The organism is Acinetobacter nematophilus (genome assembly GCF_026344175.1).
GTDB lineage: Bacteria > Pseudomonadota > Gammaproteobacteria > Pseudomonadales > Moraxellaceae > Acinetobacter > Acinetobacter nematophilus.
This window is the reverse complement of sequence record NZ_JAPKMY010000001.1, coordinates 288,215-518,900: the sequence shown is the minus strand read 5'-3', so window position 1 is coordinate 518,900 and position 230,686 is coordinate 288,215. Positions and strand designations below refer to the sequence as shown.

Genomic DNA, 230,686 nt, shown 5'->3' with positions numbered 1-230,686 from the left:
GTCTTCTGTTCACTGACATGACTCATGATACTATCCATTGCGATTGAGACACGCACATGCTTTTCACCATCAAGATATGCAATAGAAGCCAAGTCCAACTTATGTGGATTTTCACATAACCACTGTGTAATTTCTGGAATTTGAGTCAGTAAATTTGCGCCAAGTTTGGTTTTGAGTTCATTCAGATCGTTACAGTCATTGATTTGTTGTAAGCTGGGTGCATATAGGGTGGCATTACCATTTTGAATAATATCAAGAATTTTTCCCCAAACTCGTTCATTCGGCAAATCGACGGCAACAATATTGGCTTTCCATTGAGATAACCAAGTCAAAGGACCTGCTTCTGAGGCTGCGCCAAACAAAACCAGTGTACGGTCAGACAAATCAAACCATTCAGGGTGGGCAATAACTTCTCTAAGCGCATCTGCATGGCTGGCTTCAATAATACCTGTTTCTTGCCATGTCTGAATTTGTTTGACTAAGGCTTCACCCGCAAGTTTCTGCCCATGATAAGGAACAAACCATTCAGGTTGTGCTTTCGATTGTCCCTTAATCGTAATAGTTTGGATCTTGTCTAAGAGGGGAACGGACATCACATCTTTTAATGAATAACGTTGTCCATCTCTATAAAAGTCAAAACTATGTTGTGCTTTATGCAAGCCTTGTCGAGCAATAGTGATGGCGTTGTGTGTGGATTGAATACCGTTTTCTACCAAGGCTTTAAAATAAATGGGATAATTTTTGCGCCAGTTTTTTTCATCCAACACCTTTTGAGCATTGATATTGTCAACCAATGACAGTGCCTCAGCAATAATTTCCTTGCCTACTTGGGAGCTACTGCTTTTTTGGGTGTCAGGATGAACCGTGAATTGTAAACCATCATTTGAACTGGACATGCAAAATATCTCGTTTTACTTCATCATTAATATACAGATGTATACATTATCCATGCCAAATGCAGGAATCGGATGGCATAATCTGACAAAATGTAGCTCAATTGGTTGTCCGATTGTAATGTCAAATCAAACGAAATGTTGAGATGAGATTGGGTTGTTAAAATACTTTAGCTGAGTCAGTGTATTTCATATATTTCAGTCATACATTGCTTTGGAATTGATGTATTAAACCTGATCTAACCGGTAAAAATTGAGCGATAGTGGAGCTCTTTGTTTGATGTGAATGAGGGTAATTTTTGTTTAGAATTTTGAATATCTTATCTTTTTACATCTTTTTAATTTAATTCCGACAATTTTAGTTGATTTTTGGTCATTCAGCCTCATCTTCAGTTAAAATACCGACTTCAGCTTGAGGATAGAGTTATGTCGACTGAGAACACCAATACTGCGGTTGCAGAAGAAATTCCAAATTTATTGATTACTCCAAATGCGCAGGAGTATTTAAAAGAGCTTTTGGATAAGCAGAATACTCCAGGAATTGGCGTTCGTGTATTTGTTGAAAATCCGGGTACTCCACGTGCTGAATGTTGTATGGCATATAGTGCACCTGATGAAGTCACTCCAACAGATTACAAACAGGATTATGCTGATTTTCCAGCATTTATTGATACGCCTTCTATTCCGTATCTTAAAGATGCTGTAATTGATTACAACAAAGATCGCTTTGGTGGTCAATTAACATTCCGTGCACCAAACTCTAAAGTGCCGCGTGTTGGACCAGATGCATCTATTGAAGAAAGAATTACCTATATTCTTCAAGCCGATATTAACCCAGGGCTAGCAGGGCATGGTGGTAACTGTGCTTTGGTTGAGGTTGTCGAAGATGAAGAGCATGGTCTGACAGCAGTATTAAAATTCGGTGGTGGCTGCCAAGGTTGTTCAGCAATTGATGTCACACTGAAACAAGGTGTTGAAACCACGTTAAAGCAACACATTCCTGAATTAGGCCGTGTGGTCGATCAAACTGATCACAGTCAAACTGAAGGTGCTTATTTCAAATAATTAGCCTTATCAATAGAATGAATTGATTCAAAAATAATTTTAAAACCTCCGAAAAATTTCGGAGGTTTTTTTATGGAAAATTTATTTCTGATTCAATCTTTTTTAATTTTAACAACCTTAAATGAAACTTAAAAAATTAGGAAAATCTTAAAAATAAGCGTAAAAATGTATAATAAATAATCAAACAAATAACAAAAATGAGAATAATTATTAATATTGTTTATAATGCTATGGTATTTTTATTACACAGTGTATCTCAATCTCCATTTTTTGTTCTTTGCTTAGCCTCTTTGGAATACCTTATGTCGACTCACCGTATCATCCAATCTGCGTTATCTCTCTCCATTGTTACCGTTATGATGGGCACTGCATATGCAGCAAATTCACAAGTAACTGCAAACAAAGCAGAAAATCAGTCAACAGAAGCGACAAAACTAGACACAATAGTTGTGACTGCAAGTGGTTTTGAACAAGAAGTAAAACAAGCTGCTGCATCTATCTCAGTCTTAAGTCAGGAAGATATCAATAAAAAAGCATATCGAGATATCACAGATGCATTGAAAGATGTGCCAGGCGTTGTGGTCACAGGTGGGGGAAGTTCAAGTGATATTAGTATTCGTGGGATGGGAAGTGCTTATACGGTTATCCTGATTGATGGTAAAAAAGTAAATACGCGTTCAGTTCGACCGAATAGTGATAACTCAGGTATTGAGCAAGGATGGATGCCGAGTATTGAAAGTATTGAACGCATTGAAGTTATTCGTGGTCCGATGTCGGGTTTATACGGTTCTGATGCGATGGGGGGTGTCATCAACATTATTACCAAAAAGGTTGCAGATACATGGACCAGCTCAGTTAAATTAGACACAACGCTTCAAGAAAATAGGGATTCTGGGGATATTCATCAGGCAAACCTATATGTTTCTGGACCTTTGATCCGTAATTTATTGGGATTGAAAGCCAATGGAACATTCTCACAACGCAATGAAGATGAAATTATTGGTGGATATAATAAACAACGTATACGTGCAGGTGGTGCAACACTGAGTTTGACACCAAACGCTGAACATACTATTGATTTAGAGTATCAACGATCTATCCAAAATCGTGATCAGACTGTCGGTAAAACCATTGCCAATGTGCCAGGACGAAATGGCAAGCTTCCGACTGATTCATATACGGATTATTACCGCACCGAATATAGTTTGACTCATCGTGGTGAAATTGGTGATTTAAAAACCCATTCTTATATTCAGCGTGAAGAAAATGATAATCCTTCACGTAGCATGGAAGCCATCAATACAACCTTTAATACCTTGAACCAAATCAATTTGGGTTCTCATGCTTTGAGTTTTGGGGGAAGTTATTTAAAAGAAGAGCTTGAAGATTTTGGAAACCAATTGAGTGTGGGGGGAACAAAATTAACAAACTTAGACCGTTATAGTTGGGCACTGTTCGCTGAGGATGCATGGAATATTGTAGATCCATTCACTGTCACTGCATCATTACGCTATGATAAAGATGAAAAATTCGGTGATCATTTCAGCCCGAAAGTATATGGTGTATGGACACTGAATGATAACTGGATTATCAAAGGTGGTGTATCTACCGGCTATAAAACACCAGCATTACGTGCCACCGTTGCAGGATGGGGGCAAGCAACAGGTGGTGGTCAGTCGAATGGTATGATTGTGGGCAACCCAGACTTAAAACCAGAAACCAGTGTAAACTATGAAGCATCAATCAATTGGGACAATAATGATAATTTGGATGCAGGCTTCACTGTATTCAGTAGTGAATTTAAAGATAAAATTACCGAAATCCGTACTTGCCAAGGTGACTCTGGAAGTATGAATTGTCCTTGGCTGGGGCAAAATTTTGACTTTGTCAGTCAACGGATAAATGTTGATAAAGCAAATATGCAAGGTATTGAGGCAACTTTTGCTTGGACAATCACCCCGGATGTTCGATGGACAACGAACTATACCTTTACAGATACTGAACAGAAGAGTGGGGCATTTAAAGGTAAACCATTAAATGAAATGCCTAAACATATGTTCAATACCACTATAGATTGGCAAACTAATGATCAAGTCGGGATGTGGAGTCGCTTAAACGTCAGAAGTAAAACATCTGACTATTTAAGCCGTACATCGATGAGTAACGGTAAACCTGCTTATGCAATGGTAGATGTCGGATTAAACTATAAACCTTCGAATGTATTGCAGTTCAATGCAGGAATTTATAATTTATTTGATAAAACGATCGATACTGCAACTTATAATTATGTTTTGGATGGTCGCCGTTACAATCTAGGTTTAATTTATAAATTCTAATATCTCATGAGATTGAGTGAGAAAAAGGCGCTTTAAGCGCCTTTTTCTAATTTTAAAATATTTAAAGTCTCATCCGAATAGTAGAACTGCTCTAAATAGATCCGTGCACGATTTTTTAAATGCGTTGATGAAATCATCTTCTGGATCACTGGATCGAGTAAAGCCTGTAATTCATGTTGAATCAATGCCTCATTGATATTGATGTCTGACAAAATTAAATCAAAGGAACGCTCTTGGTTTCGAACATACCACGTCAATATGCCATCATGAACTTGTTTCTTTAGATAGTCAGTTTGGCGAATATGTTCCCAAATCTCATGTCCCATACCGACTGTTTTGGTTAAGTCATTAACCTCTACATACTGACGAAGTACACCAATCGGAATTTTTTTAATCTTATGCCATAGATTGGCTTGAAAATGATAAAGCTTGTTGTCATCAAACTGTTGATTAATCACTTGTTCACTGAGCTGGCTGATTTTGATGATATTTTTTTGCAAATAATGCTTAACAGTATCATCTAAATTCGTATCCGTGACAGACTCTAAGACGGATTTACCCATCTTCATAAAACGCCCAACACCTGGAACTTTTTTATTCATGACTGAATTATCAATATAGTCTTGAATAGAATGGTGAATCAACTGAGTCAACATACTCGAAAACGCGGGGTTGTTCACAATACGTTTAATCAAAGCTTGGCGATGACCTGATTTGCTCGCAACATATTGGGCGATTTTATCAATCGTAGTAACAGGGATAATATCTTCAATCAAGGTTTCGTCATTGCTTGGATGAATCAAAGCAAACCGTATATGTTCAGCAATCTGTTCAATCAGGAAATCACTCGCCGCTGTTGCTAAAACCTGCTTATATAATAAGTCATTGATCTGTGAAAATGACCAAATTTCTTTTAAAGGCTGTTTTCTAAACCAGTGATAAAACGCAGTAAATTCATCTTTAATAGTTTCAGGCTGAGAAAAAGTCTGATCTAAAAACACCAACTGAGCGTCGATTAATTGTTCAATGAGCGGATGTTTCATTTTTTGAACTCGATTTGTGTATGTTTAGGCTCAGACAATGGATTTTGCAGGGGCTGTACTCTATTTAAAAAACTTAAATAGTGGTCTGCAACCCGTTCTGGCGCTTCTAATAATGGCATATGACCAACACGAGGTAAAAGCACAGGTGTTTCAGGTCGTTTTAGCACGGATTTTAATTCATTGGCAACATCAGCATTGACAATCTGATCTTGCTGCCCCCATAAAATTAATGTGGGTGCTTCAATGTTTTTTAACATGGTGGTGAATGTTGTAGGGGTGTATAGTCGATTGAGAGCATCAATTTGATTGATGATTTTTGCTGTATCTTGTGATTTAGCGATAAATAATTTTTCTTGTTCCTCCTTAATGACACTGGCTGTAAATGGAGGATTGAACATAACTTTTTTCATAACAAAATCCAGATCACCTTTCTGGGTGATGAGCAACTGCTTCAGATAGATTGGATTTTTTAAGTAATTGGTATTGATTGATTTAAAAATACCCCCAGTACTCATCAGAAATAAACTTTTGGTATCAAAAGGATATTGAGATGCGTAAAACATGGCGATTGTTCCACCCAATGAATGACCTGCAATATTCAGGTTATCTTGAATGTGTGCAGCTTCAATAAAGCGTCGAAGTTGTTCCGTGACATTGGGTACAGATAAATCAAAATTTGCTGGAACCTGTGTACTACCTGCAGAGGGTAAATCAGGGATAACCACATGATAGAAAGGGGTTAATGAGCGTGCAATGTCGTTCCACGTATCTCGGCTACTGGCAAGACCATGAATCAATAAAACAGTCGGTTTATCTTTTGGACCACCTTCACTGTAAGACCATACCACATCACCCACACGTAATGTTTTAGAACTTAGCCCTGCCCAAGCACGTTCTTCTTGTACGATTTTTAAATAGTCGACATATTCGGGGGTATTGGAAGCTGCATAAGTCTGGCTTGCCAAAAGAATGCTACTGATTGCTGTCAAACTTAATAACATGTTATTCAAAAAATGAAGAATTTTCTTTAGGGGCAGATCAGACATGCATAGAGTTCCTAACAAAAGACTTGGCATTATATAAAGTAAAAATATTATTCATGATCATAATTTTTTCAGCATTTGCTCTGAAAGTAATATTTGTCATTTTTTTGCCAACAGAGTAGATAAGAAATGAGCAAATTAAATAACTATTTTGTAATGTATTTAAATAATTTAAGTAAAATTGTGAATTATATCTATATATTTTTATGATTTTAAGAAGAGTCTCAACAATAACAAAAATTGTAACAGAGTTTATTTTTAGTCAGTGACATTCAAATTTTACAGCATTAAAATAGTCCAAATCTCCGCACAATGGAACATAGGATATGCTCACTGCTCAAGAAGCTTTAGAACGATTAAAACAAGGTAATGAACGTTTTGCACATGGTGAAACCAATCTGACTAAATTTTTGACGCATCAGCAACGATCTGAAATGGTGGACAGTCAGGAACCTTTTGCCATTATTCTGGGTTGTTCAGACTCACGTGTTCCAGCAGAAATGGTATTTGACCAAGGATTTGGTGATTTATTTGTGATTCGCGTGGCAGGAAATATCGTTGCACCTTCACAAGTCGGTAGTGTTGAGTTTGCCGCAGATAGCTTTGGTTGTCCTTTAGTTGTGGTTTTGGGACATAGTCATTGTGGTGCGATACATTCCACCATTGAGGCGCTCAAAAATCCAAATACGCCGCCATCTGCAAATCTCATGTCAATTGTCAATCGTGTACGTCCGTCCGTTGAGATTCTGATGCAGACAGAATTAAAAGATGATTTAGAAAAATTATCTATGCATGCTGTGAAATCAAATGTTTTTGCCTCTGTAAATCAATTACGTCATGGTTCAGCAGTTTTAGAGAGTTTAATTGCGCAAGGTAAACTGAAAGTTGTCGGTGCTGAATATTCTTTAGAAACAGGTGAAGTTTCGTTTTATGATTTTTAATCATAGTGTTTTATAGATGACATAAAAAATCCCACACTAGGTGGGATTTTTTATGTCTATAGATTGCTTAGAATCTATAACCCATTTTTAAACCATAAGCGATTGCATTGTTGTCTTTAAATTCAGCAACGTAATCATTACCACCAGCTTGAGCACCAGTCTGCGCTTTAGCATCGCCTAACCAGAAATATTTCACACCGCCAGCAATAAATGTTGATGGAGTAGGGCTATATTGAACACCTAAACCAAGGTTCCAGTAACCTTCAGTTGGACCTAAAGTGGTAATCGGGTTACCAGCACCTGAGTCCCAACCAACGGATACATTTCCAGCCCATTGTTCATTCAGCTTACGACCAACACCAACTGTTGCAGAGAATTGATCTTTAGAATATTCAACAAGATTAAAACCATTTGGACGTGCATTGTTTGGATTTGCTAAACCTAATAATGGGCCAACTGCAGTTGAAACATTACCAAATTTGTAAGGACGAATAGAGAAGCTAGACCAATCTACCCAACGTAAATTCGCAAACGCGACAGTATTTTCCATGATCCCTGTTTGGAAATCTAAATTTACAGATTGTGGTGTCGTAATTTTAGTTTTCCCAGACTCTTTATTGGCAGCTAATGCTTTCATTAATGCTGGTGTCATTGCTGCACCAGTATTGCCTAAGCTTGCAAGTAAGCCTTGTAATTGTGATGCAGGCATTGCACCCAATGCATCAGCAATAGCAATAGTTTCTGTAGTATCTGCATCATGATCAATTTCAGAGCGATAAGTTACAGATGCTTTTAAAGCGATATCAGGAATCTGAAAAGCAGCGCCCGCTAACCAACCTGCACCACTTGTTTCTTTAATTTTTGCATCATAACCATTGTATAAGCTATATGCTTTACCGCGAAGACTTACATTGCCTTTAACTGTTTGGTAAACACCACCGCCATAGAAATTAAAGTTTTCATTGGGTTGGAAACCAAAAATCATTGAAATATTTTGGGTATCAACTTTAACTTTAGTGTTTCCAGTTACGCCACCAAGTTGAGTGGTAGTAATTGGCAAACCAGTCAATACTGGATCAGTTGGAGCTGCAACAAATTCATTGGTTCCATTGTAGGCAGCATCTGCACCAAATGGTTGATCATAGAGTAAACCAAATGAAAAATTATCTGTAAGCTGAAGCTTTAATGCAGCAGATGGGAAATAGTAATCATCGCCCATATCATTAATGTTGCGTCCACCCATTGCTGCAGTTTCTTTTCCTTCAACAGTTGGGTCTAGTACAGAAATTCCTGCTTCAAAATAATTGCCTGGCTGTAAAAAAGCAGAAATAGATTGACCTGAACGATCTAAGGCTGCGGCAAAAACGCCAGTTGCTGGCAAAGTTGCAACAATCAATGCGACCGATAGATTTTTTAATTTCATTTTAATTTTTCCCTAATATAATAAAATGAATACTTTGAAGTACTTAAGTTTTGAGTGAGAAATAATTTTGATACCTAAATAACAACTCAAAGTTACTCCTAGTTACAAAATAACATATAAAAAATAAGAGTAAATACTCTAAGGCGCTAATTCTTGAAAAAAAAATGAACTATAAAGTTTAATTTATAAACAATAAAACTGAGTTAAATTAAAAAATATTTATTTTTCAGTTGCATATATGAACTTTTATCTTAATTTTTGTAAATTTTTGATATTTTATATATGACTTATTTGTGTGAAATTTAAGCAATAAAATAAAGTGAGATTTGGTTAAAATTCATTTTATATAAATAGAATTAGACGAAGATAATGCTCATTTTTATGTAGAATGTCATATTTTATGTTGAAAATTAAAAGTGCGCCCTGCGGGACTCGAACCCACGTCGGTCGCTTAGGAGGCAACTGCTCTATCCAGTTAAGCTAAGGGCGCGACAAGCGAATAATTTACCGTATATATCTATGAAAAAAAAGCTATTATCGTGATAATAGCTTTGTATTCGATCTATTTTTCTTCGGGTTTTATTTCATTTGGATTCAAGATATCAAATAAAATTAACATCAACGTGATCCATACTGGAATCATCAATACCGATTCTTTAAAGCCTTGATCCCACATGATATATAAAACTACACCAATAAAGATAATCACCACAAAGTTACTGATCGGCGCCCATAACGCAGGGTATTTACTGGTTTGGTTGGTCAAGCGAAGAGCACGCTTAAATTTCAAATGGGTGAGTGTAATCATCAGCCAGTTGAGTACTAAAGCACCAACAACTACATACATCAAGTGACTTAAAGCATCTTCTGGTAAGTAATAATTTAATGGCACACAACCCAAAATCAAAAACGCAGAAAGCAATACTGCTGGAATAGGTACACCATGTTTATTGGTTTTTGTAAAGATTTTAGGTGCATTTCCTTGTTTGGCTAAACCATAAAGCATACGGCTATTGGCATACATACCACTGTTATATACAGAAAGTGCTGCGGTCAAGATAATGAAATTTACCAAATGAGCTGCCCAGGCGATCCCAATCATACTGAAGACCATCACGAAAGGACTTTTATCTAAACCACCAAAATTTAACTGGTTCCAAGGCACCAAAGATAAGAGAATAATCATTGAACCCACATAAAAAATCAGAATACGTGGCACAACTTGATTGATTGCTTTAGGAATGGTTTTCTCTGGATCTTTTGCTTCGGCTGCAGCCATACCAACTAATTCGATTCCCCCAAAGCCAAACATGAGGAAAGCCAACATGAAGAATAAGCCTTCAAATCCATTAGGGAAGAAACCACCATGTGACCACAGATTTGAAAATGCGATCCCTGAAGTTGCATCTGCTGTGAGCACTAGATAAATACCAAAAACAATCATTGCAATAATTGCTGTGACTTTGACAATGGATAGCCAAAATTCTGATTCGCCGTAGAATTTAACATTTCCTAAGTTGATGAGAGTAATCAGAACAAAGAAAAATAATACCGAAATCCAATTGGGAATTTCAGGCCACCAATAGTTGATATATTTACCCACGGCCGTGAGTTCTGTCATTGCGACCAGAACATAAAGCATCCAGTAATTCCAGCCTGTCAAAAAACCTGGAAATTTCCCCCAGTATTTATTGGCAAAGTGGCTAAAAGAACCCGCAACAGGTTCATGAACAATCATTTCCCCCAGTTGACGCATAATTAAAAAAACGATCAAACCGCCAATTGCATAACCCAAAATAATGGATGGCCCAGCTTTTTCGATGACATGTGCTGAACCCAAAAACAGTCCTGTTCCAATAGCGCCACCCATGGCAATCAATTGAATATGACGATTTTTAAGTCCACGTTGTAATTGTGTAGACTCGTTGCTCAATGTATACAGCTCTATTTATACGGATTTAAATATTGTAATAGATTGGTTACTTTTAGCCTAGTATCGGATTGATTTATAAAGGAGAACTGTAAAGTCAAAAAACAATATATTTAAGTTTTCGTTTAATTTTCAATATAATAAGTTTTATTTTAGGTATTCGAATTTATATTTAAACTGGTGGATATTTATTCATTTTTCGATTTTTTATTTCATACTTAAGTCAATCAATCCGTGTTTTTTCAAAAAAAAAGGGTAATATAAAACTGAACAGTGATTCATTATTTTAGACAACAAAGATAATTGAAAGGAATGCGATAAAATGAGTTTTGCACCGCAAATCAAAATCCCAGCAACTTATATGCGTGGGGGGACCAGTAAAGGTGTGTTCTTTAAGTTAGAGGACCTGCCAGAACGTGCGCAATCAGCTGGACAGGCACGTGATCAATTATTACTTCGGGTGATCGGCAGTCCAGATCCTTATGGAAAGCAAATTGATGGTATGGGTGGTGCAACATCGAGTACCAGTAAAACGGTGATTTTGTCAAAGAGTAACCAGCCTGAGCATGATGTAGATTATCTTTTTGGGCAAGTTTCAATTGATAAAGCATTTGTAGATTGGAGTGGAAATTGCGGAAATTTGACTGCAGCAGTGGGTTCCTTTGCAATAAGTAATGGTTTGATTTCAGCGGATCGAATTCCAGAAAATGGGGTATGTACTGTTCGTATATGGCAGGTGAATATTCGCAAAACGATTATTGCACATGTTCCAATAATTCACGGTCAAGTCCAAGAAACGGGGAACTTTGAATTAGATGGCGTAACCTTTCCGGCAGCAGAGGTACAAATTGAATTTTTAGATCCTGCTGATGATGGTGAAGATGGTGGAGCAATGTTTCCCACAGGAAATGTGGTTGATACCTTGGAAGTCCCAGAAATAGGTACATTCCAAGCCACTTTAATCAATGCTGGAATTCCAACAATTTTCTTAAATGCTGAAGACATTGGTTATACAGGCACAGAATTACAGGATGATATTAATGCTGATGGTGCTGCTTTAGATCGTTTTGAAAAGATTCGTGCTTATGGTGCATTAAAAATGGGTTTAATTCAGGACGTTGCTGAAGCTGCAAATCGTCAACATACTCCGAAAGTAGCATTCGTGTCTAAACCTAAAAGTTATACTTCTTCAAGTGGTAAACAAGTGGCTCAATCAGATACAGATTTATTGGTGCGTGCGCTATCAATGGGTAAATTACATCATGCCATGATGGGAACCGCAGCAGTAGCAATTGGTACAGCTGCTGCGATTCCACAAACTTTGGTGAACTTGGCTGCTGGAGGCGGTGAGCGCGAAGCAGTACGCTTTGGTCATCCGTCAGGAACACTTCGAGTTGGGGCACAAGCTTTAAATGAAAATGGTCAATGGGTTGTAAAAAAAGCCATCATGAGTCGTAGTGCACGAGTGCTTATGGAAGGTTGGGTACGCATCCCTGCGGATAGTTTTTGATCTTTTAAAGACTTAAAGTTTTATCCATCAATTTCATCCATTTCGACAAAAAACCTTGCTTATGCAAGGTTTTGTTATTTTGTGACGTTTGTCGTCAATTGCATTATTTTTGAGTGGTGTATTGCATAATATTAATTATATTATATAGAAACTTATTTTATTGAATGCTTTTTCTACGTATTCAATCTTGTATTTAGAGGTGAATTCAACGCTGATTTCACTTTATTCAAAATAAATCAGCGCTGAGGTGGTGTATGGAACAAGAGCTTATAAAACTACAAGCGAGCCTTGAAAGTTTGAAGGTTTTTGAATATTTACAAGATATAGATAAATTGCATTTGGTTTCGTTTATCTCGCAGATTCCTTTACCGATTGCTTTGCTTGATCAAGAAGCACGCTTTTTAGGAGTGAATCAAAAGTTTGCGGATATTTATGAAAGTGATGCACTGTATTTGTTTGATAAATTGTTAAATACATTTTCCACAGTGGTGTTTGCCCATTTTAATGAAGCAATGCGTCATTTTGCAAAAAATCAAAATGATTTTGAACAAGAATTTTATGTTAAAGGAAAGTTCTATCTTTCTTATTTTAAAGCAATTCGTAACCAAGACAATGAAATTGAAAGGGTTGTTGTGGTTTGTTCTGATATCACACGATTAAAACGACGTGAAAATGTTTTATTAAATAACAATCGAAAGTTACACAATCACCTTTATCTAGATTTGGTAACAGGTTTACAAAATGCGTTTGCTTTTGATCATTATCTAAGTGAAAAATGGCAAAAGAATCAGCAAACAACGATTTCATTCATTAAAATTGATTTAGATGACTTTAAACGTTTTAACCAACTCAATAGTTATACCGCTGGAGATGATATTTTAATTCGATTGGGGGCTGTACTTAGCGATGCCATCAGCCAAACTGAAGGGCAGATTTTTCGTCTAAATTCAGCAAGTTTTGTGGTGGTGATCGAACAGCTCACTGAGTGGGCAGTCATGACTCTTGCTGAAAGATTTAGGTTTGCCATTACTGAAGAGAAAATCTTTTTTGGTAAAAATGATGAATATCTAACAGCTTCTATCGGGATTGTGCATTTAGAACCAGATCATCAAACTCTGGAAGTTGATGTTAAAAAAGAGCTCGATTTCGCAGTGCGTTATGCAAAGAAAAAAGGAAAGAATTCGTTATTTTTATTTAAAAATTTAGGTTTGGATTAAATAGAGCTGAGCTCTGTATTTCTTTTAGGTATGCCAATAAATGGGTGAGAATTATAATCACTCATAGTAGAATGTCTCTGACTCATCCAATATATCCATTTCTTTAAAACTTGATTTTTTAGTTTTAAAAATTTGTGCAAAACGAGGCAGATGTGACTTCAATTCCCCATGTAAATGCAGAAATTTTACAACAGGCACAAGTGCAAATTCAGCAAGATTTACAAACAGCATTAGATGCTTTTTCTTTGCCTGAACCATTAAAATCGGCTGTGCATCATACTGTGATGTTAGGGGGGAAAAGGGTTAGACCTGCTTTGAGTTATGCAACATCTCAATTAAAAGCAGATAATCCAAATTTTGCTGCAGTACGACGCGCTGCAGTAGCGATTGAATTTATACATTGTTATTCATTGGCACATGATGACTTACCTTGTATGGATAATGATTTATTGCGTCGTGGACAACCAACATGTCATGTCGCTTACGGTGAAGACACTGCGTTACTGGCAGGTGATATTTTGCAATCCATGGCATTCGAGGTTTTGGGGAGCCGGCTTTTTGATCAGGGACAAACAGTAGATCAAGCCATTATTCTCAAACAAATGCAGATTTTGGCGACTGCGAGCTCGAAAATGGTGTGTGGACAGGTTTTAGATTTACAGGCCGAAGGACAACATGTTGATCAGGAACATCTGGAAAATATTCACCGTAATAAGACAGGTGCACTCATTCAAGCAGCAATTATGATGGCTGCTGTGACCATTTTTTCAGGCACGGATCAGGCGATTCCGCAGCTGCGCCAGTATGGTCAAGCGATTGGTCTAGCATTTCAAGTGCAAGACGATATCTTAGATGTTATTTCTGATACTGAATCTTTAGGAAAAACTGCGGGTAAAGATGAGCAAGTAGATAAATCAACATATCCTGCTTTAATGGGGTTGGAAAATGCTCAAATTTATGCGCAACAATTACATGATCAAGCATTTAAAGCGCTTGCTTATTTTGGAGATGATGCCCAAGAGCTCAATCAGATCTCACAATTCCTTTTGGCTCGAAAAAGCTAACAGAGGTATTTAAAGAGCAAGATACGTCATATTACAGTTGTGATAATTCAGCGTATATAAAGCTTGTAAATCATTAAAATTCTCAAGACTCCCCCTTTATGAAAAGGGGGCAACGGGCTTAAACAGATTCTTTATAAATTGTATCGGCTTTTTCAAAACGTTCAATCATATCTGATGATGGTGCTTTGCTGATCAAACTGAATAGAAGAATAGTGATAAAAGAACAAATAAAGCCTGGGATAATTTCATAAAGACCTGTTGTTGCAAATACTGGAATATTTTTCCAAAGAATCACGACAACTGCACCCACAATCATACCAGCAAGAGCGCCAGACAAAGTCATTCGTTTCCAGAAAACAGAAAGAATAATCAATGGACCAAATGCAGCGCCGAAACCGGCCCATGCATAAGCCACTAAACCTAAAACCTTAGCTTCTGGATTACTTGCCAAGACAATTGCAAGAATCGCGATCAATAACACCATTAAACGCCCTACCCAAACCAATTCTTTTTGTGATGCCGTTTTACGGATAAATGCCTTATAAAAGTCTTCTGTTAAGGTACTTGAGCAAACCAGTAATTGGCAGCTTAGGGTACTCATGACAGCTGCCAGAATGGCTGCCAGAACGATACCTGCAATCCATGGATTAAATAAAATTTTGGTTAATTCCATAAATACGGTTTCAGGGTTTGCATTTACAACTGCCGTTAATTCAGGATGCGTTTGGAAGTAGGCAATTCCAAAGAAACCTGCAGCAACTGCACCGCCAAGGCAAAGTGTCATCCAGGTCATACCAATACGACGAGCGTTTGGGATTGATTTCACAGAATCTGCTGCCATAAAGCGAACCAGAATATGAGGTTGCCCAAAATAGCCTAAGCCCCATGCCAACAGCGAGATTACCGCAATACCACTCAAATCAGCAAATAAACTGTAGGCTTGAGGACGTGCTGCTTCTAAAGCTGCATTTACTGTACTCATATCACCCAAACTGAGTATGGTGACGATTGGAGTAAGCAGTAGTGCAAAAATCATCAATCCTGCTTGAATTGTATCTGTCCAGCTGACAGCTAGAAATCCACCAATAAATACGTAGCTAATCGTTGCAATTGCACTGATCCAAAGAGCAGTACTGTAAGTCATGTTGAACATGCTTTCGAATAAACGCGCACCTGCCACCATGCCAGAAGCACAGTAAATCGCAAAAAAGATCAGAATAATGACCGCAGATGCAACTCTTAAAATCTTTTTGTGATCATTAAAACGATTTGAAAAATAATCAGGTAGTGTAAGTGAGTTGTTTTGAATCTCGGTATGGACACGTAAGCGACCTGCAACCAATAACCAGTTTAACCAAGCACCCGTGACTAAACCAATTGCAATCCACATTTCAGATAGACCGGATAAATAAATTGCACCAGGTAAACCCATCAGCAACCAGCCGCTCATATCAGATGCACCTGCAGACAGCGCAGTAACAAAACTGCCTAAACGACGTCCACCTAGAATATAATCATCAAAACTGCTTGTGGCACGGTAAGCGACTAAGCCAATGATGACCATTGCAACTATATAAAATAGAAAGGTAATTAACGTGGGGTTTAGGGAGCTCATACGATATCCATATAACGTGGAAAAATTCAGATTCAAGGTGGAATCTAAAATAACGTGAAATTTAACCATAAATTACAAAAAAATGCTGATCATTTCTTAAACGTTAAAACAGAGCCCCAAATTTCTCAGTTAAAAAAATAGGTAACCTTGAGTTACCTATTTTGACTTCTTCGGGATGAAAACTTAATTGTTTCTGCCCATTACACCACGAATGGTATTCATGATGTCGGCTGGCAACACAACAGTTTTGGCATTATTAGATTTCGCCATATCTTGCATTGCTTTAACATATTGCTCGCCAAGTAGATAGGCAACTGGAACTTCTTTGTCTCCAACAGCAGAAGTTACCATTTCAATCGCACGTTGAGATGATTCAGCAAGAACGACTTGTGCTTCTGCATCACGACGAGATGCTTCTAAACGACCATCTGCCTCTAAAATGGCCGCTTGTTTTTCACCATCTGCTTTGGTCACTGTTGCTCGACGTTGACGCTCGGCAGCGGCTTGAGCTTCCATGGCAGCTTGCATGGTATGAGAAGGTTGAATATCCTGAATTTCTACAGTTTTGAGCGTAATTCCCCAATCTGAAATATCATCAGAAATTGCGGCTTTTAATTTTGCTTTGATGTGGTCTCGCGAAGACAAAGCATCATCCAAATCCATTTCACCAACGATCGAACGGAGTGAAGTTTGTACTAGATTTTGAATCGCCCATGTATAGTTCTCAATACCATAGACTGCTTTTTCAGGTGTAGTAAGGTTGATATAGGCAACTGCATTCATCACCAAAACAGCATTATCACGTGTGATCACTTCTTGCGACGGGATATCTAAAACGATATCTTTGGTTGTCACTTTATAAGCAACTTCATCAACATAAGGGATGACGAAGTTTAAGCCAGGGCTTAAAGTAGAATGATATTTACCTAAACGTTGTACAATCCATTTGTAACCTTGAGGGACAATACGTACCCCCTTAAAAATGGTTACAGCGACAAATACAAATAAGACTAAAACAACAATAGAACCAAAACCCATTTAATTTTCCTCTTTATTCTTCATTATTGAGATGATGAATGTAGCTGTACAACTAAATCATTACCTAATATATCTGTCACACGTACGCGGTCACCCACTTGTACAGGTGATAAGGTACGGCAGTTCCATTCATCAGAACCTAAAACGGGCATCGGAAAGCGAACGCGAATCTGATCATGACTGAGTCCAGTTTGAATGACCATACCGGTTTGTCCGATCGTTGCTTCACGTGGAAGCCCAGCTTTGGTTTTATCTATAGAAAGTGGTTTGACGAATTTAAACCAAGCGACAGTACAGATGATGGATAAGATAATCCAGCACACCACTTGTAAGGCAAAGCTCATACCTGGAAACAGCCAAAACAAAATACTGACCACAACTGCAGCGATACCAAACCACAAGGCAGCAAATGCAGGTAGAATAAGTTCAGATAAGATCAGCAATATGCCAAGTACAAACCAATGCCACGGTTCAAAAATAAAGTCCATAATCTACCCTAGTGATTATCATTGGTATAGATGACGAATCATCTCTACCAATGTAGCAGATCATTTTAATACTGCATATAAAAACGTGTTTATTCTTATATTCAATTAGGGTGAAGTGACGTAGTTCATGATCCTGTTAAAACTTTGCTCGTGGAGCAGGTTTTAAAGCAGCAGGGGATTTTTTAAAATTTGTGATCGCATTCTGAATCGCAATAATTTTACCTTGCGCAGCTTTTTCACCTTCTAAAATTGCCTGATTACTTGATTTAAGGTCAAGTGTCCCTAAATGCCCGACTTTAGGTTGTATCACAATATTGGCTTGAGCCAGTTCATTATTGATACTTTGTTGTCCCATAATATTGATGGTTTGATCTAATAATCCCCACATATTCATAGGTTGACTGCCACTTGGTCGAGCTGAAATATCAACAGCGATGACAATATCTGCCCCCATATCACGCGCAGTTTGTACTGGAATCGGGCTCACTAATCCTCCATCAACATATTTGGTATTTCCAATTGTTGCTGGCACAAATACATTGGGAATACTACAAGAAGCACGGACAGCCTGACCTGCATTACCTTTAATAAATTCTGCTTTCTTACCATTGTCTAAACGTGTTGCAACTGCTGCAAAACGAATCGGAAACTGTTCAATCGATTTATTGGCGACATTCCGATTAACATAATCTTGTAGTTTTTGGCCAAGCACAATACCTTGGCTATTTAAAGTTAAATCACGTAGATCGGATTCTTTTAATTGTTGGGCAATTTGTTGCATTTGATAAGGGGTTTTACCACTGGCATAGATGCTACCCACAAAGCTACCTGCGCTGGTACCTGTCACAATTTTGGGTTTAATTCCATGAGATTCTAGAACCTTGAGAACACCAATGTGGGCAAAACCTTTTGCACCACCGCCACCTAGTGCGATGGCAATCACAGGTTCACGAGCTTTAATTGCTGTGGTTTGGGTTGGAGTTTTTGCCGTCTTGTCACAGCCAACGAGGGCTAGACCCAATAAGCCTATAAAACCAAGTTGTTTAACACGCATGGGAATTACTTTTGATCAAAAATATATGCTGCACATCTGAACAGATTGCATCTTATTTTTCTAGCCATTTTTCCATAGTTTTTGTAAAGGAAGCGATAATAAATGCGGACGTTTAGGTGAAAAGTTTCCTTTAAAACGCGCTAAAATATCATCTAAATTTTTTTCATAGTCACCTGTAGGCTGTAATGTACCTAAACAGTGAATACGTTTCTTTTCATAATCTAATGAAAAGATAGCAATTGGAATATCCGCCCCCATGGCGATATGATAAAAACCGCTTTTAATCTTTTCTGCTCTTTTTCGGGTGCCCTCAGGTGCAATTGCAATCCAAATTTTTTCCTGTTGTTGAATCACTTTGATGATTTGTTGTGTCAGTCCATGTGGAGAGTCGCGATGCACGGGAATAACACCAATCCACTCAAAAAGTGATTTCAAAGGTGTTTTAAACAGGCTGTCTTTGCCGAAAATAGTAACTTTAACGCCAATTCCTAACATCGCAAGAAAAGCATATAAGCCATCATAGTTGGAGGTATGGGGGGCAATAAATACCACAGCTTTAGGTAAGTTGGGGAACTCACCTTCAAATCCCCAGCCTTGAACCAGATAAAGGTTTTTAAATATATTGCGGCTGGTGGTATTGCCACGTTGAGGCACTTGATCGGGTAGATCTGGAAAATTCTGTGACATCGTTTTTTATGTGACTGCTCTTGTAATGATATTAATTTTTTGCTTAATACAACATAGATATCCATCCATTGGATATCCGCAAAATGTAAATATTACAAAATTTGCAAATTAAAGCAATATATCAAATTTAAAGTATTCAATCATTACAGGTGAATAAATGTTGATTATTCTTGAGTCAAGTTAGCATGCCATATCATTATTTATTGTTATTCTCTTTATATTGGGCTCAAGGTTTACCAGTGGGATTTATGACCCATGCGTTGCCAGTGATCTTACGGGCTCAAGGTGTTTCATTGGCTCATATTGGTGGTTTCGGACTGTTGATGGCACCATGGGCAATTAAAATTTTATGGGCACCCTTGGTGGATCGTTATGGACACCATCACGCAGGGCATTATCGCAGTTGGATTATTCCCACACAGTTTTTAACCATTGCCATTCTGGTTATTTTATCTTTCTTACCTATTCAATCTTTAAATGAACCACGGTTTTTATTCCTGTTTTTTATTGCTTTGCTGTGTATGAATGGCATCGGTGCAACTCAAGATATTGCAACTGACGGTTTGGCAGTCAGTATACTAAAAGAAAAACAGCAACATTTCGGCAATATGTTTCAGGTCATTGGTTCCCGTCTAGGATTTATTGTGGGTGGGGGCGCGATTTTATGGGCAATGGATTGGCTCAGCTGGCAGACGACTTTTCTTGTTTTAGCCGCTATTGTTGCCGTCAATACACTCCCCATTTGGTTTTATCAGGAACCTAAACACCCACATATTGACCGCAGGCAGAGACCCGATCAAACAAACATGAGCCGCTTTGAATGGTTTAAAAATTATTTAAGCTATTTTTTTGAAAATAAGAAATTAACAGCGTGGTTTTTTGTCCTTTGCACAATCAAAATTACAGATGGATTTGCTGGTCCGATCACTAAACCATTATTGGTTGATTTGAAATTGAGCCTTTCTCAAATTGGTATTTACATTACAATGCTGGGCGCATTTTCTGCCTTATTCGGTGCTGGGTTGGCAGGATGGCTATTAAAGAAAATAAAACGTCATCAAGCCTTGTTGTTATTTTCTATCTTGAAATTACTCAGTTTAGCAGGTTTTGTTTGGTTGGCTGTCTTGTATGAGCAAGCTGTGCCTGTTGAGCCGTGGATAATTTATGTGATTAATGCTTTGGAAGACATGTTTGCTGCAATGCTATTGGTGGTGATTTTAACCTTAGTGATGCAGTATAGTCGAAGTGAATATGCGGGAACTGATTTCACTTTTCAAGTTTCAATCATGGCAACCATCAGTGGTGTCTTATATACACTAAGTGGAATGATTGGGGACCAACTTGGCTATCTAAAATTCTTAAGTTTTATTTTACTTATTGGGGTGATCTGTTTAATTCCTATTATATATTGGATAAGAAATATGTATAAAAAGTAATGATACTGAGAAAAAAAAGATTATTCATTATTAAGATATTGATTATTTTTTTGAATTTTCTTATTTTAAAACAGAATTTAAAAATTAACGTAGAGAATAGCATTTTATTTGTGATTTAAAGATCATTATTTTACATTACATTTAGATAGGACAAAAATTACTTTTTTGTCAGTTTTGAAAGTATGGGGATTAATTGCTGTATGATTTTTATTGGCTCATTCTTTTGACACCGAAGAATGAGCCAATTCAAATTGAATGGGCAGGATAGATTATCTATAGGTTATAAAATAATACGTAATAATCATTATTAATATTTATTCTGGTTTTAATTTCTCGAATAATGAGAAATTTTAAAGGATTAAAATTTGAGATTAATGCTGCTAGGTACTCAAAGAATGCTTTTAAGTTCAATTTAAGCTTCATTTTTTAACTTAAGATCATTGAAGAGAGTATTGTTACAGTAATGTCTAATTTAATACAGCGTATCAAACAACGAGAAGTCTCAATTTCCCTTACTGCCTTTAATTTTATTGTTGCAGTATGGTTGGGGTTATGTCTGAACTTTAGTTTTCTCAGTAAAGTTCAAGCGCTTACACCTTATCAAGGTATGAAAGCCCAGCTCTTTCTGATTGCTACGGCACTTGTATTAATTGCTTTATACAATCTCTTGCTACATATCTTAAATTGGAAATGGACTGCAAAATTCTTTGCAATTATTCTGGTGTTTATTGGTGGTTTTAGTGCTTATTTTGTCAATTCATTAGGTGTAGTGATTTCACCAGATCAAATTCAAAATGTAGCACAGACTGATCCAGCTGAAATTGCTGATTTACTTTCTTTTCAATTTTTTGCTTGGACTTTTGGATTTGTAATTCTACCTATTCTTTTGATTTTATGGATACGTAATAAACCTGAAAAAATAACCAGAGTTGTACTTTTTAAAGGGCTTAATATTGTTGGTTCTTTAGCAGTTATTGGTGGATTATTATTTGTATTCTATGTGGATTATGCTGCTATTTTTCGTGAGCATCGTGATCTAAAAGGAATGATTTCGCCTCAAAATACAGTGGCTTCAACACTTTCATACTTTCATAAAAAAGCACCTAAAAAGAATTTACCTTTGATTCGTTATGGTGAAGATGCACATATCGTTGAGGACATTGCTTTACAACATAAACCAAAACTGATGGTTTTGGTGGTGGGTGAAACAGCACGAGCAGAAAGTTTCTCGTTGAATGGTTATGCCAAAAATACCAATCCAGAACTTTCTAAACAGACCGGTATCATCAATTTTTCTCAAGTGAGTTCATGCGGTACTGCAACAGCTGTATCTGTACCTTGTATGTTTTCAGGTATGCCACGTTTAAATTATGATGAGCAACTTGCGAGTCACCGAGAAGGATTACTCGATATTGCACAACGTGCAGGTTATAAGGTGACTTGGATTGATAACAATTCTGGCTGTAAAGGCGCTTGTGATCGTGTTGAAAAGTTTGTTATTCCTCAGGAATTAGAAAAAAAATGGTGTCAAAGCGGTGAGTGTCTAGATGGTATCTTGGTTGATAGTTTAAATGTATATCTCAAACAATTATCCCAAGATGACAAACAGCCCCATTTGATTGTTCTGCATCAAATGGGCAGTCATGGACCAGCCTATTATAAGCGTGCACCAAATGAGTTTAAGAAATTTAAACCAACCTGTGAAACCAACGCAATTCAAGGCTGTTCTTCAACTGAATTAATTAATACATATGATAATTCGATTGTCTATACCGACCATATTTTGAATCAAGTGATTGAAAGCTTAAAGCAGCAAAACAACTATCGGACTGGTTTCTGGTATTTGTCTGATCATGGGGAGTCCACAGGTGAGCGTGGCATGTATTTACATGGTGCACCATATGCCATTGCGCCTACTCAACAGACCCATGTCCCTATGCTGATGTGGTTTTCAGAGAGTTGGAAAACTGCTTCTGCAAAACAAATTAATTGTTTAACTCAACAAAAAGCAGCAAAATTGAGTCAAGATAATTTATTTCCGAGTCTTTTGAGTTTATTGAATATTCAAACTCAGGTGATTGATCAAAAGAACAATATGTTGCACCAATGTGCAGTCAACAGTTGATTGAAAGGACATAGAGCATGACCAAAATTTTAATGATTGAAGATGATTTTATGATTGCAGAATCATCGAAAACATTGTTGAAATACCAAGGCTTTGATGTTGAATGGGTCAATAACGGCTTAGACGGTTTAAAACTCATCTCAGAAAAACAATTTGATTTGGTTTTACTTGATTTAGGCTTACCAATGATGGATGGAATGCAGGTTTTAAAGCAAATCCGCCAACGTTCAGGTCTACCTGTACTGATTATCTCAGCACGTGATCAATTACAAAACAGGGTTGATGGTTTAAACCAAGGCGCAGATGATTACTTGATTAAACCTTATGAGTTCGATGAGCTTGTTGCACGTATACATGCATTATTACGTCGTTCTGGAGATGCTGCAAAAGAAGTGATGGGGCAATCATCAAATTTGCTAAAGAATGGTGAGATTGTTTTAGATGTTGAACAACATATTGCAACTTTGAAAGGTGAGCCAGTCGAACTTTCTAATCGAGAATGGGCGATTTTGATTCCATTGATGACTCATCCCAACAAGATATTTTCTAAAGCAAATTTAGAAGATAAGTTATATGCTTTTGATAGTGAAATAAATAGTAATACAATTGAAGTTTATGTCCATCACATCCGTTCGAAATTGGGAAAAGATATTATTCGAACGATTCGTGGTTTAGGCTATCGTTTGGGGCAAGCGCATAAAACAGAATAATATGGGAACTGCATTTTCTTTAAGAAAGCGTTTAATTCGTTATACGTCTATCTTTAGTATTTTATTGGGCTGTGTGTTGGTTTTTTCGGCCTATAAGATTTCTTTAGAAGAAATTAATGAAATTCTAGATGCGCAAATGGTTTATTTGGCAGAGCGGGTTGAACTTAACCCTCGACCTATTCAAAGCCATTTTGACGAACATAAACGCTATCATGAAGAGGATCTATTTATTGATGTTTGGTCTTATGCAAACTCTCAACAGGTTCCAAACACTCCTCATCATGTGATTATTCAACCTAAGCATAAAGCTGGATTTTATCGTCAAGAGACCGCAAACGGGACATGGATTACCTATATTTTACCGACAGCAGACTTCCAGATTCAAATTAGCCAACAGGAAAAAGTCAGAGAGCATTTGGCCTTGGAACTTGCAGGGAGCATGTTTCTACCTTATTTGTTGATTATTCCATTTGCTTTATTGGGTTTGGTCTATATTATTCGCCGCAGCTTAAAGCCCCTAGAAGACTTTAAATCTGAATTGGCAAAGCGTGATTCTAACTCTTTGGTGGCGATTCAAAATGCGCATTACCCAGAAGAATTATTACCCACAATTCAGGAAATGAACCATTTGTTTGAGCGAATTTCTGAAGCACAGCATGAGCAGCGACAATTCGTCGCAGATGCTGCACATGAACTCCGGACACCCATAACAGCATTGAATTTACAAACTAAAATTTTAATGAGTCAGTTTCCTGAAGAGGAAAATCTAAAAAATCTCAGTAAAGGTTTGGCGCGTATGCAGCATTTGGTGACGCAGTTGCTGGCTTTGGCAAAACAGGATGCTTCGCTGAATCATGAAGTACAGGTCACGCAATTTAAACTTAATGATGTTGCACTCAATTGCGTCGAGCAACTGATGAATCTTGCCATGGAGAAAGATATTGATTTGGGTTTTGTACGTAATGAAACCGTTATTTTAAAAAGCGTCGAACACAGTCTTCACTCGATTATTTTTAATTTAATTGATAATGCAATTAAATATACTCCTGTTTCAGGAATAATTAATATTTCAGTTTTTGCAGATATTCACAATTTTGCGTATGTTTTAATAGAAGACAGTGGTCCAGGTATAGACACGGATATGTACGATAAAGTGTTAAAACGTTTTTATCGTGTACACCATCATCTAGAGGTGGGGAGTGGTTTAGGTCTATCTATCGTAGATAAAGCCATACAACATTTAGGTGGTGAATTATCACTATCACGTAGTGAAGAATTAGGTGGTTTAAGTGTTCTGGTTAAAGTGCCTGTTGAGCTCAATATCAAATCCAGTGAATAAACTCAAATTACCCAAAGCATGAACCATGTCCTTTTAAATCAAAGGCAGTGGTTCATTCTTTTTCATATATTGGAAAAATGTCAGACATTTATGCATTCTTCGCCCATCACTTCCCAATTTTTCTAAACTGAAATTTGCAACCCAGTTGAGTTTGTTTCCAATTCGGCAGATTTCATTGTATTTTGATTTATTTGGATAAATCTCTGCAATAAAAATCTCACATGCCTGTGCTATTTCATCATCATTGAAACGGAATGCTGTTGAAAAAATAAAACATAACCAATCACGGATTTGGCAAGTTTCTAGATCCAACATTTCACCAGGATCAGTCTCAAAGTCGATAAATGTAAACTCTTTATGGCGATTGACTAAAATATTGCGCGCAAAAGCTTCGCTTAAATAGCTTCCTTTTTGATGGACTGATTGAATTGCCGCAATAGCTTCGCGAAAAAATTCTAATTTTTTCGCTGTATGACCTTCCATTCGGATCAGTGCTTGGTCAAGTTGCATGACTTGATCACCAGCGTCTTCAATCAAGAGACCTTGAGAGCAATTTGCTAAAATCTGCGGAGTTGGAATACCCAATGACTGTAATTCAGTTAGACGATGAACCTCACAGTAAATTGACTTACTTCCACCATAGTTTGGAATTGGAGTCAAAGCTTCAATATTAAGAATGCGTGCAGCCCATTTTAATGGCATATAAATCCATGCAGAATGTCGCTCTGAAGCTTTTTTAAGCCACACTTTGCTATCATCTAGTTGATAAGGTTGAATATTTGAATCTTGAGCTTTAAGAGTATTGCGGAGGAATTTAGAAAAATTACTCATATTTACACGCATAACATTACTAAATTGTTTTTGAGTATAATCAAAATATAGAAAATTGCAAAAATTAAGATTACTTTAATAATTTAATATTTAAATTTTGTGAAATTTACTCCATTTTTGCATAATTTATTTTATAGATCTGCAAGCAATGTATTCTTATAAATTAAACTTAAGTGTTTAGATAAAGAAATGGATGAAAGCTTTATTTGTGATCAATTCATTGATTTTATGATTCGATTTTTAGGGGGGAATGGGGGGAGAGTCAAGCTGTTGAAAAATCATACAGAAAAATATAATTTCACTGAATTAATAAAATCAATGCGATGAATTGATTGTTCGATAGTTGAGTACTTTGATTGCCATGCCTTATATCTTTAAGTTTAAATAGATTAGACATTTCAATAACAAGATGGCTTGGGCATATCTGAGCATCCATCAATATTTTTTTGTATCAATCTCTAATGTATAAAGATTCTAACTGATGATGATTTAATGCAGTCAAAGTGTTACCTTGCCACCTAAACCCTATAATGAGCTGCTCCTATTGAATAGAGGGTTTAAATTTATGAGAGAAAATACGATAGACTATTAAATTAAAAGTATAAATAATCCAACCTGTCCAAAGATTATGACTCAGGAAATGTGCTCCTCGCATCATCTGTCCCCAACCTGTAATAAAACCAAGAATAAGCCCTAAACATAGAAAAAAATAGGCGATTTTAGGATTCGATTTTCTAAAAACAAAGAAACCTGTGACCAGTGAAAAACCTGTACTGGCATGACCACCTGGAAAACAATGACCTTTGGTTGCGGAAAAGTCCCAGACATAACCTAAAGCTGTAGATTCGGTCATAGACCATGGACAAGCATGTGCTGAATGAGATTTTAATAGTCCAATTACAACAGTAGATAAAACACTAACCCAAAATAAATAACCTAACTGCCATCTATACGTTTTTAATTTTTCCAGTTTAAACGAGGTAATCCATGTAACAAGTACAGTGACATAAAATACGATAACCAGATTTTTTAATAGTTTGTGATTGATTTCCACCAGAAACCAGTTGTTTTTTAAAGGAAAATTTCCGGTAGAATCTATCCAAGGGTGAATCAGTTGCATATCAATAGTGCCACCAATCGGGAACACAAACAATAATATTAAAAATAGTATTCCTAGTAATAAGCTGTTTTTTAAAAAGAATTTATTAGCTTCTGAAAAAGGCATGAAAAGGATCACTCAATTGAATCATTTTAATCGTTTGCTATTTAAAAAAAATAAACTTAAATCAGACTTAACTAATTAAATCATTCAATGAGCTGATGAGTGTAATTTCTAGTCCTAATAACAAATGATTCAACTTGACGCATTTATCATTTTATTTATTATTCTAGTAAAAAGTGCTTTAAAATAGCAACTCATGATAATCAAATATTAATGATAAATCATGAACGGTAAGATTAATTTATTGTCATTTTAAGAAAATATAGAAAAGCGGCTGTTAAAGCCGCTCAAAATGAAAGGCAAAATATGATTTTAATGATTAAAACATAGCATCTTCAGAGTTTGCAGAAATTTTATGTATTGATAAATCTGCCCCGCGAAACTCATCTTCTTGGGATAGGCGAATACCCATAGTGACTTTGAGCATACCATACACAGCAAATCCACCTGCCAGTGCAAGCAAAATGGCAAGCAGTGTCCCTATGATTTGAGAGATCATAGATACTCCGCCCATTCCGCCCAGCCACTGTTGTCCAAATAAACCCACGGCGATACCGCCAAATGCACCGCATACACCATGCAAAGGCCATACACCTAACACATCATCTACTTTAAGTTTGTTTTGTGTATAAGTGAACAGTTTAACAAAGATAAAACCTGCACAAATACCAATGAATAAAGCACCGATTGGATGAACCACATCTGAACCGGCGCAGATTGCAACCAAGCCAGCCAGTGGACCATTATGTAAAAAGCCAGGATCTTCTTTGCCAAAAAAATTTGCAGAAAGTGTGCCGCCGACCATAGCCATGAGTGAATTAATCGCAACTAAACCTGAAATCGCATCAACACGTTGAGCACTCATCACGTTAAAGCCAAACCAACCAACAATTAAGATCCAAGAACCCAATGCAAGAAAAGGAATCGAAGAGGGTGGATGTGCACTGATACGTCCATCTTTTTTATAACGTCCATTGCGTGCTCCGAGGAGTAAAACTGCTGCCAATGCAATCCATCCCCCCATTGCATGGACAACGACAGATCCTGCAAAATCATGGAATCCTGCACCAAATGTATCAGCTAACCATTTTTGTAATCCAAGGTTGCCATTCCAGGCAATGCCTTCAAAAAAAGGATAAACCAAAGCGACAATAAATAGCGTTGCAAGGGCTTGAGAACGCATTTTAGCACGCTCTGCAATACCCCCTGAAACAATTGCAGGGATTGCAGCAGCAAAGGTCAACAAGAAAAAACAACGCATCAAATTGTAGCCATGTTCAGCGGACAAAGTGGTACTCGTATGAAAAAAATGCTGTCCATAAGCAATATAATAGCCAATAAAAAAATAGGCGATTGCCGAGATTGAAAAGTCAGTAATGATTTTACTGAGTGCATTGACTTGGTTCTTATGACGAACTGTTCCCAATTCTAAAAAAGCAAATCCCGCATGCATAGCGAGTACAAGCACTGCGCCAAGCAAAAGAAAGAGAAGATCAACGTTTTGCATATACGATTCTTTTTGGTGCTATATGTCACAAATTGGTTCAAGTATAACCAACCAAATCTATTCGTGAAGCATCTGACCGTATGAAAAAATAGATCAAAAAATTCAAAATATTATGAAGACTCGATATAAAGCAAAAGCATGCACTAAATTGGAATGCCTGCACTAAGTTGATGCAATAAAATAATATGTATTATTTTTAAGTTATTGATATTTATATAAATAGAATTTTGGTTTAATATTGAATATCAACAATTCAATTTCTCCCTCAAAAAATAATCCGATCAGTTGTAGGAATGAAATTTAAAAATGAGTATTATTTTCGCAATGTTGGGCTAGCACATGCTTTGTTTCTGTATTCTTGGCGATCTTTTTCAAATTTTTTCCCATTCCATTTATAAACATTAAAACATTGTGATCCATCATTGATGGCAATATCTGGCCAACCATGTCTTCCTAACGTTGAAAGAAATTCAGGCTGACCTTGGCTATTAAAAATTCGAACCCATTTTTGATCGCTTTGTTGAGTCACCACATAAAAACCAATTCCTGTCTTTGCATAGCACCCAGCACCACCATCCACAACAATTGCATCAGGTCGGCCATCTTTATTCAGATCACCATAATATGAAATATTGCCCAAGCTACAGCGACTTTCCCAACCAAGATTGGTTTTTTTAAACTTTGCGCTTTTAAAAATTTCGACTTGGATTTCTTCAGGTATTTTAGGTAGTTTGGCATGACTCGTATGAGTTAACAATAAGGACAGAATACCTGAAATAAAAATTATGATATTTTTCATCATTTTACCTAATTATATTGTGATTTGATTATCATTATTTTTAAAATATGTATTTTAATCAAGCTTTTATTATGTGATTGCACGCCTAAAAAAATCTCAACACTCAATTATTTTTTTATCATGAATAATTTCATACATTTAGATGTGTTGGGTGATATTTTTAAGAGTTGTAAGTAAATATTTGATATAGAATTGAAAAGAGTCAATGATCGATATAAGAAGTATGATTTCTCATTTCTCCACTCGTTTTTTTAAAGTCATGACCTGTGCTTTTGTATTCAGCTCTTTGTCTGATTCACTATTAGCTCATACTATTGAATACAGGACTTATCGTTCTCAAGTCCTGAACTGTGGTGAAGTCACAATGCAAGTTGTTTCACAATGTCTTGCCTCAACCGACGGAGCAGAATCAGGGAGTGCGGGGCAGATACGTGACTCTTGTTCATCCAGTCAATTATTGATGAATTGGAAAGGGCAACAGAAAGTTTTGAATTTCCCAATTAGCACACCACAACAGAAAAAATTATTGGAAAATCAAGGTTACCATCTAAAAGCGACTATTCAATTCGGCGATTGGGCACCACAAAGTTTGGCATGTGGTCAAGCACAGGGCATCACAGGTTATTTTGTGATTGTGAATCAAGCCACGACCAACGATATCAATCAAGAGTATCGGGGCAAAGGTTCATTGAGTGAAGCCCCTATTGTATTAAATCTGAATGGAAGCTTCACCAGTGATTCAATCAAACAAAAAATTTATATGTTGAGTGAACAAAATAAACTTAAAATTTCTAAAGTAGTCGGTGCAAATGCGATTTTTGCAGATGAAGAATAAAGTTAGCACAAATAAATTCGCTTGATTTTATTGTTGTCTAAGAAGAACACTGATGCCCCACAGGTTTCTTCAATGACATTTACTTTTACACCATCACCTTTAAATTTTAGATAGTGTTTGGGATCAATTTGCTCATCAGCGATGATGTCTCCGTTTTCACCGAAGCGATATTTTTCATCAATATAGATACCTGTTTTTGGCGTAATTTCAAAGCGTCCAAAAATATCAAGATCTTCACCTTCTTCTTCACTTTTATAGTAATAAACCTTGTCGCTGTCGGAGATCCGAAATTCAAAAAGATATTTCATGCCTTTTTGATTTGGATTTTTTAAGACTTGGAAGCTATCTAGTTTCCCATCTCCATTAAGGTCAACTAATAATGGCTGTTTTAAATAAGTCGTGTCTACATGGTAGCCTTGTGGCAATGCTACAGGGTTATTGACCGGTCGCTGGGTGTGAGATTGCGGTGGCAATGATTGACCAGTATTCACAACAGCTTTAGCTTGCTGTGAATTTTTTTGTACTGCCGCTTGGGCAGTTGCTTTATCTTCTATTGACGTGGCAGGCTTTTCATGACAGCCAATCAGAAAAATGAGTAAAGTTCCAAGAAAAAAATGATGATTCATATAATTTAAGCGATTTATTTATTTTCGATGCCTCAGATTCTATCTTAAAAATTGCTTTTGTCAGGTCAAATGTCCTAAATTGAACATAGGTTGTATGATTGTAGATTCACATTTACTTAGCTTGATTGAACAGGTCGGTGGAGAATATCTTGAGTGTTTCAAATTCTGATCAAATTTTATCTGTTGTGATTACCGGTGGAACACGCGGAATTGGTTTAGGTTTAGCCGAGGCTTTCTTAAAGCTGGGTTGGTCCGTTATGATTTCAGCACGGAACAGTACACAACTCAATCAAGTGGTTGCTGATTTAGGGGCACATTATTCAGCTCAACGAATTTATGGCATATGTTGTGATGTAGCTCAGTATGAAGACCTGCAAAAGTTATGGAATGAAACAATTTTAAAACTTGGTCAGGTCAATGTCTGGATCAATAATGCAGGAACCAGCAATGCAGCAAGGGGCTTTACGGACATCACTCATACCGATATAGAAAATGTGGTTAAAACCAATGTACTTGGTACGATGCTAGGTTCACAAGTGGCGTTAAAAGGCATGACTCAACAGGGTTTTGGACAGATTTTTAACATGGAAGGATGGGGCAGTCGTGGAGAATGGAGTGCAGGGATGACGCCTTATGCAACCAGTAAGCGAGCAGTTGCCTATCTAAATTATGCGTTAAATAAAGAAGCCAAGAATAGTAATATTTTGATTGGAACACTCAGCCCCGGAATGGTGGCAACAGATCTGTTGATTTCTTCTTGGCAGCAGGGCGATGTTAAAAACTGGCATAAAATGAAATGGTTATTTATGTTTGTGATCGATCCACCTGAGCAAGTGTGTGGTTATTTGGCAAAACGTATCAGTCAGAATAATAAGCGCAATGCCCGTATTGTCTGGATGACACCGTGGCGTTTGTTGCTTCGTTTTTTTCAACCTTATTATTGGAAAAGAAATCCTGTGCAGGGGACGGCTTTGGATCAACTGAAAGATTAGTGTTTTGATTTAAATTTGAGGTTTATTAAAAAATAACTTTGCAAAAGCTTCATTCAGTAAGCGATATTTTGTCGCGCTCTAGGATGTTACTATAATCAAACTATTGAAAAACTCTTACAGTAAATATAATTTCCAGATCAATAAAATCAGGGTGATATAGATTGTTTGATGATCCAAAGCTTATACTGCTACGCTTTACATCTAAAGTTTAAATAGATTGAAGTTGGTGATGCTTCTCTTTTCAGAGATGAAAAGATACAAATAAATCATGATTAAGGTGCACTCACTATAAAAACAGTACCAAATAAAAAGAAGACCGAAGACCACCTTTGTATTTCGTATGACGAATGTCATAGTTCAGCAATCATCATTTTTTTGTCAGCAATGAAGCGCTTTTTTAGAATTGAAAACAATGAGTAGCAAATAGAGTTGTTTGTAGCTGTTATCAAAAAAGACTTGAATTAGAATGATAATATTTCTTATTATCTAATAAGACTTGTTGGTAAAACTTAAAAAAATTATTTACCAAAGTCGTGTCAAGCTCTGTAGCTGAATTACTTTTCCTATCACCAGAGCATTTATAAATAAAGCGTCTTACGCTAAAAATATTCGAATAATTAAGGGGTTTTTATGTTTTTAAAATATAGTTTTACAATAATGGGTTTATTTGTTTCAACAATACTGTGGGCTGGAGCAGATTGGGATTATAACAATTCCAGAGATTGGGCAAATACCAATCAAAAATATCAAGCATGTGCAGGCGTAAATCAATCTCCAATTGATATACGAGATACAGTAAGTGCTCATCTGCCACCATTGAAACTGAATTATCATACAACAGCAAAGTCCGTCCAAAATACGGGTCATACGATGCAGATTGACTTTAACAAAGGTGCTAGTCTGGAGTTAGACGGGCAGAATTTTTATCTGGAACAATTCCATGTACATAGTCCGAGTGAAAACAATATTAATGGTCAAAGCTATCCGATGGAACTGCACTTAGTGCATGCTTCAGAGCAAGGTGAGTTGGCGGTTATTGCATTAATGTTTCAACAAGGATTAGAAAATGAAAAACTCAATCATATTTGGAGTGTATTGCCTACAAAGTTGGGTGAAAGTAATCAGCTTTATTCCAAAAACAATGCTGACAGTTATTTACCTCAAAGGTTAGATTATTATCGTTTTAATGGTTCTTTAACGACACCACCATGTACAGAAGGTGTCAGATGGGTGGTGCTTAAAGAAATTCAGCAAGCATCAAGTGACCAGATCGGGGCATTTACGCAATTAATGGGACATCCGAATAATCGACCAATACAATCCATTGGTGCACGACTGATTTTAGAATAGTTTAGGATAAAAAGTAGATCATAGGATCTACTTTTTAATTCTTGTAGTGATCTGTATTCAGAATACTGACTCTATATAAATCAAGAAATTATTCAATTCAGTTTCATTGTTATGACAGGTGATCGCAATCATTTGTCATAATCATTGTGATAAACTCATTCAAAACAATGACAGACTTTATCGTGTATATTACAGATTTCATAAGTACCCAATCCATTGCCAAATTCATCTAGTTTGACGGCATATACAGTGATCCAAAGTAAGAATTCTGAAAATACAAAAACAATTTGCATAAGCAAATTTTTTAATGCCTTTTAATTCTTTTACAGGTCTACATTCAGCGAAAGAAAGAACGACCTTCATTACCGAAATTGGCTTACCTGTACCATTGAATAAAATATAGTTTAAAAATTTATGGAAGTTTAACCCCATAGTTTTGTTCGAATTTTAATATTTCTAACAGTGTCCTCGGATGATTGAAAGATAAATTTTGATTGATGAAATTTTGTTTAGATTGGGGAATAAGCATAATTATTCTAATCAAAAAAGAAGGAAGCTTGATTAAGCTTCCTTCTTTGAATGGAAAATTACAAGCTCAAATTAAAGCGCTGCAATCTGTTCCATATTGGCTTTAATCTTCGCCAACTGATCAGCAAACTCAGCAAGCTTGGCTTTTTCACCTTCAACCACCGCAGCTGGTGCCTTTGCCACAAAACCTTCATTGGCAAGTTTAGTCGCAATCTGATCATGTTGCTTTTGCACTTTGTCCAAGTCTTTTTGCAAACGACCCAGTTCAGCTTTAGGATCAATCAAGCCTTTCATTGGAACAAATACAGAAATACGACCCACCACAGAGGATGATGACAATGGCGGTTGCTCAGCATCGGTTAGGAACGTTATGCTTTCAACTTTAGCCAGTGCTTTAAACAACGGTTCAATACGTGCAATCTGCGCCTTTTCAGCATCTGTTGTGTTTTGCAGCAATACGGGTAACAGACGTGCATTACCTAAGCCCATTTCACCACGGATATTACGTACCGCACCAATCAAACCTTGCAATCCAAGCATGTCTGCTTCAGCCTGTTCATTGATCCGTTCAGGATTTGGCACAGGGTATTGCGCCAACATGATGGTTTCACCTTGAATACCAATCATTGGTGCAAGGGTTTGCCAAATTTCTTCAGTCAAAAATGGCATGATTGGATGCGCAAGACGTAAAGATGCTTCCATCACAGAAAGAAGAACACGGCGAACTTCTGCTTTACGCTCATTCGATACGTTTTCATCATTGAGTACAGGTTTAGTCAGTTCTACATACCAGTCACAGTATTCATTCCAGATGAACTCATAGATTGCTTGCGCAGCCAAATCCAAACGATAAGTCGCAAATGCCTGTTGGACAGCAGCTTCCGCTTTTTGTAAACGACTGACAATCCACTGTTCAGGAAGCTCCCACAGATCCTGACGGATTTCTTGACCAATTGGCTGTTGTTCACAGTTCATCATCACGAAACGAGTTGCATTCCAGATTTTGTTGGCAAAGTTACGGTAGCCTTCAACACGCTTCATGTCGAACTTGATGTCGCGACCCGTATTGGCTAAGGCGCAGAAAGTGAAACGGACTGCATCTGTACCGTAGGCTTGAATACCTTCCGGGAATTCTTTACGTGTTGATTTCTCGATCTTGGCAGCTTGTTTAGGGTTCATCAAACCTGTGGTACGTTTTTGTACTAAGGTTTCAAGATCTACACCATCGATCAAATCTAACGGATCAAGCACGTTCCCTTTAGATTTAGACATTTTTTGACCTTCACCGTCACGTACCAAACCATGAACATACACAGTTTTAAATGGAACTTGCGGTGTACCATCTTCATTTTTCATGAAGTGCATGGTCATCATGATCATTCGGGCAACCCAGAAGAAAATGATGTCAAAACCAGTGACCAAAACATCAGTAGGGTGGAAAGTATTTAAGAAATAGTTTTCTTTATCTTTCGCGTCATCGCCTGTCCAACCCAATGTTGAGAATGTCCAAAGACCTGAAGAGAACCATGTATCAAGTACATCTTCATCTTGGTTTAATTCAACATCAGCAGCGATATTGTTTTTCGTACGAACTTCTTCTTCTGAACGACCAACATAAATATTGCCTTCAGCATCATACCAAGCCGGAATACGGTGTCCCCACCAGAGTTGGCGTGAAATACACCAATCTTGAATGTTGTTCATCCAAGCCATATACATGTTGCTGTATTGCTCTGGAACGAATTTGATTTCGCCATCTTTTACTGCTTGGATCGCAGGTTCGGCAAGCGGCGCAATTTTGACATACCATTGATCTGTCAGTAACGGTTCAATAATGACGCCAGAACGGTCACCACGAGGTGGCTTCAATGTATAGGGTTGAATTTGTTCTAACCAACCTTCTACTTCAGCTTGCTCAACTAACTTTTTACGCGCAGCAAAACGTTCTAAACCAACATAGTCTACTGGTGCAGGAATCGTTTTGGAAATCGCTTCACCGGCTTTGGCAATGTATTCAAACTCAGCCAGAATTTCGGCATTTTTGTTGAAAATATTGATGATTGCGAGTTCGCAACGCTTGCCTACTTCATAGTCATTAAAGTCATGGGCAGGGGTGATTTTTACACAGCCTGTACCGAATTCTTTATCTACATATTCATCTTTGACAATCGCAACCGCACGACCTGTGATTGGCAAAATGATATTTTTACCCACGAGATGTGCATAACGTTCATCATCTGGTGCAACAGCAACAGCAGTATCGCCGAGTAAAGTTTCTGGACGTGTTGTTGCAACGACGATATAGTTTTTACCGTCGTGAGTGCGTAATGATTGATCTTCAAAGAAATATTTGAAGTGCCACAATGAACCCTGTTCTTCTTTATCAGACTCAACTTCTAAATCAGAAAGCGCGGTTTGTAGTTTTGGATCCCAGTTAACAAGACGTTTCCCACGATAAATCAAGCCTTGCTCATGCAGTTTTACAAAGACTTCTTTAACTGCATTGGATAAACCCTCATCCATGGTAAAGCGTTCACGTGACCAGTCTACAGATGAACCAAGACGGCGAATTTGACGGGTAATTGTGCCGCCAGATTGTTCTTTCCATTCCCAGATTTTATCAATGAATTTCTCACGACCAAGGTCATGACGGCTGATGTCTTGCGCAGCCAGTTGACGTTCAACCACCATCTGCGTCGCAATGCCAGCATGGTCTGTACCTGGCTGCCACAAGGTATTTTTACCAGACATGCGGTTATAGCGTGTCAATGCATCCATGATGGCATTGTTAAAACCATGACCCATGTGCAAGCTACCTGTGACGTTAGGTGGCGGAATCATGATACAGAATGAATCGCCTTTACGAGAAGGCTGAAAATAACCTTTCTCTTCCCAAGTCTTGTACCATTTTTTTTCGATCTCGGTAGGATCGTAGGTCGTAGCAATGTTTTGCGCTGAATCAGTCATAGTAAAACAGATCAAAAGTAAGTAAAAAATTGCATTCATTGTAGCAAATATTCTTCAGGAATGTTGAATCCTGTTGTGGAGTATTTACGAGGAATAAATGAAATATGAATAATCTCAATTTTGACTGTATTTTTTGCTATAAAATATGACAAATGTTGGAAAATAAAAGCTGTAACTCAGTCACATTTACAAATTGTTTTTTTAGCCATTTGATTTATTGGTATTATTTTATTGATTTATGACATTGCTGGCAGTAATTAAAGACAATGCAAGATTTTTGTGGTTTTGTTAAGATCAGATTTAGTCGGATAAAACAACAACAGGACATCGCGCAATGCAATATAAAATTGATTTATTGATCAAACAAGACACTTATCAAGAGTTGAAGACTATTACTCAAAATTTAAATAATGGGGAAAAGCGGGATTTGGCAAAACAATTGGGCAATGTATTTACGGATATGTCTTGCCAAGTATTAGATCAGGTTTTTGGCGCTTTACTCGAAGAGCAGCGTAATAACCCAACTTTAGATGCAACGGGTCAAAAAAAGCTGAAAGAGGCTGAACAGATTTTTTCTCAAATCGAAGGGGCTTTTAAAAAATATATGCCTTGGTCGATTTCATTTTTTAGTAATGATCGTTTAAAACCAGTTGCAAATCATATTCTTAAGAAGTTTGAGGATTCAGAGGCAAGTGAAGTGGTGATGTATTATCAATTGGATCGCCATCTTGGAGAAGAAGCAACGAGTAATATTCAGAAAGTGATTGCTGGTGACACGCATGCTTTACCTGCAACCTTAAAAAATCTAGTCAAAATCATTGATCTTGGCGTATCTGAATTTATTCGAGATCCTAAAACATTGCTAAAATTTAATTTTGTCGTTGATAAGACCTTAAATGGTGTCATCAATATGATTACCAGTACGGGTTATAAACGTTTAGAAAAAGTAGGTGAAGAATATAATCCAAGCAACCCTGAAAAAGCTCAACATTATGCGAAGCATTTTAGTAAGTTTTTGGTTGAGGCTTAAAGGCGAAACAAAGATGTCTGATTGATTTGACCTGCCTCGTGGTCTAATATTTATTCATCATATTCAAGAGCATGATTACATGGAAAGTTTAGATGGAAAGGTGGTTTGGATTACAGGTGCATCATCAGGCATTGGTAAAGCTTTAGCTGCTGAATGTGCGTTACAGGGTGCGCAAGTGATTTTAAGCGCAAGACGTCTGGAAGAGCTAGAAAAAGTTCGTGTAAGTCTGCTTCATCCAGATCATCATATTTCAATAGCCATGGATATTACCGATGAAGCACAAGTTCGTCATGCTTATGAACAGGTTCTTGACCAAAAAGGGCGTATAGATTTGTTGATTAATAATGCGGGTTTAAGTCAAAGAGCATTGATTACAGAAACCAGTATGCAAACTGAACGCGCTATCATGGAAATAGATTATTTTTCACAAGTTTTTTTGACCAAACTGGCATTGCCTACATTTATTGCTCAGAAATCGGGACGAATTGCCTATATCTCAAGTGTTGCGGGGCTGTTGGGAACACAATATCGTGCCACATACTCTGCAGCAAAGGCGGCTATCCATATGTGGGCAAACAGTCTACGAGCAGAAGTAGCGCAGGATGGCGTAAAAGTGTCGGTGATTTTCCCTGGTTTTGTCAAAACCAATGTTTCTTTTAATGCTTTAAATGGGGCAGGTAAGCCACAAGCACATCAAGATCAAGCAATTGAAAATGGTCTGGAGGCTGATGATTTTGCAAAGCAAACTGTTGCAGCGCTTTTAAACGGTGAAGAGTATATCGTGGTTGGTGGAGCCAAAGAAAAGTTGGGGGTATGGGTATCACGCTTATCTCCTGAAACCTTATATAAAATGATCCGTAAGATGAAAGTGAAATAATTAAATCCTTCATTTTATTATACAGAGGAAGCGATATATTTTATAAATGTATTCCTCTATTTGAGTGACCTGAAAATGTAGAACAAAGTATGAGAAAATCAATAAGAAATTTCTTTAAAATTATAAGCCTAAATTTCTTTATCAGTGGTGTAGCCTATGCAGGTTTTTGTGATGATTCCAACGTCATTACAAAGATATTAAAGCAAGCCAAAATCGCTAAGGTTGAACAGTCATTGCTCGACTGTAAATTAGATCCTGTTGATGATTCAAGGATGATTATGGCTTATGCATCATGGCTTTCGGTAAAAGGGCATCCCGAAGAGGGGGATTATGCTTTAGATTTAATTCAGTTTAACCCCCATAATTTAAAAGTTGTTGATCACTATCGTGTTGCAGATCGGTTGGTTTCTGATGCAATCAGTTTAGATTCAATAACATTGGATACAGCGAATTATAAAGTCACTGAATTAAATCGTGCTTTAGGGTTAAGATTAAATTATTCAGGACATTCACAACCCAATCCATTTTCTATGCAACTTTTAAATTTGTACGATTTGAAAAGTAAGAAACAAATATTGGACAGTTTGGTTGTGACCCGTGATCGTGCAGAAACAGATATGCATTGCAATGCAGATGCAGAAGAGCGTGCTTCCACACTTGTAATGCAAAGAAGTCAAACCAAAAAATATACGGATATTCTTGTCAACAGCAAAATTAAACGCTACCAGACGCAAGTGATCTCAGAAGAGTGCCAAGAGGTGAATCAACAATTCAGCCAGCAACGTTTCACTTTAAAATTTGATGGCAATCAATATCAAATTCCTAAAAATTTTAAAGATGAATATCAATATTAGCACCAATTAATATTCATTACTCAACATATACTCCAACCGTCTAATGACTCATACGAGTACTTTGATATCCAGAGAAATGAATGTTTTTTATAAGATTTTGATGATTCATTTATTTTATACTTTTGAATTAAAGATGGTTTTGCTATCGTGAGGCGATATGAATGTCGCGATGTTGAGCGGGGGATAGGATGTACTCCTCGCTCAAAGAAAGATTTTTGTCACTTTTCATCTCTGAAAAGTGGGGTATTGCCTGTGCAAAACGATTTAAACTTTGGATTTATTACGTGGCAGTGCAAGCTTAAAATCATTAAACAATACATTGATTACATTCACTTTAGTGATCAAGAGAAATGATATTTTTACTATATGAGTGTTTCAACAGATTCACTATATATTATCTAAGTTTTCTTAAATAGTATAATAACAAAGTAGATCTTGGTTTATCGTCTGCAGTTTTGGCTAACTGTTAAGGTACTTTGTTTAAATATTGAGATAGCAATTCAGCATTTTTTCCTCTTAACTGCCATGACATACAACGAACGCCCCCACCCATGTGGCAGACTTGTGCAGACTGAACAGGAATAACCGTACGCTTGGTCAGTTGACGAATCTGTTGTAGTGCAACAGCATCTTGCTTGATCCCGAATTGTGGAAAATAAATCCGTTCAGGGGTGACCAGCATATTGGTATATAAGCCACATGCTGAACCAAACTTTTCATCATAAATTAGACTACCATCATAGGGTGTTACAATTTCATGAATTTTGATATTTGGAATACCTCGTTTCAAATCAGCCTTGAGTTGTTTTGAATATTCTGGATCTTCTGGATAAGCGTTGATGATAACCGTGTCTTTTTCAATAAAGCTCACCACTCCGTCAGCATGTTCTAAGCCACCTTGTTCATCTGCATCAATAAATGCAATATGTTTTGCACCCGTCATTTGCATCAGTTTTTGCCGAGCAACAGATTCTGATAACTGATTATCAGATAAAAATTTAGTACTGATCACCACATTACCATGACCATCTTCAACCCAATTACCGCCATCATTCAGTAATGGCGTTTGGATAAATTGAAGTCCTGCTTTTTGACTATATGCTTTAAACTCAGACTGGACAGTATCGGAAATGGCTTGAGCTTTCTTGCCGCCACCTTGTCCTGCTGCCGTATAGCGGAAAAGAACAGGTTGAGCGGGATTGGCGCTACTGAAATCACGCATCCAAATATCGTGCATTGGTGCAATCGCAACATGCTGTTTTCCCAAAGCTTTGACATAGTCTGCATAAAGCTGCTGATCGGTTAAAATCAGAACATGATCACCATGTTGAATAATTTTTTTCGCATATTCGATGTGAAAATCAAAAATGTCATGGATAACTTTTGCATAATATTTATCCTTGCTTTGTGGTGAAGCAAGTACAATAAATTCTGCTTGAATGCTCAATGGAAGCATGGCGATCAATCCTATGCTGATTTGGAATGCTAGATTTTTCATACAGCCAAGCCTATGTGAATCATCAAGAAATTATTATTTTACAGTTCAATTTTGGATATCACAGCTGAATCAAGTATAGGATAATCATGATGTGGCTGGATGAAGAAAATCAAGATCATTCAGTTCGTCACAGACTAAAATGAATGATTCTTGATTGGTTTCATACTGTATTTATGTTGCTGTACCATAAGCAAATACTTCAACCATGCCGCCTTGCATGCCAAGTTCGGTCGTGCTTAGGCGTAAACCCATGATATGTGTTGATCCGATATTTTCAGCTTCTTGTTTTAAGCGCACGATGGCTTCACGCCGTGCACGATCAACCACAGTTTCATAAGTTGTTAAACGTCCACCAAAAAAATTCTGAATCTGTGCAATGATGTATTTAAAGTAATCATGAGAAATGACCACATTACTACTGATCAACTGCCCATAACGTTCAGACGTTTGGAACTTGTTGGTATCGATACGAATATGTGCAAGGCGCTGTTCTTTTTCCACCAATTCTTTGAGATGCTTTTGTTCAATGAATCGACCGAAGCCCCATCCTATAAAAAACAGAGCCAGCGTTAATCCGATTTTAAAAATTAAACCATCCATGTATGTTGCCTAATTTGAAAATGGGTCTGGAAGTTGTGTCTGGGTCGGCTCCACAATCACCGCTGTACCATAGACAAAAAGTTCTGACGCCCCTTGTGCTATATTGGACGTTGAAAAGCGAATTCCCACAATCGCATTGGCACCCAGCGCTTGTGCTTTTTCAATCATTCGATTCATAGCTTCTTGGCGCGATTCTTCCAAGAGTTCGGTATAGCCTTTCAGTTCACCCCCCACAATATTTTTTAAGCCGGCCATCAAATCACGCCCGACATGTTTACTTCGAACAGTGCTCCCGTAAACTACATCAAGTTGTTGCTTAATACTGTGGGCAGGGACGGTTTCCAAATTACTTAATTTCATTTTTTTCAATATTCAACAAAGATGATCTGTTTCCAACATAGGAAATTCTGCTTCAAAATGCAATAAAAAAAGCCCACCGTAGTGAGCTTTTATGATCAATTTGATTTGACCTACTTTTTGTCGTTAGGATGATATTTCAATTCAGACGAAGAAGCAGGTTGTGCAATTTGATCTGAGGTATTGGCTTTCAGACCACCACCTAAGGTTTTATACACTTCAATTTGATTGTTTAGATTGGCTTGTTCTAAAAGCAATAAACCTTGTTCAGCAGAGTATGAAGTACGTTGTGCATCTAATACCGATAAGAAACTGTCAATACCTGCGCGGAAGCGGGCATTTGAAAGTTTGTAAGTGGTATTGGTTGCATCCACTAAACGTTTCTGTGCAGAGAGACGATCACCAATATTCTGACGTGTCGCTAAAGCATCATTCACTTCACGGAAAGCAGATTGAATTGATTTTTCATAGTCAGATAACGCAATTTGTTGATCTGTTTCTGAAATTTTAATGTTCGCTTTACGTGTACCCCAATCCCACAGTGGAATATCAAGGCTAGGACCTAAAGACCAAACAAATGAACCAGATTTAAACAAATCACTTAAATCCGTCGACGCATAACCCGCAGAACCAGTCAAGCTGATGGTGGGGAATAAACGTGCTTTAGCAGCACCAATATTCGCACCCGCAGCTGAAAGTTTATATTCAGCTGCTTTAACATCAGGACGGTTGTTCAACAAGTCGCTTGGCAAGCCAGCAGCAAATGCTGAATTCGTGGTAATACGTGTTACACGTTGTTTAGGCAGCAAATTGTCAGGAACAGGTTGCCCAACAAGTAAGTTCAACAAGTTTTGAGCTTGAGCAATTTGTGTCTTATAGTTCGCAACATCATTTCGAGCAGTTTCAACGGAGATCTGTGCCTGACGAACAGGCACTTCACTGTCGATACCCACATCAAAACGTTTTTTGTTGAGATTGTAAGAATCGAGTTGAGCTTTGAGTGTTTGGTCAGCCAGTTTAAGTTGTGCTGTCGCAAAAGAATAATTTAACCAAGCCTGTGCGACTTGACCTATTAAGCTGATTTGCGTTGCATCACGTGCACTTGCAGTCGATAGATAAGTATCTAGTGCATTGTCTTTTAAACTTTTTACACGACCCCAAAAGTCCAACTCATAAGAAGTTACACCTAGACCAACATTATAACGTGTCTGAGCCCCCATACCTTGGTCTTGGCGTAAAACACCGCCACTTGCACCAATCGTAGGTAACTGATTATTTTCAGTGATTTGATAAGCTTGTTGTGCACGTTGAATATTCAATGTTGCTGTACGTAAATCACGGTTGTTGGCTAAAGCAAGATCAAGCACTTGAAGCAAGCGTTGATCTGCAAAAAACTCTTTATAGCCTTGTGAAGCAATGGACGTACCCGTGCCATTATCAATATAACTCGTAGGTATGTTCGCTTGAGCTACCGGTTCTGGGCCACGCATGCTTTGACAAGCTGTCAAAGCAAGCGCAAGTGCAGATACCGCAATGCTACGACCTGAAATAGACCATACGTTTTGCATCACGATTTATGCTCCTGAATATTTTGATTTTTAGGTTTGTACTTAAAGATACTACGAATCCATACGAAGAATACAGGAATAAAGAAGATACCTAAAAGTGTTGAACTAATCACACCACCCAACACACCATATCCGACTGAGTGTTGACTACCAGCGCCTGCACCTGTTGACAGAGCAAGAGGGAGTACACCGAAACCAAACGCTAAAGTTGTCATAATGATTGGACGTAAACGCATTTTTGCAGCATGCAATGTAGCTTCAAACAGCTCTTCGCCTTTTTCTTGCAACTCTTTCGCAAATTCTACAATCAAAATTGCATTCTTCGCAGACAAACCGATGACTGCAATGAGTGCCACTTGGAAGTAAATGTTATTGGAAAGATTTGGATCACCTTTAATGATCATACCGAAATAGGTCAATAACACCGCACCCAATACACCTAATGGAACTACAAGTAATACTGAGAATGGAATCGACCAGCTTTCATAGAGTGCTGCAAGACACAAGAATACAATCAATAAAGAAAGCGCATATAAGAATGGTGCTTGAGCGCCAGACTCACGTTCTTCTAATGATAAACCTGTCCATTCATAATCATAACCGGCTAAGCCCATAGATGGTAATTTGGCAATGATTTCTTCCATTGCTGCCATCGCATCACCGGAGCTGACACCAGGAGCAGGTGTACCTTGAATGTTGACTGAAGCAACACCATTGTAACGTTCTAGACGAGGGGAACCATAGGTCCATTTACCTGTTGCAAAAGCAGAGAATGGAACCATCTCTCCTTTGCTGTTACGCACATACCATTTGTTTAAGTCCTCAGGCATCATACGAGTGTTCGCATCACCTTGAACATAAACTTTCTTGACACGACCACGGTCAACGAAGTCATTGATATAAGAACCGCCCCAAGCCATGCTCATGGTTGAGTTGATGTCAGCAATGCTTACACCCATCGCACCTGCTTGCGCTTGGTCAATCGTGATTTGATATTGAGGTGTGTCTTCTTGACCATTTGGTCGTACACCGACAAGACGTTTGTCTTGTGATGCCATGCCTAAGATCGCATTACGTGCAGCAATCAGTTTGTCATGACCTTGACCACCTGGATCTTTTAACTGCAAGTTAAAACCAGCAGTCACACCCAATTCAGGCATTGCAGGCAATTGAAGTGGCATCACATATGACGCATCTTTGATGATCATGTTGAGTGCCATGCCACGTTGAATCACTGCACCAATCTGTTGTTCAGGCGTGCTTCGTTCTTCCCAGTCTTTTAATCGGATGAAAGCAAGACCCGCATTTTGCCCGACCCCTGTGAAAGAGAAACCCGCAACACTAAAGACAGATTGAACCGAATCTTTTTCTTTATTCAAGAAATAGTTGGTCATCGTGTCAATTGTTTTCCCTGTACGGTCCAAGGTTGCATTTGGGGGTAACTGTACCAAAGTCATTACAATACCCTGATCTTCTTCAGGTAAGAATGATGATGGCATTTTGATAAATACAGTAACCAATACACCGACAACGACTGCATAAATAATTCCAGAGAATATTTTATGATGCGTCATACGGTTTACGCCGTTTTGGTACTTTTCAGCAGTACGATCAAAAGCATTGTTGAACCAACGGAAGAAGCGAGCAAAGATGTTATTGCTTTGTTCTTTGTTCGGATCATGCTGTTTAAGAATCGTTGCACAAAGGGCAGGGGTAAATGTTAAAGCAACAATCAACGACAAGATCATTGCAGTTACCAATGTGATCGAGAATTGTCGATAAATTACACCTGTTGTACCGCCAAAGAACGCCATCGGAACGAATACAGCTGTCAATACAGAGGTAATACCAACCAATGCCCCAGAAATCTGTTTCATTGAAAGCTCTGTTGCAGTGACTGGATCCAAATGATCTTCCTGCATGACACGTTCAACGTTCTCAACGACCACGATCGCATCATCTACCAAGAGACCAATCGCCAGTACCATCGCAAACATGGTCAGTGTATTGATTGAGAATCCAAATAGGTTGATGATGGCAAAGGTACCCAATACAACCACTGGTACAGCCATTGTTGGAATAATCGTTGCACGCCAGTTCTGTAAGAACAGGAACATGACAAAGAATACAAGAATAACAGCTTCAATTAAGGTGTGGACTACACTTTCGATCGACAATTGAATGAATGGCGTTGTATCAAATGCCAATTCATCTTTCATGCCATCTGGGTAGTTCTTACGTAAATCAACTAAACGTGCTTCAACAGCTTTTGCTGTATCTAGTGCATTTGCACCTGTCGCAAGTTTAATTGCAACACCACCCGCAGGTTTACCATTGTATTTAGAATCAAATTGATAGTTGTCTGCACCTAATTCAACACGAGCAACATCACCTAAACGAACTTGAGCACCCTCACTGGTGTTCTTCAAGAAAATATTTCTGAATTGCTCAGGTGTCGTCAACATGCTTTGTGCATTGACAGTTGCATTGAGTACTTGTCCATCAACAGATGGTGCACCACCCAACTGACCTACAGCAACCTGTGAGTTTTGAGCACGAATTGCGGCAGCCACATCACTTGGTGTAAGCCCTAAACTGGTTAATTTTGCAGGATCAAGCCAAATACGCATCGCATAAGAACCACCAAACACTTGCACTTCACCTACACCTGCCACACGGCTTAGCGGTTCTGAAATATTCGAGTTTACATAGTCCTTAATGTCATTTGCAGAAAGACTGTCTTTTGTTGAATAGAATGCAAGTACCTGTAAGAAACTTGCGCCAGACTTGGTCACTTTTACCCCTTGACGTTGTACATCTTCAGGTAAAAGAGCAGTTGCTGACTGTAATTTATTTTGTACTTGAACTTGGGCGATATCGGGATCGACACCTTGTTCAAAGTTTATTTGGATGGAAGCCTGACCGTTCCCCGCACTGTTAGACGAGATGTAGCGTAAGCCATCCAAACCATTCATTTGTTGTTCGATAATCTGTGTAACTGTATTTTCAACAGTTTCAGCAGATGCACCTGGATATGTCGCAGAAATTGTGACAGTCGGTGGTGCAATCGTCGGATATTGTGCAATGGGCATTTTTGTCAGCGTGAGTACACCCGCTAACATAATGACGAGTGCAATTACCCATGCAAAAATCGGACGATGAATAAAGAATTGAGCCATTCAGTCTACCCCTTAAGCATGTGAAGTAGATTTTTGTTCACTGTTTTTTTCTTGCTGAGCCGCAGGTTGAGCAGCTGTTGCTGGTTTAGGCGCAGCTTGTCCAGGTTGAGCTTCAGCTTGTGGCTGATAAGGTTTAGCAACCACTTCCTGTTCAGGTTTAACTTTCGCGATACCATCAACAATGACTTTATCACCTGTATTTAAACCTTGAGTGACGATCCAGTCTTTACCATGAACGCCAGCGGTTGTGATTGGACGACTTTCAACCTGGCCTTTTGCATTGACAATCATTGCAATCGCTTGACCTGTTGGCGTACGAGTAATCGCAGCTTGTGGAACTAAGTAAGCATTCGGAATCACACCCTGTACGATTTGCGCATTGGCGAACATACCGGGTAACAACAAGTGATTTGGATTTGAGAACACAGCACGCAAGGTCACAGAACCTGTTTCCGGGTTTACACTTGCATCGGAAAATGCCAGATTTCCTTCAACTGGGTAATAACTACCATCCTCAAGTTTTAAGCGCACTTTTGTATTATTGCTACGATCAATGCTACCTTGACTCAATTGTTGACGTAGACGTAACAACTCAGCACTGGATTGGCTGATGTCTACATAAATTGGATCAAGCTGTTGAATCGTTACTAAAGCATTCGCCTGATTTGCTGTGACTAAAGCACCAGCCGTAACAGATGAACGCCCTGATTGACCGGAAATAGGCGAACGAACAGTTGAGTAGCCTAGGTCAATTTGCGCATTTTTAACAGTCGCATTTGAAGCAGCAATGTCTGCCTCAGCAAGTTTTATTTGGGCAAGTAAGTCATCATATTCTTGTTTAGACACTGCGTTAATGCCAACAAGTTGACGATAACGATTTGCTTTAACTTGTAATGAATTTAAATTCGCTTGCTGACGCACTAAAGCTGCTTTTGCATTGTCTAAGTTTGCACGGTTAACTCGCGAATCAATCTCGTAAAGAGGTTGACCCTCACGAACAAAACTGCCTTCTGTAAACAAACGTTTTAAAATCACACCATTTGTTTGCGGTCGAACTTCAGAGATTTGATAGGCTGAAGTACGACCAGAAAGTTCTACAGTCTGTTCAACGCTTTGTGGTTGAGCAACAATGACACCAACTTCAGTCGGCGGCATTTTTTGGGCAGCACCACCAGCTTCTTGTGCTGATTTAGGATCTTTGCTGCAACCTACAAGTGCAATACTTGTTGCGAGAGCACAAGCAGTAAGGGCAGGAGCCCAAAGCTTTGCCGACATCATTATTCCACCTCGTTTAGATTCTTATCTAAAAATAATTTGTTCTGACTTAACGTTTCTGGTGTCAATATGAACCATAAAACAGCAGCCCATATGAAACCTATACCCCATCCAGTGAGTACATCTGTTGGGAAATGTGCTCCCAGATAAATTCTAGAGACCCCCATGCTTAGAAACCATAAAAAGCCCCCCAGGCCAATCCATTTAACGTGGTGATGCTTTTGAAATATAAACATAATCGAACAACATACAATAGCAGCATAAATACTGTGAGCACTGGGAAATGAAGCACCATAGGTCTGCACCATTTGGTAGATTTCATCAGGTCGTGGGCGATTGACCAGATATTTAATTATCCAACCAATCGCTGAAGCACCAAGTAACCCAATACTGATCATCAGTAAGTTTGCATACTGTTTCAGGCGTATGAAATATATATTACACAGCCCTGCAATCACGATCATTGACGGTAAGCCGCCTAGGTAGGATAGGCCAAGCGCAATACCATTTAAAAAATCTAAACGGTGTGAACTCATCCATACAACACTTGATAAATCAAAGAGTTGTATTTGGTTAATGGTTAAACCAATACTCCCAATAAGTAAACTTATACAGCCAATAAGGAGCAATACATAAGGCATAAAATGACCTAGAGTATAAAAACATGTACGTTAAGTTTATTTAATGCACTGAAGTGTACTCGCCAGTACACTTTTTTTCAAGTGAGTAAAATTAGGTAATTTATACTAATTTCTTTTTGTAAAATATTTGACATTTTGCACAAAAAATAACAAAAAGTTTAGTGATTTAGTTTGTTTTGTGGAGTTGTTTCATCTTCAAGTTGTAAAGGTTGTTTAGGGGGCCAGAAAAAATCAATAGGACGTGTTGAAAAATGGGTAAATATAAGTTTTGCCAAAGGTTTCCATTGGGAAAAACGTACCTGTCTTGCTCTAAGTGCAACGATAATTGTTAAGCTAAAACTCACAAATAAGTTAGTTAAACCAATACATAAAACACCTAGAAAAGATACGATAATTAAACCAATATCCGGAGAACCATTAATTGTCATCAGACCTTGAATAAAGTTTGCAGATGCAAAAGCAATATGGCGAATATCCAGAGGTAAACCCAAGATAAAACCAATGGTCCCCATGCTTCCAAGCATGATTCCAAAGAGGAAATTACCTGCCAGTGCACCTAAATTACGTTCAACGTAATCCGCGAATTTATTGAGTCGTTCTTGTCCTAAAAGCTTCTTCCATTTGGCGTGGGCTTTTAGGCGTGGTCCAACCTTGCGATAAACCGACATATTATCGAAATATCCTGCAATTAATCCTGATAAAAATAAACAAACACCAGCGATTGCTGCATGTGGAATGGCAAGCGAGGTAAACGGATTTAAGCTATGCAGTAAGGTCGTGGCTTTTGCATGTGTGAGCAAAGGTTCATCCATTACCCATTGCCATAAATAGGTGATGAATGCAGCGGTGGGTATTGCAATCGAAATATTGCCTAAAATCGCAATGAACTGAGTACGAATAATATTAATAATCAGACCCGCAAGTTCTGCAATTTGTGCAGTTTTAGATCCTTTTTGATGCTGTACAGTTGATGCAAGTGCAGCAGCAGTCATTGCTGGTTGTTTAGTTGCAACCGTAAAATGCAAAACATGAATCAGAATAAAACCCAGTGAATAATTCATACTATAGAGAAAAGCATGCATAAAAGGGGCGAGCACTAAACGTGCAGAAAGGATTTTAAGCGTAGCCATTGTAGCAATGATAGCGCCTGCACCTGCAGCTGCCTGATACATGCCCAAGAAACCTTTTTTATCGGTGCTTACATAATGCTCACCCGTTTTACTGGCATTTTCTGTAACTTGTAGTGCAATCAATTCACTATTGGTTTTGAGTAAGTCGCGCACACTGGTTTCGCTATAATGCGCATCAACCAAGTCAGTAAGGAGTTCTCCACACAATGGATAACGAATCTGATCATCTTCGACCAAGAGATTCAATAACAGTTCAATACGATCCAAGCATTGTTCAAGGAGCGACAATAAATAGGTCAAACTCAGGCTGACACCAATCCGCTTAATTGCTCGACGAACCTTGAACACAACATCACGGCACTGTTCAATCATCACCAGAGCTTGGTCTGCATCTGGTGGAACAGTGACCGCATATTGATCCTGATCACGGTGTTGTTTTTTATATGCTTCTATAAATTCAACGATTTCACGGTTCTGAACCAAAAATGGAGATTCATATTCCTGTAATTCAGGATAAGCATTGATAAACTCAGGATATAAGCCAATGCCACTAATTCGGTAGGAGAGTACCGTAACGGCTTTAATAATATCGCGTTTGATGCCTAGTTTATCATTGCTATAGCGGTGTCCTTGATTGAGAAGTTGAAATAACTGTTTCCAATTTTCTGAATCAATATTCTCAAGCCAATATTTATCACTACGTTGATAAAAAACCTTACCGACTAAATCTTTCAGTTCAGTTTCATCAGGTAATAAAGGAAGAAAGTGTGCACCAATACGTTGCCCAAGCTGATTCCAGAAACCATCTAAGGATAATATGCCGCTGTCTGCATATAGTCCTGCTTGTTTGTAATGATTGACTAACTTTAGTAAGTAGCCTTGAAATGCTGAAGATGCGTTTGGTGTAATGAGTAAAGCTTGAATTAAAGCATTGAATTTATTTTCAATTTCTTCTAAATTTCTGGTGTCATTGGGTCTGATCCGTTTGACTAACTCAATTAAAATATCAGGATTTGGAACAACCTTGGGATCGTCAAGTTGTTCCTGCATAAGGAGGAAAAGATCATTAAAATGTATATGCATAAGCCTTGTTAATTCTATTGAATGCGATGTAAGGCAAGTTGCGCCAAGTTATACAATGCTTGACGGTATTCAGATTCAGGTAAATGACTCAGTGCTTGGATTGCAGCTTGTGTTTCTTCATTTGCACGGCGACTACAATAATCTAAAGCACCAGACGTTTGCACGATTTCAATCACACGTTCTAAATCTGCTGTCCCACCAGTTGCAATACTCTTACGAATAATTTCGTGTTCTTCGCCCTGTGTATTGGCTAAAGCAGAGATTAAAGGTAAAGTCGGTTTTCCTTCCATCAAATCATCACCAATATTTTTACCTAATGTTTCAGCATCAGAGGTATAGTCTAAAATATCATCAATGATTTGAAAGGCATTGCCAAAATGCCCAGCAAAAAGACGGAGAGGTTCGCGATATTCTGGTTGACCGGCAAGAATGGCAGCGCCTTCTGTTGCCAACTCAAATAAACGTGAAGTTTTACCGTGAATAATATCTAAATAAGTTTGCTCTGTGGTTTCAGGTTGATGTTGTGCTTGAAGTTGTAAAACTTCACCTTCAGCAATTTCACAGGTTCCTGTCGAAAAATCTTTCAACAATATCATATTGTCCAGATCAACCAACAAGTCAAAAGCACGTGAAATCAGGAAGTCGCCCACTAAAACTGCTGTTTGGTTATTCCATGTTGCATTTGCAGTCGGACGACCACGACGCAAACCTGACTCATCAACGACATCATCGTGAACCAATGTTGCTGTATGTAACATTTCAATAATGGCAGCCAGTTTACGATACGGTTCCATTTGTATATCGGTTGCACCGCAAGCTTTTGCTGCAAGTAAACACATAATGGGGCGCATACGTTTGCCACCTGCTTCAACCACATGTTTACTAACCGCCATCACTAAAGCAACTTTTGAGGTAATCCCTTCATTAATAAACTTGTCCATCGCAGCAAAGTCTGTTGCAACAGGAGCGAGAATATCTTGCTTAAAGTCGATGGTCATCGGGTGGGAGCCTCATGCAAATGCGTTTTAAGTCGTTAGTGTAACAATGAATATGTCTGAATGTTGCTTTTGGAAGCAGACATCGTGCCTGAATCTTAATGATTTGTTCTTTATTTGTCCAAAAAAGCATAAAACATTAAATATTCTGTACATTGTTGTTTTGAGCTACATAGTAGCGGATTTGTTTTAAAAATCTATTTCAATTTAATAAAAAAATTCACATATTCAAGGGATAAACATTAAAAAAATATGATTTTTGCGATTAATTTATAGGCAATGCTAATATTTGATGAAAATGACTTGTTGTTTAATTCATTATCACTTAAAATCTTTGCCCTTGTATAACCCCCAGTGGCGTTCGTTTTAAGATCGATATATTCCTTTATCGGCACGACGACACGGGCAAGTTGGAGTACGTTATGTACGCAGTAATCCAAAGCGGTGGTAAACAGCACCGTGTTGTTGAGGGTGAAACCCTTAAAGTTGAATTGTTGAAAGCTGAAACAGGCGCAACGATTACATTTGATGATGTATTAATGGTTGTGAATGGCGAAAGCATTCAAATCGGTGCTCCAGTTGTCGCTGGCGCAAAAGTAACTGCAGAAGTGGTTGGTCACGGTCGTCATGACAAAATCCGTATTGTTAAAATGCGTCGTCGTAAGCACTACCGTAAACAACAAGGTCACCGTCAATGGTTTACCGAGTTGAAAATTACTGCGATCGCAGGTTAATCACTAGGAGTATAGAGACATGGCAACTAAAAAAGCCGGTGGTTCGACTAAAAACGGTCGTGATTCGAACCCTAAAATGTTAGGTGTTAAAATGTACGGTGGTCAAGCTGTGACTGCTGGTAACATTATCGTTCGTCAACGTGGTACAGAATTCCACGCTGGTGCAAACGTAGGTATGGGTCGTGACCATACTTTATTTGCTACTGCTGATGGCGTAATCAAATTTGAAGTGAAAGGTCAGTTTGGCCGTCGCTATGTATCTGTTGAAGTGTAAGCTTTAATGGTTCGAAAAAGGCCCGCTTTATTGCGGGCTTTTTTATGTTCAAGAGTGTGTTTACATTAAATTTACTCTTCATCATGATGAATAATTTTCTACATATTGAACTAATAACAATACAAAACTTCTTATTTTCTCAATTATTACTGGGATGATTTAGTTTAAGATTAGGTCATCTAAATAACATTCTGCATGTGGTTTTATATGCAGACATAGCAAAGGTGAACATATGAATATGCTTCGTAAAACGATGGGTGCAGTAACCTTGGGTGCAGCACTGCTTGCACCCGTCATGAGCACAACAGTTTTTGCAGCGACTGCTGCGTCGGAGCAACAAGCGACAGCCAACCTTGTCAAACAGCTCAGTGGCGTAAAAAGCTTTACTGCAAATTTTGAACAAACCACCAAGGCAACACAAGCGGGTAAAGCTGCACAGAAAAAAGGCTTAACTGCCCAGCATATGAACCAGACCTTTAAAGGGGTGATGAAAGTAGAGCGCCCAGGAAAGTTCTATTGGGAAACGACAACGCCTGCAAAGCAGACGATCGTGACTGCTGGACGTACTGTATGGATTTATGATCCTGATTTACAACAAGCCGTTAGACAGAGCTTAGATGAGCAAGTGGCAAATACGCCTGCATTGCTATTAAGTGGAAATACCCAGCAGATTCAAAAAGCCTATCGAATCACTCAGCCTGATTCAGGTAAAACCTATTACACGCTTTATCCGAAGCAAAAAGATGGTGCTTTCCAAAGCCTGACGATTAGTTTTGGGGCTAAAAATGCTCCAACACTGATGATCTTGCAAGATTCATTGGGACAAACCACCACTGTACGTTTTAACAATGTCAATGTGAATGCCGCAATTCCTGCTTCAACCTTTAATTTTGTACCTCCTAAAGGTACAGATATTATTGATCAATAAGCAATTTTTTCAATAAAAAGCAATCAAATGGTTGCTTTTTATTTCTTCCCGCATGAACAACGTCAAAATAAATTGAGCTGTGACGACGCTGATAAAGTAGGCGTTAAAAACAATCTGATTTTTCTCTAATCTGGATCTGGATATAAAAATAAACTGTTTCGTCCAATAAAATATTAGTCATTAACAATTATGAATATTAATTTGAAATTTCTGGTTTTATGATAAAAGAAATCTTTAATTATGCTTTATGACATGGTAATGCAAGTGAATTTAAAAACAGGATTGGTCGTATCAGCACTATTTTCAGTCTTACTGATCGCTACAGGTTGTCAAGAAAAGCCTGCACCTCAAACAGAACAAACTGGGACAAGCACTGCAAAATCGACGCAAATTCCATTGATCCAAGCAAAGGTCCAACGTGTTGATGGTGTTAAAAAGCAGTTTTGTGATGAAGAGGGCTGCACTCAATATGATTTACAGAGCGTAAAAAGCAATGTCCCCTGGATTGATGAATATTTTCTCAATCGAATAAAAAAAGATGTGCCTGGTGCTTTTGAAAAAGATTCAGCGCATATTTCGGCTGAAAGTGAAGCTCAGACATCTCCAAAAGGTCTCAATCAAAATTCGATTTATGTCCGTTTTATATCACAACAAAATAATTTAGCCACTTTTGTGATTCAAACCTATACCTATGCCGCGGGTGCTGCACATGGAATGTATCATAATGAATACGTAACTTTTGATTTAAGCATGCAAAAACGTTTGGCACTGACTGATATTTTAAAACCGAATGTAGAATCCAAGGTGGCAGAACAACTTTACGATGCAAACTCTAATTGGTTGATTCAAAAAGATATTACACGCGATAAGTTGCAGTTGAGCGATAACTATTACTATGGCGTAAACGGCATTGTCTTTGTTTATCCATTATATGAGTTGACCTCGTATGCGGAAGGAATGCCGGAGTTAAAACTCCCATATCAAACGGCTAAAGATTTAATAAAACCCGAGTATCTACCAAGTTTACCTCAGGTTGAGCCTGTAGCAGAGCAAGCCGCAAAACCATAAATGTGTTGCCAAATCATACAATTCGCATTTGTGTAATACGCTGTCACTGTATTTTTTGCAGTGAAGCGCTTACACTATAGACAGTTTTTTTCTCACTTTAGATTGACTATGATCGACCCAAAATTAATCCGAAATAATATCGAGGCAGTTAATTTAGCCTTGGCAAAACGTGGTGTGCAACTGAATGTTGACGAATGGGCATCACTAGAAGCTCGCCGTAAAGAAATTCAGTCTAGAACTGAAAACTTACAAGCGGAACGTAATTCGGGTGCGAAACAAGTTGGTCAAATCAAAAAATCCGGTGGTGATGCTTCTGAAATCATGGCACGCATGGGTGCAATTGGTGATGAAATCAAAGCAGCTGAAGTGGAATTGAATGAACTTCAGACTGAACTTGAAGCAAAATTGATGTCTATTCCAAATTTACCCCATGAGTCTGTGCCAGAAGGCAAAGATGAAAGTGATAATGTGGAAATCCTGAAATGGGGCACACCGCGTCAATTTGATTTCGAAATCAAAGATCATACTGATCTTGGCGAAATGATGGGCGGTTTAGAGTTTGAAACAGCTACTAAACTAACGGGTACACGTTTTAGTGTGCTCAAAGGTCCTTTGGCGCGTTTACAACGTGCGTTAACCCAATTCATGCTGGATACTCATACACTTAAAAATGGTTATACCGAAGCTTATGTCCCTTATCTTGTAAACGCTGATTCACTGCGTGGAACAGGACAATTACCTAAATTTGAAGAAGACTTATTCAAATTACAGGGTGAGAAAGAATATTATCTGATTCCGACGGCTGAAGTTCCTGTAACCAATTTTGTTCGTAATGAAATCATTGATGCTGATCGCTTACCCTTGAAGTACGCAGCACATACACCATGTTTCCGTAGTGAAGCAGGTTCGTATGGTCGTGATACACGTGGATTGATTCGTCAGCATCAATTTGACAAAGTTGAAATGGTTCAAATCGTTAAACCTGAAGACTCAATGGATGCTTTAGAGGCTTTAACAGGTCATGCTGAAGGGATTTTACAGGCCTTGGGCTTGCCATATCGCAAGATTGTTTTATGTGGTGGCGATATGGGCTTTGGTGCATGCAAAACCTATGATTTAGAGGTTTGGGTACCAAGTCAAAATACTTACCGTGAGATTTCATCTTGTTCAAATATGTGGGATTTCCAAGCACGTCGTATGATGGCTCGTTATCGCACTGACCAAAAGAAAACTGAGTTGGTTCATACCTTGAATGGATCTGGTTTAGCTGTGGGTCGCACGTTGTTGGCGGTGATGGAAAATTACCAGCGTGCTGACGGCTCTATTGAGGTACCAGAAGTTTTACGTCCGTACATGGCTGGTGCAACATTCATCGATTAATGAATGTTTAGTCAATTAACTAGATCGTTTTGTGCATAAATATTGCTTGCTACAATCAGATTTGAACATTTGAGGAATGCTGTGGAAATTTTCCCAATTTCATTAAAATTACAGGGGCAACCTTGTCTGATTGTAGGCGGTGGGCGTATTGCTTATCGTAAAGCAATTTTATTGGCTAAAGCAGGTGCAATTATTCATGTAATTGCACCTAATATAGAATCTGATCTTTTGGATATTGTTCACTCAACTCATGGACAATATCATCCGGAAAAATTTGATTCACAAAATAACCTAAGTGGTTATCGTTTGGTCATTGCTGCAACCAATGATAGTACAGTCAATCAAGCTGTATTTGAAATTTGTGAAGATCTCAATATCTTGGTTAACAGTGTGGATGATCCTCCACACTGTCGCTTTATGGTACCCGCCATTATTGATCGCTCCCCAATGATTGTTTCGATTGCAACCAATGGTTCTTCTCCTGTTCTTTCCAGACAAATTCGTACGCAACTTGAAGCTGTAATTCCTCATGGTATGGGTAAACTTGCTGATTTTTCTGGGAAATGGCGTAAGGTGGTGAAAGAACACATTAGCAATCCAGATGAGCGCCGCATTTTTTGGGAAGATTTATATGCCAGTCCTTTAAAAGAACAGGTATTTAATGACAACTTGATTGAGGCAGATCATCTGATTGAACAAGCCTTAGACAAATGGCAAAAGCCGAAAGGCGAAGTATATTTGGTGGGTGCTGGTCCGGGAGATCCTGAGCTTTTGACGTTAAAAGCATTGAGACTGATGCAGCAATCGGATGTGGTGATTTATGACCGTTTGGTTTCAGCACCAATATTGGAATTATGCAGGCGTGATGCAGAAAAAATATACGTAGGTAAAGCACGATCCAATCATTCTGTACCTCAGGATGGAATTAATGCTTTATTGGTTAAATATGCCACTGAAGGTAAACGTGTATGTCGTTTGAAAGGTGGTGATCCGTTTATTTTTGGACGAGGCGGTGAGGAAATCCAAGAACTTTTCACTGCAAATATTGCATTTCAGGTTGTGCCTGGTGTAACAGCTGCTTCAGGTTGTTCTGCATATGCTGGGATTCCACTTACACACCGAGATTATGCACAGAGTGTACGGTTTTTGACGGGACATCTAAAAGAAGGTTCGCCTGAGTTACCATGGCATGAGTTGGTCTATGAAAACCAAACACTGGTTTTATATATGGGCTTGGTCGGCTTGGAAAAAATTTGTGAAAATCTGATTGCGCATGGTCAACGACCGAATATGCCAGTGGCTTTAATTTCTAAAGGTACAACACCTGAGCAAAAAGTTGTGGTGGGGACTTTGGCAGACATCGCATCAAAAGTTGAAGAAAACCATATTCAAGCCCCTACTTTGACCATTATTGGTGAAGTGGTGAGTTTGCGCGAACAATTACAGTGGCAATAAAATTTTTCTAATCCTTTACTGATGAAAAAGATATTCTCTTTTTAAAGTATTTGGGTTGGATTCTGAAAAGTAGAGATCTTCCGTGATTCATGTTGTTTTATACGAGCCTGAAATTCCTGCAAATACAGGGAATATCATTCGTTTATGTGCCAATACTGGTGCACAATTGCATCTTGTCAAACCTTTGGGTTTTGAGTTGGATGATAAGAAGTTGCGTCGTGCCGGGCTGGATTATCATGAATGGGCACATATGAAAGTTTGGGAAAACTTTACTGACTGTTTGGCGCATTTAAAGACGCAGGGGATCGATCTGGATGCGATTTATCCTTTGACTACCAAAGGCACTGAAACACCGCATACCTCGGATTTAAATCGACCTGTTGCTTTATTAATGGGACCAGAAACACGAGGTTTACCCGAAGATGTAAGAATGATGTTTTCTCAGCAACATTGGATTCGTTTACCTATGGCACCGAATTCACGTAGTTTAAATTTATCCAATGCGACGGCAGTCATTCTTTACGAAGCATGGCGCCAGCAAGGATTTAAAGAATTAAAATAACGCATTAGAAGCCTATCGAACCGATGGGCTTTTTAAGATGGATGATGAATTTAAAATGATTACTATTTGGAAAGCCCTACATAGCTTATTGATTCAGATCTAGGCACTCCTTTGTACTCTGTGATCAAGATATTCAGTTTAATTTTCTCTCCCTTTTTAAGTTCTGAGCGATTTGGATAATTTGCTAAATTCTCTTCTATAACTTGACCAATATAGTGTTGGCAGCCATGATCTGCACGCCCAGCTGCTTGTGCTTTTTTGACAACACCTTTGATGTGCATTGATGTTTCCTCAATCTCACCAAGTCCATCTCTATTGATATAAAGCGTACGAGTTGAGGTATTTTCTAAAAGTTTAACAATAAGATCACATGAGTTTTCATAAGATGCAAAAGTGAGATTGCTGATCGTGATCAAGATAGAGAAAAATATAATCTTCATTGTTGTTATTCCATTCAGCCTGCAATGTTGGAATTCTATTTAGGTTATATGTACCCGTGATGATGCAATTTAGGGATATATTGATGGTATTTAAGAGCATCATTTGTATTTTTGCAATACAGGTGACTTATATTATCGCTGGCTCAGTTTTTGCTTGAACTAAATCAAATTGCCTCTGCGCACGTATCACATGTTGCATATTCCCCTCAGCCCAGATTTTAAAAGATAGCGCAGTTTGAGCAAATTCACGCCCCAGTGTTGTTAAAGCATATTCAACTCGAATGACATTGTTTTCATGAATGGTGCGGGAAATAAAGCCGTCTCTTTCAAGAATTTTTAATTTCTGAGAAAGCACTTTCGGAGATATACCTGTGAGATTTTTTTTGAGTTCGTTGAAATGCTGAGATTGCTGATCGAGTTGATAGATGATCAATAAAATCCATTTATCTGCAAATTTTTCAAAAAAAGATCGTGCCGGGCAATCAGGATGAAAAATATTAAAATTGAATGCATTAGTCATAAAATCCATCCTCTGTGCAGGCATTTTAAAACAAAAAATTGACCAGTTACCAAGTAGTAACTAATTGATACTAGATTTCAAAAGTATATCATAAATTTATAGCGTTGAAACAGCCTGTGACTGAGTCAGTTGTTTTGACTGACCATATGATCTGAATGGGGATTGTTGCAATGAAAATTACAGATGCAGTCATTTTTATAACAGGTGCAAATCGAGGGTTAGGTTTAGCATTGGCACAAGAAGCTGTACGACGTGGTGCCCAAAAAGTATATGCAGGAATGCGTAATAGTGCAGACTTTAATGAACAGGGCATGATTCCGGTTATTGTGGATGTAACAGATCCTATTTCCATTCAAAATGCAGTAGCAGAATGTGGCGACGTTAATATTTTGGTGAACAATGCGGGAATTGCCCGTCTTAATCAAAGCCCAGTTGAAAGTAATGTTGTGGCAACAACACAAACTGTTTTAGAAACCAACTTATATGGGGTAATGAATACAACTCAGTATTTTTCCCCCATTCTTGAAAGTCAGTCTGAAAGTTATATCGTCAATATTCTTTCTGATGTGTCTTGGGAGCCAAGTACACTTTTGACCAGTTACGCAGTGTCTAAAGCTGCGGCCTGGTCGTTTACCAATTCAACTCGTCAATGGTTATCTCAATTTAATGTTCATGTGATGGGCGTACATGTGGGATTTATTGATACTGACTTAACCCAGACACTTGATATTCCTAAAATTTCTCCATCTACTGTGGCAAAACAGGTATTTGAGGGAATTGAAGACAATGCATTTGAAGTATTGGTGGGAGCATCCACACAGGCACTGAAAAAAGGTTTAACCGCAACATTACCCAGCTATATCAAATATTCAATTCAAAAGTGACATATACACGAGGATTTATCATGTCAAAAATTGCTGTCGTTTATTATTCAGGTTATGGTCATACTCAAGTGGTTGCAGAAACTTTCGCAACTGAAATTAATGCAACATTGATCCAAATTGATCAGGAAGGAAACATTCAAGATCAAGATTGGGACACTTTAGATGCTGCTGATGCAATTGTATTCGGTGCACCTACTTATATGGCAAATGCGCCATGGCAGTTCAAAAAATTTGCTGATGCATCTTCAAAGCGTTGGTTTACACGTGCTTGGAGTGACAAAATCTTTGGTGGTTTTACCAACAGTGCAAGTTTAAATGGTGATAAGCAAGTGACCTTAATTTCATTGCAAACGCTTGCATCTCAACATGGGGGGATTTGGGTGAGTCTAGGATTGTTGCCAGCCAATACAAAAGATGCGACACGTCAGGATGTGAATAATTTAGGTGGTTCTGTGGGCTTATTGGTTCAATCGCCATCTGATGCCAGTGTTGATGAAATTCCAAGTGGTGATTTGGAAACAGCAAAAGCCTATGCAAAACGTATTCAAGCCATTACGGATAAATTTATTGCATAATTCATGGTTTTATTTCTGGAACCCATCCAAAAAAACAAAGGCGCATTGAGCGCCTTTGTTTTTAGAACTTTGGAAATATTTGATTATTCATGCTCATTATGTTGCGGAGCAGGATAGCGGAAACCACGAGTTTTATATGCTAAATAGGCAACACCCAGTACAGCCCAAGCTAATCCAAGCTTTAATGCCATTTCATCAATTTCTAGCCACATTAAAAATACGCTGGCAAAACCAAGTGAAGGAATGACAACATAATTAATGATTTCTTTCAGTGATTTGGTTCTGCCATCGCGTAGTGCGTAGCGCGAAATCACTGAGAAATTCACAAAGCTAAATGCGGTCAAAGCACCAAAACTAATCAAGTTAACGATATGCTCAAGGTCTAGGAAACCCGCAGAGAGTGCAACTACGCCGACAATCAAAATATTATAGGTCGGGGTATGTAGTTTCGGGCTGATATGACCAAATACTTTTTTGTTGATTACCCCATCACGTCCCATCACATACATCAAGCGAGATACACCAGCATGTGCCGAAATTCCTGATGCAAGTACCGCAATCACAGCGAAATAAAGCACCAGCTTTTTAAATGCGATACCGGTGATTGCCGTGAGAAGTGTGGTATTGCCTAACGCTTCCAACATCACAGGTTGAGACTCATCCAATGGATTAAAGTAAATCGTTGCATTGCTCGGGAAAAATAGCTGGATAAAGTAAGTGCTCACAATAAAGATGATACCTGCAATTAAAGCAGTTGAAAAAATTGCTTTTGGCAAAGTTTTCTCGGCATCTTTGGTTTCTTCAGCCAGTGATGAAAGTGCATCAAATCCGGTGAACGAGAAGCACAGAATCGTTGCGCCTCCAATTAATGCACCAATGGTTGTCATTTCACTCCAAAAAGGAGCAAGTGACCATAATGCAGCTTTATCTGGATTTAATGTGCCATCAGCATAAACGCCTTGCGTGAGCAAGACATAAACTTCATAGACAAAATAGAAGATGATGCCTAACTGAACAACGACAATGGTACTGTTAAATCGTGCGACAAAACGAGAACCAAATAAGTTAATCACTGTCATAATGGCAGTCAACGCAATAACCCATATCCAGTTATTAACGTCTGGGAATAAAGCCCTTAAGTAAATATCCGCCAAAATAATATTGACGAGTGGAGATAATAAATAATCTAACCAAGATGACCAGCCGACCATAAAGCCGACATTGGGGTGGATTGATTTTTGTGCATAGGTATAAGCAGAACCTGAAGAAGGGTAACGCTTAATCATGTGACCATAGCTGATAGAGGTTAAAAGAATGGCAACAAGCGCAAAAATATATGAAGTTGGAACGTGTCCGTGACTTCCATCTGATACTAAACCGAATGTATCAAATAAGGTAAGTGGCTGAATATACGCTAGACCAATAATGATGATATGCCACAGCACAAGATTTTTTTTCAGTTTGGCTGCGGATTGGGTCCCAGTGATATCTGTCAACGGCGTTATCCTCTTAATCGTTGATCAAGGATCAGTCATATTTATAAGGATCGTTTGAGACGAACGATCCCCCCTAAAGAATAAAACAAAAGTGCGCCAATCTACTCTAAAAAGGCAGCATTTGTCAGTAACTTTGTTTGCTTTTTTAGCAGAAAACATGCCATCTTGATTAAAAAATAGCTGACTGACCATTCTGCAAGATAAAAGCCCGATGTTTAGATAAACATCAGGCCAATTCATATGTGTATATTGTCTTAATTTTAAACAATTACCAAGCTTTTTCTAAGATAGATTTCAAATCTTTCAAGGTTGCTTCTTTAGGGTTAAAAATAATGGATCCATCATTGAGTGCTTTATCTGCAATTTCTTCAAATTGTGATTGAGTGACTTTACCTGTCTCACTGAGTGTACGTGGTAATTTGGTCAGACTGTTAATGCGATCACGCATTGTTTTCAACATCTCTATGGCTTTATCGGCGCGTTGGTTGGCAGGTGTTTGTGCATAAATATCAGCGCCAGCAAGTGGTAGTAATAGATCAGCGATTTTGTCACCATTCACTTCTTTATTGTATTCCAGTACATAAGGGAGGAATAAGTTCATACATAAACCATGTGGTAAGTGAGCGACGGCACCTAAAGCATGACCCAGTGAATGAACAATACCAACCATAGAGTTGGAAAATGCGATTCCGGCCATAGTCGATGCTTGTGCAAGTTCTAAGCGCCCGTTGGCATCACTTGGATTATCCAGTACATCAAACAGACTCTTGCTGATTTTTTTGATCGCAGCTGTAGCATAGGCATCTGAGATCGGATTGGCCGCGATACAGGTATAGGCTTCAATCGCATGTGTCATGGCATCCATTGCCGTCATTGCCGTCAAATGCGGTGGCAAGGTCTGAGTCATTCTTGGGTCAAGAATAGCCGCATGTGGCATTAAGTAATTAGATGCAAAAGCCAGTTTTACATTTTTTTGATTATCCGATACGACAGCTGCAAGTGTCACCTCTGAACCGGTACCTGATGTCGTCGGGATCACGAAAAAAGGTTTAAGTGGGCGAGGGAGGTTATGTGCACCTGAGTACTTTAATAAATCATCACCACCTTCGGATACAAGAATATTGGCAGTCTTGGATGTATCAATGACTGAACCCCCACCCACTGCAATAATCGCATCACAATTATTTTCGCGATAGGCCTGAGCCGCAGCTCGCACAGTTTCTAGGCTAGAGTCGGGAGGTACATCATCAAAGATTACACCAATTTTAATCTCAGTAGATTCAAAGGCTGCTTCAATTGGTGCCAAGAGTTGATTGGCGCGAACACCTTTGTCAGTAATGATCATCGGGCGTTTAGCGCCTAATGCGGCAAGTTCAAATGGAATGTGCTCAAGCGCAGCATGACCTGCAATCACTTTTACAGGGCAGAAAAATTCGTAATATGGTTTTGACATGGGTTAAGCGCTCCCTTTTAAATATGATTGGGCAACTTTGAGATAAATATTCGCTGCGCCAGCTAATTTTTCTTTTAAAGTTAATTCTGAAGGATATTCTTTGACCGCAAGTTCTGCGACCAGTTTTGGTAAGATCAATGCTTCCATCTTGTTTAGGCAACGCACTAAACGGATCGCATAAGATACATCACCATCTGCAATCATACGGTCATTGGCAAAAGCTTGCGCTGTACTTTCTTGGAATGAAAAGACCAGGAAAGCATGATGAACATGCTTAAAAATAATCGAAAGATCAGGTTTATGATCTAATGATTTGACCAATTCAAGCTGTTGTTTTTGATTCACCTTGGCAATAAAAGAAGCGCCATTTGGAAAAACTTTCATCGATAATGTAAAACCAACAGGGAGTACAGATACTTCATGTTTAATTTCATCATCAACTTGACTCGCCATCACTAAACCTCTGCCAATCACATCCATCATGAGTTTGACATAGGCTTGTTCCAAAGCGGGTTTGATAGATTTACTTGAAATCACTCGCTAATCCCTTATTCAGTTGCATTTTGTTTTAGAGTAATTACTCTAATTTGTTTTTGGGGAAAAAGAAAGTGATTTATTTACATGTGACTGCATCGTCACTTGAGTTTTTGTCAATGATTTCGATCTCACTAAAGTAATTGCTTCGTTGAAAATACTCAACCACATCTTGAGACAATTGATTGTAATCTGGATAATTCTGAACTAAATCACAAACCCGTACCATTTCTAAACCGGAATAGCCACAGGGATTGATGGTATGAAAACCCTCTAAATTACAGTCAATATTTAAAGCTAAACCGTGATAGCTCCGTCCTCTGCGGATTTTAAAACCTAAAGAACCAATTTTCCTTTCATTGACATACACCCCGGGTGCATCAGGTTTGGCATAGGCTTCAACTTGATATTTCTTAAGCAAATCAATCATCAGATTTTCTGCATAAGTCACGAGTGTGCGGACATTCCATTTCAAACGGTTCAAATCAAACATGAAGTAAATCACCATTTGACCTGGTCCATGCCAAGTTACTTGTCCGCCACGATCTGATTGCACGACTGGAATATCCGTATGCATTAAGATGTGTTCTGGTTTACCTGCCTGTCCCTGAGTAAGTACGTCAGGATGTTGGAGAATCCAAAGCTGATCAGGTGAGTGTTCATCACGTTGCTCAGTAAAAGATTTCATTTCTTGAAAACGTTCTGAATAAGAACTTAATTCTTGATACTGGCGAATAATCAGGCGAGGTTTTAGAACAGCATCGTTCACTGATATGTATCCTTGAGAGAAGGGCGGATTCATGAATTATAAAGAAATTTATCCAATAAAAGTGAAAGCTGTTGCTGAACTTTTACAAATAACTGCTCGTCCAATATATTGAAGATAATGAATCGGCATAAAAAACACGCCATATAGGCGTGTTCCTTATTGTTTGTCAAATTACAATGCTGTACGGATATGTTCGCAAGCTGCAAGGTCAGCATATAATGCATGCACTTGTTCAAGCTCATCAAAACGCAACTGAGCAGTAATTGAATGATATTTACCTGTACGCGATGGTTGTACAACGAGGGTTGCTTCATCAAATTCCGGAAAATGTTTAACCAAAATTTCGACGACAGCACCACGTAATTCTTCACCCGCATTACCAATCAATTTAATTGGGTAATCCATTGGAAAAACCCAAAGATGTTCTTGTAATTCGCGAGATGGAGTGCGGTCTAACATTTTTTCACCTCTAATTTATCAACAATGCCTGCAACAGTGCAGGCATTGTGTTTGTCTTAAATACTTAATGGGGTTACTCGATTAATTTTCAAGTCCCAACAGCATTCATAGATCAAGCATTGAAATCAGTCATTTTCAAGGAATGAACGCAAATGTTCAGAACGTGATGGATGACGCAGTTTACGTAAAGCTTTTGCTTCAATCTGACGAATACGCTCACGTGTTACATCAAACTGTTTACCAACTTCTTCCAGAGTATGGTCTGTTGGCATATCAATACCAAAACGCATTTTCAAAACTTTGGCTTCACGTTCAGTCAGGTTTTCAAGCACTTCACGCGTTGCTTCTTTTAAGCCTTCTGAAGTTGCAGCATCAACAGGTGAGGTGATGTTGCTGTCTTCAATGAAATCTCCAAGATGTGAATCTTCATCATCACCGATCGGCGTTTCCATGGAAATTGGCTCTTTGGCAATTTTGAGGACTTTACGCACTTTAACTTCGTCCATCTCCAAACGCTCACCTAATTCTTCAGGAGTAGGTTCACGTCCCATTTCTTGAAGTAATTGACGAGATACACGGTTGATCTTGTTGATCGTCTCGATCATGTGCACAGGAATACGGATTGTACGTGCTTGGTCTGCAATAGAACGAGTAATCGCCTGACGAATCCACCAAGTCGCATAAGTCGAGAATTTATAACCACGACGATATTCAAACTTGTCTACTGCTTTCATCAAGCCAATATTACCTTCTTGAATCAAATCGAGGAATTGCAGACCACGGTTGGTATATTTTTTCGCAATCGAAATTACCAAACGTAAGTTTGCTTCCACCATTTCTTTCTTGGCACGACGAGCTTTCGCTTCACCAATCGCCATACGTTTGGAAATATCTTTAATTTCTTTGACGTTTAGATTAAGTTCTTTCTCGATGTCTGCAATTTTTTGTTGAAATGCCAATACATCTGGGCGAACTTTTTCTAAATAAGCTTTCATCTCAGCAGGCGCTTTGGCAATTTGCTCGTCCAACCATGCTGGATTTGATTCTTGACCAGGGAATGATGTACGGAATTGCGTACGATCCATACGTCCACGGCGAACTGCATAGCGCATCACTTCACGTTCAGAGGTACGAATCTGCTCGTGTGTACCACGAATCATTTCGGAGATAATGTCAAACAAACGTGGTGTGAATTTGAACATCATAAATACAGTGGCAAGTGCTTCCATTGCTTCAACACCTTGAGCGCTATTGCGACCATGTTGAGCAATCGTTGCTTTTGCCGTATTCCAAACTGCTTCTAATTCATCAAAACGAACTTTGGCAATTTCAGGGTCCGGACCAGACTCACCTTCAGAATCATCATCTCCTTCTGACTCTTCATCTTCGTCATCATCATCCAGTTTAACTTCTTTGGTTGGTTTGGTTGATGAAGTGCTTTCATCATCAACTAAATCTTCTGACTCATCTTCTAGAACTTCAGGAATCTCTTCATCTGTTTCAGGATCTAAATAACCTGAAAGAATATCGGCAAGGCGACGTTCACCTGCTTCATAATCTTTATATTCTTGTAGTACAACTTCTACTGCATTTGGCCAGTAAGCGATGGAATGTAAAACATCACGAATCCCTTCTTCGATACGTTTAGCAATGCTGATTTCGCCTTCACGTGTAAGAAGTTCAACAGTACCCATTTCACGCATATACATACGTACAGGGTCAGTGGTACGACCAGGTTCATTTTCTACAGAGGCAAGTACAGCAGCAGCTTCTTCTTCTGCAACTTCATCGCCAGCTTCGCTATTCCCATCAAACATTGCATCGTCAGTTTCTGGTGCACGTTCATGAACAGGAATACCGACGTCTTGAAGCATTTGAATAATGTCTTCAATCTGTTCGCTTTCTGTGATTGAGTCTGGGAGATGATCGTTAACCTCAGCGTAGGTTAAGTAACCTTGTTCTTTGCCTCGGCTAATAAGAGCCGCTACTTGTGAAGTAGGGGAATGCATTTCGCTCATCTTTACTCTCTTCTCGTTGAATCTGTGGCAGTGAAAAACCGTGCATGATAGCACAATCTGTTAATATATAGATGTGAATAGCTCAGCTATCCCATCAGAAAACCCGTCAAGAATGGTCTGATAGAATGTTTAGAATTCAAATTCAATCAATTAGGTGGGGCTGAAATTGTTATTTTCAAGATCATCCCGTGCGTTTTTTGTCCGAATTTATCGAAAAACAGCAAGACGCAGGGTGGATTATATCATTGCATAAAATAGGGCTTAAAAAAAGCCCAATTTGGTCGATGAATGCAAAAAAAATAAAAAAAACTTGACAAGTTTTCTGAAGACAGATAAATAGCGCCTAGACCCATTCACTTTTTTTCATTATGAGGTAGTTTTAGTGTCTTCTACAGATTTTGAACTAGATGATAACTACGGTGATGATGATGTTAGTTTTGATGAGTCATCAAGCAAAATTAGCGCCAAAGAATCTTTAGAAAAGCGACGTTTGATCGATGATTTACTTGCACAGCGTCGTTTGGAAAAAGATCTAAAAGATTTTGATTATGACATTGATGACGACGACGATTTTGATGATGAAGATTAAAAATTCATTGGGCATAGGCTTGGAAAATGCTATGCTTAAATCTGATCAAAGTTTATTGGAAACAAAATGAGTGCTTTAGATTTAGACCTGCTGAGCGATTATCTAGATGGTGACCAAAACGAATTTGGTCTAGATTTCGCAGCGACTCACGGTTTCTTGTGCGCAACTGCAGTTGGACCTCGTTTTGATCAATGGCTAGATGAGTTGTTTGATAACAATCAAAAGAAAGTTCCAGCTGAAATTATTGCACAAATCAAAGCATGGCTTGAAGCGATTCGTCAGAACTTGGCCAACGAAGAAGGAATTGAGTTTCCTTTTGAAATTGAAGAAGCAGACGTAGAGTCTAGTTTAGGGGATTGGAGCGTAGGTTTTGTAGACGCAATGTTCCTGAATGAAGATGCTTGGTTTGCACCAGAATATGAAGAGCAAATTGTAGATTTAACACTGCCGATGATGGTATTTAGTGGTGTTGATGATGAAGATCCTCAAATGGAATCATTCCGCCGTAATGGACAGTTGATGGATGAAATTGCTGAAGAAATTCCAGAAAACCTTAATGAGATTTACTTGATGTATCATACACCAAGTTAATCGACTCAGATAAAAAAAGCCTGCTTTCTCCAGAGAAAGCAGGCTTTTTTTGTTTTGTCTATAACACACGGATATGGACATATTGAAGGATGTAAATTTGAATGATATCTGCTTATTTACACCATATTTTTTATATTACGGTTGTCGATCTGCAATTTTCTTTAAATTTTCATGAATTTTAAAAATCACAATCAGCAATTCAGAGTAAACCCGAACAGCCAGACCACCAAAGACAATGATCAGTACTGCTGAAATCAAACGGCTAAAAAATCCTGAATATGCGCCATAGCCAAAACCAAACAGTGTCGTCAAAGCAGCGATCACGACACCAATCAATCCGAGCCAATATAATACTGTGACAATTTTAGGGGTAAGCATGTCGTTGAGGGTGAATAAATTATTCATATATTAAGTACCTGTTATATTCTTCATTCAATGTTGTAGGTGCATTGGTTTGTAAATGATTAAAATTTGCACTTTTGATATTAAATGAGATTTATTACATAATCAATCTTGCAAATAAAACAGGTTGAATTTCCTCCCAGTTTCTATTGTTCACATACAAATGATTTTTGAGGTATTTAAGACAGACTAATTTCTCTCAAAAATCATGATATCCGAATGATTTTTTCGAAATTTAGAACTTCGCGAAAAGTAAGCTGCAACCTAAAATGAATAATAAAATCCCAATAATCTGATTGATGATAATTTCATGATCTAAAATTTTATTGCGGATTGTAGGGTGAGCGCAAAATAGGGCAATAAGTGCGAACCAAATAAAATGGCTGATTGAAATGAACGCGCCATAGGACACTAATTTCAGCGTGGAGTTACCCACTGTAGTCATCAATTGTGCAAATAAACTGACGACAAACAGGGTTGTTTTGGGGTTCAGACTATTGGTTAAAAAACCATGTCGAAACGCCTGCCAAGCAGTGATGCCTACACCATTTTCATCCAACTGTACTTTGTTTTGGGTGAAGGTTTTGTATCCCAGATAAATCAAATAACCTGCACCAATATATTGAATCATTTGCAAGAGATAAGGCATATGATTTTTTAAAAAACCGAGTCCCAGTAGACTATATGCCACATGAATCCAGACACCGCCTGCAATTCCCAGTGCCGTACTTAATCCAATTTTACGACCATATAAATAACTGTTACGCGTCACTATGGCAAAGTCAGCACCTGGGCTAATAACAGCCAAACAAGTGATTAAGATGACGGCAATCATTTCATTCACTCATGTATTCCTTATTTAGAAAATAAATTATTGTGTATATTTTTCATATATTTGATTTGGAAAAAATCAACAATAATTTTTGACTATCTATGAGTTTTTGGAATAAATATAAGAGTGGTTGAATTTCTTCAAGTTTATTTGCCAATTGCTAAGTTTATCTTTGTTATGGCTGTAAAGATTGAGATCAAGTGATTAAATCATCGCCATTTTAAAGATCTTGAGGGGGAGCTGGAGTTTGAATATTTTTTAGAAAGGCATGTGAACAATTATTTTGAAATTGAATTCAAGTATTTTATAGGTGCAAAGTAGGAAATGTACTGACTTGATGTAAGGAATGGATGGGTGATCAGCATCGTGCTTCTCCATTTATATGCTCTAAATTTTCAGATTTGATATCCTTGACTGTACTGACTTAGCTCTTTTTGAGTCTTCGATATAGCCAATACATGATGAAAATTACCACAATGAAAATAATCACATAGCTCACCTGACTGAAAATCTGTTGCATCAAGGCAGTATTGTTTCCAAAGTAATAGCCGACTGCAGCAAGGAAACTGGTCCAGATGACAGTGCCCAGACTGCTGTACAGCATAAACTTCCAGAAGGGCATATGACTCATACCTGCTGGAATACTAATCAAAGAGCGCACAGCTGGAATCATCCGCCCAAAAAAGACCACATTGTGACCATACTTCTCAAACCAGTCTAAAGCCTTTTTAACGTCTTCTGTCTTGATAAAGAGATATTTTCCATAGCGATCTATCCAATCAAAAATTTTTTGATTGGGAATCTTATACCCGATCCAATATAACAAGGCTGCTGCAACAAGTGAGCCTATACTTCCTGCAATAATGACACCTGATAGGAGCAACTGTCCTTGAGATGCGGTAAATCCAGCAGATGGCATAATAATTTCAGAAGGAATAGGAGGGAAAACATTGTCTAAAAACATCAGCAGAGCAATACCGAAGTAACCCAGTTGCTCCATGATCGCAATAATCCAATCAGTCATTTTATATATAAAAATAGGCAGTTATAAACATACTATTGTGTACATTTCAGAAAATATAGTAGGGATTTGTTGTGCTTTAAACTGTTGTGATTAAATCATCAAAAAGCGTATAGAAAAATTTTTTTATAAATTTTAAATCTGATACACGACAGCTGACAGATATTTCAAAAAAAGCCGCAGTGGATTAACTACGGCTTTCTGTGGTGGAGTGTTCTAAAATTAAAGACGTTTGCGCTTTGCTGCAATAATTTGAGATTGGCGCATTCGGAAACCTTCTTTTTGCTTCTCAGATGTTTTGTCAATGCAGTATTTACATGATACACCGTGCTCATAACTTGGAAGAGCAGCTTCTTCTGGAATCAATGGCCAACCGCAAGCGTGACATTTAATATTTTCACCTTCTTGCATGCCATGTGTGACAGCAGTACGACCATCAAATACGAAGCATTCACCTTCCCACATGCTTTCATCAGCAGGGGTTTCTTCAAGATATTTTAAAATACCGCCTTTAAGATGATACACCTCGTTAAAACCTTCTTGTAAAAGCAGGGAAGTCGATTTTTCACAACGAATTCCACCAGTACAGAACATCGCAATTTTTTTGTCTTTATGCTGTTCTAACTCTTTTTTTACGTAGTCTGGAAATTCTCGGAAAGTCTCTGTCTTTGGATCTATGGCACCTTTGAATGTACCCGCCTTATATTCATAATCATTGCGTGTATCAATTAAAATGACATCATCACGAGCAATCAATTCATTCCATTCTTTAGGATCTAAATAGTGACCCACTAGATCACGTGGTTTGACTTCTACACCCAGTGTGACAATTTCTTTTTTAAGTTTAATTTTCATTTTACGGAACGGTTTTTCGGCACTATGGGATTCTTTGTATTCCATCGTGCTGAAACCTTGATCTAACAGGAATTGATGAATTGTATCAATCGCTTGACGGTCACCAGCAACTGTTCCGTTGATTCCTTCATCCGCTACAATAAGAGTACCACACAGGTTGATTGTTTTTACCAACTCTAAGAGACGCTGTTGAAGATCAGCAGGATCTTGAACTTCTTTGAATTGATAAAGTGCGGCAACAACCCAACCAGAGGTCGCTTGCTGTTCTACAGGTGCAAGCTGTTCTACAGTAGCGTTCATGGAGTACTCCAAATATAAAATAGGACAAAATTAAAGGCGGCTATTTTAACGTGATTTGCCGGAATTTGCGAGAAAACCCTAGTGTTTGTAGTGCTTTTTTATTCCATGAGAAAAATATGGGTTTTTATACTAAATCTAGTGCTTTAAAATAACCTATATACAATATATAGTATTGCGGAATGATGGTTTTATGCTGGAATTTGCGCAGTTTTGTGGATATAAGGAGTATATTTTGAGTAATGAGCGTCGAATACCAACTTTAACACCATGCGCTGGTCGTTGCTCAACGGTATTTGGTGATTCTGTATGTCGTGGTTGCCGTCGCTTTAATCACGAAGTCATTCAATGGAATACATATAATTCTGATCAACGGTTAGCGGTTTGGAAACGCTTAGATGCGCAGTTAGACCAGATTTTGGTTCCAATGCTTCCGCTTGCGGATTTAAGGCATATAGAAGGTTTTATTCAAGCTAAGCGCATTCGTGTACTCGATTCGGCTTCAAAGGGTCGTAAGCTATATCATGCTTTAAAACTTTGTGAAAAAAATAAACATCTGGCTGAGGAAAGTGGTTTAGGCATTCAGCCTAAGCAGGTTAAGCCATTATGGGATGAGTTTGAGCGCCGTGTGTTGGCTTTGGCAAAAGCAAGCTATGATTTTGCCTGGTTGCGTGCAGATGGTATTCGACAAAGTATTTTGCATTTGGAAGATGTTTAGATCTTTTCGCTATATATTTTAAAAATAAATCAAAGTGATAAAAAAATCCCAATTCAATCATGTGAATTGGGATTTTTAAATGCAAATTACATTGTCAGTAAATTTCTAAATATTATGTTTGAGGCGGTATTGAACCAATTCCTCGATGGTAATGACAGTCAAATGGTGTGTCTGAGCATAAGCAAGCACTTGAATTCCCGCAGCCATTGTTCCATCCGGATTAGTGACTTCACATAGTACGCCAGCCGGTTTTAGACCCGCCATACGAGCCAAATCAATTGAACCCTCAGTATGACCACGTCGTGTCAATACACCTCCATCGCGACCACGTAATGGGAAAATATGACCGGGACGGTTTAAATCACTTGCTACCGCTCCTGTTTTAATCGCAGCATGAATTGTGGTGGTGCGGTCTTTTGCTGAAACGCCTGTTGTAACACCTTGGGCAGCTTCAATGGTCACAGTGAACGCTGTTTTAAATTGACTTGAATTGTCCTGCACCATAGGCGGTAATTCAAGATGGTCTGCGAGTTCATCAGTAAGTGTCAAACAGACAATACCGGAACCATCACGAATCATACGCGCCATGGTTTCGACATTGAGTGTTTCAGCAGCAACAATCAGATCAGCTTCATTTTCACGATCAAAATCGTCCATGACCAAAACAGGTTTGCCTTGGCGCATATCTTCTAAAGCTTGTGCTATACGTTGATCGGCAGGAGATAAAGCAGAAAAGAATATTTCAGGTTGAATTAAACTAGACATTGAAACGCTCTCGTAAAAGTAAAAATACGGTGGAACATTTCAGGACATGTGAAATAGTGGCGTTACAAAAGCATTTCCAATACAAAGTATTGAAATCTATAGCTGTGACGTCGTCTTCTTTCATCCGGACTATACCGTCGGCTTTGGTATTTCACCAAATCTGCAAACCACTGTTGAATGTGATTCGCTCGTGGGCTGTTGGATCATGATTGAAAATCGGTCCAATTTACCACCGGTGGGGAATTACACCCCGCCCTGAAGCGATGTAGATTTATTATAGTCAGTTTTTATTGAAAAGGATGCTTTTTTTTAGAATGATGAGTACTATACTTAGAACAATAGTTGCTATAGAAAATAATCAAATTTATACATCATTTCATCGTATTTATTGTCATAGTGATTCATAACAACAAAGAATAAATAAGAGGGGCGTGCATTGCTTAATATTCAGCAAGAATTATATTCATGGCGAAATGATCACTTTGTTCAGCATTTACAGATTGTGGGATTTGCGCTTATCGCCGTCAGTATTTTATATTTGACTGCAGCAAATTGGTTGATGTTGCCTCACATATTCCAGTTGGCAATTCCTCAGGTTTTATTGTTATCGAGTGCTTTAGCAAGCCTTTTTATGACACAGCATGATTATGTAGTGCAGTGTTTACATACAATCAGTGGCTTAATGCTGGGGTTAAGTTTGGCTGTCATTGGTCAAATTTATCAAACAGGTGCGGATAGCTATCTACTGTTTTTAATCTGGTCGATTTTATTACTTCCATGGCTGTACCGTCCTAATATCGGTGTTTTTAGCTTGATATGTATTATCAGCCAACTCACCCTATTTTTATTTTTTAAACAAACATTTTGGGCAGATGAATATCCAGTCATATTCTTAGTCAGTTTGAATCTACTTTCATTATTTCAGTTTTATCTTTGCCTTCGTTATTATCAAAAGCTGCGTTATCTGTTTATTTTATGGTTTGGCATTCTTTCAATTTGGCATATGGGGATATTTCTATATGCAGATGGCGGTTTAGCATTCGCTACAGCCATGGTCTTTACTCTGCTAAAAGTTAAGATCGCATATTTGCTTTCATCATTTTTCCTACTTTCTGTTGCATTGAGTTATTTTTATCGTAAAAGGGATCAGCTGTGCAGTGTATTGTCGGCAGTAGGGCTTGGAATAACTTTTACACTGGTGATTTTTAAGTGGATGGAGGGTCTGTTTCGTGAGTCTGAAGTACTTGGATTATTTTTAATCGCACTGGTGATTTTTAGTTGGTTTGCACTGATTACTTATCTGTTGATTAAATTTATCCCTCAAAATAGATTTAACAATATACCTATTGCGGTAGGTGCATGGATTGCAGGTGTCTTATTGGCATCATTGATGCTGACATTTTGGGGTAATTTTTCCTTGATCATGGGCGCAGTTTTTGTGCTATTGGCTGCCTTTATTTTAATGAATAAACAGGCTTTGTTTTTAAGACAATTTGCTTATTGTATATGGGTTGCAGGGCAAAATGCTGTGATTTTCCATACATTTGAATTAACGGATCTATTCTTCCCAATTTTCTTTATTCAACTGATCCTGCTAGCGCTTAGTTGTTTTATCCGCACACATTGGTTCTTTGTTTTTATTCAGATATTTGCTTTGTATCTGTCTGGCATTGCGATGATTTGGGACATCAGTACTTTCTTTGGCGTACATCGTTTTGTTGAAAATTTCTCATATCTGGTCCTATTGAGTTATGGGTTTTATCTGGTCATGATCTGGATAGATCGTATTCAACCTCGGCAGTATCAACGAAGTTTAGCACTGGCTAATTTGTTGATTATTCTCTCGTCCTTGGGTTTTTATACTTTATTTGGTCAAGATGAATTGGATCAAATCAAATATATTCCTATCCTCTGCTTGGGCTTACCTATTTTATGGTTGGCTTTATTTATGCTGTTGCGGATGCGCAATCAATTTAGCTTGATTGCCCAATTGATATTATTGGCTTTTGCAGCGGTATTGATATTTTATGGTTATTTTGAAATTTTTATTTGTATTGCCATCCTTTCGTGGGCATTGTCACAGCGAGATAAGATTGTCTATGGTCTAGCTTTAGTGACTTTGGTGCTGATCCTGTGGTTTATTTATTATGCCTTGAATGTCAGTTTCCTTGTGAAGAGTCTAAGTATTTTTAGCTCAGGACTACTTTTATTGATACTCACTTGGGTGCTGCATAAATTCCAAATAAAAGAGAGAGTCAATGTATGAAAAAAATCATTCCTCTTTGTCTGGCTTGTATCAGTATCATTATTTTTCTGGGAATAATTTTTAAGAATGAACAACATTTAAAGAATAGCGAAAGTATCTATGTCCGTTTGCAACCTGTAGATCCTCGTTCATTTATTCAAGGGGATTATATGGCACTTAACTATCAGCTTTATTTGATTCCGCAGGATACAAGGCTATCAACTGGTAAGTCCTTAGATGCTGCAAATACCGATAAAGAGTCTACCGATTCAATCAGTCAGGTATTTTCAGGGCGTTATTATGATGAACATATTAAAAATAAATCCTCGATTTTGACGTATGTAGTATTAGATCAGCAGCGTCGAGTGATTCATACTTATTTTGCTCCTCCTGAAAATATGGCAACTCTCAAGTTGATATTAAAAAATCCAGACAATCGATATTCGTCATTATATCCGGCTTCTAAAAGCTTTTTATTTGCGGAAGGTTTGGGACAATGTTATCAAGCTGCACATTATGCAGAGTTTAAAGTTGACAAGCATGGGAATGATGAGTAATAAGATAAAGAATAGAGAATGTTGAGATAATTGTGGGATTTATTCGGATTTATTAAGATACAGTGGGATGAGTTTTGAAACGTTGTTGCGTATTTTGCAATGAAATCTTGTTGAGAATTTTGGCTGCTAAGAAGATGAATCTTCAAAAGCAGCCTTTTTGTTTTAAGAAACTGCGTTAGGTGAGTTAGGCTCTTTTCGTTCAATGTTACAGCGTTTACACCATTGCCGTAAATGGTTAATGATCATATCTGCACTTTCACTGCTAAGAAATTGCAATGCGCTGACATGAACTTTATTTTCAACAAATTTTGCTAAAGCCTTTTCGCTGTTATTGCGAACCTCACCAGCATTATATAATTCAAGCCATAAATGACGTATCAATTTGCTTTGTGCATCATCCGCAAGATTTTTAACACCAGTTTTACCTTTTGATTCGATGTCGAAACCTAACTGTTTCATGCGATCCAGCACAGCATTAAGCTGTGCAATGGTCATTTCTTTTGAACTGGTTTTACCAGTAGTACTTTCAAGTACTTCACGGTATAGCTCATCATCTAATCCTAGTTTAGATTTAGCAACATGAATGAGCTGAATAAGTTTAATTTTTTTATTAAATTTCATACATCACCCTAGACGATTTAGTTTTTCAGCTTCTAGTATTGCTGTTGGTACTGAATTTTGAGTTTCTGAATCGCTGATCAATATACATTTATAAGTTTTTGAACCTACAAAAAAACCTCCAAGGCGTTCACATTCGCTTGCAACTATGATGTGGGTATAACGATGACATAGTGCCCATGCAATGATGAAACCAAGTAGAAATTTACCCATATCAAGCTCCTATGATGGCTTGAAGTAAGCCACCTATTGCAAGTAAAGCTAAAGTGCTAGTACTTCCAGCTTTAAAGAAGTGGTGGCTTTTCAGATAGCTATGAGCCAAATATAAACAAGCGAATAATCCAGCGAAAAAAACGGAAAAATATGCAAGAGTAAATAACAAGCTAAATAAGCTATTCATATGCTATTTTCCTTTGGAAGCTCTAATGATTTGATGGTATCCATCACTTTAATAACCGAGTCATACTTCAGGTTATTTAAATATTGATGATGTGGTGGATCGAAACAATTAATAAATTCAGAAAAACTAGGATGTAAACCTTCTTTATTTAGGAAAATACTGAATTCATAAGCCATTTTTAAAATTTCGTTTTGAAATCTTTCTGTTGCTTTTTCATGCTTGATTGAAGCACGATGTTGCAAAACCATTCTTTCTTCTGCTGAAGTAATACGCATTGTTTTCATGCTATTTCTCCAATGCTTTGTACAAGTGCTGTATGTACGCTAGGACGTTGTACAGCCCATCGAGCCAGTACTCCATCATCACAAGTAAAAATTGACACTAAAAATGCTTCAGCTTTTGGCTGCTTTGGATTCCAATGAATGACTATTGATTGATCAAAATCATTTTCATATTGATCAAGCTGATCATCTGTTAATTCATCGCACATATCAGAGTCATAAAAATCAACATTTAAGAAGTTCTGCATTTGCTCATAGTCAAATTGTGAAAGCTTTTCATTTTCAGGATGATTAAAAATTAAGTATTTTTGGTACTCAGGATGAATCCAATAACCAAATTCGTCTCGTTTTACATCAACTGGTGTAAGTTGTATTTTTCTTTCAATCATGGTCATTTCCTTACTGCATAAAACCATATTTAGTTGCACCACAAGAACATTTGTATAAGCCTTTCAAGCTGATAGAAATAGTGCGTGCTGTTTGAGTACGTAATTCGACATTTTTGACGTGTTCCCATTTATGGCGGCTGCCAACAGTGCATTTTTTCATTTACATACTCTCCACTCGGTAATCATTAACTTCAATATTTTTGATCTCATAAAATGAGTCATTTTCAGTATCTGGCGTATTACCTTTTCTCCACTCTGAATAAATAATGCCGAAAACATCGTTGTTAGAAGTCGCATACCCATTTAAAACAAGCCGTGCCGCTGTTTTGTAAATATCATCTGAGTTTTCAACGTAGAACCCACAATCGCAAACACCTTCAATATCTTCTACAGTGGGATTTGATGCCCACTCAGCAAGCTCAATTTCTATTTGAGCTTCTACCGTAATTGTCACTAATTTTTTAATACCCATATTTTCCTCGCTGCTCGTCAGTACCAGTCCACGACGACTGGCAGACACAGGCACGTATGCCTGTGTTTCGCAATTAGTTCACTGCTTCTTTAAATGCCTTGCCAGCTTTGAAAGTTGGTGAGTTTGTCGCTGGGATAACAAGCTCCTCACCAGTTTTAGGATTACGACCTTTGCGTTCAGCACGTTGAGTAATTTTGAAAGTACCAAAGCCTTTCAATTCAACTGTTCCACCACTTGCCAAAGCATCGATGACACCTTTTTCAACAGCCTGAAGAGCAGCTGTTGCTTGCGTTTTATTGATGCCAGCAGATTGAGCAATGAGTTCAATAAGATCAGCTTTATTCATGAGATTGTTTTCCTTGAGGTTTACGGTAATACTTGAATTACCTGGTTTAAAAAATGGTTATTGAGGTGGTTATGAGTGAGAATCCATACAAAGGTGATCGCCCAACGGTACAGACTGAGCTGTTAGAGTTGGCTTGGATTGCTCTTGTTGATGAACTTGTTGCAAATGGTCAGTTAGATCCTGTTGCTCTCTCTGAGCGTTTGAAGAAAATGTCAAATGATGTGAGTAAGGACAGTCCTTTTCTGGCTGGTGGACTTCTTTGTTTTGCACATCTTGAACAAGTGTTGAAACCGAAATATGGTCTTGAACCAGACGAATAGCTTGTTCATTCGTCAATGTTTGAGTGCCATTTGCTCTAGTTGTTTGAGAAAGCACTCCAGCAATCATTTCATCTTGATTCATCTTTGATCTCCTTGGTTTTGAAAAATGAATGTTTTTAAACATTTGCAAAATCAAGCGAGATTGCTTGGTATTTGCCTTCACTATCACGCTCGTAAAAGCGGACATATCTTTTGCTATCTACAATGTTGATGCTTTCAGCGATGGCATCCATTGCCTTGAGCCATTTAGGGTCATCAAAATCATGGCGACGTAATCCAAGTACTCGACCTGTTGAAATCTTTCCTTCTTTATCGACCTGAAAAGCTTCTAAAATAAGGGCTTTAAGATAGTTGTTTGAATCGACAGACCAGGATTGAATGCATTCATCAATCAAGATTTTTGCGGCTTGTAGACGTTCATCAAAACGAATGGTGTCTTGAATTTGTCGAATGATTTTGTATTTACCATCAAAGCTATAAAGCGTGATGTTGCCTTTATTGCCACCGATATGGACATCGAATTGTTTAAGTGACAAGTCGATAAATGCGGTAATTTCAGCAAATGCAATTGCCTTAAACTTTTTAAGGTGCTCTTGCGCTTGTTTAGCCTGACCAATTAAGTCAATGACTGATTCATCACGGACCAGATCAATGGGTTTGATGGTGTCTTCAGGTACTAAACGACCTTTACTGTCTTGTCGAAAGCCTTCAGGGATTTGAACTGGAGCATTCATATTATTTTCCTTGTGTGGATTGTTCTTGAGCCAATTCCGCAGCCTTTAAGCGGTCAAAGCACTGTTTGTGTGATTCGCCTTCAAGTCGGTTTTGATCGACAAAGGCAAAAACTTGGTTTTGAGGAATATTTTTGAGAGATGACATTTCAATCTGCTTTTTCTCTTCCTGTGTTTGGCGCATCAAATCAGCGAAAGAAATAGCTGGTTTTTCATGCTTTCGACGTTCATGTTCACGTTGATCAGCTTCAATTTCCGCTTGGGTTTTTAGATTTGGAGTAGAGCGGCTTTTACCAGACTGATCTGCTTGAACAGGTGCATTTTCAGGTTTGTAAGAGCTGATCACTTCATACAAATAACCATGTGTTTTAAGCGGTAAATCAATTTTCTGTTGTTCACGACGCTCAAGCATGATGTTGATTGCCCATACCCAAGCACTTTGTGGTGCTGGGTAGGTGTGATGTCCACGTTTGATTTGTTTGGCAACGATGTCTGGTGCAATTTCGTTGAGTAACTTTGCTGTACGATCAAAAGTTAAATCACGGTTTTCAGATCGAAACATTGCAAGATACATCACCAAAGGCTTAGCCAAAGCACCTGTTAAATTGAGCGATGCCACAAATGCTTTGCTTGCTTCACTATGACCAAGCAAAGCATCTAGGCTGGTTGTTGCTCCGCAAGCTGGGCATTTAGTTTTCATATGACGCCTCAACTACTTGTGAAGCATCAATCATTTTTTCCCAAATCTTACGCACTTCAAATTCGATGTCCTGAACGCCAACACCTGTTGCGATGACCGCCAAACCATTAACAAGCATCTCAAATGAAGGGTTTTTAGGAACAAGTACATAATCGTCACTCATCAACTTGTCCAAGTCCTTTTTAAAATCTTGGCGTTTTTGATTGATATTCATATCTGCCACCTATCGATAATGTTTTTGTTTTGATTCAAGTTTGGTCTGACATTTAATACATAAAGTCACACCACCAATTGCTCGACGTTGAGCTGGAATGTCTTCACCGCATTCATCACATTCATAGTTACTATGAGCAGTAAACTGTGGACGGTTTTGAAGTGATTGCTGAAGACGCTCATGCTCAATATCACTTGCCATATCTGCAAAATCAGCCATTACAACCTCCAAGCGATGCCACAAAAAGGATTAAAAACATGGTCAAACCTGAAAGAATAAAATTCAGGATTGCCGCATTCTTGAAGTTAAATGCCATCAATCAGACCTCCTTGACCAGATCACCAGTGATCACGCTTTCACCCAATTCAGCGGCAACATTCAATGCACCAGTAAGGAGATTTCCTACAGCCAATGGATATAAAAGGCTTTCATGTTGGTTGTTGCGTCCAACATTTCGGGTTAATTTGGCGCAAATGGCATCAATTCCTGATTCGTCAATGAATTCAGACAATTTGCGGTCAAATGATTTACAGCGGTGCTGTAGGTAGTCCACAAGTGAGCTTTGGGTAAATGGCTCAAGGGTGACGATCTCACAACGTTGAACCACTTCACGGACTTCCTGATTGTTCTCAGCAAGTTTGATTTTTAACTCATCCTGACCAATCAAAATGATGGACAATAACGGGGTAAAGCCATTTTTTAGCTCAAGGAAACGCTTCAAATGTTTAAGCGTTGGAATGGGTAAGCTATGCGCTTCCTCAATAATCAAAAGATGGTGATGACCAGCACGACTCGACTCTTTGAGTAGGTTATGGATTTGGCGAAAACGAGCTTCTGGAGAACGCATTGCTTTGGTACTTGGTGCAAGTGCAGCCAAGATTGCTTCAGCAATATGAACCGATTTCAGCGTTTTACCTTTGATGTCGTTGTCTTCAGTAGCCAAAACATAAGGTTCAATAATCACAACAGGTTCACGGTCACGACTTACACGGTCATGTAACTCTTCACGTAAAGTGGTTTTACCTGAACCTGATTGCCCAATTACTGCGATGAATGATGTGTTGCCTTTTGCCGCTTGCCACATGCTTTCACGCACATAATTAATGTCAGAGTTTTGAAACAACTCATTGGCACTTTTAATTCCATCGGTAAAAATGTTCTTAAAAAGCATAAATTGTTTTTTTGCCGCTGGTGTTAGGGTCTGTTTACGTAGTAGCATTAATTGCTCCTCATCTGTTGGGGCAGCTGTACACTCAATCTCCAAAGTTTGGTCACGGTCAGAGTTGAGTTGTACAGCATCCATTGCTGTTAAAATTTCGGTTTCGTTTAAGCCTTCGCCAACAAGCAAATCAATCATTTGCTGTTTAATGGCATCGGCATTCTTTTTTGGATAATCGCCATATTTGACAATCTTGTTGATCGTCGCAGGGCTAAAATTCATTTTTTTTGCAATCCATGTTTGATGGATGGAATGCGTTTCGAGCAGCTGTTTAAATGCACACATTGGTTATTCCCCAACTACTTTTAATTTAGGTTTGCGACTTGCAGACTCAATCCGATCCACCCAGAACTGGATGTCTTCTTGTGGCACATTGCCATCTGAATAAGTCGTTTTAAGCATATTCATGTAGTCCGTAGTCCAGAGATCGCCCACCAAACCTTTGATTTGTTTTGCTGCTTGAATAAAGTTCAATGGTGCAAGTTGGCGACGTTGTTGCTGTGTCGTCATTTGCTCACCAGCTTTAGGCATATATTCAGGAATATCGTGTTTAGTCACATGAGCATTAGGGTCAATCTGACCTTGATAGGCTGGTGTTCGTTTTTTGATTGCCTGATCAACTTGAGCTTGGGTGTCAGCGTTGTAAGCCTGTTTCTGAATACGCTTGCGTGATTCATCCACTTTGCTATCAGGCATACTTTGAATGTTTTCTCCAATCGCTGGAGATTGAGCCAATTGCCCAAAGATGTCGTATTGATCAGGTTCACAGGTGTAGATCACTTGCTCACCATTTTCATCCACTACCAAGACATCAATGTCAGGGGCACGATATGGATTCACGACGACTTTGACTTTCGCACCCACATAGATATTCGGGATATGTTTGACACTGTAGAAGTTCTCACCGTAGCCTGTAATCTTGAATTGAACTGTGAGATCGCCTTTAACAGTACGTTCAACAGGTGACGTGCTGACAAGCTCCATGCATAATTCAAGTGATGGTGCTTTGCGTAATTGTTCAGGGCGAATCATTTGCCAAACTTGGTTACGAGTACGTCGAGTACGACTGTGAATTTTGGTTTCGTTAAACATAATGCGCCACTGGGTAGCATCGGCATTTAACTCTTCCAAACTGTTAATTGTTTTAAAGGTTAGCGTTGACTCATATTGTGTTTCGATCAGGTTATTTGCCTGTTCTACTTGACCTTTAGCACGACTGTTATGGGTTGCATGAGCAATGAACTCGACGTTTAGACGTTCAAGTAAATTTCTAAATAGACCTGAAGTATTCGCAGAACCTTGGTCCACATAAAATATGAAAGGCACACCGTGCATCGGTTCTTGTAAACTGCGTTTTTGAATCGCATTTAAGAAGATATTGGTGAGGTTTTCACTGCTTTCTGAACCCCAAACATACTCAAAATAGATTGAACCTGAAGTGTGGTCAGTCACGACGTAACGGACCACACGCTCTTTTTCAATCTTTTTAATATTTGCTGGTTTGTTCTTATAAAACTGGCGTTCATCCATCACACATACACCAGATTTAGGCAAATAAAACACCACACAAATGGAGGCATCACATTGCCAAACATGATTGGGATGTAATGAGCGTTGTTGCTGGTGTGCTGTAGGTGTAGCCAATTGCTCAGGGTGGCAAAAGTACTGCTTCATAGCACGGCTAATCGTTGATGCTGATACTTTTGGGGCTTTGCCGTTATCACTGGCAATTTCCAATGCCAAATTAATTGGCATACGTTTTTTCCCAGTTTTACTGGTTGCTGCCAACACCATGCCACCGACAAGTTCAGCCGCTTCTTGGCTTACAACAGTTTTTCCTTTATCAGAACGCTGTTTACGTCCAGAGTTATAGCCTACAGTTTCGAGTTCACGGTAAAGTTGTGCATTGCTGATCTGTAAGTATTTACATGCAGTTTTAGCAATCTCTTTTTTTGCCCCAAACTCAGCATTTGTGAGCTTTTCAGCAACTTCACGTAAGTAGTCAATTTTTGCCAAGTTTAGAGTCATGGTTATTCGTCCTCAGTTTGTGCAGTTTTTTCTGCTTGAGGGAATAACCACTCAGGGCTAACCATATTTTCAAAATCAACTTGGACGCCTAACGTTTGAGTGAAGGTTGCAATGCGTTGATAGCTGGCAATGACTGTTTCATCAACACGCTCATACAGTTGTCCGATGTGTTTTTCATTGGCAACATCAAGCACACCGTTGATCGCATTGTTAAATCGCATCACCGCATTAAGAAGCATATGGCTTTCAGTGCTCAATGTTTCCATTGCCGCTTTTTCGATTTGCTGATCTTCAGTTTCAGCACGTTTGGCAACTTCAACTGGGCTATTTAACTTAGTGAGTTTTTCATCCAACTCATTACACTTTTGATCTTTCTTTTGGATCACTTGATTTTTGGTTTCAATGTCTTGATCTTTAGATGCAATGGTCTGTTTAGCTTCACGTAAAGCAGCTTTAAGCTCACGCACAGACATAGTTTCGATGTTATCTAAAGAAATATCACCAATACTACCGCCTTGATCTAAAATGTTGATTTCATCATCATCAAGCATTACCAGTTCTAGAAGTTTGGTTTGATTTCCTACCTTTTGCAAAAGCGAATTCGAATTCGTTTTTGAAAACTTTAGGACAGCTGACATAAACTTTTGAGCCATTCTAGGAGTGAAATTTAAAATCTCGATACGCTTATTAAATTCACCATGTGGCGTTTGCTCTTTAATTAATAGAAGGCGCTTTCCTATTTCCATGCAAGCTTCAACAGTACGTTGCTGATAGAAACGAATTTCATCTTCTAAAGCACCAACAGCAAGAGAACCTTCATACCCTAATTGGAGAGCTAGACCACCTAACTTTTGTACGTGTGAAGAAATTGCAATTTCTGTTGTGTTTTCTTCTAAATCCATAATGTTTACCTATTAATAATTCACGCTAGTACGTTGTTCAATTTCTGCTATACGTGCCTTAGCTCGTTCGACCTCTGCTAAATGCTGTTTGGCAATTTGAACTACTGATGTTCCTAATGTGTAGAGATCATTCTCATCTTTCTTTGCGAGTCCCTCGGATACCAAAGTTTGTAATGCACGGGTAATTTGAGATGGAGACTCATTTAATTTTTCAGCGAGATCACGGTTGCTGATACCTTGTAAGCTGTATCCACGCAAAGCCTTTAAAACTTTGAGGACTTTTTCAGCAGATTTAACTGTGCTCATTTCATTTGTCCTCGTGGTGAAGATGTTGCGTATAATTTTGAGCAGCTTGTTCTTCACGTAGCACTTCATTTTCTGCTTCAGCGAAATACCAACCAAAGCTCAAAAAAATAGCTATAGCAAAAAGAAAAACCGTCAAAGAATCTGTTTTTGAGTTATTTGTTTTTTTCATGGGTATTGCTCCATGTGCAAAAATGTGCAAATATGTGCAAATTAATGAACAGTTGATCTTTTATCTGGATTTGCTTTAAGTCCAAGTAAAACAGCGATTTTATGACCTTTGCCGCGTTTACATTTAACTTGACCATTAAGAACCTTGTAGACATCTTGAGGCTCAAAACCATTGCTAGAAGCCCATTCAGCAAATGTTTTACCCTCAGACTCAAATTGTTCTTTTAGTTCATCTGGTGTTGTGGTTGTCATCTTATGACCTCTCATGTGTGAATTAATTTGATTTAAGTTGATTGTTATAATTGCTCAATATTATGAGCATGTCAACCAGATATGATCAATATTTTGATATAAATTTTAGATTTGGAGTTTATTTTGAGCAACATTGAAGAACGTTTGCGAATTGAAATAGACCGTTTAGGTGTTAGTGAACTAGCTCGTAAAACAGGATTTGCTAGAAACTCACTTTACAACTGGGGTGAAAGAGCCAATATCCCTTTGGATAAGCTTATTTTGCTCGCTGAATATGGTGTTAATCTAAATTTTGTATTGTATGGTGATCATGGTGTTCAAAATAATGAGCAAGATTTAGCATCCGATGAATTTGAACTCATTCCTGTTCGAGAAGATATTAAAGTCTCTGCTGGTGATGGTTCTATTGTTGGTCTCGAAGAAAAATCAAAGTATTGTTTAGCTTTTCGTAAAGATTGGCTTAAAAGTAGAGGTTTAAAACAAAAAGATTTATTTGTAGTGTTTGCACGTGGAGATTCTATGGAGCCTACTATATCTGACAAGGATTCACTTTTAGTTAATACAGCTGAAAAGATTCCTCAAGATGGTCATATATATGTGATTCGTAGCAGTGATACCTTATGGGTGAAAAGAATCCAAAAGCTACTTAATGGATCTTTCTTATTAATTTCTGATAATAAGTTTTATCCACCAATGCAATTAGACTTAACTGACAATTGTGATGTTGAAGTGATTGGTAAAGTTGTCAATTCAAGTAAAAATTTCTATTAATTAGGGTGTTTTTAAAAATGAAAAAATTAAATGTTCTACTTTTTACACTATCAATATCAACAATCATTTATGCAGTTGATGTTGAGGATAATGTTAAGGACTACAAAAAGTCAGATAATTGGGTAAGTTTTGCTATAACTGATAACCATTTTGGGAATACTTTGGCAACTAGGGCAGCTACAGAAGATTTGAGAACTAACTCTACTCTTGCCTTTACATATCCCACTAATAATAAATGTAAAATTGCGCCAGCTGAGTTAATTATAAAACTAAGCGAGCCTTTATCTGAAAGTTCTACTCATGAAGTTTATGGTAATCTGCAATTTGATAATTTGCCTGTTGAACGTATTGAAGCTACTGTGCAAAATGAAGCTGGCTCTAATTTTACCTTCTTGACGATAAATTATAAAAATATGGATGAAAAGGTTAAAAAATCAAAAAATATGTCTATTAATTTTAAAGGATATGGAGTTATTAACTTTTCTATGAATGGTGCTCAAAATGCAATTCAGGATGCTAAAAGAATATGTAATAACTTTTCATACTAGAACATTATTTCACTTTACATTGTTTATAAAATCATCATAATGCGCCTTATAAGATAGATAACATTTTGGTGACTTTTATGACTCGTGAATTGGGAAAACAAAGTCGGCAAGGAAAAGCTTTATTACACGATCTACGTGATCTTGCTTGCCGATTGCTCAAAAATTTGGACACTGTCGATGATGATGCTGCAAAGCAAATCTCTAATGAATTGATGTTTCAAGTGAGCCAGCATTGGGGCGGACAATCTGTTTATATTATTAAAGATGATGCTTTTCATGCTGAAGAGCGTGATATTCAAATCTATAAAGAATTCAACGGACATAATCATACTGAACTCTCAAAAAAATATAAACTTACTGAAATCTACATATACCGCATTGTTAAACGTATGCATGAGCAAGAGCGTAATCGACTACAACCTTCTTTGTTTGATGCATAATGAAGTTCTAAATTAGTTTAAAAGACTTAAAATCACCTACCTTTCAAAATGCCCTTAATTAATTCTAATTAGGGGCTTTTTTATGGGCGAAAAATTAAGTTTCGACCAGGTATTTGAGCGTTGTATGGGACATGAAGGCGGTTATGTAAATAACCCTGAAGACCCTGGTGGTGAGACCAATTGGGGCGTCACCATCGGTACAGCACGAGCAAATGGCTATCACGGGGCGATGCGATCAATGACTCGTCTTCAAGCCAAAGAAATCTACCGTAAAGCATTTTGGGAACGTGCTCAATGTGCTCAATATCATTCTGCAATTGGCTTTCAAGTCTTTGATGCAGCCATCAATCACGGCATTGGTAATGCAGTTCGGATGCTACAGCGTGCGGTAGGTGTAGCAGATGATGGCAAGGTTGGCAAAGTAACCTTGGCTGCAATCAATGCTAAATCTCTTGATGATGTGCTTGTTCTCTTCAATGCTGAACGTCTTGAGTTTTATACCAAATTAAAAACTTTCGATACCTTTGGTCGTGGCTGGAGTCGTCGAGTTGTCAGTAATTTACGTTATGCAGCAGGAGATACACCATGAAAAAAGTAAATCGTAAACTTCCCCAGTCAGTAAAGACTAAAATCAAAATTGATGCAGCGGTTGAGAAATCACTTGCAGAGAATAAACGCTTTTATGACGGTGTGATTGCTCGACGTGATCAAAAGCATGAGCAAAAGATTAATGATATTAAAGCCAGCTTTGTTCAAGCTGTTCCAGCGACCACCCCCCAAGGTTTATTGGTTGCCAATAAGTCTAAAAGTTGGGCATGGTTCAGCAATATCGCTTTTGGATTGATTGTTGCTGTACAGGCATTTTTTGACACATTACCCCCTGAATTAATTGCAACTTTACCGACTGATGCACAATCCAAAATTACCATGGGATTGGCGATTTTAGGTGTAGCTGGTCGTTTCATCAACCAAAGCCGCAAACCTAAACCACTTCCTGAAGTGGGAGATCACTAATGTTTGAAACTTTGAAATTCAGTTTTCAAGAAGCGCATTGGGTTGTTATCACAATATTGGGTTTATACACGTGGTTCATCAAGGCACAAAGTGCTTCCAATCAGGAAATGCTTGATCTTCGCTTACGTGTCACTGAGCTTGAAAGCACAGTAAAAGACATGCCTTCAAAGATTGAAATTGCAAGGCTTGAAGGTCAAGTCGAAACCATTAAAACCCAACTCAATTCAGCAAATCAAAATATTGCTCAAGTTCAGCGTGGTGTATCACGCATTGAGCAATGGTTAATTGATAATAAAAAGTGAGGTCGTATGAGCTTTGAAAATCAACTTAAAGAAGAAATGCGCCTTGTGATGTTGCGTTTGCTTAATGAGCTGCCTTCTTATCGTGGCAACAGTTCTACTTTGCACAGCGGTTTAACACACTGGGGTTTGAGTTTTAGTCGTGATCAGGTCAAAACCGAGCTGTATTGGCTTAAGGATCAAGGTTGTGTTGAGATTGAACTGGATAATCCAGATGTGATTGTTGTGAAGCTAAAAGAGCGTGGTCAAGATGTAGTTGAAAATCGCACTAAGGTTCATGGCATTAAACGTCCTTCAGCATAGGAGTCGCTCTTATGTCTTTTTTAAAGAAAATCTCCCCTGAAGCTCGTCAATTCTTAGAAAAACTCTTACGTGAAGATCGTTACACCATTGATGAACTGCTTGAATTATTTGGTAATAAATATCCTGATGAACAACCAGCACGCTCAACTATGGGGCGAACTAAGAAAAAATACGATGAACACGCTAAAAAAATGAGTGAGGTTCAATATGCAACTGAATTGCTCGTAGGTGAGTTAGGTGAAGACAAAGATGATAAAGCTGGTGCATTCATGGTTCAGGGCATCACAACCTTAATCAATCATCTTGTACTAGATCAATTACACAATGAAGAAAATCCTGACGCACCGATTCAACTGAGCATTAAAGATGCACTTTCATTAGCGAAAGCATCACGTGAACTTACTGCTGCTCGTGGTATGTCACTAGATCAACGTCAAAAAATAGAACGAATTGCTCGTGAAAAAATGCTTGAAGAGCAAGAAAAAAATCTTGATGACGCTGTTGCATCTAAAGGCATGACAGAAGAACAAGCCATGTTCTGGCGTGAGAAAGTTCTAGGAGTTGTACGCTGATGAATACACCTCTTAAACCACTTGGAGATACGATCCGCTCAGTCAGCTGGGAAGAGCTTCCAGCCAGTGTCCGTGAAATTCCTGAAAACTTTGACCCACTTGCTGAAGGTGTTTTGATGAAACACCAGCGTGAATGGGTATCGATCAAAGCAAAAATCAAACTGTGTGCCAAAGGACGTCGAACAGGTATCACCTTTGCTGAAGCTTTAGAAAAAAGTATTCGAGCCGCTTCACGTAAAGAAGCTGGTGGCAGTAATGTGTTTTATATTCCTGATGCTAAAGAAAAAGGTTTAGAGTTCATCGGCTATTGTGCTCGGTTTCTGCGTAACATCGCTGAAGCACAATCTATGGGTATTTCATCCATTGAAGAGTTTATTTTTGATGATCAAAAAGAAAATGGTGAAACCCGAAAAATAACAGCTTGGCGTATTCGTTTAGCCAGTGGATTTCAGATTGTGGCTTTGTCTAGTCGACCAGCCTCTTTACGTGGTTTACAAGGGATTGTCATTATTGATGAAGCTGCCTTTCACCAGGATGTACAAGCCGTACTGGATGCGGCAACGGCATTGCTGATTTGGGGCGGTGAACTGGTATTGATTAGTTCACATAACACCAAAAAAAATCCGTTCTATCAGATGCAAGAGGACATTCTTGCTGGACGCTATGGCGAGAATGCCGTGGTAATGATCATCACCTTTGATGATGCCGTCGCCAATGGTTTGTATGAACGTGTCTGCATGATGAATGGTGAGGTTGCTACTGAGGAAGGTAAAAAGACTTGGTATAATGATATTCGTAAAGCCTATGGTCCACGTGTTGGTGCAATGCGTGAAGAGCTAGATGCCATTCCTCGTGATGGTTCAGGTTCAAGATTACCAGCCATTTGGATTGATCAGGCAATGCCTGAAGTGCGACCAGTGTTTAGTCTGACATTAAGTGATGATTTCACCAATATGCCAGAACCTGATCGTCGTGCTTATGTACAAGATTGGCTGGATAAAGAAATTTTACCTGAGCTTGAAAAGCTAGATAAAAACTTACGCCATGTGGCTGGACATGACTTTGCACGTCACCGTGACTTTAGCCATTTAACCCCAGCTGAGATTGACCAAAATCTAAATCGCAATGTGCCATTTGTCATTGAGATGCACAAAGTACCAACACGCCAGCAAGAACAAATCATTTGGTTTGTATTTCGTCGCTTACCTAATTTCTCGGGTGCATCAATGGATGCCACAGGTTCAGGTGAAACCATTGCTGAATATTCGGCTGATGAGTTTGGTCATGACCTGATTCATCAAATCAAAATCAATCGAGCTTGGTATGGGCAATGGATGACCAAATATATCCAAGCCTTTGAAGATGGAGTTTTAACCCTGCCACGAGATGCAAACTTAGAAGCCGATCATCGTGCCATTGAAGAGTACGACGGCATACCAATGGTCAACAAAGCACGTTCTCAAGACTTAAAAGAACCTGACTTATTCCGTCATGGTGATGGTGCATCCAGTGGCTGTTTGATGTGGCATGCCAGTTTAAATATGCCATCTATCGATACGCACATATTGAGCAAAGGCTCACGTACTGCTTCAAAACTACTAAGAGGCTACCGATCTGGACAATTAACAAGAGGATTCCGCTAATGAACAAACAAGGTCTATACATTGGCGGTGATTTTGTCACCTTTGCTGAAGCCAAAAAAAGCCAACCGAACATTCACCAAATCGCTTCTCGAAGCACTGTTTCTGGTTATAGTTCATTGGGTTCAGTGTTGCCTAATCCTGATATTGTGCTCAAAAAAATGGGCAAAGATATCAAGGTCTATAAAGACATCAAAGCCCATCCAGTGGTGAAAGGATGCTTGCGCCCACGTAAAGCAGCGGTCAAAGCTAAAGCATGGCGTATTGTGCAAGATGAAGCCTTAGATCAAGTTTTTGATCATATCAACAGTATCTTTAAGAAATTACAGATCAATAAAATCACAGGTGCAATGTTCGATGGGACATTCTTTGGCTATCAACCTTGTGAAATTCAATGGGCAAATCAAGACGGTGCATGGTTGCCTGTTGATATTCAAGCCATGCCACCTGATTGGTTTTTCTTTGATCCTGATAATAATCTGCGCTTCAAGGATAAGAATGCTGGGCAAGCTGGTCTATTGATTGAGCCACGTAAATATTTAGTTCCGACTCAGGATGCCAGTTATGACAATCCGTATGGTGAACCTGACGCTGCTTTAGTCTTTTGGGCAACCGCATTTTTACAAGGTGGGCTTGAGTTTTGGGTGCGCTTCACTGAGAAATACGGATCACCTTGGGTGATTGGTAAATATGGCAATAATTACGATGAAGCAAAGCAAGAAGTACTGCTCAATAACTTGTACAACATGGTGCAAGATGCCGTAGCAGTCATTCCTGATAATTCACAAATTGAGATCATCGAGGCGGCTGGAAAATCTGCTTCAGCGGATGTGTTTGAAAAATTCCTGATGTATTGCCGATCTGAGATCAACATTGCCTTGCTTGGTCAGAACCAAACTACAGAAGCATCGGCAAATAGAGCCAGTGCAACTGCTGGTGCTCAAGTCACCGCTGATATTTCAGATGGTGACTGTGAAATGACTGCTGAACAATTCCAATTATTGATTGATTGGATTGTGGACTACAACTGGGGTGGACCATCACCACAGTTTGAATATTTTGAAGATTCCAATGGTGGTATTGAACAAGCTGATCGAGACTCAAAACTATATGCTGCTGGTACACGTTTTACCAATCAGTACCGTATGCGTGAATATGGTTTCCAAGAAGGTGATCTGGCTGAACCAGTTGACGAATCAAATAGCTCTGTTGCATTTGCTGAATATCGACCTGTACAACAATCTTTTATTGAACGCACTGCACCAGAGCTTGAACAAGCAGCTGCCGATCCATTGGATGCAATGGTCAATCGATTACGAAAAATTGTGAAATCTGCAAAAGATTTTCAAGCGGTGCAAGAAGCGGTATTGGCTGAGTTTTCAGAAATGGATGCTTCAGGAATGGTCAAAATTATGGAAGTGGCAATGACCTTGGCTGAACTTGAAGGTCGTGGCGAGGTTTCATCATGAGAGTCCTCATTTTTATTTTAATTATTGGTTATGGATACTTATCGTGGGGTGTGCCATCAAATCATCATGCTATGGCGCATTTGAGTGAACGCTATGCCAAATAATTTTCAGGTGAAGTTTCAAGAGCAGATTGATTATCTAAAACAAAAAACCAATCTGCCTACTCAATCTTATAAAGATATCACATCACGCCAGCATGACCGTGCTTTTGTGGTTGCTGGCGCAATGAAAGCTGATTTGCTGAATGATCTACACAATGCTGTGAATAAAGCTGTAGCAGATGGTCAAAGCTTTCAGCAATTCCAAGATAGCTTTGATGACATTATTGGCAAACACGGCTGGCTCAATGATGAGGATGATAAATACAAAGCTTGGCGTGCCAAGATGATTTATCAAACCAATTTAAAAACCTCTCATGCTGCTGGTCGTTATAAGCAAATGACTTCACCAGAAATGGTCAAGTTACGTCCTTATTGGCGTTATAGACATAACACTATTGAAAACCCACGTATTCAGCATGAAAAGTGGAATAACTTGGTGTTGCCTGTTGATGCGGCATTTTGGCGAGTCAACTTTCCACCCAATGGTTATGGCTGTAACTGTACCATTGAGGCAATCAACGAACGTCAATTACGTGCCATGGGTAAAACCAAACCTGATACAGAACCAGCCTTTGATGATGGTGAACGCTCGGACTTTAATTCTGCTCCCGGAGAGGCTTGGTTTCCTGATCTAAACAAATACCCTGAACCCATTGCCAAAGCGTTTGTCAAAGAAACCATGCAAGATGGTGTGTTTGACCGTTTTGTTGAAGAGACGTTTGAAGCCACTGAAGCGATTAAAACAGCAACTCGTACCATCACCGCCAAAGCCCTTAAACAATCTGAAGTGGATAAGCAGTTAAAACGGATCAGTACCACAGAACAATATCCTGTTGCAGTGCTCAATACCAAACAGCAAGAGTTGCTCGGTGTATCAACGCAAACCTTACGCTTTAAACAATCGGATGCTGTACAACAGATTTTTCAATCTGCCACAGGTTTAGTAGGTAATGATCTACAAAAGTTATTTGATGATGCTTTTTTGATTGTGCGTACAAGTACAACTCGGATTTTGGTTGCTGTGACATTGACACGTAGAAACTTTATTGCGGAAATTGAGCATAATACTGAAGGTTTATTTCTTAAAACGTTGAATACAGCCAGTGCCTCTGAAATTAAACAAGCCAAGACTATGGGTGAAGTTCTATTGAGTAAGGAGCGTAAATGATTAAATATGAATTTGCGTCAGGTTTAGCACTCAATCTGATTGATCATGTTGAAAGTACTTTAAATCATCCAAATGTATTACTTGCCGATTTGGGTGAATATGCTGTGCAAAGTACGCAAGAACGCTTTCGTACATCCACAGCACCTGATGGGTCAAAGTGGCAAGCCAATAGTGAATCCACCTATTTGGGAATTTTGGGTGACAAACATAGTGATGCTGAAGGACGTTTAAACAGCAAAGGTATAAACCGAGTCGCCAGTAAACGCCCGTTGTATGGTCAAGGAACATTAATGGACAGTATCCATTATCAAGTTTCTGGTGATTTACTTTTGGTCGGATCAAATCTGATTTATGCAGCGACCCATCAATTTGGCGCAACGATTAAACCTAAGAATGGAAAAACTCTGAGTTGGAAAATTGGTGGACAATCGGTCTTTGCAAAAAAAGTCACCATTCCAGCACGTGCCTATTTGGGTATTTCAATTGCCGATGAAGCAGAAATGTATGCGATTGTCGAAGATCATTTACTTGGCTCATAAAATGCGATTTAAGCGCTTTTGTTAACTTTCAGCTAAAATGATCTATCTGTGTCAGCGAAATCGCTATTTTTGCATTTATAAATGTTTATAAATCTATATGTATAGATTATTTCTAATGGGAGTTAGACCTTTGGGGAAAATAGATGAAATCCGTAAAATTGCCACTGAAGTGAGACAGGCTTTTGAAGAACTCAAATCAAGTGGAAAGATCAGCCCAACTTATCCACCTTTTGGAAAGTTTCCGAATGGATGTTGTGGTGGGGCAAGTGAAATTCTCATTCAGTACTTTAAGATGTTAGGTTATGGTGATGCTGACTATATGAGTGGAGTCGACTATAAAATTTCATCTCATGCTTGGATACGATTAGATGGAATATGTATTGATATAACCGCAGACCAATTTAACAATAGATATTTCTCTGAAAAACCATTTACATTTGATGAATATCCAAGTGTGATTGTTGAATATGAAAAAGACTATCCTCTGAAAGACATTTTTCCTTTAGATAAACCGCCTTCTACACGAAACTATTGTGATAATGAAATTTATGCCCATTTAGTGCAGCAGTTAAAAGAAAAAAATTAAAGTTCTAAATTAGTTTAAAAGACGCCAAGTGCGTCTTTTTTCATACTCAAGCCTCAAGAGGTTTTTATGAGTATGAAATGAAACCAATCAAAATTTTTAAAGTTGGTACACATACCAGTATGCAAGGGGTAAAAAAAGAATATACCCGTGACATGCTTGCTGAATGTGTTGCTGCTTATAACCCACAAATCCATGAAGCACCATTTGTGTTAGGTCACCCAAAGCATGATGATCCTGCTTATGGTTGGGCTGATCATTTGGAATTGTCTGATGATGGTTATTTATTGGCTTATCCAAAAAAAGTAGATGCTGATTTTGCTGAAAATGTAAATGCTGGAAAGCGTAACAAAGTCTCTGCAAGCTTTTATTTACCTGACTCACCGAACAATCCAACACCAGGAAAACTATATTTACGGCATGTTGGTTTTTTAGGGGCGCAACCGCCAGCAGTGAAAGGTTTAGGAACAGTTCAATTTGCTGAAAATGAAGAAGGTGTGGTTGATTTTATGAGTCCAACCTATGCCTTTGAACTTATCTCAGATATTTTCCGTCACCAACGTGATGCTTTGATTGAATCTGCTGGCACTGAAGAAGCTGATAAGCAGTTTCCAAATTGGATTATTGATTCACTCAAGGAAGTCATCTATGCGCCTATACTTGAAGCTGCTGAGTCATCATTTTCTGAGCATCCAAAAGCAAATACGCAAACACCAACAACAAAAACCGCCCGTGAAATTGAACTTGAACAGCAGCTGGCAACGGCAAATGCGACGCTTGCAGCGCAAAAAGCTGCGGAACAGCAATCCGTGGCAAGCGATTTTGCAGAAAGCCTCGTAGAAGCTGGTCAACTTCCACCTAAAGTCAAAGACAAAGCAATTTCACTCATCGTAGCAGCCCAACAAAATGATCAAGTTGTGAGCTTTGCTGAAGGTGAAACTTCTCTTGCAGATGGTTTGAAATCATTGCTTTCTGACTTACCTAAAATCATCGAATTTGGTGAACACAATCCTAAAGGTCGTGTTGATCCAAAAATTAACCATCCTGAACACCCATTGGTCGCTGACGCTAAAAACCGTTCAGCTTAGGAGGATTTATGCCTAGTTATACGCAACCCACTTATTTGTCTGACGTTCTTTTAGTTGAAGTCAAAGAAGGTTGGACTAAAGAAACAATCTTGATTGCACCTTCTACTGTCGCACTGAGCATCGGCATGGTATTGGCGCAACTTGCTTCAGGTGAATTTGCACCGATTGATTTGGCTGGTTCTGCACCAGCAAATAAAGCCACTGCAATTTTGGCAAGTGATGTTGAAGCCTCTACTACAGCACAAAAAGCTGTAGTGATTAAACGTGGTGCAGTCGTTGCCAAAAACAATTTGATCTGGTCAGACACTGCCACAGCTGAGGATGTTGAAACAGCCCTTGCTGACTTGGAAGTACTTGGCATTGTGGCACGTAACTCATTTTAAACCTGAAGCAATTTAAAGCTTAATTTTTCAGCGAGAAAAAATATGAATTTAGCAGATTTATTTACACCGTCAGCGTTAATGGCAGCAGCTCGAACTTTACCTGTGCCACCTACTGTTTTGGGTGATTCTGGTATTTTCACCGTAAAACCAATTAAAGAAATTAACGCAACCATTTACTCAATTAATGGTCGTTTGGTTTTGGTTGAAGATACAGACCGTAATGGTGATCCAGATCATAAGGGTAACAATAAAGGCGCCTGCGAAGTTTTCCGAGTACCACATTTACCCAAAACAGCCACCATTTTACCTGATGAGTTAAATGTGCGTGCCTATGGCGATGAATCAGAAGATCTTGTCGCACCAGCTCAAGTGGTCAATGACAAACTTCAAGGTCTTAAAGATGATATTGAAACGACCAAAGAATATCATCGAGTTGGGGCGATCTGCGGCAAAATCTTAGATGCGGATGGTGTTACGGTCATTCACGACTTATATAAAAAGTTTGGGGTGACAGAAAAAAACATCAATATTGCATTTAGCAACCCAGCCACCGATATCCGAGCAAAACTTTTAGAAGCCAAGCGTTATGCCAAAAAGCAATTGGGCGGTGCTTTGATTAAAAAATGGGTTTGTTACTGTTCAGCAAGTTACTTTGACGGTTTGACTGGACATGATCAGGTACAAAAAGCTTTTGCCAATTATCAAGAAGCGGCTGATCGTCTTGCTGGTGACAAGCGTACTGGATTCACTTTTGCGGATATTGAATTTATTGAATATGACGTTGAAGTGATCAACAAAAATGGTGATCCAGTGAAGTTTATTGCTGATGGCACAGCTCGACTTGTTCCTGTCGTGGATAAGTTATTCCTGACCATCTACGCACCAGCCAATTATAACGGTGCTGCAAATACGCTTGGTCAACCAATCTATGCAATGGCTGAAGAACGTGCCATGACTAAAGGTTGGGTGCTGGAAGCTCAATCTAATCCACTTTCTATTTGTACTGCGCCTGGTGCGTTAGTCAAATTAAGTGCGACCTAAGCTGGAGCATTAACCATGTACTGTACAGTCGATGATGTTCTCAAACTTGTGCCACGCTTAACGTTAATTGATCTGACTCAAGATGATCCAGAAGTTGATGATTTCGATGTTGAAGTGATCAATGGTGCAATCAAATATGCTTCAGACAAAATTGATGCAGCGGTACGTGGACGTTATCCACTTCCATTACCGCAAAAGGTCGATTTATTAAAAGAGCTGGCATTGGATTTGGTTCGTGATCGGCTGTACACCCGTCGTCCTGATGGCGGTCCTCTACCTGAAGCGGTCAAAGAAGGTAAAAAGTCTGCTGAGGCAGATTTGACCAAAATCCAAAATGGTCAACTGTCATTGGGAATTGAAAACTCCAAAAAACCTGTTGATGAAGCTGGTCCTTGGCGCATTAAAGTTCCATCACGTCGTTTTGATGGAGGTGGACGCTAATGGCTCAAGATGTGGATTCAATCACCCAAGATATTATTGACGATTACGTTGCTCGTTTGACTGAGCACCATAAAAATTTATCAGTCAAAGAGACACCAGATAATCCAAGTAATTACGCATTGCGCCATCCAGTGGGTGAAATTTTAGTGCAATACACCTCTAGTGATTTTGCTGAGCCTGACAATACAGGTGGAAATTATCCAAATGCACCAGTTGTGGATCGCCCACAACGTCGTCGGGTAAATATTCAATTGACGCTTGTGCTTAAGTCACTAAAAGGTGCAAACGGCACAACAGCCACTTTGGATCAGGTTCGCAATAGTCTTAAAAAATTCCGTCCTCGTCATTGCCTGACTCAAGTGTATTTCTTGGGTGAAGGTTTTATTAGTGAAAAACAAGGCATTTGGCAATACGGGCTCAGAACAGCTGTTGAGCTATGGGAGAAATAAAGTGTCTAAAGATGCTGTAAAAACAGTCAAGGTGAAACTTTTAAAAAGTCATCAACACGGACAAATGCAATATAGCGAAGGAATGGAAATTGATGTTCCTGAGCATGATGCAGCTTGGCTAAAAAATTTAAAAATTGCAGAAGACGCCACCAAAAATTCTGCTTCTCCATCTAAACCTTTAGAGGACAAATCAGCATGACAATGAAAGATTTTGCATTCCAAGGGAAAATTTACCTTGGTGAAAACGTAAATGGTCAACCCCGTAATTTAAAATGGGTGGGTGATCAAAGTTCTTTAAATTTCGCAATGTCGATTGAAAAAGAAGAACGCAAAGAAAACTGGTCAGGTAACAAAGGCGTATCAGTTGTAAATATTCAATCTAAAGCTGTCAGCCCTGAATTAGTTCTACGAGAATTAACACCTGATAATATCTTGCTTGGTGTGCATGGAAAACTCAAAAAAGTTGAAGCTGGCAGTGTGACTGCTGAACCATTACCGTCCAACTTGGTTAAAGATGAATTAATTTTGCTTGCCAAAGGTACAATTTCAAACCTTGTCATCACGGATAGTACAGCTACACCAACGACATTGGTTGATGGTACTGATTATGCTATCGAGTCAACGCATTCAGGATTAATTAAATTACTCAATGTTGCTGCTCCACTGACTCAACCATTTAAAGCAGCTTATAGTCATGGTGGCATGATCAGTGTTTCTATGCTCAATGCTCAACCGCCAGTACGCTATTTATATATGGAAGCAATCAATACAGTCGATGGTCGTCGTGCTCGTGTTCATTTGTACAAAGTTCAATTTGATCCTATGGCACAACTACCTTTGACTAGTCAAACCTTGTCAGAATTCACTCTAAATGGTGCAACCTTAATCGATGCCATCAATACCTTGGATGATGATTTGGGTGGTTACGGAAAAATCGAATGGTTGGATGAGGAATAACAACAATGGCTGAACGTTACCAACAACCAAGCCAAGAAAACTCAGCAGCTCAAGCTGCTGAGGATTTGGCAGTTTTATTTCCTGATCAAATTATTACTTTGCAAGGTCAAGACATCACGGTCACTGAATACCCATTTATGACATGGCTTGCACTCAAACCCTCATGTACTGACATCATTCAACAATTTGCTGAGTTTTTACGTGAAGATGCAGAGGTCAAAGCAGATGATATCTTTGAATGTTTTGAAGACAATTTTGACAGCATGAAACCTTTGCTCAGTGAAAGTATTCATCAACCTGAAGCATTTCTAGCAAAGCTCACTGATTCAGAAATGAATACGTTATTTATCACCTGGTGGATGATCAACAAACATTTTTTTCTACAAAGCGCATATCGTCTCGTGCGCAAAAGCAAAACACCGTCCGATGGTCAGACATCATCCAGTGCTTAATTAGTGCTGGACATGACCTCAAAGAGGTCAAAAGCAAATACACAGAACGGCAACTTATTCTGTATTACGAAACCATTCAGAAAGAGAAAAATCATCATTATGCCAATACTGCTTTGGCGATTAATTTAGGATTTGCAGGTGGTGAAGCTCTCGAAAAACATTTAAAAAATCTAAGAGGAAAATAGTCATGGCGGGTAAAGATTTAAAAGTCGCACTTAAAATCACAGCGGACTTGAATCAAGCCCGTCGTGAAATGCGAGGAATCAAAGACGAATTAGTCGATACATCCAAAGCTGCGGACAATGCAACCAAGTCACAGCAATCAGTCTCAAAAGCCAGTTCAAGTACTGCCGATGCGATAAAAAAAATGTCAACAGCAACGGACATGAAAGATGGCACAAAACAATTAAACGTCTATGATCAGCAACTCAATAAAGTCACTGGTTCAAGTGCACAATTTGCAGAATCAAATAATAAAGTACTTCAGTCACTCAAAGGTTTTGCACCACAATTATTGTCAATCTCAGCGGCTTCAGCTGGATTTATGGCAATTGCGATGGATACTGTCAATAAAGCCGCTGAACTGAAAAACCAATCGGCATTAGGTGGATTGAATGTAGAGGAATTTCAATATTATGCTGCTGGTGCAAAAACTGTAGGCATCCAAACTGAAAAACTTGGCGATATTTTTAAAGATACCCGAGATAAGGTTGGTGATTTCCTTGCCACTGGCGGTGGAGAGTTAAAAGATTTCTTTGAAAAGATCGCTCCCAAAGTCGGTGTAACTGCTGAACAATTTAAAAAGCTCAATGGTGCTGAATCTTTACAACTGATTTTTGATTCACTTAAAAAGACGGGAATGTCTGACAACGAGATTGTTTTCTATTTAGAGTCAGTAGCAGATGAAGCAACCGCCTTAGTTCCTTTACTGGAGAAATCAGGTGAAGGCTTTAAAAAATTTGGGGATAAAGCCAAAGCTTCAGGTGCAATTCTAAGTAAAGACATGGTCAATGATGCCATTGCGGCAAAAAATGCCATCGGGGATGTTCAAAATCAGGTCATGGGTTTGACCAATAAAATGGTTGCCAATGCTGCACCAGCCATCACCTTTTTAGCACAAAATTTAGATGTTTTAGCACAAGCTGGGATCATTGCCGCATCGGTATATGTTGCACGTTTAGCACCATCAATCATCGCCTCAACGAAAGCGACTATTGCGGATTTAACCACAAAAGGTCAAGCAATATTTTTAAGCAAGTCACGTGCAACGGCATTGTTAGCTGAGGCGAATGCGTCACAGATCAAAGCAGCAGCCGAACTAAAATCAGCTCAAACAGCAGCAGCTGTTGCGATGGGAACTTCAGCACAAACAGCAGCTCAAGCACGACTAACCACTGCTCGTACTGCGGATACTGCTGCAACATTGGCACAAAGCCGTGCTCAAGAAGTTTATAACACGACAATGTCACGTTCACGATTAAGTGCTGGTGTATTGATGGGCGCTTTAGGTGGACCTGTTGGTTTGGCGATCACTGCCGCTGGTGTTGCCGCAAGTTTTTTATTGATGAAAGACAGCTCAGCCCAAGTTGCTCCAGTTCTTGATATTCAAGGTCAATCTGTAGACGAGTTGCGTGCTAAATATGAGCAATTGGGTGCAATCCAAAAAGATACAGCCTTACACGAAATCAAAAAGCAAGTTGAGGAGACTTCTTTAAAATTTAAAGTTGCATCTTCTGACTTGTCTGCTTTTATTGAAGCATTACCGATTTCAGATGAAAAAATTAATACTTACCGAAAACTGAACACTCAGTTTATCCAAGGAAAAATCACTGCCGATAATTATTACAATGCTTTAAAAAATGGCAATGTTTTAAATGAGGAACAGTTGAGAACTGCTGGAAAATTAATTTCAGCATACAGCGATACGAAGAAAGAATTTAAGACCACTAAAGAAGCTCAAGAGGCATTGACGTCTACATCTAAAACAGCATCATCAACGAACAATGATTTAAATAAAAGTATAACTGAGACTGGTAATGCTGCGATTTTTGCAGCTGGACAAATTGGCGGCTTAACCAAGGCACATAAAGAGCTACTAGAAACAGCTCAGAACAATACTTTAAGTAATTGGTATCAAATTGATTTAATGAAAAAAGGTGTTTCGCCAGAAAAAGCTGCCAAAGATGCTAAATCACTAGATACACTCAATGCTGATCCTAATTCAACTCAAACCTATTTTAGATTACCTGATGACTTGAGTAATGCTAATGCACTTGATCTTAAAGTTGAGAAAGAAAGATTAGCCTTAGAGCAAAAGATCACCCAAGACTTTGAGAAACGTAAAAAAATTGCAGAACAGACCAATAAAATTAATAAAACTGTTTTAGCGCAATCCATAAAATATAATTACGCTGAAAAGGAGAAAAATGCTGGATTACCAAATGGTTTATTGTATGCCATTTCAACAAGAGAGTCTGGTGGTGATCGTTTTGCAAAAAGCCCAGTTGGTGCTAAAGGTGCATTTCAATTTATGCCTAAAACTGCTGAACGCTTTAAATTATCTGATAGAACAGATGTTAATCGGTCAGCTGAAGCTGCAACTGAATATTTAAAGTGGCTTTGGGAAAGGTACAATGGGGATTTAGACAAAACTATCATGGCATACAATGCTGGTGAAGGTAATGTCGATTCTGGTAAAGCCTATAGTTTTAAGGAAACTCAAAAATATTTAGCTGAAGTAAAGAAAAATTTAGCGGCAATTAATGGCTTCAAGGATGAGAATGCACAAAATAATTTATCAAAAATGTTAAGTGCAGAAGATGATACAAGAAAAAAAATAGAACAGTTAAAGCAAGAACGAGTCACTATTGATCTTCGCTTTGCAACTGAGCCTGAAAAGCTTAAAAAGGAATATGATGATTTAGTCAAGGATATCAATAAAGCTGGGTATGACCCTGACACTTTAAAAATCAGACTGGTACAGGCTGAAAAAGAATACCAGGATAAACTTTCCAAACGCCCAGAAATATTAAAGCGTGTTCAGGAAAGCATGACTGAATTAGATAAATCGTGGCTCAAGGCTTCAGGCAACGACCTTGAATCTAGCTTGATGGAAATTGATGAAAAATGGAAACAACCTAAAGCAGATCTTGCCAGTTTGATGATGTCAGAACCCAATGCACTTCAGGCAAACAAATACCAAGAGATGTTGGTTAAAATTGATTTTGTCATCGATCAAGAAAAACTTACTTTGCAGTATAACAATGCAATTGACCGCTTCAAGGAGCTGGATGAATTAAGAAATTCACGCCTTGATAATCTGAAGACACAATACGATAGTGGTCAAATCACCCAGCCACAGTATGCAGAACAAGCCAAAGAAATTAATGAACAATTACGTCCTGAAATGGAAAATCTGATTCAATTGGCTTGGCAATATGCTGATGCCATGCAAGGTGTCTCTGGAGAACGTGCACGAGAAAATACCTTAGCCATGCAACAGAGCTTGATTGAAACCAACAATGAGTTTAGAAAGTTTCTCCCTACGGCTGAACAATTGAATGAACAAATTGCTGGTGGCTTGACGGATTCGATCATGGCTTGGGCAGATGGCGTTAAATCTGTTGAAGGTGCATTTAAACAATTTGCTGCATCGTTCTTGCGTGAAATCGCTCAAATGATTTTAAAACAGATGTTATTTAATGCGGTTTCGCAAATGACTGGAGCAGCAAGTGCAGCCGCTGGAAGTGGCGGTGCTGGTGGTATGATTGCTGGAGTCTTGTCTTCAGCTTTTGGTGGTCAAGGTTTTATGGATGGTGGTCATACTGGTTATGGACCAAGAGATGCTGTTGCTGGTGTAGTACATAAAGATGAATGGGTGACGACCAAACGACGAACATCTGAACCAGGTGCAAAGCAATTTCTAGCCTATTTTGAAAAATATGGTATGCAAGGTTTAAACAAGTTTAAAGGATATGCGGATGGTGGCTTAGTTGGCGCACCTCAAGTCAATGTACCGAATATTCCAACACCAAAAGTTGCCGATCCAGCAGCCATGATTGCCAACTCAACCAGTTTTAGCGCAAACCAAAACTTTTATTTGGTTGATGATCCAGCACGTATTTTGGATATTCTTAAATCAGGTGCGTCACAAGAAAACCTTGTGGTGATGATGTCACGTGATCCAGCCAAGTTTAAATCAGCACTTCAAATTGGCGGATGATCTCGCTACAAAGTTTTAAATTAGTTTAAAAGACGATTTCGACCTACACCGCCACAATTGGCGGTGTATTAGATTTTGGACTTTAAAAAATGCCTCATGCAATTGGCTATGTAGATAACACAGGTGGCACAAGCGCTCACTATAAAATGCTGGATAAAATCCGTGAAGTGGCAGTCGCTTCAGGTTTTTGGCAAGTGATGCGCTATGAAAACACAGCTGCTAATCGTGAACTCATTTTAAAAGGACAAGGTTTTACTGGTACTGAAGAGATTTATGTTGGTGTTCGTACCTATCAAGATGCCAATGCAGATTACTACAATCTTTGTGTAGCAACCTTCACAGGCTATGTCGCTGGAAATACTTTTGATACACAACCAGGCGTTCGCCTTTCTGGCGTTCCAGCGCATAACCAACGTATTGATTATTGGCTATCCGTCAATCCACAACGCATCATTTGCTGTATGAAAGTCGGTACGCCTGTGTATGAGCATTTCTACATTGGCAAGTTTTTCCCCTACGCACGTCCTTCTCAATATCCTTATCCAATGATTTGCGGTGGCATGCTTGATGGTGCTCCAGCAATTCGTTTTTCAGATACATCTCACTCAATGCCCTATAAAGGCAATCGAGCCAATTTAGGTATGCGCTTTAATACAGGCGTTTATTTAACACCAGCGGTACACCCTTGGAATAACAATACTTTGGCTGGTGGGACTCAATTAAGAGATACAAATGAACATTACTCATTACTTCCAGCAACGCTTTTAGATGGCAATGGAATCTATGGTGAGCTAGACGGTATTCGCTTTATCAGTGGCTTTAACAATGTGGTTGAAAATACCTGCGGTGAAGAATGGGTTGTTCTCCAAGATGTCAGTCGTACAGGCTTTGTCGACTATATCGCTTTTAAATTAGATGCTTAAGGAGCATAAAAAATGGCGTATTACAGTGGGCAAGCTTCAAGTTATCAAGAACTGCGAAACGTTTTAGCAAATGCATGTGTTGCCGCTGGGTGGACATGGTCAGATGGGATTTTAAGTAAAAATGCTGCTTACATTAAATTGACTGCAACTGATGCTCTAGGTTGGGGGCATGGATTACAAATTTGGGGTGGTACTGGGAAAAGTGGTAGTGATCTTGTAAATCCATGTCCTTCTGCACATCGTATTGGAGCACTTGGTCATGATCCAACTATGATTCCTCATGTAAGTTTTCCATGTGATTATTTTATTTTTGCATTTGATCAACCCGTTGATGAAATTTACCTCATTATTAAGTATGCAATTGACCGATATATGTTTCTTAGCTTTGGCTTATCTTCACTCAATGTGGGATTTTGGTTATGTGCGACTGTATCTAATGCATATAACACGAATTGGTGGAATGCTTCTGAAATGTTTCGATCGTTCACAATTCAATCAGATGGCACTTATGGCAATCAACATACTGATGGTACATCAACTGTTGCAACGGGCTTTTTATGGCAAACCAGATCATATAATAATAATGGTTCAGCTTGTACTTCAGCATATTTAACTTTAAATCAGTCATGGATTACATCCATAGGAAATGATTGGGGAACTAATAAAATTAGTGCAATTAGTTCTGTAGCACCACTAATTGCAAATCAACCTTCTCTCTGGTCAGCGAATTCTGCACTCATTCCTATCCAACTGAATGTTGAATTTCCTCAAGCCAAAAGAGTGCTCATCTCAGAAATTCAAAATGCACGTTATCTTAGAATAGATAACTATGAACCCGAACAGATCATCACTTTGGGCAATGACAAATGGAAAGTTTTTCCATTTCATAAAAAGAACCTAGCACAAAGAAATGGTGGTGAACCCATTGATCACTCAGGAACATTTGGGTGGGCAATACGATATGAAGAACCATAGGAGTACACTATGGCGAGTAAATTGTATTGGATTCCGCTAAGCCCTCTTAATCATGACTACCTGAATAATTTCACAAATGAGCTTGAAAAATTTACAGGTGAACAGTGGTGGTCACCTTTTGATAATGATTCAAACTTATTGATTTATACACAAGTAAAATCAAATTTACCTGTTGAAGCTCATCCTCACGCAATCCAATACACCCAATCAATCAGCTACTTTGGTGATTATTACAATCGTATTCATATAGCTCCTTCTGTACTAGAACTGGGCAATGTAGCATCTGAACAAGTCAGTCGAGTTGATGTTTGGAACGCATACTTAGAACCTAAAACTTTGCAAAGCATTGGTGGTTTACAAGAGGGATTAAATGTATATGGGCAAGATAATCCACCATTAGGATTTAAAGCGCTTCAGGAACGTTCTTGGAATGTCAGTGTGCTGCCCGATGGTCCGTCTGTAATTGATGCTAATGTGATATGGCAATTTGGATCAGATCAAGCTGTATTACACATTACAGGTACAAGGATTGTCGCATTTAGTTGGTTGGTCGATTGGTCAAAACCTGTCAGGGAATCGCTTCAATGGCTCACTGATATTTTGCAAAGTCAAACAGGATATGAACAACGTCGTAGCTTACGTTTAACACCACGTATCAGCTATGAAGTTGAACTTTTGATCTATGATACTGAGCGTCAGTATTTTGAATTAGCCATGATTGGTTGGGGAACAAAAACATTTGCACTGCCGATCTGGAATCAACAGCAATGGCTTAAGACTGCTCACAGCATCGGTGGATTGATTGTTTATTGTGATACAACCCACCGTAATTTTAGAGCCAATCGCCTCGCCATTTTACGTGGTCAAAATGCTTTTGATAATGAAACCATTGAAATTGAATCTGTTCTTGCTGATCGTTTAATTCTGAAACGTCCGCTTCAGAAAAGTTGGGCTAAAGGCACTTGCTTGTCACCAGCTGTGACCGCTCAAATGACCAGTCAACCGAACCTGATTAAACGTACTGATCGAATGATGCGTACATCGGTTGCATTTACCGTCACTGAAGCAGTGGATCACTCAAAAGCATTACCAACGACGATTTATAGAAACTATCCAGTTTTAGAAGAAAAGCCCAATGAGCAAAATGACCTCACCCATTCTTATGAAAGGCTACTCGCTCAACTCGATAATAAAACTAGTTTTTCGCTTCAAAAAGACTTAGCCCAAGCAGCATTTAGTCTGTATCAATATGACTGGATGACTTATGGACGGGTTCAACAAGCCAATTTACGTGCATTATTTTATGCGCTGCGAGGCAGTCAAAAAGCGATTTGGCTACCGACTTTTAGCAATGATTTAACAGTGAAAGCTGTGATTACTGCAAGTTCACAAACTTTTGATATTCAGTGGTGTGGCTATACACGTTTTGCCCAAAAACAATTAGGTCGACAAGACATTCAAATCACACTGAGAAATAAAACTGTTCTCTATCGTCGGATTACTTCAGCAACTGAAGTGAATAGTACAACTGAACGTTTGGGGGTTGATCAAGCGTTTACCAATCAAATCAATGTCAAAGACATTCTCAATATTAGTTTTATCAGTTTGTGTCGATTATCTAATGACACTTTAACCTTTGAACATATCAACGATAGCGATGGTATTGCCAAAGCTTCAGTCACTTGGCGTGGAGTGCGCGAGACATGAGGAATAAACCATGAGCTATTCAGAATTTGAAACATCATTGCAAAATGGACAACCCATTCGTCTGTATCAATTTCAACGTGGTCCAATGAAATGGGGCTACACCTCAGCTAATCAAAACATTACCCATCAAAGCATTGTTTTTCGGAGCATTGAAGGTGGAATTAAAGATGATGGCATTCGTCAAACTGAAAATACAGCTTCAGATATGTTGACCTTAACCGTGCCTCAATCCTTAGATGTGGCTCAAATGTACCGAGTCGTTGCACCAGGACAAACTGTGCATGTCACCGTGTTTGATTTGCATTATGGTGACACTGGTTTTTTGGTGTCATGGATGGGCTTTATCGTGGGTGTAAGCTTTAAAGATCAAATTTCAGCTTCCATTCAATGTAAAAACTTGTCTGCATCACTTGAACGTACAGGTTTACGTAAAGCTTGGGGACGCTTGTGTCAGCATCAACTTTATTCAGATGCTTGCCTTGTTCAAAGAAACTCATTTAAAGCGGTTGGCTCGGTGGATCGACTCGATGGTGTAAGTGTTGGTTTTGCTCCAGCCTCAGCAAAAGAAAACGGCTACTACACTGGCGGATATATTGAATGGACTTCTCTGTATGGTTTAGAGCAACGAGGCATAGAAGCTCATTCAGGTGATTTATTGAATATTTATGGTGGAACTTCTGGTTTGTCAATTGGTCAAGAAATCACGATATATGCTGGCTGTGATCGGCTCTTCACAACGTGTAAATCAAAATTCAATAACACAATCAATTATGGCGGTTCACCACATATGCCTGGTAAATCTCCTTTCGATGGCACGCCTGTGTTTTAAAGGAGTAGATCATGTGGATTCAAGTTGCTTTATTTGTTGCATCACTTTTAATCAGCTCATTATTACAACCAAAACAAAAAGGACAAAAGCCTGCTGCGTTTGAGGATTTTGACTTTCCAACCGCTGAAGATGGCACACCACAAATCGTGGTTTTTGGTGATGTTTGGCTGACAGACTGGACGGTCATAGGCGTTGGGAATTACCGCAGTAAAAAAATTAAAGTCAAACAAAAAGGACTTTTGGGTTCAAAAGAAGTTGATGCTGGTTATAAATATTTTATGGGCATCCATTTTGGTTTAAGCAATGCCATTGACGATATTGTTGAAATTAAAGTCGCAGATAAATCTATTTGGAAAGGTACATTAAGTACTGCAAATTTAAATGTCTTGAATATTGATCAGCCGCAAATTTTTGGTGGTGATGAGTCTGAAGGCGGTATTGTAGGCACATTATGGGTGATGCGTGGTGCTTCAGATCAGCAGCCATTGCCTCAATTGCAAAAAATGCTAGGGAATGATGTTCCAGCCTATCGAGGTGTCGCAACCGCATTTTTTGACGGTCAAATTTGTTCAAACTCGCCTTATCCAAAAGCTTGGTCATTACGTGTACGTCGAACTAATGCTGGTTGGGATGGCTCTATTTGGTATCCTGAAAAGTTGGTGATTTGGTTAAAAGACAATTCAATCAAAGCCATGAATGCAGCCCATATCATCTATGAAGCACAAACAAATAGGACATGGGGGCGTGGATTTTCAGAAAGCCAACTTGATTTGGTTAGTTTTAAATCCGTTGCAGATCAGCTTTATTCTGAAGGCTTTGGGATTTGTTTGGCTTGGCGTCGACAAGAAAGCCTTCAGGAATTTATTCAGCAAATTATTGATCAAATCGGTGCAGCATTCTATGTAGATCGAACAACTGGACTCTGGAAGCTGATTTTAATCCGTGACAACTATGACGCATCGACATTACCCAGCTATGATTATTCAACAGGCTTATTGCGTGTCGAAAATGATGACAACTCTGCCAATGATCTTGTCACCAATCAAACCATTGTCACTTATCGAGATCCAATTTCAAATGAAGATAAGCCTGCACGTGCTGAAAACTTGGCAGCCATACAAAAAAATGGTGTCATTTTAGAAAATAAAACCTATGTGGGTATTCCAACTGTTGAGATTGCTGGACGAATTGCTGCACGTGATATGAAAATCGCACACAGTGCATTAAAGCGTTTCAAAGTGGTTTTAGACCGACGTGCCTATGCGCTTCAGCCAGCTGCTGTCTTTAAATTATCTCTGCCTGAACGTGGCATTGAATCTATGGTTTTTCGTGCGATTCGAGTAGAACATAATGATTTAACCAATGGCGAAATTACCGTGACGGCACTTCAAGATGTATTTGGCTTGCCTGCAACCAATTACCTCAAAGAACAACCATCGCTTTGGCAGCCACCAAGCTATGCAGCTAAACCTGTCATTGATCAAATTGCTTATGAAGTGACCTATACAGATTTATTAAATTCTTTTTCAGCTTTGGATTTAGCGACATATCCAGACAACTGCTATGTAGGCGTAATTGCGTTACAACCCTCAAATTTACAACTTGATTATCAAATTTGGGCGAAAAAAACCACTGAAGCTGAAACGTATTACCAAAACTTGGGCAATTGTGACTTTAACTATGTTTCATCGACAATTGAGGTGATACAACAATCTGCAACTACCAGTATATGTGTCTTAGCTGATCCAATCGATCAAGATGTTGAAATTGGTACACGTGCATTGCTTGGCAATGAGATTGTTAGGATTCAATCGATCAATATTACAAATAACTCGATTGTCGTTGGACGTGGCTATATCGATACTGTACCAATGCTTCATCCAGTCGGCACTAAATTTGCGGTTTACAACAGTGGACGTAATGTTGCTGATCAAGCTTTCAAAGCGTTACAAGCAATTGATTTAAAACTTCTCACTCGAACCAGTCAGCAACAACTAACACTTGCTCAAGCAACTAAAACAACGTTTATTACTCAAAATCGTAAACAACGTCCTTATGCACCAGCGAATGTAAAACTGAATGACCAGTATTTTCCTGAGCAAATTCAAAATAATTTAAATTTGAAATGGTCGCATCGAAACCGTCTAAATCAGACTGAACAGATGAACTGGACTGAGTTTAGTCAAAGCCCTGAAAATGGCACTGTCTATAATTTAAAAATTTCAGATAGGAGCAATACTGTTTTTGTTGATGAACAAACACCAGGAACAAGTTTCGATTGGAATATTCCAAAACGCTTCGACGGTGAAATGACCACAGTACTAAATATCACAATGAATGGTCCTGAGAATAGTCAAACATTTACCGATACTTCACCCAACAATTTTCCGATTCTCAATGATGGTGGTGTACTGATTAAAAGCAGTACTGAAGCCCAAGGCGGTTCACATGCCAGCTTTGGTGTCGGTGTATTAAAAACTACTGCTGAGTATCCAAAACTCGATATTTACAAACAAGATCATTGCATTGAATTTCGAGTCAAAACAGCACCAGCAACCCATTTAATTGAACACGTTGATAACTTGCTGATTCGTATTCGCCATGAAAGACAAGTGATTGAAAATATCGGCATTGATTATAATATTTTATTGTATATCAAAAAAAATATGATTGGCGTTGATGTAAACGGAAAGCTTGTCACCAATGGTGGCGCTGGTGAGACTGCAAAAACTGTGAGTTATACAGCGAACAATCTTGATCCTGATACTTATTATGATATTGCGATTCAATCTATCAGCATTGGTACTGAGATTATTGGTGGTACAGAAATCACCAAAGCTCAAATCACGATATTTTTGAATGGTGAAGCAGTCAGTACAGATGTAATTAATCTTCTATCTTGGGATTATCCTTGTAGTTTGGTGATCCAATCCGATGTAGATCGCCCAGCTTCTGGTGCTGTTGTCATGAATGGCTTTCGAATCACCAAAAAACTGGGTGGACGTTACAATGGTAATTACACACCTCAACCATTTATTACAGGTACTAGTGATCCGCTTTGGAACGATGTTGTTCTGTATATTCCAATGACAGGTATAAGTGGGAATGTTTTTACAGATGTCTCAAATGCTCCAGTTAGCTTGAATGCAACAGATGCCGTCATGACCCGATCAGATACCGCAGCGCATGGTGGATCGGCTGCACATTTTTATTATCCAATATTGGTTGTCGCACCACAGCCTGTTTTAAATTTAAGAGATAAAAGCTTTACCATTGAAGGTCGTATCAATGGTTATGGTGAAATCTTTAGATTGTCAGATTCAATGGCACTCTCAATCAATCAATATACATTGGTTTTACATAACGAATTTGAATCAACACCACTTGAAGAGCGTCAATCTGTTTCTGTTTTTCATGGCTATGGCACGATTGCTGGAGAACCATTCCCTAAATATATCAATTTTAAAATCATGAGAGATGGTGCTTCAGGGAACACAATGCTGTGGATCGATGATATTGAAGCGTCAGGACAATTTAATCCAGCGCAAACAGATTCTGCAACACTGTTACTCGGTATGTTCAGCCGAGATTTTCAGACACTTCAGAATAGCTATTTTAATGGCTTTAAAATTGAAACTGTGGGTGAGGATGCTGTGGTTGTTCCAAATGTGAACAATCCAATCAAGATTGAATTGAGTGCTCAAAGAGATGGTTTAGACAGCTACCAAACATTCTCAACTGAAATGACAGTGATTTAGGTTTTTAAATTAGTTTAAAAGATCAACTGACGAGGTTGATTGTATTCTCATGATTCATTGTTGTTTTAACTCATATTGAATTAAATCAATTCTCTTACAAAGGAGATGAGTCATGAAGTAAGTCATTCATTAAAAATTTATCTATCTAATACTGGGAGCTACTCATTGCGCTAACAATGAATAGCTCTCATGACAGGTCTAGTGTCATAAGCAAGCCCAGCAATCGTGATCACGATAGCTTGAGCATACAAAAATGAAAAGCTTTTGCACAAGGTGAAATTGTATGAAAACTAACCCGATCATTCCTTGGATGGGTGGTAAGCGTAAACTTGCGTCGCACTTGATTCCAAAATTTCCGAAACACTCATGCTATGTTGAGTTGTTCTGTGGTGGTGCGGCACTTTACTTTCTAAAGCCTGAACAGGCAAAGGTTGAAGTGATTAATGATATGGATGGAGAACTTATCAATCTATATCGTGTTGTTCAGAATCATCTTGAAGAATTCATTAAACAGTTTAAATGGGCTTTAACAAGCCGCACTTTATTCAAATGGCTAAAAGAAGCTTATTGTCCTGGTCTCACTGATATACAACGAGCGGCACGTTTTTATTATCTTCAACAACATGCTTTTGGTGCTAAACGTGTAGGTCAAAACTTTGGCTATGCACCATCTGGTCGCCCAATCAATCTATGTCGCATAGAAGAGAATTTGTCTGAAGCACATATTCGATTGGCTGGTACTTATGTAGAACAATCATCATGGCAAGAATGTTTTAAACGTTATGATCGTGAATACACCTTTTTCTATGCTGATCCACCATATTTCGATACTTTTGGATATGGCATAGATTTTGGGTTTGATCAGTATGAAGCTTTGGCTGAAGCTATGCGTACAGCTAAAGGTAAAGTGATGGTCTCACTGAATGATCATATTGAAATGAGAAAAGTCTTTGAGGGTTTACGTATTGAACCTTTGAACATTAAATACTCGTTAACATCTAAAGTCAGTGCAAAAAGCAAAGTTTCTAAAGAAATTATTATTTGTAATTTTTGAAAAATAATTGCATATATTGAAACGAAAAGCCGAGCTAATTATCTCAAAAAAAATGTGAAATTATCTCGGCGCGCATCATGGGAATGCGATCCTTGCATCTCTAAAAGGAGAGCAACTACAAGATTTGGACTGTGAAAATAAACAACGTTGGCGAGATGGATTGCGTTCTACCAACAAAGCGTTATAAGCAGATTAGGCAATAAAAAACCCGCATGATTGCGGGTTTTAAATTTTTATTGTTGCTTAAGCAACTTGAACAGGAATACAGTTTGCTGTGTGATTCACTGTATTATCTGGATTTGCATAAACAAGCCGTGGTTTGTGCGCATCTGCTTCAGCATTCGTAAAGTCACCAAAGGTTGCAATGATCATTAAATCACCCACATCCGCTTGAAGCGCGGCACCCCCATTGACCGAAATAATGCCTGAGCCTTCTTCGCCACGAATCGCATAAGTTGTAAAACGTTTACCATTGGTCACGTTCCACATATGAATTTCTTCATATTCACGAATACCCGCCAAATCCAATAAAATACCGTCGATTGCACAAGAGCCTTCATAATGTAATTCTGCTTGTGTTACAACACAACGATGGATTTTTGCTTTTAATAAACGAGATAGCATGATGCGCGTCTCCAGAGTTGCCCTTACGATTGTTATCTTGCGGTGAATCAACAATTTTCAATAGGGGGGGATACATTTGAAAGCGCATTTTGCTCTTAAAAATGAATCATGGCAAGAAAAATTGTTGAACAAGAAAGATAAAATTTAGCGTCAAATTAAGGTTTATAGGCGTTGATTTGATTCATTGCTTGTTGAATCTCACCATTGACCAGTAATTTAGTTCTGCCTAAAGCATGATGTATTGCATCGTCCATCAGTGTCTGTTCACTACTTGGCGCTTTACCAAGAACATGTCCTGAAACTTTTTCTTTAGCACCAGGATGGCCAATACCAATACGCAGACGATGAAAATTAGAACCGATATGCGGGACAATGTCACGTAGACCATTGTGTCCACCATGTCCACCACCCGTTTTTAAACGAATGACACCTGGATCCATATCCAGCTCGTCATGGGCGATCAGAATTTCTTCTGGCTTGATTTGATAGAATTTTGCGAAAGGAACAACACTTTGACCAGAAAGGTTCATATATGTTGTTGGTAGTAGCAGACGAACATCTTGTCCTTCTATATTGCCACGACCACTGATTCCTTTGTACTTTGAATCAGTTTTTAAAGTAATGCCATATTGGTCTGCAAGGCGTTCAACGAACCAAAAGCCTGCATTATGGCGGGTTTGGGCATATTCAGAACCTGGATTACCCAAACCAACAATCAGTGAAAGTTTACTCACTCATTTGCACCATTGAACACTTATGCGCGTTTGAAGTCAGCGTGCATAGGCGTGTTTTTAGATGGGTGACGCTGTAACGCTTGGATTTTAACGCTTTCAACTTTACCATCAATGTTGATTTCAACAACTTCTTCAAAGAAAGCATTGCTTTCTAAAGCTTTAACAAGCTCACGAAGTTCTAAAGTTACTGCTACAGGTTCAGCAGCGCCACCGTAGATGATCGCTGGAACTTTATTTTGAAGACGAAGGCGGCGGCTCGAACCTTTCCCTTGAACTGCTTCTTCACGTGCTACTGCATTTAATACGAAGTTTGCCATGATGACATTTCCTCATTGAGTTTAATTGACTGAACTTTCGACCAGTCCAGTGATAGAAAGCCCCACCTAGAGGCAGGGCTTTGAAAATTTTGCGCTATTATAGATAAGAATCAAACATTGCGCTAATAGATTCTTCGTTGTTAATACGACGAATTGTTTCAGCAACCATGCTGGCCACTGAAACTTGGCGAATCTTACCAAGTTTTAAAGCTTCTTCCGAAAGTGGAATTGTGTCGGTGACAACCAATTCATCGATCACGGATTTGCTTAAATTTTCAAGTGCTTTACCAGAAAGTACAGGGTGTGTTGCATAAGCAACCACTTTACGCGCACCAAAAGTTTTTAATGCATCGGCAGCTTTACACAAAGTACCCGCTGTATCGACCATGTCATCCACGATCACACAGTCACGATCACGTACATCACCAATCAAATGCATCACTTGTGATTCATTGGCTTTTTGACGACGTTTATCAATGATTGCTAGGTCGATATCACCCATTTGTTTTGCAACAGCACGTGCACGAACAACACCGCCAACGTCAGGTGAAACCACCATTAGGTTGTGATGCTGTTGTTGACGCAAGTCAGCAAGCAATGCCGGTGTACCGTAGATGTTATCTACAGGGATATCAAAGAAGCCTTGGATTTGGTCAGCATGTAAGTCGATCATGACAACGCGGTCAATTCCAACAGTTGTCAGCATATCTGCAACAACTTTTGCTGTAATTGGAACACGTGTTGAACGTGGGCGACGGTCTTGACGAGCATAACCAAAGTAAGGAATTACAGCGGTAATACGACCAGCACTTGCACGACGCAGAGCATCAGCCATGACTAAGATTTCCATCAGGTTATCATTGGTCGGGGCACAAGTGGGTTGTACGATAAATACGTCTTTACCACGCACATTTTCAGTAATTTCGACAGTGATTTCACCATCAGAAAATTTACCTACAGCAGCAGCTCCAAGAGGAATGTGCAAGTGGCTAACGACTTTTTGGGCGAATTGTGGATGCGCAGTTCCACTAAAAACGACAAGATTGGGCATGAAGCACCCTTGGCGGTTGGCAGATTTGAAATTAGATGGCAGGGGCGGCTGGATTCGAACCAACGGATGCCGAGATCAAAACCCGGTGCCTTACCACTTGGCGACGCCCCTAATGCGGCAGAATTTTAGTGTTTTTGCATGTTTCTGTCAAGGTAAATCAACATTAAATGCAAATACCATGTTCTGTCTTTTTTGAGAAAATGGCAGGGGCGGCTGGATTCGAACCAACGGATGCCGAGATCAAAACCCGGTGCCTTACCACTTGGCGACGCCCCTAATTCGATGTTGTATTTAATGGCAGGGGCGGCTGGATTCGAACCAACGGATGCCGAGATCAAAACCCGGTGCCTTACCACTTGGCGACGCCCCTAAAATACAACGATCTATACAGATGAAAATGATGGCAGGGGCGGCTGGATTCGAACCAACGGATGCCGAGATCAAAACCCGGTGCCTTACCACTTGGCGACGCCCCTATCATTACACTTTAAAATGAGTGAGTGGTGATTCATTCAAACTGTTGACCAAAAAGGCTTTGCAGGGTGAATGATTTAAAATATCATCAATCTTCATTTGTTCAGTGACTTCAACAAAAACACAAGCACCTGTACCTGTAAGCTTTGCTGTACCGAACTGATCTAAATACTGCATGGCTTCATCAACTTCAGGATATAAACTTCTTGCCAATGGCTCAAAGCTATTTCTGAAATCAGATGGCTTTAGCTGATAGGCGCAAAATTTAGTAGGCTTCGTATCTCTTGTCAATGTTTTTTGTGAAAAAAGTCGTTGAGTGCTGATAAAACAGTCAGGTTTTAACACAATGTATTGTTTTTGATCTAAGTCTATGAATGTTAAGTGTTCACCAATCCCTTCTGCCCAGGCGTTACGACCATGCACAAAGATAGGAACATCTGCACCCAATTTAACGCCAAGCGCTGCCAACTGTTCAGTAGTTAACCCACACTGCCATAATTGGTTTAAGACGATCAATGTCGTTGCTGCATTTGATGAACCGCCACCTAAGCCAGCTCCCATGGGAATATTTTTTTCGATACGAATATTCAAACCACTTGAGTGTTTTGCATGAGGAAGTAACATGTGTGCTGCTCTGTAGATCAGATTTTGTTCCAGATCTACATGCTCCAATCCTTCAATCAAGATTTGATTAGAATCTGTTTGGCTGAATTCTAGCCAGTCATATAAATCAATGAGCTGAAAAATACTCTGCAACTCGTGATAACCGTTTTCACGGCGACCAGTAATATGCAAAAACAGGTTTAATTTTGCAGGTGAGGGAACACGAAGCATAGATTTGATTGCCTGATGTTGAGATTTAACGGTTTTGAATCACCATTGTAATACGATTTTCCTGACCTGATTCAAGTTGTTGCTTTAAAATCAGCTTGTTGGGTAAAGTCGCCTGATTATTATAACTAAAATCTACTGTCCAACCATCTTCAACAATTTGAGTAATACGTTGTGCTGAGTCATGTGCAACTTGTGCATTTTCAGTGGCAGGATAGCCCTGTACCCAGTCAACAATATGCGTGATGGGAGCGACCCAACCAGTGGCTTTTTCAAGAAGTTCTTCTGGGCTTTCAGCTGAAATCAACCCAGTCTTAGAACTGTTCAAAGTCACTTCACCTGATTTTCCTTCAATAATGGTTTTACCAATACCTAAGATACCATTGAGCTGAATATTGAAATCTTGTTGATTTTGTGACCATGTATAGAAAGCACTACCAGATTGTTTTGGGGTTTTTACCCCAATTTTTCCCTCTAAATTGAATTGATTTGATGGCTTTTGTGTTGAACCATCTGTAGGTACCTGGGTTGGTGTGGTTGGGGCAGGCTTAACTACTTGCTGACACCCACTAAAAGCAAGTGTTGCTGTTGCAGTAAGGGCAAAGATGATCTGCTGAATGTGACGCATATAGGCGATTAACTCTTTTTAATATGTTGCGGTAATATTAGTGAATCTAATTGATTTAATTGAGGATCATTTGGATGGTTTTGTTTGAGTTGTTGTAACACTTCATTAAATTGTGACAATGCACCTTGCATATACAAAGATTTTGCATAACGAATCCCAATATTAATACTATGACTCAAACTATAAGCCTTAGAGAGAATATTGGAGGCTGCATCAAAATCATTCTGTAAAAATGTAATATAGCCCAGAGTATCTAAAATAGATGCTTGATCAGGTGCATATTCTAGTGCATGTTCAGCATAGCGGCGCGCTTCGTCTAGACGTCGATTTTGTAGAGCCAAGGTATAGGCATAAGCATTTAGATAAGCTGGGTTATTGGGTTCTAAATTCAATAGCTGTTTAAGTGCTTTGTCCAGAATATCGCGATTTTCAAAAGGGTCTAGCAATAAAATTTCAGAGTATAAAATTTCGGGGTCGTCGGGCAGATTTTTGACAGCTTCATTAAGCAAACTTAAAGCTGCTTTTTTATTGCCCATACGTTTTAAAATTTCAGCTTGCGCTTGATATAAGAAACTTGCATGTTGCGGATAATTTACACGTTCCTGCGTTAAAAAGCGCAGAGCATCATTCATTTTATTTTGTCTTTCAAAAATCGAGACGAGATTACGACGTGAAACCGTATATAAATTTCCATCTACTAAACGATAATAGGCTTTTGCAGTTTCATCATTTTGCTTACGCTCAGCATTGACTGCTAAATAAAAATAAGCTTCGTTTTGATAACGGGAGGAATAACGTAATTCCACCAAATACTGTTCAGCTTGATCAAATTTTTTTAAATCAATTGCTGTTAAACCTGCAATAAACAAAGCTTCTTCAGCATCGGGCCATGTTTGAATAATGGTTTCTAATTTGTTAAGTGCCAGTTCAGATTGATGCGTTTTAATCAGATATTTAACTTCCGCCAATCGAATGTCATAGTTATATTTATTTTTACGACTGCTGCGATTGTACCATTTTAAGGTTTCTTCCTGATCCCCTAATGCCTCAAGCAGATTGGCTTTCATGAGAATAAAACCAGTCACTTTTGGACGTTTTTTCAATGCCTTATTTACTGTTTTAAGGGCTTGTTCAATCTCGTCACTTTGCGCTTCTAAACCTGCAATTAAGATTAACACTGAAGGGTTATTTTTTTCTTTGCTTGCCCGAAGTGTGCTGAGTAGATTTTGACGGTCAACTTCAGATTCAGGGGCAATTCCTTCTAGAATTTTTTCTAAATCAGCATTTGGATCGATGGTGAGAATACTGTCGAGCGTTTCAGCAGCCAGTTCATACTCATGTGATTTGAGGGCAATATGTGCCAAATAAAATTTAGCAGGAACATCTTCTGGTTCTTGTACAACCCAGTGTGTTGCAATATCTAATGCTGCTTTTAAATCATTTTGTTCAATTGCTACATTGAGCGCACGTTGTTTAATGGTGGTCGAATTACTGCGAATTGCCAATACCGTATAATTGTGTAAAGCAGTTGCTGTATCATGATATGCCAGTGAAAATTCAGCAATGATGCTTTGTTTTAATGCATTTGTATTATATTTTGCATGATAAAATTCTCCAGATGCTCTAATATGAGCACTAGAAGCCATGCTACCAACCAGTAAGAATGTGGTAGAATATTGCTTAATTGTCATGCCGCTTAAGCGGTTGTTTATTTGACGCAATTTTTCCGAATCCAAGTATGCTTTTTATGACACCGTTATTGCACAATAGCATAAATTTAGCGAAATGATGATCTGATATGTCTTTCTTTGCATTGGGTGTCAACCATCAAACTGCCTCTGTTGAGCTTCGTGAGCAGATTGCTTTTAATCCAGAACGATTAAAAGATTTGCTGACGCAGCAAAGCCACAGCCAAAATTTAAATGATATGGTGGTGGTCTCAACATGTAACCGCACTGAAGTCTACGCCATGGCTGAAAATGCCGATATGGTATTAAATTGGCTCGCCCAAACCAATGGTATTGATGTAAAGCAATTGTCAAATCATGTATATCGTTATGAAAATACAGATGCTGTTTCACATTTAATGCGTGTTGCTAGTGGCTTGGATTCTTTGATGTTGGGTGAACCTCAGATTTTGGGACAGGTCAAATCCGCATTATCAATTGCTAAAAATGCTGAAATCGTTTCACAGAATCTCAATCAGATTTTTGAATATGCCTTTTATGCAGCTAAACGTGTGCGCTCTGAAACGGCAGTCGGAAGTCATGCCGTATCGATGGGCTATGCAGTTGCACAGCTTGCTTTACAAGTATTTAGCAAGCCTGACAAACTGACGGTGATGGTGGTTGCCGCAGGTGAAATGAATAGCCTGGTGGCTAAACACTTGGCTGAAATGGGTGTGGCAAAAATTCTTATTTGCAATCGAAGCCGTGAACGTGCAGAAAAGCTAGCACAGGAAATTGCACATCGTGTTGAGGTGGAAATCATTCCTTTTGATGAACTTGCAACTCAACTTTATCGTGCTGATGTAATTTCAAGTTGTACTGGGAGCTTACATCAGGTAATTGCTTATACTGATGTAAAAGCGGCACTAAAAAAACGACGTTATCAACAAATGCTTATGGTCGATTTAGCTGTTCCCCGTGATATAGATCCGAAAGTTGAAAGTCTGGATGGTGTCTATCTTTATGGGGTGGATGATTTACAGAGTGTGATTGATGAAAATCTAGCTCAACGTCGGCAGGCTGCCGTTGAAGCTGAGGTAATGGTCAATCAACTGGTCACTCAATTGGTGACGCATCAGAAAGTCAAAGATGCGGGCAGTACTATTCAGCAATTCCGCGAGCATGGTGAAGAGCAGCGTCAAGCGGAACTTGTACATGCTTTGGAGCGTATTCAAGCAGGTGAAGATACTCAACATGTATTAGAAGATTTTGCCCACCGCCTGACCCAAAAATTATTACATCCTGCCTCTATTTTACTGCGTCAAGCGGCTCAGGATGAAGATCCATCTCATTTTGAATGGATGAAAGAAAATATTCAGGATATTTTTGAGCAAGAACGAAAACCCAAAACCAAATAGAAAAATTTCATTCAGTTGAATGTGGTGTTTTAGATGAATCAACATGACATATTTTATAATTGAATTATAAAAATATTAATTTTTCAATATTTTGTTATGCGTTCTGAAAAACAGACCTTCTCATAGCTTTCCTTTCGAATAGTTTTGACATTCAACAATACAACCCACAGAAGCTGTTAAGCGATATGCGCTCCAAGATATGGATTGTATGCTAGCTATGAACCAACTTTAAACTAATTTGTTTTGTTAATTCATTGAGTTGTTTACGTAAATTACGAGACTCACTTAACGAAGCGGGTGCTTTAAGTTTTTGCTTTAAATACTTTTCTTGTAATGCCAGAGAGTAGTCCGACGCCAACTTATCTGCCATTTCTGGTGCTTCTGTCAAAGCTTGAATATTGGTTCGTTGCATAATTTCGGATAACTCTAGGTGATATTCACTGCAAGCACCCAAAATATAATAGGTTGCCAGTTCTTGATCATCGGGCAAATCATCAAAAATACGGTCAAAAACAGCGAGGACTTTTGCCAGCAATTCATCTGGCTGAATAAATGCACGCAAGACTTCAAAGTGAATATATAAAAATGGATGCTGCATTAGAATGGCAACAGCAAAGTCTTCATCTTTGGTACGAATGTTAAATGACAGCGATGCATCCAAGCTGACTTGAGGTTGCCATTTACGGTTAAAGCCCAGCTTTTCTTTAAAAAATTGTCTTAACAGATAACGATATGAACCTTGTTTGGGAAGTAGCTCAGTCAATTGATTCAGTTCAGCCATCACCTGACTTTTTCCTTCAGGCGTTGTGATGTCATAATTTTGGCTCAATAAGGCAAAGACAAAATCTGACAATAATGGAGATTGTTGCCAGATCCGCTGAAAAGTTTCCAGACCTTCTTTACGAATTAAAGAGTCTGGATCATGTTCTTTGGGAAGTACAAAGAACTTTAGTTCACGTCCATCATTTAACAAGGGCAAGGCGATTTCTAAAGTTCGACGAGCAGCTTTTTGACCTGCTGCATCTCCATCAAACGCAATTGTGATCTGATTGTTTTGTTTAAATAAAATACTTAAATGATCGGCATTGCTTGCTGTACCGAGGGTTGCCGTTGCACCAGAAATTCCATTTTGCTGTAGCGCAATAACATCCATATAACCTTCAACCATGAGCCAGTTTTGGGCACGGTCTTTGCGCCCCTCATACAAGCCATAGAGAAGTTGATTTTTATGGAAAACTTCTGAATCTGGGGAGTTAATATATTTCGGTTTGATCTCGTCATTGAGCGCACGTCCACCGAAACCAACGACACGACCTTTATGGTCTCGAATAGGAAATATTACTCGATCACGAAGTAAATCAAAGTCACGTCCACTATCACTGGTACGAATCAAACCCAGTAATTTTAGACCTTCAATATCTTGAGGGAATGCTTTTTCTAAATGTTGCCAATCTTCAGGTGCATAACCTAAACGCCAATATTGAATGGTTTCAGTACTTAAACCACGATGCTTAAAGTAATTTTGTGCAACTTTACTTTGTGGTAATTGGCGTTCATAGAATTGAGCGATATTTTCAAGTAAGTCGTAAAGATTCCCATCTTGTGGAATATGTTCAAAGCCTGTCTGATCAAATTGAGTGGGATCAAAATGTTCTGGATCTGGATATTGATTAAATGCTTCGAAAGGATCCATTTCAAAAACAGGGGGGCGCGCTGTTTTCTGTTCATTTGACGATGAATCTACGCTTTTATTTTGTGGGGTTTGAACTGGAGGTTTGGCTTGTGGTTTTACCGTTTCACGCTTGTAAGACAACTTTTTATTGTCCTGATTGTCTTTGGGAAGCTCTACACCTGCGTGACTGGAAAGCTCTTTCATGACATCGACAAAGTTTCGATTATCAATATCCATGAGAAAGCGGATGGCATTACCGTTTGCCTGGCAACCAAAGCAGTGATAATACTGTTTGTCACGATATACGTGAAAAGAAGGGGACTTTTCCTGATGAAAAGGGCAGCAACCTGAATAGGTGCGACCTGTTTTTTTCAATTTCACACGTTGACCAATGAGATCGACAATATCGGTACGATCTAAAATTTGATCTATTGTGTGCTGAGGAATAGCCATAAAGTTAAAGTCATGTATCGTGATCAGTCATTTTTAAGTTTAACGCAGTTTTAAACTTAAAAATATCCATGAATAAAAAAGACGGGTAAAAACCCGTCTTGATTTGTCGCGATCAAGTCCTGTCAAAGACGATATTTCCTATCACGCATTATTTACGTTGACCGTCATATAGGCTTTCGTCTGCTCGAGCAGGTTCTTTTGAAACTTCACGATTCGGGCGATCAAGCAAGCCAAAGCTAACTTTATTCAATAGACTTGACTTCTGTTCTGAGTGAGTTGATGTTTCCGCATTTGTATCTTTTGATACTTCAGCTTTTTCGCCACGACCTAAAATACCCAGAGTCGCACGGTTCCACCAGCTTCCTTCTTTACGAGCAGCACGTAGATTGACTTCACCATTGGATTTAACAAGGTTTGGATAATTCAGTTTAAGTACTTCAATATACTGTTGTGCCGTATCTTTATCACCAAGCTTGTCATAACCATACGCCATAGTGGCTAAAGCCTCAGGAATTTGTGGCGTTTGTGGGTAATGTTCAACTACCCATTGTGAGCGTTCAATTGCCGCCAAATAAGCCTTGCGTTTAAGATTGAAACGGGCAGCATTCATCTCACTTTCAGCCAACTCCTGACCGATGTATTTCATGCGTTGCGCAGCATCAACCGAATATTGACTGGATGGATAGCGACGAATCAAATCAACAAAGTTTTGATAAGCAATTTTTAAGTAACCGACATCCCGATGTGCTTGCTTGAGTGATGTATAGCGGAGCAAGCTGTCATAATTTTGCTCCATGTTTGCAACACCACGCACATAATAAGCATAGTCTAAATTTGGATGCTGAGGATTTAAGCGAATGAAACGGTCTGCCAGTGCAATCGTGCCTTCATAGTCTTTTTGCTTGAACTTAGTGTAAAGCAGTTCAAGTTGAGCCTGTTGTGCATATTGTCCTGTTGGAAAGTAAGTATCCATTGCTTCCAATGCTTTTGCCGCATCACCGTATTGCCCACGGTCTAGTGATTTTATCGCATTATTGTAATAAGTCTGCTCATTTGATTTTGGACCTGTATCGACAACCTCCTTCTTGGGATTGCTGCTACAACCTACAAATACTGTTGCTAAGCCTACAGTTAAAGCAAGCATTGTGACTTTATAACGTGGTAGCGACATAAAAATTCCTCTGTTGATACGGGCAATAGGCTACAATTGCGCTATTAAACCATTTTTGTCCGAATGAGCAAATGACTTCAGCACACTCTTCTAATTCTAATTTCTCAGAAAATGATTTCAATTTACTTGAAGATTCTGAGGATGCAGATAATCATAATTCTGCACCAACTGCAACACGTTTATCGTTGCAATTTCAACTGGATGAAAGCTATTTAGGGCAACGTATTGACCAAGTTGCTGCACTGGTTTGGAGCGAGTTTTCTCGTGAAAAACTTAAGCAGTGGATGAAAGAAGGTCATTTGTTGGTAAATGGTAACACGGTCAAGCCTAAGTATAAATGTGAAGGCAATGAACAGTTAAGTCTTAATGTGGAACTGGAAACCCAAACTTCTGCGCAGCCTGAGAATATTCCTTTAAATATTGTCTATGAAGATGACGATATTATGGTCATCAATAAACCTGTGGGTATGGTTGTACATCCAGGTGCGGGTAATCCTAATGGAACTTTGGTAAATGCTTTACTTTACCACTATCCTAAATCTGCGGAATTAACCCGAGCGGGATTAGTGCATCGCATTGATAAAGATACCAGTGGCTTATTGGTAGTGGCTAAAAATTTAGAAGCTCAGTTTTCTTTGAGCAAGCAATTGGCTAAAAAATCAGTCTATCGTGTTTATGATCTAATTTGTTATGGTCATATCATTGCTGGTGGAACAATTGATGAACCAATTAAGCGGCATCCTGTAGATCGTGTCAAAATGGCGATCTTGCCGGGTGGGCGTGATGCAGTGACGCATTATAATGTTAAGGAACGTTTTCAGCATTTTACGCGTGTGCAGGCACAATTAGAAACTGGTCGTACCCATCAGATCCGTATTCACTTTACCTATATTGGTTATCCTTTAGTGGGTGATCCTGTCTATGTCAGCCGGGTCAAAGTACCTGCAGGGGCTTCAGAAAAGTTAAGCAGCACATTGCGTAATTTTAAACGCCAAGCTTTGCATGCGTTTAAGCTAGGGCTTATTCATCCGCGTACCCAAGAGGAAATGATGTTTGAAGCACCTTGGCCAGAAGATTTCACAAACTTGGTAGAAGTTTTGCGTTCTGAAAATAAAGCATATTGATTGATTTAAAAATAAATTGACGATTAATGGAGAGCCACATGCAATTTGTTCAAGGATTACCTCAAGGTGTATATGTGGGTCAAACACATATACAACATCCACAGGCATTACCATCTGTACAGCCAGAGTTGGAAGGTTTGAATTTAGCATTGCATGTGAATGATGATCCACAACGAGTACAGCAGCATCGGATGATTTTATTAGATGAATTTGCTGTGCACGGTGTCAAAAAGATCACATGGATGACCCAAACACACAGTACGATTTGCCACAGCATCAATGAAGAAATTACAGTGAATGCTTTGGTGGGAGATGGGTTGGTGACGCAGACACAGGGTCATGCTTTGATGATGATGACTGCGGATTGTTTACCTGTGGTTTTGGGAAATGCGGATGGTACTGAAGTTGCTAATTTACATGCAGGTTGGCGAGGTTTAGCAGGTGGAATTATTGAAAATACCATTGCAGAAATGACTTCTCAACCCACATGGGCATGGTTAGGTGCTGCAATCAGCCAGCCTTGTTTTGAAATCGGTGCAGAAGTAAAAGCTGCTTTTTGTGCGAAATATGCTGCATTGGAAAATGCTTTTATTGATGGTGAGCAAGCAGGTAAATACTATGCAGACTTGTATGCCATTGCAGGTTATATTCTCCAACAACAAGGTGTTAAAGTTATCTTGGGTGGAGATCAATGCTCTTATCAGCAGTCAGAAGATTACTATTCTTATCGTCGCCATTCAAAAACTGGTCGTATGGCAACTTTTGTATTTATGCAAAAATAAAATTTATGTTTTTATGGCATTTATTCTGTTTTATAGATTCATTTCAATTACTTTTAAACCATGACAAGAATTGTTTAAAAATGAATTGATGTTAAACTTGACTAAATTTGTTTGTTTTTCAATTGATATGCCTTTATCTACTAAATCTATCGCGATCGTTTACCACAGCCCGTTTGGTCATACTGCCAAAGTTGCGAGCTATATTGCGCAAGGCGTAGAAAAGGTTGGATTGACTGTCCATAAAATGGATATTGAACATATTGATTGGGATATTCTAGACCGGGCAGACGCGATTATTTTTGGTTCACCAACATATATGGGCAGTGTGACTGGCCCATTTAAAATGTTTATGGACTCTACTTCCAAGCGTTGGAAAAATCGTGATTGGCAAGGCAAACTTGCTGCTGCATTTACCAATTCAGGTGGATTAAGTGGAGACAAACTGTCTGTACTGCAACAGATTAATATCTTTGCGATGCAACATGGCATGTTATGGTCAGGATTACCTTTAATGCCGACAGGAATTAAGCCAACGGACTTAAATCGTATGGCAGGTTATTTAGGATTGATGACGCAATCTGACAATGCACCGGTCGATCTTACGCCTCCATCTGGTGACTTACAAACTGCATTGTGGTTTGGTGAGTATCTTGCATTGTTGTTAAATAAAATCACTTCACATAATAAAGACTGATTTATATAACATCGCCTCACATGTGTTGTTCAAATTAATTACTCATTGTCGTGACATGCTAGCTAATTTGTCGCAGTAAGCGAATTTTTCCGTATCACATTGCGCTATGTTTTTTTGAAAATAAAAAGTATGCGTGGATGATATGGATATCTGTAATAGAAAAACAATTAAAACCACAATCGTGGTCTTAGCCTTAACAGTATTTTTTTTGTCAGTCAGTTGTTTTGCGAATGATGAAAAAGTGAGTAGTTTGATTCAGTTAGATGATACAGAGCTGTCTGAGGTTAAAGGTCAGGCGTTGATGAGTTTAAGTTATATTGCGCCTACAGATATGACTAATCTTGAAACTAAACGTGTAGATGGAGACAAGAATATTGGCTTCTATAAACTTGGTTTAGAAGCTGAATTACAACTAAATGCGAATATTAAAAAACTACAGCTAGGGTGCGGTGGTGTGAATGGCGCTGGTGCTTGTGATATTGACATTGATAATCTAAGTTTAAGTGGTCTAGCAAATACAAATACAGGACGTGTTTCATCTTCTGCCAAAATTACCAACCCATTTATTGAATTTGCGATTAAAAACCCAAATAGCGCTTCAACACGTTCGATAGCAGGAGTTCGTTTAAGTGCTGAGAACGTAATAGGATTGTTAACAGCAGGTACAGAAAATTCAACCTCACCAAATGGTATTAATAATATCTCAGGATTTATGCGTATTCAATCGGATCAAAGCGGTTATATATATGGTTTAGCGAATACAGGTGCGCAGAAAATGGATGTTGCAAAATATCCAATCACAGGAAAAATTAATTCTGGAGTAGGGGCTGTACTATCCATTCAAACCGAACGTGGTGAATTATCGATTCCAGCTATGCAGGGCATTCCATTTATACGTAATGGAGTTACAGTAAATGGTAATAGGGTAAGTGCGATACCCTTAAAAGCCACTTTAGATATTCCATCTATACAGTTAGGGTGGTTGAACAGCGGGTATCCAGCCTCTGGTCGTACACAATATGATTATGCAGTCGAAAATCCGATAGATTGGAATCCTAATAAAGTTCCAATATTAGTCCAAACTTTGGGTGGTCCTTTAAGTGCTAAAATTACAGGTTGTCAAGGAATTACGTGTCTATTTACTAATATAATGGGAACTGTACGTGTAGGTGCAGTTTTGAATAATGCCTATTTGAAAGGTAATATTACAAATATGTCTGCAGATGTAACTATTAATCAAGGCTTGGGCTATATTCATTACTTACCGATTAATTCGGCTTTTTCTCTTTCATTACAATCACAATCAATTAAATGGCCTGGAAGTTATATAGGAGCAAATCCAGAAAGAATTAATTTGGATGGTTCAGTAAATAATAGTGTACCAGCAACAATTTCTGATGTTGCTCGCAGAGGTTGGTGGATGTCTTTTTCCGATCCGATAGATTTGGGTAGCGTGAATCCAACAGATGATATAAATATTGAACCATTGTTCCCTCAAATTTCAACACAAGTAAGTACTTATTTAAATAATAATCCAGCTTCAATCGGAATAGGTTCATTGATCAACGCTGTATTAGGGGTTGGAAATATTCAGGTATCTTCTACTGATATCAATTTAAAACAATACCCATTGAACCTAACTTTAAGTAACTTAAAACTCAATGGTCAAAATTTTGCTCCTAACTGTTATGGCTCATTAAAATTCTGTTAAATTTTAATAAAAGAAAATCTGATTTTTGAGGTTTTCTTTTTTACAATTTCCAAGACGGATTATTCATATTATATCGACTTACAATCAAGGTTTTTACTCAACTCTCAATATGATTTAGAGCGTCAAATTTATTTATCAAATTAATAATCTAGTTAGATTCATGCATCCCTCAACAATTTATAAATTTTCAGAAATTTTGTTGATAAATACATCAAATTTTTTGTGCATACGGTATAATAATTTAATTTGATTACATAACTAAACAAAAATAATTTACATAAAAATTCTTAAAAATCATGAGTTCATTTAAGTGAAAAATAACATGATCAAATGAGACAGTGTGTTTGTCTCAATGGGCTATTCTGTTACTGCCGGTTTTCCTATATTTTTGACCAATAATAAAAATCTGAGCAGGTGGTATGGATATTTTTTTGAAAAAAATAATTAAAATCAGCAGGATGATTTTAATTTTTGGTGGATTATTTGTTTCAACTTATGGTTTTGCAAATTTTTCTCACTCACAAGGTCTGATTGAGTTAAATGATGCAGAACTTTCAAAGGTTCAAGGTCAAGCATTGATGAGTCTGGGTTATATTGCTCCAAACGATGCTGCCAACAAAATGCAAGGGCAAGGCGTAGGATTTTATAAACTTGGACTTGAAGCAGAACTAGAACTCAATGCCAATATAAAAAAATTACAATTGGGTTGTGGCGGTGCCAATGGTGCTGGCGGATGCGATATTGATATTGATAATCTTAGTCTTTCAGGTCTGGCAGATACCCGAGAAGGAAGAGTGGCTTCAAGTGCAAAATTAACCAATCCCTTTTTAGAGTTTGCAATCAAGAATCCTGATGTTGCATCAACTCGAGAAGTCGTGGGTTTACGTCTAAGTGCTGAAAAAGTTTTGGGAATGTTGACTGCGGGTACGGAAAACTCTGAAGCACCCAATGGTATTAATTCACTCAGTGGATTTTTAAAGACAAAAGCGACTACCGGTTTAGGTTATACAAATAGTCGAGGCATGAGTTATACGGATACTCAAATGCCAATCACTGGAAATGTAGATGTTTGTGTACTATTTTTCTGCGGAAGATTACCTTTATCCTCAACAGATTATAATTTGACTTTGCAAAGTACCACGGCACCCATTCAGGTTGATTCAGCGACCATTAATGGGATGCGACAAAGTAGTGTGAACTTAACTGGCAAAGCTTATATTGACCGTTTAAACTTTGGTGGGCGATTAAAAGCGGGTGTAAAAGTTCCTTTATTGGGAACATTAAATTTAGAGAAACAGGTTAATGGTGATATTACAGGGTTAACAGCAAACCTAACGATCAGTGAAAGTTTGGGCTATATTCATAAAATTCCTTTAAATAATCCTTTTTCTTTATCGTTGCAAAGTCAGAATGTATGGTGGCCAAATGCTGAGGTGACCGCTCAGAGAGGTTGGTGGATGGCATTTGAAGATGCTGTTGATATTGGAAATGTCACTCCTTCTAAAGGGATTGATATTACCAATGATGTACTTAAACAAGTTGTTGGACCTTTAAGTAATGCATTGGCGACTACGGCTGTACCTTCATGTCAGGCTTTAGATTGCCTATTGGGCAGCTCATTAGAAATCGGTAATATTAATTTACCGAATACATCAGTAAATTTTCCATTACAAGATTTACAGCTTAAAAACCAGGATTTCGCGCCTAACTGCTATGGTTCATTAAAATTCTGTTAGACATCATTACGATAGGATTAATAAAAAACCTCCACTCAGGAGGTTTTTTATTATTTGTGCATAATACGTGCTTTGTCACGTTGCCAGTCACGGTCTTTTTCAGTGGCACGTTTGTCATGCAACTGTTTACCTTTTACCAAAGCAATTTCAAGTTTTGCTAAATGACCTTTCCAATAACAAGCTAAAGGTACACAGGTATAACCTTTTTGATTCACTGCACCCATGAGCTTTTCTAACTCACGGCGTGAAAGAAGTAATTTACGGGTGCGTGTCGCTTCAGGCACAACATGAGTCGATGCTGAAAGTAATGGTTGAATCTGAGCGCCAAAAAGAAATGCTTCATTATTTTTAAAGGTAATATAGCTTTCTGTAATGGTCATGCGTCCAGCACGCAATGACTTGACTTCCCAGCCTTGCAATGAAAGCCCAGCTTCAAATTTTTCTTCAATAAAATAATCGTGACGCGCACGTTTATTTTGTGCAATCGTCCCGCCATTATTTTTTTTAACGACAATATTTTTCGACATAATACAAATAATTCCAAGAATAGCCTTATTCTGCCTCAAACTCGGCTTCAGGTGAAGTCATTTCACAATTAAAGCAAAGGCTAAATGTGCAGAGGTTATTCGCTAAGATTTAAGTTTTTGTTAAACTATAGCTCTACATAACAAACTTGAGTACAAATGGATGTCTAAAACTCGTGTCATCTATCCAGGAACTTTTGATCCAATTACTAATGGCCATGTGGATTTGGTTGCCCGCGCTTCACGGATGTTTGATGAAGTCGTGGTCGCAATTGCTATCGGACATCATAAAAATCCAGTATTCAGTTTAGAAGAGCGTGTAGACTTAGCGAAAATATCACTTAAACATTTACCGAATGTTGAGTTTGTTGGCTTTGATGGCTTATTGGTAAATTTTGCTCGTGAACAGAATGCGACCGCAGTTTTACGTGGATTAAGAGCTGTTTCAGATTTTGAATATGAGTTTCAGCTTGCCAATATGAACCGTCAATTGGATCATGATTTTGAAACTGTATTTTTAACCCCCTCAGAGCAATTTTCATTTATTTCTTCGACAATGGTTCGGGAAATTGCACGATTAAAAGGTGATGTAGCTAAATTTGTGCCACAATGTGTGGTGGAAGCTTTTCACCGTAAACATCAACAAGGTTGGTAATGTGTCTTTAATAATCACTGATGAATGCATCAATTGTGATGTATGTGAACCGGTATGCCCGAATGAAGCCATTTTTATGGGGGAGGAAATTTATGAAATTCATCCAAACCTATGTACAGAATGTGTGGGGCATTTTGATGAGCCGCAGTGTGCACTTTTTTGTCCAGTAGATTGTATTCCACGTGATCCAAATCACTTGGAAAGCCAAGATGACTTGATGGAAAAGTATAAAAGTTTAATTGCTCAAAAAAGCGCAAGCAATTCCCAGTAAAATTTGTTAGCATACGCCCCGAAGTGAGCCAGACGATCGCTGCTGTGGAGATCTCCGTGATTGAAGCAGGGGAGGAAAGTCCGGGCTTCAACGGGCAAGGTGCCAGGTAACGCCTGGGCGGTGTGAACCGACGGAAAGTGCAGCAGAGAGTAGACCGCCTTCAATATCGTTTCTTTTCGGAGAAATGGAAGGTAAGGGTGAAAGGGTGCGGTAAGAGCGCACCGCATGACTGGTAACAGTTCATGGCATGGTAAACCCCACCGGAAGCAAGACCAAATAGGGATCCTATAGGCATGGCCCATGCTGGATCCGGGTAGGTCGCTTGAGCGTATGAGTGATTGTGCGCCTAGAGGAATGATCGTTCTAGACAGAACCCGGCTTATCGGCTCACTTCAATGAATTTTATTGCAATTATTACTTGACGTAACGTAAGTTACAGCAGATAATGCGCGCACAGTTTTAGGCTATGTAGCTCAGTTGGTTAGAGCACCGCACTCATAATGCGGGGGTCACAGGTTCAAGTCCCGTCATAGCCACCATTTTTATAGACCACGTTTCCAAAAACGTGGTCTTTTTTTATCTTTCAAATATGCATCTTAAAAACATTACTATGCTGGTTTTTAAAAACCAATTTTAACAGATGTATTTTCCCCTATATGGGTTAACTGAGCCGTTGTAGCCATTCTTTTATAATCATAAATTGTTGCTTTTGATAATTTTGCCAAACCGAATTGGTAGGAAAAATTAAATTGTACTTGATTGATTTTATACTGGGTTAAAATATTGCTGTCTTGTTGAAGTGTTTGAATTAATGTTTTAGCAGTATCAGTATGATAAAGATAAGTGGGTTGGCTGACTGTTAAAATGAGAACTTGATTGGCTGATTCTGCTTCGCCGATTGCCGTATAGTGATTTTCAATCTGAACATTTTTAATATCTTCAGAGATTAAAGAAAAATCAGATGTTGATAAATATTGATTTTGAATATAATGCCAGATATTGATTGAAAGAATGATTACGGTAATCAACGATAGGATGTAGTAATGTGCTTTCCAAATTGGCTGATGAGACATGTTGGTTTGCGTATTTCTAAGTATCTGTGTATGAGTCAACAAATCGTGAAGTGATTGTTGGCTGTTTCCGTTAAAAATTGCCAAGTAGAAACATGCAAAAACAATACTTTGGAATAGGAAAATAATTAAACTAAGTATAAATGTTTGATTTGAAATGTTTTGTAGATAACCAATAAAACAAAATGGAATAATGAAAATACTGGATCGAATCAAGGAGTGAATGGGTGAAATTGAACTGCCTGTAAAATCTTTTACACGAATTTTACAGAGTATTTTTCCGATGGTTTTGCCTTCGCCAATGGTGCTATTGAAAGCTGCGAAATAAAACAGGCAAAGGAGCGTACCGATACATTGGAAAATAAAAGCTGAATTTTCAAAATATGGATAAAGTATTTTACCCACCACGAGACAAGCAACACTGACGATCAAACAATCAATGATAAAGGCGAACAGACGAGGGAATATTGGGGCAACGGTTTTAGTCTGATTTGGAATTTCTTTCATAAGATTTGGTTAAATTAAGTTTATAAGAATATTGAAAATTATCCACATTATAAATATTAAAGTATGTGGGAACCAGAGAAAGGCATGCTCTTAAATTTTGCAATAAGTGTCAATGTTGAATATTTAACAATCAATAATGAGGAGACATTAAATTTTAGGCGAAAAAAAACCAGCAATCGCTGGGTTCTTTAATTGCACCATTTTAAAACATATTAAAATGGTGCCCGAGGCCAGACTCGAACTGGCACGCTTTGTGGGCGGGGGATTTTAAATCCCCTGTGTCTACCGATTTCACCACTCGGGCATGTGCGCAATAATAAAGGAGTGTTTTTCTCTTGGCAAGCGTATTTAACACGAATTGCTTTCTTTTCAAGCAATTCAGATGTTTATGTTTGAAAATGAAGCATTCTACCCAACAGAACAGCTACTTTTTGTCATGATCTGTTCATCATTCTGAGATGAAAACGCAATATTCAGGCTCTAAATTGATTGGATAAAAAAACTTAGAGGAAATCCATTTCAATGCCAAGCTCAATTTCACGCCGTGAACTTATTCAAAAGTCATTAGCCAGTTTTGGGGCACTATCCATACCCGTTTCTTTGACCGCCTGTGGGAGCGACAACAATGATTCAACAACGCCAACCACTAAAGTTGAATTTTTACATGGAGTAGCGAGTGGTGATCCACTCAAGGATCGTGTGATTTTATGGACGCGTGTGACTCCCCAAGATACCACCTTGCGTATTGAAGTTGTTTGGGAGATTGCGACAGATGATAAATTTGCACAAATCATCAACTCTGGCAAAGTACAGACCACTCAAGCCCAAGATTTTACGGTTAAAGTCGATGCAGATAAGTTAAAGTCGGGGCAAACTTATTACTATCGTTTTAAATTCGGTTCGGTGATTTCACCTGTTGGTCGTACCAAGACATTACCGGAAACAACCAATGCGGTTCAATTTGCTGTATGCTCATGCTCAAATTATCCGGCAGGTTATTTCTATGTTTATCGAGAAATGGCAAAACAAGATGTCGATGCAATTATTCATCTTGGTGATTATATTTATGAATATGGCAAAGATGGCTATGCAACTGAAGATGCGGCTAAATTAGGACGTACACTTCCTGCAGATAATGATAAAGAAATTATCAAGTTGGATGATTATCGTAAGCGTTATGCGCTTTATCATAAAGACGTTGATTTGCAAGCTGCACATGCACATCATCCGTTTATTGTGATTTGGGATGACCATGAATTAGCCAATGATACATGGAAAGAGGGTGCTGAAAACCATCAAGCCAATGAAGGGAGCTTTTCTGATCGCAAGTTAGCGGCATTACAGGCGTATTTTGAATGGATGCCAATTCGACCTGTGAATCAAACAGATCATTTGAATATTTATCGACAATTTGACTTTGGTTCATTGGTGCAATTGACGATGTTGGATACACGTATTCTGGCTCGTGATAAGCAACTAGATTATGCGGATTATATGACGGCTTCTGGGTTGGATATTGCCAAGTTTCAGGCAGATTTGACCAGTACTTCGCGTACTCTGATGGGTTATACACAACGAGACTGGTTACAGAAGAAACTGGCACAATCTACAGCGACATGGAATGTGTTGGGACAACAAGTGTTAATGGCAAAAATGTTGATTCCAGCTGAATTATTGCTTTCATTGGCTGCAATTACCAGTGGCAATGTCACAACGGAGACATTGGTGAAAATGAATCAGCAGATTACTGAGTTAGTTGCATTGAAAGTACGCATGCAAAAAGGTGATCCAACTTTAACAGCAACTGAAAAAGCACGGGTGACGACGGTAGCACCCTATAACCTTGATGCTTGGGATGGCTATTATGCTGAACGTGAAATTTTATATGGAACGCTCAAAGCTCTGAATAAGAAGGTTGTTGTGTTGGCTGGTGATACGCATAATGCTTGGTCTGCGGACTTACATACCCAAACAGGCGATTTCGTTGGTGTTGAATTGGCAACCAGTTCTGTGTCTTCACCGGGAATGGAAAAGTATCTCAGCATTCCTTTAGCACAGTTGCAGCAATTTGAAATGGCATTTACCACACTGATTGATGAATTGAACTATACCAACTTAAATCAGCGTGGTTATTTAAAAGTGAGTTTTAACGCTCAACAAGTTCAAGCAGATTGGATTTTTGTAAGTACCATTAAAGAAAATACATATACTGTGGATACTACTCGTGGACATCAACTGGTTTTGAATAATAATTTGATTGATGTAAAGACCATTCAAAAAAGTGCTTAATTTTCTAAATATAAACCGAGTTTATTCATGGACTCGGTTTTATTGAAAAATAGATTACATCATGCTGTCCATATAGGCATCTAAATCTTCATATTTATATGTTTTGCACATTTCATTTTCGTACTTTAATAACTGTAAATGCAATTCTAAGTACTGCGTGAGTTGCTGCTGTTGAAGTTTATACTGCTCAGAATTTTTAGGGTAAAACTTCATTTTGAATCTGGCTTTTTTAGCTTGTTTATAGGCCCAAAAGCAGGTTCTGCGAATTTGTTGTAATTGATAAAACTCAGTGTCTTTGGTGCTGTCTCGAAAAAGGTTTTCTTTATAGAATTTCACAAAACCAAAACTCATCGCAAAGAAAAAGAGCAAGCCTTGTAAAAGTGTACTTTCAATAAAATATAGGTTTAGTGCTTGTAGAATAATCAATGCAGCAAGTTTAAATGGGGTATTGCTGAGTTGATGATATAGATGAGTGGAGCTGTGTTTGATTTGATTGATGATAATGGGAACAATCAACATAAAAAACAACATAATCGCCAAGGCTGCTATGGCATTGGCTTGAAAAGCATCAAATTGCGTAAAATGAACAGCAATAAAATGACCTAAGCTGAAGTAAATACTGCAAAAAATCATAATTGATAAAATCCAAGGAATAAATTCCTTCGCTTCATCTAAAAGCCCTTTGGTTTTAAGTTGGCTATAAAATAAAAAATTGTATTTAAATGCTTTTGGATATTGTTGTTGTAACTGATTTAAATAGAAGGAAACTTGCTTGTTTTGAATCATATAGGCTTCACTTATTTAAACTGCAATTTAGAGATTAACATAAAAAGCTAATATAAAATTTTAGACATAAAAAAACCAGCTTGTCGCTGGGTTTTTTATTACACCATTTTAATGTTGATTAAAATGGTGCCCGAGGCCAGACTCGAACTGGCACGCTTTGTGGGCGGGGGATTTTAAATCCCCTGTGTCTACCGATTTCACCACTCGGGCTTTACAAGATTGGAGGCGGAGGTCGGAATCGAACCGGCGTACACGGAGTTGCAGTCCGCTGCATGACCACTCTGCCACCCCGCCATGTCTTGGTGATGCACATATTAGCAATCTTTGAAAAAAAAACAATACTATATTTCATGCATATGCACATAAATTCAGCATACGAAAGAAAATTGTCTAAATAATCATGTATTATTTGCAAAATTGATTCATATCTACTTTGGAGATGTGCCGTGGCATTGGTATTGGATGGTCGCGCATTAGCGAAACAAATTGAAGCAGACTTGTTGACTCGTGTTGAAGCTTTAAAAGCAAAAACAGGTCGTACCCCAATTTTAGCGACTATTTTAGTGGGTGATGATGGCGCATCTGCCACCTATGTCCGAATGAAGGGAAATGCATGTCGTCGTGTAGGTATGGATTCTTTAAAAGTTGAATTAGGCAAAGAAACCACGACTGAACAATTATTGGCTGAAATCGAAAAATTAAATGCCAATCCTGATGTACATGGCATTTTGCTACAGCATCCTGTGCCTGAACAAATTGACGAACGTGCTTGTTTTGATGCGATTGCTTTAGAAAAAGACGTCGATGGTGTTACCTGTCTTGGTTTTGGCCGCATGGCAATGGGTGAGGCAGCATATGGTTCTGCAACGCCAGCAGGCATTATGACCATGCTTAAAGAAAATAACATTGAGATTGCCGGTAAGCATGCTGTCGTTGTCGGACGTTCGGCAATTTTAGGAAAACCGATGGCAATGATGTTGCTTCAAGCCAATGCTACAGTGACAATCTGCCATTCTCGTACGCAAAACCTTGCTGAATTGATTCAACAAGCGGACATTGTTGTAGGTGCAGTAGGTAAAGCGGAGTTGATTCAAAAAGATTGGATCAAACCAGGTGCTGTCGTGGTTGATGCAGGTTTCCATCCTCGCGAGGGTGGTGGTGTGGGTGACATTCAATTGGTGGGAATTGAGGAAATTGCTTCAGCATATACGCCTGTTCCGGGCGGCGTAGGTCCAATGACCATTACTACATTGATTCGTCAAACAGTTGAAGCCGCAGAAAAAGCTTTGGCTTAATAGCATATGAATGTCGAAACCCTGCTTTGTTTTGCAAAGATGTAGGGTTTTAGCATCAGCAGCTTTTGTTTCGGTAAAAGCTGCTTTAATGAAAGCCATGTATGGTAATCATATATAACAATATTTGATCATTGCGTCAGCATCATATGGATGATTAAATGATTCGAAATAGTAGCAAATTGTTGAAATACATGTGGCAGCGAGGATTCAACTGTATTTCTGAATGATCAAAATAATCATCTCGGTTAAATATCTATGAGTTGCACCTTACAATTTCCCAAAGCTCCACAACATTTACTTGATGCTTTGCATGAGATTATTCCCCAGTGTGAACTACTTGCACAACAGTTGCCTGATACCCCCATTTCATTGTGGCTGATTCCACCTATTTTCCCAACAGACCGTTTGGACGATGAAGTGATTCGTCGCATTTGGAATGATACTCCTTATTGGATCTTTTGTTGGGCATCTGGTTTGGCGATGGCGCAATGGTTACTGGCTGAACCCCATCATGTAAAAGATAAAGTCGTGCTTGATTTTGGCGCGGGATCAGGAGTTGTTGCGATTGCAGCAAAGTTGGCAGGAGCAAAACGTGTGATTTGTTGTGACATTGACTCAGTAAGTCTGAATGCTTGCCGGGAAAATGCTGTACTGAATGATGTTGAGCTTGAATATTTAGACGATTTATATCAAGCAGAGCAAGTTGATGTTTTATTGGCTGCGGATGTTTTATATGATCAGTGCAATCGTTTTTTCTTGGATGAATTCTTAAAGTTTGCACCTGAAGTGTGGGTGGCTGACAGTCGTGTAAAAAACTTTAGTCATTCACATTATCAAAAACTAGATGAACGCAGTGCGACGACATGGCCAGATCTGGATGAAGCTAAAGAGTTTAGAAATGTGAGTTTTTATAAGACGCTATAAAGCGTCTTATTTATATACTTTATAAATTCAGATCGATTAAGAACAGGTATAACGTACAACATGCAATGTACTTGGACGAGTTTCTAACGCTTGTCGAGTTGCATAATCCTCACTGTTGTTTAGATTCGGTGTATTTGAAAGTCCAAAAGAAGTTCGACTATGTCCAAGTTGAACACCTGCTTGATTTTGTGCAGTTTGGGGATTGATAATTTCATTGATACTCAGAACAGAAAGTTTATAGGTTTTATTTACACCGAGGACTTTCTGACAAGCACGTTGTAATTTACTTTCATCTAAATCTCGATCAGCACGCCCAGAAAGGGTATAAGCCAATGTTGCGCTATTTGTTGATTGGCTTTCAATTTGGTAGCCTGTTACCCCATTATATTGACGTGGCGTGGTTTGGCACGCCGCCAAAGCTAAAACCATTAATCCTAAACCTGCACAGGTGATTTTTTTCATCTTTTAAAGTCCCAGCTTTTTGAATTATTTTAAGTATGCCATAGCTTTGTGATTTTCACGATGGTTGAATTGTTCAAATAAAAACAGCCTTTTTATTGGCATAAAAAAGCTGTTTTTAATCAAGCTGACACAAGATATGACCTGAGATTAGTCATCTGTAATCAAACTATGTTTCTTGGTATCTTTCATAAAGATGTAAGTAATGAGTGATAAACCAATCATAAAAGTGATGTAGTAGAAGAAATAGTTCTCATGCCCAGCGTTTTTAAAACTTAATGCAACTAATTCAGCTGTACCACCAAATACAGTATTGGCTAAGGCATAAGGTAGAGCAACACCCAGAGCACGAATGTGAGGAGGGAACAGTTCTGCTTTAACCACGGCATTAATCGCTGTATAGCCTGTCACAATCACCATACCGCTCATACATAAGAAAAATGCAGTTTTAGGATCTGTGGTTGAACCAAGCCCATTGAAAATTGGGATAGTGAATAAAACACCCAAAACACCGAAAGTGATCATAATTGGTTTACGACCAATTTTATCTGAAAGTGCACCAACAGCAGGCTGAATCAGCATAAAGACAAAAATCGCCGCAGTGGTAATTTCTGTGGCTGTGGTCTTTTCAAAACCAGAGGTATTGACCAAATATTTTTGTAAATAGGTGGTAAATGTATTGAAGGCTAACGTTCCGCCAGCAGTCAGCATAATTACTGTAAATGCTTGTTTAGGATACTTGGTGAATAAAGCGAATGCTCCTGATTTTTCACCACCATTTTTGGCATGTTCTTGGGCTTTTTTAGCAGATTCTGTTTCAACTAAACCGCGGCGAATCCAGAATACAACAATGGCCAACAATGCACCGATAAAGAATGGAATACGCCATCCCCATGCATGTAATGCTTCTTCTGCAAGGGTATGCTGTAAAATAATCAAAACGCAAAGCGCCAACAACTGTCCCGAAATCAGCGTCACATATTGAAAGCTTGAAAAGAAGCCACGATGATTCTTTCCTGCCATTTCAGTTAAATAGGTTGCACTTGAACCATATTCACCACCAACACTCAAACCTTGTAATAAGCGAGCGAAGAGTAATAGTGCTGGAGCAAGCATGCCGACAGAGTCGTATGATGGGGCACAAGCGATAATCAATGATCCGACACACATCAAAGATACAGAAAGTGTTAAACCTGCTTTACGCCCTTTACGATCGGCATAAATTCCCATAATCCAAGCGCCAATCGGGCGCATTAAAAAACCTAAAGCAAAAACAGCAGCAGCTTGGAGAAGCTTGACTGTTTCATTACCTTCCGGAAAGAACACTGGTGCAAAGTAGAGGGTAAATGCGGCGTAGACATACCAGTCATACCATTCAACTAAGTTACCGGCTGAGCCACCAAGTATAGATTTGAAACGAGTTTTTCTATCAAGTTGCGAGGGAGCAACCTGAGGTGATGAATTGGACAAGGCAATTCTCCAAAAGAATATGCAAAACATAGCCTGTTTAATTTTCATTTGGGGTGAAAATCTAAACAGAAAAATCAAAAAGAGAGAATTTCAATCAGTACTGCGGAGAGATACAAATCATTACACAGCTCGTTATACGCAAGAATGAAGAATGCCCTTATTAGACTTTGGTCGTATGCTTTTTTTATATTCACGCTCAGTAATTATTTAAGAATGACTAAAATAAGGAATAGTTTTTTTAAAACAATTATTTAATTTTATATTGTTGACTGAGAGTACATTTTAAATACAAACAAAGTGTTGTGTTCCGATGAATCAAATGTGTGAAAAGTACACAAATTAAAAATACGATAAATATTTAAAATGACTAACCAAAGCTAGGAGCGTAACCAGAATTTATGTTATTTATGTATTTAAATGTTCATTTTCGAAAATAAAACAATCAGGTTTATATGTATGAACTTCATGATTCGACAACAGCAAATTTTGGAACTGGTTAAACAACGGGGATATATCAGTATTGAAGAAATTGCGCAGATATTTTCAGTGACGCCACAAACTGTACGCCGAGATATTAACCAATTGGCGGATGCGAAATTATTGCGACGTTACCACGGTGGTGCAGCGATCGACTCGAGTGTGACCAATACTGAGTACAGTACACGCATGAGTCATAATGCTGAGGCAAAACAACGGATTGCAGCAGCTGTCGCAAAAGCTGTTCCAGATCATGCATCTTTATTTATTAATATCGGCACAACCACAGAAGCAATAGCTGTCGCTTTACTGCAACATTGCGGGCTTAAAATTATCACCAATAACTTAAATGTTGCCAAAATTCTAAGTGTAAAAGAAGATTTTGAAGTGCTGATCGCTAGCGGCAAAGTTCGTCCTGATGGCGGGGTCATTGGGCAAGCGACATCTGAATTTTTTAAACAATTCAAAGTCGATTATGCTGTGATTGGGATCAGTGGAATCGATGCAGAAGGTACATTATTAGATTTTGATTTTCAGGAAGTTTCAGTCTCTCAGGAAATTATTGCGGGGGCTCGACAGATTTTTTTAGCCGCGGATGACAGTAAATTTGGTCGTCATGCAATGATGCGTATGGGACATCTTCGAGAAATTGATTGTCTTTTTACCAACCAGCAACCGGATGAACTTTATCTCCAACAAATCCATGCGGCAGAAGTGAACTTGATTGTGGCGTAAAAATCAATCGACTCATAAGACACAATTCATTTAAAATTGCACATTTTTTGATAGACATTGATCAAAAAACTATCTATTATTTTTCTTAAATGAAAATAAACGAAAATATATTGATGCTCTTCAATCTAAAGGTGGTGTTATGATGCAAATGAACGAACCGCAAACTTGTTATGACATCGTGGTGATTGGAGGTGGAATTAATGGTGTCGGGATCGCCAATGATGCAGTGGGGCGTGGTTTATCAGTATTGCTTTGTGAAAAAGATGATTTAGCAAGCCATACCTCATCCGCCAGTAGTAAATTGATTCATGGGGGTTTACGTTATTTAGAACATAAAGAATTTCGTTTGGTTCGAGAAGCTTTGGCAGAGCGTGAAGTTTTACTTGCGAAAGCCCCCCATATTATTCGTCCGATGCGCTTTATCATGCCCCATCAACCGCATCTTAGACCGGCTTGGTTGATTCGTACGGGTTTATTTTTTTATGATCATTTGGGTAAACGCGAAAAACTGGCAGGATCAAATTTAGTCCAGTTCAAGCCAGAGACCAGTCCATTAAATAAAGATATTACTCGCGGTTTTGAATATTCCGATTGTGCTGTCGATGATTCTCGTTTAGTGATTCTTAATGCAATACAGGCACGAGAAAAGGGTGCAAACATTGTTACTCAAACACGTTGTATTGCTGCGCAACGTGAAAATGCTGTATGGGCAGTTCAGCTTGAAAATGAGCAGGGTGTATATCAAGTTCAAGCTAAAGTGTTGGTCAATGCAGCTGGACCTTGGGTTGCACAATTTATTCAACAGGATTTGAAATTAAAATCGCCTTATGGCATTCGTTTGGTTCAAGGCAGTCACATCATTGTGCCAAAAATTTACGAAGGTGATAAAGCCTATATTATGCAAAATGATGATCAGAGAATCGTGTTTGCCATTCCTTATTTAAACCAATACACCATGATTGGAACGACAGATCGCGAATATCACGGTGATCCTAATCAAGTTGAAATAACTCAACCAGAAATTGATTATCTTTTAAAAGTATCCAATGATCATTTTAAAACACAACTCGTTATAAATGACATTGTTAGCACTTTTTCAGGTGTACGCCCCTTATGCGATGATGAATCTGATAATCCTGCAGCGATTACACGTGATTATACTTTAGCAGTGTCTCAACAACATTCAGCTGAAGCGCCTTTATTGTCTGTTTTTGGAGGGAAGTTGACGACTTACCGAAAGCTTGCCGAATCAGCACTTGAGCAGTTGAAAAAGTTTTTTACCACAATGGGGCAGCCTTGGACGGCACATGCTTTATTACCGGGTGCTGAAAATTTGGTCTCTGTAGAGGATTTAATATCGGAGATCCAGACAAAAATCAAAGGTATTGACTTACCCACAGCAAGTCGTTGGGCACACGCTTATGGGACGTATGTATGGAAATTTTTAAATTATTCCAGCTCAGTACATGAGCTTGGTCAAAGTTTCGGGCACGGACTTTATGCGCAAGAGGTAGACTATTTAGTTGATCAGGAATGGGCAATCACCAGTCAGGATATATTGTGTCGCCGCAGCAAGTTATACCTTGAGTTTAAACAGGATCAAGTGGATCTTTTAGATGCTTACTTGCTTGAGTTGCATGAACGCCGATTACAAAAAGATGTCGCATAATAAAAGTTGTCGGATAATGGATGATGCAATTTTAAACTGTAGGTTGTTTAAATAGCTTTCACAATCAACAAATCAAAGATTGCAGTTCATTGGATTTGTTGATTGAGCTTTTAAAATAATATTTTTAATCGTCAACTGGCTGTAATCTCATTGAGAATGTTAAATTAATAGCTTCGCCATAGAGAACCCAGTTTAAAATCCCATTCACTTGGTGTAATAACCATTCGCCCCGCATTGGGTGTTAAAGTGATTTCACTGAAAAAGACATCATCCCCCGCCAATAAAAAGTCGATACGGCTATAACCATGCTTAAAACAAAGGTCTTGAGAAAGTTGAAGCATTTTGCTTAAACTTTTCGGCTGAGCTAAAGCTACGGGACTATTATTCTTTAAGTCAACTGTAAAAGGCTGAAGTACCCAGTTAATATCATAAATATTCGAATAATCAATACCTTGACCATCTTGGACATCAACTTCTATATATCTGGGTTGACCTTCGAAACAATGTACTCGACTGGTTGTAATCGTTAACTGACTATTTGGATCTGTCCATAAGTCAACAAATGCTTCAGCCAAAATCATAGGTGTAATATTTTTATAATGCCACTCTCTTTTTTTAAAATACATATTTTGTTTTAAATGATGTTTTAATTTCAGTTCTGCTTTTTTTACATCAAATTGACTTTTATCGTGGCATACGATTGCGCTACCGCTATCATGATTGCATTTTAAAACAAATTTAGAGGGGAGTTTACTAAACTCAATTTCGCTGAAGCATTTGTAGACACCGAGCAGCGGGACGAAATGCGAACAACAAATTTTGTCTGAAATAATTTCTCTCACTGCCAATTTGTCAGCCAATTTGGTATGTAAGGGGGCTCTTTCATAGATCATGCGTGCTGTTACTTTTTCATTAAAACTTTCAGGTTGATCAAAGTCAGGTGCGTAACCTAATTTATTAATAAATCTTTTTGTAAGGTATTTCTTGTCAGAGACAAATTTAGTTCTAATGACTTTCGCTGTATAAATAATATTTTCAATCATGGGAAAGAATAAAAAAATAAAGAAAGGAATTTTTGAATTATAGAGGAAATATGGATTTTGTATATGAAAATAATAACCATTTGTGTTTTTATTACAAGATTGTAATGAAAATTTGACAAAGGGGTTAAAAATCAGATTTTTAAAATGTAAAAAGACCGCTCAAGAGCGGTCTTTTGTATTTAAACTTTTAAATTAAGCTGATTTTTTTACAGCCTCTAAAAGCTCATTTTGACGATTTTTTAGTGCTGCAGGTAAACGGTCACCTAGCTTGTTAAACAATTCAGTATGACTTTCAATCTCTTTGATCCACTGATCTTTATCTTGAGATGTTACAAGATCAAATTGCTCTTTGGTAAAGTCAGAACCCGTCCAGTTCAGTTGCTCAAATGTTGGAACTAAGCCGATTGGTGTTTCAACTGCATCAGCACGACCTTCACAACGGTCAATGATCCACTCAAGCACACGCATGTTTTGACCAAAACCAGGCCATACAAAGTTGCCTTCAGCATCACGACGGAACCAGTTTACGTTGTAAATACCTGGTAATTTGTTGCCAGCAGCTTTTGCTTTAGCCCCTACTTCTTCACCAAGTTCTAACCAGTGAGCAAAGTAATCAGCCATGTTATAACCAGCAAATGGCAACATTGCAAATGGATCACGGCGAACGACACCTTGTTGACCTACTGCAGCAGCAGTTGTTTCAGAACCCATTGTTGCTGCTTTATAAACACCATCCACCCAGTCGAATGCTTCTGAGATTAAAGGTACTGTATCCGCACGACGTCCACCGAAGATGAATGCAGAGATTGGAACACCAGCTGGGTTTTCCCAATCTGCATCAATAGAAGGGCATTGACCTGCTGCTACAGTGAAACGAGCGTTTGGATGAGCTGCTTTTTCACCAGCAACATGTGGTTGACCTTTCCAGTTGGTTAAGTTTGCAGGTGCTTCTTTTGTTAAGCCTTCCCACCAAACTTCGCCATTGTCAGTAACTGCAACGTTGGTATAAATCACATCTTTGTGAAGTGTTGCCATACAGTTTGGATTGGTTTTGGTATTTGTACCTGGTGCTACACCAAAGAAACCAGCTTCAGGGTTAATTGCGTACAAACGACCATCTTCACCAGGTTTGATCCAAGCAATATCATCACCCACAGTCTCAATTTTCCAACCTTCATAACCTGCAGGTGGGATCAGCATTGCAAAGTTGGTTTTACCACATGCGGAAGGGAATGCAGCTGCGATGTAATGTTTTTCACCTCGTGGATTTGTCACACCAAGGATCAACATATGTTCAGCTAACCAACCTTGTTGGCGACCCATTGAAGAGGCAATACGCAAAGCAAGACATTTTTTACCTAATAATGCATTACCGCCGTAACCTGAACCATAAGACCAGATTTCACGCGTTTCTGGATAATGCACGATATATTTTTCTGGGTTGCAAGGCCAAGCAACATCTTTTTGACCTTCAGCAAGTGGCGCACCAACTGTATGTACGCAAGGAATAAAATCACCATCTGTGCCAAGTACGTCATAAACAGCTTTACCCATACGAGCCATTTTACGCATACTTACAGCAACATAAGGTGAATCAGTAATTTCAATACCGATGTGTGCAATGTGAGAACCTAATGGACCCATTGAAAATGGAACCACATACATTGTGCGGCCTTTCATTGCGCCATCAAACAAACCGTTAAGACGAGCACGCATTTCAGCAGGAGCTTCCCAATTGTTAGTCGCACCAGCATCTTCTTGTTTTTCAGAGCAGATGAATGTACGACCTTCAACACGAGCTACGTCAGACGGATCAGAATTCGCTAAATAAGAACCAGGATGTTTTTCTTGGTTCAATGCTTGCATAGTGCCGTTAGCGATCATCAAGTCGATATAACGTTGATTCTCTTCTTCGCTTCCGTCACACCATTCAATTTTTGCAGGTTTAGTCAATTTAGCAATTTCTTCAACCCAGGCAATGAGCTTAGGATGACGAACGAATTCTGGTGCGTTCACTTGGGTCATGGTGAGGCCTATCTAAAATATGTACAATTTTGTGTACAAATAATAATCTGAATGAAGTGATACAACATTCAAATTTAAGTAAGAAAAAAAGTGGACGTATTAAAACATATATTCATAAAAAAAATAAGACTAAAGGCTTAAAAGATGCTTAACCTAAAGAATGATTTAAGTGTTTGATTTTTAGTGTTTAAGCTGAATTATTGGTTGATATTTAACATTATTTAATAAGGCAATGAGTAATATTTTTATTATAAATAATAATAATTAACAATAACTTGAAAATATGAAGTTGGTAAAAATTATTATTGATTTAATAAATGGGTATAATTCAAATTTTACATAAAGGTGCTTTTATTTGCTTAGAAAATCGACGAAATTAGAGCAAATACTTCACAATAATCAAACTTATGGATACAGATTTAAAGCCGCTTTCGATGATTTACAATGAAAAATCAGGTTTTCATGCAAATCACAAAGATGAGGTGTACGAAAAACTCATGACCATTTGGACTACACATGGTTTTGAAATACAAGTTTTCGATATCAGTGCTGAAGTTGATATTCAGACGTTAATGAAAAAAATCTATCAACGTCATGCACAATATTCACAACTTGGCGTCATTGTTGCCGCGGGTGGTGATGGTACTTTGAATGCTGTTGCCTCGCAAATGCTTCATCAGCATATTCCGATGGGCATTTTACCATTAGGTACGTTTAATTATGTGGCACGTGCTTTAAATATTCCATTAAATCTGCTTGATGCGGCTCATGTGATTGCTACAGGAGAACCACGTGCATCACACATCGCCTGTATCAATGACCAGATTTATTTAAATAATGCCAGTTTGGGATTATATCCTCTATTTATCAAAAAACGAGAGGCTTACAATCGGCGTTTTGGACGGTTTGCTTTAAATGCATATACCTCGGGCTTGGATGTGCTGATTCGAGATCGCAAAGAGCTTAAACTCGAAATTGAGGTGGATGGACAAAAATATCCAGTCAAATCACCTTTGATCTTTTTTGGAAATAACCAATTACAACTCAAAGAATTAAACTTACGAATTTCGAAATGTGCTGAAGTCGGAGAAATTGCAGGGGTTGTGATTGCAAAAGGGGATAAGGCCACTTTATTTAAAACACTATTTCAGACCATCCGAGGAAAACTAGAAAAGGCATCAGATGTGTATAGCTTTGGTGCAGAAAAAGTGATTGTGTATTCGAAAAAGCCTAAACTGACAGTTGCGATTGATGGAGAAATTGTGTCAATGGATACACCTTTGAATTTACATGTTGAAAAAAATGCTTTGAATATCATGGTGCCTGTGCATGCTGCTACATCTATCTGATCTGCATTTCGGGACAGAGCGTCCAGCGTGTATACAGGCAATTCAGCGGTTTTGTACAGAACATCAACCTGAAGTCGTTGTTGTGAGTGGTGACCTGACCCAACGTGCCAAATTTAAAGAATTCTATGCCTGCAAGCAATTTTTAGAATCTCTCAAAATCCCTTATTTTGTTGTGCCTGGTAATCATGATATTCCTCTCTATCATCTGTGGAACAGGGTGCTTCGACCTTTTGGTCTGTATCAATTATTTTTTGGCAGTTTAGAACGGACACTGTTAACCAAGCATTTTTATTTAATTGGCATGAACAGTATTCGACGTCGCTATCATACGCGTGGCCATATCTCATTCGAACAGATAGAGAGCGTCAATCAATTGTTGACGGATGCTCCTGACAATAAATTAAAAATTATTGTCAGTCATCAACCGTTTTATACTTCTAATGAAGATCATCATTTAAAAGATTGTCCTGCTTTAGGGCAGTTTGCGATTAAAGAATGGGGACAGCATCAGCTCTATGCCTTATTGCATGGTCATTTACATCTTGTTGCTGTCTACGATTTAAACCAAGCATTTAATTTAAATCTATCTCATCCCGTCTATGAAGTTCATGCAGGCACAGCAGTGTCTCGACGATTGCATAAAAAAATCCCCAATAGTTTTAATGTGATTCATGAAAATGGTACATTTCAACATTATTTTTTTGATGAACAATTACAAGAATTTATTGCTCAATAATGAGAAAATCAGTTGATTCTTTTGCCAATTTGAATTGAACGAATAAAAAAAATACAAATTAAATAAATTTTTTTTAATTTTCCCCTTGAAGCGTTTATTTCCATCCCCACAAATGTGACATACAAATATTTTGTCGATGACCTAGGAATAAGAAGTCATCTTCCCTGAGTAATCAATGACATTTAGACGATGTCTATGGAGTTTTATATGAGCAACATTCGTCCATTACATGATCGCGTAGTTATTCGTCGTGTTGAAGAGGAAACAAAAACTGCTGGCGGTATTTTACTTCCAGGTTCTGCAGCTGAAAAACCGGCACAAGGTGAAATCATTGCTGTAGGAAATGGCCAAATCACTGACAATGGTGTGCGTGCATTAGACGTTAAAGTTGGTGATAAAGTATTGTTCGGTACTTATGCAGGTACAACTGTAAAAGTAGGCGGCGAAGAACTTTTAATTATGAAAGAATCTGACATTTTAGCGGTACTTGAAGGTTAATTCAGACCGAGACGGTGTGTTGTTTCTGATCAAGTAAAAAACAATATACCTAATCAACTTTTAAATTAGATGGTTAAAGAATAAAGATTATTGGAGTTAAGCATGTCAGCTAAAGACGTAAAATTTGGTGATTCAGCTCGTTCAAAAATGATTGCGGGCGTAAATGTACTTGCAGATGCAGTTAAAGTAACTTTAGGTCCTAAAGGTCGTAACGTTGTTATCGATCGTTCTTTTGGTGCGCCACACATCACTAAAGATGGTGTAACTGTAGCAAAAGAAATTTCGTTGAAAGACAAATTTGAAAACATGGGTGCACAATTGGTTCGTGAAGTTTCTTCAAAAACCAATGACATCGCAGGTGATGGTACTACAACAGCAACTGTACTTGCTCAAGCAATTTTAAATGAAGGGATCAAATCTGTAACTGCAGGTATGAACCCAATGGATTTAAAACGTGGTATCGATCTAGCAGTTAAAGCTGTTGTTGAAAACATCAAAGCAACGGCTAAACCAGCTTCTGATACTAAAGCGATTGAACAAGTGGGTTCAATTTCAGCAAACTCTGACGAAACTGTGGGTAAATTAATTGCACAGGCGATGGAGCGTGTTGGTAAAGAAGGCGTCATTACAGTTGAAGAAGGTTCAGGTTTTGAAGACGCACTTGACGTAGTGGAAGGTATGCAATTTGACCGTGGTTATATCAGCCCGTATTTTGCAAACAAACAAGACACTTTGACAGCTGAACTTGAAAACCCGTTCATCCTTCTTGTTGATAAAAAAATTAGCAACATCCGTGAATTGATTACAGTTTTAGAAGCTGTTGCTAAAACAGGTAAGCCACTTCTCATTATTGCTGAAGATGTTGAAGGCGAAGCACTTGCAACACTTGTAGTGAACAATATGCGTGGCATCATCAAAGTATGTGCTGTTAAAGCCCCTGGTTTTGGTGACCGTCGTAAAGCAATGCTTCAAGATATTGCGATCTTGACTGGCGCTACTGTGATTTCTGAAGAAGTCGGTATGTCTTTAGAGCAGGCTTCACTTCAAGATTTAGGTACTGCACATAAAATCACAGTGTCTAAAGAAAATACAGTGATCGTAGATGGTGCAGGTGATGCAAATCAAATTGCTGAGCGTGTAACTCAAATCCGCGCACAAATCGAAGAATCGACTTCTGAATACGATAAAGAAAAACTTCAAGAGCGTGTTGCTAAATTAGCAGGCGGTGTTGCAGTGATTAAAATCGGTGCTGCAACAGAAGTTGAAATGAAAGAGAAAAAAGACCGTGTTGATGATGCGCTACATGCAACTCGTGCTGCGGTTGAAGAAGGTGTTGTTGCAGGTGGTGGTGTTGCGCTTGTACGTGCTGCAAAAGCATTAGACGGTGTTGTTGGCGCGAACGATGACCAGACTGTGGGTGTAAATATCCTTCGTCGTGCGATTGAAGCGCCACTTCGTCAAATCGTTTCTAACGCAGGCGATGAACCTTCTGTAGTGATCAATGCTGTAAAAAATGGTGAAGGTAACTTTGGTTACAATGCTGCCACTTCACAATACGGCGACATGTTGGAAATGGGTATCCTTGATCCTGCAAAAGTAACTCGTTCAGCACTTGAACATGCAGCTTCTGTTGCTGGTTTGATGTTGACGACTGAATGTATGATCACAGATATCCCTGAAGATAAACCTGCTATGCCTGATATGGGCGGCATGGGTGGTATGGGCGGAATGATGTAAGTCATTCTGATCTCAGATCATAAAAAAATCCCCGCCATTGTGCGGGGATTTTTTATTTTAAGTTTTCCAATTTTTAAATTGATATGCAAAAGAAAAGTCGAATGTAATTGATGTTTAGTCGTAAAGAAAACAACAAACTGTACACTACTTTGTAATCTTTAAAGGGGCTAAATCATCTATGCGATGACGAACCAATTTTTGGATTTTTCATCGATGCGATTAAATTTCTAAATCATCTATGCGATGACGAACTAATATACAGACGCGAGGATTTCAAGACTTGTTTTCTAAATCATCTATGCGATGACGAACCAACCAACCAAAACTTTGGAACTAAAACATTATTTCTAAATCATCTATGCGATGACGAACAAATGTCAAAGGGCGAATTTACACCTGATTCGTTTCTAAATCATCTATGCGATGACGAACTTCATATAGACAGCAATATGAATCCCATCTAATTTCTAAATCATCTATGCGATGACGAACGAATAGCCGTGAATCTGGTCTTGTCCCTGTAATTTCTAAATCATCTATGCGATGACGAACGTTTAGCCGGTGGCAGCTTAACTCGAGGTTTTTTCTAAATCATCTATGCGATGACGAACTTAATTGTGCTTTTGTCGCTTCAATAGTTTCATTTCTAAATCATCTATGCGATGACGAACCCCGATGTTCATGATCCTACATTGCCTAGCGATTTCTAAATCATCTATGCGATGACGAACGTTGTAAAGGATTTGGTTTATCTGTTTGTGTATTTCTAAATCATCTATGCGATGACGAACGGAATAACGACCATCTTCACTTGCATCTACAATTTCTAAATCATCTATGCGATGACGAACGTAGACCATTGCCCCAGTAGCATATTTAAAGATTTCTAAATCATCTATGCGATGACGAACTTTTAGAGCGCTTTCCGCTCAAAACAAATAATTTTCTAAATCATCTATGCGATGACGAACGTTATGGTGTTGCTACTGCATTGATGGGTGCATTTCTAAATCATCTATGCGATGACGAACCCATTGACAGCTTGAACTGAATCGCTGTCAACTTTCTAAATCATCTATGCGATGACGAACAGTAATAACCTTTTCAATGATGTATCTGAATTTTTCTAAATCATCTATGCGATGACGAACGCGAAATATATAGATGAACGCAGAAACCTTATTTTCTAAATCATCTATGCGATGACGAACGCTTTTTTTCCGACTGAATGGATTCTGTTTGTTTTCTAAATCATCTATGCGATGACGAACCTGAAGATGGAAAACCTTGTCCTAAGCATAAATTTCTAAATCATCTATGCGATGACGAACTTGGTTTCTATCGTTGCAAATGGTATGTGTAATTTCTAAATCATCTATGCGATGACGAACCGACTGCATACAACGTTCAGCAACCGATTTGATTTCTAAATCATCTATGCGATGACGAACTCTAGCGGTACGCACTCGGTTAGAATATCTGTTTTCTAAATCATCTATGCGATGACGAACGCTTTTTTTCCGACTGAATGGATTCTGTTTGTTTTCTAAATCATCTATGCGATGACGAACAGAATGAAACAGGATCATTTGTCACTGATGTTTTTCTAAATCATCTATGCGATGACGAACGTAAATGGCGAGAAGCGAATGACTTTTGATATTTTCTAAATCATCTATGCGATGACGAACCCATTGCTTCAACGATTAAATCTTCCATTTCGTTTCTAAATCATCTATGCGATGACGAACTATCGGCACTGTTGCCAGTATTGTTTTCAGGCTTTCTAAATCATCTATGCGATGACGAACTTATGCATACTTATTCCCACCAAATCGTTACATTTCTAAATCATCTATGCGATGACGAACACTATAACTTCTAAAATCATGGTTTTTATTATTTTCTAAATCATCTATGCGATGACGAACCATCTGAACCATGAGATGCCCAATCATGGACATTTCTAAATCATCTATGCGATGACGAACGCTGTAATTCGTTGATGTATTCCTGGTCTATCTTTCTAAATCATCTATGCGATGACGAACATGCCAATTAAACCAACTGAAACCATGGTTATTTTCTAAATCATCTATGCGATGACGAACCAATTGAACAGAAGCAAGATAGAGCCATTGATTTTCTAAATCATCTATGCGATGACGAACTGCGACTCGACATGTCAGTAAAGACGATCATGTTTCTAAATCATCTATGCGATGACGAACACATAACAACAGAGTCCGCTTTGTTTGGTGAATTTCTAAATCATCTATGCGATGACGAACAAATGGTGATGTGAATATTGATCCTAGTTCATTTTCTAAATCATCTATGCGATGACGAACGTTATATTCCTTCTTCTGGTGGTGGCTCTGTTTTTCTAAATCATCTATGCGATGACGAACTCAAAAGCGTTTTGCAACATTACTTGAAGATTTTTCTAAATCATCTATGCGATGACGAACATGGACTGTTAGCCTCAAGCGACAACGTAATATTTCTAAATCATCTATGCGATGACGAACGAATAAAAGAGGCATTCCAACCTGTACCGCTTTTTCTAAATCATCTATGCGATGACGAACCAACACTCGGCTTGTCAGGGTCGTAAACGTCATTTCTAAATCATCTATGCGATGACGAACATGGGAAGATGTAGACCTTGAAAATGCCATATTTTCTAAATCATCTATGCGATGACGAACAGAGTCAGGGCAGGGTAGAGAAATCACGCTATTTTCTAAATCATCTATGCGATGACGAACAAGATAAATTAGACAATGCTGCTAAAGAAAATTTTCTAAATCATCTATGCGATGACGAACGGTCTCATTACATACGGCTGGATGATTGCTTTTTTCTAAATCATCTATGCGATGACGAACATAATTGCGAGTACGACCTAGAACAAAGTGTTTTTCTAAATCATCTATGCGATGACGAACGGTTGAAATCAATTTCAATGAGCTTCACAAATTTTCTAAATCATCTATGCGATGACGAACTAAAACTCATTACGAAAGCAGCTACAGCACCTTTCTAAATCATCTATGCGATGACGAACTACCACGGTTAAGTCTTTTATCTCCAGAATTATTTCTAAATCATCTATGCGATGACGAACCTAGCACCAGCATCATAAGTCATTCCACCAAATTTCTAAATCATCTATGCGATGACGAACGCAATCAAAACGTGCAATTCAAGAGTATCTAGTTTCTAAATCATCTATGCGATGACGAACCAGTTTTGCTGCGACCGATGCCAATGCATACCTTTCTAAATCATCTATGCGATGACGAACAACATGACGAATTCTTTGCTCAATATGGCATTTTTCTAAATCATCTATGCGATGACGAACTTACCGATGTTGCTGAAACTGCTTATAACACTTTTCTAAATCATCTATGCGATGACGAACAAAACTATTGCAGAAACAAACGATATACCATTTTTCTAAATCATCTATGCGATGACGAACACACCCATTGGATTTGTTTTATGAAAGATGGATTTCTAAATCATCTATGCGATGACGAACAGAGCTTAGGGCAAGGTACAATCAGATTAGCTTTTCTAAATCATCTATGCGATGACGAACCTGTGGCCAGAAGTCAGGAAGCCAAAGACTTGTTTCTAAATCATCTATGCGATGACGAACTACCTTGCGACTTAGTAACTACACTTCCTTTCTTTCTAAATCATCTATGCGATGACGAACGCTTTGATCAAGTCAATTGGCAATCAATACATTTTCTAAATCATCTATGCGATGACGAACTTGGTAAAACATGGGGAGTTTTCAATCAATTTTTTCTAAATCATCTATGCGATGACGAACGTAGTTAAGCCTTATCGGTCTGAGATTGCTATTTTCTAAATCATCTATGCGATGACGAACAATACACACCACATTTTTTATATTTAATACCATTTCTAAATCATCTATGCGATGACGAACCGTCATGGATTGATCGTGAGGATTACATTGATTTTCTAAATCATCTATGCGATGACGAACATTTTATGGGCAAAAAGGCTAAACGATTTGATTTTCTAAATCATCTATGCGATGACGAACATCCAACAGCATGCAAACGCTTAATTGATGACTTTCTAAATCATCTATGCGATGACGAACATTGCAAACTCTTCTCTGGTGCATCGCTCTTTTTTCTAAATCATCTATGCGATGACGAACTACCATCTGCCCGTATAGATGCATCTGAGTCGTTTCTAAATCATCTATGCGATGACGAACTTTGTGTTTCAGTTCCTTTTGTCAATGTATTATTTCTAAATCATCTATGCGATGACGAACGGGCAGAGCTTCCATATCTTGATGAGGATATCTTTCTAAATCATCTATGCGATGACGAACATGGTTGCATCGTCCTGATGACCTACTTTAATTTTCTAAATCATCTATGCGATGACGAACAAAAACTGCTGAACAGCTTCACTATGACTTGGTTTCTAAATCATCTATGCGATGACGAACGGTGAGGGTATGAAAACCGCAGCAACTTCAACATTTCTAAATCATCTATGCGATGACGAACACATGAAATATATGAAGATGAGCCGACTGACTTTTCTAAATCATCTATGCGATGACGAACTGAATGCAAATGTTAAAAAGCTTTTTCATAACTTTCTAAATCATCTATGCGATGACGAACTTACTTTTGCAACTCGTGATGTGTTTGCAAATTTTCTAAATCATCTATGCGATGACGAACTAGAGTTAAGTTAAAACAAAACTCTTGAAATCAATTATATAAGTTTTTAATGAGTAAAAATACTTTATAGAGAAGAGTTATTGTTAAGCTTTTGATTTTATTTAATTTTACTGCATATATCAGTAATGAAGCTAAACATATAATCTAAAATATCTTGATCTTGACAAGTCTCGATGAGTTGCATTCGAAATTCTTTTTGATTTAAACCCTTGCTTGCGCATATAAAGGCTATAGGCATTACGATAGCATCTTTGACTAGATCCGCGAGATCAAAAACTAAGCCTCCTCGGCGTGTTTTGCCATGTAAAATAGGGAGAGCAAAGCTAATCCCCATTCCATTTAAAGCAACTGCTGCATAGCCATAGGCAATATAATTTCCATGGTCTAGGTAGTTGTTGGCTATATCCGTAATAGTATCGTGAGAATTTTTTCCTTCATCGCGGATAAATTCAATTCCAAAGCCTTTAGCAAGTTGTTTATATAATGTTTTCGCCCAACGCCCTTCGGCTGCCAGTAGTTCTTGTTGATTTTCAGAGCGATCAATGTCTTGTTTGAATGTATTTAAAGCATTTTCATCAATATAAATACCATACTGGATCAAATCAAAATTTTTCTTCCATGAATGGGAAACGATAGAAATACGTTCAAGTAGTAAGATTTTTGCCATGAGTAAACGAGCATCATCATCTAGCCATGCTCTCATCCAAATTTGCATATATTCAGTAGGGCGATATTCACTTTGAGGTGCTAAAAATGTTAAGTCTAATGATGAAAATAATGGTGAGCCACCAGAACCACAAAACCCAACCATTACATTAGACTCTGCTAAACGTCTGGCAGCAGCATCTGTTAAAGAACTTCCTTTGCCAAGCAGTAAAAAGGCTGTATTTTTCTCTGGAATATTATAAAAATATTCAACAGGCTGTAAGTTCTCCGTCAAGTAAACAATTCGATCATCTTTTAAAATGACGCGAACTCTTTCTAGGTAAAATACACATGCACGCTTTGAAAGCATTAGTGGACGGCTACGCTTTTGACGGAGTTGACTCATCTCATATTTCCTTAAAAGACAGGCAGGGCAAAAGGACTTTCTTTACGGGCTAGTCCATAGCTATCGGGCATGCCGTATCCAGCATTTTCACTGTCCTGAACGTCAATAATGACTGTAAAACCTTGCCCCGTACTTTGACTGATTACCTTAAAATATGGCATATCTTTCGCCGTCCTTAAACGGCGGTCTCGTAGCGGCGTACTTGCTATAGTCAGTTGTGTGCGTTCAGCCTTTAGAGTGGGAATTCTAAACCGTCGATAACTCTTCCAAGCAGAAACTTTGGCTGTCGGAACAGTAAGCACACCACTTAAAACCGCATAGTCACGAATTTTCCAATGCCCTTTAATGGCTTCAATGAGTTGATCTAACTCATCCTGTTTTTCTGTAAAAATTCGCAAAATATCAAAGTTAGGTTTAGCCGAATGCCCATATTTTTTTTCAAACAATTCTTGCTTTGCTTTTAATTTATCTGATATTTCTACTGCAAGCGCATAATGTGCGGGCAGTTTCCGAAATGCACCATGGATTACTGTGTAAATTTGATTGCGAATATGACCGAGTTTTAAATCCGTATCATCTGATGATTCAATAACACGGATATCAAGATAGTATTTGGCATCCATAATTATTCACCCTCAGAATATACGCCACCACGGATAAGACAAGCGATTAGGAACATGCCTTTTTCACTATTTGGATCAAGTTCATCTACCTCTTTCAGAATATCAAAAGCAGAAACTTTATCTTTACCTACACGATAGAAAATCTGTCCTTCTAAATTCGCACCATTCGGTTCTACTGCGATTGGCTTTTCATCATTTTCTTTAAATAGAGGATACCAAGTATCAATTGTTCTTAGCGCATTGCCGATTTTTTGGTCACGTAAAGCAGCTTGCCCTAGATATTGGTTGTCATTTGCTTTGTAGTCTGGTTTTTTCGGTGTGAGTTGATATAAAGATCGAGAAAAACCTTTTGGCTTATCTTCTAAATAATTCTGTGAAGGGAATACTTCTACGCCACCCATGCCAAAGTCAACAATAGCTTCGATATGCAGTGTAGCATTGGTTGATTCGCCGGTAATGCCTTTTACCAAAATGCCTGCTAGTTTTTGTTCTTGTTCGGACGGTTGATCAAAACTTTTTAAATTATAAGAAAGAGCATCAAAGCTAAATACTTCAGGGTAATCTTGATGTGTGACCTGAATGTTAATATTTTCAGCGACTATGCGGTTGCGCCATAACCAACGACCGTTCACAACATTTCGGACATAACGATGCACCACCTCTTTAAGCCCATCACTTTCTTTAGCACGATTGACAAAATTTAGGAAAGCTTGGCGAAAATTATATTCTTCGCTTTTATCAGCACCAGCTTTAGAAGCAATCGCAAACAGTACATAGCTCAAATCAATAAAACGAAAGTCCCATTTCACCAGAAGTTTGGCTTTAGGTTGTAATTTTGCAGATTCAGTAAGTTGAATATTGGTGACTTCACGCGCCAGTGAATTACCTGTCGCAGAACCTTTTTCTTTGTTACCTGCGACATTTTGAGTTCCTCGAATCCCATGGTACATCACATGTAAAGGCTCTCGTTTACCATCTTCAAATAAATTAAAAAAAGCGCCGTCACTGACGACTGTACCGCGTTGTAAAGAAAGGCTGCCGGGTAATTTCTTAAAAATTGTCATGTGAAAAATTCCTTATGTTTAAAAATGAGTTATGCGTGGATGCAATTTTGTTGTAAAAGAAAAACATCGTCTTGTGGCCAGTGATAGGTCCACAATAATTTTTGCAGGTTATGCCAAGTGTTATCATCAGCATCAGAAGATTTCCTTAGAATCTCGCCTAAAGAAAAATACTGAACAATACCTGTAAGCGGCTCTGCATAGGCATGCACTGTTGTTTCCTGATTCTGAGCTTGACGAATGCCTGTTCGTTGGTCAGTGAGTGGCTCAAGTAGGGCATAACCTAAATTAGTTGCCGAGATCCAACTTAAATTTTGATCATTAAAGAAAGCTCTAAGTGCATCTGCTTTTAGTGCCAACAGTTGGGTAAAGGCCTGAACCCGATTGATTTGTTGACGTTGCTGATATTCAATCAACAAATCTTGTCGATCTAAAATGGCAAACCCAGTTTTGATTTTCTTTAGTGCTGTCTCTAATTCATTTTCAGCATGGGTGGTAATTTCTAAAAAATCGATAATTTGTCCACCAGCAAAACGACTGCGATTCAATATATTGGTCAGTTTTTCTGGGCTAATCCGAGAGCTGGTAAATTTAATCACAAGGCTAAACTCTAAATGACAAGATGCTGTTGGCTGTAAAGACAATGCATATTTATTTTTAGAAGAATAGTCCTTTTTACCAATAAACACGGCACCACGACGTTGTGCAGGGGTAAAGCGACCATAGGCTTGCCCACCTAATCGCTGTTGATCGTGATGAATATAAATAATGCCTTCTTCTTGAGTGCCTAATTGTCTTGCTAAATGGTGTGCAAACATATTGGCAGTAAATAAAGGCACTCCGCCTAATAAGAAGCCATTGGTGTGCATATTTGCATTTTGTACCTGAATACGAGGAATCAAGACATAACGACTCATCGAACAATCTCCCGTAAACGGCGAGCAATATAACCCTGAGCATTGCTATCCAGGCTAATGGTCACAGTTTCATTATTTATTTCTATATCAAAGGTTTCATTAACAATTTTTCTAGACAGATAATCTGAGAACTTAATCCTCCAATTGTCATCTCTTAGTTCTGGATCGATCAGACCTTGTAAAACAAATGAAAGACTTGGATGAACCCAGAAAGAAGGGCGTTCAATGTCTTCCATACTGGGTAAAATAGACTCAGCTTCTTCTAAAATATTTTTTTGAAAAGTTGCCTGTCTTAGAACATCCTTAGCAAGGATATTCAAGAAAATAACTTCTTGATCTCTAACATCCCGATTGGTAGAAGGAGCAAAAATTTCAAGATCATGCCAATTTTGAATGTTGTTTGTTGCTGTGATAATCAGTTGACGCTTTAAAATTTCTGACCATTCTTTAATTGCTTCTTTTGCTCGTTTCGTTCCATTCAGCAATTTTATTTTGCGGGAAAGTCTTATCGTAAATCCGTTATAGAAAATCGCTAAAGCTTGACGTACTCTTTCACTTGCTTGAGGAGCATCCACTGTAATTGGGCGTTGCATTGAACGAACTAGACTTCCAACATTTTGTGGATTGGCGCCGCCTATACCAAAAACAGCAGTTTGAATGCGATTAAACTGGCTGTCTTTTTCTTTACGCAATTCGTTTACAGTATCTACTTCTAGATTGACAAGATAATTTACACCAGCAGCAGTCATCGGACTCAATGAAATATATTCACCATTTTTTGGAATTAAAAGCTGGCGCATACGAATATCAATATTTTCTGTACCTGCTTGATAAGGTTCATTAAAAGCAGATGAAATTGATGGCTTGAGTTGTTGCACTTGCTGTTGGAACTCAGCATCTTCAGTACTAATATCATCATCAATCATGGCAGCTTTCACGACTTTGAAAATAGACGCTGTTTTTCCTGCATTGGCTTGATAGTCAGTTGGAATCAGGAAGTTTTCATTTAATAAGGTTCGAGCACTGACATAAGGTAAATCGAGTGCTTGTTGTTGATTTAAACGGATTCCGCCTTTTTCAATATTGGAATTTATCGTCTTTAAACTAAAGTGTACTGATTCTTCTAAGGCTTTTATAAAAATATCAGTTTGTGGTTCAGTCATTATTTTCCCCGTTTTTGTTATCTAGTCAATTTTTAACACATTATTTGAAAAATAAAAGTGTTGATGAATATATGTGCGACAAATTAGGACGTAAAAAAATGAAAAAATTTAATTGCTTAACTTAATGTATTATTGTTAAGTTTTAATTATCAAACTCTCATGAAATTAAATGTAATTCAATACATGATTAATTTTTATTTTTGATAATTTTAAATTTTTTATATTATAGGGCTGATTTAGAATTATTTATTTTAAGTTTTTTGAAATTAAGAGAGTTTGAGACGGATGGCGTATTTTGTGGTATTTTTTAGAAAAGGTTTGCTATTATTTAGATGGTTGAAGAAATTTTCTTTTAATTTTAAGAAAAGCGACGATCTCTGTCGTTAAAAAGCATTTTAAGTCCATAAAAGTTTTCTCTTCTTTAAATAAAATATTATATTTTTTACTACACGGATACCTTAAAAATAAACTATGCATGTGATCATTATTTCAGCATGTAAGAAACGTGCTTTAAAGAAAACTAGAGCAATCTTGGATAGTTATGCAATTCGCACAGGACATTCTTCTTGGCAAGCACCCATGACAATGGAGGGCTTAAAAGAAATTCGAACTGCATTAAAGAAAGTCGCCACCCGACAAACTGCCGTAGTCGCTTATATTAATTTTGGTATGCGAAGAATGAAACTGGCGTGGGTTGTTGGTGCGAAACATAAATTTGCGCTTGATGGTGCATATCCAGTCGCTTCAACCAAAAAACAGCAAAAATTACTGACGCTGGATGAGTGGGTTAAAGTAAGTAGTTTGTTGGCTGGAGCCGCAGGGGATATGCATGATATTGGCAAAGCCTCTGAACATTTTCAGAAAAAATTAAGTCCAGAAATGGCAGGACAAAAAATTAAAGACGACATTCGACATGAATGGCTGTCTTTAAAACTATTACAACAACTTAGAAAAAATGGATGGGACTGGAAACTGGCATGGAAGAATTTAGATAAAGGTTTAGGTAAATTTACTTTAGGTGACCGACAAGAAATTGAACATGGGATTCATAATGAATTAGAAGCTGTCGATTATTTGATTGTTACACATCATGGTTTGTTAGGGATTGAGGAAGCTTTAAAAAATGATCCACTAGCATTACCTCACTATGAAAACCATGTTCGTACATTGGTGCCAAGTCGTGAACAAATTACTTGTGCAGGTGAGTTACCTGAATCTATTTTTAAAAGTCATCAAAAACGTATGCAGCGTTTAACTGTATTAGTATCACAACCAAGAACAGACCAGCTTTTATATTGGAAAGCTTTGGCATTGCATTCACGAGCAGCACTGATTCATGCTGATCATATTGTTTCAGCACAGCAATATTCTGTGCAAAAGCCTGAAAATGTACCATTATTTGCAAATACAAAGTTGAAAGACACAGGTCAAGACAAGAAAGAGAAATTGCAAGACCAACCTTTAGAATGGCATTTACATCAAGTGGGGGATCGAGCTTCACGAATCGCAGTTCAAATGATGACTGATTTGAACTTATCAGGCCTATCAGAGCAAACGGTTGAATATATTTGTCAACCTACAACTCATCCTCGTTTTCAATGGCAGAATATTGCAGCAAATGCATTGCACAAACAGATACAGAAGCATCCTGAAACCCCAGTTTTGATTTTCAATATTGCAGGCACGGGTAGCGGTAAAACCCGTATGAACTTGCGAGCCGCCTGTACTTTACGACCTGACGATCCAAGAATCGCGATTGCACTTAATTTACGTTCCTTAACATTGCAGACTGGTCATGCACTTCAAACATCGATGAATTTATCAGAAGAAGAAATTGCTGTGATTATCGGGGACACTGTTACTCAAACTTTATTCGATCAAAGTAAAGAAAAAATTGAATTTGCGGATGAGGACGAAAATTATCCAGAACCTATTTTTGATGCGTGGGGCGAGGACTGTGATTTACCTGAATGGTTACATCCATTATTTACAGTTGAAAAAAATGGACGCAAAGTTTTAAATCAAAAGGAAACCACCATCCTTACCTCTCCTTTATTAGTTTCAACCATTGATTATCTGATTGCAGCAGGTGAGCCACATCAGCAAGGACATCACGTTAAAGCATTGCTACGAATCATGAGTAGTGATTTGATTTTAGATGAGGTTGATGGATATGAACCTAAAGCATTGATTGCAGTGCTACGCCTTATTCAGTTGGCTGCCTTATATGGTCGAAATGTCATTTGCTCGTCAGCGACATTATCACTGACCGTTGCAAAAACAATTCATCGAGCTTTTGAGTCTGGTATGCAGATGCGTGCAGCACTTTATAATGTTGAAAAAAAATCAGTAGTTGCGATTATTGATAATGAGCTTAAACCACAAGTGTGGTTAGAGCGATCAAATCAAAAATCAGAATTTAATATAAACTACCAAAAACATCTGGATGAATTACAAGTTCATTTACTTTCTAAGCCTGCTCATCGACTTGCTCAATTGTCTTTATTATCTGAAACGACAGTTTTATCATGGAAAAAGTCAGTACTTGAAGCGGTTAATCAGCTTCATCAAGAACATGCATGGAGTTTTAAAAAGACAGAAAAGAAAATCTCTTTTGGGCTTATACGGGTTGCCAATATTAAACATGCGATTCGTCTAGCACAATTTCTGTCAGATCATTTACCTGAAGCAAAAATCGCTTGTTATCATGCAAATGACTGGCTTATATCAAGGTTTTATAAAGAACAATGCTTAGATCAGCTTTTAACTCGCCATAAAGATGGTAAAAAAAGAAAAACAGGTAATGAGCAAATTGAACAAGATGAGGAAATTATTGATCTCATTCAAAAATCAAATTCCTTAAATATCCCATTTATTGTAGTTGCAACGCCTGTGGAGGAAGTTGGGCGAGACCATGATTTTGATTGGGCAGTAATTGATGTTTCAAGTGTGCAATCAATTGTACAAACAGCTGGTCGGGTTAATCGTCATCGTTTAGAAAAAGTTCAGCAACCCAATATTATGATTCCACAGTGGAATTATCGTTATTGTGAGCAACGTGATATAGAAAATCACAAACAACAAAATAAACAGCGTAAAGCTGTATTTGTGTATCCTGGCTATGAAGGCTATGGTTTATCCGAGGCATCAACTTATCCAACACAAGATTTAAACGAGCTTTTACCATGGGACAAACAATCCCGATTAGTCATTAACGCGCGATTGCGTTTTGATCAGGTGAATTGTTTATTTGCTCAATATGATGATGGTCAGATTAGAAGTTTTTGCCAAAATTATTTTAGTGATCAAGGTGAGCAGTTATTTTCTCGGTCAGATGTAGACGCGAGTATCATGACGGAGAATATTTATAAGTTAACGCCTTTACGTGAACGTAATCATCAAGAAACCTATATGTTTGAATGGTCTGATCATTTGGTTACTAAAAAACAGGTTTATGGTTTTGATGAAAAGATGACTAGAACCTTAAAATATCCCAAATATGGCTTAGTATGGGACCAAGTCAAATTCGAAGAAATTTCTGCTAAATCTCAAGCATGGCTGGCACTGACACCACAGCAAATGAAAGATTATTGTTATGAGTATCAAATTGCTGATGAACAAGGCTGTCGCGTATCTTTGACAGTTTATAATAAAAATGAAATTCCAACTTGGTGTTACGATTATGGTTTCGGATTAATGCAAAAGACATAGCATTTAGGTCAAATAAATCAGAGCGTATCGAGTCCTTAATAATCTAATTCATGCATGTTTAAAACTTACCTAAAAAGAATAATGACCCATGTAAAGAAAATAATCGATTGAGCAACAAATTGAGCAGCACTGCCCATGTCTTTGGCATTCTTGGAAAGAGGATGATGTTCTAAAGAAACGCGATCAACCACAGCTTCTAATGCCGAATTAAATAATTCAACAATGATGGCAAGTAAACAGACACCGATCATCAAAGCTTGTTCAACTGAAGAAACATCAATAAAAAAAGTGATTGGAATTAGAACCAAATTAATCCAGACAATTTGGCGAAAAGCCGCTTCATTTTGATAGGCAGCTTTAAAACCTGCTAAAGAATAACCCGTTGCATTAAGAATGCGTTTAAACCCTGTTGTTCCTTTAAATGGCGAATAATTACTCATAAAACCAAACTGCTATATTTTTGAATAAGTGTATTATTTTAAACTTAAATGGGGATTAAATTTAAGCGAAAATGCGCCATTAAGAAAAAATAAAGCAAACGATCTATACGATTGCTTTATTTGATGGACATTTTAAAGCGTTATTTTACAGGTGGATTGCTTTTCCAGTAAGCATCTAAAGCTTTGCGTCCTAGACCAGGATCATCTGTAAACAGTCCATCGACACCAGCTTTAAAATACATCTCATACTCTTTGTTAGCACCCATTTCACAACGTCTCGCAGTATCTTGTTCAGCTGTACTACATTTTAAATTAGCTGCCAAAAAATTGTTTTCAGGTCGGAAAGTATAAGGGTGCACTTTTAAATTGACAGCATGCGCATCTGCAACAAAAGAAGACGGGGCAGTATAGCTTTCATTAAAAATATAAGGTTTCCATGGACCTACGCCATCAGCATAAGTTGCAACTGTTTTTAAACCTTGTGCTGTCGCCATATCACCATAAGTTGTTTTAATACCTTGCACCACGTAATCTGCTGGGCTTGCTTTTTTGTCATCATAGAGTTGAATAATTTTGGCATTCTTTAAACTTTTATGAAGAGTAAGCTGTTCTTTGAAATATTTTAAATTATTGACTTCGAAAGATTGTAGATAAATAGGTGCGATTTCGCGTGTGTATTGATACTTTGCCAAAGTTTTAAGCAAAGGATCTTCCATGCCTAAGCTCAACGATTGAAAATATGTGGGATGCTTGGTTTCAATGTATAAGCCAATAATTTTTCCAGTTTTTTTATAATTTTGTTCTGCGAATTCGATAATCTGTTCAAGGGTAGGGATATTGAATTGATCATTATACTGCGTGTTGTTTGGACGCAATGCAGGAATTCGTTCGCGTGCCTTAATCAACTTGAGTTCGTTCGCAGTGAAATCTTCAGTAAACCAACCTGTTAAAGATACCCCATCGATGATTTTGGTTGTTTTACGGCCTGTAAATTGAGAGAGAGTACCCACATTGGTAGTACCACCAATTTCATTTTCATGGCGTGCGACCAAAACACCATCTTTGGTAGAGACCAGATCCGGCTCAATAAAATCAGCACCATCATCTATGGCTTTCTGATAGCTTTCCAGTGTATGTTCTGGACGCAAAGCACTGGCTCCGCGATGCCCAACAATAATAATCTTGGGTTCTTTATATTCAGGCCTTGTCACGATATTTGTTTTATCATCATTACATGCAGTTAAAAAGAATACGCTACTGCTGATGAGCCATACTTTTTTATTCATATTTCACTCAAATTATTGTGTTGCAATCAATGCTAGTCTATGCGGTTAAATTGACATTGTGATGACATCACAAAATGAATGAGCGACTTATTTATCAGGATGAATTGTATAAGATTCAGTAATCTCCACAGTTTCTCCATATTCAGCTTGATCATTCGGATTTCTGTTATTTTTTCTTGAGTTTTCGATCCAAGTCACAGAATATCAACGTAAGCGGAATTTAATGGTTAACTCAACATTCACCTCAATCATTTGACACAGAAGCAAATCTGATGCTCTCTAAATTTTTTATTCAACGCCCTATTTTTGCCTGTGTCCTTGCGATTATCGTTATGGCTTTAGGTATTTTTTCGGTCGTCAATTTACCGATTGAACGCTACCCGGATATTGCTCCGCCGCGCATTACAATTTCCACTACATATACGGGTGCAGATGCTGAGACTGTTGAAGAAAGTGTTACACAGGTTTTAGAGCAACAGATTAAAGGTATTGATCACCTTCTATATTTCAGCTCAAGCAGTGATTCATCTGGACGTTCACGAATCAGTATTAGCTTTGAAAATGGTACTGATCCGGACACTGCTCAGGTTCAAGTACAAAATAGTATCAACGGGGTACTCAACAGATTACCGGATGATGTGCAACGTCAAGGTGTAACAGTGAACAAATCACTGGGCGATACATTCATGGTGGTAGGTTTATATGATGAAACAGGTAAAAGTAACAATATTGAGCTTGGAGATTATCTCTCTGCACATATAGAGCAGGAATTATCCCGAATCGAAGGCGTTGGCGAGGTGGATGTATTTGGTTCGCAATATGCAATGCGAATCTGGTTAAACCCGAATCTATTACGTCAATATCAGTTGATGCCAAGTGATATTCGTAGCGCTATTGAAGCACAAAATACTCAAGTTGCTGCTGGTGGTGTTGGCGATTTACCTGTAGCTTCTGATCAATATTTAAATGCAAAAGTGACGGCAGGCTCACGCTTAAGAACGGTTGACGAATTTAAAAATATTATTGTTAAATCCAATACAGATGGAAGTTATGTTTATTTAAAAGATGTCGCACGTGTTGAATTAGGTGCAGAAAATTATCAGTCTTTTAATACCATCAACGGTTATCCATCATCGGGGATGGGGATCTCTTTATCTTCGGGTGCCAATGCCTTGGCTACATCAGCATTGATTAAAGCCGAATTAGCCAAGATTTCTGAAAAACTTCCACAAGGCTACAAGATTGTTTATCCACGAGATAACACCCCGTTCGTTCAAGAATCGATAAAAGAAGTGGTTAAAACATTGTTTGAAGCGATCGTTTTGGTTGTTTTGGTGATGTTTATTTTTCTACAAAGTTGGCGTGCGACACTTATTCCAACCATCACTGTACCGATCGTTATTTTAGGGACGTTTGCGGTACTGTTTGCACTGGGGATGAGTATTAATACACTTACCTTGTTTGCCTTGGTTTTGGCCATTGGATTGTTGGTGGATGATGCGATTGTTGTTGTTGAGAATGTTGAGCGCTTGATGCATGAACAGGGCTTGACTGCAAAGCAAGCCTCTATTGAATCGATGCAAGAAATGACAGGTGCTTTGATTGGGATCACCGTCGTATTGACTGCTGTATTTATTCCAATGGCATTTTTTACTGGGTCTACTGGTGTAATTTACCGTCAGTTTTCAATCACCTTGGTTTCAGCAATGGCATTGTCATTGTTGGTTGCATTGATCCTTACACCCGCATTGTGTGCAATTATCCTAAAACCTAATCCCCAACCTATGCGTTGGGCGACTTGGTTTAATCGCCAACTTGATCATCTCAAGCAGCGTTATATTCAATTGATTCAGAAAACCTTGAATTTTAAATGGGTGATTTTGACATTGTTTTTTGGCTTGACTGTGGTTTTTGCACTTTTTTATCGTGCTTTACCCACCAGTTTTATTCCAAGCGAAGATCAGGGAATGCTCAGTGTACAGTTCCGTTTAGCAGATGGTGCACCTATGTCGAGTAGTCAGGTGGTTGGCGAAAGTATACGCAAATATTTTTTGGAAAAAGAAAAGCAAAATGTCGATATTGTACTGATTCGTTATGGTCGTAACTTCTCTGGCACTGGACAAAACCTTGGCACAGGTTTCATTGCACTCAAACATTGGGATAATCGTTCTGGTTCAGAAAATTCTGCACAAGCCATTCGTGAGCGTGCCGTAAAGTATTTTAACAAGAACCCCAATGCTCGCATTACCGTAAGTTTACCTGCTTCTGTGAATGGTTTGGGAGACAGTGATAGTTTAGAGTTTTGGATTCAGGATGTGAATGGTCAAGGGCGTAAATATCTTGAGCAACAATTTGGTATTTTACAAAATCAGGCGAAACAATTTCTAACCTTTGAAAATTTAGATAAGAAGTCCAATCCTGACAAATCTAAATTAAAAATTCATATTGATCAAAAACTGGCATTGGCAAATGGTTTAAGTCAAACAGCAATTAATAGCACCTTGTCTGCGGCATGGGGTGGTTCTTATGTAAATGATTTTATTGATCGTGGGCGTATTAAACGTGTCATGATGCAGGGTGATGCTGAGTTCCGCTCCAAACCGGAAGACTTAGAGGTGTGGAGCGTTCGTAATGCACAGAACCAAATGATTCCATTCAGTAATTTCTCGACCATTGCTTGGGAAGGAGGGCCTGATGTCGTCAACCGTTTCCAGGGGTATACCGCCTTGCAAATGGAAGCCAATACTGCGGCTCATACCAGTTCTGGTCAGGCAATGAGTGATATTCAGAAGTTGATTGGTCAGCAACAGGGGATTGATGTTGCCTGGAGTGGATTATCCTTTGAAGAACAGAAATCTAGCAGTCAAGCATGGTTACTGTATTTAGTCTCTATTGGATTCATTTTTCTATGTTTGGCTGCATTATATGAAAGCTGGTCGATCCCCACAGCTGTGATTGCTGCAATTCCTCTAGGCATTGGAGGAAATATTCTGTTTAGTCAATTCGCAGGATTTCCCAATGATATTTATTTTCAAATTGCTTTGCTGACGACTATTGGTTTGTCGTGCAAGAATGCCATTCTCATTGTCGAATTTGCAGCTTTGGCACAAGAAAAAGGGAAAACAGCGATTGCAGCTGCACTGGAAGGTGCCGGATTGCGCTTACGTCCAATTTTGATGACCTCATTGGCATTCGGTGCTGGGGTCATTCCTTTGGTACTTGCTTTTGGTGCAGGTGCTGCAAGTCGCCAAGAAATTGGTGTAAGTGTATTGGGCGGGGTGATTTTTGGAACCATTTTGGTGTTGCTGTTTATCCCATTCATGTATGTGCTGATCCGAACGATTTTTAAACCCAAAGTGACTTCTGAATGATTCAAGGTATCGGCTTTTAAATTTTCACAGCCTTTGATGATGTGATGCTGTAAGGCATTGTTGTGTGGAAAGTATACAGGTGATTTGAACCTTGCCTGCACACCCACTCAAATTTAGCTGACGGGCTGTACTCAGAAGCTATTCTTCTGGATTGAACCCCTCATTTTAACAACAAAAAAGCGCTTTATTTTCCTAGCATTACAGTCCAGTATTTTTGCCAAAGCGTGATCAACTTTGGACTTTCTTATGCAGTTTTCTTTAGAATTAATTTCAAAAATAGAAAAAGCCATTCAAAACCACCAATTTGAATTGATAGAACAATATTTTGATCAAATTAATGATGCTGATATAGCAAAGCTGTTGGGTGATCTGTCATTAAGTGAACAGGTGACTTTGGTTGAGCATCTGCCCAATGCTGCCTATATTCTTGAGTTCTTATCATTAGACCAACAGCTTAAAATTGCAGAGCATTTGCCAAAGCAGAACCTGATTCAAGTTCTCTCGCAGATGCACTCAGATGATCAGACAGATTTATTTAAGTATTTGCCGTATTCATTGCAACAGTCCATCTATACTGAACTTAGTCCTGAAATCCAACAGCAAATTCAACATTTAGCCAAATATCCAGAAGAGTCTGCTGGAGCAATCATGAGTTCAGATTATGTGGCAGTGCCACCAGATCTGAATATTAGCCAAGCGATCGAACACATCAGAAAAAGTGCTAAAAATCGTGAAACTGTCTATCTCATCTATGTTGTAGATCCGCATAATAGATTATTGGGTGTCGCTTCTTTACGTGAAATGATTTTGGCTGATCCTCATCAAAATATGACTGAGGTGATGCGTACTGATTTAATTGTAGGAGATGTAAACGAAGACCAGGAAAGTATTGTGGAAAAATTACATTATTACGATTTCATTGCACTCCCTATTGTAGATCAGCAGCAACGTTTAGTGGGGATTGTGACCTATGATGATGCAATGGATATTGCGACTGAAGAGGCGACAGAAGACTTTTTAAAATCCAGTGCAGTTACATCTTCGCCCAAAATGAGCATTAAAACGGCGCCCATTCATTATCTGTATAAGAAACGTGTATTCTGGTTGGTCATCTTAGTATTTGGCAGCTTATTGTCAGGTTTTGGTATCGCGCATTTTGAAGACATCATTGCTAAGAATATTGTATTGGTGTTCTTTTTGCCTTTGCTTGTAGGCAGTGGAGGGAATGCTGGCTCTCAATCTGCAACCTTGATGGTACGTGCTCTGGCAACAGGGGATGTCCATTTAAAAGATTGGTTATATCTGATTGGACGGGAGAGTCTGGTTGGGCTATGTCTTGGTGGAACGATGGCAATAGCCGTCTCCATACTCGGCTATTTTAGAGGTGATGCAATGGTTGCTTTGGTCCTCGCACTCAGTATGATGGGCATTGTATTGATGGGCTGTCTTATTGGTATGAGCCTACCGTTCATCTTGAACCGTTTAAGGTTAGATCCAGCAAGTGCATCGGCCCCATTGGTGACTTCAATCTGTGATGCAACCGGTGTAATAGTTTATCTATGTATCGCCTCGATTATTTTATAAGTGCTGTGTGATGAGTTTAATGGGCAATATCTTTTCTGAGTTCTCGGCTGCTGGGGATATCTGTATAGCGAAATACCTGATAACCCGCCTGTATCAGCATAGCGTCTCGTTGTGCATCGATATGTTCTTTACCGATATGACTGGGATCATCGAGTTCAATAATTGCAATCACTTCGAGTTGTGAACTGAGCAGAACAAAGTCAGTGACTTTACGATTGAACTTGGAACGTAACTTGAATTGATCACAGTCAATTAAGGCACTGAAAGCAACTTGTGCAAGCACATGGTGCTGAGGAAAAGTCTCATTCAAGCGAAAAAACATTTTCTGTTCAAATGGTGTGATCACACGTTTTGCATAGTAATGTTGGCGTTGAAATAGATAACGGCCAAAACATGCAATCAGCAAAGCGATTGTTGCGATACAGCCGATAAATAAAAATAAAGCCTGATGGGAATCCAGCGACATAAATAAAACAGTATCTGATAGGCAAGAAAAAACCCACTCAGTCATGAGTGGGTTTTCAGAATTTGGCTCTCCAACCTGGGCTCGAACCAGGGACCTGCGGATTAACAGTCCGTCGCTCTACCGACTGAGCTATTGGAGAATCTGGAACGCATTTTAGGGAGGAAATGCAGATGGGTCAAGGAAAAATTGTTAAATTCACCATAAAAAAGTATTATTTGCTAAATAATTGATCATTTTGAATAAAAATAAAGAAATTCATAGATTTGTTTAAAAAGAATATTCGGCTTCAGCAGACTCAGCATTTGATTTAAACCTTTGATCAATTCAATCATCTTCAAATGGCCTTGCTCTGTTGGCAAACTATTCAGCCAGTACTGATTTACACTTAATTGATTGTACGGTTTATCTTTGCAATACTGATAAATTTTAACCATAAAAAAAAGCCCACTTCATCATGAGTGGGCTTTTTAGAATTTGGCTCTTCCACCTGGGCTCGAACCAGGGACCTGCGGATTAACAGTCCGTCGCTCTACCGACTGAGCTATGGAAGAATAGATGGCTCTCCAACCTGGGCTCGAACCAGGGACCTGCGGATTAACAGTCCGTCGCTCTACCGACTGAGCTATTGGAGAATCTGATGCGCATTTTATGGATGAAAGCCAAAGTGGTCAAGTGAAATTATGCCAAAAACACCCTAAATGTTTTTTTATTGTCCGAATTTAAATAATTTGTATATATATTGATTATTTTTAAAGTTTTCTAAATCTTTTTCAGAAATTAACCCTTCATATGCTTGGGGACAGCGTTGTAGCTGTAGAATACTTTCAATCCGCTTGGAAGCTTTCTTTCGGACTAAACCACTAAAAATAATCGCAATTTCTAGGATTTGGGTATTTCTGAAAAGCAAGTTGGACGATACGAATAAGTTTTTGACAGGATAGGGCTTTTTTCTAAAAACATGTTGCTGCATGATTTGATCACTCATGGTTAATTCAATTTCGTAATACATTCCATAGGAAAAACCGTGATGTTCTTGCTGTCTTTTACGCAGGCTCAATGTAGAGATTTTTTCATAATCTACTTTGATGTTGATTGCAGTCATTTGAATTTGGCAAAAATCGCTGTGAAAACATAGCTGCGGACGTCCATATTTAATCAGTAGATAGATTGAAATCAGTTCGAATAAAAAAATTAACAGCCAAAACAACAGTACAAAAATAAAAGTAAAGGTGATGTAGTCTGAATCTGCGATATAAAGGTAGCAAGGAATCTGTAGCGCAGTCAAAATGACAAAACCAGCAATGATTTTTATTGGATCTGCTTTTATTGTATATGTAGTATCAATCATGAAATGATAAAATAGAATGACATAAAAAAGCCATTCTAATCAGAATGGCTCTTTGACAAAATAAAATTATTCAATCTTATTTTTCAACACCCGCAGCTTGACCTGCATATTTAGCATTTGCATAGTCCCAGTTCACTAAGCTTTCTAGGAAAGTTGAAATGTATTTTGGACGAGCATTACGGAAGTCGATGTAATAAGCATGTTCCCAAACATCAATTGTTAATACCGCAACTTTGCCATGGGCAAGTGGAGTATCTGCATTTGAAGTTTTAAGAATAGAAAGCTCACCGTTTACTTTGTCAGCAACAAGCCATGCCCAGCCTGAACCGAATTGAGTTGTTGCAGCAGCAGCAAACTCTTCAGCAAATTTTTCGTAAGAACCGAAAGCTTCATCAATTTTAGCTGCCAAAGCACCCGTTGCTTTACCGCCACCATTTTTAGCCATACAGTTCCAGTAGAAAGTATGGTTCCAAACTTGAGCAGCGTTGTTGAATACACCTGCTTTAGATGCATCGCCAGCAACAGCAACAATGATCTCTTCTAAAGTTTTACCTTCAAGATCAGTACCCTTGATTAAGTTGTTTAAGTTTACAACATAGGTATTATGGTGCTTATCGTGATGGTATTCTAAAGTTTCTTTGCTGATATGTGGCGCAAGATCTTCGTAGCCGTATGGTAGAGCAGGTAAAGTAATGGTTGTCATGTTTTAAATTCCTTGCATTGAGCTGGGTTTTAACATTTAAGTGGCTTTATTGTAATAGATTCTTCGCGCAATAGGGCATGATGTTAAATAACAATACACAATTTATTTCGATTTAATACGTATATAGACAATCAAGAAACCCAGTGAAGATTTTCTTGAAAAAGTATCAAGTCATTTTTAAAGATAATGAGCTGATACTTTTATCGAGATTAAATCGGATTATTCAACTCATGGTATTCAGACTCAATCTTGAACTGTGTTGCAATCGCTTTGGCTAATTCTTGTACACCATAGCGTTCAGTAGCATGATGACCACAGCCATAGTAGTGCACATTTAATTCTTTGGCTTCATAAAAAGTACGTTCGCTGACTTCCCCAGAAATATAGGCGTCACAGTCCATCGCTGCTGCTTTAACAATATAATCCTGTGCTCCACCAGTACAGAAGCCCACTTTTTGAATCTGTGATTTTTCTGCACTCAAATGAATGGTGTCGAAACCTAATTTTTCAGTCAGCAATTGTTTAAAATCTGCAGGAGAAAGAGCATTTTTTAAATAACCGATATTGCCAATCGGATGACGTTCATAAGGATCCAAAGCTTCAATATTTTCCAAATCCAATATTTGAGCAATCATGGCATTATTACCGAGTGTCGGATGTGAGTCTAAGGGCAAATGATAGCCGACAAGAGAAATGTCATTTTGAATTAAACGCTTGATGCGTTTACCACGCATCCCCGTAATTGGGTAAGGCTCGCCTTTCCAGAAATATCCATGATGGACCAATAACAGGTCTGCTTTTTTTTCAATGGCTGCATCAATCGCATCTTGTGAAGCTGTCACTGCACAAAGAATTTTCTTTACTTCAGATTTTCCTTCAATTTGTAACCCGTTAGGCGCATAGTCTTTAAATTCATGTGATTTTAAGGTTTGATCACACCACAGAATAATATCTTTAAGTAAAGCCATGAATCACCTTTTATGAAATTACACTAATTGAAGGATATCAAAACACATTTTAAACTGTAACTAAAGCTGAACAAAACTCTTTGTATTTTTTATGTTTCTTTATTGAATTGCTTTACAATATACAAATTGCTTTTGCATCAACGAATTAAAAAATTCTTAGAGGAATAAAAACGTGCGGCGTTCATTTACTTGGCTCCCTTGGGTTTTACTAATACTGGTAATTATTTGTTTTGTCGTATGGCAGAAACTTCAGCAACCCAAAGCACCGATTGCAGCAGATGGTGTAAAGATGCCAGCGGAGAAAGTAGAGCCGTTGGTCAATACCTCTAGAACAGGTGGGGTAGTGTCGTACAGCGCGGCTGTCAAAGTTGCAGCGCCTGCAGTGGTCAATATTTTTACCACTCAAAAAGTAAAACAAAATCATCCACTGCTTAATGATCCTGCATTTCGAGAGTTTTTTGGTAATCAGATTCCTGAACAGAATCAAAACCAGAATGAAAATAGCTTGGGCTCTGGGGTGATCGTCCGTCCAGATGGATATATTCTGACCAACAACCATGTTATTGCACAGGCTGATCAAATTGTGGTTGCCCTGCAAGACGGACGCCGCGCAGAAGCAACTGTAATAGGAACTGACCCAGATACAGATTTGGCCGTCATCAAAATTGGTTTAAAAGATTTACCCGTCTTGCCGTTTAAATTGAGTGGCAATGAAGTGGGCGATGTTGTCTTGGCAATTGGTAATCCATTTGGAGTAGGGCAAACTGTAACCCAAGGGATTATCTCTGCAACAGGACGTTCTGATCTCGGGATCAATACTTACGAAGATTTTATTCAAACTGATGCAGCGATTAATCCAGGTAATTCTGGGGGGGCATTGATTGATGTTGCTGGGAATTTGATTGGGGTCAATACTGCTATTTTCTCACAGTCAGGTGGATCTTTAGGAATCGGTTTCGCAATCCCTGCAAAAATTTGCCAGCAAATACTCAATTCGATTTTAAAAGATGGTCGAGTGATTCGTGGCTGGATGGGTATCAGCTTAGTTCCACCAACACAAGAAGACGTGTTGCAACCTCGTCAGCCTGGTGTTGTCGTGGCAGATGTATTGAAAAGAGGTCCTGCGGCAGAAGCAGGAATCAAAGTTGGTGACCGCATTGTTAAAGTCAACAATGAAGATATTACCTCAACTTCACATTTGATTAATTATGTTGCATTACAAGCGCCAAATACTGAGATTCAGGTTGAAGTTGTACGTGGCGATCAAAAAGTGAATTTAACTGTTAAAGTGGGGGAACGAAAAGTCCTGAATAATGACTCCCAATTTATTCCACTACCAAAACGTTAATCTTGTGTATGGAAGCCCTGATATTTCAGGGCTTTTTTATATTTTCAATAGCATCTAAACAGAGCAAGAGCAACAGAAATGATCTTCATCATTTATTTAAATCTCTGGCGTGTCTCCCCCAGTTAAGTTTTACCACAATTTCCATTTGGACTTATACGGCCAATCTGCACAAGGATTTGGGAATAAAGTATAAATTTTGACAAATTCATCTTCTGTGATTTTACTGTCTTTATTTTCGTCTAGATATTTAAATAATTTAGTATTTTTATCTTTGCCTTGAAACTGTCGGTCATCTGGCCAAGGGTATGGCGCAAAGTCTGTCACCTTTAAAAATTCATTCAGTTCAAAAGTATTATTTTTATTTAAATCATAGGTTTTATAAAATCCCTCCCAATCCATGGAAGCAGGTTCACAGCCGAAGCTTGCAGTGCTCAATGTACTGAGACTGATGAGTGTCGCATAGATTATCTTATTCATTGTTCTACTCTATTTGCATGGTTATTTAAAACATAAATATATCATTCAACTTTTCAAAGCAATTTAATTATCATGATTTTCTGCATATTAAAGGGTATGACATAGAACAGAATTAAACTATGTTTGGCCATTTTTTAGCTATGAATATACGCAAAAACCAGTGCCTAAGCACTGGTTTTTGATGAGCATTAAAGACATTAGATTAGCTTTCTTGCTGAATACCCGCCACTAACCAATCTTGGCTAGAACCCGCAGGTTTAACAAAATGCCATACTTCTGAGAATGGTGCAGGTAAGCTATTTAAATCTTCACTTACTGTACCTGTAAAACGAACACTTACCACATATTGACCATTTTCAGTTGCACTATCGATCACCAATGCATTCAAGTTCGAAAACTCAGCAACATCTTGATCTTGGTTCGCCATAATATCGTTATACATGGACTGATAAAGATCAGGCGTTAAATAGCGTTGAATTTCTGCAATGTTACTGACAGAGTTCATGGATTGAATATGGTTAAAACGTTGGCGTGCCACACGTAAGAAAGCTGCAGGTTCAGTACCATCTGGAAGCTGATTGCCACTTTGCATGGATGCTGCACCAAAAGGCGCCTGTGGAGCACCACCACCATTTACAGATTGACCAAAAATATTGGTATTGTCTGAATTACGTGCGCTGTTGTTTTGACCAAATGGCGCAGATGTAGGACCTGACGTATTTGGTGCATAAGGGTTATTGCCCGCTAATTTTTTTTTTGCGCCGAATTTACGGAACAAGAAGAATGCAGCACCCGCAATTAAAATTAACCAAATCCAACTTGGGATTCCGCCTTTTTTCTCTTCTTGCTGAGCTGCCTGTTGTTTCGCTAATTCAGCATCATTGGTCTGCGCTTGTGAATTACCATTATTATTGTCAGCCATTGCATTTGCAGCAATTGCACCTACAGCTGCACCAGCCACACCAGCAGCGACCATTTTACCGACACCAGAGCCCGACTTTTGCTGACCTGCTTGAGCTGGCATTGGTTGTTGAGCAGGCGTAACTTGTCGAGGTTGAGAATAAGACTGACTTGAACTCGAAGAACGGCTCATGCCATGGCTTTTACCACCACCGGCGCGTTTTGCTTCGGCTAGCGGTGCTACAGCCAAAGTTGCCATTAAAATACCTGCGATCAAGCCGCGCTGTCGAACTTCCATTGAATGTACCTATTTAAAAAATGTTTATGGGTATGAAAAGTAACTAGATGATGTTTTACTTTTCATAGCTGTATTTATGCAGTCTTTTACAGAGAATTTCAATGTTTTTGGCATTTATTTGCGTATATATTCACATAATCATAACGAATATATGGATGGCGAAGGTGATGAAAATAATCATGGAGCTAATTTGTTGAAATAATTGAAAAGTCTGGATTTAGAGTAGTTTTATCATATTTGTGGAATTGTATAATTCTAAAGCAAAAAAATTAAGCATTTACTCTCAAAGATTCTCATTTAGCCTCATTCAATAATGCTGCTTAGACTATAAAGCAAAAACAGCACTCTTCTGAATCAGAAAAATTTTAAAAAATGAAAGCATTCTTGAGTTTTTTTGACTAAGCCACTTCGTCGCTCAGTTGCATCGCCTCAGTGAGCGCTTCATGTAAACGAGCAACAGCAATCACTTGCACACCTGCAATTGGCTTTTGCGGAGCATTGCCTCTAGGAACAATAATGTATTTGAAACCATGTTTAATGGCTTCTTTGAGACGTTCCTGTCCATTGGGAACAGGGCGTATTTCTCCAGATAGACCAACCTCACCAAACACAGCCAATTGCTGAGGTAGAGCTTTAGAGCGTAAACTGGATGCGCAAGCCAATAGGACTGCCAAGTCAGAACCTGTTTCTGTAATCTTTAATCCACCGACCACATTCACGTATACGTCTTGTCCGGAAGTCTGTACACCGCCATGTCTGTGCATCACGGCAAGCAACATGTTTAGACGGTTTTGTTCTAAACCGAGTGCCACACGGCGCGGCTGCCCATGGGCATCATCAACCAGCGCCTGAACTTCAACCAGTAAGGGGCGGGTCCCTTCACGACTGATCATCACAACTGAACCTGGAATGGCTTCATCATAGCGGCTTAGAAAAATAGCAGATGGATTTGCGACTTCTTTTAAACCCTTATCAGTCATGCCAAATACGCCAAGTTCGTTGACTGCCCCAAAACGGTTTTTTACTGCGCGAATCATTCGATAGCGAGAGTCTGACTGTCCTTCGAAATACAATACACAGTCAACCATATGTTCAAGAACTCGTGGTCCGGCAAGTGAACCTTCTTTGGTGACATGACCAACAATGAATAAAGCGGTACCACTATTTTTTGCAAATCGCGTTAACAGCGCTGCCGACTCACGAATTTGTGATACTCCACCGGGTGCAGACTGCAAGGTTTCGGTATATAGCGTCTGGATTGAATCGAGAATTGCAACCGCAGGACGCAATTGTGCCAAGGTATCACAAATGCGTTCAACACAGGTTTCAGCCATAACCTGTAATTTATCTGTAGCCAAATCAAGACGGTTGGCACGTAAGGCAACTTGAGAAAGTGATTCTTCGCCTGTGACATAAAGTGCAGAGCTATTCGCAGCTGCCATATGTGTTGCAGTTTGTAAAAGAATGGTTGACTTACCGATGCCCGGATCGCCTCCGATCAATACAACCGAACCAGTAACCAAACCACCGCCAAGTACCCGATCGAACTCTCCAATTCCTGTGCCTAAACGCGTTTCATTGGAAACGGTGATTTGATTTAACAGTGTTACATTGGCTGCTTGTCCAGCATATCCACCACCCATAGGTTTCGCTCGATGTGACACCACAGGTTCAATACGGACTTCAGTCAGAGAATTCCATTCACCACAGTCTGAACACTGACCTGCCCATTTTGGGTGGTCCGTACCACATTGTTCACAACGATAAACAGTTTTGACTTTGCCCATTTTGAGTGCATATACCTTTTCAATAATTGAATGAATGTACCAATAGCGCCTTTAAAATACAATTTTTTGCACAACATCTCGCCAAAAACAATTTTGGCACGTAAACTGCAAAATGAAGGAACGGTAAAAATAAGAAAGGTAAGGAATAGTCACTTGGCTATTTAATAAGCTAAAAGGTGGAAAATCCTAGATAATTAGGCGTATCCATTGAAAAAGGCTTTTTTATTTTTTTTGTTTTAAGCTACTTTTGTAAAACGAAATCTGAGAGAAGAATATAACAATGTCAAATGAAAACCTCAGTTCTTCTGCGGAAACAGGTGAACTATCTAGAAGTTTATCAAATCGCCATCTTCAATTAATTGCAATTGGCGGTGCGATTGGGACAGGATTATTTATGGGGTCAGGGAAGACAATCAGTCTTGCAGGACCTTCGATATTATTTATCTACATGATCATTGGTTTGATGGTGTTTTTCGTCATGCGTGCGCTGGGGGAATTGCTACTTTCAAACTTGCAATACAAGTCTTTTATTGACTTTTCAACAGATTTAATTGGTCCTTGGGCTGGTTATTTTGTGGGATGGACTTATTGGCTGTGTTGGATCACCATAGGTATCGCTGATTTATCTGCGATCATCTACTATTTGCAGTTCTTTAATAATGGTGTGGCCTTTACCCCAACAGAAGGCGCGATGATTAGCGTTGCGGCCATTTTCTTTATTCTGGGTTTGAACCTCGTCACTGTAAAATTATTCGGTGAGCTTGAATTCTGGTTTGCCTTAATCAAGATCATTGCCATTGTTGTGCTGATTTTAGTAGGACTTTGGATGATTTTCACAGGCTTCACTTCAGCTGCTACAGGTCAAGTTGCGTCCTTTACCCATTTATGGGATCACGGAGGAATGTTCCCCAAAGGCTTTGAAGGATTTCTGGCAGGTTTCCAGATTGCAATCTTTGCCTTTGTCGGAGTAGAACTTGTCGGTACAACAGCAGCAGAGACCAAAGATCCTGAAAAGAACTTACCTAAAGCGGTCAACTCAATCCCAATCCGTATTATTTTCTTCTACGTTTTGGCGTTAGTAATCGTAATGTCAGTAACGCCTTGGGATCAGATCGATCCTAAAGTCAGCCCATTTGTAAACCTATTCAGTCAAGCAGGTATTGCAGCAGCGGCAATTATCATGAACTTGGTGGTATTGTCTTCGGTGATGTCTTCAATGAACAGTGGGGTGTTTTCGACCAGTCGTATGTTGTTTGGACTTTCTCGTGAGGACCAGGGTCCTAAAGCATTTGGCTTACTCAATCGTCGTGCTGTTCCAGCCAATGCTTTATATTTCTCTGGTGTGTGTTTATTGGGAGGTGCTGCATTACAGTACTTTGTCCCGAATACTGTAGAAGCATTTACTTTAGCAACCACACTTTCAACGATTTTATTCATTCTGGTATGGATCATTATCTTGTGGAGTTATTTGGTGTATTACAAGACCCGTCCGGAACTGCATGCAAAATCGGTATTTAAGTTGCCAGGCGGACCATTTACTTGTTATGTCGTCATCATTTTCTTTATCGGAACGATCGGGATCCTTGCGTTAGAGCCAGATACCCTGAAATCCTTGATGGTCAGTCCGATTTGGTTGGTTATCCTTGCGATTGGCTATTTCTGTTTCTATAAGAAAAAACAGTAATTAGCTATTTCAATGATACTCATAAGAAAACGCCAGTAATAGACTGGCGTTTTTTTTATTCTCAATTTAAGCTTGAGCGCTTGTTATTTTGGTCTAAATTTTAGAATCAAGGTATACTGACAAAAATTTTGGAAATAGGTGAGCAGATGCGTTTAGCAATTTGTAGCATCGGTTTAGTTTTTAGTGCGGCCGTTTTAGTCGGTTGTGGTCAATCTGGTAATTTACAGTTAGCCAATAGTCCCGACTCAGACAAACGTACCAAATACTTGTTGTATTCAAAGCATGACAACACAACTGTTCAAGCTGAGAAAAAAGCTGTGGATCAGGCTGTACCCGCAGATCAGCCAGCCCCAGCATCACAAGTGACTTCAAACTAAACCTATTTGAACTTTCATTGAAAGGATACATTCATGAGTTTTTCCCGCATTGATGGGGTATTGCATGCAGAGCAATGTTCTTTAGATCAGCTTGCAACGCAATATGGCACACCACTTTATGTCTATTCAAAAGCGACATTTGAAAAGCATTATTTAGATATGGATCAAGCCTTTAGCTTTATCGATCATCAAATTTGTTTTGCGGTGAAGTCTAACTCTAATCTTGCAGTATTGAATGTATTGGCAAAACTGGGTTGTGGTTTTGATATTGTCACAGGGGGGGAACTTGCACGTGTACTTGCGGCAGGTGGTGATCCATCAAAGATTGTGTTTTCTGGTCTGGGCAAACAAGAACAAGATATACAAAAAGCGTTGGAAGTAGGCATTGCCTGTTTCAATGTGGAATCCCATGCTGAACTTGACCGTATCCAAAATGTTGCTGCACGTTTAGGTCAAAAAGCACCGATTTCTTTACGGGTCAATCCAGATGTTGATGCTAAAACCCATCCTTATATTTCAACGGGTTTGAAAGAAAATAAATTCGGTATTCCTTCTGATGTGGTTTTTGAAACCTATCAATATGCAGCGTCTTTGCCAAATTTAGATGTGATTGGAATTGATTGTCACATTGGTTCACAATTGACTGAAACTCAGCCTTTTGTCGATGCACTTGATCGTATTATGAGGATGATTGAGCAATTGAAAGGGCTTGGGATTGATCTAAAGCATATTGATATTGGTGGTGGCTTAGGCGTTACTTATAAAGATGAAACACCGCCAAGTGTTGCTGAATATGCCAACGCAATGCGTCCAGCGCTAGAAAAACTGGGTTTAAAAGTATATATGGAACCAGGGCGTAGTATTTCAGCCAATGCAGGTGTTTTGCTGACTAAGGTTGATTTACTTAAACCGACACATCATCGTAACTTTGCGATTATCGATGCAGCAATGAATGATTTGATTCGCCCATCGCTTTATCAAGCATGGATGGATATTCAGCCTGTAACACCACATACAGATGTTGAAGCTAAAACTTGGGATATCGTCGGTGCGATTTGTGAAACGGGTGATTTCTTAGGTAAAGAACGTGAGCTTGCCCTGAAAGAAAATGACAATCTCGCAGTTTTAGGGGCAGGTGCATACGGTTTTGTGATGAGTTCTAACTACAACAGTCGTGGCCGTGCTGCTGAAGTAATGGTGGATGGTGAGCAATCTTATGTGATTCGTAAACGAGAAAGCATCGAATCACTTTGGGAAAATGAACGTTTGTTGCCTTAAGGAGTAATTTTTAGATGTTATTAGAATTTACCAAGATGCATGGTCTAGGCAATGACTTCATGGTTGTCGATCTCATTAGTCAACATGCACTTTTTGATGCAATGACGATTCGTCGCTTAGCCGATCGCCATTTTGGCATTGGTTTTGATCAATTGCTTATTGTCGAACCACCCGATTTCCCCAATGTTGATTTTAAGTATCGTATTTTTAATGCCGATGGTTCTGAAGTTGAACAATGTGGTAACGGTGTTCGCTGTTTTGCACGTTTTGTCTATGAGCGTCAATTGACCAATAAAAGACGTTTTAAAGTTCAGACCAGTGCAGGGATTGTTGAACCTGAATTGGGCGAAAATGGTTGGGTTCGGGTCAATATGGGCTATCCGAAATTTTTACCTCAAGAGATTCCATTTATTGCTGAAGAGCCGGATGCTTTGTATGACATTGCTCTAGCAGATGAGCAGTCATTGACCATTGATGTGGTCAATATGGGCAATCCACATGCTGTGACCATCGTTACAGATGTTTTAACGGCAGATGTAGCACATATTGGTCCACAAGTAGAGGCGCATGAGCGTTTCCCACAGCGTGTCAATGCAGGTTTTATGCAAATTATTGATGAGAAACATGCACGCTTACGTGTCTTTGAACGTGGTGTGGGTGAAACCATGGCATGTGGTACGGGTGCATGCGCAGCAGCTGTGTCAGGTATGCGTCGCGGTTTGCTCGCCAACAATGTGGAAATTGAGTTGGCAGGTGGCAAATTGCAAATTGAATGGAAAGAAGGCGATGTAGTGTGGATGACAGGTCCAACGGCTACTGTTTATGAAGGTCGTTTGGATTTACGTTATTTTCAAAGTTAGTGATTTGCCCTTAGCCCTGAATTGATTTCAGGGCTTTTTAAATTTAATCAGTTGATTTTTGACCAACAACAAAAATAATGATATTTATTAAAATTTAAAGCAAATCACCATAATCAAGAGGAAAAAAAAATGGCAATAGACCGGATAGATTGGCATGCTGAATCCGCAGAACAAGCGGGATTTCCCTACAAAAATGGTGGAACACATATCGGCATGTATTTGGCATGGATAATCAATCATCATTTAGAAGGTGAGTTTCACCAAGAAGAAAGTGAAACCGAATTAGAACAAGTGCGTACACGCCAAATGACGGGATCACAGTTTTTGACAGATATGTGTGATGAAAAATTTTGGGAAGAAGATTTGAATGAAGAAGGCTTTGAATTTACGCAAGTCTATTATGAAAGTCATCAATATTTTAAAGATTATGATGCAACCTTGGTTTATTCAAAAGGTTTAACTGAAACTTATGCAGTAGAAGACAGTTGGGAAAATTATGATTTAATTGCTGCGGTAATCAGTCAGAAATATCAGCAATGGAAGCAAAACCGTCAATAAGTTTAATCAAAAAATGATCCATAAAAAAACACAGTCCGAAATGGGTAGGACTGTGTTTTAATGTTGATTCGTCTGGAGACCAAACCAACATTAAGTAACCACACTACAGCACACATATTGCTTAATGTATATATGAGGCTGTTTGGTTGTTTTTCAACCAATATAAATGTAAATTCTAAAAGTTTCAATGTTCTGAAACTGTTCAATTAACTCATTGAATGAATTCCAAATATATTACCTTCGGTATCTATAGCTAAAATGATATGCCCATGTGGTCCGATCGACATTTTTGCTTGGTGAATTTGTCCTCCCGCAGCTACAACACGCGCTTCTTCAATCGCACAATCCTCACTACTGAAATAGATAATCGTACTGTTTCCACCTGCATGCACACCTTGCATTTTTACCAATGCTCCTGCTGAGCCATACTGGTCCATGTCGGATGGAAAAGTCCACATTTGGGTATTTGCATCAGTCGGATCACTCAATAAACTGAGCTCCGTTCCCAATACCGTTTGATAAAATAATTTGGCTCGTTGCATATCATTAACATAGATTTCAAACCAACAGACTGGATTTGGCATGATGGTGTCCTTTTGTTTTACTGTTATATGTATTAAACCATTCGTTGGCAGTTTGCTTGGGTCAATAAAATCGAGCTCAGCCAACAAATATTATTTTTAGACTTTATTGTGATTAGCTTATGACAAACTTAAATGTTATACAGCTGTATTTTGTAAGCAGGTTTGTTTTTACTGATCTCTAAACAAAAAAGAGAATGCCGAAGCATTCTCTTTTCTGAATTGTGGCAGCGCCAAGATTAATGACGTGCAGCTTTTTTACCTTCATCAACTGTTTTTACAATCGGTGCTTTGACCAATGGTGTAGGTTGTTCAACCAAAGCAAGTGGTAGAATCTCATCGATACTTTTCACAGCTTTGATTTCTAAACCATCTTTCACATTTTGAGGGATTTCAGTCAGGTCACGTACGTTTTCCTGTGGGATAAACACCAGTTTAACACCACCACGATGTGCCGCTAAAAGTTTCTCTTTTAAGCCACCAATACGCATTGCACGACCACCCAGACTGGTTTCACCCGTCATGGCAATATCAGGACGAATTGCAATGCCTGTAAATGCTGAAACCAATGCAGTCGTTAAAGCTAAACCTGCTGAAGGACCATCTTTCGGTGTTGCACCTTCAGGCAAGTGAACGTGTACATCGGTTTCTTCAAAACGAGAAGCTTCAATGCCTAATTCATCTGCACGCGTACGAACCACAGTCATTGCTGCTGTAATCGACTCTTTCATTACATCACCGAGTGAACCAGTAGTAATGAATTTGCCTTTACCTTTGACTGCTGCAACCTCAATGGTTAACAACTCACCACCGACAGAGGTCCAAGCCAAACCATTGACACGGCCCACTTGCGCTTCTTCTTCAGCCATGCCGTAATCAAACTTATGTACACCTAAATATTCAGGTAAGTTTTCAGCGGTGACATCGATATGTAAGTTTTTGGCTTTCTTGCTTACAGACTCTTTCACCACTTTACGCGCAATTTTTGAAACTTCACGTTCAAGGCTACGTACACCAGCTTCACGTGTATAACGACGCACGATGTCTCGAATCGCTTCTTCATGAACAGTCAGTTCTTTAGCACGTAATCCATTGTTCTTAATTGCTTTAGGAACAAGATAACGGTCTGCAATGTTCACTTTTTCGTCTTCGGTATAGCCAGGTAAACGAATCACTTCCATACGGTCTAATAAGGCTTCTGGAATATTCATGCTGTTGGCCGTACAGATGAACATCACTTCTGACAAATCTAAGTCAAGATCAAGATAATGATCATTAAATTTGCTGTTCTGTGATGGATCAAGGACTTCAAGTAATGCAGACGCCGGATCACCACGATAATCTTGTGCCATTTTGTCAATTTCATCGAGCAAGAACAATGGGTTCTTCACACCGACTTTGGTTAAAGACTGCACGATTTTACCTGGCATCGCACCAATATAAGTACGACGGTGACCACGAATTTCTGCTTCATCACGTACACCACCCAGTGCCATGCGAACGAATTCACGACCAGTAGCTTTCGCTATGGATTCACCCAGAGAAGTTTTACCTACCCCAGGAGGACCAACCAAGCACAGAATTGGACCACGAAGTTTTTTCACACGTGACTGAACAGCAAGGTATTCAACAATACGCTCTTTGACTTCATCTAAACCATAATGGTCTGTGTCCAAGATTTCCTGAGCTTTTGCCAAGTTAATGCTAACTTTACTGGCTTTATTCCAAGGCGTATCTAGGATCGCTTCGATATAGTTACGTACCACAGCCGCTTCACTTGAAGCTGGTTGCATTGCTTTCAACTTGCGGAATTCGTTTTCAGCTTTTTTACGGACGTGTTCTGGTAAATCCGCTTCAGCCAAACGTTTTTCTATTTCAGCAACATCATCTTCTGCACCGCCATTCATATCAGAAAGTTCACGTTGAATGACCTTCATCTTTTCATTGAGGAAGTATTCACGTTGGTTCTTTTCCATTTGACGTTTTACAGAATCATGCAATGTCTGTTCAATTTGTTGCTCTTCTGATTGTTGCAACAAATAGGTCATGAGTTCTTGTAAATGTGCTTCAAATTCGTCGTGTTCTAGGAATTTTTGTTTAACATCAATATTCAAAGGCACACGCGTTGCAACAAAAAATAATAATTGCAGTAAATCATCAATTTTGTTGGCAGCTGCAATCAACTCGCGTGCATTACGTAATTTTGCTTCTGCATATTGTGAAAACAGCGCACGTAATTCATCTACACGTGTTGCTTGTGTAGCTTTGTCTGTTGATACAGTCATTGGACTTAACGCATGTTCTGCTGATAAATATTCATCATTGTCGATGATCTCAACCAGCTTAGAACGGTGTAAACCTTCAATGAGCACTTTGATGCAGTTTTCATCATTTTCATGGTTTACAACTTGTACAATCTTAGCGACAGTACCATATTGATATAGGTTGTCGTGATCAATTTCTTCTGTAAGCGAATCTTTTTGCGCAACTACAAATACTAAATTGTCACTGTTACGAGCCACATCAACTGCATTGATCGATTTTTCACGACCCACAAATAGCGCAATTTGCATGTGTGGATAAACCACCACGTCACGCAACGCTAACAGCGGTAATACACTTGGAACCTGTGGCTCTAAGTTTTCTTGATTCATAATAATTTCAGACATGGGCACTCCTAATGAGTGACAACGGTGTTGCCATGTTTTTTATAGTGATGTGTATTTCAAAAATTACAAGGGCTTTACTTAATAAAAAAATTAAAAAATCGCAAGTATCTGATTTGCAAGCAAGCCTGGAGGAATTTATTGACCTATTTGGCGTTTAAAAAAGTATGTTTTTGTGGGTGTGATCAGGCTATCTAGAGATTGATCCCACGAATTTCTTTCTAATTCGGTGTGTAGATACTGAAAATCATGAGCCAAACCTAATCGATGCGGATGTTGAAAAGCGGAAGCAAGTGTTCGATCATAAAAACCACCTCCCATTCCCATTCGTGTTCCTTTTATATCACATGCCAATAGTGGCATAATCACAATATCCAGTGTAGAAACATGTTTTCCACGGCTTGCCATGGGTTCTAGCATGCCCAGCCGATGCAATGAAAAACGTTTATTTTGATATTGCTGATAGGAAATTCTTACCCAAACCAAGTGGTTATTCATATTGCAGATCATGGGTAAATAAACCTTTTTACCCTGAGTCAGGCAATATTCAATCAGACGTTTGGTTTTAACTTCTCCAAAAGCATCTAAATACAGTCCAATTTTCTGCGCGTTTAAAAATTTCGGATGCTTTAAACATTGTTTTAAGCACCGCAACTCGATCATTTTTTGCTGCTGTGAATTCAACTTGCGTCGTTGCTGACTGATGATTTTGCGCAGTTGTGAATTTTGATTCATGCTTTCAAGTTTAGTTCCAAACTATAAACAGTATACAATGAAGTGAATCGCAACATAATTGATAAATTTACAGTTTTGATTGATCTGAGATTAATAACGTGAGTTCGAGGCAACTCTACCTTTAGCTTATTGAAAAATAATAAGTCTCAGCGGGGGCTTGCTGGGTTTTCATGCAATTTTTTGATCTGCCTGCGGCTAGCCATACTTTTGTTTTGGCAACACGATTGTCATGCGCAAAACTCGTCAACCACCAGCAATACATTTAATCAGTCGCAGAAACTATACCTGATAGAACTAGTCCTGCCTCGAACAGTGGCGAATGACGTTTCTGAGTATCCTATTTCATCAAGGATTTTTATCGAACTCAGATCAATAGATTGTCGTATTTTGTGTTTAAGATTGATGTTTGGATTATGACCAACTCTTGATGAGGAGCTATTTTAACTCCTATAAAGTTTTTCGATAAATGGACAAATCAGTCTAATCCTGCTAATTATCTGATAAACATCAACTTAAAATAGTCATTTAGACAGGGATCAATAAACTATCTTTTTTGACAAATGTTGGATTTTACACAGTCAATTGCAAAGTTTCATACTTCTATTAGGCTGAATAGGAATTCACGTGAGTGATGATGGATCAACAAGAATATAAATAGGACAAAGTGATGCAGGATAATCTGAATACACATCGTAGAATGCTGTTACGGGCATGGATGAAGGCAACTCTATTTGCATTGACCAGTAGTTTGTCTGTGATGACTTATGCTGCGCCAGCTGTGACACCTAAATTAAATCTGGAACTTTCAGCACATTCTAAAAATAAAATTAAAACGTTGATGAATGATCCTAAAGTCTGGCAACAAATCCCTAAAACCGTCACACTCTGTGTATTTTCACCCGATGGGGCGAATAGTGAGGCTTTTGAACAAGCCACCAGTTATATTAGTGAACTGCCACGCATTACTCAAATTGCCAAAGAATTCGGTGTGGATATGAAAATTACACGCCCAACTAAACTGTCGATGCACATTGACTTAAATTATCCAAAACTTAAAAAAACAGCATCTACAGACATTAACTTACGTGTCTATACCGATGAGCGTGTCTTAACTGAAGATTTTCGAAGTAAACGCTGTGATGGGGCAGGTATCAGTAATATACGTGCGCGTCAATTCAATCCATTTGTAGGCAGTATCGATGCCATTGGCGCTGTCCAAAATTACAAGCAATTGACTACCGTGATTCAGTTGCTTGCACGTCCAGAGTATGATGCAAAAATGGTCAACCGCGATTATGAAGTGGTAGGGATTGTGCCATTGGGTGCTGCTTACATCATGGTCAATGACCGTCGTATAGATACTTTATCTAAGGCAGCAGGTAAAAAAGTTGCTGTTATGAATTTTGATGGAACGCAGAAAAAGCTTGTCCAAAATGTAGGTGCTCAACCAGTTTCTGTTGACTTGTTAATGGTGGGTGGCAAGTTTAATAATAAAGAAGTCGATATTATGGCTGGTCCTGCATTGTTGTTTAAGCCTTTAGAGTTGAAAAAGGGCATGACGGATAAAAATGGCAATGTAGTTGGCGGTATCATCAAGTTTCCGCTCATTCAAGTGACAGGAACATTGATCATGCATCGTAATAAATTCCCCGCAGGAATGGGACCAATCGCGCGAGAAATGATTTCCAAACAACTCAGTCCTGCATTTGAGTTTGTGGATAAAATCGAAAGAGAAGTACCGGATAAATATTGGTTTGATATCCGTGAAGCAGACAAACCAGGCTATATCAAGATTATGCGTGAAGCACGTATTCAGATGACCAAAGAAGGCTTTTACGATCCTGCGATGATGAAGATCTTGAAAAAAGTTCGCTGTGGGCAAACACCCAGTAGTTTTGAATGTGCATTGAATGATGAATAAGACAGTCAGCATTATCCATGCATAGAAATAAAAACGTTGTTAAAGAAAGATTGACGCAAGGCAAAATAAGCATTTATTTTGCCTTGTTTGATGATCGATTTTTTTAAACCTGTCGATCTCTGTTAAATTCACCACACAATACTTAAAAATAATATTGAAAAAGATGTTCTTAAATCTATTAAAAGTTTTATTGTTATTGATCTTATTTTCTACCATCTTTGGTTATGCCACGACTTATCAAACAGGAGATATTATCTTCATAGCTCTAAACCCATCCAAAGCCTTGTGATTCATTGAGCTACACATTCACCATACAGCCATATGGGGATGATTGTGGTGAAAAATGGTCAGGTCTGGGTTTTGGAAACGATTCAAGCTGTGAAATACACACCCTTCAAAAACGGATTTAGCGTGGCGTGAATCAACACTATCGCGTCAAGCGTTATCGAACCCAACTTACGGTTACACAACAGCAAAAATTAGTTCAGCAAGCAGAAACTTATTTAAACCAGCCTCATGATGTTTATTTTGAATGGTCAGGCAATGCAGTTTATTGTTCAGAGTTGGTTTGGAAAACGTATAAAAAAGCTTTAGCAATAGAAGTGGCGCCCTTGGACAAATTATCCAGTTTTGATCTTGGTCATCCAAGTGTCAAAGCGCTAATGAAACAAAGATATGGTCAGCATATTCCATTGAATGAAATGGTGATCGCATCCCGTGTACGTTTTAATTCAGAACAATTGATCGATGTGCGATAAGATTTAAATGATGGCAAAATAAAGATATTTAAACAGCCAGAAAACAAAAAACCTGAGTCATGATGCTCAGGTTTTTTTGTGAGACGTTTTATGAAAAAACAATCCCGAATGTGGCGACCCTACGGGGATTCGAACCCCGGTTACCGCCGTGAAAGGGCGATGTCCTAGGCCTCTAGACGATAGGGTCAATAAATTGAGGCAGACCTTGAAACAAAACCATAGCATTAATGGCGACCCTACGGGGATTCGAACCCCGGTTACCGCCGTGAAAGGGCGATGTCCTAGGCCTCTAGACGATAGGGTCGTTTCAGAGGTGGGCGTATATTAGGGTGAATACAGGGATGTGTCAAACCTTTTTCTGCAATAAAATGGAAAACTTGATTTATATGTATAAAAACAAAGCAATAACACAAAAAAGAGCAAAACATAGCCATTGAATTGTGCTGATGATATTTAAAGTGCATCTACTATATTCTTAATCACGGCAGGATGTTGTAAATAGCCGACAATCTGGTGGGGAGAATGTATAAAAGTTGAAATAGACGTATTTAAAATGGCAGGCTGAAAGTCAAATGGTGCATTGACCAATGGAAAAGCCGTAAGGAAGTCATCAGGAGAGTAAAAATTATGCCAATCTCCATTTAAGCAAGCGGGGCTTTGAATCGGGGGGGGTTAGTTTGGATTGAATGACTTTAAATGCCAAGGGGGAGCCCAACGTAATGAAGCGTTGGATTTTGTATCGCGGGGAGAGTTGCTGTAAAAGGTTATATGCAATCACGCTCCCTAGGGAATGTGCAACGATGATATGTGCCTGATCTGCTTCTAAACTTGCTAAAATTCGTTGATGGACTTCATCCATAAATTGAGGATTGGCCAAGTATAAATAAGTTTCGATCAAAAACTTATGGATTAGGCTTTCATGCAGTTTGGGAAAGTTATTTAAAATTACTGAAAATTCTTTTAGTGCTTTGTCTTTGAAGAGCTGAGAAACTAAATACAGGCGTTTTGACAGTTTTAGCTCATGCTCAGGCATAAAGTAAGGTAAAACTGGAATGGTCTGCATCGTATTGGGGGTGGTGGGCGTTGTGCTCGCACTGTGTTTATGAAAATGCAGATTGACCCATGACTTAGGCAGGAAAGTATCCAGATCAAAGCGATTACTGAGTTGATGTTTGGTGATTAAATCACCATAAAAGGGCAGACTGATATCAAGATCGCTGACAGAAATAGCAAGTTTAAGTTCATTGACACCCTGTTGAAAAATATCAAGCCAATGTTGTTTTAAATTATCAGCATTATAATTTTGTTGATTCATGCCATGAATAAAAATAATTTTCATTGCTGCTGCGATCAAACACAAGATTTATAAATTTAATTTACGAGCTTAAAGCTTTTTTGACTATCTCTAAATGTACAAAAAGTGTAGCAATTGCTACACTTTAGATTTGAAATACAGGCAGTATTTTATTTAACACTGCGAATCATGCTGAGATTTATATAAGAATGCATAGCTGATGTAACAAATGGCAATAAAGATTAAACAGCAGATAAAACCAACCACCATTTCAGGATCAAATACCATACTAATACAGGTAATTAAGCAGAATACAAAACCCAAAATCGGTACGATCGGAAACAAAGGCGCGGCAAAACCTAACTCAGCTTTACTGTGACCTTGTTTATACCATTGACGTCTAAAATTAAATTGGCTCAGACAAATGCTCATCCACACCACAACCATGGTGAAAGCAGCGACACCCAATAGATTTTTAAAAATAGTTTCAGGTGCAAATTGTTCTGAAAGTAAGCCTGGTAACGCACCAAACATCGTTACAATCACTGCAATATAAGGAATACCACGCGCATTGACTCTTGAGAATATTGCAGGAAGTTGTTTTTTTGCTGACAGTGACCACATCATTCGTGAGGCGGCAAATAGTCCTGAATTCGCTGCAGACAGCAATGCAGTAATGATTACAAAGCGAATGATGTCCTCTGCATAAGGAATACCGATATGATCAAATACGGTAACGAAAGGGCTGCTGCTTACTCCTTCAGCGTGTAAACCTGCCATTTGATGAGGTAACAATGCGCTGATAACGATGATGGTGCCGACAAAGAAAATCAACAAGCGCCAGATCGCAGTATTGATGGCTTTAGGTACGTTTTTGGCCGGATCTTCAGTTTCACCTGCGGCAACACCAATCAACTCAGTGCCAGAAAAGGCAAAGTTAACGATTAACATGGTGGTGAAAATAGGAAATAAGCCTTGAGGAAACCAGCCTTCAGCCGTTAAATTACTGAACAGCGGGGCTTCATGATGCCCTTGATAATTGAGAATACCAAAGATCGCCAGTAGACCAAAAAGAATGAATGCAATTACGGTAATGACTTTGACCAGTGACAGCCAGAACTCAGATTCAGCAAACCATTTGGTTGAACTCATATTTAAGCCAAATACAATTGCTGCAAAAATAATCGTCCATAACCACATTGAGATGTGTGGAAACCATTCTTGCATCAATAAAGCGGCTGCGGTGAATTCTGTACCTAAAGTTGCTGACCAAGTAAGCCAATATAACCATGTGACAGTATAGCCTGTACCTGGACCGATATATCGCTGGGCATAAGTACCAAAAGAACCCGATTCAGGCATATGTACAGCAAGTTCGCCTAAGCAAAGCATGACCATATATGCAATTACACCGCCCAGAATATAAGAGAGGATGGCGCCAATTGGACCTGTTTGTGAAATTACTTCACCAGATCCCAAAAAAAGCCCTGTACCAATTGCACCACCAAGCGAAATCATCACCAAGTGACGAGTACTCATTGCTCGTTTGAGTGGTGAGGAATTAGATGATACTTGAGCATCATTTTGAATTGGTGATGACGGCATAAGCTTCTAATGGAAATAAAACAAGAAGCGCGCTATTTTAGTCCAATTGCGAAATAGTGCAATGACTGAGTGGTTTTAATCGGCAATAATCCAGAATATAAATTTTCACTATTTTTTATTTTTATTAATTTTTTAATTAAATCAATTTCTTATGTTTAATTCAGCCTGTATGAGTTTCATGTAGAAAAGCTCAATTGTTCAGCAAAATGCTAAAAAGTATCGCCATGTTATTGCTGTATTTTTGACCGCTTAAAATGTTGGGGTATAAAAAAACCTGAGTCTTATTGCTCAGGCTTTTTATGAGAAGTTTCAGTTAAGAAATCGACTCGAATATGGCGACCCTACGGGGATTCGAACCCCGGTTACCGCCGTGAAAGGGCGATGTCCTAGGCCTCTAGACGATAGGGTCGTTATGAGGTGATGCGTATATTAATAATAAACTGCGCCTTTGTCAAAACAGATTTATGCAAAAACATGCTAACTGGTGAATCAATCGACAATTATCGATTTTTAAGCATGTCATTTAATCAATACTGTATGGGATTCGCTTTGCTGATAAAAACCAAACGTAATTGAGAGTGTGCTGTAGATTAAAATTTAAGGCATTTAGGTAGGCTTTATATGGGCCATTTATTGAACACGGGATTGATTCATTTATTATTTATTAACTTTATTTATATCATAAAATAATGAATGGCTCTTAGTTTGATCTCAAGCACACATCGAACAGTTGGTGCTTGAGAAGTTTCTGAATGCATTATTTTTTCTGATGGTACACACCATAATAGGTCGCATAACAGAATGCCATAAATAATAAACAGCCAATAAAGCCTGAAAGCATTTCAGGATCAACGGCCATGCTTAAGCCTGTTGCGGTACAGGTAATGAAACCCAAGACTGGAACAAGTGGATACCAAGGTGTCTTAAATTTTAAATCCGCCAATGTCTTTCCGCTTGCGAGCCATTTACGACGGAAATTAAACTGACTCCAGCAAATGCTTATCCACACGATGACCATGGTAAATGCAGCGACACCCAATAAATTTTTGAAAATTACATCTGCACCGAACTGTTCTGATAATAATCCGGGTAAGCCTCCGATCATGGTGACCAAAATTGCGATCACAGGTGTTCCTGACTTGGTCAGTTTAGAAAAAATACGCGGTAATTGTTTTTGAACTGAGAGAGCCCACATCATACGAGAAGCAGCGTAGAGCCCTGAGTTTGCTGTAGACAATAGTGCCGTGATAATCACGAAGCGCATGATGTCTTCTGCATAAGGAATACCGATTAAATTAAATACTGACACAAATGGACTGTTGCTGATACCTTCTCCATGTATAGCAAGTCCAGCATCTTGATAGGGCAACAGTGAACTGATCACAATAATGGTGCCGACAAAGAAAATCATCAAACGCCACACGGCAGCATGAATCGCTTTCGGTACATTTTTTTCCGGATTTTCGGTTTCTCCTGCTGCGATCCCGATCATTTCTGTGCCATTAAATGCAAAGTTAACAATCAGCATGGTTGCAAAGATAGGAAATAGTCCATTGGGCAGCCAGCCGTGGGAGGTCAAGTTACTGAATAATGGTGCAGACTCATAGCCATGAAATGGAATTAAACCGAATATCGCTGCCAAGCCTAAAAGAATGAAGACCAGAACGGTTGCCACCTTGACGAAGGATAACCAGAATTCAGACTCTGCAAAAAAACGGGTTGAAGTGAGATTGGAGATCAGTACCGCAATAATAAAGATTAGGGTCCATAACCAGATCGAGGTGGCTGGAAACCATTCCTGCATCAGCATCGCAGCGGCAGTAAACTCCGTACCTAATGTTGCAGACCAACCCAACCAATACATCCATGAGACCATATAGCCTGTACCTGGACCAATGTTTTTGGCAGCAAATGCACCAAAAGATCCAGTAACGGGTTGGTTCACAGCCAACTCACCCAGACAAAGCATGACCATGTAAGCAATCAACCCACCGATGATATAAGAAATTACAGCACCAATCGGCCCGGCTTGGGCGATGACTTCACCTGAACTTAAAAATAAACCTGTGCCAATAGCACCACCTAAAGACAACATAATCAGGTGTCGCTTGGTCATGGATCTTTTTAAGACAAAAGACTGTCCATCAGCATTGATGTGCTGATTCGATTGATCGGGAGATTGCATATTTGATGTAACTGAGAATGCTAAATCAATATTTTAGATTAAAATGTGAAAATTCACAAAATAAAATGAAATAACTACGCGTAAAGTATAAGAAAATAAGTTGAAATTACTCAGAATTAAGGAATGCTGTTGCAAGAGGAGAGAAATTATGGCGACCCTACGGGGATTCGAACCCCGGTTACCGCCGTGAAAGGGCGATGTCCTAGGCCTCTAGACGATAGGGTCGTTTAGAAGATGGCGCTATCTTATTGATCCGCCATCAAAGTGTCAAGTAAGTGAGGGGCGAGTTTGTTCAAAATATAGCAGAACAGTTCGGCGGTCTTTTGTGTATCATACAATGCCGAATGTGCTTCTCGACCATCAAATTCAATTCCAGCTTGAATACATGATTTTGCCAAGACAGTTTGGCCAAACATCACTGCACTGAGTGTGACCGTATCAAATACTGAAAAGCTATGAAATGGATTTTGATTTTTTGTTCCGGTACGGGCAATTGCTGCTTTTAAAAAACCTAAATCAAAATGTGCATTGTGCCCAACCAAGACGGCATGTGTACAATTTTGTTGGCGACGCACTTCATTGACTGCTTTAAAAATGCGCTTGAGTGCCGTTTTTTCATCTTCAGCCATTGCCATACGCATCGGATTGAATGGATCAATACCAATAAAATCCAATGAACGACGATCTAAATTTGCCCCTTCGAAGGGATTGATATGTGCATGATGCGCTTCGCCAGGAACAAATTTTCCTTCGGCATCATACACAATCGGGATGCATGCTATTTCCAGCAACGCATCAGTATCTGCATTAAAACCTGCTGTTTCTACATCAACAACGACGGGTAAAAAGCCACGAAATCGTTGTCCAATCACAGGTAATGTTTCAGTTGTCACACCTTTCTCCATTGGATGGTTTTTCCAGCATAAAGTGGAATAATCTGTTCACCATCCAAATAATCTAAACTTTCAGGGATTACCTGTTCTTCTTTGACAAGAGTAATCGTATTTGTATTGCGAGGCAAACCATAGAAGTCCGCTCCAAAGATGCTGGCAAAACCTTCAAGACGTTCGATTTTGTTCACTTGGTCAAATGCTTGTGCATACAGTTCGATTGCAGTTGGAGCACTGTAACAGCCCGCACAGCCGCATGCATTTTCTTTGGCATTTTTAGAGTGTGGTGCACTGTCTGTACCCAAGAAAAACTTGGGATTTCCACTGGTTGCGACTTCTAGTAAAGTCTGTTGATGTGTTTGACGTTTTAAAATCGGTAAGCAATAGAAGTGAGGTTTTACACCACCCACCAACATGTCATTACGGTTAAATAATAAGTGTTGGGGAGTGATGGTTGCAGCAACATTACGATCTTGTTCGAGTACAAAATGTGCTGCTTCACTGGTGGTAATATGTTCTAGAACTAGTTTTAATTTTGGGAATTGCTTTAATAATGGCGAAAGCACCTCATCTAAAAAGCGTTTTTCACGATCAAAAATATCCACATGATGATGAGTCACTTCACCATGTAACAGTAAAGGAACTTGATGTTCTTCAAGTTGCTCAATCACCGCGTAGACTTTACGAATATCACTTACACCATTATCCGAGTTGGTGGTTGCACCAGCAGGGTAAAGCTTAATGGCATTGACATGTTGAGACTCTTTAATTTTACGTACTTCATCTGGTGAAGTATGATCGGTAAAATACAAGACCATTCGCGGGTCAAAATTCAGATCTGCTGGTACATGCGCCATAATACGATCACGATAGGCATTGGCTTCATCTACAGTTTTTACAGGTGGAACCAAATTAGGCATACAAATCGCGCGGGCAAATTGTTTGGCGAGATCTGGAACTGTACGCTTTAAAGCAAGACCATCACGCAGATGGGCATGCCAATCATCGGGCTGAAGCAATGTGATCGTATTCAAGGCAATTCTGACTTAAAAAAATAAATGAGATGATAATCTATAACAGTTTAAAATGATAACAGCTATTTCTAATCAATAATTCAAATTAAATGATTAAAAACAAATCTAAAGTCTATATTTTGCACACTTTGGTCATAGACTTGTCATGATAAAATGCTAACGCTCATGAGATGAAATTGCACTTTAAAACATTGTGATATCTTTCAAATGTTTAATTTTAATTCTTTTTCAAATAAGGCATATAACAACCGAAATAGTCAGCATGTGCTATTGCATATTTTGTTTAAAAAACGATAATGAAGTCATACAAAGCTAAACTGATAATACACATTATTTGAACAAAGTTAATGAATATCAGGTTGACTTTATAAAATAAGTTCTAAATTTCGATGTGAAAATGATCAATAAGCTTTATTAAAATGAATTTTAGGGTGTTCAATTAATATTCTTCATGTATTTGATATTACATGGTTTATTAAGGAAATGAATTATAAAATTGAGTAGGTAGCGAGTTTTATATGGGCAAGTTTCTGCCAAGTCTTATCTGTATTGTCTGTCTGACGGGTTTAAGTATCCAAAGCCAAACATTTGCCAAACAAAATGTGAAAAGCGAAAAAAACCAAGACGTCATTAAAACGGATTCAAAACAAGATTGGTCTTTAAATAGTATCAATAATGCCACTTGGTCAACCCACCTAGGGCGAGGGCAGTTTCCTGCCTATGCACGTGCGCAAGTGATGTTAAACAATCTGCATGCCTCACCAGGTCCGATTGATGGTAAAAGTGGTAAAAATTTTTTAAAAGCCATTGCTGCGTATCAGCAAATTAAAGGATTACCGATCAGTGGAGAGCTGGATAAGACAACTTGGGACAGTTTATTAAAAAGCCAAACAACTTCTGCATTCGGTACTTATCAAATCACAGCTCAAGATCTGAAAGGTCCCTATGCGAAATCAATACCACGCAACTATGCCTTACAAGCCAAAATGCCGGGACTTTACTATACTCGTGTAAGTGAAATGCTAGGGGAGAAATTCCATATTGATGAGGATTTCTTAAAGCAGATTAATCCACATGCCAATTTCAAGAAAGTGGGTGAAACCATCAATGTTCCAATTGTCCGCAACGACTTACCACAAGATGTTGCATTGATTATTGCACATAAACCCGCACGTCAACTTTATTTGTATAATCAATCAAATCAAATGATTGCGTCTTTTCCTGCGACGATTGGCGGGTCTGGTACACCGTCTCCAAAAGGGACTCATAAAGTCGTTAAAGTTGCGCCCAATCCTGTTTATGGCTATAACCCGAAAAACTTTGTTCAAGGCAGTAATCGCCAGAAATTAGCTTTGCCACCGGGACCCAATGGACCTGTTGGCAATATGTGGATTGCATTGAGTAAACCGAGCTTTGGAATTCATGGTACGCCAAATCCATCATTAATTTCCAAAACAGCTTCTCATGGATGTATTCGTCTTACCAACTGGGATGCCAATGATCTTGGTCGAAAAGTTCAACCTGGCACTGTGGTAAAATTTTTAGATTAGATATTGGTACTTTTTAAAAGGCGACCTATACAGAGCTTGTAGTGGTCGTCTTTTTTATTGTTTGTTGTGATATATCACTGTATATCAAAAATATACACAATATTAAGGATGGATTGGCTATGATGAATTTACTTAATCTTGTGAGAAGACCATCATTTTTATGAGTACAGAAAAAAAATTATCTACTCAAGAAGTCATTAAACTGGAACGTGATCTGGCGAAGTTTGCCAATATGATGGATTCAGTGGTGCGGATACCATTTACCAAACAAGGAGTAGGTGCGGATGCCGCGTTAAGCACGATTCCGGTAGCAGGGGATGTCGCAGGTTTTATTTTGACTTGCTATGCCGTATACAAAGCCAAGCAGATTGGTGTGCCACAAGCCAAATTAAATGGCGTATTAAAGCTGGCGATCATGGATGGTATTGTCGGGTGTATTCCAATTGCTGGGACATTATTTGATATTTTTATACGCCCAAGTCGTAAGGCTTTGGATATTGTACATGACCATATTCAAGCAGAGTATCAGATCTATACAGATGATCATGTTGTTCACCCATTTTTACATGAAAAATTAGAGCAAAAGCAGCAGCATTCCGCTTTTTGGCGCAACCCAATTGTTGCATGGATCTGGATTCATATTCCTGACATTCTAGGTTTGCTGGTCTTGGTTTTGATTGCAATTGCAATGTGGCTGGGTGTAAATATGTTGTGGGATTGGTATCAGAACTATAAAAATTAACAGCGCTGCTTAAGTTGATTTTAAAAATGAGTAGATGCGAAGACAGAGGTCATCATGCAAGATTATATTTCGGCAAATCTTCCTGCAATAAATTTTGATCAGACACGTAAATTTTATGCATTTTTAGGTTTCCAATGTGATTATCAATCAGATCAATGGATGATTTTAACCAAAGACAGTCTAATTTTAGAGTTCTTTCATCATCCCCAATTGGATCCTAAAACCTCATGGTTTAGTGCCTGCTTGAGAACACATGTTTTAACGGATCTATTTCATTTTTGGCAAGCTTTGGATTGGACGCAATATCCGAATGCGAGAATGACAGAGATCGAATATTTAGAAGAAATTGATATGTTCTGTGTCATTGATCCAAATGGCAGTCTTATTCGCTGTATTCAATTGGCCTAGTATTTTAGTTAAGTTCGAATTTCAGTTCATGGCGTATTCTTTAATTGAGCTCTCAAAAAGCCTGTAACTATAATCAACTGCTATATTCCATTTTTAGATGATTCAGCAACAACAAAGCCTCCAATCAGGAGGCTTTGTTGTTGCTGAAGGAGGTGAATAAAGTAAATTCACTTACTCGTGCGTTTAAGGCAGATTTAATTGACGTAAAGCAGCAACACGTTGCTCGATACTTGGGTGGGTTTGGAATAAAGCGGCCAAACTAAAGCCTTGTTCCTTACCTTCCGCAATCGCAAATGCTTTCATTTCTTTTGGCATTTGATCTGGCATCTCAGATTCAGCTTGTAAACGTAATAATGCTGAAATCATGGCTTCTTTACCCGCAAGCTGAGCACCCGCTTCATCAGCACGGTATTCACGGTAGCGAGAGAACCACATGACAATTGCAGAGGCCAATATACCGAAGACGATATCAAGTACAATGGTAATCGCAAAATATGCCAAGCCAGGTGCTTCACCATCTTCACGACCAAACACGTTACGATCAATAAAGTCACCAACCACACGTGCAAAGAACATGACAAAGGCGTTGACTACACCTTGAATCAGAGACAATGTGACCATGTCACCATTGGCAACGTGACCAATCTCGTGTGCAAGTACAGCACGTAATTCATCTTTGTTCATGCGTTCGAGCAGGCCTGTTGAAACCGATACCAATGCATCGTTTTTATTCCAACCTGTTGCAAAAGCATTGGATTGATAAGATGGGAAAATACCAACATCTGGCATTTTGATACCAGCACGTTGAGAAAGTTGAGCAACCTCTTGTAATAACCAAACTTCTGCTTGGTTACGAGGAGCATTCGGATCAATTAATTCAGTGCCTGTTGTTTTCAGTGCCATCCACTTTGACATAAAGAGGGAAATTAAAGATCCCACCATACCAAAGACAAAACAGATGACCATCAGGTTGCCTAATTTAAGACCGCCAGCGCCGTGGTAACTACCAACACCTAATAATGATAGGATAATGCCAGCTACAACCAGTACCGCGAGGTTGGTTAGCAAAAACAAACCAATCCGCATCATGGAGAGAGTCCTCTTATAAATAATCGATAATACGATTTATGGGAATAAATCATGAATTTCAATATGAGGTTTAGGAGATTAAAATTCAAGAATCATTGAAAAAACCTATACGATGAAAAAGTAAAAAATTTCAGGTATAGGGATAGTCCATCAGAAATTTATCTAAAAAATTGAGTCAGATAAAAATAAATTCTCTATATAGGAGAAATCATAATAACTTTCAATGATTTGTTTAGAAAATGTAATTGTACAATGGAGTGACTTGATTTATACATTTAAGTCATAAACATTATTCAATTTCATCCTCACATATAGATCATGAAAAAGCCTTGGTATAAACAATCTAATCGCCTATTGTGATTCTAGCGGTTGCACTGGCATGAGCTGTTGAATAGGATCCGGCAGGTGCATCGGTATAAGTCCCATCTGAAGCAATAATAATTGGGCGACTACTATACTTTACAGGTTGAATGCTTGAAGCATTGTTGATCGTAGGTGCAGGATCATTGTTATTTAAATCATTTGAATTAGATTGAGCAATCATTTGTCCAGTGCTGACATTACTGTTGGTTGATAAGCTCAGACCGCCGGCATACAGATTGTTTAAACGACTGGTGACTCGTTTCACATAGTCCTGTGTTTCGCGAAACGGAGGAATGCCGCCATATTTGTCGACATTACCTTCTCCTGCATTGTATGCAGCTAAAGCTAAATTGGTGTTTCCATTGAATCTTTTCAATAACCAGCTCAGATACTTCGCCCCACCAAAAATATTTTGTTGAGGGTCAAATGAGTTAGATACGTTGAAGCGACGTGCAGTTGCAGGCATGAGCTGCATCAGACCTTGAGCGCCTACAGGAGAACGTGCATTTGAATTAAATCCTGATTCAGTATGCATTACTGCTTTGATTAAACCTTCGGATACACCATGTGTTTGAGCAGCTTGGCGAATAATGCTATCAAATGCGTTACGGCTTTTGCTGTAACTGGGCAGAACTGAGGACTCAGAACTTCCCCAATTGTTATAACTGTGAATGTTACTGTCTTTGTAATAGGTCACTTTAATTTTTTGTAAAGCGCTATCATTGTTTTTTCGGTTGGTGAGTAAAGTGGTACCGTTTTGATCTTTATAGAAGTAAATTTGACCTGCAAATGTTTGAGATGCGAATGAGAAAATACTCATACATCCTAAAACCGATAACATAGAACCTGTAATTAATTTTTTCATTTGTAGTAATTAATATATTTCCCCAACTTCATTTTGGAGTTTATCAAAGTTATTGGGCAAGAAAAACTATGAATTGAGTTTTAACAATACAATTAAAAAAATGCAAGTGCTATTTGTTGGCATATTAAGCAAAAAAAATTTTATATTTTTTTTGAAAAATAACTATTGACTAAGGTAAGACATTGAAATTTATATTGAAAATATAGTGATTAAAAAATGATCAATTTAAGGAGAATGCCCATCATTGCGATAGAAATCTATGTCAAGCCCCAAAGAATCCACAATTTTATCCACAGGTTTTGTGGAAAACTGTGGAAAAGTCCAAAAGATAAGCACTTTGCATAAAAAATGAACTTTGCCGTCTATTTTAAATCGATGAATAAGTCAGAAAGATGACCAAATAAAAATTGATGCAAAATAAAAAAATCTTTAGATGCGGTTAACGTTCAAATCAGATAAAATTGCCCAGTATTTTTTTATGGGTCTATCTCGTCTATGTTCTCGCCAGTTGAGTCCGAGCAAGGATTTAATTTCAAACCAGAACTTCCAACAAGTTCAGCTTATTATCGTCTCTTGAAAAAACTTCGCCGTCAGGTGGGTCATGCCATTCGTGACTATAAAATGATTGAGGAAGGCGATAAGGTGATGGTCTGTGTTTCTGGTGGGAAAGACAGTTATACCTTGCTGGATATTTTGTTGCAATTTAAACGCATCGCTCCAATCAACTTTGATGTGGTTGCGGTCAATTTAGATCAGAAACAACCAGGTTTCCCGGAAGACGTGTTACCAAAGTATCTGGAAGAAAACAATATTCCTTACTATATTTTGGAAAAAGATACTTATAGCATCACCAAACGTTTGACGCCGGAAGGCAAAACCTATTGTGCTGTATGCTCTCGTTTGCGTCGTGGTTCACTGTACGGCTTTGCACAAGAAATTGGCGCAACTAAAGTGGCACTTGGACATCACCGTGACGACATTATTGCGACGTTCTTTTTGAATTTATTCCATGGCGGCAGTTTAAAAGCCATGCCTCCAAAATTACTGTCTTCAGACAAAAAAAATATTCTGATTCGCCCGTTGGCATATGTTGAAGAAAAAGACATCATCAAATATGCTGAAATCCGCAAATTTCCGATTATTCCATGTAACTTGTGCGGTTCTCAGGAAAATTTACAACGCGCAATGCTGAATGACATGCTGCGTGAATGGGATAAACAATATCCAAAACGTTTACACAGTATTTTTGGTGCATTACAAAATGTTTCACCTTCGCAATTAGCAGACCGTGATTTGTTCGATTTTGAAAAATTGGATGAAGAGCGTGAATTTGATATGAAATGTGACACTGAAGAAATGAAAAAACGCTTGGATGTGGTCAATCTGAGTTTTGCGGCAGACTGATCTTTTTTGCCAATTTTCTGAATGAATCGGGTACTCATATTGAAATGAGTGCCTGATTTTAAAAAATAAAACGATAAAACCAATAAAACATGAACAGTCCGTACAAAAAACTTTAGCCCAAATTGAAATTATCATGCTATAACATTGGGCAAGCAAAACTGCTTCACCCTGATGTTGTCTGGATAGATAGCACAATAAATTGAATAAATAATTTGAGGAATGAACATGCCTGCATTTTTAACTGATGATTGGTTTGCAAATGTTGAAAAATTAACTGCGGAAGCAGGTGATTTAAACTTGCCACCAGCGCTTTCTGGTTTAGCGATTAATTTGGTTGTTGCAGATGCAAATGGCAACACGGAGCTTGCTTTGGATGGTGGCAAAATCATTAAAGGTAGTTCTGCAAATGCCAAAACGACGCTCAATATGGATGCAGAGACCCTTCGTAAAGTGTTCCTAGAGTTTGATATGGCAGCTGCGATGCAAGCGTTCATGACAGGTAAAATTAAAGTTCAAGGCGATATGTCGCAATTAATGGCATTACAAACGGCGAAGCCTAGCCAAGAACAAAAAGATTTGTTTAAGAAAGTATTAGAGCAAACGGCTTAATTTTCTTGAAACTAAAAAAAGCTTACTCTTAGAGTAAGCTTTTTTTTTTGTCTGATGATTTAAGTCACTTGAAAACTCATCCTGTCTAGAGTGGGTAGACAAAGTAAGATGACCAAGAAACTTGAAGATCCAACCATATTCATCGACATCGTTAGTTAGATTTCCAGTAAACGCGGTGTTGTTTTGATGTGCTCTAAATACGCACGAATACGGGTGACATATTGTACTGCTTGCTTATAGCGACCATTACTGCTTTGATGGCGTGTTAAATAATTATAAAGATTCATCCAGTCATTGGGATCTTTACCTTGAGCTTTAATACGCTTTTGGATACCTTCAACAGCACCAGGTCCCATATTATAGGCAACCAATGCATACCAATGACGGTCAGGTGTACGAATGTAAGAATAGCGATTCAACATCATATCAAAATATTTTGCGCCACCTTGAATGCTCTGTGCTGGGTCATTACGGTTACTCACACCCATGGCTTTAGCAGTATTGTTGGTTAACATCATTAAACCCCGAACACCTGTGGGAGAAACAGAGTCTGGTTTTAAATATGATTCCTGATAACCAATCGCAGCAAGTAGATGCCAATCTAAACCATACTGTTGTGCAGAACGTTTAAAACTGGCTTTGTAAATCGGTAAACGAGTACTTAGATCACGTTGAATGGTGTTCCAATCGTCTTTCTTTACAACATTACGATTATAAAATGATGCCAATTGCTGTGTTGCACCATTTTGTTTACTTTGACAGATGAAACCACTTGCCGTTGCTGTGAGTGGATCGTCAGCTTGCTTAAAGACCCAATTAATATCGGTGTTTAAGCCATTGTTTTTTAAACTGTTGAAATCACCGCATGTTGCTGAAAAAGAAGTGAGATTTTGAGCTTCTATACTTTGCATCGTTGCAGTGGTAATCGCAAAATTGGCTTTGCCCTGATTCACCATCTTTAATGCAGATGCATTATCTGCAACAGTTTTAAACTCAAGCTTTACGTTTAAACTTTCAGCATAATTGTGGGCTAAGTCATAGCCGAAGCCATGCTTATATTGTCCATCCTTAAATACTATACTCGGATTGGACACCGCAACTACAGTCAACTTACTTGAATTGACTACAGCATTGTATTGATTGTTCTTACTGGCATTAATACTGAAAGGAATTAACGCCGTGGATAAAACTAAACATTTAATTGGAAGAGCACGAAATAATGAGTTAAGGCAAAGCCTCGACCCAGAGGTTGAACTGCTGTGCATGTTGTCTCCGCTACAAGTAATTTATTGCCCTAAAAAGTAATAAGCACAAAAGCACCTAAAAACTTCTTACAGTTGGTAAATTCAATAAGGGTGGGCAGTCATGAACGTCATTCAAAAAATGACATGTGGGATTGAAAGATTTTGCAGAAAAACTACAAAATTAAAAAAGTAAGCTAATAAAACATGTGCGCATAATATAGGCAGTTTTTTTACCTGTCAAATTTTGTTTAAAAAATGAACACTATTTAATATTTAACTTGATGATTTTTATATTTAAATTTTTTTTAAATTTATACTGAAATAGTTTTGAAATAAAATTTGAAAAAAATGTAAGCAAATGTAGCGCATGTAAGTTAAGTTAGAACACTGTTGATAAAATTTTAGTTTAGGATTTTACATGGATTTTTTTCGATTTGGGGATACAAGCAACACTAAAAAAGAGAGCATATTTGTACTAAAAATCCGTCGCAGCGTTCTGACTTTTTTACACGTTGGCAGTAAACTAGCATCAGTTTTTTTTAATGCATCTCAATGCGGATCTATGGTGAATGGTTTTAAATCATGAAATCTAATTTAATCACCCGTTCAGGACATGATTTACTGGTTGCAGAACTGCAACGACTTTGGCGTGAAGAGCGCCCAGAAGTGACTAAAAAGGTAACATGGGCTGCCAGCCTAGGTGACCGATCTGAAAACGCGGACTATCAATACAATAAACAGCTGTTAAGAAAGATTGATCGCCGTGTACGATATTTAGGTAAACGTTTAGAAGAATTACGTATCGTCGATTTTGCACTCGAGCAAGAAGGCAAAGTCTATTTTGGAGCTTGGGTCGAAATTGAAAACGATGAAGGGGAATCTAAAACTTTGCGGATCGTGGGTGTCGATGAGATATATGACCATCATCCACAACATATTTCGATTGACTCTCCCATGGCAAGGGCATTGCTCTCTAAGCAAGTGGATGATGAAGTCGAAGTAATGACACCTTCAGGAAAAAAGCTTTGGTATATCAACTCAATTCGTTATGAAAAGCATGAAATTTCAGCAAATTAATGGGATTTGATTTTATTTTGTACATTCGAGCGTAAAAATGCAGAAAAAGATTTGCCAAGTTGTATTTTTATTTATATGATAGCCGCCATTGGAAGCGTGGCAGAGCGGTTTAATGCACCGGTCTTGAAAACCGACGAGGGTGTGAGTCCTCCGTGAGTTCGAATCTCACCGCTTCCGCCAAATATCTAAAAAAGCCCTTGTGATTACAAGGGCTTTTTTTTCTCTCGCTTACCTCATTCAGAGACTCAGATAAAAAATAATCGATTAGTTTTTATAGAGATTTGATCAAACTAATTGGAAAAGAAAAATTCTTCACTATTTGATTTTCACGGAGTAACCCTTGTTCCTAAGGAACAATCACAAAATCTGGATTGGCAACAGCAAAAGCTGCATCACGGTCTGGTGCAGGTGGATAGATCCAAATCGTGTTAATTTCCTGCTTAATCTTTTTACCTTCCGCACGGGTTACACATACTTTTCTATCCCAACCTTCAGTATATAAAGCTCCCCATGCGCCTAAATCCAAACATGTGACATATTTAGGCTGGCTATAAGGATGCAATGGGAGACCGACTAATTCTGCTGCTGCATTATGTCCAGCAACGCGACCGAGACTCATTGCATGTTGGCAAGACATCACATTGAAGTGACCAAGATCGTCCGTCGCAACTTTTACGGTATCGCCTGTGACAAATATATTTTTGGAAGATGGGGCATGTAGGAAAGAATCACCAAGGATTCGACCTAAATTATCTTTTTCACCTGAAATTTGTGCAGTCAATGGATTGGCACGCATACCTGCTGTCCAAATGATTGTATTGCTCTCAATGGTTTCGCCATTGGACAATGTTACGCCATTGCCATCGAGTGACAACACTCTTGTATCCGCTATGCTTTCAACAGCCAATTCAGTTAAAGCGCTCTGAATTACCGTTGCGGCTTCATGACCCATCGCAATTGCAATTTCAGGTGAAGTGTCAACAAGAATGATACGTAACTCTTGCTCTGTACCTAGAATCTTTCTTAAGCGTTCTGGAATTTCAGTCACTGTTTCTAGACCGGTGAGACCTCCACCCACGACAATTACTGTATTTCGCGCTTTGCTATAGGGCTGATTCACTAGATCATTCAGATGTTGATCCAGTTTTTCAGCATTCGCCAAGTCACTCACGCTAAATGCATATTCTGCAAGTCCAGAGATTGGCGGTATGAACGCACGACTCCCTGTAGCTAAAATGAATCGATCATAGTTCAGAATTTCTTGCTGGTTGTTTGATTTCTTTATTGTTATGGATTGGGCATTCTCATCTATATTTTCTACGGTCCCTGAGATGTATGTTGCTCCGACTGCATCAAGCAAAGCAGAAATATCAGGATTCATATTTTCCAGAGATTGTTCGTAGAGACGAGGGCGAATCGTGAGGTTGGGGGTTGGTGATATCATGATCACCTCAATATTCTGTTCTTGATTTGCCAAGGCAATTGCTCTTTGAGCAGATATGACCGCCCATAAACCTGCAAAACCTGAACCTGCAACAATGATACGTTTATTCATTGGGGTTTCCTTTTAAATAGATTGTTTTTTAAGCATCTTGAATTTTGGGTGAGTGAAAGCTCTCTCTGACCTGATCAAAGTAGAGAGCATGGTTTATAAAGCGTTTACTGATCCAGAAACGGAAGATTAAAACCTTTTAAAAAACGTGATGTGTTTTCTTAGGAAGACTTGGCTTTTCGCATCTTCGTTGTTCTTTCTTGCATACGATGATTGATCCATCCATTTACATCACTGAAAAAAGTTTGAGGCGCTTTTCGACTAAAGCGTTCAGCGATATCCGAAAGCGTATGTGAAGCTAAAGCACTACGCATGGCTTTCTCAGCTTGTTGCATGACCGCATGTATCGCACATACGCCATCAGTTGCCCAAGGTGGTGGATTGTTGTCAAAAACCATACATTTTTCACGGATGTTTTGGCAGTCAAAAAGTGGTTTTTCACCTTCAATTGCTTGGACCACATCCAAAAAACTAATTTCCTCAGGGGAGCGAGCAAGCAAATATCCCCCACGAATGCCTTCTTGTGCGACAACAATCCCTGCTTTTTCAAGTTTAGGAAAAATCTTTGCAAGAAAACTGGGTGAAATACCTTGCAGTTCAGCAAGATCACGACTACTCAAAGCCTTTTGCTCGTTGTTCACAAGAAACATAAGACAGTGAAGGGCGTATTCGACGCTAGATGTAATATAGGCCATAGATTCGCATGCATTTATTGATTAAACACAGATTAACTTTGTCCTAGTTTTTTGTCAATATAAACTAGGATTGATTTTGTCTGTGTTTTAAGTGTGCTAGAAATTTTATAATCTATGCTTTTGAATGCTGAGATAATTTTTCTGTTAAATTGATGTGTGCCTTTTAACAGTGACTTGCACGTATTGGGACATTAAATAAAAACTGCTGACCATCAAGAATAAATCAACATCAGACTTTCAGCGGGTGCATTGGAGTTTGGTGTGTATTTTAAATCGTGTTGAATCCTCTATAGAGGAGGACATTAGATTGGAAATGATTTTGTATGAAACAGCGGTCAGAGTGAAAATATTGATCCATCTTTTATAGAATATGCTGAATCTTATGCATGATAAGTGACGCTTTATATCGCTGGTCAGGAACAGAGCTGCTCCTGACCAACACCTCATCATGATAAGTGTTCAGATGTATGGTTGGATGCATGTGGGGATAATGAACGTAAATCAGAACCAGAAGGTGCCTGATAAATTTTCAATCCAAATTCAGGGATGATTGCCATCAGATGATCAAAAATATCAGATTGAATTGCCTCATAATCATTCCATACCGTCGTATTGGCAAATGCGTAGATTTCGAGAGGTATGCCTTCACTGGTGGGCTGTAACTGGCGAATGATGAGCGATTGGTTTTTTGCAATACCTGAATGTTGTTTTAGATAAAATTCAACATATGCTCGGAAAGTCCCAATATTGGTCAGACGTCGCTGATTATAGACAGACTGATTTTCAAACTGCTGATTAAAATTCTCTAGTTCAGACTGCTTATTGTCCAGATACTGATCCAGTAATAAGAATTCTTTTAATTTCTGTTGTTCTTCCTGAGTTATGAAGTGAATACTGGTTTGATCAATAAAGATGGAGCGTTTGATACGTCTTGCACCTAATAGCTTCATGCCACGCCAGTTTCTAAAGGTATCGGTCACCAATTTATTGGTTGGAATTGTGGTAAAGGTCTTGTCAAAATTTTGTACAGTAATGGTATGTAGTGACATATCAATGACATCACCATCTGCATTCAATGACGGCATTTCAATCCAATCGCCAATACGGACCATATCATAAGAAGAAATCTGTACGGATGCGACCAGAGAAAGAATGGTATTTTGGAAAACCAATAACAATACTGCTGCCATGGCACCAAATCCTGCAAGCAGAGTAAACACATCTTTCTTCAGAAATGTACCCAATACCAATAAGCCACAAACAATAAATACGATCAGCTTGACCAGTTGAAGATAACCTTTAATCGGCTTGTTCAGTGACTTTGGATTACGTTGATAGAACAGGTTGAAAACATTGAGCAACTCACTGATCGCAAGAGCAATGGTCAGAAAGATAAAGGCTTGTGCAGCCATTTGAACCAGACTGACTACTTTTATAGACAAATGAGGAACTGTGTTGATCCCATTTAAAATAACAATCGCTGGAACAATGTTCGCCACTCTTCGGATAACACTGTGCTCAGAGAAAATTTCACTATAGGCAAACTTCATTTTGGAAATAAGTTTACGTATCCCACGAACAACGACCTGTTTTGCAATAAAATTTGCTAAAAATGCGAAAAGCAGCAGAATAGATAATGATGTCAGCATTTCTAACCATGGATACTGATCAGACCATTCCTGAATATTTTTTAAAAAGGCAAATTTATCCAAAAGTACAACCTCAAAATCTCGGATAGGTCATTGTATTGTTTGTGAATGACAATATTGGATAAAAATACTTTTTAGCTACATTTGGGCATCATTTATTTACTCAATTGAATGATCATATGATTTAGTATCGATTGCCCACTGATTATATCTGTAAGTTTACACTTTAATTTGAGTGTCTAGATGATTGGATTTTTTTGATCAGTTGTGTCCTATAGATCTTTATATATTTCAATTTTTTTAATTCTCATATGGCAGTAAGAAGATTGAATTGCTCCTATTTTTGTGTTTTTTAAAGTCTTAAATCACGATTTTTTTCAATCATATTTTTATGATGTTATCTTCAATACAGATGCTTCCCGTCATTTTCAGTTATATTGTTTGCATTGGATAGGAGATGGTCTGTGATCAAAATTCTTGGAAGAACTGATTCAATCAATGTTAGAAAATTATTGTGGTTGTGTGACGAACTCAATATTGCTTATGAACGCGAAGATTGGGGTCGTGGCTTTCAATCTCCTCAAACACCGGAATTTCTAAAATTAAATCCCAATGCCACGATACCCGTACTGATTGATGATGATTTTGTATTGTGGCAATCCAACACGATTATTCGATATTTGGCCAACCAATATGGTGGTCAACATCTCTATCCTCTAGATGTCAGGCAACGTGCTGAAGTGGATCAGTGGATTGACTGGCAAGGCATTGAATTGAACAATAGTTGGACTTACGCCTTAATGCATTTGGTTCGTCATTCACCCAAACACCAAGACTTGGAATATGTTGAACAAAGTATTCAGGCTTGGACCAAACATATGCATATCCTCGACCAACAATTAGAAAAAACGGGAGCTTATGTCGCAGGACAAAAATTTTCTTTGGCGGATATAGTGATTGGGTTGTCTGTACAACGTTGGTATTTAACACCATTTGAAAAAATAGATTTTCCCAATGTCAAAACTTATTATCAACGTTTAAGTCAACGTGAGGCGTATATGAGATGGGGCAATAATGGTCAAAACTAGGTGGTGTGCAGACTTGAATTATGCCGTAATTGAATTGGATCGAAACAAAAGTAAAAAGAGCTGAAAATAATGTCAGCTCTTTTTTGTTGCTCAATCAAGAAGCTTGAAGCTCATTTGTGATCAAGGTTACACCTGTTACTGACTGGATCTGCTCTAGGCTGACATCTTTTGCCAGTTCAATCAATTTGACCCCTTGCGGCGTTATATCCATAACGCCAAGATCCGTGATAATGCGATTGACAACCAATCTGCCTGTAAGTGGGAGTGAACATTCAGGGACAATTTTAGGGCTGCCATCTTTAGCACAGTGTTCCATCAACACAACGACTTTTTGAACACCTGCAACCAAATCCATGGCACCTCCCATCCCTTTGACTTTTTTGCCTGGGATCATCCAGTTGGCTAAATCACCTTTTTCAGAGACTTCCATCGAACCTAAAATAGCGATATTCACTTTACCGCCCCGAATCATGGCAAAAGATTCTGCACTGGAAAAAAATGCAGCTCCTTTACGTGCGGTGACCGTTTGTTTGCCTGCATTGATTAAATCTGCATCTACTGTTTCTTCAGTTGGAAATTCATCTATTCCCAATAAACCATTTTCAGATTGAAGCCAGACATCAATATGCTCAGGTATATAATTTGCAACCAGGGTCGGTAAGCCGATCCCTAAGTTGACATAAAAACCATCTTCAAGTTCTTGAGCAGCACGCTCAGCCATTTCATTACGCGTCCAAGCCATGATTAAGCCTCCGTTTTCAATGTCAATTGTTCAATTCGTTTTTCAGGTTGTGCATTCAAGACGATACGATTGACATAGATGCCAGGAAGATGAATTGAATCAGGTTCTAGCTCACCGATTTCAACAATTTCCTCAACTTCGACAATGGTCAATTTTCCAGCCATAGCGCATTCCGGATTAAAGTTACGTGCTGTTTTACGGAAAATCAGATTACCAGCTTTATCTGCTTTGTAGGCTTTTACCAAAGCAATATCTGCTACCAATGTATGTTCAAGGATATAGTCTTTGCCAGCAAAATTACGGGTTTCTTTTCCTTCCGCAACCAGTGTACCCACACCTGTCTGGGTAAAAAAGGCAGGAATACCTGCACCACCGGCACGGAGTTTTTCCGCCAATGTTCCTTGAGGCGTCAGTTCAACTTCAAGTTCACCGTTTAAATATTGACGTTCAAATTCTTTGTTTTCACCAACATAGGATGAAATCATTTTTTTGATTTGTTTGGTTTGTAACAGTTTACCTAGACCAAAATCATCGACGCCAGCATTGTTTGAAATACAGGTTAGCCCTGTTACACCAGTTTCTTTTAAAGCATCAATCAATGCTTCTGGAATTCCACATAATCCAAATCCGCCTACAGCAAAAGTCTGGTTGTTTGCAACCACATCTGCTAAAGCTTCATGTGCACTCGCGACAACTTTGTTCATCGTTTTAACTCTATGTCCTTTAGAACTTTTATTATTAGCATTCCGTAAATAATTTTAGAAATTGATTCTTTCAAATGTTCAATGAGAAAAACTCATTAATTTTGCTTTGGGAACACTGAGTACGGTTCTTGAGAAAAGGGTTTAAAACGGATAGGCCAACAAGGTGTCGATAAACTGGGAGGAGATATTGGAGAGTTCAAAGTCTTTTTTATAAATCACCCCGACTGGAAGACTGACTTCGCCATCTTCAATTTCAATCAACAGATTATTTTCTTTATCAATATAATTTTGAAAATGTCGTGGAATTGCACTGACACCCATCCCAAAAGCCACAAAATGGGAAAGTGAACTGATTTGATGGCACTCAATTTTTAAATCGAGAATTAAATCATTCTGAGCACATTTTTCTTCGACCACATGTCGAATGATTGACGGTTTCTGTAGGGTGATAAAGGGATAAGAACATAACTCATGCCATGTCACTGCTGTATGCTTTGCCAGTACATGATCTTTCGGAAGCAATGCCAAAAAATCTTCATTGAAAAATGGTTTAAAAACTAATTGATCATTATGCTGAGGTTCAAAGCAAATACCGAGTTCAAAAATACCTTCTTGTACTTTTTCGATGATTTTTTCATTGGGAATATCATGGATTGAAAAATTGATATTGGGATGATGCTTGTTAAATTCATTCAGTACCGCAGGTAAAATAGCATGTGTTGCAAAGGGCATAGAGGCGATATTGAGTGTTCCTCGATGCAGTTTAAAACGTTGTTTGACATCTCTTTCCATATCTTCCCAATTGGCTAAAAGCTTTCTGGCAAATGGAATTAAAGCATTTCCTTCGGCAGTAAGATCGACACGGCGGGTATTACGTTTAAAGAGCTTGCCACCGAGTTCATCTTCTAAGCTTTTGATACTCAAACTTAAAGCTGATTGACTCAAACAAAGCTCATTGGCGGCATTGGCATAGTTTAATGTACGGGCAAGAACCAAAAATGCTTTTAATTGTTTGAGTGTCATACGTCTACCTCATTGATCTTTAGCCCTATGATACGCTAAACCAAGGATCTTTGATCGTCATACGAACGATTTAGATGCTTAAATAATAATAATGGATTTAGTCAATAAGCCAAGTTCAATGGAATAGTATGAGCTTAAGAAAAGTTTAATTTTTTTAATGGGTTAATCTAAGTTTTCTTGTGAATCAATAGTGACTGCGTACGGATCAATAAATTTACTCCGAAGTTTTTAAAATAATCAATGGACGGTTTTTGTTGAATGATCTTGAAAATCATCATTTTGTTTTTTATTTCAGCAGCGATTAAACGAACAGCAATATAAATCTGCTCCAATTCATGAGCTTTTCATATTAACTGATAAATATTTTCAAATAATATCCCTAAAAATTTGGATTATAGTTTTATCGATAATTTGGACATGGATATTCCAATTTATAAATCTGGACGATTTATAAAGGCTCAATATATTGAAGAAAATTAATTTTTCTAAGCATCCATTTTATTTATTGAATGACCCATTCATCTCAATGAATGGGATTGCCTTGTGATGATTTGAAATAAAAACAAGGTGGATTTAGACATATATGCTTTAAGGACGGAGTAAAAAATATGTGGGAACTGGGTATAATTTTGCTTTCTCTAGGGCTGTTGATGTATACCGCCTACAGAGGATTTTCTGTGATTCTCATGGCACCGATTTGTGCCTTATTCGCCGTCTTACTGATCAATCCAGCCAATGTTTTGCCATTTTATTCTGGTGTATTCATGCCAAAAATGGTGGGCTTTATTAAAGATTATTTCCTGGTTTTCTTACTTGGGGCAATTTTTGGTAAAGTTGTTGAAATGTCTGGTATTGCAGAATCAATTGCTAAAACCATTGTCCAACTGATTGGCTCTAAAAATGCCATGCTGACAGTTGTGCTTTTGGGCGCGATTCTCACCTATAGTGGTGTGAGTCTGTTTGTGGTGGTTTTTGCAGTCTATCCATTTGCTAACCAATTGTTTAGACAAGCCAATATTCCAAAACGATTGATTCCAGGCACAATTGCACTGGGTGCTTTCTCGTTTACGATGGATGCTTTACCTGGTACACCCCAGATTCAAAATGTGATTCCGACTACTTTTTTCGGAACCAATATTTATGCCGCACCTTTTTTAGGAATTATTGGGGCAATTTTTGTTTTGGGTGTCGGTTTAAGTTATTTGGAGTGGCGTCGCCGTGTTGCTGCTCGCAATGGTGATGGATTTACTTCTGGCATCACGCTGACAGAAGCCGAACTACAACAATTCGAAAGTCAGTCTCAACAACAGGATAACGGTTCTGGACTACGCCAATTCATGGCATTTGTTCCATTGATTTTAGTGGCGGTGATGAATAAATATTTATCCACTGCGATTAAACAATGGTACCCGAACGGCTTTGATTTTAATGCGATTGGGCTTGCAAACTATACGGTGGATGTTGCTAAAACATCAGCAATTTGGGCGGTCGGTTTGGCATTAATTGTGGGGATTATTACCGCCATCATGTTTGATTACCGCCGTGTCTCCACAAGCTTTAAAGAAGGCGTAAATGCAAGTATCGGCGGTTCTTTACTTGCGGTCATGAACACAGCGTCTGAGTATGGTTTCGGTGCCATTATTGCGGCATTGCCAGGTTTTGCCGTTATTAGTCATGCTTTGGGACATACTTTTTCCAATCCACTGGTGAATGGTGCAGTGACCACCACTGTTTTAGCAGGGATTACAGGTTCTGCTTCGGGTGGGATGAGTATTGCGTTAAGTGCGATGGCCGATCAATACAATGCTGCTATTGCTGCAATGGGAATTCCTGCCGAAGTGATGCATCGTATTGTTGCCATGGCATCAGGAGGTATGGACACCTTACCGCATAATGGTGCAGTCATTACTTTACTTGCCGTAACAGGACTTACCCATAAACAATCGTATAAAGATATTTTTGCCATTACGATCATTAAAACGATTGCCGTGTTTGTTGCGATTGCAGCATTTACATGGTTTGGTATTGTCTAAGCTTATATTGAAGAAGCAACACAGGGAGTCAAACATGAGTCAACTTCTCAAAGATAAAGTTGCATTTATCACAGGTTCAGCAAGTGGTATTGGGCTTGAAATCGCTAAAAAATTCGCACTTGAAGGGGCAAAAGTGGTCATTTCAGATATGAATGCGGATAAATGCAATGACGCTGTTCTTGTCTTAAAAAAGAATGGATTTGAAGCATTATCTGCACCTTGTGATGTATCTAGTGAAACTGCCTATGCAGCGGCAATCGACTTAGCCCATTCTACTTTTGGACGTTTAGATATCCTGATCAACAATGCTGGTTTTCAGCATGTTGCGGCTATTGAAGAATTTCCAACGGATATTTATCAAAAGTTGTTAAATGTGATGCTGGTGGGCTCTTTTATTGGCATTAAACATGTATTTCCAATCATGAAAGCACAAAAGTACGGTCGTATTATCAATATGGCTTCGATCAATGGTCTAATCGGTTTTGCTGGAAAAGCAGGTTATAACAGTGCGAAACATGGGGTCATCGGTTTAACGAAAGTAGCCGCTTTAGAGTCTGCGCGCGATGGTATTACCGTCAATGCATTATGTCCGGGTTATGTGGATACGCCTTTGGTTCGTGGTCAGATTAAAGATTTGGCCAAAACACGTAATGTCAGTGAAACCAGTGCACTTGAGGATGTTATTTTAGCCATGGTGCCACAAATGCGCTTACTCAATGTTGAAGAAATCGCAGATTATGCAATTTTCCTTGCTTCTGAGAAAGCAGCAGGAGTTACAGGTCAAGCTGTGGTGATGGATGGTGGTTATACAGCACAATAATGATGTTGATCATTATTGAACTATAGATTTAGCTCACCAAAATCATTGATTTATTTGTTTTCAAAATTTATGGAGGAGTAGTTTCTCCATAAATTTGAGTGATTTATCTGAATGAAAGCGTTGTTTTAAACAATTAGATATCTAGATGCTCCCAGCATTTTCCATGGATGAAAGGAACAGAATATATGAAATCAGTCAATAAAGTTGCCATTATCGGTACTGGTGTAATTGGTGCAAGTTGGGCTGCTTTCTATCTCAGTCAAGGATTTCAGGTCAGTGCATTTGATCCAGCACCTGACGCAGAACACAATTTAAGCAATAGAGTTCAAATCTATTTACGAGATCTGTTTGAATTGGAAGAACACAAACTGGATGATTTGCAAACCTATATCACAGATCTGTTAAACAATTTAAGCTTTTATGGACATATCGCCGATGCGGTCAAAGACGCCGATTTTATTCAAGAAAACGGTCCAGAAAGAATTGATTTAAAAAAACACCTGTATGCGCAACTCACACAAAATTGTCCTCGGGACACGATTATTGCTTCAAGCTCATCTGGCTTAAAAATATCCGACATTCAACAAGATTGTGTTTATCCAGAACGAATTGTTTTAGGACATCCTTTTAATCCGCCACATCTATTACCACTTGTGGAGATTATTGGTGGCGAGAAAACACAGGCAAGGTATATACAGGATGCTTTTGAGTTTTACCGATCATTGGGTAAAAAACCGATCTTGATCCAAAAGGAAGTCAAAGGCCATGTGGCAAACCGCTTACAGTCAGCGATTTGGAGAGAAGCATTTTATCTGGTTTCTGAAGGCGTATGCAGTGCAGAAGATATTGACACTGCAATTACCAATGGACCTGGATTACGTTGGGCAATCTTTGGTCCATATCTCAATATGCAACTGGCCAACCAGCAGGGTTTTAAAGCAGCAATGCATCATTTAGGTGAGCCAATGTCAGAATGGTGGGCTGATATGAAACCTTATGCACTTACTGAAGAAAAAATCGACATGTTGGATAATGAAACACAGCAGTTTATTCACAAGTTGGGTGATAGAAATCTTCAAGAGACACGTAATCAAGCCTTGTTAAAAACGTTGAAAATGAGAGCTGAACTGGATTTGCCATAATTGTGTTTGTTGAATCAATTTACTGCTGAATTTTAAAAGTTTGTCCCGTCATAGTGAATAGCGATGCTGATTTTGAAATGATTTGAGATCGCTATACTCAATCTTTTGAAAAACGTATCCAGCAAAATATAATTTCTGTTGATCAATAAAATCCATGTGATAAATATATTGTTGAATGATACCAAGCTTTGATTGCTGCGCTTTAACCCTAAAGTTTAAATAGGTTTGTGTAGAGCCAGCATCACTTTGATCAAGCAATTTTGTTCAATCATAATCCTGCACTGCAAACAAAGCATTGCTTTGTTTGCTCATATACTTCCATTCGATATGAAGACATCCATGTGGCTTGATCATAGAAAGACCATCTATGAGCCAAAAAGCAAAATAAATAAATCACCAAAAGCTTCTAATAAATTGTAAAAAGCTTCAATTACATTGGTAATAAATGATTGAAATCAAATTACGTGTATGAATTAATCAGGTGCTTTGGCTATATTGATAAATCAAACCATTTTCTGTGATTTCTCAAGTACCCTTCCGCGGTTTAAATCTCTATATAGACGAACTTATCTGGCCATAGAGTACGATATGTTTGACCCAATGTCCTTTTTCCTTAATCGTTTTGTCTTTATAGGAACAGGGCTATCATTTAAGGACAATCTCTATTGATCAGACATTCAATTGATTGACAGGTCAGAAGATGCTCACTATCTTAAAATAACAAGTTCTTTTTTGGAACTTGCTATTTTAAGATAAATTCTTGAGGTGAGTTATGTCTATATCAGCGGTGACAGAAAAATCAAAGCAAAAAACACCTGCATCATTTCCAGTACGCCGTATGGATTATGAGTTTCAGGATATACCTAAATATTGGTGTAATAATGAACCAACTTTTACACATTACTTCACAGGTCTATCGACTTTGTTTCCAGAAGGCGAGTCTTATTTTGTTCGTTCAGTACGCGCATTGAGAGACAAGGTGAAAAGCAATCCAAAGTTAGATCGTGATATCGGCGCATTTATTGGTCAAGAAGCCATGCATTCTAAAGAACATCATGCTTTTCATGTCAGCGCTCAACAATATGGTTTAGATCCTGAATCTTTAGAAAAAGTGACAGGGATAATATTGAAAGCAATTGAGCGGATTTTTCCGAAAAAATGGAATCTATTGGTTACCGTTGGTTTGGAACATTACACAGCCGTTCTTGTGGTAGAAATGATGAAAAATGTCAATGAGTTAATGACAGACACCACTATTCGTAACTTATGGCTTTGGCATAGTGTTGAAGAAACTGAACATAAGGCTGTGGCATATGATATGTACGAATATTTATATGGAAAAGGTCTAGATGCCTATATTCCTCGGGTCGCTATTTTTACCTTTAGTTTGGTACTGATTACTGCTTTTTCAAATGTCTATCAATTGGTGTTGATGTCAAGAGACAAGCAATTATGGAATATTAAGTCATGGGCAAAATTTGCAGGTTTTGCAATGCAGTCCTATCGAAAGCTTATTCCGCAATTTTTTTCTTATTATCATTTTGACTTTCATCCGAATGATACAGATGAATCGGAAATTGTCGCGAAAAGCAAAGTAAAGATTGGGCTTTCAACTGAACAATCCACTTTTATTCATTGATTTTAGACTGAAAAATTTACCGCTATTGTTTAAAAATGAAGGCATCCGGATTGCTGATCATATACAGATGAGGCAGCAATCTCATGCATCTCAGCAATGGACATGTGCTTATATTCGCCGTATCTGCGGATTTCTAATGTTATTCATACCAAGGCTTGTCATTAAATAATTGAACAATCCACTCAATAAAGACTTTTTGTTTGGGGGAAAGTAAGCTTCTTGAAGCATAGAGTAAAGACACAGGAAGTGAGGGTACAGGATATGCTGTTAAGATTTGATCAAGTTTGCCTTGTGCTATTTGGGCACGATGACCATAAAGAGGCACTTGAATAATCCCGAAATGATTAGTTGCAGCTGCTGTATAAGTATTGGCGCCATTCACTTGAATTTTGGTCGCTAAATCAAAGCTTTGAATTTCCTGATCCACACAAAATTCGAGAGGGAGCGATTTTTGTCGAGCAGATGAATAAAAGCCAACCATAAAATGCGAGTCTAGATCTTTTAAGTTTTCTGGTATGCCATAGCGTTGCAAGTATTGAGGACTCGCCAAGGTGACCTGTTGAATATTGCCAAGATGCCTCACAATCAGCTCACTGTTGTTGAGCTGGCCAATACGAATGACACAATCAATCCCTTCTTTGATGAGATCGACATAGCGATCACCTTCGGAAATTTGTAGTTGAATTTGAGGAAATTCAGTTAAAAAATCTTGTAATTTGGGCAGAATATAATGAGCTGCGAAAACACCATGTACTGCTATATTCAGCACCCCTTGAGGTTTTGCATGAAGAAAACCATGGTCTGATTGGTCGATATAATCCAAGATATATTTACAACGCTCATAATAGATTTGCCCCTCGTGAGTCGCGCTGACTTGTCGTGTAGTACGAAATAATAAACGTGTATTCAATTGCGATTCTAATTGTTTAATTGCATCTGTCAGGGTTGAACGTGGCAGATTTAAAATTTGCGCAGCTTTCGTAAAACTTTGCTGTTCTACAACATTCACAAAAGCAGACATGGCATTGAGTTTATCCATTTTTTATTCCAATTGTTCGGTTTATTCGGATAAAGATGTCGGAAACCAAGAGATTATCATGTTTTAAATGAACAGTATCATACAACTGATCAATACATATACTTCATCAGAACAGGTCATTACTATGCATACAGTCAATCAAATACAGTATGAAAAAGTCATTCTTATTACGGGAGCTTCAAGAGGAATCGGGGCGTTTACAGCACGTTTATTGGCACAACAAGGGCATAAGATCATTATCAACTATGCCAATAATGATCAAGAAGCACAGAATATTTTGAATGATATCCAAGCTTTTGGAGGTACGGTCAGTCTATTTAAAGCAGATATCAGTCATTCCAGTGAAGTTACCGCGCTTTTTGATTATGCAATCCAGACCTATGGTCGTTTGGATATTCTGATCAATAATGCCGGAATCATGAAACTCGCTAAGATTGAGCAAGTCGATGATGAAAGTATTGATCAAATTTTAGCAATTAATCTCAAAGGTTCACTTTATACTATGCGTGAAGCTGCTAAACGATTAGAAAAGGGCGGTAAAATTATTAATTTATCCAGCAGTGTGATAGGGATGAAACTAGAAGGTTATGGCATTTATACTGCTTCAAAAGCTGCCATTGAAGCCTTGACAGCAATCTTGGCTAAAGAGTTAAGAGGCAAAAATATTACGGTGAATGCGATTGCTCCGGGACCTACTGCAACAGAACTTTTTCTGGAAGGCAAAAGTGCTGAACTTATTGCAAATTTAACAAAAGCTTCGCCCCTAGAACGTTTAGGTACCGTTGAAGATATTGCAGCAGTGCTGGATTTTGCTGTTAATGAAGCAAGTAATTGGGTCAATGCACAAGTATTGCGTGTTAATGGTGGAATTATATAATTTATAAAAACTTAAAATTTAAATATCCATACACAGCAAAATTGAGATGATCACCTTGTTCATCTCGATCTTGCCAAATTTGAGTATATGGTTTTTTGATCGCTTATCTATAAGATTATTTTTTTAAATATTCCGCATGCGCTAAATACTTTTCCATCTCTTCTTCTGGAACCATACCTCCTCCAGTTCCCCAAACAATATGATTGGCATTTTTTAATTGTTTTTGGCTAAGCTGATGGAGTGTTGCATAGTCTTGGTATTGATGGATCAAAATTGGTCCAAGCATACCTGCCAATGCAGAAGGTTCCAATTTCAGTTGTTCAGAATCATTCAGCATACCCAGCAATAAATACATACTTTCATCACTTAAAGTATAAAAACCATCCAGTAATCGTTGCATGGCGCGTCCAACGAATCCTGACGCTCGTCCAACAGCAAGACCATCAGCGGCAGTGATATTATCAATGCCTAAGTCTTGAACAGAAATTTCATCATGTAATCCCGTCGCGACACCCAGTAACATGCATGGTGAATGGGTCGGCTCAGCAAAAATGCAATGCACATGATCACCAAACGCCATTTTTAAACCAAATGCGACACCACCTGGACCTCCACCGACACCACAGGGTAAATAGACAAATAATGGATGTTCTTGGTCTACTCGAATATTTTTTTCATCTAATTGCTGTTTTAAGCGTTGTCCAGCAACGGAATAGCCTAAAAAAAGGGTTTGAGAGTTTTCATCATCAATAAAAAAACAATTTGGATTGTTCTGCGCTGATTTTCGACCTTGCTCGACTGCGACACCATAGTCTTCGGCATATTCAATAACGGTCACATTGTGCGCACGTAATTTATCTTTTTTCCATTGACGTGCGTCTGCTGACATATGTACCGTCACATCGAAACCAAGTTGCGCACTCATGATTCCAATTGAAAGCCCCAGATTTCCTGTAGACCCGACTGCAATACTGTACTGGTTGAAAAAGGATTTAAATGCAGGGCTGGTCAGTTTCATATAATCATCTTCAAGCGCCAATAATCCTGCTTGAATGGCAAGTTTTTCAGCATGGTAAAGCACTTCATAAATCCCACCTCGCGCTTTAATCGAACCCGAAATCGGAAGATGACTGTCTTTTTTCAGCCAGAGTTGTCCCTGTATTGATTGTCCAAAATGTTGTTCTAAGCCTTGCTGCATATTTGCAATGCTGACCAATTCTGACTCTATGATGCCTTTGGACGATTTTGTTTCTGGAAAAGCATACATCAAATAAGGGGCAAAACGCGTTAGACGTTGACTGGCATCTTCTATATCCTTTTGCCCAAGTCCTACATAAGGTAGTCCATCTTTAAGTGATGTAAAATTTGGATTGAACCACACTGTTTCTTTTAATGAGATGAGATCAGCCACGATAGGATATCGAGTGATTAATTGCTGAATATGTTGAGCATCCATAAGCGTATTCCTAAGCGCTGAGATCATCTGTGCAAATCGCCATAGATCAGTCGATAGTGTTAATCATTTTGTCGTAACTTTGAAATTGCTTGCGCAGCATGTGCCTTTATGCTCAAAGTTTGAGGATTGATGTATTGAAATTAAATTTGAAAAATCTGTCAAACGAAGAAATTTGATTCATGCATTAAACTCATTCATGTGAAAAGAATGAACTGATATTTGATATGGTTGATCATTGCAGGCGTCATTAAAAAATACTTCTATTCATGCAATCTAAAAAGATTCCTCCTATATTTAGATTCTAAATAAATGAGGCATGATCAAGATCGGCAATCAAACAGGATGAACAATTGAATAAACGTTTTATTCAAGGTCTAAAGGTAAATGTATGAACAACACCTATAAAAACCTGACAGGCTTGCAGCTTTCAAAGCTGTATACTTTCGAAGTTGCAGCAAGACATGAGTCCTTTGCTTTAGCCGCAGAAGAACTTTTTATAACGCCCGGTGCAGTCAGTCACCAAATTAATTTGTTAGAAAAAGAACTTGAAATCAAACTGTTTTTACGTCTACATCGTAAAGTGAGGCTCACAGCTGAAGGAAAACGTATTCTTGAAGCTTTACAGTCTTCCCTAAATCTATTAAATACTGAAATCAATACATTAAAAAATCAATCATTGGTTGGCCCTTTAACCTTATATGCAAGACCATCAATCGCACAGTGTTGGTTATTACCCCATTTGCCTGATTTTATACAACGTTATCCGTATATTGAGCTCACGGTTTTGACGGGCAATGAAAATGTAAATTTTCAGCGTACTGGAATTAATCTTGCCTTATATTTTGACCATCAACCTTCTCATCAGCTTCATTATCAATATTTGATGGATGAATCAATTGTCCCTGTCTGTAGTCCTGAGTATGCCAAAAAGATTGGACTTAAAAATAACTTAAGTAATTTAGAGTATTGTACATTATTGCATGATTGTCAGGCATGGAGTCATGGTACGGGAACAGGTGAATGGAATAGCTGGGCACAACATTTTCAAGTCAATATAGAACATCTATCTCAATTAAGTTTCGATCGTTCTGAGCTTGCATTGACGGCTGCAAAAAATCATCTGGGAATGGCTATGGGTCGAAAAAAATTAATTGAAAATGATATAAAAAATGGTGCACTGATCATGCCATTTCAACACATGGAGTTGAAATGTGAACAACATTATTATCTCGTTTCATTAAAGAATAATGAATTACCCAAAGTCAAAGCGTTTAGTGATTGGTTATTAGAGCTTGTGAAAAAAGAATCAATCAATTGAAAAACATCAAGCAGAAAATTTGAATTCGCGCCAAGCAATTTTATTGTTATTACACTTTGGATTCATCAGCAATACTGTTTAAATCCCTGAAAATATGTTGCTTTTAGATACTGTGGACATGTTTTTTTATTGTTTAAATCATGATGATTGTGTTTAATTTATTTTAAATAAAATATTGTTTTGTTTAGTATTGGTGAATGGTTGAAATGAAAAAAATGAGTGATTTATATTTTTTTTGAAGGTCAAGCATAAAAAAATCATATTGTAAATAATAATCTAATTGATTATTATTCTCATTTATTAAGTTGTGTGTACATTTGTAATTTGTATAACGTTATGTTTTTACGATGGGATAAAGCAAAAATACATACAGTTAATGATTATCAATATCATTTAATAAAAGGCATCTCGCGCATGAAAGTACATCCTTTTGAACTCTATCAAACTACTCAGTCGAACCGTTTGGGCTTAAAACTGCGTTATTTATCACTCTGCCTGTTTACATTGATGGCAGCAGGCACGAGTTCAGGAGGCCATGCAGAAGAAAACCGTTCAGAAAAAACTAAATCTGATTCTCAATATAATTCCTTAGCCACGATTACGGTTTATGCGCAGTATGAGGATGATGCGCCTGTTAGCCGCACCTCCATCAGTCGAGACAATATTGATAAAACTGGTGTAACGGATATGGCAAGTATTGTGAAATATTTGCCATTGGTGAGTGCACCATTTTCTGTGGGCGGTGGGGGAACATTTTTTGATGGTACTGGAACAAGCAGCTATAACATTCGTGGTATCGATGCAAACAGAATTGGTTTGGATGTTGATGGCGTTGACTTGGCAGACGCAACCGTGAGTAGTTACGTACCACCAAAGAGTATGAGCAGACGTGGCGCTGGTCGAGATTATATTGAACCAGAAATGTTTAGCACAGTAGATATTGTTTCAGGTACGACAGATGTTTCCACAGATGGTATTGGAGGGCGTGTTTCATTTAAAAATAAATCACCAGAAGACTATTTGGTGGATGGAAAAACAGTCGCAGGCACTGTAAAAGCAGGCTACAGTTCTGCGGACCAAGCGTGGTTATCATCGGTCACTGGGGCTGTTGGTCACGATGATGTCCAAGGACTCGTCGCCTATGCCCATCGTAAAGGGAATGAAACCAAGCCAAACTCAAAAACACCCGCATTCCCATCCGACTGGACTTCAGATGCAGCGCTGACACGTTTATTGTGGAATTTATCAGATCAACATCAACTTAATTTTACCGCTGATTATTATCAGAAAAAAACGGATACCAAAGATATTGCTGCAAACTTATTCTCTAATTTTAAAAGTGATGCTAAACAGCATCAAGCTATTGACCGCACACAATTCAGTATCCAGCATATCTACAAACCCAATGATTTTGTGATGTTTGATCAGTTGAACAGCAAAATATGGTATCAGCAATCGAATAACGATACTGCAACAACCTTTATGAACAGTGCCACGGTTGCACGTGATTTTTCAACAACTTATAAAGAGAAAAATACCGGCTTAAAAGTTGAGGCTAGAAAAGAGTTTAAAAATCAGAAGCTAAAATATGGTATTGCCGCAGATCAGAAAGAATATGCAAGTACTAAAGTTGATTTACGTAATGGTCAAACAATTTCAACCATCTATCAAGGTGGCTATCTCTTAAACTCTGAACTGAAACGTTACTCTGCTTATGCATCAGACGAGTTTAATTTCGACGTACTGGGACGTGATTTAATTTTAACGCCTGCTGTTCGTGTTGAGCGCCAAGAATTTAGACCTGAGATCACGTCTTATAGTGATGTTCAGGCGAAGGACTATAATTATGTTTCTCCGAGCTTTTCAGCCAGCTATCAATTCACACCTAATAATTACAGCTACTTAAAATATTCGAGAGGTAACCGTATTCCATCTCCAACAGAAATTGGCGGGGTTTACCAAACCACACATGGAAATCCGAGTTATATCGTCATTGGTAATTCTAACTTGAAAAAAGAAAGCAGTGATGCATTTGAACTAGGTTTAAGAAATACATCAATTGATGGAATCAAATTTGATCTGACAGGATTTTATACCAAATACAAAGATTTTATTGATTACTACAACTATGGAACAACACCACAATATCCTTACGGTTACTACAGAGCAGAGAATCTCGCTGATGCACAGATTTGGGGGGCAGAACTTTCCACGCGAATTGATTTAGGCCAATTTATTTCTAGTTCCGATGGTTATAGTTTGGCAGTGGTCGCAGGTAAGAGCAAAGGATCAGCAAAAAACAAAAATGGTGGCAAAAGTGGAGTGAATTCAGTTCAACCCGAAAAGGGAAGCCTGACGTTTGCCTATGATGATCCGAATAAAGTATTTGGTTTGGGGATGACGGCTACAGCGGTTGGCGGAAGAATAGCAACCCAGGACGTCACGTCTTATCAAGATAACATTAAATATCAGAATGTCGCAGGTTATACCGTTTTTGATTTGTCTGCCTATTGGAACGTCAATACGTTCACCAAGCTCAATGTGGCATTCAATAATATCTTTGACAAGACTTATTGGGACTATGCAGCAGTCGGTACGATTACTGGAGCAAATCAGACAAGTATCATCGACCGTGCTGCAGAACCCGGTCGTAATATTGTCGCAAGTATTGAATTTAAATACTAATTTTTTCATCAACTGCGAGCAAGATTTTTTAATCGAGTAAATTTAAATCTAGAAAGTATCTGTATCTAAGGAAATGAACATGAAAAAATTGGCACTCTTGATTGTAACTCTCACAGCAATGACCAGTCCCGTGTCAACGATTGCTGAAACAGCAGCACAGACAAATGTTTACCAACAGGCATATGCCTTGTATATGCTTTATCATCCGAGTAAAAAAGATCAAACAACTCCAAGTTTGAGTAAACAATATCCTCAAGATTATGCTGAATTATTTAAGGGAAATAAAAAGGTGACACAACAGCAGTTTGTTCAATTTGAGCAATCACGTTTAGAACCTCTGCTTAAACAGCGCCGAGAAATGTCTGAAAAACAGGCACATATACGTTTTGGTATTTTGGATAATAACAAGGATAAAAAATTGACCTTAAAAGAGTTCCAAGAAACGGGTTTAAAAACTTTTAATGAGTTTGACAAGAATGAGGATGGTTTGATCAATGCTGAAGATGCCAAACTCTCGGGTAAAAGCAATACAACCCATGATGGTTTCCGAATGAAATTACCCATTTCAATGCCTATGCCGAGCAATACGCAAGAATTCATTGCACAATATGGTCAAGGAAAAAGCTACGTTACGCTTGGTGATTATTTGACGGCACGAGACAAACAATATTTCGCAACAGATGCCAACGGTGATCATATCGTGACTGAGAAGGAATATGTTGATGAGTTTATGCAACGCTTTGACCAAAATATAGCATCAGGAAAAATTAAAATGCAGGAAAGCGCTGCTCAACAATTCCAAGTAATCAGTCAAGGCAAAACCAGTATCCGAATGACCGATCTTCAACAGTTTGCTAAAAAACTGGATCAAGTAGCAAAGTAATGATTCATCTGACTTCGATGCAACCATATCGTTAAGCTGTTGAAAAAATCTTGGCGGAGTATGGCTAAGTTTTCACTCAACTTTAGAATCAGCCTGTGGCTAACCCTATCTTTATTTCGGGATGAGGAGCGAAGCTCCTCAGGGGGAACTATCATGCGCAGTCACATCGCTGTTCACTGCAAAACTCGTCAACCGCAAGCAACACATTTAATCCTTTGTTTTTGTTGATATCTGGCTGCTCAATAGGGGGACATTCGTGTCGCCTCAGGCTAGAAAAACCTGTGATGATTCAAAAGGACGAAATAAATGAATCCCCAAATCTTCTCACAATTTGTACAAAAGCATAAAATTCATTGAACATGAATGATTGAAATCAAATCACGCGCATGCATAATCAGGTGTTTGACGATAGATATTCAACATTCTGAAACAATGGGATATGACACTTTTGATTGAAATATAAAGAATAAGTGAATAGAACATTATGCTTTACAACACTCTGCCTTTTGTCTATTGCACTTTTAAGGCTCCCGTAAAACCGTTCGAAAGCCAACATGTGTCGCAGCCAAATCAAACTCCTGAGGATAGCGACTGCTGTTGCGATAACGAGAACAAAAATTGGATGCACATAAAAAGGAACCGCCTTTAATGACATACTGCGTACCCGCAATACTTTGTTGACGGAGATTTGCATAATTTCCCATGTGCTGATCATGTGCGCCTTGATAAATGGATGATGTCCATTCCCACACATTCCCGATCATATCAAATAATTTAAAAGCATTGGCAGGATAACATCCCACTGGGGCTACGCCTTCAAAGTGATCTGCTTGTGTGTTGTTGAATGGAAATCCACCTTGCCAATAATTGGCTTGCGGGTGTTGATGTGCATCCTCTGGCGCTTGATGTAATGGTGTATCTGTAGTTGATCCTGCTTTTGCTGCATATTCCCATTCTTGTTCAGTAGGTAAATCACGCCCGAGCCAAACAGCATAATGTTCGGCATCATTTTTTGTAACATAACGAACAGGTTCGGCGGGTAGCGGTGCTTGTCCTTCTGCACCATTTGGACTTTTCCAGGTATAGTCCGCTTTGAGTTTCCACCATTGATGAGGTGTCTGCATATTTGGGGAAAACACGGCAGCTTGATGCTGTTTTTCAGCGTCGGTGATATAGCCGGTTGCTTTTACAAAACTGGCGAATTGAGCAACAGTCACTTCAGTTTGGTCAATCCAGAAACTTTCAACCTGACGTTGTTTTGCTCCAAAGTTGATTTCGTCTGGATACGCTTGATTGGAACCCAGTTGAAAAGAACCTTTGGGAATCTGTACCATGCCTGCTGTTGAGTTTTGTCTCCACCCCGCGGGTAAGCCTGAATATTGCTGGCATTGCTTTAATGAACCAAGCTGAGCCAGTTGGGGGTGTTGCTGGGATGAGGGACGATCAGGTTGTACCTTACTACAGCCTGCCATGAATGACAGGCTACAGAATAAGGTGAAAATAGGCTGAAACTTCATTGAACGTTATATTCCTTGACTCCATTTTGTTGAGTGTATTTGTTATATACCTCAATGAGTTCCTGTACTTTTGCCGGGTTGTCTTGCGCCAAGTTTTTGGTTTCACCCCGATCAGTGCCCAAATTATAGAGTTCCCATGTTCCCGTTCCTAATTCTGTTTTACCTTGTAAGGCAATTTTCCAATCTCCTAGACGCGCATATTTACTGCCATGTAACTCATCAGCAAAATTAAAATTTGCTGGACGTATCATTTGCGCTTTATTTTCCAGAACAGATTTCCAGGAGTAACCTGTTGGCGTGTTAATTTGGCGACCTTTGTATTGACCTCGTGGCACTGCAATATTGGCATAGTCCAGTACCGTTGGAAAAACATCCAGTACAGAAGCAAAACCATGATGGGTTGTTTGAGCTTTGGTCTGGTTTGGAAGTTTGACAATGGCAGGCGCAGTGGTTGCACCTTCACCGGCAGTGTCTTTCCATAAATGGAATGGTGCTGCGCTGACTTCTGCCCATCGTGGACCCACATAATGATAGGAGCTGGCTGTACCAACATTATTTAAGTTGTTGTCAAAACCTGATTCTGTACCATAGTTCCCCCGGATAAAGCCTTCAGCACCATTATCAGACACGAAGAAGATCAAGGTATTGTCATATAAGTGATTGCGTTTGAGATATTCAATGACACGACCGATATTGGCATCTAAATTTTCCACCATGCCTGCATAAACCTCCATCCTGCGTGCTTCAAGTGTCTTTTGTTCAGAGGAAAGTTCATTCCATTTGCCATATTTTTGAGGGGCATTTTCTGTGGCAATAGGTTCAGCAGCCGTAAAATTTGCAGGAATTAGTCCAAGCTGTTTTTGTCGTGCAATACGGGCATTACGAATCGCATCGTAACCCACATCATAGACACCACGATAACGATCTCGATATTCTACAGGTGCTTGAATTGGCCAGTGTGGCGCTGTGTAAGCTGCATAAGCGAAGAAGGGTT

At 38.6% G+C, this 230,686-nt stretch carries 208 protein-coding genes, 17 tRNA genes, 2 other RNA genes, 1 pseudogene, 1 CRISPR repeat array and 1 riboswitch (2 of these 230 cut by a window edge); of the genes and pseudogenes, 105 read left to right on the top strand and 123 right to left on the bottom strand.

Annotation, left to right across the window (positions count from 1 at the left end; translation table 11 throughout):
* On the bottom strand, nucleotides 1–896 hold the 5' portion of the coding sequence (locus OSH00_RS02480) for a hypothetical protein (protein WP_266129089.1). 655 nt of this gene lie to the left of the window's left edge; the window shows 896 of its 1,551 coding nt (coding positions 1–896); its start codon is at nucleotides 894–896; its stop codon lies beyond the left edge, outside the window.
* Between the two features lie 423 nt (nucleotides 897–1,319).
* Between OSH00_RS02480 and nfuA the strand changes: the two genes are divergently transcribed.
* Together nfuA and OSH00_RS02470 are read left to right on the top strand one after the other, a co-directional pair.
* Nucleotides 1,320–1,958 (top strand): Fe-S biogenesis protein NfuA, encoded by a 639-nt coding sequence (gene nfuA, locus OSH00_RS02475; protein ID WP_266129088.1) that lies wholly within the window; start codon nucleotides 1,320–1,322, stop codon nucleotides 1,956–1,958.
* Between the two features lie 302 nt (nucleotides 1,959–2,260).
* Nucleotides 2,261–4,294 (top strand): ligand-gated channel protein, encoded by a 2,034-nt coding sequence (locus OSH00_RS02470; protein WP_266129087.1) that lies wholly within the window; start codon nucleotides 2,261–2,263, stop codon nucleotides 4,292–4,294.
* Nucleotides 4,295–4,326: 32 nt separating this feature from the next.
* Here OSH00_RS02470 and OSH00_RS02465 read toward each other — a convergent pair whose 3' ends face one another.
* Together OSH00_RS02465 and OSH00_RS02460 are read right to left on the bottom strand one after the other, a co-directional pair.
* On the bottom strand, nucleotides 4,327–5,337 hold the full coding sequence (locus OSH00_RS02465; RefSeq protein WP_266129086.1) for a hypothetical protein: 1,011 nt from the start codon (nucleotides 5,335–5,337) through the stop codon (nucleotides 4,327–4,329).
* A complete protein-coding gene (locus OSH00_RS02460; RefSeq protein WP_266129085.1) occupies nucleotides 5,334–6,383 on the bottom strand; it encodes an alpha/beta fold hydrolase in 1,050 nt (349 codons plus the stop codon). Before OSH00_RS02460 ends, OSH00_RS02465 begins: the two co-directional genes overlap by 4 nt.
* Nucleotides 6,384–6,706: 323 nt before the next feature.
* Between OSH00_RS02460 and OSH00_RS02455 the strand changes: the two genes are divergently transcribed.
* Entirely contained in the window at nucleotides 6,707–7,321 is a 615-nt protein-coding gene (locus tag OSH00_RS02455; protein WP_004828139.1) for a carbonic anhydrase, read from the top strand.
* Nucleotides 7,322–7,388: 67 nt separating this feature from the next.
* On the opposite strand, the gene OSH00_RS02450 is transcribed toward OSH00_RS02455, so the two are convergent.
* From OSH00_RS02450 to OSH00_RS02440, 3 genes are all read right to left on the bottom strand, one after another.
* On the bottom strand, nucleotides 7,389–8,744 hold the full coding sequence (locus OSH00_RS02450) for an OmpP1/FadL family transporter (protein ID WP_266129084.1): 1,356 nt from the start codon (nucleotides 8,742–8,744) through the stop codon (nucleotides 7,389–7,391).
* 417 nt (nucleotides 8,745–9,161) lie between these two features.
* Nucleotides 9,162–9,234, bottom strand: a tRNA-Arg gene (locus OSH00_RS02445).
* A 72-nt stretch (nucleotides 9,235–9,306) separates the two neighbouring features.
* A complete protein-coding gene (locus tag OSH00_RS02440; protein WP_266129083.1) occupies nucleotides 9,307–10,677 on the bottom strand; it encodes an amino acid permease in 1,371 nt (456 codons plus the stop codon).
* Nucleotides 10,678–10,996: 319 nt separating this feature from the next.
* On the opposite strand from OSH00_RS02440, the gene prpF reads away from it, so the two are divergent.
* The 3 genes from prpF (at nucleotide 10,997) to OSH00_RS02425 (ending at nucleotide 14,465) form a co-directional block, all read left to right on the top strand.
* Nucleotides 10,997–12,184: a 2-methylaconitate cis-trans isomerase PrpF gene (gene prpF, locus OSH00_RS02435; protein WP_266129082.1), complete on the top strand. Its 1,188-nt coding sequence runs from the start codon at nucleotides 10,997–10,999 to the stop codon at nucleotides 12,182–12,184.
* A gap of 254 nt (nucleotides 12,185–12,438) precedes the next feature.
* The gene (locus OSH00_RS02430) at nucleotides 12,439–13,401 is read left to right on the top strand and encodes a sensor domain-containing diguanylate cyclase (protein ID WP_266129081.1); all 963 of its coding nucleotides are present in this window, start codon (nucleotides 12,439–12,441) and stop codon (nucleotides 13,399–13,401) included.
* Between the two features lie 152 nt (nucleotides 13,402–13,553).
* Nucleotides 13,554–14,465, top strand: coding sequence for a polyprenyl synthetase family protein (locus tag OSH00_RS02425; RefSeq protein ID WP_266129080.1), 912 nt, complete (start codon nucleotides 13,554–13,556; stop codon nucleotides 14,463–14,465).
* Between the two features lie 118 nt (nucleotides 14,466–14,583).
* Here the strand turns inward: OSH00_RS02425 and putP are convergent, their stop codons facing one another.
* From putP to OSH00_RS02400, 5 genes are all read right to left on the bottom strand, one after another.
* Entirely contained in the window at nucleotides 14,584–16,080 is a 1,497-nt protein-coding gene (putP, locus tag OSH00_RS02420) for a sodium/proline symporter PutP (RefSeq protein WP_266129079.1), read from the bottom strand.
* Between the two features lie 183 nt (nucleotides 16,081–16,263).
* Nucleotides 16,264–17,118, bottom strand: a complete 855-nt coding sequence (locus OSH00_RS02415) for an SPFH domain-containing protein (protein WP_004828156.1) — start codon at nucleotides 17,116–17,118, stop codon at nucleotides 16,264–16,266.
* Between the two features lie 23 nt (nucleotides 17,119–17,141).
* Entirely contained in the window at nucleotides 17,142–17,606 is a 465-nt protein-coding gene (locus tag OSH00_RS02410; protein ID WP_196074380.1) for an NfeD family protein, read from the bottom strand.
* Between the two features lie 136 nt (nucleotides 17,607–17,742).
* Nucleotides 17,743–18,660 carry a patatin-like phospholipase family protein gene (locus OSH00_RS02405; RefSeq protein WP_196074379.1) on the bottom strand — a complete coding sequence of 306 codons (918 nt, stop codon included), beginning with the start codon at nucleotides 18,658–18,660 and terminating at the stop codon, nucleotides 17,743–17,745.
* Nucleotides 18,661–18,720: 60 nt separating this feature from the next.
* Nucleotides 18,721–19,347 (bottom strand): 1-acyl-sn-glycerol-3-phosphate acyltransferase, encoded by a 627-nt coding sequence (locus OSH00_RS02400; protein ID WP_266129078.1) that lies wholly within the window; start codon nucleotides 19,345–19,347, stop codon nucleotides 18,721–18,723.
* Between the two features lie 185 nt (nucleotides 19,348–19,532).
* Here OSH00_RS02400 and OSH00_RS02395 point away from each other — a divergent pair, with 185 nt between their 5' ends.
* From OSH00_RS02395 to OSH00_RS02380, 4 genes are all read left to right on the top strand, one after another.
* On the top strand, nucleotides 19,533–20,783 hold the full coding sequence (locus OSH00_RS02395; protein ID WP_266129077.1) for an MFS transporter: 1,251 nt from the start codon (nucleotides 19,533–19,535) through the stop codon (nucleotides 20,781–20,783).
* A 463-nt stretch (nucleotides 20,784–21,246) separates the two neighbouring features.
* Entirely contained in the window at nucleotides 21,247–22,908 is a 1,662-nt protein-coding gene (locus OSH00_RS02390; protein WP_266129076.1) for a phosphoethanolamine transferase, read from the top strand.
* Between the two features lie 17 nt (nucleotides 22,909–22,925).
* Nucleotides 22,926–23,618, top strand: coding sequence for a response regulator transcription factor (locus OSH00_RS02385; protein WP_266129075.1), 693 nt, complete (start codon nucleotides 22,926–22,928; stop codon nucleotides 23,616–23,618).
* 1 nt (nucleotide 23,619) lies between these two features.
* On the top strand, nucleotides 23,620–24,957 hold the full coding sequence (locus tag OSH00_RS02380; protein WP_266129074.1) for an ATP-binding protein: 1,338 nt from the start codon (nucleotides 23,620–23,622) through the stop codon (nucleotides 24,955–24,957).
* A 33-nt stretch (nucleotides 24,958–24,990) separates the two neighbouring features.
* Here the strand turns inward: OSH00_RS02380 and OSH00_RS02375 are convergent, their stop codons facing one another.
* The 4 genes from OSH00_RS02375 to OSH00_RS02360 all read right to left on the bottom strand — a co-directional run bounded on the left by OSH00_RS02375 (nucleotide 24,991) and on the right by OSH00_RS02360 (nucleotide 29,316).
* Nucleotides 24,991–25,788, bottom strand: a complete 798-nt coding sequence (locus OSH00_RS02375; RefSeq protein WP_266129073.1) for a BUD32 family EKC/KEOPS complex subunit — start codon at nucleotides 25,786–25,788, stop codon at nucleotides 24,991–24,993.
* Nucleotides 25,789–26,329: 541 nt separating this feature from the next.
* Nucleotides 26,330–27,013 carry a phosphatase PAP2 family protein gene (locus OSH00_RS02370; RefSeq protein WP_266129072.1) on the bottom strand — a complete coding sequence of 228 codons (684 nt, stop codon included), beginning with the start codon at nucleotides 27,011–27,013 and terminating at the stop codon, nucleotides 26,330–26,332.
* Between the two features lie 316 nt (nucleotides 27,014–27,329).
* Nucleotides 27,330–28,517 carry an ammonium transporter gene (locus OSH00_RS02365; protein ID WP_266129071.1) on the bottom strand — a complete coding sequence of 396 codons (1,188 nt, stop codon included), beginning with the start codon at nucleotides 28,515–28,517 and terminating at the stop codon, nucleotides 27,330–27,332.
* A gap of 313 nt (nucleotides 28,518–28,830) precedes the next feature.
* A complete protein-coding gene (locus tag OSH00_RS02360; protein ID WP_266129070.1) occupies nucleotides 28,831–29,316 on the bottom strand; it encodes a hypothetical protein in 486 nt (161 codons plus the stop codon).
* A 223-nt stretch (nucleotides 29,317–29,539) separates the two neighbouring features.
* On the opposite strand from OSH00_RS02360, the gene OSH00_RS02355 reads away from it, so the two are divergent.
* Nucleotides 29,540–30,151, top strand: a complete 612-nt coding sequence (locus OSH00_RS02355; RefSeq protein ID WP_420909503.1) for a hypothetical protein — start codon at nucleotides 29,540–29,542, stop codon at nucleotides 30,149–30,151.
* A 2-nt stretch (nucleotides 30,152–30,153) separates the two neighbouring features.
* Here the strand turns inward: OSH00_RS02355 and OSH00_RS02350 are convergent, their stop codons facing one another.
* Complete coding sequence (locus OSH00_RS02350; RefSeq protein WP_266129069.1) at nucleotides 30,154–30,777, bottom strand: hypothetical protein; 624 nt, start codon at nucleotides 30,775–30,777, stop codon at nucleotides 30,154–30,156.
* A gap of 149 nt (nucleotides 30,778–30,926) precedes the next feature.
* Between OSH00_RS02350 and OSH00_RS02345 the strand changes: the two genes are divergently transcribed.
* Nucleotides 30,927–31,769: an SDR family NAD(P)-dependent oxidoreductase gene (locus tag OSH00_RS02345; protein WP_266129068.1), complete on the top strand. Its 843-nt coding sequence runs from the start codon at nucleotides 30,927–30,929 to the stop codon at nucleotides 31,767–31,769.
* Between the two features lie 630 nt (nucleotides 31,770–32,399).
* Entirely contained in the window at nucleotides 32,400–33,119 is a 720-nt protein-coding gene (locus tag OSH00_RS02340) for a carbonic anhydrase (protein ID WP_266129067.1), read from the top strand.
* A 600-nt stretch (nucleotides 33,120–33,719) separates the two neighbouring features.
* On the opposite strand, the gene OSH00_RS02335 is transcribed toward OSH00_RS02340, so the two are convergent.
* A complete protein-coding gene (locus OSH00_RS02335; protein ID WP_266129066.1) occupies nucleotides 33,720–36,614 on the bottom strand; it encodes a valine--tRNA ligase in 2,895 nt (964 codons plus the stop codon).
* A gap of 334 nt (nucleotides 36,615–36,948) precedes the next feature.
* On the opposite strand from OSH00_RS02335, the gene OSH00_RS02330 reads away from it, so the two are divergent.
* From OSH00_RS02330 to OSH00_RS02320, 3 genes are all read left to right on the top strand, one after another.
* Entirely contained in the window at nucleotides 36,949–37,644 is a 696-nt protein-coding gene (locus OSH00_RS02330; RefSeq protein WP_266129065.1) for a hypothetical protein, read from the top strand.
* A gap of 79 nt (nucleotides 37,645–37,723) precedes the next feature.
* Entirely contained in the window at nucleotides 37,724–38,521 is a 798-nt protein-coding gene (locus OSH00_RS02325) for an SDR family oxidoreductase (protein ID WP_266129064.1), read from the top strand.
* Between the two features lie 89 nt (nucleotides 38,522–38,610).
* Nucleotides 38,611–39,375 carry a PA3715 family protein gene (locus OSH00_RS02320; protein WP_266129063.1) on the top strand — a complete coding sequence of 255 codons (765 nt, stop codon included), beginning with the start codon at nucleotides 38,611–38,613 and terminating at the stop codon, nucleotides 39,373–39,375.
* 466 nt (nucleotides 39,376–39,841) lie between these two features.
* Here the strand turns inward: OSH00_RS02320 and OSH00_RS02315 are convergent, their stop codons facing one another.
* From OSH00_RS02315 to sdsA, 9 genes are all read right to left on the bottom strand, one after another.
* Complete coding sequence (locus OSH00_RS02315; RefSeq protein ID WP_266129062.1) at nucleotides 39,842–40,873, bottom strand: agmatine deiminase family protein; 1,032 nt, start codon at nucleotides 40,871–40,873, stop codon at nucleotides 39,842–39,844.
* A 171-nt stretch (nucleotides 40,874–41,044) separates the two neighbouring features.
* A complete protein-coding gene (locus OSH00_RS02310; RefSeq protein WP_266129061.1) occupies nucleotides 41,045–41,473 on the bottom strand; it encodes a YbjQ family protein in 429 nt (142 codons plus the stop codon).
* A gap of 9 nt (nucleotides 41,474–41,482) precedes the next feature.
* Nucleotides 41,483–41,833: a YbjQ family protein gene (locus OSH00_RS02305; protein ID WP_266129060.1), complete on the bottom strand. Its 351-nt coding sequence runs from the start codon at nucleotides 41,831–41,833 to the stop codon at nucleotides 41,483–41,485.
* 110 nt (nucleotides 41,834–41,943) lie between these two features.
* Complete coding sequence (adeK, locus tag OSH00_RS02300) at nucleotides 41,944–43,398, bottom strand: multidrug efflux RND transporter AdeIJK outer membrane channel subunit AdeK (protein WP_266129294.1); 1,455 nt, start codon at nucleotides 43,396–43,398, stop codon at nucleotides 41,944–41,946.
* On the bottom strand, nucleotides 43,398–46,577 hold the full coding sequence (gene adeJ / locus OSH00_RS02295; RefSeq protein ID WP_266129059.1) for a multidrug efflux RND transporter permease subunit AdeJ: 3,180 nt from the start codon (nucleotides 46,575–46,577) through the stop codon (nucleotides 43,398–43,400). Before adeJ ends, adeK begins: the two co-directional genes overlap by 1 nt.
* A gap of 12 nt (nucleotides 46,578–46,589) precedes the next feature.
* Nucleotides 46,590–47,855: an efflux RND transporter periplasmic adaptor subunit gene (locus OSH00_RS02290; RefSeq protein ID WP_266129058.1), complete on the bottom strand. Its 1,266-nt coding sequence runs from the start codon at nucleotides 47,853–47,855 to the stop codon at nucleotides 46,590–46,592.
* A complete protein-coding gene (locus OSH00_RS02285) occupies nucleotides 47,855–48,493 on the bottom strand; it encodes a phosphatase PAP2 family protein (RefSeq protein WP_266129057.1) in 639 nt (212 codons plus the stop codon). Before OSH00_RS02285 ends, OSH00_RS02290 begins: the two co-directional genes overlap by 1 nt.
* Nucleotides 48,494–48,651: 158 nt before the next feature.
* Entirely contained in the window at nucleotides 48,652–50,706 is a 2,055-nt protein-coding gene (locus tag OSH00_RS02280) for a site-specific recombinase (protein WP_266129056.1), read from the bottom strand.
* A gap of 14 nt (nucleotides 50,707–50,720) precedes the next feature.
* Nucleotides 50,721–51,704: an All-trans-nonaprenyl-diphosphate synthase gene (sdsA, locus tag OSH00_RS02275; RefSeq protein ID WP_266129055.1), complete on the bottom strand. Its 984-nt coding sequence runs from the start codon at nucleotides 51,702–51,704 to the stop codon at nucleotides 50,721–50,723.
* 419 nt (nucleotides 51,705–52,123) lie between these two features.
* Here sdsA and rplU point away from each other — a divergent pair, with 419 nt between their 5' ends.
* The 7 genes from rplU to OSH00_RS02240 all read left to right on the top strand — a co-directional run bounded on the left by rplU (nucleotide 52,124) and on the right by OSH00_RS02240 (nucleotide 58,102).
* Nucleotides 52,124–52,435 (top strand): 50S ribosomal protein L21, encoded by a 312-nt coding sequence (gene rplU, locus OSH00_RS02270; protein ID WP_010113102.1) that lies wholly within the window; start codon nucleotides 52,124–52,126, stop codon nucleotides 52,433–52,435.
* A gap of 19 nt (nucleotides 52,436–52,454) precedes the next feature.
* A complete protein-coding gene (gene rpmA, locus OSH00_RS02265; protein ID WP_004828213.1) occupies nucleotides 52,455–52,709 on the top strand; it encodes a 50S ribosomal protein L27 in 255 nt (84 codons plus the stop codon).
* Nucleotides 52,710–52,941: 232 nt separating this feature from the next.
* Nucleotides 52,942–53,637 carry an outer membrane lipoprotein periplasmic chaperone LolA gene (lolA, locus tag OSH00_RS02260; protein WP_196076071.1) on the top strand — a complete coding sequence of 232 codons (696 nt, stop codon included), beginning with the start codon at nucleotides 52,942–52,944 and terminating at the stop codon, nucleotides 53,635–53,637.
* A 240-nt stretch (nucleotides 53,638–53,877) separates the two neighbouring features.
* Nucleotides 53,878–54,705, top strand: a complete 828-nt coding sequence (locus OSH00_RS02255) for an RsiV family protein (protein WP_420909495.1) — start codon at nucleotides 53,878–53,880, stop codon at nucleotides 54,703–54,705.
* A 108-nt stretch (nucleotides 54,706–54,813) separates the two neighbouring features.
* Nucleotides 54,814–56,085, top strand: a complete 1,272-nt coding sequence (gene serS / locus OSH00_RS02250) for a serine--tRNA ligase (protein ID WP_266129053.1) — start codon at nucleotides 54,814–54,816, stop codon at nucleotides 56,083–56,085.
* A gap of 81 nt (nucleotides 56,086–56,166) precedes the next feature.
* Nucleotides 56,167–57,540 (top strand): siroheme synthase CysG, encoded by a 1,374-nt coding sequence (gene cysG, locus OSH00_RS02245; protein WP_266129052.1) that lies wholly within the window; start codon nucleotides 56,167–56,169, stop codon nucleotides 57,538–57,540.
* An 82-nt stretch (nucleotides 57,541–57,622) separates the two neighbouring features.
* On the top strand, nucleotides 57,623–58,102 hold the full coding sequence (locus OSH00_RS02240; protein WP_266129051.1) for a tRNA (cytidine(34)-2'-O)-methyltransferase: 480 nt from the start codon (nucleotides 57,623–57,625) through the stop codon (nucleotides 58,100–58,102).
* A gap of 62 nt (nucleotides 58,103–58,164) precedes the next feature.
* On the opposite strand, the gene OSH00_RS02235 is transcribed toward OSH00_RS02240, so the two are convergent.
* Together OSH00_RS02235 and OSH00_RS02230 are read right to left on the bottom strand one after the other, a co-directional pair.
* Nucleotides 58,165–58,542, bottom strand: a complete 378-nt coding sequence (locus tag OSH00_RS02235) for a hypothetical protein (RefSeq protein WP_266129050.1) — start codon at nucleotides 58,540–58,542, stop codon at nucleotides 58,165–58,167.
* Between the two features lie 127 nt (nucleotides 58,543–58,669).
* The gene (locus OSH00_RS02230) at nucleotides 58,670–59,062 is read right to left on the bottom strand and encodes a winged helix-turn-helix transcriptional regulator (protein ID WP_266129049.1); all 393 of its coding nucleotides are present in this window, start codon (nucleotides 59,060–59,062) and stop codon (nucleotides 58,670–58,672) included.
* 155 nt (nucleotides 59,063–59,217) lie between these two features.
* Here OSH00_RS02230 and OSH00_RS02225 point away from each other — a divergent pair, with 155 nt between their 5' ends.
* Together OSH00_RS02225 and OSH00_RS02220 are read left to right on the top strand one after the other, a co-directional pair.
* A complete protein-coding gene (locus tag OSH00_RS02225) occupies nucleotides 59,218–59,946 on the top strand; it encodes an SDR family NAD(P)-dependent oxidoreductase (protein WP_338150148.1) in 729 nt (242 codons plus the stop codon).
* Nucleotides 59,947–59,966: 20 nt separating this feature from the next.
* Nucleotides 59,967–60,521, top strand: coding sequence for a flavodoxin family protein (locus OSH00_RS02220; protein ID WP_266129047.1), 555 nt, complete (start codon nucleotides 59,967–59,969; stop codon nucleotides 60,519–60,521).
* Between the two features lie 83 nt (nucleotides 60,522–60,604).
* Here the strand turns inward: OSH00_RS02220 and OSH00_RS02215 are convergent, their stop codons facing one another.
* The 6 genes from OSH00_RS02215 to rpoD all read right to left on the bottom strand — a co-directional run bounded on the left by OSH00_RS02215 (nucleotide 60,605) and on the right by rpoD (nucleotide 67,304).
* Entirely contained in the window at nucleotides 60,605–62,017 is a 1,413-nt protein-coding gene (locus OSH00_RS02215) for an APC family permease (protein WP_196076080.1), read from the bottom strand.
* A 268-nt stretch (nucleotides 62,018–62,285) separates the two neighbouring features.
* Nucleotides 62,286–63,470, bottom strand: a complete 1,185-nt coding sequence (locus OSH00_RS02210) for an iron-containing alcohol dehydrogenase (RefSeq protein ID WP_266129046.1) — start codon at nucleotides 63,468–63,470, stop codon at nucleotides 62,286–62,288.
* A 3-nt stretch (nucleotides 63,471–63,473) separates the two neighbouring features.
* Nucleotides 63,474–64,007, bottom strand: a complete 534-nt coding sequence (locus OSH00_RS02205; protein WP_004828241.1) for a hypothetical protein — start codon at nucleotides 64,005–64,007, stop codon at nucleotides 63,474–63,476.
* Nucleotides 64,008–64,083: 76 nt separating this feature from the next.
* On the bottom strand, nucleotides 64,084–64,773 hold the full coding sequence (gene lipB, locus OSH00_RS02200) for a lipoyl(octanoyl) transferase LipB (protein WP_266129045.1): 690 nt from the start codon (nucleotides 64,771–64,773) through the stop codon (nucleotides 64,084–64,086).
* A gap of 171 nt (nucleotides 64,774–64,944) precedes the next feature.
* The gene (locus OSH00_RS02195) at nucleotides 64,945–65,232 is read right to left on the bottom strand and encodes a YbeD family protein (RefSeq protein ID WP_004828246.1); all 288 of its coding nucleotides are present in this window, start codon (nucleotides 65,230–65,232) and stop codon (nucleotides 64,945–64,947) included.
* 125 nt (nucleotides 65,233–65,357) lie between these two features.
* Complete coding sequence (gene rpoD, locus OSH00_RS02190; protein WP_266129044.1) at nucleotides 65,358–67,304, bottom strand: RNA polymerase sigma factor RpoD; 1,947 nt, start codon at nucleotides 67,302–67,304, stop codon at nucleotides 65,358–65,360.
* Nucleotides 67,305–67,632: 328 nt separating this feature from the next.
* Between rpoD and OSH00_RS02185 the strand changes: the two genes are divergently transcribed.
* Nucleotides 67,633–67,839 (top strand): PA3496 family putative envelope integrity protein, encoded by a 207-nt coding sequence (locus tag OSH00_RS02185; protein WP_004722524.1) that lies wholly within the window; start codon nucleotides 67,633–67,635, stop codon nucleotides 67,837–67,839.
* A gap of 66 nt (nucleotides 67,840–67,905) precedes the next feature.
* Nucleotides 67,906–68,430, top strand: coding sequence for a YecA/YgfB family protein (locus OSH00_RS02180; RefSeq protein ID WP_196076084.1), 525 nt, complete (start codon nucleotides 67,906–67,908; stop codon nucleotides 68,428–68,430).
* Nucleotides 68,431–68,565: 135 nt separating this feature from the next.
* On the opposite strand, the gene OSH00_RS02175 is transcribed toward OSH00_RS02180, so the two are convergent.
* From OSH00_RS02175 to trhO, 4 genes are all read right to left on the bottom strand, one after another.
* The gene (locus tag OSH00_RS02175; protein WP_196076085.1) at nucleotides 68,566–68,835 is read right to left on the bottom strand and encodes a DUF4282 domain-containing protein; all 270 of its coding nucleotides are present in this window, start codon (nucleotides 68,833–68,835) and stop codon (nucleotides 68,566–68,568) included.
* A 232-nt stretch (nucleotides 68,836–69,067) separates the two neighbouring features.
* Nucleotides 69,068–69,676: a LysE family translocator gene (locus OSH00_RS02170; RefSeq protein WP_266129043.1), complete on the bottom strand. Its 609-nt coding sequence runs from the start codon at nucleotides 69,674–69,676 to the stop codon at nucleotides 69,068–69,070.
* 412 nt (nucleotides 69,677–70,088) lie between these two features.
* The gene (locus tag OSH00_RS02165; RefSeq protein ID WP_266129293.1) at nucleotides 70,089–70,664 is read right to left on the bottom strand and encodes a DedA family protein; all 576 of its coding nucleotides are present in this window, start codon (nucleotides 70,662–70,664) and stop codon (nucleotides 70,089–70,091) included.
* Between the two features lie 243 nt (nucleotides 70,665–70,907).
* Nucleotides 70,908–71,840, bottom strand: a complete 933-nt coding sequence (gene trhO / locus OSH00_RS02160) for an oxygen-dependent tRNA uridine(34) hydroxylase TrhO (protein ID WP_266129042.1) — start codon at nucleotides 71,838–71,840, stop codon at nucleotides 70,908–70,910.
* 232 nt (nucleotides 71,841–72,072) lie between these two features.
* Here trhO and OSH00_RS02155 point away from each other — a divergent pair, with 232 nt between their 5' ends.
* A complete protein-coding gene (locus OSH00_RS02155) occupies nucleotides 72,073–72,555 on the top strand; it encodes a DUF1289 domain-containing protein (RefSeq protein ID WP_196076088.1) in 483 nt (160 codons plus the stop codon).
* A 105-nt stretch (nucleotides 72,556–72,660) separates the two neighbouring features.
* Here OSH00_RS02155 and ribB read toward each other — a convergent pair whose 3' ends face one another.
* Nucleotides 72,661–73,320, bottom strand: a complete 660-nt coding sequence (gene ribB / locus OSH00_RS02150; protein ID WP_196076089.1) for a 3,4-dihydroxy-2-butanone-4-phosphate synthase — start codon at nucleotides 73,318–73,320, stop codon at nucleotides 72,661–72,663.
* Nucleotides 73,321–73,428: 108 nt separating this feature from the next.
* A riboswitch (FMN riboswitch) is annotated at nucleotides 73,429–73,586 on the bottom strand.
* Nucleotides 73,587–73,756: 170 nt separating this feature from the next.
* Here ribB and OSH00_RS02145 point away from each other — a divergent pair.
* Entirely contained in the window at nucleotides 73,757–75,586 is a 1,830-nt protein-coding gene (locus OSH00_RS02145) for a DUF2157 domain-containing protein (protein WP_266129041.1), read from the top strand.
* Nucleotides 75,583–76,122, top strand: coding sequence for a GDYXXLXY domain-containing protein (locus tag OSH00_RS02140; protein WP_266129040.1), 540 nt, complete (start codon nucleotides 75,583–75,585; stop codon nucleotides 76,120–76,122). The genes OSH00_RS02145 and OSH00_RS02140 overlap by 4 nt, the downstream gene beginning before the upstream one ends.
* Before the next feature lie 162 nt (nucleotides 76,123–76,284).
* On the opposite strand, the gene OSH00_RS02135 is transcribed toward OSH00_RS02140, so the two are convergent.
* The 9 genes from OSH00_RS02135 to OSH00_RS02095 form a co-directional block, all read right to left on the bottom strand.
* Nucleotides 76,285–76,743: a gp16 family protein gene (locus OSH00_RS02135; RefSeq protein ID WP_266129039.1), complete on the bottom strand. Its 459-nt coding sequence runs from the start codon at nucleotides 76,741–76,743 to the stop codon at nucleotides 76,285–76,287.
* Between the two features lie 3 nt (nucleotides 76,744–76,746).
* Complete coding sequence (locus tag OSH00_RS02130; protein WP_266129038.1) at nucleotides 76,747–76,953, bottom strand: hypothetical protein; 207 nt, start codon at nucleotides 76,951–76,953, stop codon at nucleotides 76,747–76,749.
* 1 nt (nucleotide 76,954) lies between these two features.
* A complete protein-coding gene (locus OSH00_RS02125) occupies nucleotides 76,955–77,140 on the bottom strand; it encodes a hypothetical protein (protein ID WP_266129037.1) in 186 nt (61 codons plus the stop codon).
* A complete protein-coding gene (locus OSH00_RS02120; RefSeq protein WP_266129036.1) occupies nucleotides 77,137–77,424 on the bottom strand; it encodes a hypothetical protein in 288 nt (95 codons plus the stop codon). The genes OSH00_RS02125 and OSH00_RS02120 overlap by 4 nt, the downstream gene beginning before the upstream one ends.
* The gene (locus tag OSH00_RS02115) at nucleotides 77,421–77,810 is read right to left on the bottom strand and encodes a hypothetical protein (protein WP_266129035.1); all 390 of its coding nucleotides are present in this window, start codon (nucleotides 77,808–77,810) and stop codon (nucleotides 77,421–77,423) included. Before OSH00_RS02115 ends, OSH00_RS02120 begins: the two co-directional genes overlap by 4 nt.
* A 10-nt stretch (nucleotides 77,811–77,820) precedes the next feature.
* The gene (locus OSH00_RS02110) at nucleotides 77,821–77,970 is read right to left on the bottom strand and encodes a hypothetical protein (protein ID WP_266129034.1); all 150 of its coding nucleotides are present in this window, start codon (nucleotides 77,968–77,970) and stop codon (nucleotides 77,821–77,823) included.
* Complete coding sequence (locus OSH00_RS02105) at nucleotides 77,971–78,282, bottom strand: hypothetical protein (RefSeq protein ID WP_266129033.1); 312 nt, start codon at nucleotides 78,280–78,282, stop codon at nucleotides 77,971–77,973.
* Between the two features lie 4 nt (nucleotides 78,283–78,286).
* An RNA gene (locus tag OSH00_RS02100) (hammerhead ribozyme type II) lies at nucleotides 78,287–78,355 on the bottom strand.
* Nucleotides 78,356–78,658 (bottom strand): HU family DNA-binding protein, encoded by a 303-nt coding sequence (locus tag OSH00_RS02095; protein WP_266129292.1) that lies wholly within the window; start codon nucleotides 78,656–78,658, stop codon nucleotides 78,356–78,358.
* 41 nt (nucleotides 78,659–78,699) lie between these two features.
* Here OSH00_RS02095 and OSH00_RS02090 point away from each other — a divergent pair, with 41 nt between their 5' ends.
* On the top strand, nucleotides 78,700–78,948 hold the full coding sequence (locus OSH00_RS02090; RefSeq protein WP_199981613.1) for a hypothetical protein: 249 nt from the start codon (nucleotides 78,700–78,702) through the stop codon (nucleotides 78,946–78,948).
* A gap of 116 nt (nucleotides 78,949–79,064) precedes the next feature.
* Here the strand turns inward: OSH00_RS02090 and OSH00_RS02085 are convergent, their stop codons facing one another.
* The 10 genes from OSH00_RS02085 to OSH00_RS02040 form a co-directional block, all read right to left on the bottom strand.
* Complete coding sequence (locus OSH00_RS02085; protein ID WP_049044370.1) at nucleotides 79,065–79,682, bottom strand: DUF3164 family protein; 618 nt, start codon at nucleotides 79,680–79,682, stop codon at nucleotides 79,065–79,067.
* Between the two features lies 1 nt (nucleotide 79,683).
* Nucleotides 79,684–80,379, bottom strand: a complete 696-nt coding sequence (locus OSH00_RS02080; protein ID WP_049044371.1) for a hypothetical protein — start codon at nucleotides 80,377–80,379, stop codon at nucleotides 79,684–79,686.
* Nucleotides 80,369–80,593 carry a hypothetical protein gene (locus OSH00_RS02075; protein WP_266129032.1) on the bottom strand — a complete coding sequence of 75 codons (225 nt, stop codon included), beginning with the start codon at nucleotides 80,591–80,593 and terminating at the stop codon, nucleotides 80,369–80,371. The genes OSH00_RS02080 and OSH00_RS02075 overlap by 11 nt, the downstream gene beginning before the upstream one ends.
* A gap of 9 nt (nucleotides 80,594–80,602) precedes the next feature.
* Nucleotides 80,603–80,812 (bottom strand): TraR/DksA C4-type zinc finger protein, encoded by a 210-nt coding sequence (locus OSH00_RS02070; protein ID WP_151823778.1) that lies wholly within the window; start codon nucleotides 80,810–80,812, stop codon nucleotides 80,603–80,605.
* A 100-nt stretch (nucleotides 80,813–80,912) separates the two neighbouring features.
* The gene (locus tag OSH00_RS02065) at nucleotides 80,913–82,097 is read right to left on the bottom strand and encodes an ExeA family protein (protein WP_266129031.1); all 1,185 of its coding nucleotides are present in this window, start codon (nucleotides 82,095–82,097) and stop codon (nucleotides 80,913–80,915) included.
* A gap of 3 nt (nucleotides 82,098–82,100) precedes the next feature.
* Nucleotides 82,101–83,840: an integrase catalytic domain-containing protein gene (locus tag OSH00_RS02060; protein ID WP_199981609.1), complete on the bottom strand. Its 1,740-nt coding sequence runs from the start codon at nucleotides 83,838–83,840 to the stop codon at nucleotides 82,101–82,103.
* 2 nt (nucleotides 83,841–83,842) lie between these two features.
* On the bottom strand, nucleotides 83,843–84,742 hold the full coding sequence (locus OSH00_RS02055) for a DUF3102 domain-containing protein (RefSeq protein WP_266129030.1): 900 nt from the start codon (nucleotides 84,740–84,742) through the stop codon (nucleotides 83,843–83,845).
* A 12-nt stretch (nucleotides 84,743–84,754) separates the two neighbouring features.
* The gene (locus OSH00_RS02050) at nucleotides 84,755–85,048 is read right to left on the bottom strand and encodes a helix-turn-helix domain-containing protein (RefSeq protein ID WP_151823782.1); all 294 of its coding nucleotides are present in this window, start codon (nucleotides 85,046–85,048) and stop codon (nucleotides 84,755–84,757) included.
* Nucleotide 85,049: 1 nt separating this feature from the next.
* Nucleotides 85,050–85,217 (bottom strand): hypothetical protein, encoded by a 168-nt coding sequence (locus tag OSH00_RS02045; protein WP_266129029.1) that lies wholly within the window; start codon nucleotides 85,215–85,217, stop codon nucleotides 85,050–85,052.
* 41 nt (nucleotides 85,218–85,258) lie between these two features.
* Complete coding sequence (locus OSH00_RS02040; protein ID WP_266129028.1) at nucleotides 85,259–85,468, bottom strand: DNA-binding protein; 210 nt, start codon at nucleotides 85,466–85,468, stop codon at nucleotides 85,259–85,261.
* 123 nt (nucleotides 85,469–85,591) lie between these two features.
* Here OSH00_RS02040 and OSH00_RS02035 point away from each other — a divergent pair, with 123 nt between their 5' ends.
* The 28 genes from OSH00_RS02035 (at nucleotide 85,592) to OSH00_RS01900 (ending at nucleotide 113,194) form a co-directional block, all read left to right on the top strand.
* On the top strand, nucleotides 85,592–86,239 hold the full coding sequence (locus tag OSH00_RS02035; RefSeq protein WP_266129027.1) for a LexA family transcriptional regulator: 648 nt from the start codon (nucleotides 85,592–85,594) through the stop codon (nucleotides 86,237–86,239).
* A 17-nt stretch (nucleotides 86,240–86,256) separates the two neighbouring features.
* A complete protein-coding gene (locus OSH00_RS02030; protein WP_266129026.1) occupies nucleotides 86,257–86,787 on the top strand; it encodes a hypothetical protein in 531 nt (176 codons plus the stop codon).
* A 77-nt stretch (nucleotides 86,788–86,864) separates the two neighbouring features.
* Nucleotides 86,865–87,227 (top strand): Mor transcription activator family protein, encoded by a 363-nt coding sequence (locus OSH00_RS02025; RefSeq protein ID WP_266129025.1) that lies wholly within the window; start codon nucleotides 86,865–86,867, stop codon nucleotides 87,225–87,227.
* 82 nt (nucleotides 87,228–87,309) lie between these two features.
* Nucleotides 87,310–87,816, top strand: coding sequence for a glycoside hydrolase family 108 protein (locus tag OSH00_RS02020; RefSeq protein ID WP_266129024.1), 507 nt, complete (start codon nucleotides 87,310–87,312; stop codon nucleotides 87,814–87,816).
* Nucleotides 87,813–88,241, top strand: a complete 429-nt coding sequence (locus tag OSH00_RS02015; RefSeq protein WP_266129023.1) for a DUF7940 domain-containing protein — start codon at nucleotides 87,813–87,815, stop codon at nucleotides 88,239–88,241. The genes OSH00_RS02020 and OSH00_RS02015 overlap by 4 nt, the downstream gene beginning before the upstream one ends.
* Nucleotides 88,241–88,543: a DUF2730 family protein gene (locus tag OSH00_RS02010; RefSeq protein ID WP_121775568.1), complete on the top strand. Its 303-nt coding sequence runs from the start codon at nucleotides 88,241–88,243 to the stop codon at nucleotides 88,541–88,543. Before OSH00_RS02015 ends, OSH00_RS02010 begins: the two co-directional genes overlap by 1 nt.
* A gap of 6 nt (nucleotides 88,544–88,549) precedes the next feature.
* Nucleotides 88,550–88,843, top strand: coding sequence for a VpaChn25_0724 family phage protein (locus OSH00_RS02005; protein WP_121775569.1), 294 nt, complete (start codon nucleotides 88,550–88,552; stop codon nucleotides 88,841–88,843).
* Nucleotides 88,844–88,854: 11 nt separating this feature from the next.
* Entirely contained in the window at nucleotides 88,855–89,415 is a 561-nt protein-coding gene (locus OSH00_RS02000) for a phage protein Gp27 family protein (RefSeq protein WP_121775570.1), read from the top strand.
* A complete protein-coding gene (locus tag OSH00_RS01995) occupies nucleotides 89,415–91,058 on the top strand; it encodes a hypothetical protein (RefSeq protein ID WP_266129022.1) in 1,644 nt (547 codons plus the stop codon). The genes OSH00_RS02000 and OSH00_RS01995 overlap by 1 nt, the downstream gene beginning before the upstream one ends.
* Complete coding sequence (locus OSH00_RS01990; RefSeq protein ID WP_266129021.1) at nucleotides 91,058–92,524, top strand: DUF935 domain-containing protein; 1,467 nt, start codon at nucleotides 91,058–91,060, stop codon at nucleotides 92,522–92,524. The genes OSH00_RS01995 and OSH00_RS01990 overlap by 1 nt, the downstream gene beginning before the upstream one ends.
* A 93-nt stretch (nucleotides 92,525–92,617) precedes the next feature.
* Nucleotides 92,618–93,793 carry a phage head morphogenesis protein gene (locus OSH00_RS01985; protein WP_266129020.1) on the top strand — a complete coding sequence of 392 codons (1,176 nt, stop codon included), beginning with the start codon at nucleotides 92,618–92,620 and terminating at the stop codon, nucleotides 93,791–93,793.
* The gene (locus OSH00_RS01980) at nucleotides 93,790–94,332 is read left to right on the top strand and encodes a phage virion morphogenesis protein (protein ID WP_266129019.1); all 543 of its coding nucleotides are present in this window, start codon (nucleotides 93,790–93,792) and stop codon (nucleotides 94,330–94,332) included. Before OSH00_RS01985 ends, OSH00_RS01980 begins: the two co-directional genes overlap by 4 nt.
* A 97-nt stretch (nucleotides 94,333–94,429) precedes the next feature.
* Nucleotides 94,430–94,918 carry a hypothetical protein gene (locus tag OSH00_RS01975; protein WP_266129018.1) on the top strand — a complete coding sequence of 163 codons (489 nt, stop codon included), beginning with the start codon at nucleotides 94,430–94,432 and terminating at the stop codon, nucleotides 94,916–94,918.
* 77 nt (nucleotides 94,919–94,995) lie between these two features.
* Nucleotides 94,996–96,003, top strand: a complete 1,008-nt coding sequence (locus tag OSH00_RS01970) for a hypothetical protein (RefSeq protein ID WP_266129017.1) — start codon at nucleotides 94,996–94,998, stop codon at nucleotides 96,001–96,003.
* Between the two features lie 8 nt (nucleotides 96,004–96,011).
* Entirely contained in the window at nucleotides 96,012–96,386 is a 375-nt protein-coding gene (locus OSH00_RS01965; RefSeq protein ID WP_266129016.1) for a head decoration protein, read from the top strand.
* A 42-nt stretch (nucleotides 96,387–96,428) separates the two neighbouring features.
* On the top strand, nucleotides 96,429–97,427 hold the full coding sequence (locus OSH00_RS01960; RefSeq protein ID WP_266129015.1) for a major capsid protein: 999 nt from the start codon (nucleotides 96,429–96,431) through the stop codon (nucleotides 97,425–97,427).
* Nucleotides 97,428–97,442: 15 nt separating this feature from the next.
* Nucleotides 97,443–97,868 carry a DUF1320 domain-containing protein gene (locus OSH00_RS01955; RefSeq protein WP_266129014.1) on the top strand — a complete coding sequence of 142 codons (426 nt, stop codon included), beginning with the start codon at nucleotides 97,443–97,445 and terminating at the stop codon, nucleotides 97,866–97,868.
* The gene (locus OSH00_RS01950) at nucleotides 97,868–98,317 is read left to right on the top strand and encodes a Gp37 family protein (RefSeq protein WP_266129013.1); all 450 of its coding nucleotides are present in this window, start codon (nucleotides 97,868–97,870) and stop codon (nucleotides 98,315–98,317) included. Before OSH00_RS01955 ends, OSH00_RS01950 begins: the two co-directional genes overlap by 1 nt.
* 1 nt (nucleotide 98,318) lies before the next feature.
* Entirely contained in the window at nucleotides 98,319–98,516 is a 198-nt protein-coding gene (locus tag OSH00_RS01945; protein WP_266129012.1) for a DUF7210 family protein, read from the top strand.
* The gene (locus OSH00_RS01940; protein ID WP_266129011.1) at nucleotides 98,513–99,274 is read left to right on the top strand and encodes a phage tail tube protein; all 762 of its coding nucleotides are present in this window, start codon (nucleotides 98,513–98,515) and stop codon (nucleotides 99,272–99,274) included. Before OSH00_RS01945 ends, OSH00_RS01940 begins: the two co-directional genes overlap by 4 nt.
* 5 nt (nucleotides 99,275–99,279) lie before the next feature.
* Nucleotides 99,280–99,726 (top strand): DUF6631 family protein, encoded by a 447-nt coding sequence (locus tag OSH00_RS01935; protein ID WP_266129010.1) that lies wholly within the window; start codon nucleotides 99,280–99,282, stop codon nucleotides 99,724–99,726.
* A 187-nt stretch (nucleotides 99,727–99,913) separates the two neighbouring features.
* Nucleotides 99,914–103,948, top strand: a complete 4,035-nt coding sequence (locus OSH00_RS01930; RefSeq protein ID WP_266129009.1) for a transglycosylase SLT domain-containing protein — start codon at nucleotides 99,914–99,916, stop codon at nucleotides 103,946–103,948.
* An 89-nt stretch (nucleotides 103,949–104,037) separates the two neighbouring features.
* Nucleotides 104,038–104,871: a hypothetical protein gene (locus tag OSH00_RS01925; RefSeq protein WP_266129008.1), complete on the top strand. Its 834-nt coding sequence runs from the start codon at nucleotides 104,038–104,040 to the stop codon at nucleotides 104,869–104,871.
* 12 nt (nucleotides 104,872–104,883) lie between these two features.
* Entirely contained in the window at nucleotides 104,884–105,846 is a 963-nt protein-coding gene (locus OSH00_RS01920) for a hypothetical protein (protein ID WP_266129007.1), read from the top strand.
* A 9-nt stretch (nucleotides 105,847–105,855) separates the two neighbouring features.
* On the top strand, nucleotides 105,856–107,553 hold the full coding sequence (locus tag OSH00_RS01915) for a hypothetical protein (RefSeq protein ID WP_266129006.1): 1,698 nt from the start codon (nucleotides 105,856–105,858) through the stop codon (nucleotides 107,551–107,553).
* A 10-nt stretch (nucleotides 107,554–107,563) separates the two neighbouring features.
* Nucleotides 107,564–108,382: a phage BR0599 family protein gene (locus tag OSH00_RS01910; protein WP_266129005.1), complete on the top strand. Its 819-nt coding sequence runs from the start codon at nucleotides 107,564–107,566 to the stop codon at nucleotides 108,380–108,382.
* An 11-nt stretch (nucleotides 108,383–108,393) separates the two neighbouring features.
* Complete coding sequence (locus tag OSH00_RS01905; RefSeq protein ID WP_266129004.1) at nucleotides 108,394–112,140, top strand: hypothetical protein; 3,747 nt, start codon at nucleotides 108,394–108,396, stop codon at nucleotides 112,138–112,140.
* Nucleotides 112,141–112,423: 283 nt separating this feature from the next.
* Nucleotides 112,424–113,194: a DNA adenine methylase gene (locus tag OSH00_RS01900; protein ID WP_199981589.1), complete on the top strand. Its 771-nt coding sequence runs from the start codon at nucleotides 112,424–112,426 to the stop codon at nucleotides 113,192–113,194.
* A gap of 243 nt (nucleotides 113,195–113,437) precedes the next feature.
* On the opposite strand, the gene panD is transcribed toward OSH00_RS01900, so the two are convergent.
* From panD to OSH00_RS01845, 11 genes are all read right to left on the bottom strand, one after another.
* Nucleotides 113,438–113,818, bottom strand: coding sequence for an aspartate 1-decarboxylase (panD, locus tag OSH00_RS01895; protein ID WP_004722504.1), 381 nt, complete (start codon nucleotides 113,816–113,818; stop codon nucleotides 113,438–113,440).
* Between the two features lie 155 nt (nucleotides 113,819–113,973).
* Nucleotides 113,974–114,552 carry an aminoacyl-tRNA hydrolase gene (pth, locus tag OSH00_RS01890; RefSeq protein WP_196076092.1) on the bottom strand — a complete coding sequence of 193 codons (579 nt, stop codon included), beginning with the start codon at nucleotides 114,550–114,552 and terminating at the stop codon, nucleotides 113,974–113,976.
* A 20-nt stretch (nucleotides 114,553–114,572) separates the two neighbouring features.
* Nucleotides 114,573–114,869, bottom strand: a complete 297-nt coding sequence (gene rplY / locus OSH00_RS01885) for a 50S ribosomal protein L25 (protein ID WP_151812193.1) — start codon at nucleotides 114,867–114,869, stop codon at nucleotides 114,573–114,575.
* A gap of 97 nt (nucleotides 114,870–114,966) precedes the next feature.
* Nucleotides 114,967–115,920, bottom strand: coding sequence for a ribose-phosphate pyrophosphokinase (locus OSH00_RS01880; RefSeq protein ID WP_004828271.1), 954 nt, complete (start codon nucleotides 115,918–115,920; stop codon nucleotides 114,967–114,969).
* Between the two features lie 36 nt (nucleotides 115,921–115,956).
* Nucleotides 115,957–116,031, bottom strand: a tRNA-Gln gene (locus OSH00_RS01875).
* A 90-nt stretch (nucleotides 116,032–116,121) separates the two neighbouring features.
* Nucleotides 116,122–116,196 (bottom strand) — tRNA-Gln (locus tag OSH00_RS01870).
* Between the two features lie 19 nt (nucleotides 116,197–116,215).
* Nucleotides 116,216–116,290: transfer RNA gene (locus OSH00_RS01865), tRNA-Gln, on the bottom strand.
* Between the two features lie 31 nt (nucleotides 116,291–116,321).
* Nucleotides 116,322–116,396, bottom strand: a tRNA-Gln gene (locus OSH00_RS01860).
* Between the two features lie 4 nt (nucleotides 116,397–116,400).
* Nucleotides 116,401–117,228 (bottom strand): 4-(cytidine 5'-diphospho)-2-C-methyl-D-erythritol kinase, encoded by an 828-nt coding sequence (gene ispE, locus OSH00_RS01855; protein WP_266129003.1) that lies wholly within the window; start codon nucleotides 117,226–117,228, stop codon nucleotides 116,401–116,403.
* Nucleotides 117,229–117,253: 25 nt separating this feature from the next.
* Entirely contained in the window at nucleotides 117,254–117,853 is a 600-nt protein-coding gene (lolB, locus tag OSH00_RS01850) for a lipoprotein insertase outer membrane protein LolB (protein WP_266129002.1), read from the bottom strand.
* A gap of 8 nt (nucleotides 117,854–117,861) precedes the next feature.
* Complete coding sequence (locus OSH00_RS01845) at nucleotides 117,862–119,574, bottom strand: tetratricopeptide repeat protein (RefSeq protein WP_266129001.1); 1,713 nt, start codon at nucleotides 119,572–119,574, stop codon at nucleotides 117,862–117,864.
* A 77-nt stretch (nucleotides 119,575–119,651) separates the two neighbouring features.
* On the opposite strand from OSH00_RS01845, the gene hemA reads away from it, so the two are divergent.
* The gene (gene hemA, locus OSH00_RS01840; RefSeq protein WP_266129000.1) at nucleotides 119,652–120,938 is read left to right on the top strand and encodes a glutamyl-tRNA reductase; all 1,287 of its coding nucleotides are present in this window, start codon (nucleotides 119,652–119,654) and stop codon (nucleotides 120,936–120,938) included.
* A 211-nt stretch (nucleotides 120,939–121,149) separates the two neighbouring features.
* Here the strand turns inward: hemA and OSH00_RS01835 are convergent, their stop codons facing one another.
* Nucleotides 121,150–123,063, bottom strand: coding sequence for a DNA primase (locus OSH00_RS01835; protein ID WP_266128999.1), 1,914 nt, complete (start codon nucleotides 123,061–123,063; stop codon nucleotides 121,150–121,152).
* 148 nt (nucleotides 123,064–123,211) lie between these two features.
* Entirely contained in the window at nucleotides 123,212–124,234 is a 1,023-nt protein-coding gene (locus tag OSH00_RS01830) for an outer membrane protein assembly factor BamD (RefSeq protein ID WP_266128998.1), read from the bottom strand.
* 71 nt (nucleotides 124,235–124,305) lie between these two features.
* Here OSH00_RS01830 and rluD point away from each other — a divergent pair, with 71 nt between their 5' ends.
* From rluD to OSH00_RS01805, 5 genes are all read left to right on the top strand, one after another.
* Entirely contained in the window at nucleotides 124,306–125,358 is a 1,053-nt protein-coding gene (gene rluD / locus OSH00_RS01825) for a 23S rRNA pseudouridine(1911/1915/1917) synthase RluD (RefSeq protein WP_266128997.1), read from the top strand.
* Between the two features lie 38 nt (nucleotides 125,359–125,396).
* On the top strand, nucleotides 125,397–126,140 hold the full coding sequence (pgeF, locus tag OSH00_RS01820; protein WP_266128996.1) for a peptidoglycan editing factor PgeF: 744 nt from the start codon (nucleotides 125,397–125,399) through the stop codon (nucleotides 126,138–126,140).
* Between the two features lie 127 nt (nucleotides 126,141–126,267).
* Entirely contained in the window at nucleotides 126,268–126,834 is a 567-nt protein-coding gene (locus OSH00_RS01815; RefSeq protein ID WP_266129291.1) for a flavodoxin family protein, read from the top strand.
* Between the two features lie 142 nt (nucleotides 126,835–126,976).
* Entirely contained in the window at nucleotides 126,977–128,545 is a 1,569-nt protein-coding gene (locus OSH00_RS01810) for a hypothetical protein (RefSeq protein ID WP_266129290.1), read from the top strand.
* Between the two features lie 458 nt (nucleotides 128,546–129,003).
* Complete coding sequence (locus OSH00_RS01805) at nucleotides 129,004–130,281, top strand: hypothetical protein (RefSeq protein ID WP_420909502.1); 1,278 nt, start codon at nucleotides 129,004–129,006, stop codon at nucleotides 130,279–130,281.
* Nucleotides 130,282–130,331: 50 nt separating this feature from the next.
* On the opposite strand, the gene smpB is transcribed toward OSH00_RS01805, so the two are convergent.
* Nucleotides 130,332–130,808, bottom strand: a complete 477-nt coding sequence (gene smpB, locus OSH00_RS01800) for an SsrA-binding protein SmpB (RefSeq protein WP_004828309.1) — start codon at nucleotides 130,806–130,808, stop codon at nucleotides 130,332–130,334.
* 160 nt (nucleotides 130,809–130,968) lie between these two features.
* On the opposite strand from smpB, the gene coaD reads away from it, so the two are divergent.
* The 4 genes from coaD to OSH00_RS01780 all read left to right on the top strand — a co-directional run bounded on the left by coaD (nucleotide 130,969) and on the right by OSH00_RS01780 (nucleotide 132,270).
* Nucleotides 130,969–131,460, top strand: a complete 492-nt coding sequence (gene coaD / locus OSH00_RS01795) for a pantetheine-phosphate adenylyltransferase (RefSeq protein ID WP_196076104.1) — start codon at nucleotides 130,969–130,971, stop codon at nucleotides 131,458–131,460.
* Between the two features lies 1 nt (nucleotide 131,461).
* The gene (locus tag OSH00_RS01790; RefSeq protein WP_266128994.1) at nucleotides 131,462–131,731 is read left to right on the top strand and encodes a YfhL family 4Fe-4S dicluster ferredoxin; all 270 of its coding nucleotides are present in this window, start codon (nucleotides 131,462–131,464) and stop codon (nucleotides 131,729–131,731) included.
* A 20-nt stretch (nucleotides 131,732–131,751) separates the two neighbouring features.
* An RNA gene (rnpB, locus tag OSH00_RS01785) (RNase P RNA component class A) lies at nucleotides 131,752–132,129 on the top strand.
* Between the two features lie 64 nt (nucleotides 132,130–132,193).
* A tRNA-Met gene (locus OSH00_RS01780) sits at nucleotides 132,194–132,270 on the top strand.
* 81 nt (nucleotides 132,271–132,351) lie between these two features.
* On the opposite strand, the gene OSH00_RS01775 is transcribed toward OSH00_RS01780, so the two are convergent.
* Nucleotides 132,352–133,308, bottom strand: a complete 957-nt coding sequence (locus OSH00_RS01775; RefSeq protein ID WP_266128993.1) for an RDD family protein — start codon at nucleotides 133,306–133,308, stop codon at nucleotides 132,352–132,354.
* A gap of 218 nt (nucleotides 133,309–133,526) precedes the next feature.
* Nucleotides 133,527–133,612, bottom strand: a tRNA-Leu gene (locus tag OSH00_RS01770).
* A gap of 218 nt (nucleotides 133,613–133,830) precedes the next feature.
* On the opposite strand from OSH00_RS01770, the gene OSH00_RS01765 reads away from it, so the two are divergent.
* Entirely contained in the window at nucleotides 133,831–135,597 is a 1,767-nt protein-coding gene (locus tag OSH00_RS01765; protein ID WP_266128992.1) for an alkaline phosphatase D family protein, read from the top strand.
* A 54-nt stretch (nucleotides 135,598–135,651) separates the two neighbouring features.
* On the opposite strand, the gene OSH00_RS01760 is transcribed toward OSH00_RS01765, so the two are convergent.
* The 3 genes from OSH00_RS01760 to OSH00_RS01750 all read right to left on the bottom strand — a co-directional run bounded on the left by OSH00_RS01760 (nucleotide 135,652) and on the right by OSH00_RS01750 (nucleotide 136,677).
* Nucleotides 135,652–136,383, bottom strand: coding sequence for a hypothetical protein (locus OSH00_RS01760; protein WP_266128991.1), 732 nt, complete (start codon nucleotides 136,381–136,383; stop codon nucleotides 135,652–135,654).
* Nucleotides 136,384–136,507: 124 nt separating this feature from the next.
* A tRNA-Leu gene (locus OSH00_RS01755) sits at nucleotides 136,508–136,593 on the bottom strand.
* Nucleotides 136,594–136,603: 10 nt separating this feature from the next.
* Nucleotides 136,604–136,677: transfer RNA gene (locus OSH00_RS01750), tRNA-Cys, on the bottom strand.
* Nucleotides 136,678–136,829: 152 nt separating this feature from the next.
* Between OSH00_RS01750 and folD the strand changes: the two genes are divergently transcribed.
* Nucleotides 136,830–137,678 (top strand): bifunctional methylenetetrahydrofolate dehydrogenase/methenyltetrahydrofolate cyclohydrolase FolD, encoded by an 849-nt coding sequence (gene folD / locus OSH00_RS01745; RefSeq protein WP_266128990.1) that lies wholly within the window; start codon nucleotides 136,830–136,832, stop codon nucleotides 137,676–137,678.
* Between the two features lie 255 nt (nucleotides 137,679–137,933).
* A complete protein-coding gene (locus OSH00_RS01740; protein WP_266128989.1) occupies nucleotides 137,934–138,602 on the top strand; it encodes a class I SAM-dependent methyltransferase in 669 nt (222 codons plus the stop codon).
* Nucleotides 138,603–138,638: 36 nt separating this feature from the next.
* Here OSH00_RS01740 and OSH00_RS01735 read toward each other — a convergent pair whose 3' ends face one another.
* Nucleotides 138,639–139,064, bottom strand: coding sequence for a hypothetical protein (locus OSH00_RS01735; RefSeq protein ID WP_266128988.1), 426 nt, complete (start codon nucleotides 139,062–139,064; stop codon nucleotides 138,639–138,641).
* Between the two features lie 147 nt (nucleotides 139,065–139,211).
* Nucleotides 139,212–140,531, bottom strand: coding sequence for an MFS transporter (locus OSH00_RS01730; protein ID WP_266128987.1), 1,320 nt, complete (start codon nucleotides 140,529–140,531; stop codon nucleotides 139,212–139,214).
* Between the two features lie 456 nt (nucleotides 140,532–140,987).
* Between OSH00_RS01730 and OSH00_RS01725 the strand changes: the two genes are divergently transcribed.
* Together OSH00_RS01725 and glpD are read left to right on the top strand one after the other, a co-directional pair.
* Nucleotides 140,988–141,743 (top strand): DeoR/GlpR family DNA-binding transcription regulator, encoded by a 756-nt coding sequence (locus OSH00_RS01725; RefSeq protein ID WP_266128986.1) that lies wholly within the window; start codon nucleotides 140,988–140,990, stop codon nucleotides 141,741–141,743.
* 139 nt (nucleotides 141,744–141,882) lie between these two features.
* Nucleotides 141,883–143,412, top strand: coding sequence for a glycerol-3-phosphate dehydrogenase (glpD, locus tag OSH00_RS01720; RefSeq protein ID WP_266128985.1), 1,530 nt, complete (start codon nucleotides 141,883–141,885; stop codon nucleotides 143,410–143,412).
* 164 nt (nucleotides 143,413–143,576) lie between these two features.
* Here glpD and OSH00_RS01715 read toward each other — a convergent pair whose 3' ends face one another.
* Together OSH00_RS01715 and OSH00_RS01710 are read right to left on the bottom strand one after the other, a co-directional pair.
* Nucleotides 143,577–144,455, bottom strand: a complete 879-nt coding sequence (locus OSH00_RS01715) for an ATP-grasp fold amidoligase family protein (protein WP_266128984.1) — start codon at nucleotides 144,453–144,455, stop codon at nucleotides 143,577–143,579.
* Nucleotides 144,456–144,647: 192 nt separating this feature from the next.
* On the bottom strand, nucleotides 144,648–146,480 hold the full coding sequence (locus OSH00_RS01710) for a phosphoenolpyruvate carboxykinase (GTP) (protein WP_196077380.1): 1,833 nt from the start codon (nucleotides 146,478–146,480) through the stop codon (nucleotides 144,648–144,650).
* Nucleotides 146,481–146,887: 407 nt separating this feature from the next.
* Here OSH00_RS01710 and OSH00_RS01705 point away from each other — a divergent pair, with 407 nt between their 5' ends.
* The 4 genes from OSH00_RS01705 to groL all read left to right on the top strand — a co-directional run bounded on the left by OSH00_RS01705 (nucleotide 146,888) and on the right by groL (nucleotide 150,800).
* Nucleotides 146,888–147,829, top strand: coding sequence for a diacylglycerol/lipid kinase family protein (locus OSH00_RS01705; protein ID WP_266128983.1), 942 nt, complete (start codon nucleotides 146,888–146,890; stop codon nucleotides 147,827–147,829).
* Nucleotides 147,810–148,565, top strand: coding sequence for a metallophosphoesterase family protein (locus OSH00_RS01700; protein ID WP_266128982.1), 756 nt, complete (start codon nucleotides 147,810–147,812; stop codon nucleotides 148,563–148,565). The genes OSH00_RS01705 and OSH00_RS01700 overlap by 20 nt, the downstream gene beginning before the upstream one ends.
* 207 nt (nucleotides 148,566–148,772) lie before the next feature.
* Entirely contained in the window at nucleotides 148,773–149,063 is a 291-nt protein-coding gene (locus OSH00_RS01695) for a co-chaperone GroES (RefSeq protein ID WP_196077377.1), read from the top strand.
* Between the two features lie 102 nt (nucleotides 149,064–149,165).
* Nucleotides 149,166–150,800, top strand: coding sequence for a chaperonin GroEL (groL, locus tag OSH00_RS01690; RefSeq protein WP_004828344.1), 1,635 nt, complete (start codon nucleotides 149,166–149,168; stop codon nucleotides 150,798–150,800).
* Nucleotides 150,801–150,964: 164 nt separating this feature from the next.
* Nucleotides 150,965–155,551: a CRISPR direct-repeat array (repeat unit 28 nt; unit sequence TTTCTAAATCATCTATGCGATGACGAAC).
* Between the two features lie 97 nt (nucleotides 155,552–155,648).
* On the opposite strand, the gene cas1f is transcribed toward groL, so the two are convergent.
* The 5 genes from cas1f to OSH00_RS01665 are packed head-to-tail and all read right to left on the bottom strand — an operon-like array spanning nucleotide 155,649 to nucleotide 160,366.
* Nucleotides 155,649–156,602 carry a type I-F CRISPR-associated endonuclease Cas1f gene (gene cas1f, locus OSH00_RS01685; RefSeq protein ID WP_266128981.1) on the bottom strand — a complete coding sequence of 318 codons (954 nt, stop codon included), beginning with the start codon at nucleotides 156,600–156,602 and terminating at the stop codon, nucleotides 155,649–155,651.
* Between the two features lie 11 nt (nucleotides 156,603–156,613).
* Complete coding sequence (gene cas6f / locus OSH00_RS01680) at nucleotides 156,614–157,225, bottom strand: type I-F CRISPR-associated endoribonuclease Cas6/Csy4 (RefSeq protein WP_266128980.1); 612 nt, start codon at nucleotides 157,223–157,225, stop codon at nucleotides 156,614–156,616.
* A 2-nt stretch (nucleotides 157,226–157,227) separates the two neighbouring features.
* Complete coding sequence (gene csy3 / locus OSH00_RS01675) at nucleotides 157,228–158,289, bottom strand: type I-F CRISPR-associated protein Csy3 (protein WP_266128979.1); 1,062 nt, start codon at nucleotides 158,287–158,289, stop codon at nucleotides 157,228–157,230.
* Nucleotides 158,290–158,318: 29 nt separating this feature from the next.
* Nucleotides 158,319–159,203, bottom strand: coding sequence for a type I-F CRISPR-associated protein Csy2 (gene csy2 / locus OSH00_RS01670; RefSeq protein ID WP_266128978.1), 885 nt, complete (start codon nucleotides 159,201–159,203; stop codon nucleotides 158,319–158,321).
* Nucleotides 159,200–160,366 carry a hypothetical protein gene (locus OSH00_RS01665; protein WP_266128977.1) on the bottom strand — a complete coding sequence of 389 codons (1,167 nt, stop codon included), beginning with the start codon at nucleotides 160,364–160,366 and terminating at the stop codon, nucleotides 159,200–159,202. The genes csy2 and OSH00_RS01665 overlap by 4 nt, the downstream gene beginning before the upstream one ends.
* 471 nt (nucleotides 160,367–160,837) lie before the next feature.
* Here OSH00_RS01665 and cas3f point away from each other — a divergent pair, with 471 nt between their 5' ends.
* Nucleotides 160,838–164,077 carry a type I-F CRISPR-associated helicase Cas3f gene (cas3f, locus tag OSH00_RS01660; RefSeq protein WP_266128976.1) on the top strand — a complete coding sequence of 1,080 codons (3,240 nt, stop codon included), beginning with the start codon at nucleotides 160,838–160,840 and terminating at the stop codon, nucleotides 164,075–164,077.
* Nucleotides 164,078–164,142: 65 nt separating this feature from the next.
* Here cas3f and OSH00_RS01655 read toward each other — a convergent pair whose 3' ends face one another.
* Complete coding sequence (locus OSH00_RS01655) at nucleotides 164,143–164,517, bottom strand: diacylglycerol kinase (protein WP_266128975.1); 375 nt, start codon at nucleotides 164,515–164,517, stop codon at nucleotides 164,143–164,145.
* Nucleotides 164,518–164,657: 140 nt separating this feature from the next.
* Complete coding sequence (locus tag OSH00_RS01650; RefSeq protein ID WP_266128974.1) at nucleotides 164,658–165,803, bottom strand: glycerophosphodiester phosphodiesterase; 1,146 nt, start codon at nucleotides 165,801–165,803, stop codon at nucleotides 164,658–164,660.
* Nucleotides 165,804–166,075: 272 nt separating this feature from the next.
* Between OSH00_RS01650 and OSH00_RS01645 the strand changes: the two genes are divergently transcribed.
* Both OSH00_RS01645 and mgtE read left to right on the top strand, forming a co-directional pair.
* Entirely contained in the window at nucleotides 166,076–169,174 is a 3,099-nt protein-coding gene (locus OSH00_RS01645) for a multidrug efflux RND transporter permease subunit (protein ID WP_266128973.1), read from the top strand.
* 246 nt (nucleotides 169,175–169,420) lie between these two features.
* On the top strand, nucleotides 169,421–170,758 hold the full coding sequence (gene mgtE, locus OSH00_RS01640) for a magnesium transporter (protein WP_266128972.1): 1,338 nt from the start codon (nucleotides 169,421–169,423) through the stop codon (nucleotides 170,756–170,758).
* Nucleotides 170,759–170,774: 16 nt separating this feature from the next.
* Here mgtE and OSH00_RS01635 read toward each other — a convergent pair whose 3' ends face one another.
* The 7 genes from OSH00_RS01635 to OSH00_RS01605 all read right to left on the bottom strand — a co-directional run bounded on the left by OSH00_RS01635 (nucleotide 170,775) and on the right by OSH00_RS01605 (nucleotide 174,243).
* Complete coding sequence (locus tag OSH00_RS01635) at nucleotides 170,775–171,224, bottom strand: DUF2726 domain-containing protein (RefSeq protein WP_266129289.1); 450 nt, start codon at nucleotides 171,222–171,224, stop codon at nucleotides 170,775–170,777.
* A 63-nt stretch (nucleotides 171,225–171,287) separates the two neighbouring features.
* A tRNA-Asn gene (locus OSH00_RS01630) sits at nucleotides 171,288–171,363 on the bottom strand.
* A gap of 336 nt (nucleotides 171,364–171,699) precedes the next feature.
* Nucleotides 171,700–171,775 (bottom strand) — tRNA-Asn (locus tag OSH00_RS01625).
* A gap of 5 nt (nucleotides 171,776–171,780) precedes the next feature.
* Nucleotides 171,781–171,856: transfer RNA gene (locus OSH00_RS01620), tRNA-Asn, on the bottom strand.
* Between the two features lie 74 nt (nucleotides 171,857–171,930).
* Nucleotides 171,931–172,572 carry a hypothetical protein gene (locus OSH00_RS01615; RefSeq protein WP_266128971.1) on the bottom strand — a complete coding sequence of 214 codons (642 nt, stop codon included), beginning with the start codon at nucleotides 172,570–172,572 and terminating at the stop codon, nucleotides 171,931–171,933.
* Between the two features lie 76 nt (nucleotides 172,573–172,648).
* Nucleotides 172,649–173,275: a superoxide dismutase gene (locus OSH00_RS01610; RefSeq protein ID WP_196077369.1), complete on the bottom strand. Its 627-nt coding sequence runs from the start codon at nucleotides 173,273–173,275 to the stop codon at nucleotides 172,649–172,651.
* A gap of 209 nt (nucleotides 173,276–173,484) precedes the next feature.
* Nucleotides 173,485–174,243 carry a Nif3-like dinuclear metal center hexameric protein gene (locus OSH00_RS01605; protein WP_266128970.1) on the bottom strand — a complete coding sequence of 253 codons (759 nt, stop codon included), beginning with the start codon at nucleotides 174,241–174,243 and terminating at the stop codon, nucleotides 173,485–173,487.
* A gap of 172 nt (nucleotides 174,244–174,415) precedes the next feature.
* On the opposite strand from OSH00_RS01605, the gene OSH00_RS01600 reads away from it, so the two are divergent.
* Nucleotides 174,416–175,591: a S1C family serine protease gene (locus OSH00_RS01600; RefSeq protein WP_196077367.1), complete on the top strand. Its 1,176-nt coding sequence runs from the start codon at nucleotides 174,416–174,418 to the stop codon at nucleotides 175,589–175,591.
* Between the two features lie 129 nt (nucleotides 175,592–175,720).
* Here the strand turns inward: OSH00_RS01600 and OSH00_RS01595 are convergent, their stop codons facing one another.
* From OSH00_RS01595 to radA, 3 genes are all read right to left on the bottom strand, one after another.
* Nucleotides 175,721–176,068 carry an EF-hand domain-containing protein gene (locus OSH00_RS01595; RefSeq protein WP_266128969.1) on the bottom strand — a complete coding sequence of 116 codons (348 nt, stop codon included), beginning with the start codon at nucleotides 176,066–176,068 and terminating at the stop codon, nucleotides 175,721–175,723.
* A gap of 202 nt (nucleotides 176,069–176,270) precedes the next feature.
* Nucleotides 176,271–177,266 carry a Tim44 domain-containing protein gene (locus OSH00_RS01590; RefSeq protein ID WP_266128968.1) on the bottom strand — a complete coding sequence of 332 codons (996 nt, stop codon included), beginning with the start codon at nucleotides 177,264–177,266 and terminating at the stop codon, nucleotides 176,271–176,273.
* Between the two features lie 398 nt (nucleotides 177,267–177,664).
* Complete coding sequence (gene radA, locus OSH00_RS01585) at nucleotides 177,665–179,053, bottom strand: DNA repair protein RadA (RefSeq protein ID WP_010591196.1); 1,389 nt, start codon at nucleotides 179,051–179,053, stop codon at nucleotides 177,665–177,667.
* 280 nt (nucleotides 179,054–179,333) lie between these two features.
* Between radA and OSH00_RS01580 the strand changes: the two genes are divergently transcribed.
* From OSH00_RS01580 to OSH00_RS01560, 5 genes are all read left to right on the top strand, one after another.
* Nucleotides 179,334–180,737, top strand: coding sequence for an amino acid permease (locus tag OSH00_RS01580; RefSeq protein WP_266128967.1), 1,404 nt, complete (start codon nucleotides 179,334–179,336; stop codon nucleotides 180,735–180,737).
* 146 nt (nucleotides 180,738–180,883) lie between these two features.
* The gene (locus OSH00_RS01575) at nucleotides 180,884–181,114 is read left to right on the top strand and encodes a hypothetical protein (protein ID WP_266128966.1); all 231 of its coding nucleotides are present in this window, start codon (nucleotides 180,884–180,886) and stop codon (nucleotides 181,112–181,114) included.
* A 33-nt stretch (nucleotides 181,115–181,147) separates the two neighbouring features.
* Entirely contained in the window at nucleotides 181,148–182,392 is a 1,245-nt protein-coding gene (gene lysA / locus OSH00_RS01570) for a diaminopimelate decarboxylase (protein ID WP_266128965.1), read from the top strand.
* A gap of 14 nt (nucleotides 182,393–182,406) precedes the next feature.
* Complete coding sequence (dapF, locus tag OSH00_RS01565) at nucleotides 182,407–183,252, top strand: diaminopimelate epimerase (RefSeq protein ID WP_266128964.1); 846 nt, start codon at nucleotides 182,407–182,409, stop codon at nucleotides 183,250–183,252.
* Between the two features lie 129 nt (nucleotides 183,253–183,381).
* Complete coding sequence (locus OSH00_RS01560; RefSeq protein WP_266128963.1) at nucleotides 183,382–183,810, top strand: DUF7832 domain-containing protein; 429 nt, start codon at nucleotides 183,382–183,384, stop codon at nucleotides 183,808–183,810.
* A gap of 206 nt (nucleotides 183,811–184,016) precedes the next feature.
* On the opposite strand, the gene OSH00_RS01555 is transcribed toward OSH00_RS01560, so the two are convergent.
* The 3 genes from OSH00_RS01555 to OSH00_RS01545 all read right to left on the bottom strand — a co-directional run bounded on the left by OSH00_RS01555 (nucleotide 184,017) and on the right by OSH00_RS01545 (nucleotide 187,792).
* Nucleotides 184,017–184,394, bottom strand: coding sequence for a VOC family protein (locus OSH00_RS01555; protein WP_266128962.1), 378 nt, complete (start codon nucleotides 184,392–184,394; stop codon nucleotides 184,017–184,019).
* 236 nt (nucleotides 184,395–184,630) lie between these two features.
* A complete protein-coding gene (lon, locus tag OSH00_RS01550) occupies nucleotides 184,631–187,060 on the bottom strand; it encodes an endopeptidase La (RefSeq protein WP_266128961.1) in 2,430 nt (809 codons plus the stop codon).
* A 135-nt stretch (nucleotides 187,061–187,195) separates the two neighbouring features.
* The gene (locus tag OSH00_RS01545) at nucleotides 187,196–187,792 is read right to left on the bottom strand and encodes a 5-formyltetrahydrofolate cyclo-ligase (protein ID WP_266128960.1); all 597 of its coding nucleotides are present in this window, start codon (nucleotides 187,790–187,792) and stop codon (nucleotides 187,196–187,198) included.
* Between the two features lie 715 nt (nucleotides 187,793–188,507).
* On the opposite strand from OSH00_RS01545, the gene OSH00_RS01540 reads away from it, so the two are divergent.
* Together OSH00_RS01540 and OSH00_RS01535 are read left to right on the top strand one after the other, a co-directional pair.
* Nucleotides 188,508–189,713 (top strand): putative solute-binding protein, encoded by a 1,206-nt coding sequence (locus tag OSH00_RS01540; protein WP_420909501.1) that lies wholly within the window; start codon nucleotides 188,508–188,510, stop codon nucleotides 189,711–189,713.
* Nucleotides 189,714–190,129: 416 nt separating this feature from the next.
* Nucleotides 190,130–190,471 carry a YiiX/YebB-like N1pC/P60 family cysteine hydrolase gene (locus OSH00_RS01535; protein ID WP_266128958.1) on the top strand — a complete coding sequence of 114 codons (342 nt, stop codon included), beginning with the start codon at nucleotides 190,130–190,132 and terminating at the stop codon, nucleotides 190,469–190,471.
* Nucleotides 190,472–190,582: 111 nt separating this feature from the next.
* Here OSH00_RS01535 and OSH00_RS01530 read toward each other — a convergent pair.
* The 9 genes and pseudogenes from OSH00_RS01530 to pyrC all read right to left on the bottom strand — a co-directional run bounded on the left by OSH00_RS01530 (nucleotide 190,583) and on the right by pyrC (nucleotide 197,479).
* Nucleotides 190,583–190,658 (bottom strand) — tRNA-Glu (locus OSH00_RS01530).
* Nucleotides 190,659–190,699: 41 nt separating this feature from the next.
* Nucleotides 190,700–190,775, bottom strand: a tRNA-Glu gene (locus OSH00_RS01525).
* Between the two features lie 149 nt (nucleotides 190,776–190,924).
* A pseudogene (locus OSH00_RS01520) lies at nucleotides 190,925–191,810 on the bottom strand (lipase family protein).
* Between the two features lie 129 nt (nucleotides 191,811–191,939).
* On the bottom strand, nucleotides 191,940–193,370 hold the full coding sequence (locus OSH00_RS01515) for an amino acid permease (protein WP_266128957.1): 1,431 nt from the start codon (nucleotides 193,368–193,370) through the stop codon (nucleotides 191,940–191,942).
* 333 nt (nucleotides 193,371–193,703) lie between these two features.
* Nucleotides 193,704–193,779, bottom strand: a tRNA-Glu gene (locus OSH00_RS01510).
* Between the two features lie 348 nt (nucleotides 193,780–194,127).
* On the bottom strand, nucleotides 194,128–195,555 hold the full coding sequence (locus OSH00_RS01505) for an amino acid permease (protein ID WP_266128956.1): 1,428 nt from the start codon (nucleotides 195,553–195,555) through the stop codon (nucleotides 194,128–194,130).
* 149 nt (nucleotides 195,556–195,704) lie between these two features.
* Nucleotides 195,705–195,780: transfer RNA gene (locus OSH00_RS01500), tRNA-Glu, on the bottom strand.
* Nucleotides 195,781–195,800: 20 nt separating this feature from the next.
* Entirely contained in the window at nucleotides 195,801–196,460 is a 660-nt protein-coding gene (rnt, locus tag OSH00_RS01495; RefSeq protein WP_196077352.1) for a ribonuclease T, read from the bottom strand.
* The gene (gene pyrC / locus OSH00_RS01490; protein WP_266128955.1) at nucleotides 196,445–197,479 is read right to left on the bottom strand and encodes a dihydroorotase; all 1,035 of its coding nucleotides are present in this window, start codon (nucleotides 197,477–197,479) and stop codon (nucleotides 196,445–196,447) included. The genes rnt and pyrC overlap by 16 nt, the downstream gene beginning before the upstream one ends.
* A 518-nt stretch (nucleotides 197,480–197,997) precedes the next feature.
* On the opposite strand from pyrC, the gene OSH00_RS01485 reads away from it, so the two are divergent.
* From OSH00_RS01485 to OSH00_RS01475, 3 genes are all read left to right on the top strand, one after another.
* Nucleotides 197,998–199,029 carry a L,D-transpeptidase family protein gene (locus tag OSH00_RS01485; protein ID WP_266128954.1) on the top strand — a complete coding sequence of 344 codons (1,032 nt, stop codon included), beginning with the start codon at nucleotides 197,998–198,000 and terminating at the stop codon, nucleotides 199,027–199,029.
* Nucleotides 199,030–199,189: 160 nt separating this feature from the next.
* Nucleotides 199,190–199,771, top strand: a complete 582-nt coding sequence (locus tag OSH00_RS01480; protein ID WP_266128953.1) for a DUF4112 domain-containing protein — start codon at nucleotides 199,190–199,192, stop codon at nucleotides 199,769–199,771.
* Between the two features lie 54 nt (nucleotides 199,772–199,825).
* Nucleotides 199,826–200,179 (top strand): bleomycin resistance protein, encoded by a 354-nt coding sequence (locus OSH00_RS01475; RefSeq protein ID WP_266128952.1) that lies wholly within the window; start codon nucleotides 199,826–199,828, stop codon nucleotides 200,177–200,179.
* Nucleotides 200,180–200,362: 183 nt separating this feature from the next.
* Here the strand turns inward: OSH00_RS01475 and htpX are convergent, their stop codons facing one another.
* Nucleotides 200,363–201,268, bottom strand: a complete 906-nt coding sequence (gene htpX, locus OSH00_RS01470) for a protease HtpX (protein WP_266128951.1) — start codon at nucleotides 201,266–201,268, stop codon at nucleotides 200,363–200,365.
* Between the two features lie 343 nt (nucleotides 201,269–201,611).
* Nucleotides 201,612–202,496, bottom strand: coding sequence for a lytic transglycosylase domain-containing protein (locus OSH00_RS01465; protein ID WP_266128950.1), 885 nt, complete (start codon nucleotides 202,494–202,496; stop codon nucleotides 201,612–201,614).
* 495 nt (nucleotides 202,497–202,991) lie between these two features.
* On the opposite strand from OSH00_RS01465, the gene ttcA reads away from it, so the two are divergent.
* Nucleotides 202,992–203,900 (top strand): tRNA 2-thiocytidine(32) synthetase TtcA, encoded by a 909-nt coding sequence (gene ttcA, locus OSH00_RS01460; RefSeq protein ID WP_005030632.1) that lies wholly within the window; start codon nucleotides 202,992–202,994, stop codon nucleotides 203,898–203,900.
* Nucleotides 203,901–204,125: 225 nt separating this feature from the next.
* Nucleotides 204,126–204,509: an SCP2 sterol-binding domain-containing protein gene (locus tag OSH00_RS01455; protein ID WP_266128949.1), complete on the top strand. Its 384-nt coding sequence runs from the start codon at nucleotides 204,126–204,128 to the stop codon at nucleotides 204,507–204,509.
* A gap of 155 nt (nucleotides 204,510–204,664) precedes the next feature.
* On the opposite strand, the gene OSH00_RS01450 is transcribed toward OSH00_RS01455, so the two are convergent.
* Nucleotides 204,665–205,774 (bottom strand): MltF family protein, encoded by a 1,110-nt coding sequence (locus tag OSH00_RS01450; protein WP_266128948.1) that lies wholly within the window; start codon nucleotides 205,772–205,774, stop codon nucleotides 204,665–204,667.
* A 561-nt stretch (nucleotides 205,775–206,335) separates the two neighbouring features.
* Here OSH00_RS01450 and greB point away from each other — a divergent pair.
* Nucleotides 206,336–206,830 (top strand): transcription elongation factor GreB, encoded by a 495-nt coding sequence (gene greB / locus OSH00_RS01445; RefSeq protein WP_266128947.1) that lies wholly within the window; start codon nucleotides 206,336–206,338, stop codon nucleotides 206,828–206,830.
* Nucleotides 206,831–206,920: 90 nt separating this feature from the next.
* Nucleotides 206,921–207,010, top strand: a tRNA-Ser gene (locus tag OSH00_RS01440).
* Nucleotides 207,011–207,176: 166 nt separating this feature from the next.
* Here the strand turns inward: OSH00_RS01440 and OSH00_RS01435 are convergent.
* The 3 genes from OSH00_RS01435 to OSH00_RS01425 form a co-directional block, all read right to left on the bottom strand.
* The gene (locus OSH00_RS01435) at nucleotides 207,177–208,385 is read right to left on the bottom strand and encodes an NAD(P)/FAD-dependent oxidoreductase (protein WP_266128946.1); all 1,209 of its coding nucleotides are present in this window, start codon (nucleotides 208,383–208,385) and stop codon (nucleotides 207,177–207,179) included.
* A 158-nt stretch (nucleotides 208,386–208,543) separates the two neighbouring features.
* Nucleotides 208,544–209,077, bottom strand: a complete 534-nt coding sequence (locus OSH00_RS01430; RefSeq protein WP_266128945.1) for an RrF2 family transcriptional regulator — start codon at nucleotides 209,075–209,077, stop codon at nucleotides 208,544–208,546.
* A gap of 446 nt (nucleotides 209,078–209,523) precedes the next feature.
* Nucleotides 209,524–210,789, bottom strand: a complete 1,266-nt coding sequence (locus OSH00_RS01425) for a mechanosensitive ion channel family protein (RefSeq protein ID WP_266128944.1) — start codon at nucleotides 210,787–210,789, stop codon at nucleotides 209,524–209,526.
* Nucleotides 210,790–211,190: 401 nt separating this feature from the next.
* On the opposite strand from OSH00_RS01425, the gene OSH00_RS01420 reads away from it, so the two are divergent.
* On the top strand, nucleotides 211,191–211,814 hold the full coding sequence (locus tag OSH00_RS01420) for a glutathione S-transferase family protein (RefSeq protein WP_266128943.1): 624 nt from the start codon (nucleotides 211,191–211,193) through the stop codon (nucleotides 211,812–211,814).
* A gap of 94 nt (nucleotides 211,815–211,908) precedes the next feature.
* On the opposite strand, the gene OSH00_RS01415 is transcribed toward OSH00_RS01420, so the two are convergent.
* The 3 genes from OSH00_RS01415 to OSH00_RS01405 all read right to left on the bottom strand — a co-directional run bounded on the left by OSH00_RS01415 (nucleotide 211,909) and on the right by OSH00_RS01405 (nucleotide 214,283).
* The gene (locus tag OSH00_RS01415; protein ID WP_266128942.1) at nucleotides 211,909–212,556 is read right to left on the bottom strand and encodes a CoA transferase subunit B; all 648 of its coding nucleotides are present in this window, start codon (nucleotides 212,554–212,556) and stop codon (nucleotides 211,909–211,911) included.
* Nucleotides 212,557–212,558: 2 nt separating this feature from the next.
* Nucleotides 212,559–213,260: a CoA transferase subunit A gene (locus tag OSH00_RS01410; protein WP_266128941.1), complete on the bottom strand. Its 702-nt coding sequence runs from the start codon at nucleotides 213,258–213,260 to the stop codon at nucleotides 212,559–212,561.
* A 141-nt stretch (nucleotides 213,261–213,401) separates the two neighbouring features.
* Nucleotides 213,402–214,283 (bottom strand): LysR family transcriptional regulator, encoded by an 882-nt coding sequence (locus OSH00_RS01405; protein ID WP_266128940.1) that lies wholly within the window; start codon nucleotides 214,281–214,283, stop codon nucleotides 213,402–213,404.
* Nucleotides 214,284–214,891: 608 nt separating this feature from the next.
* On the opposite strand from OSH00_RS01405, the gene OSH00_RS01400 reads away from it, so the two are divergent.
* From OSH00_RS01400 to OSH00_RS01385, 4 genes are all read left to right on the top strand, one after another.
* Entirely contained in the window at nucleotides 214,892–216,316 is a 1,425-nt protein-coding gene (locus OSH00_RS01400; RefSeq protein WP_151751593.1) for a GntP family permease, read from the top strand.
* A 34-nt stretch (nucleotides 216,317–216,350) separates the two neighbouring features.
* The gene (locus tag OSH00_RS01395) at nucleotides 216,351–217,136 is read left to right on the top strand and encodes a 3-hydroxybutyrate dehydrogenase (RefSeq protein ID WP_266128939.1); all 786 of its coding nucleotides are present in this window, start codon (nucleotides 216,351–216,353) and stop codon (nucleotides 217,134–217,136) included.
* 185 nt (nucleotides 217,137–217,321) lie between these two features.
* Nucleotides 217,322–218,278: a 3-hydroxyacyl-CoA dehydrogenase NAD-binding domain-containing protein gene (locus tag OSH00_RS01390; RefSeq protein WP_266128938.1), complete on the top strand. Its 957-nt coding sequence runs from the start codon at nucleotides 217,322–217,324 to the stop codon at nucleotides 218,276–218,278.
* Between the two features lie 772 nt (nucleotides 218,279–219,050).
* A complete protein-coding gene (locus tag OSH00_RS01385; protein WP_266128937.1) occupies nucleotides 219,051–219,917 on the top strand; it encodes a metal-dependent hydrolase in 867 nt (288 codons plus the stop codon).
* Between the two features lie 139 nt (nucleotides 219,918–220,056).
* On the opposite strand, the gene OSH00_RS01380 is transcribed toward OSH00_RS01385, so the two are convergent.
* Entirely contained in the window at nucleotides 220,057–220,956 is a 900-nt protein-coding gene (locus OSH00_RS01380) for a LysR family transcriptional regulator (RefSeq protein WP_266128936.1), read from the bottom strand.
* A gap of 124 nt (nucleotides 220,957–221,080) precedes the next feature.
* Between OSH00_RS01380 and OSH00_RS01375 the strand changes: the two genes are divergently transcribed.
* The gene (locus OSH00_RS01375; RefSeq protein ID WP_266129288.1) at nucleotides 221,081–221,833 is read left to right on the top strand and encodes an SDR family oxidoreductase; all 753 of its coding nucleotides are present in this window, start codon (nucleotides 221,081–221,083) and stop codon (nucleotides 221,831–221,833) included.
* A 115-nt stretch (nucleotides 221,834–221,948) separates the two neighbouring features.
* Here the strand turns inward: OSH00_RS01375 and dsdA are convergent, their stop codons facing one another.
* Nucleotides 221,949–223,289: a D-serine ammonia-lyase gene (dsdA, locus tag OSH00_RS01370; RefSeq protein ID WP_266128935.1), complete on the bottom strand. Its 1,341-nt coding sequence runs from the start codon at nucleotides 223,287–223,289 to the stop codon at nucleotides 221,949–221,951.
* Nucleotides 223,290–223,677: 388 nt separating this feature from the next.
* On the opposite strand from dsdA, the gene dsdC reads away from it, so the two are divergent.
* The 3 genes from dsdC to OSH00_RS01355 all read left to right on the top strand — a co-directional run bounded on the left by dsdC (nucleotide 223,678) and on the right by OSH00_RS01355 (nucleotide 228,175).
* Nucleotides 223,678–224,607 carry a DNA-binding transcriptional regulator DsdC gene (gene dsdC, locus OSH00_RS01365; RefSeq protein WP_266128934.1) on the top strand — a complete coding sequence of 310 codons (930 nt, stop codon included), beginning with the start codon at nucleotides 223,678–223,680 and terminating at the stop codon, nucleotides 224,605–224,607.
* A 414-nt stretch (nucleotides 224,608–225,021) separates the two neighbouring features.
* On the top strand, nucleotides 225,022–227,292 hold the full coding sequence (locus tag OSH00_RS01360; RefSeq protein ID WP_266128933.1) for a TonB-dependent receptor domain-containing protein: 2,271 nt from the start codon (nucleotides 225,022–225,024) through the stop codon (nucleotides 227,290–227,292).
* Between the two features lie 79 nt (nucleotides 227,293–227,371).
* The gene (locus tag OSH00_RS01355; RefSeq protein WP_266128932.1) at nucleotides 227,372–228,175 is read left to right on the top strand and encodes an EF-hand domain-containing protein; all 804 of its coding nucleotides are present in this window, start codon (nucleotides 227,372–227,374) and stop codon (nucleotides 228,173–228,175) included.
* 521 nt (nucleotides 228,176–228,696) lie between these two features.
* Here the strand turns inward: OSH00_RS01355 and OSH00_RS01350 are convergent.
* Both OSH00_RS01350 and OSH00_RS01345 read right to left on the bottom strand, forming a co-directional pair.
* Nucleotides 228,697–229,692 (bottom strand): SUMF1/EgtB/PvdO family nonheme iron enzyme, encoded by a 996-nt coding sequence (locus OSH00_RS01350; protein ID WP_266128931.1) that lies wholly within the window; start codon nucleotides 229,690–229,692, stop codon nucleotides 228,697–228,699.
* Nucleotides 229,689–230,686 carry the 3' portion of an arylsulfatase gene (locus OSH00_RS01345; protein ID WP_266128930.1) on the bottom strand. Its footprint extends 685 nt past the window's final position, so the window shows 998 of its 1,683 coding nt (coding positions 686–1,683); its start codon lies off the right edge, out of view — the gene reads right to left on this strand; the stop codon is at nucleotides 229,689–229,691. The genes OSH00_RS01350 and OSH00_RS01345 overlap by 4 nt, the downstream gene beginning before the upstream one ends.

Coding starts and splice junctions, on each gene's coding strand:
- nfuA (WP_266129088.1), top strand. CDS start 1,320: ATGTCGACTGAGAACACCAATACTGCGGTTGCAGAAGAAATTCCAAAT.
- OSH00_RS02470 (WP_266129087.1), top strand. CDS start 2,261: ATGTCGACTCACCGTATCATCCAATCTGCGTTATCTCTCTCCATTGTT.
- OSH00_RS02465 (WP_266129086.1), bottom strand. CDS start 5,337: ATGAAACATCCGCTCATTGAACAATTAATCGACGCTCAGTTGGTGTTT.
- OSH00_RS02460 (WP_266129085.1), bottom strand. CDS start 6,383: ATGTCTGATCTGCCCCTAAAGAAAATTCTTCATTTTTTGAATAACATG.
- OSH00_RS02455 (WP_004828139.1), top strand. CDS start 6,707: ATGCTCACTGCTCAAGAAGCTTTAGAACGATTAAAACAAGGTAATGAA.
- OSH00_RS02450 (WP_266129084.1), bottom strand. CDS start 8,744: ATGAAATTAAAAAATCTATCGGTCGCATTGATTGTTGCAACTTTGCCA.
- prpF (WP_266129082.1), top strand. CDS start 10,997: ATGAGTTTTGCACCGCAAATCAAAATCCCAGCAACTTATATGCGTGGG.
- OSH00_RS02430 (WP_266129081.1), top strand. CDS start 12,439: ATGGAACAAGAGCTTATAAAACTACAAGCGAGCCTTGAAAGTTTGAAG.
- putP (WP_266129079.1), bottom strand. CDS start 16,080: ATGAGCTCCCTAAACCCCACGTTAATTACCTTTCTATTTTATATAGTT.
- OSH00_RS02415 (WP_004828156.1), bottom strand. CDS start 17,118: ATGGGTTTTGGTTCTATTGTTGTTTTAGTCTTATTTGTATTTGTCGCT.
- OSH00_RS02410 (WP_196074380.1), bottom strand. CDS start 17,606: ATGGACTTTATTTTTGAACCGTGGCATTGGTTTGTACTTGGCATATTG.
- OSH00_RS02405 (WP_196074379.1), bottom strand. CDS start 18,660: ATGCGTGTTAAACAACTTGGTTTTATAGGCTTATTGGGTCTAGCCCTC.
- OSH00_RS02400 (WP_266129078.1), bottom strand. CDS start 19,347: ATGTCACAGAATTTTCCAGATCTACCCGATCAAGTGCCTCAACGTGGC.
- OSH00_RS02395 (WP_266129077.1), top strand. CDS start 19,533: ATGCCATATCATTATTTATTGTTATTCTCTTTATATTGGGCTCAAGGT.
- OSH00_RS02390 (WP_266129076.1), top strand. CDS start 21,247: ATGTCTAATTTAATACAGCGTATCAAACAACGAGAAGTCTCAATTTCC.
- OSH00_RS02385 (WP_266129075.1), top strand. CDS start 22,926: ATGACCAAAATTTTAATGATTGAAGATGATTTTATGATTGCAGAATCA.
- OSH00_RS02380 (WP_266129074.1), top strand. CDS start 23,620: ATGGGAACTGCATTTTCTTTAAGAAAGCGTTTAATTCGTTATACGTCT.
- OSH00_RS02375 (WP_266129073.1), bottom strand. CDS start 25,788: ATGAGTAATTTTTCTAAATTCCTCCGCAATACTCTTAAAGCTCAAGAT.
- OSH00_RS02370 (WP_266129072.1), bottom strand. CDS start 27,013: ATGCCTTTTTCAGAAGCTAATAAATTCTTTTTAAAAAACAGCTTATTA.
- OSH00_RS02365 (WP_266129071.1), bottom strand. CDS start 28,517: ATGCAAAACGTTGATCTTCTCTTTCTTTTGCTTGGCGCAGTGCTTGTA.
- OSH00_RS02360 (WP_266129070.1), bottom strand. CDS start 29,316: ATGAAAAATATCATAATTTTTATTTCAGGTATTCTGTCCTTATTGTTA.
- OSH00_RS02355 (WP_420909503.1), top strand. CDS start 29,540: ATGATTTCTCATTTCTCCACTCGTTTTTTTAAAGTCATGACCTGTGCT.
- OSH00_RS02350 (WP_266129069.1), bottom strand. CDS start 30,777: ATGAATCATCATTTTTTTCTTGGAACTTTACTCATTTTTCTGATTGGC.
- OSH00_RS02340 (WP_266129067.1), top strand. CDS start 32,400: ATGTTTTTAAAATATAGTTTTACAATAATGGGTTTATTTGTTTCAACA.
- OSH00_RS02335 (WP_266129066.1), bottom strand. CDS start 36,614: ATGACTGATTCAGCGCAAAACATTGCTACGACCTACGATCCTACCGAG.
- OSH00_RS02330 (WP_266129065.1), top strand. CDS start 36,949: ATGCAATATAAAATTGATTTATTGATCAAACAAGACACTTATCAAGAG.
- OSH00_RS02325 (WP_266129064.1), top strand. CDS start 37,724: ATGGAAAGTTTAGATGGAAAGGTGGTTTGGATTACAGGTGCATCATCA.
- OSH00_RS02320 (WP_266129063.1), top strand. CDS start 38,611: ATGAGAAAATCAATAAGAAATTTCTTTAAAATTATAAGCCTAAATTTC.
- OSH00_RS02315 (WP_266129062.1), bottom strand. CDS start 40,873: ATGAAAAATCTAGCATTCCAAATCAGCATAGGATTGATCGCCATGCTT.
- OSH00_RS02310 (WP_266129061.1), bottom strand. CDS start 41,473: ATGGATGGTTTAATTTTTAAAATCGGATTAACGCTGGCTCTGTTTTTT.
- OSH00_RS02305 (WP_266129060.1), bottom strand. CDS start 41,833: ATGAAATTAAGTAATTTGGAAACCGTCCCTGCCCACAGTATTAAGCAA.
- adeK (WP_266129294.1), bottom strand. CDS start 43,398: ATGCAAAACGTATGGTCTATTTCAGGTCGTAGCATTGCGGTATCTGCA.
- adeJ (WP_266129059.1), bottom strand. CDS start 46,577: ATGGCTCAATTCTTTATTCATCGTCCGATTTTTGCATGGGTAATTGCA.
- OSH00_RS02290 (WP_266129058.1), bottom strand. CDS start 47,855: ATGATGTCGGCAAAGCTTTGGGCTCCTGCCCTTACTGCTTGTGCTCTC.
- OSH00_RS02285 (WP_266129057.1), bottom strand. CDS start 48,493: ATGCCTTATGTATTGCTCCTTATTGGCTGTATAAGTTTACTTATTGGG.
- OSH00_RS02280 (WP_266129056.1), bottom strand. CDS start 50,706: ATGCATATACATTTTAATGATCTTTTCCTCCTTATGCAGGAACAACTT.
- sdsA (WP_266129055.1), bottom strand. CDS start 51,704: ATGACCATCGACTTTAAGCAAGATATTCTCGCTCCTGTTGCAACAGAC.
- rplU (WP_010113102.1), top strand. CDS start 52,124: ATGTACGCAGTAATCCAAAGCGGTGGTAAACAGCACCGTGTTGTTGAG.
- rpmA (WP_004828213.1), top strand. CDS start 52,455: ATGGCAACTAAAAAAGCCGGTGGTTCGACTAAAAACGGTCGTGATTCG.
- lolA (WP_196076071.1), top strand. CDS start 52,942: ATGAATATGCTTCGTAAAACGATGGGTGCAGTAACCTTGGGTGCAGCA.
- OSH00_RS02255 (WP_420909495.1), top strand. CDS start 53,878: ATGCTTTATGACATGGTAATGCAAGTGAATTTAAAAACAGGATTGGTC.
- serS (WP_266129053.1), top strand. CDS start 54,814: ATGATCGACCCAAAATTAATCCGAAATAATATCGAGGCAGTTAATTTA.
- OSH00_RS02235 (WP_266129050.1), bottom strand. CDS start 58,542: ATGAAGATTATATTTTTCTCTATCTTGATCACGATCAGCAATCTCACT.
- OSH00_RS02230 (WP_266129049.1), bottom strand. CDS start 59,062: ATGACTAATGCATTCAATTTTAATATTTTTCATCCTGATTGCCCGGCA.
- OSH00_RS02225 (WP_338150148.1), top strand. CDS start 59,218: ATGGGGATTGTTGCAATGAAAATTACAGATGCAGTCATTTTTATAACA.
- OSH00_RS02220 (WP_266129047.1), top strand. CDS start 59,967: ATGTCAAAAATTGCTGTCGTTTATTATTCAGGTTATGGTCATACTCAA.
- OSH00_RS02210 (WP_266129046.1), bottom strand. CDS start 63,470: ATGTCAAAACCATATTACGAATTTTTCTGCCCTGTAAAAGTGATTGCA.
- OSH00_RS02195 (WP_004828246.1), bottom strand. CDS start 65,232: ATGTTAGACCGCACTCCATCTCGCGAATTACAAGAACATCTTTGGGTT.
- OSH00_RS02180 (WP_196076084.1), top strand. CDS start 67,906: ATGAGTGCTTTAGATTTAGACCTGCTGAGCGATTATCTAGATGGTGAC.
- OSH00_RS02175 (WP_196076085.1), bottom strand. CDS start 68,835: ATGAATAATTTATTCACCCTCAACGACATGCTTACCCCTAAAATTGTC.
- OSH00_RS02165 (WP_266129293.1), bottom strand. CDS start 70,664: ATGGAGCAACTGGGTTACTTCGGTATTGCTCTGCTGATGTTTTTAGAC.
- trhO (WP_266129042.1), bottom strand. CDS start 71,840: ATGAACGCTACTGTAGAACAGCTTGCACCTGTAGAACAGCAAGCGACC.
- ribB (WP_196076089.1), bottom strand. CDS start 73,320: ATGTCTAGTTTAATTCAACCTGAAATATTCTTTTCTGCTTTATCTCCT.
- OSH00_RS02140 (WP_266129040.1), top strand. CDS start 75,583: ATGAAAAAAATCATTCCTCTTTGTCTGGCTTGTATCAGTATCATTATT.
- OSH00_RS02135 (WP_266129039.1), bottom strand. CDS start 76,743: ATGAAATTTAATAAAAAAATTAAACTTATTCAGCTCATTCATGTTGCT.
- OSH00_RS02130 (WP_266129038.1), bottom strand. CDS start 76,953: ATGGGTAAATTTCTACTTGGTTTCATCATTGCATGGGCACTATGTCAT.
- OSH00_RS02125 (WP_266129037.1), bottom strand. CDS start 77,140: ATGAATAGCTTATTTAGCTTGTTATTTACTCTTGCATATTTTTCCGTT.
- OSH00_RS02120 (WP_266129036.1), bottom strand. CDS start 77,424: ATGAAAACAATGCGTATTACTTCAGCAGAAGAAAGAATGGTTTTGCAA.
- OSH00_RS02115 (WP_266129035.1), bottom strand. CDS start 77,810: ATGATTGAAAGAAAAATACAACTTACACCAGTTGATGTAAAACGAGAC.
- OSH00_RS02110 (WP_266129034.1), bottom strand. CDS start 77,970: ATGAAAAAATGCACTGTTGGCAGCCGCCATAAATGGGAACACGTCAAA.
- OSH00_RS02105 (WP_266129033.1), bottom strand. CDS start 78,282: ATGGGTATTAAAAAATTAGTGACAATTACGGTAGAAGCTCAAATAGAA.
- OSH00_RS02090 (WP_199981613.1), top strand. CDS start 78,700: ATGAGTGAGAATCCATACAAAGGTGATCGCCCAACGGTACAGACTGAG.
- OSH00_RS02085 (WP_049044370.1), bottom strand. CDS start 79,682: ATGAATGCTCCAGTTCAAATCCCTGAAGGCTTTCGACAAGACAGTAAA.
- OSH00_RS02080 (WP_049044371.1), bottom strand. CDS start 80,379: ATGAAAACTAAATGCCCAGCTTGCGGAGCAACAACCAGCCTAGATGCT.
- OSH00_RS02075 (WP_266129032.1), bottom strand. CDS start 80,593: ATGAATATCAATCAAAAACGCCAAGATTTTAAAAAGGACTTGGACAAG.
- OSH00_RS02070 (WP_151823778.1), bottom strand. CDS start 80,812: ATGGCTGATTTTGCAGATATGGCAAGTGATATTGAGCATGAGCGTCTT.
- OSH00_RS02065 (WP_266129031.1), bottom strand. CDS start 82,097: ATGTGTGCATTTAAACAGCTGCTCGAAACGCATTCCATCCATCAAACA.
- OSH00_RS02060 (WP_199981609.1), bottom strand. CDS start 83,840: ATGACTCTAAACTTGGCAAAAATTGACTACTTACGTGAAGTTGCTGAA.
- OSH00_RS02055 (WP_266129030.1), bottom strand. CDS start 84,742: ATGGATTTAGAAGAAAACACAACAGAAATTGCAATTTCTTCACACGTA.
- OSH00_RS02050 (WP_151823782.1), bottom strand. CDS start 85,048: ATGAGCACAGTTAAATCTGCTGAAAAAGTCCTCAAAGTTTTAAAGGCT.
- OSH00_RS02045 (WP_266129029.1), bottom strand. CDS start 85,217: ATGAAAAAAACAAATAACTCAAAAACAGATTCTTTGACGGTTTTTCTT.
- OSH00_RS02040 (WP_266129028.1), bottom strand. CDS start 85,468: ATGACAACCACAACACCAGATGAACTAAAAGAACAATTTGAGTCTGAG.
- OSH00_RS02030 (WP_266129026.1), top strand. CDS start 86,257: ATGAAAAAATTAAATGTTCTACTTTTTACACTATCAATATCAACAATC.
- OSH00_RS02025 (WP_266129025.1), top strand. CDS start 86,865: ATGACTCGTGAATTGGGAAAACAAAGTCGGCAAGGAAAAGCTTTATTA.
- OSH00_RS02020 (WP_266129024.1), top strand. CDS start 87,310: ATGGGCGAAAAATTAAGTTTCGACCAGGTATTTGAGCGTTGTATGGGA.
- OSH00_RS02015 (WP_266129023.1), top strand. CDS start 87,813: ATGAAAAAAGTAAATCGTAAACTTCCCCAGTCAGTAAAGACTAAAATC.
- OSH00_RS02010 (WP_121775568.1), top strand. CDS start 88,241: ATGTTTGAAACTTTGAAATTCAGTTTTCAAGAAGCGCATTGGGTTGTT.
- OSH00_RS02005 (WP_121775569.1), top strand. CDS start 88,550: ATGAGCTTTGAAAATCAACTTAAAGAAGAAATGCGCCTTGTGATGTTG.
- OSH00_RS02000 (WP_121775570.1), top strand. CDS start 88,855: ATGTCTTTTTTAAAGAAAATCTCCCCTGAAGCTCGTCAATTCTTAGAA.
- OSH00_RS01995 (WP_266129022.1), top strand. CDS start 89,415: ATGAATACACCTCTTAAACCACTTGGAGATACGATCCGCTCAGTCAGC.
- OSH00_RS01990 (WP_266129021.1), top strand. CDS start 91,058: ATGAACAAACAAGGTCTATACATTGGCGGTGATTTTGTCACCTTTGCT.
- OSH00_RS01985 (WP_266129020.1), top strand. CDS start 92,618: ATGCCAAATAATTTTCAGGTGAAGTTTCAAGAGCAGATTGATTATCTA.
- OSH00_RS01980 (WP_266129019.1), top strand. CDS start 93,790: ATGATTAAATATGAATTTGCGTCAGGTTTAGCACTCAATCTGATTGAT.
- OSH00_RS01975 (WP_266129018.1), top strand. CDS start 94,430: ATGTATAGATTATTTCTAATGGGAGTTAGACCTTTGGGGAAAATAGAT.
- OSH00_RS01970 (WP_266129017.1), top strand. CDS start 94,996: ATGAAACCAATCAAAATTTTTAAAGTTGGTACACATACCAGTATGCAA.
- OSH00_RS01965 (WP_266129016.1), top strand. CDS start 96,012: ATGCCTAGTTATACGCAACCCACTTATTTGTCTGACGTTCTTTTAGTT.
- OSH00_RS01960 (WP_266129015.1), top strand. CDS start 96,429: ATGAATTTAGCAGATTTATTTACACCGTCAGCGTTAATGGCAGCAGCT.
- OSH00_RS01955 (WP_266129014.1), top strand. CDS start 97,443: ATGTACTGTACAGTCGATGATGTTCTCAAACTTGTGCCACGCTTAACG.
- OSH00_RS01950 (WP_266129013.1), top strand. CDS start 97,868: ATGGCTCAAGATGTGGATTCAATCACCCAAGATATTATTGACGATTAC.
- OSH00_RS01940 (WP_266129011.1), top strand. CDS start 98,513: ATGACAATGAAAGATTTTGCATTCCAAGGGAAAATTTACCTTGGTGAA.
- OSH00_RS01935 (WP_266129010.1), top strand. CDS start 99,280: ATGGCTGAACGTTACCAACAACCAAGCCAAGAAAACTCAGCAGCTCAA.
- OSH00_RS01930 (WP_266129009.1), top strand. CDS start 99,914: ATGGCGGGTAAAGATTTAAAAGTCGCACTTAAAATCACAGCGGACTTG.
- OSH00_RS01925 (WP_266129008.1), top strand. CDS start 104,038: ATGCCTCATGCAATTGGCTATGTAGATAACACAGGTGGCACAAGCGCT.
- OSH00_RS01920 (WP_266129007.1), top strand. CDS start 104,884: ATGGCGTATTACAGTGGGCAAGCTTCAAGTTATCAAGAACTGCGAAAC.
- OSH00_RS01915 (WP_266129006.1), top strand. CDS start 105,856: ATGGCGAGTAAATTGTATTGGATTCCGCTAAGCCCTCTTAATCATGAC.
- OSH00_RS01910 (WP_266129005.1), top strand. CDS start 107,564: ATGAGCTATTCAGAATTTGAAACATCATTGCAAAATGGACAACCCATT.
- OSH00_RS01905 (WP_266129004.1), top strand. CDS start 108,394: ATGTGGATTCAAGTTGCTTTATTTGTTGCATCACTTTTAATCAGCTCA.
- OSH00_RS01900 (WP_199981589.1), top strand. CDS start 112,424: ATGAAAACTAACCCGATCATTCCTTGGATGGGTGGTAAGCGTAAACTT.
- panD (WP_004722504.1), bottom strand. CDS start 113,818: ATGCTATCTCGTTTATTAAAAGCAAAAATCCATCGTTGTGTTGTAACA.
- rplY (WP_151812193.1), bottom strand. CDS start 114,869: ATGGCAAACTTCGTATTAAATGCAGTAGCACGTGAAGAAGCAGTTCAA.
- OSH00_RS01880 (WP_004828271.1), bottom strand. CDS start 115,920: ATGCCCAATCTTGTCGTTTTTAGTGGAACTGCGCATCCACAATTCGCC.
- ispE (WP_266129003.1), bottom strand. CDS start 117,228: ATGCTTCGTGTTCCCTCACCTGCAAAATTAAACCTGTTTTTGCATATT.
- lolB (WP_266129002.1), bottom strand. CDS start 117,853: ATGCGTCACATTCAGCAGATCATCTTTGCCCTTACTGCAACAGCAACA.
- hemA (WP_266129000.1), top strand. CDS start 119,652: ATGTCTTTCTTTGCATTGGGTGTCAACCATCAAACTGCCTCTGTTGAG.
- OSH00_RS01835 (WP_266128999.1), bottom strand. CDS start 123,063: ATGGCTATTCCTCAGCACACAATAGATCAAATTTTAGATCGTACCGAT.
- OSH00_RS01830 (WP_266128998.1), bottom strand. CDS start 124,234: ATGTCGCTACCACGTTATAAAGTCACAATGCTTGCTTTAACTGTAGGC.
- rluD (WP_266128997.1), top strand. CDS start 124,306: ATGACTTCAGCACACTCTTCTAATTCTAATTTCTCAGAAAATGATTTC.
- pgeF (WP_266128996.1), top strand. CDS start 125,397: ATGCAATTTGTTCAAGGATTACCTCAAGGTGTATATGTGGGTCAAACA.
- OSH00_RS01815 (WP_266129291.1), top strand. CDS start 126,268: ATGCCTTTATCTACTAAATCTATCGCGATCGTTTACCACAGCCCGTTT.
- OSH00_RS01810 (WP_266129290.1), top strand. CDS start 126,977: ATGGATATCTGTAATAGAAAAACAATTAAAACCACAATCGTGGTCTTA.
- OSH00_RS01805 (WP_420909502.1), top strand. CDS start 129,004: ATGATTTTAATTTTTGGTGGATTATTTGTTTCAACTTATGGTTTTGCA.
- smpB (WP_004828309.1), bottom strand. CDS start 130,808: ATGTCGAAAAATATTGTCGTTAAAAAAAATAATGGCGGGACGATTGCA.
- coaD (WP_196076104.1), top strand. CDS start 130,969: ATGTCTAAAACTCGTGTCATCTATCCAGGAACTTTTGATCCAATTACT.
- OSH00_RS01775 (WP_266128993.1), bottom strand. CDS start 133,308: ATGAAAGAAATTCCAAATCAGACTAAAACCGTTGCCCCAATATTCCCT.
- OSH00_RS01765 (WP_266128992.1), top strand. CDS start 133,831: ATGCCAAGCTCAATTTCACGCCGTGAACTTATTCAAAAGTCATTAGCC.
- OSH00_RS01760 (WP_266128991.1), bottom strand. CDS start 136,383: ATGATTCAAAACAAGCAAGTTTCCTTCTATTTAAATCAGTTACAACAA.
- OSH00_RS01740 (WP_266128989.1), top strand. CDS start 137,934: ATGAGTTGCACCTTACAATTTCCCAAAGCTCCACAACATTTACTTGAT.
- OSH00_RS01735 (WP_266128988.1), bottom strand. CDS start 139,064: ATGAAAAAAATCACCTGTGCAGGTTTAGGATTAATGGTTTTAGCTTTG.
- OSH00_RS01725 (WP_266128986.1), top strand. CDS start 140,988: ATGAACTTCATGATTCGACAACAGCAAATTTTGGAACTGGTTAAACAA.
- glpD (WP_266128985.1), top strand. CDS start 141,883: ATGATGCAAATGAACGAACCGCAAACTTGTTATGACATCGTGGTGATT.
- OSH00_RS01715 (WP_266128984.1), bottom strand. CDS start 144,455: ATGATTGAAAATATTATTTATACAGCGAAAGTCATTAGAACTAAATTT.
- OSH00_RS01710 (WP_196077380.1), bottom strand. CDS start 146,480: ATGACCCAAGTGAACGCACCAGAATTCGTTCGTCATCCTAAGCTCATT.
- OSH00_RS01705 (WP_266128983.1), top strand. CDS start 146,888: ATGGATACAGATTTAAAGCCGCTTTCGATGATTTACAATGAAAAATCA.
- OSH00_RS01700 (WP_266128982.1), top strand. CDS start 147,810: ATGCTGCTACATCTATCTGATCTGCATTTCGGGACAGAGCGTCCAGCG.
- OSH00_RS01695 (WP_196077377.1), top strand. CDS start 148,773: ATGAGCAACATTCGTCCATTACATGATCGCGTAGTTATTCGTCGTGTT.
- groL (WP_004828344.1), top strand. CDS start 149,166: ATGTCAGCTAAAGACGTAAAATTTGGTGATTCAGCTCGTTCAAAAATG.
- cas1f (WP_266128981.1), bottom strand. CDS start 156,602: ATGAGTCAACTCCGTCAAAAGCGTAGCCGTCCACTAATGCTTTCAAAG.
- cas6f (WP_266128980.1), bottom strand. CDS start 157,225: ATGGATGCCAAATACTATCTTGATATCCGTGTTATTGAATCATCAGAT.
- csy3 (WP_266128979.1), bottom strand. CDS start 158,289: ATGACAATTTTTAAGAAATTACCCGGCAGCCTTTCTTTACAACGCGGT.
- csy2 (WP_266128978.1), bottom strand. CDS start 159,203: ATGAGTCGTTATGTCTTGATTCCTCGTATTCAGGTACAAAATGCAAAT.
- OSH00_RS01665 (WP_266128977.1), bottom strand. CDS start 160,366: ATGACTGAACCACAAACTGATATTTTTATAAAAGCCTTAGAAGAATCA.
- cas3f (WP_266128976.1), top strand. CDS start 160,838: ATGCATGTGATCATTATTTCAGCATGTAAGAAACGTGCTTTAAAGAAA.
- OSH00_RS01655 (WP_266128975.1), bottom strand. CDS start 164,517: ATGAGTAATTATTCGCCATTTAAAGGAACAACAGGGTTTAAACGCATT.
- OSH00_RS01650 (WP_266128974.1), bottom strand. CDS start 165,803: ATGAATAAAAAAGTATGGCTCATCAGCAGTAGCGTATTCTTTTTAACT.
- OSH00_RS01645 (WP_266128973.1), top strand. CDS start 166,076: ATGCTCTCTAAATTTTTTATTCAACGCCCTATTTTTGCCTGTGTCCTT.
- mgtE (WP_266128972.1), top strand. CDS start 169,421: ATGCAGTTTTCTTTAGAATTAATTTCAAAAATAGAAAAAGCCATTCAA.
- OSH00_RS01635 (WP_266129289.1), bottom strand. CDS start 171,224: ATGTCGCTGGATTCCCATCAGGCTTTATTTTTATTTATCGGCTGTATC.
- OSH00_RS01615 (WP_266128971.1), bottom strand. CDS start 172,572: ATGATTGATACTACATATACAATAAAAGCAGATCCAATAAAAATCATT.
- OSH00_RS01610 (WP_196077369.1), bottom strand. CDS start 173,275: ATGACAACCATTACTTTACCTGCTCTACCATACGGCTACGAAGATCTT.
- OSH00_RS01605 (WP_266128970.1), bottom strand. CDS start 174,243: ATGGCTTTACTTAAAGATATTATTCTGTGGTGTGATCAAACCTTAAAA.
- OSH00_RS01595 (WP_266128969.1), bottom strand. CDS start 176,068: ATGAATAAGATAATCTATGCGACACTCATCAGTCTCAGTACATTGAGC.
- OSH00_RS01590 (WP_266128968.1), bottom strand. CDS start 177,266: ATGGAAGTTCGACAGCGCGGCTTGATCGCAGGTATTTTAATGGCAACT.
- radA (WP_010591196.1), bottom strand. CDS start 179,053: ATGGGCAAAGTCAAAACTGTTTATCGTTGTGAACAATGTGGTACGGAC.
- OSH00_RS01580 (WP_266128967.1), top strand. CDS start 179,334: ATGTCAAATGAAAACCTCAGTTCTTCTGCGGAAACAGGTGAACTATCT.
- OSH00_RS01575 (WP_266128966.1), top strand. CDS start 180,884: ATGCGTTTAGCAATTTGTAGCATCGGTTTAGTTTTTAGTGCGGCCGTT.
- lysA (WP_266128965.1), top strand. CDS start 181,148: ATGAGTTTTTCCCGCATTGATGGGGTATTGCATGCAGAGCAATGTTCT.
- dapF (WP_266128964.1), top strand. CDS start 182,407: ATGTTATTAGAATTTACCAAGATGCATGGTCTAGGCAATGACTTCATG.
- OSH00_RS01560 (WP_266128963.1), top strand. CDS start 183,382: ATGGCAATAGACCGGATAGATTGGCATGCTGAATCCGCAGAACAAGCG.
- OSH00_RS01555 (WP_266128962.1), bottom strand. CDS start 184,394: ATGCCAAATCCAGTCTGTTGGTTTGAAATCTATGTTAATGATATGCAA.
- lon (WP_266128961.1), bottom strand. CDS start 187,060: ATGTCTGAAATTATTATGAATCAAGAAAACTTAGAGCCACAGGTTCCA.
- OSH00_RS01545 (WP_266128960.1), bottom strand. CDS start 187,792: ATGAATCAAAATTCACAACTGCGCAAAATCATCAGTCAGCAACGACGC.
- OSH00_RS01540 (WP_420909501.1), top strand. CDS start 188,508: ATGAAGGCAACTCTATTTGCATTGACCAGTAGTTTGTCTGTGATGACT.
- OSH00_RS01515 (WP_266128957.1), bottom strand. CDS start 193,370: ATGCCGTCATCACCAATTCAAAATGATGCTCAAGTATCATCTAATTCC.
- OSH00_RS01505 (WP_266128956.1), bottom strand. CDS start 195,555: ATGCAATCTCCCGATCAATCGAATCAGCACATCAATGCTGATGGACAG.
- rnt (WP_196077352.1), bottom strand. CDS start 196,460: ATGGAGAAAGGTGTGACAACTGAAACATTACCTGTGATTGGACAACGA.
- OSH00_RS01485 (WP_266128954.1), top strand. CDS start 197,998: ATGGGCAAGTTTCTGCCAAGTCTTATCTGTATTGTCTGTCTGACGGGT.
- OSH00_RS01480 (WP_266128953.1), top strand. CDS start 199,190: ATGAGTACAGAAAAAAAATTATCTACTCAAGAAGTCATTAAACTGGAA.
- OSH00_RS01475 (WP_266128952.1), top strand. CDS start 199,826: ATGCAAGATTATATTTCGGCAAATCTTCCTGCAATAAATTTTGATCAG.
- htpX (WP_266128951.1), bottom strand. CDS start 201,268: ATGATGCGGATTGGTTTGTTTTTGCTAACCAACCTCGCGGTACTGGTT.
- OSH00_RS01465 (WP_266128950.1), bottom strand. CDS start 202,496: ATGAAAAAATTAATTACAGGTTCTATGTTATCGGTTTTAGGATGTATG.
- ttcA (WP_005030632.1), top strand. CDS start 202,992: ATGTTCTCGCCAGTTGAGTCCGAGCAAGGATTTAATTTCAAACCAGAA.
- OSH00_RS01455 (WP_266128949.1), top strand. CDS start 204,126: ATGCCTGCATTTTTAACTGATGATTGGTTTGCAAATGTTGAAAAATTA.
- OSH00_RS01450 (WP_266128948.1), bottom strand. CDS start 205,774: ATGCACAGCAGTTCAACCTCTGGGTCGAGGCTTTGCCTTAACTCATTA.
- greB (WP_266128947.1), top strand. CDS start 206,336: ATGAAATCTAATTTAATCACCCGTTCAGGACATGATTTACTGGTTGCA.
- OSH00_RS01435 (WP_266128946.1), bottom strand. CDS start 208,385: ATGAATAAACGTATCATTGTTGCAGGTTCAGGTTTTGCAGGTTTATGG.
- OSH00_RS01430 (WP_266128945.1), bottom strand. CDS start 209,077: ATGGCCTATATTACATCTAGCGTCGAATACGCCCTTCACTGTCTTATG.
- OSH00_RS01415 (WP_266128942.1), bottom strand. CDS start 212,556: ATGGCTTGGACGCGTAATGAAATGGCTGAGCGTGCTGCTCAAGAACTT.
- OSH00_RS01410 (WP_266128941.1), bottom strand. CDS start 213,260: ATGAACAAAGTTGTCGCGAGTGCACATGAAGCTTTAGCAGATGTGGTT.
- OSH00_RS01405 (WP_266128940.1), bottom strand. CDS start 214,283: ATGACACTCAAACAATTAAAAGCATTTTTGGTTCTTGCCCGTACATTA.
- OSH00_RS01400 (WP_151751593.1), top strand. CDS start 214,892: ATGTGGGAACTGGGTATAATTTTGCTTTCTCTAGGGCTGTTGATGTAT.
- OSH00_RS01395 (WP_266128939.1), top strand. CDS start 216,351: ATGAGTCAACTTCTCAAAGATAAAGTTGCATTTATCACAGGTTCAGCA.
- OSH00_RS01390 (WP_266128938.1), top strand. CDS start 217,322: ATGAAATCAGTCAATAAAGTTGCCATTATCGGTACTGGTGTAATTGGT.
- OSH00_RS01385 (WP_266128937.1), top strand. CDS start 219,051: ATGTCTATATCAGCGGTGACAGAAAAATCAAAGCAAAAAACACCTGCA.
- OSH00_RS01380 (WP_266128936.1), bottom strand. CDS start 220,956: ATGGATAAACTCAATGCCATGTCTGCTTTTGTGAATGTTGTAGAACAG.
- OSH00_RS01375 (WP_266129288.1), top strand. CDS start 221,081: ATGCATACAGTCAATCAAATACAGTATGAAAAAGTCATTCTTATTACG.
- dsdA (WP_266128935.1), bottom strand. CDS start 223,289: ATGGATGCTCAACATATTCAGCAATTAATCACTCGATATCCTATCGTG.
- dsdC (WP_266128934.1), top strand. CDS start 223,678: ATGAACAACACCTATAAAAACCTGACAGGCTTGCAGCTTTCAAAGCTG.
- OSH00_RS01360 (WP_266128933.1), top strand. CDS start 225,022: ATGAAAGTACATCCTTTTGAACTCTATCAAACTACTCAGTCGAACCGT.
- OSH00_RS01355 (WP_266128932.1), top strand. CDS start 227,372: ATGAAAAAATTGGCACTCTTGATTGTAACTCTCACAGCAATGACCAGT.
- OSH00_RS01350 (WP_266128931.1), bottom strand. CDS start 229,692: ATGAAGTTTCAGCCTATTTTCACCTTATTCTGTAGCCTGTCATTCATG.